Genomic DNA, 230686 nt, shown 5'->3' with positions numbered 1-230686 from the left:
GAACCCGGCGTGCGTGGCGAGCTGCCCCTCGGGGTCGATCTACAAGCGCGAGGAAGACGGCATCGTGCTGATCGACCAGGACAAATGCCGCGGCTGGCGGATGTGCGTCAGCGGTTGCCCGTACAAGAAGATCTACTACAACTGGAAAAGCGGCAAAGCCGAAAAGTGCATCTTCTGCTACCCACGCATCGAATCCGGCCAGCCGACGGTCTGTTCCGAGACCTGCGTCGGCCGCATTCGCTATCTGGGTGTCCTGCTCTACGACGCCGATCGCATCGAGGAAGCCGCCAGCGTCGAGCACGATCGCGACCTCTACCACGCGCAACTCAAGATCTTTCTTGACCCCAACGATCCGGCGGTCATCGCACAGGCGGCGATCGACGGCATTCCCGACAAGTGGATGGAGGCCGCACGCAACAGCCCGGTCTACAAGATGGCCGTGCAGTGGAAAGTGGCGCTGCCGCTGCACCCCGAGTACCGCACGCTGCCGATGGTCTGGTATGTGCCACCGCTGTCGCCAATCAGCGCCGCAGCGCACGTCGGCGATATCGGCAGCAACGGCGAAATACCAGATGTCAAGCAATTGCGCATCCCGGTCAAGTACCTGGCCAACCTGCTCACCGCGGGCGATACCGCGCCGGTGGTACGCGCGCTCGAACGGATGCTGGCGATGCGTGCCTACCAGCGCGAGAAGCACGTTGACCAGCGGGTAAACACCGCGGTTCTGAAACAGGTCGGCATGAGCCAGGCCGAGGTCGAGGAGATGTACCACGTGATGGCCATCGCCAACTACGAGGATCGTTTCGTGATCCCCAGCACCCATCGCGAATACGCCGAGAACACCTTCAACGTGCGTGGCGGATGCGGCTTCTCATTCGGCAACGGCTGCTCGGAAGGCACAGGCGAGACCAGCCTCTTCGGCAGCGAGAAGAAGCGCACCATCCCCATCAAGCTGGAGGTCTGAGCATGTCAAGACCCGTGTTAGCCTCTGGCAGCCTGCGCGTGCTGGCCGCCTTGCTCAGCTATCCCGATGCCGGGATGCGCCAGCACCTGCCGGAGATGTGCGCCATCCTGCGCCGTGAAGCGGCGCTTTCCGCTACTCGTCAGGCCGAAATCGAGACCCTGATCGACTGGCTCGGCCGCAGCCATCCACTGCAGGTCGAAGCCGACTACGTCGAGCTTTTCGACCGTGGCCGCGCCACCTCGCTGCACCTCTTCGAGCACGTGCATGGCGATTCGCGTGACCGCGGCCCGGCGATGGTCGATCTCGCACAGACTTACGAGAAAGCCGGTCTCTATTTGGCGCCCAGCGAACTGCCCGACTACCTGCCGGCCGTTCTCGAGTTCGCGTCGACACAGCCAGCGCGCGAGGCGCGCGCCTTTCTCGAGGAGATGGCACACATTCTCAACGCCCTCTTCGGCGCCCTGCACAAGCGTCAGAGTCGCTACGCCAGCGTTCTTGGCGCGCTGCTCGAACTGGCGGGCAGCACCGCGCAGGCCGTCGAAGTGGCAGCGGAGCAGCCGCTCGACGAGAGCTGGGAAGAGCCGGTGGTTTTCGACGGTTGCTCTGCCCAGGGGCAGACCCGGCCCGACCAGCCAAAACCGATACACATTGTCCGGAAGAACCCCCCAACAGGAGCGGTCGCATGAACGCCTTTCAGTCCTATCTGCACACCTTCTTCTTTTCCTATTACCCGTACATTTGCCTGTCGGTTTTCCTGATGGGCAGCCTCGCTCGCTTCGACCGCGATCAGTACACGTGGAAGAGCGACTCGTCGCAAATGCTGCGTACCGGCACGCTGCGCTGGGGCAGTAACCTGTTCCACGTCGGCATCCTGTTTCTATTCTTTGGTCACGCGGTCGGCCTGCTGACGCCGCACTGGGTCTACGAGCCGTTCATCAGTGCGGCCCACAAGCAAGTGCTCGCCATGTCCGCGGGCGGCGTGGCCGGCTTCTTCTGCTTCATCGGCCTGAGCCTGCTGATCCATCGCCGCATGTCCGACGACCGCATCCGCTTGACCAGCCACCGCACCGACCTGGCCATCCTGATCATCCTCTGGGTACAGCTGACGCTTGGCCTGATCACCCTGCCGTTCTCGTTTGCCCATGCCGATGGCAGCGTGATGTTGCTTCTTGGCGACTGGGCGCAGGGCGTATTCACTTTCCGCGTCGGCGACGCCGCTGGCCTGGCCGGAATCGCCTGGCCGTACAAGGTGCATCTGGTTCTCGGCATGACGATTTTTCTGCTCTTCCCGTTCAGCCGTCTGGTGCACGTCTGGAGCGGCTTTGCCACGCTGGCCTACGTCTTTCGTCCGCATCAGGTGGTACGCAGCCGACAGCTCAACCTCCCTGCCGGCTACAACGAGCCGCGCCAGCCCGGCGCCGGTTTCTGAAACACTCACGAAAGGTCTGGCATGAGTACCCATACGACGGTCGATGAGCGAGTGGCCCGCATCAACGGAATCGCCCTTAACAGCGCTGGCGAAACGCCAGCCGCCGAGGAATTGCGCCAACGCGCGTGCACCGAATTGCTGCGTCAGGCGGCGCAGACGGCCGGCCTGCTCGCCGCCAGTGACGCGCCGTCGGGCGACGGGGTGATCAGCGAGGCCGCATCAGATGCCATCGAGGCGCTGCTCGAACGTGAGCTGGCCTCACCCGAGCCTTCGGAGGAAGCCTGCCGTCGCCACCATGCCGCACACGAAGCCGCCTACCGTAGCGGCGAACGTGTGCGCGCGCGGCACATCCTGTTTGCCGTAACGCCGGGGGTGGACGTGGCGGCCTTGCGCCAGCGAGCGGAAGCCACCCTGCTCGATGTGCGTTGCCACGACGGCCGAGCGAACGAGGGTTTTGCCAATGCCGCACGCCAGTGGTCCAATTGTCCCAGCGGCGCCGAGGGCGGCGAGTTGGGCTGGCTTGAAACAGGCGATTGCGCACCAGAGTTCGCCCGCGAGCTGTTCGCGCAGGTCGGCGTCGGGGTGCTGCCCTTGCTCGTGCATAGCCGTTTCGGGCTGCACGTCGTCGAGGTACAGGAGCGCCAGGCGGGCGTGGCGCAGTCGTTCGAGGCAGTCCGCGGCGCAGTCGCCAATTCCTTGCGTCAACAGTCCTTCATCACCGCGCTGCGCCAATACGTGCGTCTGCTGGCCGGCGCGGCGACCGTCGAAGGTGTCGACCTCGACGCTGCGGCTACGCCGCTGGTGCAGTAGCGCGGAAACGACGCCGCGCTCACCAGCAATGCCGTTCCTCGCCTCGCCCCCGGTCGGCGGCAGTTTGCGGGCCCGATGACGCACCAGCAAGCGATCAGCGTCACGCTGAACTCGGCTTCGGACTCGCGGATTTTCAGAATCGGCTGAGCGCACGTCATCGGCGGTGAACAAGGAGGGCCATCGGTGGACGATGGCCCCTTTTTTTGGCACCCCGTCCAGTCGCGTGAACTCGCTTTCCTGGCCGCGGTGCTACACTCCAGGCCACCTTGAGCAGCGCTCTGCCAAAGCGCATTGCCGTCATTTCCCACCCGCTCGAAGCGTCGCCGCAAGGTCACCGCCGCCATGGACGTCAGCCTGCTTGCCACCTACTCGTTGATCGGCGTCGCCGCTTTCGCGGCCGGCGCGATGAACTCACTCGCCGGCGGTGGCACTTTCCTGTCGTTTCCGGCGCTGCTCGCGGTCGGCGTACCGCCGGTGATGGCCAACGCCAGCAACTCGGTGGCGCTGTGGCCGGGCAGCCTGGCCGCCGCCTGGGCATTTCGCAACGAATTGATGCGCTTCAGGAAGTCGCTGCCGCTGCTGACCCTGGTCGCCTTCATCGGCGGTGCCGCCGGTGGCCTGCTGCTGCTTGCCACTTCGAACGCCGCTTTCTCGAAGCTGATCCCCTGGCTGCTGCTCGTCGCGACGGTGCTGTTCGCCTTCAGCCCGCAGATCTCGCGCCTGGTCGCCCGCCTGCAAGCGCCCGCCGGCGGCAACGACGGCAGAAGCGGCGATCGCAGCAGCGGCGACCGGCATATCGGGCCGGCCGGCTTTGTTTTTCAATTGCTGGTGTCGATTTACGGCGGCTTCTTTGGCGCCGGCATGGGCATCCTGATGCTCTCGGCGCTGGCCATCCAGGGTTTCGACGACGTACACGAAATCAACGCCCTGAAGAACTGGCTGTCGGCGGTGATCTACTCGGTTGCCGTGCTCACCTTCGTCATCGCCGGCGCGGTCTCCTGGCCGCACACCCTGGTCATGGTCGTTACCGGCACGCTCGGCGGCTATGGCGGCGGCCTTTTCGCCCGCCGTATTTCGGCGCGCAGCTTGCGTCGCTTCATCGTCGTCCTGGGTAGCGTGCTGACGCTGGTCTATTTCTACAAGACGGGTCTGCACTGACGCTGCTGCGCGTGTCCGCCGCCCCGCCTTGAGGCGGCCCGGCGTCGCAGCGCACCAGGAACAGGCGCCCGGCCAGGCGAGATCGGCGTCGGCAACGCCGCGGCGCCAGCCAAATCAAGGATTCGCGTTCCTGGCACGGCTGTTGCTTTGCACCAGCAGGAGCCAAAAACGATGAACAAGCACGTCAAATCTACCTGTTGTTACTGCGGCGTCGGCTGCGGCCTACTGATCGAAACCGACGACGAGCGAATCGTCGGCGTCCGTGGTGACCCCGAGCACCCCGCCAACGCCGGTCGTCTGTGCACCAAGGGGGCGTCGCTGCACCTCACCGCGCGCGCCGACTATCGCCTGCTGCACCCGCAACTGCGGCCGCAGCGCGCGCTGCCGCGCCAGCGCGTCGGCTGGGACCAAGCACTCGAACACGCCGCCGAGCGCTTTGCCGAGACCATCGCCGCGCACGGTCCGGACAGTGTCGCCTTCTACATTTCCGGACAGTTGCTGACCGAGGACTACTACGTCTTCAACAAACTCGCCAAGGGGCTGATCGGCACCAACAACGTCGACACCAACTCACGGCTGTGCATGTCGTCGGCGGTGGCCGGCTACAAGCAGACGCTCGGCGCCGACGCACCGCCGTGCTGCTACGAGGATATCGACGACAGCGATTGCCTGCTGATCGCCGGCGCCAACCCGGCGATCGCGCACCCGATCGTCTTCCGCCGCATCGAGGATGCGCGCGCCGCCAATCCCGACCTGCGGATCATCGTCGTCGACCCACGGCGCAGCGAAACCGCCGCCATCGCCGACCTGCACCTGCCACTGAAGCCCGGCACCGACATCGCGCTGTACATGGGCCTGTTGCACGTCATGCTCGCCGAAGAACTCGTCGATCGCGACTATATTTCCGCCCATACCGAGGGCTTTGCCGCGCTCGAAGAGAGCGTCGCCGCGTACCCGCCGGCGGTCGTCGCCGGCATCTGCGAGCTCGCCGAAGCCGAGATCATCCAGGCCGCGCGCTGGTTCGGCAATGCCGCCGCGGCGCTGTCACTCTATTGCCAGGGCCTCAACCAGTCGTCGCACGGCACGCACAACAACGCCGCACTGATCCACCTGCACCTGGCAACCGGGCAAATCGGTCGCCCGGGTGCCGGCCCCTTCTCGCTGACCGGCCAGCCGAACGCCATGGGCGGCCGCGAAGTCGGTGGCCTGGCCAACCTGCTTTCGGCGCACCGCGACCTCGCCAACGCCGAACACCGCGCCGAAGTCGCGCGCCTGTGGGGCGTGCCGTCGGTGCCCGCGCAGCCCGGCAAGGCAGCAGTCGAACTCTTTGCCGCACTCAAGCGCGGCGAGATCAAGGCGGTCTGGATCGCCTGCACCAACCCCGCGCAATCGCTACCCGACCAGAGCGCCGTGCGCGCCGCGCTCGACGCCGCCGAGTTCGTCGTCCTCCAGGAAGCCTATGCCAACACCGACACCGCCGCCTACGCCGACCTGCTGCTGCCGGCGACGACCTGGGGAGAAAAGGAAGGTACGGTCACCAACTCCGAGCGCTGCATCACGCACCTCACGCCGGCCGTTGCCGCACCCGGTGAAGCGCGGCCCGACTGGGAAATTGTCGTCGACTTCGCGCGCCGGCTCGGCGCCCGCCTCGGGCAGCCACTGACCGGGCAACTGTTTCCCTACCGTGATCCCGAAGCGATCTTCAAAGAACATCGCGAGAGCACCCGCGGCCGCGACCTCGACATTAGCGGCCTCAGCTATGCCCTGCTCGACGCCGTCGGCCCGCAACAATGGCCATTTCCCGAGGGCGCCAGCAAGGGCCACCGGCGTCTCTATACCGATGGGATCTTCCCGACACCCAGCGGCCGCGCCCGCTTCGTCAAGGTCGAGCATCGGCCAACTGCCGAAGCCACCGACGCCGCGTATCCGATCGCCCTGCTCTCTGGCCGCCTGCGCGATCAATGGCACGGCATGAGCCGTACCGGCACCGTCGCCCGGCTGTTCAATCTCGACGACCAGCCGCTGCTGTCGATGCACCCCGCCGACCTGCGCCAGCGCAGCCTCGCCGCCGGCGATCTGGTGCGCGTCACCAATCCGCGCGGCGACATTCATGTGCGCGTCGCGGCCGACGCCGGCCTGGTGCGCGGCCGCGCCTGGTTGCCCATGCACTGGGGCAGCCAGTTCATGAACAGCGCCGGCGTCAACGCGCTGACGCTCTCGGCGTGCGACCCCTTCTCGCAGCAACCCGAACTCAAGCACGCCGCCGTCGCCGTCAGCAAGGCCGCCCTGCCGTGGCAACTGGTCGTTCTGCGCAAGGCCGGCACTGGCGAACTGGCAGCCCTTCCCCTCCTCAAAAAAGCGCGCACGCTGCTCGGCGACTTCGCCTTCGCCAGCGTCGGCCTCTACGGTCGCGGCGCACCGCTGGTGGTCTTCCAGGCGGCGCATGGCGAAGCCCTGCCGGAGAGCCGGCTGCTGGAAATCGACGCCCTGTTCGGCCTCGGCGTCGAGCACGCGGCGATCGTCTATGCCGATCACCGCCGCCAGATCAGCAAGCGAGCGCTCACCGCCGATGGCCAACTGATCGGCGTCCGCCTGGCCGGCGAAACCCAGGCGCAGTCGTGGCTCAAGGACGTCATGGCCGACGCGGGCGAGGGTGGAGGCGCCGACGGCGGCCTCGACCCGGCGCTGATCCGTTGGGCAGTCGCCCCGATCGGCCGGCGACCGGGCAAACTGCCGCAGCGCAGCCGCGTGCTCTGCAACTGTGCCGACGTCAGCGAAGCGCAGATCAGGGCCGACCTCGAGGCTGGCGCGACGCTGGCGATACTGCAGGAAAAGCGGAAATGCGGTACCTTTTGCGGATCGTGCATACCGGAACTGCGGCAAATCGTCGCCGATCGAGCGGCGCACGTCGCCAGCGCAGAGCTAGCCTGAGAACACTATTGGAGGGGGCATGGATTGCATTGATCTTGCGGCGTTGATCAGGGACATCGGACGTGGCGCGGCAGGCGCCCGCGACCTGTCGCGTAGCCAGGCACAGCAGCTCTACGGCGCGATGCTAGACGGCGACGTGCCGGACCTCGAACAGGGCGCCATCGCCATTGCCCTGCGCATGAAGACCGAAACGGTCGACGAAATGGCCGGCTTCCTGGCCGCCGCCAACGAACGCCTGCCGCGCCTCGGTCGCCCGCCGGGAGCGCTGCGTCCGATCGTCATCCCGAGCTACAACGGCGCGCGGCGCGGCGCCAATCTGACGCCGCTGCTGGCGCTGCTGCTGCAGCGCTTCGGCGTGCCGGTGCTGGTGCACGGCCTCGGTGACGACTACGGACGCGTCACCAGCGAGCAGATTTTCGCCGAGTTCGGCGTCCAGGCGTGTCGCAGCCTGGCGCAGGCGCAACTGGCGATCGATGAGTACGGTCTGGCCTACCTGCCGCTACCCTTGCTTTCCCCCGGCCTCGACCGGCAACTCGCCTTGCGCAGCCGTCTCGGCCTGCGCAACTGTGCCCACAGCCTGGTCAAGATGCTCGACCCCTTCCACGGCGAAGCGCTGCTGCTGGCCGCCGCGACGCACCCCGACTACATCAACAGCATGCGCGCGATCCTGACCATCAGCGGCGCGCACGCGCTGCTACTGCGCGGCACCGAAGGCGAGCCCTTCGCCAATCCAAAACGCCGACCGCTGATCGAACACCTGCACGACGGCGTCAGCGACGTCCTCTTCGAAGCCGAGCGCGACAGCCTGCGCGCGCTGCCGCAGCTACCCGAGACCTGTGACGCCAGCAGCACGGTCGCCTGGCTGCGCCGCGTGCTCGTCGGCGAAGCGTCGCTGCCGAGCCCGATCGCCAATCAACTCGCCTGCTGCCTCTACGCCTGCGGCCGCAGCAGCGACTTCAATCAGGCCAAGGCGCTGGTCGCCGTCGAATGCGCTGGACTGGCGGCCGCCTAGCGCACTGGCACTGGCCATGGCCCGAGCAAGGCGCCACCGCTGGCACGCCAGCCGCCTCGGACCCTTGTCTGGAACACCCCCTCTGACCGTACGGAGTACCCACATGAAGCGACAAAGAGCGACCGTGATCGTCGAGATCGACGGCAAAATCCTGCTGGTCGAGAACCGTGGCGGACTGATCCTGCTGCCCGGCGGCGGCATCAATCCGCAGGAATCGCGCGCGCAGGCCGCGGCCCGCGAACTCGCCGAAGAAACCTGCCTGCTCGCCGACTCGCTGCAATTCCTCTTCAGCCACGAATCGCATACCAACTGCCACCACGTCTTCCACACCTCTGTGTCGGGGACACCGCTCGCCGGCGACGACGCCGCAGCGCTGCACTACCTTGATTATGGCGATCCGACACTCGGCGGCAGAATGTCCGCCGCGACGCAAGAGATCATCGAGCGCTTCCTGGGAAGTCGCGACAGGAACGCAACAGCACTAGACCAGCGCACGCGTCACTGCGAGGAGGCGTAGCCGACGCGGCAATCCAGCGGTTTGGCTGTTGTCGATGCGGCGGAAAGGTAGTGGGCCTCGACAAACCCCGCGCTCGGTCAAGAGTCAGCGGCCGACCCGCAGCAATGGTCCTAATGGACCTGCGCCGCGGCATCCGCAAGCGGCAGCCTGAGCAGCACCCGCAAGCCACCGAGCGGCGAATCGGCGAGAGCGAGTTCGCCGCCGTAGAGCGGCGCGAGATCGTCGACGATCGCCAGTCCGAGGCCGCTGCCCGGCACCTGCTGGTCGGCGCGAACGCCGCGGCAGAGAACCGCCTCGCGGTCGGCGGCGGCGATCCCCGGGCCGTCGTCGTCAACGCCAATCAGCAGGCTGCCGCGGTCGACGCAGGCGCTGACCTCGACGCGGCGACTAGCCCACTTGCAGGCGTTGTCGATCACGTTGCCGAGCATTTCCTGCAGGTCATGCTGTTCACCGCGAAAAGACAGTGCTTCGCTCATCGGCTGCAGCACGAGCTCAAGCGGCCGCTCGGCGTGCAGGCGGCGCATGGTCCGCAGCAGGCCTTCGAGAACGGCCGGCAGCGGCGTGCGGGCACCGGGCGCACGCACCGCGGCGGCCGCACGCGCGCGTAGCAGGTGATAGTCGACCTGGCGCTTGGCGGTATCGACCTGGCCGACGACCAGTCTGGCGAGTTCGTCGTCCCTGCCGGTGGCGGCGTTGGCGAGAATACTGAGCGGCGTTTTCAGCGCGTGCGCGAGGTTGCCGGCCTGCGTCCGGGCGCGCCCGACGACCTCGGCGTTTTCCGCCAGGACGGCGTTGAACTCGTCGACCAGCGGCATGACTTCCGCGGGAAAGTCGCCAACGAGGCTTTGCGCGTCGCCGTTGCGCACGCGCGCGAGCGCGGCGCGCAGCTTGCGTAGCGGCGCCAATCCGATCAGCACCTGCACCAGCGCGGCCATGACCAGGCCGCCGCCGAGGACGCCGAGAGCCAGCCATAGCGCGCTATTGAAGGCGGCCACCGGTTCACGCAGCAGCCGCTCGTCGGCGGCGACGATCAACCGGAAAGCCCGTTCCGGGCCGTCGGGTCGCGGGTCGATGCGCACCACGCGCTCGACGACGCCAAGCGAGCTATCGGCCGGACCGGCCAGCCGGTGCTGGTGAATTTCTCCGTCGGCGGGCGCGTCCTGTGGAACGAGCAGCACGCTGTCCCACAGCGAACGCGAGCGCAGGCTACCGGCGGCCGGCGCGGCGACCTGGTCGGGCTGGGCGATCTCGTCGACCTGCCAGTAGAGCCCGCCATATGGCAGGCGCAGACGCGGGTCGCTGAGCGCCGAGCTCAGCGTCGGCTGTCCCTGCGCGCCGACCGCCAGGTGCGCGGTCAGCTGATCCAGGTGCGTTTTCAGCTCGCCGTAGAACTGTTTCGCGACGTGCTCGCCGAACAGGCCGCCCAATCCCCAGGCGGCAACGGCGATCGACGCGGCGATCCAGAACAGCGTGCCGGCGAGCAGCCGGAGACGTAGTGAAGCGCGCGCGGTGATGGCCAGGAATTGCACGAGAACGCTTAGCCAGGCGCCGTCAGGCGATAACCGAGGCCGCGAACGGTTTCGATCAGCCCCGCTGGCAGTTTCTTGCGCAGGCGGGCGATAAACACCTCGACGGTGTTCGAATCGCGATCGAAGTCCTGCGCGTAGATGTGCTCGACCAGATCGCCACGCGATATCACCTGCTCGCGATGATGCATCAGGTAGGCGAGCACGCGGTACTCGTGGCTGGTCAGCGTCAGGGCCTGGCCGTTCACCGTCGCACGACTGTTGCGCGTGTCGAGTGTCAGCGGCCCGCAAACGAGCTCGGCGCTGGCGTGACCGCCGGCGCGGCGGATCAGCGCGCGCAGGCGGGCAAGCAGTTCTTCCATGTGGAAGGGTTTGCTCAGATAGTCGTCGGCGCCGGCGTCGATGCCGGCGACCTTTTCGTGCCAGCCGTCACGCGCGGTCAGGATCAGCACCGGCATGCCGCGGCCGGCGGCACGCCATTGGCGCAGGACGCTGATGCCGTCGAGCTGCGGCAGGCCGAGGTCGAGAATCACCGCGTCGTACGAGCCGCTGTCGCCCAGATGAAGGGCGTCGACGCCGTTGCCCGCGCTATCGACCGCGTAGCCGGCAGCGCGCAGCGCAGCGGCGAGTTGCGTTTGCAGGAGGGGTTCGTCCTCGACGATCAGGATGCGCATCAGTCGTCTGCCCGGCCGCGTCGACTGCGCTCGGCGTGCCCGCCGTCCGAGCGCCCCTTGACGCCGAGAACGCTGCCGTCGCGCGCGTCGACCTTGAGCTTGAGCAGCGAACCACCCCGTTGCAGCAGCTTGAACTCGTACTGCCAGCGGCCGTCATCGCGCTCGAGTTCGACCTCGACGATCTGGCCGGGGTAATCGCGCTCGACGCGCTCGATGATCGTCCGCAACGGCAGCACCTCGCCGGCTTCGAGCGCCTGCCGCGCGCGATCGTGGTCCTCACCATGGCCGTCACCGGCGACGCTGATACTGACCGACACCAGCAACAAAGCGGCGACGGCGAACAAGGCTTTATTCAAACGAAGCATCTCCAGAGTGTAACGGAGCTGGTTTTTCACGATAACGGTCATGACATGTCGAGATACCCCAGATCATGAAAGTCATGACCGCTCCCCTCTTCCCCTGGCCCTTCTCCCGCAAGGGGAGACGGGAGTTTCGAGAGTCGCCTACGCGACTTTCACAGTAAGGGCTTTGCGCGCCGCAGCGCCAGCTTGATCGCGTGCTGCCCGCCCCCTCCCTTTTACGCCGGATTGGCTGAACGCACGATGAACGAGCGCTTCAGCAAGCGTTCAGCGACCGCCAGGCAAAGTGGCGCCATGTCGAACCCGAACAGCGAGGAAGCCATCATGAATGCACCAAAAAGCAGGCTGCTGCTGGCCGTCGCTCTGGCGCTGGCCAGCGTCACCGTCGTCGCCGCGGCACGCGACGACCTGCTTACCGGCTACGCCACCACCGCGAAGAAAGCCGACCCGGCCTTCGCCGGATTCTCGGCAACGCGCGGTGAAGCCTTTCACCGCAAATCGTTCGCTGGCGGCAAGGCCGCTACGCCAGCGTGCACCAGCTGCCACTCCACTGACCCGCGCACGGCCGGCCGCACGCCTACCGGTAAAGCAATCGATCCGCTCGCCGTGTCGGTGAACCCCGGCCGCTACACCGACCCGGCCAAGGTCGATAAATGGTTCAAGCGCAATTGCAATGAAGTCCTTGGCCGCGAATGTACGCCACAGGAAAAAGGCGACTGGCTCAGCTTCATGCTCAGCCAATAGCCACACCACCGTCTCTCGTCAAGGAGGAAACCATGCGTCTGCCCTATCGCTCGATTGCCCTCGGCGTCGTTGCCATTGCCTTTTCGGCCCTGCTCTTCCAGCGTGCCCAGGCCGGCGGCAGCCACTACTTCGCGCCGGTCACGGACCCCGTCGTCAAGGAAGAATGCGGCAGCTGCCACCTCGCTTTCCCGCCCTCGATGCTGCCCGCCGGTTCGTGGCAGCGGATGATGGGCGATCTCAAGAACCACTTCGGCGACGACGCCAGCGTCGACGCCGCGACCGCCGCGCACATCACCGACTATCTGGTCGCCAACGCCGGCGATACCGGTGGCCGGCGCTACGGCGACAAGCTGCTGCGCGGAACCTCGACGACCAATGCACCGCTGCGGATCACCGAACTCAGCCGCTGGCTGCGCGAGCACCGCGAAGTTTCTGCCCGCGAGTGGCAGCACAAGGACGTTCGCAGCAAGGCCAACTGCGTCGCCTGCCACGCGGCGGCGGAGCGCGGCTACTACGACGACTAGGCGGCGGTCGTCCGCCCGCAATCACCGCCGTCCGCGGCGTGGCGAGCAATGAACAGCGCGGCGGGCCGCTTGACGACTTCACCTGACCTGATGGACTCACCATGAAAAGCTTTCTCACCTTGATCATCGCCTTCGTATCACTGGCCTGGGGCTGGGATGCCCTGGTCGTCGGCACGCCGTCCGCTGGCGCGCCGCTGTGGGTGCTGCGCCAGGAGGCGCTCTACCTGAGCGGCTTGTTGTCGATCTCCTTGCTATCGGTAGCGATGCTGCTGGCCAGCCGCCCGACCTGGCTGGAGGCGCCGCTGGGTGGCCTGGACCGGGTCTATCGCACGCACAAGTGGGCGGGCATCCTGGCCTGCGCTTTCGCCGCGCTGCACTGGCTGATCGAGATGTCGAGCGACGTCCTGAAGGCACTCATCGGCCGTGCCGGACGCGTGCCAAAGGAGAACTACGGTGGCTTCCTCGAAGTCCTGCGCGATCTCGCCGGAAACCTCGGTGAATGGGCGATCTACGCGCTTCTGGCGATGCTGGCGATCACTCTGTGGCAGCGTTTCCCGTACCGGATATGGCGTTTCCTGCATCGGGCGATGCCGCTGCTTTACCTGATGCTCGCCTTTCATGCCCTGCTGCTGGCGCCGGCGGCGTACTGGACGCAGCCGGTCGGGCTACTGCTGGCGGTCCTGATTGCCGGCGGCGTCTACGGCAGCGTGCTGTCGCTGAGCGGGCGCATCGGTCGCTCGCGGCAGGTGCGCGGCGAGCTTGTCTCGGTCAGCCACTCGGCGCCGGAAGTCCTCTCCGTACGTTGCCGGCTGAATCAGCGCTGGCGTGGCCATCGACCTGGCCAGTTCGCTTTCATCAGCTTCGACCCAAGCGAAGGACAGCATCCCTTCACGATCGCCAGTGCCGACCACGGCGACGGCGAAATTTCATTCGAGATCAAGGCCCTCGGCGACTATACCGGCGGCCTCGGCAGACGCCTCACGGTCGGCCAGCCGGTATCTGTCGAGGGGCCGTACGGACGTTTCGGTTTGCCCCGCCAGCGGCGCGGCGCGCAACAAATCTGGATCGCCGGCGGCATCGGCGTGACGCCCTTCCTGGCCTGGCTCGAAGCGCTGCATAGCCGACCCGACGAGGTGGCCGACGCCGATCTGCACTACTGCACGCGCGACCGCGACGCCGACCCCTTCGTCGCCCGGCTGCAAACGCTGTGCTCGTCACTGCCGTCGATCCACCTGCACGTCCATGGTTCGCGACAGGGTCAGAGCCTTGGCGCCGAAGAACTTGCCGCCGGCCACGATCGCTGGCGCCCGGCCGAGGTCTGGTTCTGCGGCCCGCAGGGACTCGCCAGGGGATTGCACGATGGCCTGCGCAAGCTCTGGCGCGGCAAGCTCCGCTTCCATCAGGAGGTTTTTGCCATGCGCTAGCGTAGTGTTGAACGTGCCAGGGAACAGACGAGGCCACGCCTCGGAGCGCGGGCGCTTTCCTGGCGCGACGCCTGGCCCGCGCCGCGTCATTGCGAGGAGGCGCAGCCGACGTGGCAATCCAGGAAGCTTGCTCCTGGCGTTGGCGATGCGGCGGCCAATAAGTCAGAGGGTGGCGCTGGATTGCCGCGTCGGCTTTGCCTCCTCGCAATGACGGTGGGGCGTGGGTGTCGCCTTTGTCGCGCGTCCGTAGCTGGTCTAGGCCTCAACGCTCACGAAAACTGACCCTTTTTCGCTCACGGAAATTGACCCACCGTTGGCGCGCGCCAACACCCAGGTTTTCGCCTCGGAGCGGGGTCAAGGGCGGGCTGCGGTTTTTGCAGCCCGGCGCAGCGTACCCTTGACGCCGTGTAGAGGCGAGTACGCTCGGGAATGGCTGTGTGCGCGGCATTTTCGTGCGCACAGCCATGACGACTAGGCGGGTCCGGTTTCGTGAGCAAAAGTGGGTCAATTCCTGAGAGCGTCAAGGTCTAGGCGGTGGCTGCTTTCGGGCGACGTCCTGGCGCGACGCCTGGCCCGCGCCGCGTCATCGCGTGGCGGCGCAGCCGACGTGGCAATCCAGGAAGCTTGCTCCTGGCGTCGGCGATGCGGCGGCCGTGACGAAGTCGGAGGGTGGCACTGGATTGCCGCGTCGGCTTTGCCTCCTCGCAATGACGGTGGGGCGTGGGTGCCGCCTTTGTCGCGCGTCCGTAGCTGGTCTAGGCGGTGGCTGCTTTCGGGCGACGTCCTGGCGCGACGCCTGGCCCGCGCCGCGTCATTGCGAGGAGGCGCAGCCGACGTGGCAATCCAGGAAGCTTGCTCCTGACGTCGGCGATGCGGCGGCCGTGAATAAGTCAGAGGGTGGCGCTGGATTGCCGCGTCGGCTTGGTCTCCTCGCAATGACGGCGTGCGTGTCGGTGCGTGCCGCGTCTCGGCCGTGGCGCTCGGCAACGCTCGCCGAGCGCGGCGCTTGTCCTTGCAGGGTGGCCGCAGGCGCTTGCGCAGATGCCAATTTCGGCGACCACAACGCTTCGCTCTGGCCTCGCCTTCAGGCTTGATGAAGGTCTCGGCAAGAAGGCAACACTACACCAGGCGCGCCGCTCGCGCCGCTCACGCCGCTCACCGACTGACCGCCCGAGCGCCCGAGCGCCCTTGCCGGCGATTGGCGCCGATCGCAATCGGCACCCGGGGCGGCCCGGCCAGCGCGCTTCGACCGTCTTCGCATCGCTCCTGTCCACCGGCACCGGCGTTTCCAGGAACTGGCCGCCTCGTATCAGCGCTTGCCCAGGCTATACCTGACGAGTTGCGCGACGCCGTCGACGTTCAGCTTCTGCATCACGCGTGCCTTATGTACTTCGACGGTACGCGGACTGATTCCCAGTTGGTCGGCGATGTCGCGGTTGTGGCCGCCGGCGACGATCAGTTCCATGACTTCGTGTTCGCGCGGCGTCAGTGTCGCCAGCAACTCGGCAAAGTGCTGGCGCTGGTCGCTCTCGTGGCTGCTGACGCCGTGCTTCGCCAGCGCGTCGTCGATCGCCGCCATCAGCCTGGCCTGGTCGAGCGGCTTCTCGAGGAAATCGGCGGCCTGCGCCTTGAAGGCGCTGCGCGCCGACTCGACGTCGCCGTGGCCGGTGATGACGATCACCGGCAGGCTGCAGCCGAGTTCAAGCAGGCGCCGCTGCAGGGCAAGACCATCCATTCCCGGCATCCGGATATCGAGCAGCACGCAGCCGCGCCAGTGCGGCGACAGCGCCTGCAGGAAAGTCTCGGCGTCGGAAAAGATCGCCGTGCGGTAGCCGCGCAGGCCGAGCAGCAGGCCCAGCGAATCGCGTACCGAGGCGTCGTCGTCGACGATGAAGACGTTCAGATCAGGCACTGGCCGGTGCTCCTTCGAAAGGCAGCACGAGCCTGAAAACGCCGCGCTCACCGACCTCGGCCCAGAGCTTGCCACCGTGTGCCTCGGCGATGGCGTGACTGATCGCCAGTCCCAGGCCGAGGCCGCTGGACTTGCTCGAATTGAACGGTTCGAAGAGCCGCGCAATCGCGCTGCTGCTGAGGCCGGGGCCGCTGTCTTCGACGCTGATGCAGACCCGGTCGTCGCCCTCCAGCACAGCGCTGAGAGTGACCCTACGTTTGCCTTCGGCTTGCTCCGCAACGGCGTCGAAAGCGTTCGCCAGCAGGTTGCGGAGGACGACTTCCAGTTGTGGCCGATCGGCCATCAGCACGCCGTCCGGGATCGCCGCCAGCGTCAGTTGCACGCCGACGCTGGCGGCGCGGCTGGCAAAGGCGCTGCTCGCAGCAGCCAGCAGCTGTGGCAGCGGAACCGGCTCGAGCCGGGTGGTGCCGGCGCGGAAGAAGTCGCGCAATCGGCGGACGACCTCGGCGGCGCGATACGATTCGGCGACCATCAGGCGGATCGTCGTCTTCAGGCGCTCACCCGTTTCGCCGCGCGCCAGCAACTCCTCGCAAGCCGAGCCGTAGGCTGACAGCGCGGTGATCGGCTGGTTTAGTTCGTGCGCCAGCGCACCGGCCATTTCGCCAGCGGCGGCGAGGCGCAGCGTGTGGCGCAGTTCGGCGCTGATGCGTTGCTGCTCGTCGACCACCACGCCGATGAAAAAACCGGCCAGCACCAGCACCACGGTGACCACCTGGATTTCGAGTACGGTCACCGCCGAAAAACCCTGCAAGTGGACGACGACGATGATCCCGACCTGAATCACCGCCGCACTGAGCACCGCGCCAGCCAGGCCTTCGCGCGCCGCCGCCCAGATGATCGGCAGAAACAGTAGGTAGAAGTGCTTGATGTCCGCTTCGACGCCGAGGCCGACGACAACCCACAGCGCCGCCGTCGCCGCCAGCACGTAACCGAGCGTATCGGGCCGTTTGACGGCGGCCAGCAGGCGCACGCGATCGCGCTCGTCGAAGAGCATCCACAGTAGCGGCATCGACACCAGGATGCCAACGCCGTCGCCGATCCAGTAGTGGCTGACCGCCTCGCGCCAAGCAGCCGCCGGTACCAGATCGAGCCCGACCAGCGCGAGCACGAAGCTCAGGCTGGTCAGGAGAGTGCCGGCGACAACGATGCCCGACCACTGCAGCATTCCCGAACGGTCGAAAAAAATCCCCAGGCCACCGACCCGCCGTCTGAGGATGCCGCCGATGGCGCCGTAGCCGAGCGTTAACAGGGCGGCAATGGCCACCGACGCGGGCAGAGCGGCCGGCAGACTGCGCACCCAGATTTCCGCCAGCAGCACGGCCAGAGCGAGCGGCAGCGCGGCCTTCCAGCCATGCCGCAGCATGAACACCAGGGCCAGTGCCGGGGCCGGATTCCAGGGGGTGATGTAGGAACCGTGCAGGGGATGGAAGAAGCTCATCCAGTCGAGCGCGACATAGCCGACGATCAACAGCAGCGCATCGCTCCATCGCAGTCGGCTTGCGGCAGTCATCGTGTCTTTCAGCTCGCTTCGCTTCAATGAACACGCATTGTGCACCAACGCCGACGCTTGCGTAATCGGGAGGCCTGCGTACGTGAAACACCTAGCCGCCGGCTGACCAGCGCCGCCGTCAAGGCCGGCGCCGGATCCGCCGACGAGCGGGCGCCCGTACGCGCGATCCCGAATTTTCAAACGCCACTTCGCTTCCTACCATGGACTGGCAGCGTCGTCTCGCAACGGCGCGCTACTTGACCGCGCTGATGGAGGGTTCCGATGTTCTACTCGCTGAGTGCCTTGCTGACGCTGTATGTTTTCTGGCTGCTGTTCTCGGGAATCTACACGCCCTTTCTCCTCGCCGCTGGCGCCGCTGGCGCCCTGTCCGTGTTGCTCATCGCGGCCCGCATGGACCGCTTCGATCATCAGGGGCGGCCGGCCCGGCTCGGCTGGCGCGCCCTGTTCTCCTACTGGCCGTGGCTGAGCCGGGAAATCGTCGTGTCGGCGTGGGACGTCAGCCGGCGCATCGTCGATCCTCGCCTGCCGATCACGCCGACGCTGGTCCGCTTCAAGCCCTTGCAGACCACCGAGCTGGGCCTGGTCATTCATGCCAACTCGATCACGCTGACCCCGGGTACGATCACCGTCGAGGTCGGCATGGGTGAAATGCTCGTACACGCGCTGACGGCGAGCGGCGCCGCGGCACTGGCCGGTAGCGAGATGGACCGTCGCGTCGCCGCCCTCGAGGGCTTCGTCTTCGAGGAGTCGGCCTGATGTTCGCCGCCGCCACCCTGGCGCTACTGATCACCGTCAGCCTGGCGCTGGCTCGGGCAGTGCTGGGTCCAACGGTCTTCGACCGCCTGCTGGCGACCAACACCATCGGTACCTGTACGGTATTGCTGCTGGCGCTGATCGGCTTTCTCGGCGGTCGGCCGGAGTTCCTCGACCTGGCCCTGGTATACGGCCTGCTCAACCTGGTCGGTACCGTCGCCGTGCTCAAGTTCTTCCACGACGGCCAGCTTGCTGACCGCCGCCGTCACCGCGAGGCGACGCGATGAGCAGCGCGCTGATCGACATCCCGAGCTGGATCTGCCTGCTCGCCGGCAGCGTGTTCTGCGTCATTGGCGCGCTCGGCGTGCTGCGCATGCCCGACTTCTACACCCGCATGCACGCCGCCAGCGTCGTCGACACGCTCGGCGCCGGACTGATTTTGCTCGGGCTGATCCTGCAGGCGGGGCTGAGCCTGGTCGCGGCCAAGCTGGTGATGATCGGCCTGCTGTTGTTCTTCACCGGTCCGGTCGCCGGCCATGCGCTGGCCAAGGCGGCAATGCGGGGCGGCCTGGCACCGCTGCTGGCCGATGCCGACGGCGCCCTGCCCGCCTCCACCAGCCCCGCCAGCGACCACGGCAGGGAATCACCGGCGAAGGAGGCCGCGCCATCGAAACCCTGATCGTCAACGTCCTGCTCACCCAGATGATGATTGCCGTGGTGGCCTTGACGCGCACGCGCAACCTGTTCGCGGTGGTCGTCCTGTTCGGCCTGTACAGCTTCCTCACGGCGACGGTGATGGTCGCCCTGGATGCCGTAGACGTGGCGATGACCGAGGCCGCGATCGGCGCCGGCTTCTCCACCGTGCTGCTGCTCGGCGCCTTGCACCTGTGCAAGAGCGAGGAGGAAAAGCCGGCCCACAAGCCCTGGCTGCCGCTGGCGGTGACCATCGGCACCGGCCTGGTGCTGGTCTATGGCACCTGGGACCTGCCGCCATTTTCGGATGCCACGGCGCCGATCCACACCCATGTCGCGCCGCGCTATCTCGCCGACGGCCCGCGGGTTACCGGCGTTCCGAACGTCGTCACCACCATCCTCGCCAGCTACCGTGGCTTCGACACGCTCGGCGAAACGGTCGTGGTGTTCACCGCCGGGATCGGCGTGATCGCTCTGCTCGGCCGCCGCCGCTATGTCCGGAGGGGCAAGCAGTGAAGAACGACATGGTCCTGCGAGTGATCGGCAAGCTGCTCATTCCGTTCATCCTGCTGTTCGCCCTGTACGTTCAGTTTCACGGTGATTACGGACCCGGTGGCGGCTTTCAGGCCGGCGCCATCGTCGCCGCGGCAATGGTCTTCTACGCCATGATCTACGGCTTGAGCACGGCGCGGCGGGTGCTTCCCGACGCGCTGGTCGAGTCGATGATCGCCGCCGGCGTGCTGCTCTACCTGGCTGTCGGTTTCGCCGGCCTGCATTTTGGCGGCAACTTCCTCGACTATTTCGTCCTCGACGCCGACCCGGTTGCCGGCCAGCACCGCGGCATCTTCTGGATCGAGCTCGGCGTGGCGATCACCGTCTGTGGCGTCCTGGTGAAGATCTTCTACCTGTTCGCCCAGCGCGGCCAGGACCAGGAATGAACTTCTTCAGCCATTACGACTACTGGGTGATGCTCTTCCTGGCGATGAGCGGACTGTTCATCGTCATCGCCCGCGGTAACCTGATCAAGAAACTGGTCGGGCTGGCGATTCTGCAGACCTCGGTGTACCTGCTCTACCTGACGCCGGGCAAGATCGTCGGGGCGACCGCGCCGATCGTCGACGCCAGCTTCACGGTGTACTCCAACCCCTTGCCGCAGGTGCTGATCCTGACCGCGATCGTCGTCGGCGTGGCGACGCTGGCCCTCGGTCTGGCGCTGGTGGTACGCATCCGCGAGGAGTACGACAGCATCGAAGAGGACGAGATTCTGCGTCTTGATCTCGATCCGGCCGACGACAAGCGCGAGGCCAAGCCATGAATTTCGCCGAGCACCTGCCCGCCCTGCAGATCGTCGTGCCGCTCGTCAGCGCGCCGCTGGCGGTGCTCCTGCGCGACCGTCTGGCGGCTTTCGTGCTGGTGCTGGCGGCGACCTGGACGGCCTTCGCGATCAGCATCCTGTTGTGGCTGCAGGTCGGCGAGTCGGGGCTGATTTCCTACGCCATCGGCAGCTGGCCGCCACCCTGGGGAATCGAGTACCGGGTCGACGCGCTGTCGTCGCTGATGCTGATGCTGGTCGCCGGCATCGCCTCGGTAGTCCTGCCCTACAGCCGCGCCAGCATCGAGCGCGAGATTCGCCAGGACAAGCACTACCTGTTCTACGCCCTGTTCGCACTGTGCCTGAGCGGTTTGCTCGGCATCACGATTACCGGCGATGCCTTCAACCTCTTCGTCTTCCTCGAGATCTCGTCGCTTTCTTCGTACGCCCTGATCGCGCTCGGCAAGGACCGCCGTTCGCTGGTAGCGGCGTTCCAGTACCTGATCATGGGCACCATCGGCGCCACCTTCATCGTCATCGGCATTGGCCTGCTGTACATCAAGACCGGCACGCTCAACCTGGCCGACCTGAGCATCCGCCTGCAGGCGATGACCAGTCACCGGCCGGTGCTGGCGGCGCTGGCCTTTCTCACCGTCGGCATCTCGCTGAAGCTGGCCTTGTTCCCCCTGCACCAGTGGCTGCCCAACGCCTACGCCTACGCGCCGTCGGCGGTATCGGCATTCCTCGCCGCGACCGCCACCAAGGTATCGGTGTACGCGCTGCTGCGCTTCTACTTCTCGGTGTTCGGGGAAACGGCCATCTTCCAGCGCCTGCCGATGGAGGATCTGATGCTGGTGCTGGCGCTCGCCGGGATGTTTGTCGCGTCGACGGTGGCCATCTTCCAGGACAACCTGAAACGGCTGTTCGCCTACTCCAGCGTCGCGCAAATCAGCTACGTCGTCCTCGGTATCTCGTTCGACTCGGTGACCGGGCTGACCGCGACCATCGTGCACCTGGTCAACCACGCGGTCACCAAGGGCGGCCTGTTCCTGCTGCTCGGGGCGGTGATCGCCGGCATGGGTGGCGTTACCCTGGCGCGCGTGCACGGCGTCGGAAGGGTGATGCCCGTGACCAGTTTCGGCATCGTGCTGTGCGGCCTGAGCCTGATCGGCGTACCGGGCACGGCGGGTTTCGTCAGCAAGTGGTATCTGATCCTGGCGGCGCTCGAGAAGGGCCAGTGGTGGCTGGTCTTCCTGATCGTGCTGTCGTCGCTGCTGGCCGTCGCCTACGTCTGGCGCTTCGTCGAGGTGGCCTACTTCCACGCCCCACGCGCCGACCTCGCGGGCGTCCGTGAGGCGCCTCTGGCACTGGCTCTGCCGGCCTGGATCCTGGTCGCCGCGACAATCTGGTTCGGCGTCGACACCTCGGTAACGGTCGGCTCGGCAGCTACCGCCGCGGCGCAACTGCTCGGGGTCTCGCGATGATCGCCGCCGAGACCCTGATCCTCGTCGCGGTCGCGGTGCCGATCGTCGGCAGCGCGCTGATCGCTCTCTGCAAGCGCTGGCCAAACCTGCGCGAAACGGCGACGCTGGCCAGCGCCGCCTTGCTGCTGCTCTGCGTGCTCGCGCTGCTGCCGACGGTAATGGGCGACGGGCGGCCCGGGGTGCGCTTGTTCGAGCTCCTGCCGGGCCTCGAAATCGCCTTCTTGCTCGAGCCGCTGGGGATGATTTTCGCGCTCGTCGCGTCGGCGCTGTGGGTCGTGAACTCGCTGTACTCGATCGGCTACATGCGCGCCAACGGCGAAGCGCGCCAGACCCGCTTCTACGTCTGTTTCGCACTGGCGATCGCGGCGGCAATCGGCATTGCCTTTGCCGCCAACGTGTTCACGCTGTTCGTTTTCTACGAACTGCTGACGCTGATTACCTACCCGCTGGTCACCCACCACGGCGACGACCAGGCGAAAGCCGGCGGGCGCGTTTATCTGGGGCTGCTGATCGGCACCTCGATAGTCTTCCTGCTGCCGGCGCTGGTGTTTACCTGGCATGTCGCCGGCACCACCGATTTCACGCCGGGCGGCATCCTGCACGATCAGCTGTCGGGCGTTGCGCTCGCCGGGCTGCTGGCGTTGTACGTGTTCGGCATCGGCAAAGCGGCACTGATGCCTTTCCACCGCTGGCTGCCGGCAGCCATGGTCGCGCCAACGCCGGTCTCGGCACTGCTGCACGCCGTGGCAGGTGGTCAAAGCCGGCGTTTTCAGCGTCCTGAAGGTGATCATCTACGTCTTCGGCGTCGATACACTGGCCACCGAAACGAGCACCGACTGGCTGCTGGCGGTAGCCGGCTTCACCATCATCGCCGCCTCGATCGTCGCCTTGCGCGCCGACAACCTGAAGCGGCGCCTGGCCTATTCGACGGTCAGCCAGCTGTCCTATGTCGTGCTGGCCGCGGCGCTGCTCACCCCGTACTCGCTGGCGGCTGCGGCATTGCACATCGCCGCGCACGCACTCGGCAAGATCACCCTGTTTTTCGCCGCCGGAGCCATCTATACGGCGGCCCACAAGACCAGGGTCAGCGAGCTCGACGGTATCGGCCGGCGCATGCCGTGGACCATGGCCGCGTTCACCATCGGCGCGCTGTCGATGATCGGCCTGCCACCGGCGGCCGGCTTCGTTTCCAAGTGGTATCTCCTGTCCGGCGCCATGGCGGCTGGGCAGTGGGCCATCGTGATTGTCCTGCTGGCCAGCACGCTGCTCACCGCCGGCTATTTCATGCCCATCGTCTATCGCGCTTTCTTTGGCGTGCCGCTAGCCGACGGACACGAGCACGGCGACGCCCACGGTGAGGCGCCACTGCCGATGGTCGCGGCCCTGGCGGTGACCGCTGCCGGCACGCTGGCGCTGTTCTTCTTTCCCGATGTGCCGCTGGCGCTGGCACGTCAGATGCTCGGAGGCTGAAACTGATGGCGAACGCCGAGAAGCACTGGTTGGTGCGCCCGCAGACGATCACCTTGCTGTGGCGCCTGTTCATCGCCATCCTGGTCGCGACGGTCATCGCCGAACGGGTGGTGCATCTACACCCGCATTTCGGCTTCGACGGCTGGTTCGGCTTCCACGCGTGGTACGGCTTCCTCACCTGCGCGGCGATGATTTTTTTCGCCAAGGGGCTGGGCCTGCTGATCAAGCGGCCCGACACCTACTACGGTGACCAGCAATGATCGTCCACCCAGCGCTGATTCTCGTTCTCGGTGCCCTGGTGCTGCCCTGGCTGCCGCAGCGGGGTGCCCGGCAAGCCGCCTCGCTGGCCCTGCCGCTGGCGGCACTATGGGCGATCTGGCAGGTGCCGGACGGCAGCGCATGGCAACTCCACTTCCTCGACTACACGCTGAGCCCGCTCGCCGGCGACAAACTGACGCGCCTGTTTGCCACCATCTTCGCGCTAATGGCTGCGACTGGCGCCCTCTTCGCGCTGCGCCAGGAGAGCCGCGTGGAAGTGCCGGCGGCGCTGTTTTACGCGGGCTCGGCGATCGGCGTCGCCTTCGCCGGTGACCTCATCACGGTGTTCATCTTTTGGGAACTTATGGCCATCGCTTCGACCCTGGTGATCTGGAGTGCGGGCAGCCGCGCCGCCTATTTGGCGAGCATGCGCTATCTGTCTATCCACCTGCTCGGCGGCGTCGCCCTGATGGCCGGCATCGCCGGTCACGTCGCCACTACCGGCTCGGTCGCCTTTACACCAATAACGCCCGATTCCCTGGCCAGCTGGCTGATCCTGGCAGGATTCCTGATCAACGCCGGCGCACCGCCGCTATCCGCCTGGCTACCCGATGCCTACCCCGAGGCGTCGTGGAGCGGCACCGTCTTCCTGTCCGCGTTCACCACCAAGACGGCGGTCTATGTCCTCTTGCGCGGCTTCCCCGGAACCGAAATCCTGATCTGGATCGGCATGTTCATGATCTTCTACGGCATCGTCTATGCGTTGCTCGAGAACGACATGCGGCGCATCCTCGCCTACTCGATCGTAAACCAGGTCGGTTTCATGGTCGTCGGAATCGGTATCGGCACCGAAATGGCGCTTAACGGCGCCGCCGCGCATGCCTTCGCCCACATCATCTACAAGGCGCTCCTGCTGATGTCTGCCGGCTCCGTCCTGTACCGCACCGGCCGGCGCAAGTGCACCGATCTTGGCGGCCTCTTTCAGAGCATGCCGGTCACCGCCGTGTGCGGCATCATCGGCGCGCTCGCCATCTCGTCGTTTCCCTGGACTTCGGGCTTCGTCAGCAAATCAATGATCTCGCAGGCGGCTGGCGACGAGCATCTGCAGTACGTCTGGCTCGGACTGGCGGCGGCCTCGGCGGGCGTGTTCCTGCACGCCGGCATCAAATTCCCGTGGTTCGTTTTCTTCCAGAAGGATAGCGGACTACGCCCGGCCGATCCGCCGGCAAGCATGCAGATACCGATGATCTTCTTTTCCGCACTGTGCATCGGCCTGGGCCTGTTCCCGGCGCCGCTCTATGCCCTGCTGCCCTTCGCGGTCAACTACGCGCCATACAGCGGCGCCCACGTGCTGACGCAGCTGCAACTCCTGCTTTTCTCGGGCCTGGCATTCTTCGTCATGCTCAGCTTCTTGAAGCGCACGCTGACCATCTCGCTGGACCTTGACTGGTTTTACCGAATGTTTGCGCCCCGCCTCGCCACTCTGCTGACGCCGCTGTTTAAAGCTGTCATCGGCGGCCTGGAACGTACTGCCGCGTCGGTGGCCCAGCGCGCCGGCAAGTCCCTGCACCACCACCACGGCCCGCAGGGCGCATTGGCCAGAACCTGGCCCACCGGCAGCATGGCCTTGTGGACCGTCGTGATGCTGCTGGCCTGGCTGGCTCTCTACTACCTGCCCTGACTCGATGAACAGCTCGCCGATTCCGAGCGGATTGAACGCGAAAGGAGGCATCATGAGCCAGCCCCTTGCCTATCAACCGCTTGCGCAAGGCGCACGCGCCAAGCGGCTGCTCATCCCGGTCGACCCGACCGAACGCTCGCGCTGGGGAATTCGCTACGCCATGCGTCTGCAGCGCAGCGGCCAGCCGGTGCAGGTCGCGCTGCTATTCGTCTCGGAAGCGGTCACCGCGCCGGAAGTGCTGCGTTTTCGTACGCACGTCGAGATCGCCCGCTTCCAGGCCGAATGCGGCGCGCACATCCTGCACGATGCCGCGCAAGCGCTGACCGCGGCAGGCGTGTCCTGCCAGAAGATCTACCGCGAAGGCGACATCGTCGAGCAGATCGGCGACGTCGCCGAACAACTCGGCTGCCAGGCGATCATTCTGCCGCTGCCGCACGCGCGGATCGCCAAACTCCTCTCGCGCGACGTGGTCCGCGAAGTGATCAAGCGCGCGAAGGCCGTGCCGGTGGTGACGACGGATGCGGCAGGCATTGCCGAGAAGGCTGAGAACAACTGGCTGTAGAAATTCGACGCCAAGAGTGTTCGCGGCAAAGCGGCTGGGCAACGACAAGCGCTACTGGTAATCGTCGCGGCTTGCGCAGCGCATGCTGCCATTGCGTCCGCAGCGGGCAAGGTCGATGCCCCCTAGAACATCGCATTATTGATCCACAGGTGCGTGGCGATGCTGGCAGCGTAGCCGAGCGCGATGACCGGCGCCCATTTGAGGTGGCCGAAGAAGGTGTACTTGCCGCGCGCCTGCCCCATCAAAGCCACCCCTGCGGCCGAACCGATTGACATCAGGGAACCGCCCACCCCCGCGGTAAGCGTGACCAGCAGCCAGTGCCCCATCGACATCTCCGGCAGCATGGTCAGCACGGCGAACATCACCGGGATGTTGTCGACGATCGCCGACAGGATGCCGATCGCGATATTGGCCCTGGTCGCACCCCAGTCGCCATACATCAGCTCGGAGGCCATCGCCAGGTAGCCGATGAAACCGAGGCCGCCGACGCATAACACCACGCCGTAGAAAAAAAGCAAGGTATCCCACTCGGCCCGGGCAATCTTGTCGAAGACGTTGAATGCCGGCAGGCTGCCCATGCTGTCGTCGTTCCTGATCTCGGTCCGGAACCGACGCCTGCTCATGCCGTACTCAAAGTGCACGGTTTTCTTCAGGTAATAGCCGAAGAACTGCAGATAGGCCAGGCCGGTCAGCATGCCGATGACCGGTGGCAGATTTATGAAGTTGTGGTAGCCGATGGCTGTCGCGATAGTCAGCAGGAACAGGGCAATGATGCGTTTGGCACCGCGTTTCATCACCACTGCCGCACCGCCACCGAGGGGTTGTACGTTCGGAACCCTGGTCGACATAATGGCCGCCGGTAGCAGCCAGTTGACCAGCGCGGGAATGAACAGGGCAAAGAAGGAGCCGAAGCCCACCACACCCTGCGGCGTCTGGATCTCTTTCTGCCAGACCATCAGCGTCGTGATGTCGCCAAAGGGACTAAAGGCGCCACCGGCGTTTGCCGCCACGACGATATTGATGCAGGCGAGCAGGACGAACCTGGCATTTTCGCCGCCGACCGCCATGACCACCGCGCACATCAGCAGCGCGGTGGTCAGGTTATCGGCGACCGGAGAGATGAAAAACGCCAGCACGCCCGTTATCCAGAACAGTTTCCGCAGTCCGTAGCCCTTCTTGATCAGCCACGAGCGCAGGGCCTCGAAGACATTGCGCTCGCTCATGGCATTGATGTAGGTCATTGCGACCAGCAGGAACAGCATCAGCTCGGCGTATTCGAGAAGATTATGCCGCACCGCCATTTCTGTCGCATGGTTCATGCCGTGGGCGGTATAAACGCTGCCGATCAGGGCCCAGATGATGCCAGCGGCCAGGATCACGGGTTTCGACTTGCGTAGATGCGTGACCTCCTCCGCCATCACCAGTGCGTAGGCGAGGCCAAACAAGGCCAGGGCGGCAAAACCGACCCAGTGCGCGGTCAGGTCAAGGCGCTCGCCACCCCCTGCGGAGGCCCATGCCAGAGCCGGCGACAGCAACAGCAGCGGGCGAACGAGCAGGGACGAAAGCATGGTCATTATTCCCTCGGTTATTCTGACTGTCGTCGTGGGTAGCTGGCGATCTTTCAACACGGAGCATTCGGGTTCGTCGCCACCTTAAAACGGCGTCACGTGTGGGGTCAACTGCTTCCGCTTGCCCCGACCACCATCAGATTGCCGTCGCGTCGATAGCCAGCGAACTTATGAACCAGCAGCTTGGCTTCATGGTCGTCGGCATCGGCAGCGAACTGGCGATCACCGGCGCAGTGGCGCAGGCCTTGGCCGACATCCTGCACGATGCCGTGCAAACACTGACCGCGGCCGGCGTTTCCTACCAGGAGAACTACCGCGAAGGCGACATCGCCGAGCAGCTCGGCTGCAAAGCAATCGTTTTCCCGCTGCCACACGCGCGTATCGCCAATCTCCTGTCACCCGACGTGGTGCGCGAAGTGATCAAGCGTGCGAAGGCAGTACCGGTGGTGACGACGGATGAAGAGTGCGTTGACGCGAAGGCCATGGAGAACTGGCTGTAGGGTTGGCGGGAAGGCAAGGCGCGAGGAGGAAGCGCGGCTGCGGGGAGTTGCTGGGTAGTAGTTTGGGGGAAGCGGGCGCTGTTGTCGGCGGCAGCCGTTTCGCGAACGAAGGCCTTCCAGTTCGACTTCAGAGGAGTCCGCTCACCCTACTTTGGCCGGAACCAGAAGCGCTTCCGCTTGGCCAGTTGCCAGACATCATGCCATTCCTGACCATGACGAGTGACACCCCCTTCAGCCGTCACATCCATCCCATGCTTCATGAACACATCGTGCAGTGCCATGTTTGCATCGCAGAAATCATGACTGTGACAGATGTTTGGCTCGTCCTCGTGCTTGTTCCGGGAAACCACCTTCTTCATCTGCTTGTGCGACAGCCATCTCTTCAGATTTACACTGAATTCGAACGCCATCGTCTCGATTCTGTCCTGGCCTTCATTTGTCTGCGTCGCCATGGCTACTCCTCCTTCAGGTCAACAAACCGACCGTCGAAATGGTGGAATGGTGCTCGGGTCCAAGTTTACCTTCTGCTTGGGGCCATTCCAATAGGCGGCCGGCACAGTTTGCAGTCCTGATGCTGTCGAGCAGCCACAGGAGGTTTAGCTTGCCCGCCTTAACCTCTCTCAAACCGCATTCCCACAGAATGATAACTCTCCACCCTCTGGCTACAAGCTCGCAGACGTTCCGTCGATCACGCACGGTGTTTTCCTCAAACCTGCTCTGCCAGTGTCCAACGTTGCTGCCTGGTGTGGTGCTAAATCTGCAGCCTTCATGACGATGCCAGAAGCAGCCGTGCACCAAAACGGCAACCTTCCACTTCCGCATCACGATGTCCGGACTTCCTGGCAGGCTCTTTGAGTGCAGCCGGTAACGAAAGCCGTGCCCGTGCAGGAATTTCCGTACCAGCATTTCCGGGCGCGTGTTCTTGCCCCTGATACCCGACATCATGCGGGAACGTGTCGCCGGATCCACCACATCCATCATGCTGGCAACTTGGCGAGAGGCTCCACGGCGACGGTCGGACTTCCTTCGCCCGCTCGTTCAGCGGTCTGTTCGCCGCCCTGAAGAAGCTCGGCTACGATGCCTGCAACCTGCCTGGCGAGAAACGGCGGAACGGCATTGCCAACCTGCCAATATTGCTCCGTACGGTTACCCTCGAAAAAATAGTTGTCAGGAAACGTCTGCAAACGCGCAGCCTCTCGAACGGTAAGACTGCGGCACTGGGCAGGATCGTAGTGAATGTAGTAGTGACCATCCTTTGAAATGTGGGATACCACGGTGGTCGATGGCCCATTTTCGAGCTGTACCCGGAAGCGGTCACGAAATGGCACCTTCTCGGAATGCACATTCGCGTGTTGGGGCAGCAACTCTCGAGGAAACTCATCAACCTTTGGCGAGCGGCGGTGCCGCTTGGCGAAACAAGCACTATAAAGATAACGGTGCAGATCGGCCCGCATGTGGGCGCGGGCCTCATGCTGGATATACCCCTCCAGGCGTTCGTCACGTAACCACTCTCTCAAGCTTGGAGGCAGCCGGTCAGCTCTGGCTTCGAGGCCACGCATATAGCGCCCCCCGGCGCTTGCCGGTATCGCTCGGCCCGCCATGGACAGTTCGAGCTCCTGGTTCACGAAGCTCAGGGTTCCTGGCGCCGTTCTGGACAGCACTGCCAACAGCTCGTCAAAGATGGTTTGCCAGCTTTCGGCGGAATCCTTGCCGCGTGAGAGGAGACTCCGGACACGAGGCAAATCATGAATTGCTTGGTTAACCGACACCGAACCTGTTCTTGCGAGCACCTGATGCTGCCGGGCCCGGATATCTTCACGAACACCAAGGAGCATCACCCGGTGACGGGCTTGTGGCAGGCCATGGTTCTCGGACTGAACCACAAAGTTCATGGGGTTCGCGGTCCGCGCATCACCGGCGCAATTGAACGAACGAATTTCGTAGTGGAGCCCCGGAGAAGGGTTTGAGAGGTCGTCCAGGATTCTGTTGAAGATCGGGGTGCCGCCATGTGTCGACGACAGTACTCCCCGGACATTCTCCATCACGAAGACGGCAGGCTGAAACTTCTGGATGATCCGAAGATACTCCTTGTAGAGAAAATGCCGATGGTCGCCTTCAAATTTCTCGACATTGTCTCGACGCCAGCGAGCCCGCCCAACCACCGAGTAGACCTGGCAGGGCGGGCCGCCAATCAGTACCCACGGCATATTGCCCCGGAGGGCGTGCGCTATCTTCTGGTCGACCTCCTCGGCTGGCGTGATGCCGAGTTCAACGCAATGCGCCTCTTCAAGCGCCCTGCTGGCCTGATCACGAAAACGAGGATTTCCCAACAGATCTTCCCGGGAAATTCTGTTGCGCAGGTATTGGTAGTACTCGCCGGGCACATCACTCGGATGGCCAAAAGCCCTGTAGAAGGCCCGCAGAGAGAGGGTGCGATAGGCCACCGGCTCCTTTTCGAACGACGAACGAATATCGAACACTGCTTCATCGGTGCTGTCACGAAGTGAGCCGAAGCCCTCGCCAAGCCCCCCAGGGCCTGCGAAAAGATCAATGACGTGTATCACGATGAAAGAATACTGCCACCGCACTCAAGGCGGTGATTGCCTACGCGCACCGATCTAATCTCCTCTTGCGCATCGATCATCGATACCGAACCAACTCTGGGATGTCGTCGGGTACGCCTGAATATAAAGCGGATCGCACAGCCACCCAACACTCCGGCTTCTTGGCCCACTCTGAAATCATTCGCCCGTCCGCGGAGTTCTGCAACACGCTATGAACTTCTGTCGCCCAAGTCCTGAGATGCCGTCGAAGACTGGGGGAGATGTCTTGAAGAATCCATATTTTGTCAAAATCCATCCTGTTGCCAAGGCGCTCCGCAAAGAGAGAAATCAGATATACAACAACGTTTCCCTGAAAAGCCGGAAACATGGGCCGCACCAAGGCGTGGGTCTTCTTGAAAAGAATAGCCTTGGCGATCATAGTCTTGTAGGCGGCAACGTCGGGCAGTGGAGCCGGCGCTTGTCCTTCCTGCTCCCTGTACTCCTCCATGAAGCGCTCGAAGTTCTTCTGTGCGCCAAGACTGACTCGATCGGGTTTCTGATCCCATGCGCTGATGTACTTCGCCAGATCCGTCTTGATGATCTTCCTTGACGGGGGTATCACCACTTCCTTGAGACGCCTTAGACGTGCCGGCGTCGTCCCCTCACGGGCAAGCATGGTGTTGTAGCTACCTGTAGCACGTTCGTAGAACCAGCGCCCAACGCCATCGGGGCAGTACGTCGTTGATGCGAGTTTGTCGACCTCGACGTGGAAGGGCTTGTTTGCTGACAGGTCGGACTGCCGCACCGAGTTTTGCGTATTTGCGTACCGAGAAATATCGCAGACAAGTGTTTCCTCGCTCTCGGTATTGCATGCCCGCAGGACTATAATTTTGGCCGGCACCCTCACGTATCGTAAATCTATCTCCGGAGTTCGTTTCTTGGAAAAATATATAGAAGCGGTTGTCTGGCCGCCGTTGACGATTTGCATACCTTTTAGCCAGAGAATGCCGGGGCCGCCATCAGCGGTTTTGCCAAGAACAATTTCATCGGCTACAACAACGATGCCGTTGTTGTACGCCATGAAGCGCTCTGGGTTATCCCGCAGGGTGTCACGGATCCCCCTGTTAACCTTGCCGGCGGCGCTGAGAAACGACCGAACATTGGCTTCGAGTAGTCGTGCGCCATATTTCTCATAGACCAAGCGCAGCGCTTCTGCTGGAATAGCGGTCAAGGCATAGTCGTAGTCAGCCATCTCGCCAGGAACATACACGCAAGGCAGAGGCCCGTATTCCATTTCCTCGAAATTCACAACCAGTTCGTCGCGTGGCTTTCCCGCTGACCAGTGTCTGTGAAGACGCTCGATGTCCATGACCTCGAGCTTCACTGTTTTTCCAGCTATCTCCCGTGCTTTGAAATTCTTGGCCCTAGCCTGTCTATCGGTTAAAACGTAGATCCTTATCTGGTCCAGCTTAGCGTAACAACCATGGACGGTTACGGCGAGAAGGTATGCATCGTTGGATTCGTCCATTGTATTGGCCAGCCTGCCATCAGCGCATTTAGCTAGAAAATGCAGACATTGTTGTGCGGCTCTCTTGGTGTCTGTGTCTGCCACCGGCGTCAGACTGCCAACTTGGTCATAAAGACTAACAAAAAGATCAAGCTGTTCGGCATCATCGGATATAGCAAATCCACTCAACCGCAAATTGGCATTGTCTACCCTAGCAGCGTAGTGACACACTACTGGTTCAAACGTCATCCCTATCTCGAACATATGCTGCATTACAATCTCGGCGAAAACCGACTCCGGATAGGGATAAGCCTCGCCTGCCGCGCCAAGCCTCTCTCCTATCTCGGCCAGCACTTCGGCTTGCGTCTGGCGAAGAAATTCTTCTAGTTCCATTTTAAATCACTCCAAGCCGTTCGAGTGCGCCCTCGATAGTCGTGTCCCATCCGTGGACGAGATCGAGATCAAGGTCGTAGCGCGCCGCCCTGATTTCCGGCGGAACGTTGCCTTGTGTAAGTCTCGGGAAACTACCGGCCACCAATAACAACTTGATTCCGACGACGGAGAAACGTCGTGTATAGCTTGAGGCCACCTGGTGAACGAACCCAGCATGAATTAGTCTGCTGTCAATCGCTGCCAAAACCGCGCCGTCGGCGCCAAGAGTGGCGCGTAGACGCATGACCAGTTCGGGAAGAGTCCGCCCAGCAGAGGACAGGGTGAGCCTGACACCCGCAAGAAAGATCGGTTGCACCACGGAATCGTCAAGTTGATCCAAGGAACCTACCTTCGCAGGAAAACCAGCGTGCGACAAAGTGCTCTTGACCTCGATAGCACCGGCACCAAGAGAAAAATCCCGGATACCGCCTAATGGTCCTTGCCATGCATCGACGGCCGACGACGGCCAGAGCCCAGCACTAGATATCGCCAGCAGCATTTCTATCTCGCCAAACAGTCCCAATTCCGCCTCCGCGCGAAGCAGGCCGTCATCACCCCTGAGCATGAATTCCTGCCACGCTCGTATTCTGGCTACGAACGCATCGACCACCGTCTCGCGATTCTGGTCTTTCATTGCCGCCAAGATCGCAACGACGTCGACTGCCATCGAAGCAAAAAAATCCAGTCGGCCCTGACTTTGCCGTATCAGTGCGATCCAAGTGAGACCCGGGATGCAGCCGCCGAAATCTGTTCGTGTGACGAGGAAACCCTTCCCCTGCGGAAGCTCCTCGGAGCGCGGAACACGCGCCGACTCAAACCCCACCAGAAGCGCCTCCTCGTTTCCCGGAAATCGACGTCCAGCGAAGAGTGGGCAGGGCGCTCCGCAGGCAACTCTGATGGTGCGCCATCCATTGCTCCCGGCATCGCCGGAGAGGGCACTCCAGGCGGCAAGAAGTTCGTCCCGTTCAGTCTGCAGGACCATATTCCTGCTCCCACAGCACGTTGTTGACCTTGTATTCGACCTTGAGCCCCGAATTGCTGCCTGGGAAACTCACGCCAAAAGCGATCACGGGTGGCGTGTCCTCCGGGAAATCAATCTCTGCTTTGGCCGGGTCCAGCGCATAGAGGATAAGCAAGCCCCGGTCCGGCCGCGCTGGTATACCACTGGCCCCAAAGCCACGAATCTTCCGAATTGCTGGACCGTTAGGAATCTCAGGGGTCATCGTGTCCGAGGACCTCGCCGGATCGGTCTTTCGTGCTGCCCGTGTCGCCGCAAGGGCCGCGTTCCACTGGGCTTCGTCAAGGTCTACCGCTTCGTCACGTGGGTCCAGCAGCCGGCCTATCGCGTAGCGATCGTCGAACTTCTTCTCGCCCCTGCGCTTGCTCATGCTGAGACACACGCCGGGAACCAGCTCGATCTCATCTCCCAAACCACTGCGCGCGAGCGCTACAGTCCAGCGGGTTAGCTCGCCCATACGTGCCATTGATTCGATAAATTCCGCCAGCATCGCGCTATTTACCTTCAGAGCGGCCGGGTGCGTTGAGTAGCCGGCGAAGAAGTCCGAGATCGCCGATGCGCTTGCATCCGACCAGAGGAACCCCGTCCACTTGTCGACTTTTCCGTCCATCATCCTTATTGGATCCATCTCGTCTGGTTTGCCAAGGGCCCTGAGTAGTCTTTGCGCTGCCTCAAGGTTATTTGAGATGTCGTGGCGACTCCTGCGGAGGGATACTGTTTCTAGAAGCTGCCCACTGAATGAGAGCATGAGGTTTTTCGCGGTACGCATCTTGAGACGCGACGTCACCATCAGAACGGAATGCGACTGCACCTTGAGGCCATATTCTCTGGGTGTTGCGCCGCTTGCGGCCATGAGGTCGAACTCTTCCCTCAGTTCCTCAGCCGCGTCGGCGATGTGACAGAACCAGTTGGAGAGTTCTGGAGTTGTGTAGAGACGGCAAAGATCCAAGTAGCCTGGGCGATACCCAAACCATCGGCCCATCTGCATCAGCGTGTCGTACATCTTTGACGCACGCAGGAAATAGCTCACGCATAGCCCCTCAAGCGTCAAACCACGAGCGAGCTTGTCGCCGCCGATGGCAATCACCTTGAGGCCCTTCCCAGAATTTTCAACATAATCGAGCGCATCTTTGGCCATACCATTGATCATTCGCACCGAGATATCAGCGGCGGCATCAGCCAGCTCTGCTTCCACTTCATCCCAGTTCGGCAAACCGGGTGAGTCGGGGACAGCCTGCGCCGTATGGCAGAAATCGTCGTCCCACAACCCCTTGAGACGCAAGAGAATGGGGCCGTCGTCGATCTTTCTGCGGAGTCTCTGGCTTAGGTAGCGCACATGTTCCGCGACTTGCCGATAGACTGCGCTTTGCACCGAATTAAACCGAGTCACATGCACAAGCATCGAGGAGTGGGCGTCACCTTGCCCACGGACACGACGTGCGGCGCACGCAAGAAGGAACGAGTCGACTGCCTCCGCAAGAGACGGGGGAAGGGTGTCATGCCCTTGATGGAGGGGGTGGTGGCCGTTTCTGTGTTTCTGCGGCATCCACCCTCCACCCTCGGGCGACACATGATCCACAATGTCGCGCAGGAGTGGCAACCCACCGATCCGCCCCTCCGAGGAGGCAAGTCCAAACACCTTGGCGGGACCCACGTAGTTCGATGGAGCAGCGAGGTTGACAATAAAGGCGGCTGGGAAAAGGTCTGGACCTTCTTCGATTGTTTCGCCCCGTTCGTGAATAAATATATTGGCAAACGGTGTGGCCGTATAGCCTACATAACCAACCCTTGCAAACGAGTGCAAGATTTTACGAACACAGCTGTTTATCGCTGTGGGTTGATGCTCGTCATCAGGCTTGCCATCGGAGTCGAAGATTTGCTCGCCGGTGTCGACCGAAGCATGGTCTGCCTCGTCATCGATAAGTAGTAAGGGGAGATGTGTGACGATTTTTCGTCCCGTCTTCGGATCCTGTAGGTTAGCTACGTGATTGCGTATCCAGCGGTAGAGGTGCTCCAAGACCGTCTTGTTCTTCTTGACAACAAACAGCAATGGCCTCTGCTCCGGCGTGATACCGAGGTTCATTGCCGCGGCAGTGCTGAAATCACCGCTCTCTGAACGATTTGTCACGAAGTTCGGCCTGATGGCCGGGTCACCGTCGATCTCCCCGACACCGATGACTCTGATGTCCTCTGCAACTGGCTTAGTCTCGTATCCGAGAAATCCCTCATCGAGTCTCATCTGAGTCTGCGAACGCAGGTTGTTGTGAAGCCCAGCAAGCACGACGATGATCTTGTAGCCCGCGTCTGCAGCTTTGCAGATCAGCCCCGTGTAGTTACCAGTCTTGCCTGATTGCACGTGCCCCACCACCAATCCTCGTCTGTCCCAAGAACCGTTGCGGGCAGGATCCTCAAGCATTCCGAGGATAGCATCGGTTGCCGCATCTAGGCCCTCGACCGCTTTCCAAGAGATCTCCCGCTCAAGAAATTCTCGATAGCGCTGCCAGTAGCGCCATTCGCGCTTTCTCGTTGCGTTTAGCCACGGTTGGTGGCCCTCGTTGTTTTTCAAGGTGGCGTCTTGACCGATCCAGATGCTAAAGCGCCTGATCAGTTCTTCGATCACCAGCCCACGGTCGAGGCCCTCTCCCCACTTCGGTTGCATTACTACTACCAAGTCAATTTTCTCGGCGATGAGAGTCGGTGTCACTGCGGATCTGTCGTCCTCTGCAAGCAGAAGTTCTTGAACGAACTTGACAACTCTCCGGCGGTTTTCCTCTGCAGTTGCTGCCATCTCAGGTCATTCCAGTGTGTCGATATCATCTGGCAGGGCTGCCACCAGTCCGGGGTAGTTATTGAATGGCTCCGTACATGCCAGTCGCTCGCGAGCCATCTTCGACGAGAGGCCTTTGCGCTTGATCATGTTCCTGAACAGGACACGGAGGACAACGGCAACTCCTTCGACTGGCTCGTCGGCAAAACCGGTACGTGGGGTTTCACGTGCTTCACTTGTATCGAGCCAGATTCGCTGCACCGGAATCGTTTCCTCGATTACACGAAGCATGGCCCGAATATCACCTTCCATGGTCCCCGCATCGTCAAGTACTGCACTGATCGCTGGATGATCTGGATCGATTCGGTATCGCATACCTCCCCTGAAATGCTCGGCACGCCAAGCCTGCAAGAGTGGTTGGTGGCTTGCCACTCGATTAACCTGTCCTCTGTGTGCAAAAACCCTACGGGCTCGCTCGCGAGCGTCTTCGGCAAGCCTCGTGAGTCTTTCCCGGAGATATACTGGCGGCCTTGCCCTAGATTTGCGGATGTCCAATTTCCATTCAGCATCCGATGTATTCGGGATATCCAGTCGAATTCGGGCAAGCCGATACGCCTCCTCTTTAGTCCACGGACGCGCACGCCCCAGACCGAGCCAGCTTCCCGCGACCAAAAGACGTTGATTACGATAAACATAGAATCCCTGCTGTGCAGTCCACCCGTCAAGACCGGCTGTCAAGTCGCTCTCGCGGGTATTTAGGCGATCCTTGTGAGGAAGCACGTAAGCTTGCATTTCCACAACCCCACATCCGCCAGAAACACGTTCGACGGGTGACGACCATGTCGCCGCGTGTGCTGCTAAAAAGGGATCCCAAGCCACGATAGGGCACCCGTTGATATGTAGGCGCAAGCACATTCCCGGTCCGGAAAGATAGCGGTGAAAAACCATCCCAAGGTGCCGTTCCACACCGTCAATGAGATCAAGGAAATTCTGTTCGCAGAAGCCGGCCGTGACGATCCGGTCGAGCTTTTCCCAAAGTACCAAGGTTCCTTGATCGCGTGAGAGCAGTGGTGAAATTAACTCCTCAGAGCCGTCTGCCGGGCCCTCAATCAGGTGCCACCCGCCGTCAGCACTGGCTGCCAAAACATCAAGGTCCCATTGCAGGCAGTCGGTAACGCTCCCCTGCCGACTGGCAACCGTCAGGCGACGGCATTGAGAAAACGAGGCTGTCTTCAACCCCAGTCCAAAGCGACCAAGATCATTGGCAGCCCGCTCGTCGGAAGGGTTTTTTTCACCCAAACGCATGGCGAGATCCAAATCGCGCGCGTTCATGCCTTCACCGTTGTCCAACACGGTGATTACGCTTGACGTCCCGTTCCACTTTAACTGGACATCTACCCTGTCCGCGCGCGCGGCAATACTGTTATCGATAACATCGGCTAGCGCAGTTGCCGTGGAGTAGCCGAGTCCGCGCAAGGCTTCGATCATGCAACTAGCCTTGGGGGGCGCGTGTCGCGTTCGATATGGGGTTTTCATCAGTCAGTCCAGGAAGTGACGCAGCCTTTCGGCACGTGACGGATGACGAAGTCTTCGCAGGCCCTTAGCCTCGATTTGGCGAATGCGCTCTCGAGTAACATCGAATTGCTTACCAATTTCGTCCAATGTATGGTCGGTATACATCTCGATGCCGAAGCGCAGCCGTAGCACCTTGGCTTCACGTGGCGGCAAGCTGCCCAGAACATCCCGCACGACATACTGGAGGCTGCGGTAGATATCGAGCGAGAAAGGGCCTGCGCCGGACTTATCCTCGACGGCATCTCCAAGGCACAAGTCGTCGTCGCCGATCGGCGTTTCCATCGAAATCGGCTCCTTGCTGATCTTCAGGATCTTGCGGATCTTCTCTTCCGGCATCTCCATCTTCTTGGCCAGCGTCGCCGGATCCGCTTCGAGACCGGTCTCCTGGAGGATTTGCCGGGAGATATGGTTCATCTTGTTGATCGTTTCGATCATGTGTACCGGGATGCGGATCGTCCGCGCCTGATCAGCAATCGAACGGGTGATGGCCTGCCGAATCCACCAAGTAGCGTAGGTCGAGAATCTGTAGCCGCGGCGGTATTCAAACTTGTCGACAGCCTTCATCAGGCCGATATTCCCTTCCTGGATGAGATCTAGGAACTGCAGGCCACGGTTGGCGTACTTTTTGGCGATCGAGATCACTAGGCGCAGATTGGCCTCGGTCATTTCTCGTTTAGCGCGGCGTGCCTTGGCTTCGCCGGTAGACATCTGCTTGTTGATGTCTTTCAGTTCCTTCAGCGGGATGCCGATACGGTCCTGCAGGGCAAGCAGCTTCCGTTGCTCCTCGGTGATGTTCGGGGCATTGCGCGTAAGGCTCGCAGCGTAGGTCTTGCCTGCCGTGGCGATTTGGTTTTCCACCCAGTCGAGGTTGAGTTCGTTGCCAGGGAAAACCTTGATGAAGTGCGTGCGCGGCATGCGCACCGTGTCAACGCAGATTCTCTGGATCCGCCGCTCACAGGTGCGCACTTCGTCAACCATGGCGCGCACTGTATCGCACAGGCCTTTGATGGTCTTCGAGGTGAAACGAATGCACATCATCTCGTCTGAGATCTGTTCCTGTAGCCGGAGATAGGCCTTGTCCTGAAAGCCCTTTTTGGCCAACAGCACCTGCGCCTTGCTGTGGCGGGTACGAATCAGCTCAAGGCGCTCGAGTCCTTCGATCTTGAGCTTGAGCAGGGCGACCGCTGCCCCTGCGCCTTCAGCCACGTCGCTGTTGTCGTCTTCGTCGCCCTCCCCCGCTTCCTCCAAGGCGCTCTCGCCATCGTGACAGATCAGCCCATCTATCAATTCCTCGATGCGCACTTCCTCACGAGCTATCTTGTCGGCGCAATTTAGGACTTCGGCGATTGTCGTCGGACACGCCGAGATGGCCTGAATTATTTGCTTTTGTCCGTCCTCGATTCGCTTGGCGGTCTCGACCTCGCCTTCAGGTGTGAGCCGAGCAATTTGATACATCTCGCGCACATATAAGCGCTCCGGGTCACTGTCATTGCGAAGGAAATTGTTTAGTGTCAAGAGGGCCTTGTTCGACATATCCTCCAGTTCTTCTGCAGGGCGGATTGGGATATCGTCGATAGACCACCCCCACTCTCCTTCAGAAACGACAGCACCAAGGTCACCCAATACAAGAAATATGTGCCTCACAAGTTCATCATCGGGCTCGTCATTCTCCTTTAGGGTGGCGTCAACGACCCAGTCTGCGGATATACCCCCCTCTTGCAACCCTAGAAGAAACAACTTCCTGACCGCGGCACAAGCATCGTCATCAAGATCGTTCCTGCGCCTGCGCGTTTCTTGAGCGCTTGGTAGGTCAAGATCAATTTCTGACCAGTCTTCGTCCACATCCTTAGGAATATGTCTCGCGATCTGGTGCTGGACCGCGGCGGCACGTAATAGATATTCGTGGTCAGGCGGTGAGGGTGGAGTGTCCGTCTCCTCGACCCATTCAGAGAGATCGAAATCCTCGGAATCCGTGTTAACGGTCAAGGTTGGAAGCGACGTGATGGCAACGTTTTTTTGTGGGTCGCCACTCAACGGCTGCATGGCAACAATATGCCCTTGGAGAAGTGAAATGACCTTCTGAAAACCAGCGTTTCTGGCCATCGTAAGCGCATCGCTCATCTCTGCATCGACGGCCCTCGGATCAGCACCGGCATCGAGAAGTAACTGGCAAATGGCTAGGTGGCCCCGCGAGGCTGCCAGCATGAGTGGCGTACGCCCCCGCTCGTCAACGGCGTTGACGTCGTCACCGCGTCTGATGTGCAGGCGCACAGCCACACCGACCCCAGCAAGCGCTGCCATCCTGAAAAGCGGCTTTAAGTTATCCACGGACCTTGAGTTCGACTGGTTCTTACGGGGTTACCGTGCCTGTGACAGCCATGTCCCCTTGATCGCGGCAGCTTAGCATGTCGCCGCATGCGCATGGCCGAAGAGTATTGGCGGTTGCGTAGATCCGCAGAAATTTGGCAGCGACCTGAGCGGTGAGATGTGAACGTAACAGGGGTCACGCACGCCCGCTGACTCTTGATAGTGTGGAGTTTCGTTAGAGCGGCGGGCCGCTGACCCGGACGTCGCGGCGGGTCACCCGCAGCCCACGTAACCGCCCACCGGAATACACGACAGTCGCCACAACGCCATTGCTTCAACCAGACTAAGTTGGTTTCTTGCCTGGAGGACATACGCATGCGAACGGTCAACATTCATGCCGCCAAGGCCCAGCTTTCTCGTTTGGTCGAGGAGGCTGCCGCCGGCGAGGAAATCATCATTGCCAAAGCTGGCAAGCCGATTTGCCGCCTGGTGCCGTTGGCAACGGCAACGATGGAACCGCGGGTACTCGGAATCCTGACCGGCAAGCTTGATGTGCCGGGGAGCTTCGACGATCCATTGCCCGACGAACTGATCGACCTCTTCTACGAGGGGCCAATTTTTCCCGAAGAATCGGCTAGGTCGCGCAAAGGTGAACGCTGAAAGTACGCCCTCCTCGATACGCATGTGCTGTGATCTGGTCACTGTATCAAGTTGAACACCTGCCGAGCGACCTGTGCGAAGCCCTGAGCAGGCCTGAGAACGACGTCTGTTTCAGCGCGGCCAGCATCTTCGAGATCGCCATCAAGACCGCGCCAAGGCGCTTCGACTTCAACTTCCGTCCCGATGACATAGCCGCAGCAACTCGCGAAACAAGCTTCGCCGAACTCCCGGTGTCCGCCAGTCAGGCGAGTCAGATCGCGCACCTGCCGCCTGTTAGCTGCTGCGCCGTTCCGCCCAAATCTGGCGTCGGCACAAGTGCGTTGTTGCGTCGTGCCGCGACTACCAGTCCGGGATAGCGCGGGAAAATTGCTTTGGCTTCTTCGTGAACTGCTTCACGGCGACTGCCGTTCGTCCCCGCTATTCTGAGCGCATCGAAACTCTTCTTTGGATCTGGACACCTTATGAAACGCATCGCTGTCGTCACCCTCGTTCTCGCTTCGCTCACCCTTGGTGCAGCAAATGCGCGAGCGGCCAGCATCACCTATGACGTTCGGTCCATAGACAACTATAGCTTTCCCTTGCCCACTTACCTGGCCGGCTGGGCGGCGCAGTCCACGCCCATTGCGTCGCAGTCGCTGAGTGATTTCAACGGATCTGTCGGCAGCAACAACGGCTACGACAGACTGACGGTAGGGTTTACCGTCTCTGCCGCGCACGCTGGCGACACCGTGTCCTTCCAACTCGCACCCGACGCCGGCTATGGCGGCGAAGTCTATCTGGACGGCATCCTGAAGAACCAAAAGACAAGTGACTTGTGGTGGGGCGGCGACTGGACTAATACTTCGGAACTGCTGATCGCCAACAGCGGACCGCTGGCACAAGGCAGCTACGTCCTGCAGGCATTCTGGGCGGAAGGATGCTGCAACGGTGGGCAAGGGGGGCGCTTCCGTTTGAATGACCAGAACTGGGAGAGCCTCACGGTAGCGAATCTCAACGCCCTCGCCGTGCCGGAGCCAGGCAGCATCGCCATCTTCGGCCTTGGCTTGGCCGGACTGATTGCTGTCCGCCGAAAGCGCGTCAGCTGCTAAGGAGCAAAATGGCTGGACCCGTGCCTCAGCGAAGCCGTTACACATTCGGGGTCAGCACGGTGATCTTGCGCATTGTCGAGCCAGCCGCCCCCAGTTTCCGGCGAGCTTCTCGTCGGCTGCGGCCTTGTTTTTCGTAGCTTCATTCTGTGAGCCTATCCCCGCCGCTGGCGGGCGGGGGAAACAGCGGAGCGTACGGCCAGTGCGGTGGGCGAATCGATCGATGCCGGAGGTACAAGGCTCCATGCCGACGATCGATCATTCCATGAAAAACATGAAACGATTCATGCCAGCGATAGACGCTTCCATGTCGACGATGGAAGCTTCCATCGCCAACGTCGAGCTTTCGCAAAACCGCCTGGCCAACGCTCCCCCACATACCGTTGAGCACCGTCACTGCGAGGAGCGTAGCGACGCGGCAGTCCAGTAGCCCCCTCCGACGACCGCGCTGACGCCGCCGCTGCAAAGCCCTGGATTGCTTCACTCCGTTCGCAATGACGGCCTGACGCCGGGGAAACGTGATCAAGGATGCTTGCGCGGTGACCTTCGGAGGCCATGCGGCTTGCTGGCGGAGCCGCCCGCGCGGACGCCGGCTGCGCCGCAATCAAGCCTTGCTCAAGCGCCTTCTCACGGAAGCACCCACCGGAATACACCACAGTCGCCAAAACGCCGTTCGACTAGACTAAGTACGTTTCTTGTTTCTTGGCTGAAGGAAGCGAGCATGCAAACGGGCAATATTCATGCCGCAAAGACCCAACTTTCTCGTTTGGTTGAGCAGGCTGCCGCTGGCGAGGAAATCATCATTGCCAAAGCTGGCAAGCCGATTTGCCGCCTGGTGCCGTTGGCAACGGCAACGATGGAACCGCGGGTACTCGGAATCCTGACCGGCAAGCTCAATGTGCGGGATAGCTTCGCTGGTCCATTGCCCGACGAACTGATCGACCTCTTCTACAAGGGGCCAATTTTCCCCGAAGAATCAGCCAGATCGCGCAAGGGTGAACGCTGAATGCGCATCCTCCGCGATACGCATGTGCTGATCTGGTCACTGCATCAGGTTGAACGCCTGCCGAGCGATCTGTGCAAAGCCCTAAGCAAGCGTGAGAACGACGACTATTTCAGCGCGGCCAGCATCTGGGAGATTGCCATCAAGTGCCGCACTCGACCTCAGCTCGGATGCGGTGCTGGAGTGTTTTTTTACAAGACATTGATTGCCACGGTGATCGCTCGTTTGCGCGGCGCCAACAAGGCACCGGCCAAGCTGAGTCAAGCCGCTGCAAAAAGGCAGGAGCTGCGGTGTCGATCTGAAACTGGCGCCGCCTTGATTTCTATACGGTCAAGTCGATCTGCTGCACGGTCCGGACCCTGCCGTCCTCTTGCAAATAGATTCCACTGGATCTGATCTGGCCTTGCAGAGCGTTGTTGTTGTCCTTCAGGTCAAATGATGTTTCAACGCTGGCCAGGCTTATTGCCCCGACATTGGCCTGTTTGAGCGTCGACAGCTGGTCGTTGCCGGTGCTGTCCTTGGTCCACACGCGTAACTGCGCGTAGGCGGCATCGTTTTCGTCGATCCAGCCGTTCTGATCGGCGTCGAGTTTGGATAGCTCGGCAAAACCGTCCCCTGTTTTTGCCCCGAACAGCTCTGATCCATTGTTGATCTTGCCGTCGCCATTTCGGTCAAGAGCAAGAAAACCACTGCCACCGGCGACGAAGTTGATGTCTTCGGTTTTGCCATCCGAGTTGAGGTCGAACTTGAAGCGTTGGCTAGTCAGTTGCGCTGCGTTGCCGTCGAAGTTGATAACCAACGGGTCCTTCTGCTGGCGTGCGTCGCCCAGGCGGATGCTGACATCGGATTCCTCGTGGTAGCTGCGGGCCATCGACAGTGAAAGGCTGAAACTGATTTCTTTACCATCCGCCGTGCGCACCACCCCCGTCGCTGCAAAGCTGGTCTGCTCGCTTTCGCTGTAAGACTCGTGGCGGTCATATTCGATGCCATAGCCGGATGGCTGTTGCTGAGGTGGCGCGGCTTCAGTCGATTGCGACGATTGGCCGGGATCCGCTACGGTAGGCACCGAGCCTGTCCCTTGCAGTTCGCTGGCGTCAAAGACTTTGACTTCATGGCCGGTCAGCATGGCGATCATGGCGCGGATGAGGCTCATCTTCGGGTCGTTCGCAGCCGCATCGATGCCCTCCCGGACGGCTGTGGCTTCGCTGGACTGCGCCATTCTTCCGGCTTCAGAGATCTGTACGGGGCCGGTGCCCGGCGCGCGTCCGCGCTGGCTGCCTTCTGAATCGGGCCGATTGCCGACCCAGGCGCGTGATGATTCATGAATTTCATGTTGCTGTGTTTTGCTGTGGCTGGCGCCCAGTCGTAGTTCGGCACTGGCAATTATCATGGCAATCTCCTTCAGCGTCCAATAACGCCACTTCTATGAGAGGCTAACGGCACTGAAAGGCGATTACTTGAGCGACGTTTGCAAGGTGTTTCGGCGTCAGGCGTTGGCCCATACCAGCCCCACTGAAGGGCGGCCGGCGGTGGCTGCCGTTGTAGACGACGCCGGTCACCAGTGGCCGATCAATGTCCCCTCGGACGACCGGCTTGGCGTCATGCTTGGCGCAGCGGTCACAACGATTGACTCGGTCGCGGCTGCCGCCGGCGTACTGTCTGGCACGCCGGCGAGCGCAGTGACCTGCCCCCGCAGCGGCGCGTTGGCCGCCAGCACCCCGAAGTAAGGATGCCGATGTCGACGCGGCGGCGGAATCAGCGCCGCCAGACGCTCGATCAGTTCGAGCGGCGTGAGCATGGGGCGACGCTGCCGCCGGAACCCGGCTTTATGCTCTAAGAGATCAGGTGTTCGGCGTCGATTTCACGTTAGCGCTCGAGCGCGAAGGGCGGGCGGGCGCAATACCACAGCAGACATCACAGGCCTTGCCGGTCAGAGCCTTCGATGCGCACGCTGGCGTCGAGCGAGAAGCCGCCACCGGGCTCCGAGTTCACCATCGCCTCGGCCTCTTCCGGCTCGAGCACACCGCGTCGGGGCAACCCGCTCAGCAGACGGCGGCGGACCTTGGCGTGGGCTTCGTCGAGCAACTTCTGGTCGGAGGCACGGCTTTCGTGAAACGTCGCCACTCCCCAGGCGTCCGCCTCGAAGACACTCTCGATGACGAGCCGGTGGAAGCGCTCAGGCGGATTGAGCAGCGCGCCAAAGCGGTGGAGGAAGGCCAACGCGCCAATCCGGGATTCGGGGCCCGCAGCCGGGCAGGAGCAACGGTCACGATGGTCAGCGGCTGCAGGACGGCGATTGTGGCGAATTCGGCACACGCGCTTGGCTGACATGATGATTGATCACGCGCCACAGTCTGCGACTGCGCACGCGCAGCAGTCGGCCGGCCGCCAGGACCGGCATGGTCGGCGCCAGCATCAGCGTCAAAGCCTCGAACAGCAGGGTGAAGCGACTGCCTTCACGCGCCCACGGTACGGCGATCTGCGTCACCTTGCCGCAACCGGCACAGGCCACTCGCGGCACCTCGGCATGCAGGTGCGCTTCGAACTGGAAAAAATCCAGATGGCGCCACGAGCGCGCCAGGCGGTCGTGGAGCGGCTGCGCCGCCGCACCGCAAGCCGGGCAAGCATGAATGGCGGCGCCAAACCGGACCTGGAAATCGATCCGTCCCGACTCTGGCTTGAAGATGACTTCTTCTACCTGCCAAGGAGCAACGAGGCCCAGAGCCTGGGTGAACAGCGTTTCAATCATGAGGAAGCGACCGCGAGAGGAAAGCCCGCCGCCATTGTCCTCCATGCCGAGGGCAGCAGACTGCCTTCCTCGGCCCGGAGGAAGCGTCAGCGAGGGGGCGGTGATGTCAAGGGCGGACGCAGTCCGGGCGCAGCCGAACCCTTGACATCACCGCCTCCTCAAACCGACAAAACCAGCGCCCGTTCCACACGAAACGACATAGACCCAGTCTTCGCCGCTCACTACTCCGAGCCAGCACCTGGTATCCCCGAACTGAAACGGCCGTTGTGAATACGGTGGGTGCCATCCGGCGCAGACCACTCACGGCCAAGCTTCTACGGTCAGGCAACGCTGCCACCAACACCATAGGGGAAACCACCACACGCTCGCCGGATTTTTAGCGCGTGGCGAGGCGCTTATCCGCAGTCTACCCGACTGCCCGGGGCCAGTCGTCGGCTTCATCCGTCGCCGGCTCGGTAAGCAAGCCCTGCGCAAGCGCCTTCTCACGGAACTGCCACCAGAACACACAACAGTCGCCAAAACGCCGTTAGTTCGACTAGACTAAGTGCGTTTCTTGTTTCTTGGCTGAAGGAAGTGAGCATGCAAATGGTCAATATTCATGCCGCAAAGACCCAACTTTCTCGTTTGGTTGAGCAGGCTGCCGCTGGCGAGGAAATCATCATTGCCAAAGCTGGCAAGCCGATTTGCCGCCTGGTGCCGTTGGCAACGGCAACGATGGAACCGCGGGTACTCGGAATCCTGACCGGCAAGCTCGAGGTGCCGGAAAGCTTCGACGATCCATTGCCCGACGAACTGATCGACCTCTTTTACAAGGGGCCAATTTTCCCCGAAAAATCGGCCAGGTCGCGCAAGGCTTAACGCTGAATGCGCATCCTCCTCGATACGCACGTACTCATCTGCTCACTGCATCATGTTGAACGCCTGCCGAGCGACCTGTGCGAAGCCCTGAGCAGGCGTGAGAACGACGTCTATTTCAGCGCGGCCAGCATCTGGGAGATCGCCATCAAGACCGCACTGAGACGCTTCGACTTCAACTACCGTCCCGATGACATTGCCGCTGCAGCTCGCGAAACAGGCTTCGCCGAACTCCCCGTGTCCGCCAGCCAAGCGAGCCAGGTCGCGCAGCTCCCGCCCATTCATGACGATCCATTCGACCGCTTGTTGATCGCCCAGGCATTGTCCATGCCGGCCACCCTGGTTACTGCCAACGCTGTGTTGTCCGCTTATAGCGAACTTGTTCGGGTGATTTGACGGCAAGCACGGCCTCGATGTATGGCAGCGCACCGGGACTCGCGCGCGGGCCTTGCGCCACAGGGGTTCCTGGTCGCTGATTGCCAGGCGTTGCGGCAAAGCACGTGGCCGGGAAGATTGCTGCAACTGCCGTCGGGATCGGCACGACTGCCGGAATGGCGCGATGACTGGCAGCTGTTGTGCTTGATCGAACGCTTGTGTATTGGTATCCAATTACACATGATCAGCCAACAAAGGAGTCGTCATGCCGAGAAACACCAGCGTCACCCTGGGTGAACACTGCGAAGGCTTTATCGCTCAGCAGATCGATGCCGGACGCTTCGAGTCCAAGAGCGAGGTGGTGCGCGCCGCAATGCGGCTACTCGAAGAGCACGAACAGAGAGTGAGCGCTTTGCGTCAAGCCCTGGTCGAGGGCGAGACGAGTGGCGAACCCGCGCCCTTCGCGATGGCGTCGATCGCCGCCGAAGCGCGCCGGGAGGCCAAGAACGGTTCTGTTGGCGGTTGCCCGCAGGAATTTTGGCGGCGACGCTGAGAGGTGAACGAAACAGGGGCCAAGCAGGCCCCTGCGTTTTGATGGTGGAGAGTTTTCTTGGAACGGCAGCGCGCTGACCCGGGCATCGCGGCGGGTCGGCCGCAGCTTGCGGAAGCGGGTCTGCAAGGCGGCTTCGTGGTGCGCCCAGATCCGATGGCGATAATTTGGCGCTTGGCGTTGTCGATACGGCTCAAAAGCAGTGAGAGGATGGCACTGGATTGCCGCGTCGGCTGCGCCTCCTCGCAATGACGGGGGGTGCGCGGGAGGGATAGCTAGCGCAGGGGTTTGACGCGGCTTTCAGTCGCGCTCTGCGGAAAATCGCGACAAGAACGCAGCAGCACTACACCCACGCACGCGTCGTTGCCAGGCGGCGTAGCCGCCGTGGCAATCCAGACGCCGCGCCGGACTAGCGCAGCAAGCCCTGCGACTCGATGAAGGCAATGATCTCGGCCAGCCCGTCGCCGGTTTTCATGTTGCTGAAAACAAACGGCCGCTCGCCGCGCATGCGCCGGCTGTCGCTATCCATGACTTGCAGCGAGGCGCCAACCATTGGCGCCAGATCGGTCTTGTTGATCACCAGCAGGTCGGATTTGGTGATCCCCGGGCCGCCTTTGCGCGGGATCTTTTCGCCAGCGGCGACGTCGATCACGTAGATCGTCAGGTCGGAGAGTTCGGGGCTGAAGGTCGCCGCCAGATTGTCGCCGCCGGACTCGACGAAGACGATCTCGATGTCGGGAAAAGCCGTCGTCAGGCGAGCCACCGCTTCGAGGTTGATCGACGCGTCCTCGCGAATCGCGGTATGCGGGCAGCCGCCGGTTTCGACGCCGAGAATACGCGCCTGTGGCAAGGCCGCGTGCTGGACGAGAAATTTCGCGTCTTCGGCGGTATAGATGTCGTTGGTCACCACGCCGAGGCTGTACTTGTCGCGCAGCGCCAGACACAGCGCCAGGGTGAGCGCGGTCTTGCCGGAACCGACCGGGCCGCCGATACCGATACGCAGCGCAGGACGTGGGGTCATCTTGGGGTCACTTTCTTTCATGAGCGGAAGAGTCTCGTGTATTGCGTTTCGTGGCAGCTGCACGCCAGCGCCAGGCCGGGAGCGAAGTTACTCCAGCGTTCTTCGGGAAGGACCAGCGCCTGCTCGACGACACGCGGCAGGCGACTGCCGAGAGCCAGCAGGATGCGCTGTCCGGCGCTCTGCCCGAGCGGCACCGCCTTGAGCGCCGCCATCGCCTGGTTTTCGCACCACGACCACAGATACGCCGTCAGCGAATCGGCCAGCGGGATTTTCCAGACGGCGGCGGCGAGCGCCCAGCCGACCGGAAAGGACACTTCTGCCAGCGCGTCGTAAGCCGGCGGCACGGTGAAGTCGTCCAGCTCGTGCAGCAGCCGGCGCAGCGAATAACCCATCTGCAGCGTCTCGGCGCGCAGCTCGGACGACTCGCGACTGGCCACGAAGTCGGCGTTGAGACGTTCGATTTCGCCATGCTCCCGATTCGCCCAGGCGCGCTGCAACTGCGCGGTGAGCGGCGCCTCGAAGCAGCCGATACCGTCTTCGAGCACAGCGGCGATCCACTCCAGAGCGCTCGGCTGGTCGTGCACCAGACCACTTTCGACGACCCACTCGAGGCCCTGCGAATAGGTGTAGGCGCCGACCGGCAGCGCCGGACTGGCGAGCTGCAGCAGACGAGGCAGTGCCGGACTCACTTGAACTCGTGGATTTTTGCCGGCGAGCGATGCGGGCCGTGCCCGGGATGGTGCGCTTCGTTGACGTCGGCGCCTGGCAGCGGCCGGTAGTCGTGCGTCGGAGCATGGCCATGCGCTGGTGCACCGTAGGCGCCACCCTCGGGGTCGAAGGGTGCTTCGACCTCGCTGACCGGGCAGCCGAGGCCGCGCAGCATTTCGGCCAGCACGTGGTCCGGCTGAAAGCGTAGAAAGCGCTGGTCGAGCTGTACGGGTACGTGCCGATTGCCGAGGTGGTACGCGGCGCGACCGAGCAGCAAGCTGTCGTCTGTGCGCACTTCGAGCAACACTTCCGAGGCCGCCTCGACCACGACGACCAGACCGTTGCCGGTGAGCAGGCGGTCGCCGTGTTTGAGCACGGTACCCGACGGCAGGACGTAGCCCAGCTCCTCGCCGCTGAGCAGCGTCACTCGCTGCCGGCTCTTGCGGCGCACTTCGTAGGGCAACACCAGGCGATCGCTGGCGGGGGTTTCGGCATCGGCGAAGGATTCGGCAAAAAGCATGCTTGGCTCAGAAAAGGAAATAGCGTTGCGCCATCGGCAGAACGCTTGCCGGCTCGCAGACCAACAGCTCGCCATCGGCGCGTACGGCGTAGGTTTCAGGATCGACGTCGATCTTCGGCGTCGCTGCGTTGTGCACCATGTCCGACTTCTTCACCTGGCGGGTGTCGCGAACGGCGAACAGTGGCTTGCTCAGTTGCAGCGCCGCCAGCGCGGGATTGTCCAGCGCGGCCTGCGAAACGAAGGTCACGGAGGTCCGCAGCGCCTTGCCGAAAGCGCCGAACATCGGCCGATAGTGCACCGGTTGCGGCGTCGGAATCGACGCGTTGGCGTCGCCCATCGCGGCCGCGGCAATCATTCCGCCCTTGACGATCAGCGACGGCTTGACGCCGAAGAAAGCCGGCTTCCAGAGCACCAGGTCAGCGAGCTTGCCTACGGCGATCGAACCGACCAGATGGCCGATGCCGTGCGTGATCGCCGGGTTGATGGTGTACTTGGCGAGGTAGCGCTTGACGCGGAAATTGTCGTTGTCGCTCGCTGGCGAGCCGTCGCCGCCAGCCGCCGGTGCCGCTAAGTGGCCGCGCTGCACCTTCATCTTGTGCGCCGTCTGCCAGGTGCGGATGATCACTTCGCCGACGCGACCCATCGCCTGCGAGTCCGACGACATCATCGACAGCGCGCCAAGGTCGTGCAGGATGTCTTCGGCGGCGATCGTCTCGCGGCGGATGCGGCTCTCGGCGAAAGCGACGTCTTCGGCGATCGCCGGGTCGAGGTGGTGACAAACCATCAGCATGTCGAGATGCTCGTCGACGGTATTCACCGTGTACGGCCGCGTCGGGTTGGTCGACGACGGCAGGACGTTGCTCTCGGAAATCGCCCGCAGGATGTCGGGTGCGTGGCCGCCACCGGCGCCTTCGGTGTGGAAGGTATGGATCGTCCGCCCCTTGAAGGCGGCCAGCGTCGTTTCGACGAAACCCGATTCGTTGAGCGTGTCGGTGTGAATCGCCACCTGCACGTCCATCTCGTCGGCGACCGCCAGGCAGTTGTCGATCGCCGCCGGCGTCGTCCCCCAGTCCTCGTGCAGCTTGAGACCGATGGCGCCGGCGCGCACCTGTTCGCGCAGCGGTTCGGGCAGCGAGACGTTGCCCTTGCCGTAGAAACCGAGATTCATCGGAAACGCGTCGGCGGCTTCGAGCATGCGCTGAATATGCCACGGCCCCGGCGTACAGGTCGTCGCGAAGGTGCCGGTCGCCGGGCCGGTACCGCCGCCGAGCATGGTCGTGATCCCCGACATCAGCGCTTCGTCGATCTGCTGCGGGCAGATGAAATGGATGTGCGAGTCGATGCCGCCGGCGGTGACGATCATCCCTTCGCCGGCGATGATTTCGGTGCTGCCGCCGATGGCGATCGTCACGGACGGCTGGATGTCCGGATTGCCGGCCTTGCCGATGGCGCAGATACGGCCGTCCTTGATGCCGATGTCGGCCTTGACGATTCCCCAGTGGTCGACAATCAGCGCGTTGGTGATCACCGTATCGGCGACTTTGGCGGCGACTTGCTGGCCCTGCCCCATGCCGTCACGAATGACCTTGCCGCCGCCAAACTTGACCTCGTCGCCGTAGACCGTGAAATCGTCCTCGACTTCGATCCACAACTCGGTGTCGGCTAGACGCACGCAGTCGCCGAGCGTCGGCCCGAACATCTCGGCGTAGGCCTGCCGGGAGATCTTGACGCTCATTCCAGGCCTCCCATCACCAGGCCGTTGAAACCATAGATGCGGCGCTCGCCGGCCAGCGCCACCAGCTGCACGCTACGCGTCTGCCCGGGTTCGAAACGCACCGCCGTACCGGCGGCGATATCGAGCCGAAAACCGCGCGCCGCCGCGCGGTCGAAAGCCAGCGCGCTATTGGTTTCGGCAAAGTGATAATGCGAACCGACCTGAATCGGCCGGTCGCCGGTATTGGCGACGCTCAGTTGCACCGTCGCACGGCCGGCGTTGAGTTCAATCTCGCCGAGCTGAACGTGCATTTCTCCTGGGATCATGGCGCCTCCTCAGACGATCGGGTGGTGAACGGTGACCAGCTTGGTACCGTCCGGGAAGGTCGCTTCGACCTGGATGTCGTGGATCATCTCGGGAACGCCTTCCATTACGTCGTCGCGGCGCAGGATCGTCGTGCCGAAACTCATCAGCTCGGCGACCGTTCGCCCGTCGCGCGCGCCTTCGACGATGGCCATGCTGATCAGCGCCACCGACTCCGGGTAGTTGAGCTTCAGCCCGCGCGCCTGGCGTCGTTCGGCGAGCAGCGCGGCGGTGAACAGCAGCAGCTTGTCTTTTTCTCTCGGCGTCAGTTCCATACGGCTTTCCAATCCATTCAGGTATTCCAGATCCGTGGCGGCACGGCGAGCCTGCCGAGCGCCAGCGGGCGCAACTGCTTCCACACTTCAGTCAACCACGCTCGCGCCGCCTCGCTACCCGGCGCCAGACAGCGGGCGACCAGCACCTCGGGCAGCGCGGTCACTCCCGCCAGCACGCCATCGGCTACCGGCAGCGCCCGGCAGGCATCGAGCCAGTCGCGCTCGACCGCCCGGCCGGCGAGCAGCAAGGTCGCGCTGACCGGCCGACCGGCGAGACCCGCGGCGGCGTCCAACCACGATGAGCCACCGCGCAGCCGACCACGTTCCAGCCACAGCGGCCGTCCGTCGCGTTCGATCCGCGTCGCCAGCTCGAGCTGGCCGCGACTGAAGCGTTCGCCGGCGGCCGTTCGTCCGAGGCAGAGAATTTCCCAGCCGCAGAAAACGGCGCCGGCAGCAAGCTCGACCTGCGTCTGCATCTGTGCCTCGGCGCCGTCGAAGACAATCGTCTCCTGCGGCAGATACTCGACCATGCCGCCCTCGCCGACCCGCAGGCGCAGCGACTGCCGCGCCTGCCGACCGCCCGAACGATACCACTTGCCGGCGCCCGGCGTCGTCAAGAGCGCATGCGCTGCCGGCGCGGCGCTGACCGTGATCTCCAGGCTGTCGCCACCGGCGATGCCGCCCGGCGGGTGCAGCACGATCGCATGGCAAACCTCCGGGCCTTCCGGGTACAGCGCTTTCTGGACGCGCAGTGGGCCGTAGTGCTCGCAGCGCACCAGCGCGCTCTTCTCGCCACGGCGCTCGAAGCCGAGCGTCAGCCGTGCCTGCCAGCCGGGGCGAGCCGCTTCCTCGAGCGCCCGCTGCTGCGCCGTGCTCAAACAGCCAGCGCTGCCAGAACGCCGTCTTTCTCCATGTCTTCGCCTCGTCCGCGCATGATGATTTCGCCACGCTCCATCACCAGGTACTGGTCGGCGAGAGAACGCGCGAAATCATAGTACTGTTCGACGAGCAGAATGGCCATTTCGCCACTTTGCGCGAGCGCCCGGATGGCGCGCTCGATGTCCTTGATGATCGATGGCTGGATACCTTCGGTCGGCTCGTCGAGGATCAGCAGTTTCGGGCCCATCGCCAGCGCCCGGCCAATCGCCAGCTGTTGTTGCTGGCCACCGGAAAGGTCGCCGCCGCGCCGCCGCAGCATCTGCCGCAGCACTGGGAACATCTCGAAGATGCGCTCGGGAATCGGCGTGCCGCCCGGACGACTGGCGAGCCCCATCAGCAGGTTCTCGTGCACCGTCAGGCGCGGAAAGATCTCGCGTCCCTGCGGCACGTAGCCGATGCCGGCGCGGACGCGCTGGTGCGACGCGCTGCGCACCAGGTCGCGACCGGCGAACTCGATGCTGCCGCCCCTGGTTGGCACCATGCCCATCAGCGACTTGAGCAGCGTCGATTTGCCGACGCCGTTGCGGCCGAGAATGGTCGTTACCTTGCCGGCTTCGGCAGTAAAACTGAGGTCGCGCAGGATATGGCTGCCGCCGTAGAACTGGTTGAGATTCTTGACGTTCAACATCGCTTCAGCGCCCCAGGTAGACTTCAATGACGCGCGCGTCGGCTTGTACTTCGTCGAGCGCGCCCTCGGCAAGAACGCTGCCTTCGTGCAGGACGGTGACCTTACCGCCGAGCTGCTTGACGAAGGCCATGTCGTGCTCGACAACGACCAGCGAATGCTGGCCGGCGAGCGACAGGAAGAGTTCGCCGGTGCGCTCGGTTTCTTCGTCGGTCATGCCGGCGACCGGCTCGTCGAGCAGCAGTAGCCGCGGCTCCTGCATCAACAGCATGCCGATCTCCAGCCATTGTTTCTGGCCGTGCGACAGCAGCCCGGCCAGCCGCTTGGCGTGCGCGCCGAGGCGGATCGTCTGCAGCGTCTCGGCGATGCGGTCGCTGGCCGCCGAGTCGAGCATCGCCATCAGGCTGCGCCAGACGCGCTTGTCCGTTTTCATCGCCAGCTCGAGGTTCTCGAAAACGGTGTGGTTCTCGAAAATCGTCGGCTTCTGGAACTTGCGGCCGATGCCGGCGTGCGCAATCTCGGGTTCGGAGAGACGCGTCAGGTCGAGCGTCTGGCCGAAGAACGCGGTTCCCTCGTCGGGCCGCGTCTTGCCGGTGATGACGTCCATCATCGTCGTCTTGCCGGCGCCGTTCGGCCCGATGATGCAGCGCAGCTCGCCGGCGTCGATCGCCAGCGACAACTTGTTCAGCGCCCGGAAGCCGTCGAAGCTGACGGTGATGTCTTCGAGATATAGGACAACCTTGTGCGACAGGTCGAGCTGGCCTGGCTTGAGCATGTGGCCCAGTTCGGCGCTACCGCTGTCCCAGTCGGGGTTGTCGCTGACCACCAGATCGCCGGTATTCATGCGCGCGCTCCTTTCGCTGCCGGCGGCGGCGCCGGCCGTGGCTCGACGGGTGTCGGCTGTGGCGCTCGCGGCGCCGGACTGGTCGCCGGCCGGGTCGCCTGCCTGCTCCTGCTGCGCAAGCGCAGGAAGAGGCCGACGACGCCTTGCGGCAACCACAGCGTCGAGACGATGAACAGCGCGCCGAGGAAGAACAGCCAGTACTCGGGGAAGCTGACCGTGAACCAGCTCTTGGCGAGGTTGACGATGAAGGCGCCAATGACCGCGCCGATCAGCGTGCCGCGGCCGCCGACGGCGACCCAGATGGCGATCTCGATCGAGTTGGCTACGGCCATTTCGGAGGGGTTGATGATCCCCACCTGCGGCACGTAAAGCGCCCCGGCGATGGCGCACAACATCGCCGACAGCGTCCACACGAAAAGCTTGTACCACAGCGGGTTGTAGCCGATGAACATGACGCGTGATTCAGAGTCGCGGATCGCCGTCAGGATGCGGCCGAACTTCGACGTCACCAGGAAACGCGCCAGCAGCAGCGTGCCGATCAAGGCCAGCGCCGACAGGCCGAAGAGCACCACCCGCGTTTCCGGCGCGGTGATCGAATAGCCGAGGATGCGCTTGAAGTCGGTGAAGCCGTTGTTGCCGCCGAAACCCGTTTCGTTGCGGAAGAAGAGCAGCATCGCCGCGTAGGTCAGCGCCTGCGTGATGATCGAGAAATAGACGCCCTTGATCCGTGAGCGGAAAGCGAAAAAGCCGAAGACGAAAGCGATCAGGGCCGGCACGATCAGCACCAGCAGGACGGCCCACACGAAGTGCTCGCTGCCGGTCCAGAACCACGGCACCTCCTGCCAGTCGAGGAAGACCATGAAATCGGGCAAATCGCTCTGGTAGCTGCCGTCGCGCCCGATCTCGCGCATCAGATACATGCCGAAGGTGTAGCCGCCGAGCGCGAAGAAGAGACCGTGGCCAAGCGAGAGGATGCCTCCGTAACCCCAGATCAGGTCCATCGCCACGGCGACGATCGCATAGCAGAGGATCTTGCCGGTCAGGGTGATGAAGTAGGTCGACAGATGCAGCGGACTCTCGGGCGGCAGCAGCAGGTGCAGGACCGGCACGACAATCAGCGCGAAGACGGCGAACAGCCCGACCAGCAGCCAGCTGCGCGCGTCGAAGCTGCGCCCGAGACGGACGATGAAGGGCGTGCGGGCAGGCGAAGAACTCATGGACGCTCCGGTCACAATGTCAGGATGCTACGATTCGACGAAGCGGCCCTTGAGGGCGAACAAGCCCTGCGGACGCTTCTGAATGAAGATGATGATGATCACCAGGACGGCGATCTTGGCGACCACGGCGCCCGTCCAGCCTTCGAGGAACTTGGTCAGCACGCCGAGCCCGAGCGCCGCCCAGACCGCGCCGGCAAGCTGCCCGACGCCGCCGAGGACGACGACCATGAACGAATCGACGATATAGCCCTGCCCCATGTCCGGGCCGACGTTGGCGATCTGCGACAAGGCGACGCCACCGAGGCCGGCAATTCCGGCGCCGAGGCCGAAAGCCATGGTATCGATGCGGCCGGTCGGCACACCGACGCAGCCGGCCATCGGCCGATTCTGCGTCACCGCGCGGACGAACATGCCCATCCGCGAGAGATTGAGGATCGCCCACATGGCGGCCAGCACGGCGACCGAGAAGCCGATGATGATGATCCGGTTCCACGGCAGCAGCAGGTTCGGCAGCACTTCGATGCCGCCAGCCATCCACACCGGATTGGCGACTTCGACGTTTTGCGCGCCAAAGACGGTGCGTGCCAGTTGGATCAGGAACAGCGAAATTCCCCAGGTGGCGAGCAGCGTTTCCAGCGGCCGCCCGTAGAGGTGGCGGATGACGACGCGCTCCATCAGCACGCCAACCAGCGCCGCGGCAAGAAAACCGACCGGGATCGCCGCCAGCAGATACCAGTCGAGCAAATTGGGGAGGTAGGCCTGAAAGACGCCCTGCATCGCCCACGCCGAGTAGGCACCGACCATCAGTAACTCGCCGTGCGCCATGTTGATCACGCCCATCACGCCATAGGTGATCGCCAGGCCGAGCGCTGCCAGCAGCAGGATCGACGCCAGCGAAACGCCGGTGAAGGCGCGCCCGACGTTCTCGGCGAAAGCCAGGCGTTTCTCGATCGCCCGGATCGACGTACCGGCGGCCGCGCGCACGGCGCTATCGGGCTCAACCCAGCTATCGCCGTTCTTTTCGGTCAAGGCTTGCAGCAGCTGACAAATGTTGGGGTCGCCGCTGTCACCGAGAACACGCACGGCGTTGAGACGAACGGCCGCGTCGCTCGAAGCGAGGCTACCCTGCGCGTGCGCCATCTGCAGGCGCGCCTTGATCTCTGGATCGGTCTCGGAGGCCAGCGCCTTTTCAAGCAAGGGCAGCAATTCGGCGTCGGTTCCCGACGCCAGTTCCTGCGCTGCGTCCCAGCGTACTTCGCGATCGTTCGAAAAAAGGCGCAGCGACGCCAGCGTCGACGCCAGTTCGCGACGCAAACGGTTGTTGATGCCGATCGACTCGGTCAACTCGGGTGCTGGCATGATCTCGGTATTGGTCGCCGCGTCGATGACGTGTTCGCCATCGACGATCACCACGCGTTCGCCGGCCAGCGCCAGCGAGCCCTTGGCCATTGCCTTGAGCACCGGCAGCGCCTCGCGTTGCGCCGCGTCGACCAGCGCCGTGATGGCGGTGATCTTGGCGTCGTTACCGGCGGACGCCAGCGGCGTCAGCAGCGCCGGGTCAATCGCCGCGTGCGCGCCCGAAATGCTCAACAGCCAGCCAAAAACGATTGCTCCAATGGTGCGCATGCTTTCTCCACGATCGGCAACGGACGGCGTCAATACGCGCCGCTCGTTGCCTCAACCAGTCAACCAGCGAACGACGCTTACTTGCCTTCCGGCTCGCCCTTCTTCTTGTCGTTACCCGGAATGTACGGACTCCACGGCGCTGCCTTGATCGGACCCGGCGTCTTCCAGACGACGTCGAACTGGCCGTCGGCGCGAATCTCGCCAATGAACACCGGCTTGTGCAGATGGTGGTTCTTCTCGTCCATCTTGACCGTGAAGCCATCCGGAGCCTTGAAGGTCTGGCCGGCCATTGCCGCGATGACCTTGTCGACGTCGGTCGACTTGGCTTTCTCGACGGCCTGCTTCCACATATAGACGCCGATGTAGGTGGCTTCCATCGGGTCGTTGGTTACCGCCTTGTCGGCGTTCGGCAGCTTCTCCTTGACCGCCCACGCGCGGTAGGCCCTGGTGAAGCCGTCGTTGGCCGGATTCTTCAGCGTCATGAAGTAGTTCCACGCCGCCAGGTGGCCGACCAGCGGCTTGGTATCAACGCCGCGCAGCTCTTCTTCACCAACCGAGAAAGCGACCACCGGCACGTCGGTAGCCTTGATGCCGGCGTTGCCGAGTTCCTTGTAGAACGGCACGTTCGAGTCGCCGTTGATCGTCGAGATCACCGCCGTGCGCTTGCCTTCACTCGAGAATTTCTTGATCTTGGCGATGATCGTCTGGTAGTCGCTATGACCGAATGGCGTGTACTCCTCCATGATGTCGGCGTCGGCAACGCCCTTGGACTTCAGGAAGGCACGCAGGATTTTGTTGGTGGTACGCGGATAGACGTAGTCGGTACCGAGCAGCACGAAGCGCTTGGCCGAACCGCCGTCCTTGCTCATCAGGTACTCGACGGCCGGAATCGCCTGCTGGTTTGGCGCCGCGCCGGTGTAGAAGACGTTGTACTCGAGTTCCTCGCCTTCGTACTGCACCGGGTAGAAGAGCAGACCGTTGAGTTCCTTGTACACCGGCAGCACCGACTTGCGCGACACCGACGTCCAGCAGCCGAAGGTCACCGCGACCTTGTCCTGGCTCAGCAACTGCCGCGCCTTCTCGGCGAACAGCGGCCAGTTCGACGCCGGGTCGACGACCACCGGCTCGAGTTGTTTGCCGAGCACGCCGCCCTTGCTGTTGATCTCGGCGATGGCCATCAGGACGGTTTCCTTGAGCGCCGTCTCGGAAATCGCCATGGTGCCGGACAGCGAATGCAGGATACCGACCTTGATCGTCTCGGCGGCCAGCGCGTTGAACGAAGCAAGCCCCAAAGCCGCCGTAACGGCGACGGCTGAAACGGTTTTCACAAAATTGCGACGTAGCATTTGTTTGCTCCTCGAAGGTTGATGACCGGGAAAAATCTCTCCGCCGAGGGGTACTAAGCAATTGCCGTGCCAGGACTGTAAAGCGCCTGAAAACGACGACCGCAAGCTCGCTAATCGTCACTACGCACGTTCCCGGGGCGCGGCTCCCGATGGCGGCGCACCAAAACGGAGCGCGTTCGCACCCTAAGGCAAGGTCCCCCGCAGCGCCGAGCCAGCGCCAGGAGTTCTCGGTCGATGCGTGCAAAAAGCGGCGTCAGGCCTTGCCGGCAGAGATTCCACGGCGGTCGCCAGAAATCGTCGCCAGCGAGCTCGCCAATTGACGACGCCGGCCAAGGCCGCATACACTGCGCCGCAAATCGCGGCAGCGCAGCAGGCGGCGGCGCCCCGGAGCACATGGCTTGGCCAGGTGCGATTGGCTTGCCCGCAAACGACCTCGGCGAAAATGCCCCATCCGATACCCTCTGGCGGCTCGCCAGGGAAACTCCCGATCGTTATTTACGCCGAACCCGGCTGGCGGACGACGCGTTCGCTCGCCTGGGCGATCGCCGCGTCGCTAATCGTGCATGCCGTGGCGCTGTTCGTTCCCGAAAAAGAACGGCCGCCGGCACGCAGCGCCTTGGCACGCTTCGACGCCACGCTGACGCCAAGCCCGCCAGCCGCCGCGCCGCCGGCGGAACAACGCCCGCCCCAGCCATCGGCTCGATCGACGCCAGCCACCAAAGCGAAGCCGTCGCCGCCGTCGCCCGCTTCGTCTTCCACGCCGCGCCGCGCCAGCCCGCAGCGCTTGCCGGTGCCCGCCAGGGCGCCAGCGCGACCGGCCGCCAAACCGCAGCCGCAGCCGCAAGCGCAGCCGCGAGTGCTTGCCGTGCCGGATTCGCCGGCAGCAGCCGTCCCCGACAGCGCGCACTGGTTCAAGGCCGAGAACCCCACCATGAAGAATTTTCTCGACGACCTCGACGCCGAGGCCAAAAGCGCCGCCAGGCCCAGCCTGGCGCAACAATCAATGGCCATGGCCCGTGAGCAGGGCCGGCAGCAGACGCGGCAAGACCAGGCGGGCACGGCGCTGCTCGAACGCGTGCCAAACACGCCGCCGCCCGAACCCTTCAGCCTCGACTTCTACGTAGACGGCGTCGTCAAGCGACTCAACCGCAGCGCCGCCTTCGTCCGCAACGACCCGCGCAGCAAGGGCGTGCACCTGGCGTCGGTGCAGTTCCGGATCAATCCCGACGGCAGCCTGAAGTCGTTCAAGGTCCTCAACGCGGGCGACCAGCAGGAAGAAATCGCTTTCATCAAATCGGTCGTCGAACGCGCCATCCCCTTCGCCGCATTCCCGCCCGACATCGCCCGCGCCGCGCGCTCGCTGGGCGTCACGATCTGCATCGCGCCGGGCCGCGGCGGCGGTTTCGGCTTCTCGCGAATGGCCGACGACGGGCCCTGCTAATTGAGACCTTCACCCTGGCAGCGCCGCCGCACCTTGCGCGCGTCGCTGTGCCAAGATGTCAGCTTCATCACTGTACGCAGGGATGTCGGACGAGCCAAAGCGTCTGCGTATGTCCATGACAATTATCGAACTTACGACTGGAGAACCCGAGGCGCCATGCGTGCGATCAGAGCGGCGGTATTGGCGAGTAGTTTCCGGTTCGCCACCTCGTCTTGGCGACGTTCAGGAGGTACGCCACACTCCCGAGGGGCGGCATTTCTGAGCAACGGTGACCAGTCTCGAATCCCACCTACTCTGCAATCTCGAGAAGATCGGCAACGCTGATTTCCCCCGAGCCATTGAGCATGTCGGCAGAAAGCGCGCGCTTCCAGTCGAGCAGCTTGTCCAGTTTCTCGTCGAAGCTTACGAAGTCATCGGCAACAACCACAGGGTAATAGACGAAGACTATAGTGGTCCCTGGAAATCAGACAGTGGTTTAAGCTGTGCTCCATCATAGGAGCGAGAAGCGATGAGTGAAGCAACGACGCGGAAGGTACATACGCCGGAGTTCAAGGCCAAGGTTGGTCTGGAGGCGGTACGCGGGGTCAAGACGATCAACGAGATTGGGCGGGAATACGGCGTGCATCCTGTGCAGGTTGGGCAATGGAAGAAGGCCATCCAGGAGAATGCCAAGACGCTGTTCGAAGGCAAGCGCGGCCCCAAGCCGGCGGCGGCGCACCGGGAGCCGGAGCTGTTGTACAGCGAGATCGGCAAGTTGAAGATGGAACTGGACTGGCTCAAAAAAAAGTCTGGGATCAGCCTGCCGTGATACGGCATGCGTGGATCGACCCCGGTGAGGCCGTCGCCGTGGTGCAGCAATGCGCTCTGGCAGGCTTATGCCGAGCCACGGTCTACGCGCAGCGCCGGCCGCCGGTGGTCGATGCCAACGATCTCCTCCACAGTCGGCTGATTGACGAGGAGTACACGCGGCATCCGTTTTACGGCACCCGCCGGATGGTGATCTTTCTTGAGAACGTGGGGCACACGGTCAATCGCAAGCGCGTGCAACGCCTGATGCGACTGATGGGGCTGTCGGGCATGGCGCCGGGGCCGAACACCAGCCGTCCGCGCCCAGAGCACCCGGTCTATCCGTACCTGCTGCGTGGCGTTCCTGTGGTCAGACCCAACCAGGTGTGGAGCACGGACATCACCTACATCCGGCTGGCCCACGGCTTCGCCTACCTGGTCGCCGTGATCGACTGGTATAGCCGCAAGGTGCTCAGCTGGCGGATCAGCAACAGCATGGAATCGGTGTTCTGTGTCGATTGTCTGGAGGAGGCCCTGCGTAGCCACGGCAAGCCAGAAATCTTCAACAGCGATCAAGGCGCGCAGTTCACCAGTGAAGCCTTCACCGCGGTGCTGAAACGGGAAGGCGTCGTCATCAGCATGGATGGGCGGGGGCGCGTGTTCGACAACATCTTCGTCGAGCGCCTCTGGCGCAGCGTCAAGTACGAGGACGTGTATCTGAAGGGCTATGCCACGATGGGCGAATTGATGCTTGGCCTGACCGAGTATTTCGCCTTCTACAACGCAGAGCGTCCGCACCAGTCGCTGAGCAACACGGCACCCGCAGTCGTCTATCGAAACGGCATAGGTGGCGGGGCGTTGATCCTCGACAAGTTTGGCCGCGCGGGTGGGGCATCGCCTGTTCCGCTACGCTCCACAGGCGATGCCCCACCCGCAAAAGCAAAGTCAACGACAGCATCAAAAGCAGAGTCAAAGGCAGAGTCAAAGGCAGAGTCAAAGGCAGAGTCAAAGGCAGAGTCAAAGGCAGAGTCAAAGGCAACACCGGGGCAGCGCCGTCCAGCTGCTAGCGAAGTCAAATGCACAACTTAAACTGGGTTGATATTTGTCTTGACTATGGGGACCACTTTAGACCTCGCGCTCCTGCCCAATTCGGTAGGCGCGATCGGTAGCCTGATCCTCCTTCGCGGGGTTCCAGGTGCGCGTGAAGTGAATTACATGGTTGGCAGCCTGGATGTTGACGCCAAAACCCACTGCCAGCGGGGACAACACAATGACCCCGAATCCCGGTTTGGACTGGAATACCTTGAGGCGCTTCTGACGACTTTCGGCGTGACTGGATGAGGCCGACGTATCGCCGTTGATGATGTCGGGATGGACATCAAGTCTGCCAGCGATGCACCGTTGCAGTGTTCGCTGCAAGTCGCGAAATTCGCAAAAGACGATCACCTTTTCCTGGCGTTGCCTGATTTGGTGCAAGGCCTGCATCAACCAGGCCATTTTTGGGGAAGCCTGAAGGATTTCCTCAATTGACGAGCGATCTGCCTGGTAGGGCTCCTCAACCAATGGGTCCGAGCAAACGCGTCGCAGGAAATGAATCACGCCCAGTTGCGCTGCCGGATTGGTCGCCGCCTCCTTGCGGTACTTGGCTATTCCCCTGGCGTAGAGTGTTCGTTGATGCTGAGACATCGGCAGACGACGGCATGCCTGGTCGGTAGTTTTTGCCGGCAGATCCTTGGCAACGTCCTTCTTTTCACGCCGCAGCAACTGCGGCTTGATGATCCCGCGCAACTCTTCGACCCGTTCCTTTTCTTCATCGGTTTCCGCCTCGATTGGCTTCCGATATCGGCGCCCGAACTCGCTCAGCGCGCCCAGCAACCCAGCCTGAATGAAGTCGAAGAGGCACCAAATGTCAGTCAGAGTGTTCTCGACCGGTGTGCCCGTGCAGGCGATCCGAAAGCGGACGTTCTGCTTCTTGGCCGCTCTTGTCACCATCGCGTTTGGATTCTTGATCTTCTGCGCTTCATCGCAAATCATGATCGACCAGCGCTGTGCAGCCAGCGAAAACTCCAGGCCGCGCAGTGTTTCGTAAGTCGTCAGCACGATCTTGGCATCACCGACCCAGCCCTTCTTCAATAGCCTGGTGATTCCCTCGGATGCCAGTTCCGCGTCGAGCAGAACTTTCGGGATCTGTTTGCTCGAAAGGACTGCCCCGTACAGCGTCAGAACTGGCAGGGTGCCGGGCAAAAAGAATTTTTCGATTTCTTCCTGCCAATTCTCCAGCAGGGCAACCGGCGCAACAACCAGTACTGGATCCATTCCTGAATCGCTTTCGAGGCATGCGGCAATGAAGGTCAGCAACTGAATTGTCTTGCCCAGACCCATGTCGTCGGCGAGGAGTGCGCCACGACAACTCGACGGCGATAACCGCCACAAGTGCTGCATCCAGGCGACGCCGTACTGTTGATGCTCCTTCAACGAGACATCTGGCCGTAGCGCCGTTGGAAGCTGTGGCTTGACTCCATGCGCCAGCGCCAGCAAATCGGCACGCTGCTCCGCATAGTCGACAGTATCGATATTGGCTTTGACGATGAGTTGCTTACGTTCGATCGGTTGTCGCTTCTTGCCGATAGCCTCCGTGAGCGTCCCGGACCTGGCGTCTTCCGCGGCGGCCGCGAATGTCGCGACCATGCGCTGAGCTTCTGCGACCGGAATCGGTGCTGGACAGCCGGGCAGCATCACTTCACTTCGGTCGGTTTGCTTCGCATCTTCGACCAGAGACGTCAGTTCGGCGACACGCTCGTCGTTCATCGGAACGTTAATCGCTTGTGAGGCACCCTCCGGTAGAAAATCGAAACCAAACAAAATGTTTTCCGGCACCCAGCCTGCGTCGTCCTGCTTGCGCGCGATAAATGGCGAGCAGTACTGCTTTTCCTGGCCGATCCCCTCGATGCGCTCGGAGTAATGCGACAGGTCGAAGATCTCGGCCAGAGAAACTTTGCTCGGGGCAGTCCACTCGGCGAGTACTTGCTTCAAGGTTGCATGGTGCTGCGGCGTCTCTCCAAGAATCTCGAGTTCGTACCCCTCCCAGAAGCAGCACTGTGCTTCCTGGGCGATGCGTTCGCCAAGTTTCTTGATGAATGCTGCCAGAACTGTCGGGCTGGCGAGTTCGAGTTCAGTCGTCGAGATCGACTCCCCGTCGGCTTCCTCGACACGCAGACCGACTCGCGACAAAGTACCCTGTTCGTCGCGCTCGACGAAGGGCGTAAAGCGCTCAAAGCTCAGCCCTGCCTTCTCGCGTTCAGCCTCGAAGGCCTCGGCGCTGACCACCGTTTCAGCGTCCGGTCCCAACAGTGCGAACGGATTCCGGACGAACGCCTCGGCTCTACTTCCCGAGACGCGCCGGCCGGGCATGCGCTTGATTTCACGCAGGACAGTCTTGACCTCCGGGGTGACGACGACGTGTGTCAGTTCCTCGCCGTCCGGTATTTCGTAGCGGTCCTGCACGCTCGGCAAGCGATCGAAGATCTCGATCCAGCGTGCTGGCGCGTCCTCGAATCCGGGCGTGACCTCCACCGTCTTGCCTTCCCCCTCACCGGCTTTGCGCAATGAAAGTTGCAGCCGCTCGGGGGTCAGGACGATGGTCTTCTGCAGGAAATTCGACAGGACACCACCAGAAGCCAGGGCGCCCTTGCGTATTCGCCCCCAATGCATGCGATTGCCATCGGGAGTCCGCTCATTGTCGGGCCGCCGATGAAAGTCGGCGATCTGTCCCAACAATTGCCAGACGGGCTCCGGCAGCAACTGCTCGCTGCCTTCGTGGATTGCTACGGCGCCGACAAGCTTGGGGGAAACGCGCAATGATGTCGTTTGCGCATCAGCCCATCCCGACAATACGATTGAGAAATCACGGTCCTGCAGGCTGCCCTTGCTGTTCAGTATTGGGCGAAGCATGGAGAGCGGTGGGAGGTCGAGCAGCGGCAAGGCACCTGCGTAGTCCTCCAGCGCACGAAGCCTGTAGAGGTCTTCCCAGCCCAGCACGAACGAATTCTCGTGCGTCGCACCGTAGCCTTCGGAGGAAATTTGGCCGAGGAGGGCGCCGAGTTCAGAAACTAAGGGATGGTCGAAGGGAGCGGCGAGCCACTCTTCCACCGGCAGCTGGTCGACCGTGTAGGCGATCCCCTCTTGACGCAGGGTGCGCGTGGTCTTTGGTTGTGGCCGTGTGCTCTTGTCCGCGCCACGCCTGAACAACTTTCCGAACATCCTCTACTCCTTCCACCAACCCCGTGGGGCCTTGTACCTGAAGCCCAATCTCTGCAGCTTTGCGTTAACCGTCGGGTTGGAGTCATCGTGGAGAATCCAGAACGCTCCATTCTTGGATCGTCGATCGTCGAACTTAAGGTGATGCGCATAGATCACCTCATTCACCGCCACCATGGTTGGCGGTGGCCTCGGCGTTGCGGGAGCGTGCCGAGGCTCGGGCACGGTCGCTGCCGCAGCGGGTCGTAGGTCAGATTTCCTGATCTCGGAGGAAACCGGGTTGGCACTTCAGACAAGAGTGAAGGTCATTCTTGCCCCGGTTTCCGGATGCGGAAAATCTTGCAGGGTGAGTTCCTCGAGGAGCGCGGCGATAGCGCGATCATGAGCTGGGCTGGCCATCCGGTGAATTTTGATGGTCAGGGTGTTGGCTAGCGCGTTCGGTTCGATGTCAGCGGAAGAAACGAACAATTCGCGAATGAGCGCACGTGCGTCGTCCTCCTTCTTCAAGTGGCGGCGCAATAGCGCCACCATGGCGGTCTCGGCCCGGTAGGCGACCATTTTCACGGTATCGCAGAGCATCTTGTTCAGCGGCGGCAGTTGGGTCGGTCGCTCGGCCTCGGGCAGACTGTCGATCGTCACCTTTCGGGGGCTTGCCTTGCGCGCCGCGCAAAGTCGCTTGAGCTCCTCCTGAACGGCCTGCAGTGCTTCGACAGACTCGGCGTTTTTCTGGATTTCGCCGCCGTCGTTCAAGGCCGTCCTGGCGATTGCGGCCTGCAGTTTTCTTTCGCTCTGGCGGGTTTGCCTGACGGCCTTGTCGAGTTCCCGCCAGCGGGGGTTAACGACCTGGTGAGTGCCGGGAAGAGATTCGTCTCCGTACTCGATAAGCCCATCAATATCATAATGTTCCATCATGTACGCGAAGTAGTTTTCCTGGCACCAACGGGCGAACATCCGCCCAGCGATGGTGGTGTTTCCGAGTTGCCGGGCGGTCGTGATCACGGCTGTTTGATGTCCCGTCTGGGTCAGCCGACGAACTTCGCTCACGGCCAGGCTGCCATCGCCTGTGCCGAGTCGGGTTTCGCGCATGGCGAGTTTCATCCCGGTGCTGCCGCCTGCCGGCAGATGGACTTCCTGTTCCTGAAACACCTCTTCGGACCAGAGGTCCTTGACGTTCTTGCGGTAGGTCAGTGCGCCGATGCGCTGTTTCCAGAGTCTGCCGAGGAGACTCTGGGTGGCCCCTTCCCGATCGAAGACCATGACAAACCGGTGCAGGGTCGGGTCGGCGTCCAGTTCGGCCGGCGTCGGCTGTCCCGGGACAATCTCCAGCAGTTGGGGGACGATGTCCTTGAGCAGGGTCTCGGCGAGTCCGTCATTGAGCGGCTGCGAAACCACAAAGAACGGGCGACCCAGGGCATCGTTAACCCAGTAGTCGGTGGTGCCCCGCAGGCACAGGCGTTCGCGCGAGACGTAGCGCTTCGACAGCCTGGCCTGCTCGCCGTGATACACCCGAACATGACCATCGACATACAGGTAACCCGCTTCTTCTGGCTCGCTTTCCATCCAGAGCTTCGCGAGATCCCGCATCCAGGCTGCCGGGTCACCCGTCTTGGCCAGCAGATGGACCTTTTCCCGCAGGGTGCGGACTTCCGGTACCCGGTCCAGGCCGATGACTTTGCCGAGTTCTCCGGGCGAGGTTTGTCGCAGATGTTCCGGCCGCTTGATTCGCCCCAGGGCCATGAAGCCGAGGACGAGAAGGATGTGCAAGGCGCTGTAGAATCCCCGGGGCAGCTTGAGATGGCGATCCAGGCCGGTCAGTAGCCCGTTCGCGCACAAGGCCGGCAAGCCGGCCAACAGCCCCCCCATCGCCACATCGTGGCTCGCTTCGAAGCGCGTCGTCGCACCGGTCGCCAATCCCAGCGCCGTTTGGATCCGCTCGTCGGCGCGCGTGCAGGCGGTGCCCATCCCCGCGGCGGCTTCCGCATCCGCCCGGCTGCGCTCACTCTTGGTGCTCGCCGCTTCCAACTCCCCTGCCTCTTGCGGCAAGGCGGCCAACTGCGGCACGCCCTGGCGCCGGATCGCCTTGCGCAGCGTCGACTCCTGGACGCCCACCTGCCGTGCCACTTCGGCAGGACGCTTTCCCTCGCTCAACAGCCGCGCGCATTCGGCACTCTTGTCCGGCGTCATGATCCGCGGCCGGCTCGCCGCCGCCGGTCGAAAGAAAGACGATGGCCCGGCTTTGCGGCTTTGTCCCACCCAGTTCATCAGCGTGCGGTGCGGGATGCACAGCGGTGGCCTTTCCAGTTCGACCGCCTTGACGTGCCCGTTCTCCATCAGGCTGGTCAGAGCGAACCTGCGGCCAGCGTCGTCTCCTACGGGGTGCGAGAAGTAATTGTCTCCCCCAACAAAGTAGATCGCTTGGCCATCCTTCTCCAGAATCGCCAACCCTTCTCCCACTTTCTGCGCACCATCCGGAAACCCTGGAAGCCACGATTGCCTCAACGTCTGCTCCTCCTTGCACTCCTAGCGAAGCTTGGTTTATGCCATAAGAAAATCATGGCCGTCAAAATAAAGTGCCACGTGCAATTCCGGAATTCTACCTACATTCCCGGCCGGGATCAGGAAATCTGTAGGTATGCGTCAACACTACGCGAACTTCCCGCCGCCCCTATCTGAGGGCTCCATCCGATGCGCGGCAGGAGCCAGGCGTCGAAGCTGCCTTCCCAGTTCGCCATGTGAATCAATCTCGCGACACGGTTGCGTGCCTTGAGCGTATGGATAGCAACGTGCCGCCGCATGGAATCGAGATTGAGATCCTGGGCGTTGTAGATAAACGTCGCGTTGCCGGTGATACCGAACTCCACCACCATGAAGGTACCTATCTTCATGATGAAGGCGTTGTTGTAAGGCGAGCCCTGGCCGTCGAGATAATGGAGGCGTCCCTCCATACGCTTGCGCATGTCCCTGAAATTGGAGGTGTTCGTGCTCCCTGCATGGGGACCGAGGGCAAACCACATATCCTCAATCACGGGCTCGAATCGCAGCCAGTAGTTGAGGCGGCGCTGGTCCGCGGCACCGTCCTCCGACAGCAGGGCAAAGAAATCGGTGATCAGGCGGCGCTTGAGCCATCCGTCGACCATCGTCCTCGCCTCGTCGTTCTTAACGTGGGCGTCCCAAGCTGTACGTTTGAGCCAGGGATTGCCGATCTGCTCAACAGCGAGATCGCGCAAGTGTGGGTGCTCCGGCAGATCCTTTCCCTTGACGTAGCGAATCAGGATCAGCGCGATGCAGTCGACGGCGATACTTCTACTGAGTTGAACACCGCCTTTCCCATCAAGGAGATCGAGCAGCACGTCCAGATACTCGCGAAATTTCTTGTCCGATTTTAGCTTGCAGACCTGCTGGGTATGCGAAGTGATCGCCTCCTGCCAGACCCAGGAACTGGTGGCCAGTCCGATGCTCTCGCTGGCGGCAACCAGTTCGCTGGCGTCCCCGTTCATCAGTTGTGGCGCGTATCGGTCACAAGGATTGTCGGCCAGCAGATTCCGATGCTCGCCCAAGGTGCGCAGCCAACTTGCCTGCGGTTCGACCGAGAGTGCGACACTCAGATGGTCGACAAGGAATTTTCTGAGGAGGAGCCAATTGCCAACGCCCGCTGCCGCTTCGTCATCGAGAATCGCATAGTTGAAGTAGCTATGCATCAGGCCCTGGTAGCACTTCCTCAAGCGCCGCGGAAACTCATTCAAGTCCTTGATGAATCCGAGCAGGAGTTCAAAAAGCGCTTCATCTTCGATCAGGCTCCACCCGTCGCGGCCGACGCGCTGCGAGACGCCGAAGCAGGCGTATTTGAGATCGATGAAGTTGGTCAGCGAGCGTGTATTGCGGAATGCGAGAAGGGTCTTCGCGATCGAGCGCGGATCGGTACTAACGCTCGACGAGTCGAACTGCGCTTTGACGGCCTTGAGCGCCTGCGTCATCAAGACCGGTGCGCCCCATTCCGGTGAACGAAAGCTTTCGCCGAAGGAGTTCTGAAGTTGCTGCCGCAGTTGATCCAGTTGGCGGCTCATGGATCGATCGGGCAGCGAGGGTCGTGGGCCAGCGGCAAATCGCGTGCGACAGGGCGACGTTCGTCAATGTCCAGGAATTCGAGTTTGAGTTCAATTCGTCGGCTCTCGTCCAGGCTCTCTTTGAGAGAATTGAACGACGAACCGCCGACCAGAAACAGTTCCCGGATCAGCAGGCGATCCTCTTGCGAGAGCGCTGCTTCACCCACGTCGGGAGCTGCCAGCAGGACGCACAGGACGCGTTCAGACCGCTGCAGACTCAAATTCAGGTTATGCAGATAGGTTCCGCGCTGGTCGGCGAAGCCTTCCACGATCGCTCGTTTGATCCACTTCTGCCCCAGAGGGTCGCGTGCGACATCGAGCAGCTTCGGGATCACCGCACGCAGGAGGTGCGCCTGATCCTTTGTCAGCTTGTGGCTGTTGGTATCGAAGTGCGCCCGATCGCCAAAATCGACCGTACGTCCACGCACCGTTACGCCGGGAAAATCCCTGGTGGCCTCGCGGATCTGGGCAAGAAGTTCCTCGATTTCGCGGTCACGTTCCGTCTTCTCTCTCTCGGCTTCCGAGATCTCGTTGGTGACTGCCAGAAGAGCCACGGTCATCGCCACGAGGAACAGCACCATCAGCGCCGACATCAAGTCGGAGAAGGAAATCCAGAAAGGCCTTTCGCCGTCTTCCCGCGCCCTGCGGCGTTGGGCCATCTTCATCCCGAGCATGGTGCATTACCTCCGGGTTGTGGCCGCATCGAGCGTGTCGCCGAGATCCTGAATGGCGCCCTTGAGCAGGTTAACCGCCTCGGCAAGCTCCTTGTGGAAATCGGCGTTGCCCTGGCGCAGCGTTCTCTCGACGCTCTCGGCGAACGCCTTGTGTATAGTGGTCCCTGGAAATCAGACAGTGGTTTAAGCTGTGCTCCATCATAGGAGCGAGAAGCGATGAGTGAAGCAACGACGCGGAAGGTACATACGCCGGAGTTCAAGGCCAAGGTTGGTCTGGAGGCGGTACGCGGGGTCAAGACGATCAACGAGATTGGGCGGGAATACGGCGTGCATCCTGTGCAGGTTGGGCAATGGAAGAAGGCCATCCAGGAGAATGCCAAGACGCTGTTCGAAGGCAAGCGCGGCCCCAAGCCGGCGGCGGCGCACCGGGAGCCGGAGCTGTTGTACAGCGAGATCGGCAAGTTGAAGATGGAACTGGACTGGCTCAAAAAAAAGTCTGGGATCAGCCTGCCGTGATACGGCATGCGTGGATCGACCCCGGTGAGGCCGTCGCCGTGGTGCAGCAATGCGCTCTGGCAGGCTTATGCCGAGCCACGGTCTACGCGCAGCGCCGGCCGCCGGTGGTCGATGCCAACGATCTCCTCCACAGTCGGCTGATTGACGAGGAGTACACGCGGCATCCGTTTTACGGCACCCGCCGGATGGTGATCTTTCTTGAGAACGTGGGGCACACGGTCAATCGCAAGCGCGTGCAACGCCTGATGCGACTGATGGGGCTGTCGGGCATGGCGCCGGGGCCGAACACCAGCCGTCCGCGCCCAGAGCACCCGGTCTATCCGTACCTGCTGCGTGGCGTTCCTGTGGTCAGACCCAACCAGGTGTGGAGCACGGACATCACCTACATCCGGCTGGCCCACGGCTTCGCCTACCTGGTCGCCGTGATCGACTGGTATAGCCGCAAGGTGCTCAGCTGGCGGATCAGCAACAGCATGGAATCGGTGTTCTGTGTCGATTGTCTGGAGGAGGCCCTGCGTAGCCACGGCAAGCCAGAAATCTTCAACAGCGATCAAGGCGCGCAGTTCACCAGTGAAGCCTTCACCGCGGTGCTGAAACGGGAAGGCGTCGTCATCAGCATGGATGGGCGGGGGCGCGTGTTCGACAACATCTTCGTCAAGCGCCTCTGGCGCAGCGTCAAGTACGAGGACGTGTATCTGAAGGGCTATGCCACGATGGGCGAATTGATGCTTGGCCTGACCGAGTATTTCGCCTTCTACAACGCAGAGCGTCCGCACCAGTCGCTGAGCAACACGGCACCCGCAGTCGTCTATCGAAACGGCATAGGTGGCGGGGCGTTGATCCTCGACAAGTTTGGCCGCGCGGGTGGGGCATCGCCTGTTCCGCTACGCTCCACAGGCGATGCCCCACCCGCAAAAGCAAAGTCAACGACAGCATCAAAAGCAGAGTCAAAGGCAGAGTCAAAGGCAGAGTCAAAGGCAGAGTCAAAGGCAGAGTCAAAGGCAGAGTCAAAGGCAGAGTCAAAGGCAGAGTCAAAGGCAGAGTCAAAGGCAACACCGGGGCAGCGCCGTCCAGCTGCTAGCGAAGTCAAATGCACAACTTAAACTGGGTTGATATTTGTCTTGACTATGGGGACCACTTTAGTGAGCCTTGGCGAGAACTTCGGTGACGCCGTGGAGGTATTCCTCGGCGTCTTTCTGTGCGGCGCTGAGCGTGCTTGCAGCGGAGCTCAGGCGGTTGACCAGTTCGGACGTCAGCGAAGCTTCCTTGCTCGCATTCTCGATCGTGGACTTCAGATTCTCGACGATCGTGGCGAAGGTATCGCGCGTCACGCGGTAGTCATTGATCACCTGCATCGAAGCCTGCGTCGCACCGTTGAGCGCGTTGGCCGCCAAGTTCAGTTTGTTGGTGCTCCCGGTGATCCGGTCGGACACGTCCGACAGCCCGTCGACCGTACGCGAGAAGGTAACAGACGCCACCTGCAGGGTGTCCGCCCCCTTGTTCATGCGCTCTAGGCTGTCCCGCGTCGTGTCCGCCAACTGCGCAATCGCGCCGCGCATCTCCTGGCTGGCGGCGCGGACGGCGCCGCTCAGCTCGCCAACCTGGGCGGCCATCTGTGTCACTGTCGCTTCCGTGTGCATGGCGAACTCGGCCTGTTGTGTGGCGTGCGTCTCGGCGGCCTGCTTGCCCTGCTCCTGCAGCGAACTGATCATGCCCGCCAGCTCCTCGCCCAATCGGATCTGTTGTGCCTGCTGACCTTCGGCGGCGTTGCGCGACTGGGTGTCGAGCTGCTGAACCACCGCGGTGACCTTTTCGCCCATTTCAGCGAGCAGGCTCTGCATACGCTCGGAGGTTTCCGACTGCGAGGAGGTGACGGCTGAGCGAATCTCCTCGGCAAACTCGCTCATCCTGGCGTTCATCGCCTCCTGTCGCGCCTCGGCCGTTTGGATCACCTGTTCCAGTCGCTCGGCCATCGCGTCGGCGGCGCCGCGTCCCGCGTTCTGCAGGTTTGCCGCCAACTCGTCGAACTTTCCGGCGGCGCCCTGGATGGTCAGGGCGGTCTGCTGCAAGGCCTCGTTCATCCCCTTCATCTGGCCACCAAACATCTGGTGCATCTGACTGCTGAAGCTCGACAGCACGTCGGTCAGTAGTTGGCTCACGGCATCCCCCTGATTGCCCGAGACACGCTCGACGGCTTGTGAAATGCGCTCGATCGGCTCCTTCAGGCTGTCCGAAAAGGTCTGCACCAGCGTCTCGGACAGGTGCTGATTGTTGTGGGCCGCCGCCTCGATCTGCTGGCGTGTGAGCTCGGAAAGTACCTCCTTGAGATCGGTAACCAGCGAATCCTTGATCTGCGCCGCCTGCGTCGCCGAGGTCTCGGAGGCCTGCACCAGACGCGCCAGATACTCTTCACCGGCGCCGGCATCGAACAGGCTGTCGATGAGGCTGCACAGCGCTTCCACCTCACGATAGCGCCGCGTCACCACCGACTTTTCGATCCAGATGAAGAGCATCGCCAGGGCGATCGCGCTCGCCGAGACGATGAAGGCGTGGCCGACATTCTGGATCAGGCCGGCCAGACTCCGGCGGACCTGGTCGGCATCTGTCGACACTTCGAAGTCGATCAGTCCGAGGATCAGTCCGGAGAAGGTACCGATGATGCCGATGCCGGTCAGTATGCCCGGCAGGTGCTTGTAGAACTCGGTCTTGAGCGGCGTATCGACGAGCGCATGCTCGGTGAAGAAGGATTCCGCCATCGCCGTCGCCCGCCAGCGCACGACATCCTCCTGACCGACTTTGTTGGTTTGGGTTTGCGGGTGCAGGGTTTCGGTGTACTCGTTCCAGCAGTGCAGCAGTCGCTCGCTACCCATCGCTTCCTGGGCGATACGATCAAGGTCGGTGAGCTGTGTGCCAATCTCCGGCTTCAGCCCTCGGAGTGTCGCGATGGCTGCTTTCTGCTGACGCCCGATCTTGAGACCCGGCAGGGTGAAATTGACGATAAAGCCGAGGGCGATCAGGCCGAGGACGGTGGAGATGAGGACGATGTGCCAGTACTGGGGCAGAAGGCTCACTTGTAACGACTCCCAGATGATGATTATTGTTGGTGTTCAGTGGCAAGAGCCGTGGAAAGCTGTCGCGGCTAGGTGGAGCTTGTGAGCTTCCTTGTTCGTGTTCGTCTGGATGGGCCGGTGGCGGAACGTTCGGCACGGATGCGTTCAAGCAGGGCGCTTGCGGGTTCGTCGGTTGCGTCTTGGGAGACGAGTTCGCCGCGGCAGGCTTTGCGAAGAACAACCGACTCAATCATTCTTTCTGGCCTTGTCGACGCCGTTCCTGCTCTTGACATCGGCCCAGCGCCTGCCTGCGGGGAGGCGGTGCTCGGTGGCGGTCTCCTGCGCCATTTTGAGGAAGAGCAGGAGCGTCAGTTCGGTGACGTACTGGTGATAGGTGATGCCGTCATCGCGGAGGATGTCGCACAGGCTCCAGAGCTTCTGGACGATATTCTGGGTGTTCAAGCGTGGGGCCTCAATTTGTTCGGGAACGATCAGGTGGCGCTGCCGTGAATTTGCGCCCGGTAGCCGTGCTGCAGGGCTTTGACGGTGCTAACCGGGGTCAGGATGACGAACGGCCCACTGACCGTGCTCATCGCCTGGGCTCGGCCATAGCCGGCGAACGACCAGGGATGAAGCTTGGCGCTACGCAGCAGATAGCAGGTGCCGGTGCCTTGGTGCTTGACGATCACGCCATCGGGCAGATCCGCGAGCGACGCGGTCTCGAGACGCTGGCTGGCGGCGCGATCCAGCTTCATCTGCTTGTCGACTTCTGCGGCCAGGACCTTGGCGCCGTTGCGATTGCCCACGCCCCAGGCGGCGAAGAAGGCATCGTAGCGATCGCGCCGACAGGTGGCGCAGGGGCGGTGTCCGGCAGCCAGGGCGGTCGCCTCGTCGAGGAAGAAGAGTTCGGTGTAGTTGCCGGGACTCATCACCGCGCGCTTGCGGTTCTTGAAGGTGAGCAGGCAGGTGACCCAGGCATCGCGCTTCGAACGCGAGACGAGCTGGCGAGCGTCGTTGTGCAGGCAGCCGCGATTTCCCATCAGCGTGCCGCGTGCCGGGGAATAACAGATTTCGCCTTCGGGGTTGATGCGGTTCTGTAGGGGCATGGCAGTCTCCAGTGGAGCGGGGTGGTCAGGCGGCATCGTCCCAGACCGCGTTTTCGAACTCGTCGAGTACCGTCTGGGCCTGGCCGTCGAAGATGTGCTGCAGGCGCTTGAACCCGCCCTCGTTGCTGAACGCGGGCTGCTCGAAGGTTTCGGCGTCGAGGACGAGGTCGTGCTTCACCGACTTGGCGATCCGTTCCAGCCACTTCTTTATGCGGTAGCGGCCAGTTGCGGCTGGCGAGAAACTTCATCAGTGCCCGATCGACGCGCGCCTCGAAGGGGATCAGCGGCGACCCCAGGGCCATCTGGCGCACATAGCCGATGATGCTGGCGGCAATGTCCTCGTTCTTTGCCTCACGCCAGGCGGTGCGGACGGCAGCCTCGTTGAACTCGTTTTCGGCCAGCGCCAGCTTGAGCTGCTTGAGATGTTCGCGCGTCAGCTCCGTCGGGCGGGTGACCGCAATCTTGAGCGCCGCAATCCTGTTGCTGTTGTCGGCAATGAACTGGCGGAAGGCATCGAGATAGTCTTCCGGCCTCCTGGCCTTGCCGTAACCGGATTCGACGCTGACCAGTTCGTCGTCGTGCGTCGAAATGACCTGACCAAAACTGCCGCTGCCGCCAAGCTGCAGTCCTTGCAGCAGCTTGATGAGTTGCGGCGTCGCCTTGATCAGGGCAGTGATCTCGGCGGTGTCGGCCTTCTTCAGCGCTTCCGGCCAGTCCTTCAGCGAGACGCCGGCGATCGGTTCGAGCAGGTCGAGCGCATCCTTGAGCTCGGGTCGGTCCTTGAGGTGCTTGAGCGCCCGGCGAAGCAGGCCGCGGATGCGGACGACGATCTGGTCCTTGACGTCGTCGGCATGGCTGCGGTTTTCGCTGCTACCGGGCGTTTGATGAGATTTCTCGTCCGTGATTTCATCGAACAGTTGCGCCAGCGGAATGCTGATCGACTGAACAACCGGTTTCATCGTGTTCACCGGGTCGAGCGCCGTATAGAGGTCGACCGCGTCGAAGATGCGAAACACCTCCTTGTCGATCTCCGGGCACAGCCGCGTCGCCCGGCCAAGCATCTGCTCGTAGAGGATGCGGCTACGGACGCGGCGCAGGAAAGCGAGGTTAGCGATCTTCGGCACATCGATGCCGGTGGTGAGCAGATCGACGGTCACCGCGATGCACGGAAGGCGTTCGTTCTTGTAACGCAGGATGGCCTTGTTCGGTTTGTCGGTACGGCCGGTGATCTTCATCACGGTTTTGTCGTCGAGCGCTCCCCAGACCTTCTCCAGCGCTTCCTTCAGCAGCTTCACGACCAGATCGGCGTGATGATCGTTGGCGCAGAAGATCAAGGTTTTCTGTTCGCCAGTGGGGTCGATCTGCTTGGCCAGTTCGTCGCAGACGACGCGGTTGAAGGCGGGAGTGATGACCAGACGGTTGAAGGCGTCGATTTCGAAATCGAGTTCGTCGGGCAGGGTGGCGGTGTCCACCGTGCCGGTCGCTGTCTTGACGACCTGCACCCGTTCGCCCTTGTCGAAGTGGATGCCTTGTTTGGCAAGCTGGGTGATGAGACGGACTGGCGGTTCGTGGTCGACCAGCCAGCCGTCGATCACCGCTTCGCGGTAGCTGTAGGTGTAGACCGGACGACCGAAGATGTCGACTGTGTGCTGGGCCGGCGTTGCGGTCAGCGCGACCTTCACGGCGTCGAAGTGATCCAGCACCCGCCGGTACGACGAGATGTAGTCGGCTTCCGAGCGGATTTCGAGTTCGCCCTCGCCCATTTCGCGGTCGAGGACGTAACCGCGATGCGCCTCGTCGACGACGATGAAGTCGTAGCGGTCAATCAGGGTGTCGCCACCGTCACCGAAAATCCGCCTCACCATGCCCTGTACGGTGGCGACGTGGACCTTGGTGGCGGTATCGGGCGTGATGTCGCCAAGTTCCTTGACGTCGTAGATCTCGGTGAACACCTGATTCTGCTCCAGGCGCATGTCCTTGAACGCGTTCTGTGCCTGTTCGCCGAGCGAGCTGCGGTCAACGAGGAATAGGATGCGGCTGAAGCGTTTGGACTTCAGCAACCGGTAGATCAGCCCGATGACGGTCCGTGTCTTGCCTGTGCCCGTGGCCATAGCGACCAGGCATTCACGCTGGCCATCGGCGATGCTCGCTTCGATGGTCTGCACGGCGCGCACCTGGTAGTCGCGCAACGACAAGTACGAGAACGGTTCCGCCTGAAGTTTCTGTTCCGATCGAGCAGTATCGGCTTCAAGCAGCTTTTTTAGAGCGTCGGGGGAATGCCAGCCGAGCAAGGCCCGGGCATGATGGCTTGCCTGCCGAACATCGCGGAACCAGATGCCGCTCTTGGTCTGCAGCTGCTGAAGAAACGGGCGGCCGTTCGTCGCATAAACGAAGGGAATCCGGTAGTAGTGTTGCGTGCCGTCCTGGTCCTGGCCGTGGAACCAGCCGGGGAAGGGATACGCCACACCGGGTGCTTGCGGCAAGGTCTCGTCGGCCTGGATCTGATAGTGCTCGCTGTAGCGCTCCGCCTGAGTGATGACGCCGGAGACATCGGATCCGTACTTCTTCGCTTCGACGATAGCCAGCGGGGTCAGGCCGTTGAAGAGTACGTAATCCGCAGGGCCCTCGGCTGTCGGCCACTCGGCGATGGCCTGGTGTTTACCGGCGTCCGCCCTCGTCCCCTTGGCGAATCTCAGGGTTTCGCTGTCTGCCAGCCAGCCGGCGGCAATGAGCTGGGCGTCGATAATCGCCCGCGTTTCCGCCTCATCAAGCGCGATCGCCTGCGACGCACCGGCGATCGCCGCCGCGATTGTTGACGATTCGGCAGAGCTGCGCTGCGTTGCCTGCGCCTGAATCGCCGCCAGCTTGGCTTCGAAGTCCCTGGTGAGGCCAAGACGTTCCTGCTCCTCTTCCTGGGCCAGTTGCTCCCACAGCGCCTTTTCTTGGGCATTCGCGTGCGCCCTCGACTCGGCATCGACACGCCGTTGTCGCTCCGCTTCCGCCACGTCGTAGGCCGCGCGCGCTTCGGCCACTTTCAGAGTCAGGGCCGATGACATCTCCGCCAGTCTGGCCTGAAGGTCGACAGCGACAGGCTCCTGAAATGCACCTGCCTTGAATGATCTTTGTTCGACCTTGGCGAAGCTGCGGTGAAACCACAGCGCCAGTTCACGAGCGATCTTCAGTGCCGATTTGGCCTGTGCCGGCGTCGTTTCGAACTGGTGCGCGGCGAGATTGCCCTCCTTGCGCAGGAAGTGCAGCAAATCGGCGACGTTGCGGTCGATGAGTCGCCGAATCTGCAAGGCCTTGAGCAGTTCGGCCTGCGACTGCTCTGCAGACGCCGCAATATTGAACACCGCCGCCAGATGCTTGACCACGGCCTCGCCGAACTGCCTGAGCTTGATGACGGTCGTGTTCGGATCGTCGTGGTAGTTCCGCTCGGCCGCGACGCAGAGCCGCAGAAGCAATGGATCGTGCTCCGACAGGAAGCCGAAGTTGCCGACTGGAGCGGCTGATCTGGGAGGCAAGGGGAACTGACGAAAGAATGAGGGTTAAATGACGGAAGTATGCAATTTTGATGCCTATTAGTCCACTCTCGGCACAGTGCTCTACGTGCGTACACCTCGGGGAAACTTCCAGACCAAGTATCACTTGGCCAGCGTGGTAGCGATGGCGCTTGCCAGGTCCACAGGCATGCAATCGGAGAACCTTGCCGCCTCGATCGAGAACGGGCTGGACGAGATGGATAGGCCCGCATGCAAACACTCGACAGCGCTGGCGAGCTGCGTGAAAACGATTGTGCCAAGCGCGTCCAGCGCGATTGGCAAGCGATCTAGCCGAAGTCGCGGCAAACCACCGGTCGTCGAACGCGCCATCCCCTTCGCCGCATACCCGCCCGACATCGCCCGCGCCGCGCGCTCGCTGGGCGTCACGATCTGCATCGCGCCGGGCCGCGGCGGCGGTTTCGGCTTCTCGCGAATGGCCGACGACCAGCACTGCTGAGCGAACGCCTGGCCAGCGCTCGGCGCTGCCCGCGACCTTCCTGTCGGTCAATTCTGCCTGGCCCAGGCCATCAGACGATGGCCGTCGCAGAGCTCCGTCCGGGTGGTGGAATGTTGCACGCCGTAGCGACGGCGGTGAAGAAGTCCGATGGTGACGCTGGATTGCCGCGTCGGCTTTGCCTCCTCGCAATGCCGGTGCAGGCCCGTTGCAGCGACCACAAGGCTTGGCTCTGGCCTTACTTCGCGGCTTGCTGAAGGTCTCGTCAAGAAGGCAACACTACTTCTAGCGTGCAAGCCCGCCGTGCTCGCACGCCGCCAACAATCCTCGGGCGGCGCGTTCGCAGAGGTCAAGGACGCGTTCGAAGTCCGACTCGACCTCTACATGGACGGCGTCGTCAAGCGACTCAAGCGCTGCGCCGCCTTCACATTGGCCGCGCAGCCGCACCTTGCGCGCATCGCTGTGGCAAGATGGCACCTTCATCAACGCACGCCGCGACGTCTCGCGAGCCAAAGCTCTGGCGTATGTGCATGACAATTGCCAAATGTACAACTCGTGAAACCGACGCGCGATGCGTGCGATCAAGGCGGCGGGATGGGCGAGCAGTTTCGTAATTCCGCATGACAGAGGGGACAAGACGAAGGGTGGGCTGAGACATACCACGGCGGCTTGGCGGGGAAAAGAAATGAACGATCAATACACCTATGCCCGTTTCTGGCGTTGCGCCTTGCAGGTCAACCCCGTTGGCTACAACAGTGCCTACCGGGGCAGCGACCATGGCATGAGCGAGGCCGACTACAACCAGGCCTTGCTGGAAAAGTGCCAGGCACTCGACATCAAAGTTGTTGGCCTGGCTGACCACGGCAGTGTTGATAGCGTCGATGCGCTGCGTAATGTCTTGGCACCTCACGGCATCATCGTATTTCCCGGCTTCGAGATTGCCTCGACGGAAAAAATGCATATGGTCTGCCTGTTCCGGGAAGACACGACCAAGGATCAGTTGAACCGTTATCTTGGCAAGCTTGATCTTACCGACCCAGAGGAAAGGGTTTGGCCTTCCAGGCTTGGCTGTCTAGAGCTGGCCAAAGTGACCAAAGAGCTTGGTGGCTTCTGGTATGCGGCGCACGCAACGCAAGCGAGCGGCATTTTGGTCCAGAAATTGGTTCATACCTGGCAAGACAGCGATTTGGTCAAAGCGGTGCAAATTCCAGGTTCGATCGATGATTTGCCACCCGCATACAGAAGCATCGTTCAGAACAAAGATCCAAATTGGCAGCGCGAACGCCCCATTGCGGTCATCAACGCCAGGGATGTTGCCAACCCTACTGACCTGGATGATGCCAGCTCGACTTGCTGGATCAAGATGACGAAGCCGACCTTCGATGCCTTCAAGGTGGCTTTCCTTGACCCGGAATCACGCATCCGCCTGAACTCGCGGAAACCCGAAGTGACAGCGGGTGAGATCGTATCGATGACCGTCGCGGGCGGCTACCTTGATGGTGTGGAAATTTCCTTCTCCAGGCACCTGAACACGATAATTGGCGGACGCGGCACCGGCAAATCGACCTTGCTGGAATGCCTGCGTTACGTGCTGGATATTCCGCCAAAAGGCAAGCAGGCGCACAAGCTTCATCTTGAGATCATCAAGGAAAACCTGGGCAAGGCGTCGGGACGGATCGAGGTCGAGATCGCGTCTTCGTCGCAGCACGGCAAGTGCTATCGCGTCTCCCGGCGCTATGGCGAAATTCCCATCGTGCGTGACGAGAACGGCAACGTCTCGACCCTGCAGCCGCGCGATCTGTTGCCGGGAATCGACATTTACGGGCAGAACGAAATCTACGAGCTGGCGCAGGAAGAGCAGAGCCGCATTCAGTTGCTGGATCGCTTCCTGCCCAACGATGGCGACTACGCGCCGCACAACGCCACCCTCAAGAAGCGTTTGCAGGAAAATCAGCGGAAGCTGGTCAAGACAGTGGACGAAGTCGACGACCTGAAAACCCAGATTGCACGCTTGCCCAGGCTGGTCGAGCAGCTTCAAGGTTTTCAGGCGCTGGGGATTCAGGAAAGACTTGCCAAGACGTCGCTGTTTGCCCGCGAACGACAGATTGTCGAGCGCACCCATGAAGAAATTGGCCATTTGCGGGATGGCCTGGCGAGTCTTCAGGACAATTTGCCCGACCTGACTTTCATCAGCGACAAGGCCCTGGAGGACTTGCCACATGCTGCCGTTCTCAGCCCGGCACGGACAATTCTGGACAAGCTACGGCTGAGTTTTGAACGTCACCTTGCCGAACTACACACTGACCTGGCAAACGGTGAGCAGCAATTAGCGGCTCAACTTGCTTTGTGGCAGCAGTCAATTGCACAAGGCGAGGCCGAACTGGAAAAAGCCCTGCGCGGCCTTCCGGCGACAGCCGGGAAAAGCGGTCAGGAGGTGGGAACGGCCTATCAGAGGCTGCTGCAGGACATCGAGCGCATCAAGCCGCTAGAAACTCGTGTCACCAATTACGACACACTGCTTGCGTCCCAGCAACAGGAACGTCGTAATCTGCTTGCGGGGCTGTCCGACCTTCGCGACCAACGCATCAGACGCTTGCAGAGTGCCGCCGAGACATTGAATCGCCGCTTGGCGGGAAAGCTGAAGGTAGAAGTTGTGGCAGACGCCGATCGAACACCGCTGAAGACCTTCCTGCTGGAAAGCAAACTTGAGGGCGTAGGCGAGAGGCGCCTGTCGTGGATCGATGATCAGGATGACATCAGTCCAGCGGCGTTGGCGCAACACATCCGCAATGGCCCAGGCGAGCTTCAACGTGCTTGCAGGGGCTTGACGCCAGTGGTGGCGGACGCTTTGACGAAACTGCCAGCGTCTCGCCTAATGGAACTGGAAGCGCTGGAACTCGATCACCGGATAGACATTTCCCTGAACGTTTCACACGGCCAGGATGAGGCTATTTTCCGGCCATTGGACAAACTATCGACCGGCCAGCAATGTACAGCGATCTTGCACATGCTGTTGCTGCAGAACGTCGATCCGCTGATCATGGATCAGCCCGAAGACAATCTGGACAATGCGTTTATTGCTGATCGCATCGTCCACGAATTGCGCGCGGCGAAGTCCAGCCGTCAATTTCTCTTCGCGACGCACAATGCCAACATCCCGGTATTTGGCGACGCTGAATGGATTGGCGTATTCACGGCGGTCGACGGTCATGGGTCGCTGAGTCTTGCTGCTCAGGGATCGATCGATGTACCGATCATTCGCGACCAGGTGGCCAATATCCTGGAAGGCGGGCGCGATGCGTTCATCCAGCGCAAAGAAAAATACGAATTCTAGAGGTGATGGCCGATGTTGAAATCTGAACTGCTGGAGATCGTCGCCAACCGCGAGAACTCTGGCGTGGAGTTCAAGCGCGACGACCTGCGCCCGGAGCAACTGGCTAAAGAGATTGTTGCGCTGCTCAATTTTCAGGGCGGGAAGCTCCTACTGGGCGTCGAAGATGATGGCACGATCAGCGGCATCCAGCGTGCCAATCTGGAAACCTGGGTGATGGATACCGTGTTTGGCCGCTACGTCCATCCGCTGACATTGCCGTTTTACGAGGAAATCCTCCTCGACGATGGCCAGCGCGTGGCGGTCATTTCGCTGACCCAAGGTAGCGCCAAACCCTACGTGGTTCGCAGCAACAATCGCGAGGAAATCTATATCCGCGTCGGCAGCACCTCGCGCCTGGCGACAAGGGAGCAGCAAGCGCGACTGTTTGAGAGTGGTGGCCTGCTGCACGCCGAGGGTTTGCCCGTATCGGGCACCAACCAGGACGACCTGGATCAAGCGCGCCTCACTGATTACCTGGTCAACATCGCAGGCGACCACGTGGCACCGCAATCGGCCGAAGATTGGGAACAGCGCTTAACCGGCCTGGGGTTCATGGTGCCTCGCCCCGACGGCCCCGCAGCATGCACCATTGCCGGCCTGGTGCTGTTTGGCCGCAGCCCTCGCCGCGGCCTACGTCACGCGGGTGTCCGGTGGATGTCTTTTGCTGGCAATACCAAGGAGTACCAAGCACAGGATGACACGACGCTTGACGGCCCTTTGCTTGCATTGTGGGAAGGCCGTCCGGGGGCTGGGCGCAACATCGTCGAAGATGGACTGCTCGAACGCCTGCTTGACCGCATGCGCCCGTTCATCTCCGAAGAGAGTAGTGAGATCAACGAGGGACTACGCCGGGAATCAAGCTACCGCTATGCCTCCGATGCAGTACGCGAGGCGCTTCTGAATGCGCTTGTCCACCGGGACTGGACACGTTCCATGGAGGTCGAGGTGATCAACTACGCCGACCGTCTGGAAGTGACCAGCCCTGGCGCGCTACAAAATTCGATGACCATCGAGAAAATGTTGGCGGGCCAGCGCTCGCCACGCAACCCGATCATTGTCGAGATCATGCGCGACTATGGTTACGTCGATGCCCGCGGCATGGGCGTGCGTCGCAAGATCGTACCTTTGACGCGCGACCATGCTGGCAAGGAAGCGCGCTTTGACTTGACCGACGACTACTTGCGCGTCGTTCTGCCATCCCGCCCGGCCGACTGACCACCGTTGTTTGGCGCAACTTCTGCATCAATCAGACCATGCACTTTGCCAGTTCCGCCGCGCCTGGATGCTTGTGCAGCGTCGGCAGCTCGTGCACGGTGACGATCACGACCAGAAGGCCCTTTTTGATCGTCTTCACCCGTCTAACGCTCAAGCCCTCCGTGCTCGCACGCCGCCAGCAGTCCTCGGGCGGCGCGTTCGCAGAGGTCAAGGACGCGTTCGAAGCCCGACTCGGCGCCGTAATACGGGTCGGGAACCTCGGAAATACCGAGCTCCGGTGCGTAGTCGAGCAACAGGCCGAGCTTGCTGCGGCTTTCCTCGGGGCACAGGCGTTGCAGGATCGCCAGATTGGCCTCGTCGAGCGCCAGGATTCGGTCGAAGCAATCAAAATCGGCTTCGATGACGCGCCGCGCACGAATTTTCGAAAGGTCGTAGCCATGCTTGGCGGCGACTCGCTGCGCGCGGGGATCGGGCGGCTCGCCGGCGTGATAGTGGCCGTGCGTCCCCGCCGAGTCGGTCTCGAGCAAGCTTGCCAGCCCCTCGCGCTGGGCCATCTTGCGGGTCACTCCTTCGGCCATCGGTGAGCGGCAGATATTGCCCATGCAGACGAACAGGATGCGGTACGGTGGCGTCGTGCTGGCGCTGCTCACCGACAGCCGCTCCGGTCGTCGTCGATGGCCACCGCGGCGCTACCGCAGCAGCAGCCGCGCGCGGCAGCGCGGCCGGCCAGAGCAGCGCTGTCGCGCCGGCTACTCGGCGACACCGGCGCCGCCCTCGGGAAACATTTCCTCGACGAAACCGAAGCGGCTGAAGTCCTTGATCCGCATCGGATAGAGGACGCCATCGAGATGGTCGCATTCGTGCTGGACGACGCGCGCGTGGAAGCCTTCGACGCTGCGCTCGATCGGCTGCCCGAAGGCGTCGAAGCCGGTGTAGCGGAGGTGGCGCCAACGCGGCACCCAGCCGCGCAGACCGGGCACCGAAAGACAGCCTTCCCAGCCTTCGTCGATGGCCGCCGAAAGCGGCGTCAGCAGCGGGTTGATCAAGACCGTCGCCGGCACTTGCTCGGCATCGGGATAGCGCGGGTTGGCGTCGACGCCGAAGATCACCAGCCGCAGGTCGACGCCGATCTGCGGCGCCGCCAGACCGGCGCCGTCGAGGTGGCGCATCGTTTCGTACATGTCGGCAATCAGCGCGTGCAGCTCGGCGGTGGCGAAACGCTCGACCGGCCTGGCTTGCTGCCAAAGGCGTTGGTCGCCCATTCTGAGGACATCTCTAATCATCGCTGCTCAACATCCTTTCGATAATCGCCTGGACCTGCTGCATGGACGCCGCCAATACCTCGTGAATCGCCTCGATGCTGATGCCCTGGCGGCTGGCGGCGCGCCCGGCCGCGTAATTGGCGACGACGTTGATCGCCGCATAAGGAAGCGCCAACTCGCGCGCCAACGCCGCCTCGGGCATGCCGGTCATGCCGACGACGTCGGCGCCGTCGCGCTCGAAGCGGTTGATTTCGGCGGCGGTTTCGAGACGCGGCCCCTGCGTCGCCGCGTAAACGCCACCGTCGCCGACCGTCGTGCCGCTGGCCTTCGCCGCGGCGAGCAGCCGCTGGCGCAAGGCGCGATCATAGGGCTCGGTGAAGTCGATGTGCGTGACCGCGCTGTCTGGCCATTCGTGAAAAGTCGATGGCCGACCCCAGGTGTAGTCGATGATCTGGTCGGGGATGAGCAGATCGCCGGGCTTGAGGTCGGGACGAATGCTGCCGACCGCGGCGACGGCGACGATCGCCAGCGGCGCGCTATGCGACAAGGCCCAGATGTTGGCCCGATAATTCACCTGGTGCGGCGGAATGCTGTGCTGGTCGCCATGGCGAGCCAGAAAGACCAGCGGCCGCTTGCCGATACGGCCGAAAGTCAGCGCCGCCGACGGCTCGCCCCAGGGCGTCTGCAGCAGTTGGCGATGCGACACCTCGAGCGTGCCGAGGCTGGCCAGGCCGCTGCCACCAATGATTGCCAGCACGTCAATCCTCCCGTATGGCGTAGATCGCCGGCAGATTGCGCCAGGCGCCGCGAACGTCCATCCCGCAACCGAAAACAAAGCGATCGGGGACACTCAGGGCGACGAAATCGGCAGCGATCGGCTTCTCCCGGCCGTGCTGCTTGTCGGCGAGAACCGCCGTCAAGCAGTCGCTGGCGCCCAATTGCAGCAGCCGCTCACGAATCGCCGCCAGCGTCAGCCCTTCGTCGAGAATGTCGTCGACCACCAGCACCGTTCGTCCGGCCAGCGGCATCGCCGGTGCGACGCGCCACGACAGCGTGCTGCCGGCGATCGCCTGGCCGTAACGGCTGACCTGCAGGTAGTCGAAGTCGAGCGGGAAGTTCAGCTGCATCAGCAGCTGACCAGCAAAAGGGACGCCACCGTTCATCACGCAAAGCAGCAGCGGCTTGCTGTCGCGCAGCCGCTCATCGATCGTCCGCGCGACGTGCGCTATCGCCGTGGCGACGCTCTCGGCCGAGTGGATCAGCTCGGCTGCCGCCAGGATGCTCGTCGCCTGCCGCGTGTCGATCATGCGCCCGGCTCCTCGGCGCTGCTGACGTTCAGCAAGGCCAGCAACTGGCCCTGGTCGATGACCGGCACACCGAGTTGCTGCGCTTTCTCGAGTTTGCTGCCGGCTTCGCTGCCGGCGACGACAAAATCGGTCTTCTTCGACACCGAAGCGCTGAGTTTGCCGCCCGCCGCCATGATCATCTGCCCGGCGGCATCGCGCGTCAGCGATGGCAGCGTGCCGGTGAGCACGAAGATCTTGCCGGCGAGCGCGCTGTCGACGGGCGCTACACCTTCGGCTTGCTGCGGCACGACGCCGCCCGGAGCGCACAATTGCGCGATCACTTCGAGGTTGTGCGGCTCGCTGAAGAACTGCCGAATGCACTGCGCGACGGTCGGGCCGACGTCGGGCACCTGCGTCAATTGCGCGTCATCGGCGGCAAGCAGACGCTCCAGGCTGCCGAAATGGCGCGCCAGCTCCCTGGCCGTCGTCTCGCCGACGTTGCGGATTCCCAGTGCGTAAATAAAGCGTGCCAGCGGCGGCCGCTTGCTGTTCTCGATCGCTGCCAGCAGATTGTTCGCCGACTTGTCGGCCATCCGCTCGAGATTGGCCAGCGCCAGCAATCCCAGCCGGTAGAGGTCGGCTGGCGTGCGCACGATGTCCAGGTCCACCAGTTGCTCGACGATCTTGTCGCCCAGCCCTTCGATGTCCATCGCCCGCCGCGAGGCAAAGTGCCACAGCGCCTGCTTACGCTGCGCCGGGCAGAACAGGCCACCGCTGCAGCGCGCCACCACCGTGCCGCCCGTGCCGCTCTTTTCGTCGTGGCTGCGAACGACGCTGGAAGCGCAGACCGGACACGTCTGCGGCATGACGAACTCGCGCGCATCGGCCGGCCGCTTTTCGAGCAGCACGCGAGCGACTTCGGGAATCACGTCGCCGGCGCGGCGAACGACGACGGTGTCACCGATGCGCACGTCTTTGCGCCTGATCTCGTCCTCGTTATGCAGCGTCGCGTTGGTCACCGTGACGCCGCCGACGAAGACCGGCTTGAGCCGGGCGACCGGCGTCAGCGCGCCGGTACGGCCGACCTGGATCGAAATATCGAGCAGCTCGGTGAGCGCCTCCTCGGCCGGAAATTTGTGGGCGACGGCAAAACGCGGCGCCCGTGCAACGAAACCGAGGCGTGCCTGCGCGGCGAGATCGTCGAGCTTGTAAACCACGCCGTCGATATCGTAGGGCAGCGCCGCACGCCGGCTGCCGATCTCCTGGTAGTAAGCGAGCAGGCCGGCCAGGCCGCTGACCCGGCGCCGTTCGCTGGCAACCGGGAAACCCCAGCCGGCAAGCTGCTCGAGCAGCGCCGAGTGCGTCGCCGGCAAGTGCCCGCCTTCGACGGCGCCCAGTCCGTAGGCAAAAAAACGCAGCGGCCGCGTCGCCGTGATCCGCGGGTCGAGCTGGCGCAGCGCACCGGCCGCGGCGTTGCGCGGGTTGACGAACTCCTTGTCGCCTTTTTCGCGCTGGCGCTCGTTCAAGCGTGCGAAGTCGCTGCGCCACATCAGCACCTCGCCGCGCACTTCGAGACGCGGCGGCCAGCCACTGCCGAGCAGGCGCAGGGGAATGCTGCGCAGCGTTCGCAGATTGGCCGTCACGTCCTCGCCGGTACTGCCGTCACCGCGCGTCGCGCCGCGGCGCAGAATGCCGTCTTCGTACGCCAGGCTGATCGCCAGACCGTCAAACTTGGGTTCAGCCGAGTACGCGATATCGCCTTCGGCGGCCAATCCTTCGCGGACGCGGCGATCGAAAGCGGCGACTTCTTCGTCGGCAAAGGCATTGTTCAGCGACAACATCGGCATCGCGTGCGCCACCGGCGAAAACTCGGGCTGCGGCGCGCCACCGACGCGCTGCGTCGGCGAATCGGCGCTCAGCAAATCCGGGTGTTCGGCTTCGAGCGCCAACAGCTCGCCGAACAGGCGATCGTATTCGGCATCGCTGAGCAGCGGCGCATCGAGGTCGTAATACTGATGATTGTGCTGCTCGATCGCCGCGCGCAACGTACGCAGGCGATCGCCGACATCCATTCGCCAGACTCCGGCGTCAGGAGAACAGGCGCTGCGCCAGCGCGCTGCCGGCCGGTACTTGATGCGCCGTCATCACCGCCTGGAACTGCGCGACCTGGCGGCGAATCGGCTCGATCGCCGCCTCCGACAAGGGCCGCCGGTTATCGTCGACCAGCGCACCGCCCAACGCCTCGGCAAGACGCCGCGCCTGCTCGATCATCTGCGTCAACACCCGCTCGCCAGCGCCGACGCGCGGCACGTCGAGCAGGAAAGTGACGCCGTGCGTGCTCAAGGTCTTCATCGACTCGGCGGAAAATTCGTTTGCTTCCTGGTTGACCAGCACGTAAAGCACATGGCCGGCGTCATCACAACGGGCAAAGCGCCCGGCCGCGTCGATGATCATGCCGGTCGATTCGGCGAGCGCGCGCAGCTTGGTACCGGCAAAGACCTGCCCCTGGCTGATCACGTTGACGCCGATCTGGATGTCGACGCCGGCGCAGAATTCGTCGAGCCGGGCTGCCGCCTGCAAGGCCGGTACGCGCGATGGCAGTTCGGCAACGCCCATCAGGGCGGTTGCCAGATCCTGCATGGCGACCTTGAAAATCGACAGATCGGCGTCGCGCACCGGGCCGCGGCGATCAACCAGTTGCAGGCCGACACGGATATGCCGGTACTCGCGATCGCTGTCTTCGACGATCGGTTCCCAGGCCCCGGAATCCTCGTTGTGACCAATCCAGTTCACTGCTTTCGTCAGACGCGCCAGCGCCGAGCGCTGGGCATTGTGGATGCGATAGGCGACGGCCGGTTCGACGCACTGAATGCCGGCAATGTAATCGATCAGCGGCGACAGCACGCACAAGGGCGGCGGGCTCTCGCGGGAATCGGGCAAGTCGGCGGCCGCCGCGCGGCCCGACGGGCTTGCCGCCGCCGCATGCGGAGAGTGGTCTGGCTGCCCGTCCTCGGCCGACTTCGCCGACGCGGCTGACGCCGCCGCGACGCCCTGGCCAGCCGACGATGAGTGGCCAGCCGCTGCCTGCTCGTTGACGTCGGCGTCGGGATCCTGCCGCAGTAGCGGTTCCAGCCGTTCCTCGCCAGACCCGCCGGCAAAGTCAGCGGCGCCGTCGCCGGTGCGCGGTTCGTCGAGCAGGACGTCGGTCTGACGCGCGCTCAAGAGCTCCTCGGCCAGCTGCCGATGCTTGCGTTCCTGCCACTTGTTGTACACCAGAACACCCATTACGGCGGCGCCGCCGAGGCCAATCAAACCCATTTGCAAATCGGTCATATCTATTCCTAAACGAGTTGCTCGCGCATGCGCAGAGCTTCTTCCATATCGACTTCAACGATACGCGAGACGCCGGATTCCTGCATGGTGACACCGACGAGCTGTTGCGCCATCTCCATCGTAATCTTGTTGTGACTGATAAACAGAAACTGTGTGTTGGTCGACATCCGCCGGACCATCGAACAGAAACGCTCGGTATTGGTATCGTCCAGTGGTGCATCGACTTCGTCAAGCAGGCAGAACGGCGCCGGGTTGAGCTGAAACATCGAAAACACCAGGGCAATCGCCGTCAGCGCCTTCTCGCCGCCCGACAGCAGATGAATCGTCGAGTTCTTCTTGCCCGGCGGCTGCGCCATCACCTGCAGACCGGCGTCGAGGATTTCGTCGCCGGTCATGATCAAGCGCGCCTCACCGCCGCCGAAGAGCGCCGGGAACAACTCGCCGAAACTGCGGTTCACCGCATCGTACGTATTCTGCAACAACTCCCGGGTTTCGCGGTCGATGCGGCGAATCGCATTTTCCAGCGTTTCCATCGCCTGCGTCAGGTCGGCCGACTGCGCGTCGAGGTAGCTCTTGCGCTCGCGCGCCGCTTCGAGCTCGTCGAGCGCCGCCAGGTTCACCGCCCCGAGGGCGTCAAGCGAACGCTGCAGCGCAGCGATCGCGCTTTGCAAAGTGCCGACGCGCACGCCAGCGACTTCGCCGGCCAGCGACTGCTCGTCGGCCTTGGCCGCAGCCAACTGCTCGGCTGCCTGTTCGACGTTCAGGCTGGCCGCCTGCTCCTTGAGCTTCAGCTCGCCGATCCGGTTGCGCAGCGGCTCGAGGCCATGCTCGACGCGCAGGCGCTGCTCGTCGAGCGTGCGCAAAGAATTCGCCGCAACTTCCAGCGCATCGCGCGCCGCAGCGATGGCGTGTTCGCGGCCAACGCGATGATCAAGGGCCTCCTGCAAGCGCGGCTCGAGGTCATCGGCGTGCATCGCCGTGGCGTTCTCCTGACAGCGCAGCAGCTCCCCGGCAATCCGTTCGAGTTGCTGCTGCGCCAGCGCGCGGCCGCTGGCCAATTCCTGCAGCTTGTTGCGGCACTCGCGCTGCGAGAACTCGGCCTCGCGCAGTTCGCGCTCGCCAACGACGACTTGCTCGCGCTCGTCGCGCAGTGCCCGCTCGGTCTGCTCGAGGAGCGCGCGGGCGCCGGCGATCACCGTCTGCAGCTGCGCGAGGTCTTCGGCCAGCAGCGTGATCGCCTCGTCGGCGATCAACAGGCGTTCGCTCTCGGTCTCTTCCTCGGCGGCCATTTCGGCCAGGTTGTCGTCGATCTGCGCCTGCCGCTCACGAAAGCGCTCGCGCGCCTGCGCGAGTTTCAATGACTCGACCTGCATGGCGTGTGCGCGCTCCTGCAGAGCGCCGAGCTGCTGGCGACAATCGTGCAAGCGCTGCTGCGCGTCGAGCAGTTGCTGCTCGAGCTCGGCCAGCCTGGCCTGCGCCTGTTCGACCAACTCGTCGCGCTCGCTGATCACGCCGACCAGCTCGTCGATCTCGCGCTGCCGTTCAAGCAGGCCGTGCTCGCCACTATCGGGCGCGAACAGGGTCACGCTCTGGCGGCCGACGAGATCACCGCCGGGCGTCACGCAGCACGCGCCGCCCGAGAGCTCGCCGCGACGCGCCAGCGCGCCCGCCAGATCGGCGGCGACCAGCACCTCGCCCAACCAGTCGGCGAGAATCGCCGACGACGCCGGATCGCCGCAACGAACGCGCGCCAGCAGGCGATCGTCGGCGATCACCGCGGCGCTCGCCAGCGACGCGCCGGCGGCGGCGGGCAGCAACAAGGTCAGCTTGCTGCCTGGCCGGTCGGCGCTCCACGCCGGGTCGGCAGCCTCGGCACGCAGCGCGCCAAGGCGCTCGCGCAGGAGCGCTTCGACGGCGTCTTCCCAGCCGGCGTCGACCTGCAGCGACCGCCACAGCGCGTCGCCGGGCGGCAGCTGATGGCGGCGCAGCCAGTCGTCGAGCTTGCCGTTGCTCTGCAGGCGCTGCTGCAACTGCTGCAGCGCGATTCGCCTGGCGTTGGCCTCGGCGCGCTCCTTCTGCGCCCGCTGCACTTCGCCAAGCAGCTGCCGGCGCTGCTCTTCGAGACGCGGCAAATCGCCTTGTTGCTCGTGCTGCTGCTCCTGCGCCACCTCGATCCGCTCGTGCAACTCGGCGAGCCGCTCCTGCTGGTCGGCAAACTCACCTTCGTCGGGCGCCGGCAGCGCTGCACGCTCGCCGACCAGGCGCTCGCGCCGGCTGGCGATGATCTGCAGCGAACGCTGCGCGTGGCCGCGGTTCGCCTGCTCGACGTGCAAGCGCTGTTCGGCCTGGGCAATCGCCGCCCGCTGAGCATTGACCGCTTCGAGCGCCGCGGCGTGTCGCTCCTCGGCCAGCGGCAAGCGCTCGTGCGACGCTTCAAGGCGCAGCTGCCCCTCTTCGACGCGTCCGTCGGCGGCCGTCAGCAGCTCCTGCCAGCTCAGCTCGTCGGCGGCCAGTTTGCCGGCCTGCGTCTGCCAGCTCTGGCGTTCGTCGGTGAGCTGCGCCAGGCGCGTCTCGTATTCGCGCTGCGCTTCGCGGCGATGGCGAATTTCGGCCTCCAGCCGCGCCACCTCGGCGTTCGCCGCAAAAAGTTCGCTTTGCGCGCGATGGACGCCGTCGCTGCTCGCAAAATGCGTTTCACGCGCTTCTTCGAGGCGCGCCTCGGTATCGCGCAGCGCCGCGTTGCCGGCTTCCAGGTCGGTCGTCGCCTGTTCGACGTCGCGCGCCAGGCGTTGCCGCTCGGCCTGCGCGTCGTTGCGCCGCAGCAGCCACAGCAGTTGCTGCTTGCGCAGCAGGTCGTCGTTGTACTGGCGATACTGGCGGGCAACGGCGGCCTGGCCCTCGAGGCGCTCCATCTGCGACGCGAGTTCGAGGCGAATGTCTTCGACACGCGTCAGGTTGTCACGCGTATCGGCCAGGCGATGGCCGGTTTCCTTGCGCCTTTCCTTGTAGCGCGTGACGCCAGCTGCTTCCTCGAGGAAGACGCGCAGCTCGTCCGGCTTGGCTTCGATGATCCGCGAGATGGTGCCCTGGCCGATGATCGCGTAAGCGCGCGGACCCAGGCCGGTGCCAAGAAACAGGTCGGTCACGTCCTTGCGGCGAACGTGCTGGTTGTTGATGTAGTACTCGGACTGGCCAGCACGCGTCAGCAGCCGCTTGACCGACAGCTCGGCGTACTGTGACCACTGCCCGGCGAGGCGACCGAGGGTGTTGTCGAAGACCAGTTCGACAGCCGCCCGCGAAACCGGTTTACGCGACCCCGAGCCGTTGAAAATCACGTCCTGCATCGACTCGCCACGCAACTCCGACGCGCGCGATTCGCCGAGCACCCAGCGCACCGAATCCATCACGTTCGACTTGCCGCAACCGTTGGGGCCGACGACGCCCACCAGCTGACCAGGCAGCGCGATGCTCGTTGGATCGACAAAGGATTTGAAGCCGGCGAGTTTCAGTTTGGTCAGGCGCATGAACTAGCACTGAGGCGCTGCCTTCACGGCGGCGCTGGAAGAGATCGGAAAAAGCCCTGTCTCGAGCGAGTGCCCCCGTCCGCCAGGCTGGCAATCAGCGAATATTCCGGCGGGGCATAAAAACGGCCGCCTATAATAGCACCCTGCCTGACCGATTTGCCGGCCAGCTTGCCAGCGCCGGGCACGGCCAGCCACCCCCCGCCACCTGCAACACCACTCGGAACAAGCATGAGCGCCCCAGCAGCCGACAACCTGGACACCGCCCTGGCCACCGCCCTGGCTACCTTTCCAAACCCCGCCACGCAGCGGGATTTCCACATCCACATGGAAATTCCCGAGTTCACCTGCCTGTGCCCGAAGACCGGGCAGCCCGATTTCGCAACGCTGATCCTCGACTACATCCCCGACACGACGTGCGTCGAGCTGAAGAGCCTGAAGCTCTACATCTGGTCGTTCCGCAACGTCGGCTGCTTTCACGAGGATGTCACCAACCGCATTCTCGACGATCTGGTACGCGTCACCGAACCGCGCTACATGCAGCTGACGGCGCGCTTCTACGTCCGTGGTGGAATTTTCACAACGGTCGTCGCCGAACACCGCCAGTTCGGCTGGACGCCGCTGCCGAGGGTGCTGCTGAGCGACTTCCCGCGGCAATCGAATACCAGCGACTGGCCACGATCATGAACCCACCAAACAGCCCGCCAACAACACCCGCCAAGCCGCGGCTGACGCGCCTCGAGCAACTGCTCGGCGACGCCGCTCTCGAACAGGCGATGCCACTCGACCAGGCGCAGGCCTACCTCTGTGCCGCGCTGTCGGGTCCGCAGCCCATTCCCGAAGAACAGTGGCTGGCGGAAGTGCTGGGCGCTACGCCAGATGGCCTCGGTGAAGCCGGCCGGGAAGCCGCCGATCTGCTGCGCCTGTTGGCCGCCGAACTGCAGAGCGAACTGGCGAGCGGCGAACCGCTGGAACTGCTGCTGCATGCCAAAGAGGGCGACGAGACGGGCGCCAGCGACTACGTTTCATGGTGCCAGGGCTATCTGCACGGCATCGATAACGGCAACGAAGACTGGTTCGCGGCGCTCGGTGCCGAAGACGGCAAGGAAGACAACGACGAGGTCGCTTACCTCGACGAACAGCTATTCACGCTGTTCATGCTCACCGGCGACGCCGAGGCCGCCGCCGGAGCAGCCGGCGAAGAATGGTTCTCGGGTGAGGAATTGCGGCGCCTGCAGCTCGAAAGTGAGGAAAAGCTGCCACAGGTGATCGCCGACATCTACCGTTTCTGGATCGCCAAACGCCGCGTCAAGACCATCCGCCGCGAAGCCGCCAAAGTTGGCCGCAACGACCCCTGCCCCTGCGGCAGCGGCCGGAAGTTCAAGAAGTGCTGCGCAGCGAGCTAGCGTAGTGCTGCATTCTTGACGAAACCTTCCGCAAGCCTGAAAGCAAGGCCAGAGCAAAACATTGTGGTCGCTGAAATGGGCCTCTGCCAAAGCGCTGGCGGCCACCCTTCAAGGGTAAACGCCCCACTCGGCGAGCCTTGCCGGGTGCCACAGCCGACACGCGGCACGCACCCATACCGTCATTGCGAGGAGGCAAAGCCGACGCGGCAATCCAGCGCCGCCCTCCTTCACGGCCGATGCAGAAGCGTCGACCCGCTGCCCTTGTCGCGCCCTACAAACCAAGCCCTGTGACATAACTGATCATCACCCCGGCAGCGACCGCCGAGCCGATCACGCCGGCGACATTGGGACCCATCGCGTGCATCAGCAGGAAGTTCTGCGGATTGGCTTCCAGGCCAACCTTGTTGGCCACCCTGGCGGCCATCGGCACGGCCGATACGCCGGCCGCACCGATCAGGGGATTGATCTGGCTGCGGGTAAACTTGTTCATCAGTTTCGCCATCAGGACGCCCGACGCCGTACCAATGGCAAAGGCAAAAATCCCGAGAACGAGAATCCCCAGCGTTCGCTGATTCAGAAAAGCTTCCGAGCTCAATTTCGAGCCGACGCCCAAACCAAGGAAGATGGTGGTGATGTTGATCAGCGCGTTCTGCGCCGTGTCGCTCAAACGATCAACGACGCCACTCTCGCGCATCAGGTTGCCAAAGCAGAACATCCCCAGCAGTGGCGCAGCGGTCGGCAGAAACAGTGCGACGAGCAGCAGCAGCGCCAAAGGAAAAAATATCTTTTCCGTCTTCGATACGGTTCTGAGCTGCGTCATCTCGATCCGCCGTTCTTCAACGGTGGTCAGCAGACGCATGATTGGCGGCTGAATCAAGGGCACCAGCGCCATATACGAATAGGCCGCGACGGCAATCGCTCCCAGCAGATCGGGGGCCAGCCGACTGGCGACAAAAATCGCCGTTGGCCCATCGGCGCCGCCGATAATGCCGATCGCCGCGGCGTCCGCCAAGCTGAAGTCCATGACGTTGATGGCCGATAGCGCGACGGCACCAATCACGGTCGTGAAAATACCAAACTGCGCGGCAGCGCCGAGGAGCAGCGTTTTCGGATTGGCCAGTACGGGCCCGAAATCGGTCATCGCGCCAACACCCATGAAAATCACCAGCGGGAATACCCCCGTGGCGATTCCCGCTTCATAGATGTAGTGGAGAATGCCGCCGGGGTTGGCCATGTGGCCAGCGGCATCGAACACCGGCGCCGCGAGAAAGCCAGCGCCAGGGACGTTCACCAGAATGGCGCCAAAACCAATCGGCAGCAGCAATAATGGTTCAAAGTTCTTCTTGATTGCCAGATAGACGAGCAGCAGGCCGACCAGCATCATGACGAACTGCCCGGCCTCCAACTGATAGACACCGGAGTCCTTGAGCAAGATAAGCAGGCCATCCATGGTCTTTTATCCTATGGTCAGCAGCGCGTCGCCGACGGCTACAGCATCGCCGGATTTGACCGCCACACTGCCGACAAGCCCCGACTTCGCGGCTCTGATCTCGGTCTCCATCTTCATCGCTTCAAGAATGATCAGTATGTCGCCTTCGTTAACCCGGTCGCCAGCAGCGACTTCTACCCTGACAATATTGCCTGCCAGCGGAGATTTCATTGCTTCGCCGCCGCTTCCTGCGGCTGCCGCGACTGGTGCAGCGGCTGTGCCAGTCGCCGCGGCAATCGGTGCCAGCTGTGTAATGTCACCGCCGTCAGCGACCTGCACGACGTACGATTGCCCGTTGAGGCTGACCGTATAGACGCTGGCGCCGCCCGTCGGTGCCGCCGCGAGCGCAGGCTTGGCTGGCGCGACGTCGGCGCTGGGCGCCGGCTCAAAAGCACTGGCATTGCCGCGATTTTTCAGGAACTTCAGGCCGATCTGGGGAAACAGCGCGTAAGTATTCGGCCAACCCGTAGCGCGCCAGCGCCATTGCCGAGGCGGGTTAGCGGCAGAGGACTGATCGGAAGGCTCTGTGAAGGGGGTAGAGCCAGATGTCCTTGATCGGGAGGATCGACTTGCTGGTGGGGCATTTCTTGCCTCGCCCGGCGGTTTGACCGACCTTGATCCAGTTGGCGGCCTGGTAGCAGGTGCCGCGATGGCGGGGCGTCTCGACGAAGGTTTCGAGCAGCACGGGGCGGTAGCCGTAGCGCGCCAGCCAGTCCTTGGGCAGTTGCCGCTGCATAAGCGAGAGGATCTTGGAGGCCAGGCCCTTGCACTGGATCCAGGGCAGGATCAGAAAGCGGGCATTGTTCACCACCAGTTGCAGGTTCCTTTGTCGCTGCTCATCGTGCCAACCGATGAATTGCTCGCGCGCGGCGAGTTTCCAGGCGCTGGCGCCGAAGCTGAGCAAGGCGACCAGGGTCTCGCCGGCGAAGACGAAGTAGCGGCTCTGACTGCCCGCCATGGGCGTGTGGCCGAGATAGTGGTAGCGGGCGATGTACTCGTTCCACAGACGCGAGTTCGCCGAACCGACGACCTGATGCAGACGCAGCGGCGGCAGTTCATGCACCGGCTGGGTGAGCAACGGTTGTGGATCGGTGGCGTGAGTAGGCAGATACTCGGGTTGGCGAGGAGCGGCCCGTCGTGCCGCCGGCAGGGTGAGCAGGCCGTCGGCCTGCATACGCAGCATGGCCACCCGGCAGGTCATATCCTTCAGCTCGCCATTGGGCTTACGCCAGTCGAAGAGCTCACACACCTGGCGCGACAGTTGCGCGCGGCTGCTGCCAGGATGGGCTTCGATCAGGCGGCAGAGGGCCTGCAGTTCGTCGTCGGTAAAGTGACGCCCGCAATAAGGCTTCACGAGCTATCGATGGGACGGCTCTGATCGACCGGGATGCCACGCATCTGAGCCAGTCGATCGGTCGCCATCGCCCAGGGCAGAAAGGCACTCAAGTCCGTCGGCGGCAGGTTGCCGTTGGCGGCGCAGGCCTCCAGATACGCCGTCAGCCAGGTGCGCGGGTTGATTCCCCACAAGCGCAGCGTCAGCAGCAAGCTGAACATCGTCGCGGCGAGTGCGCCGGACCAGAGACTGCCCGACCCATAGAAGTTCTTGCGTGCGACCACCGGCGTGCGCTGTGCGCGCTCGGCGGCATTATTGTCCATCGCCACCTCGGGGCGGTCGACAAAGACGGTCAGGCCGGACCAATGTTTGCGCATGCTTCGCAGCACCTTGCTCGCCGGCATTTTGAGCGCCGGGTTCGCCAGTTCGCTTTCCCGTTGACTGGCCATTTGCGTGATCGCCTGCCGCAAGGCGCGGTCGCGTTCGGCCCACTGTACTGGGTCGCTACGGACTTCCAGGCGCCGTCCATTCAAGTGGTAGAGCTGAGCGATCTGCTCGACCCAGGCCAGTGCCCAGTCCGCGAGCTCCGGATGGGCGTTGGCCAGTTCCAGGAAATCACGCCGCTGATGTGCCCAGCAGAAAGCCAGAATGAAGTGGTCAAGAACTCGCGCGAGCTTCTTGTAGGCCGAATAGCGATCACAGATGATGACTCCTCCGGCGCTACCGGAGAGCTCCCGGATCGGCACCGCCGCCGAGCGGCTCGGGTCGAGCACGAAGTGGATGACCGATGGGCCGTGGAACACCCAGAAATACCAGCGATGTCCGACCTTCCCTTCGGTCTCGGCAAAGACCCGCCAGCGGGTCTCGTCTGCGTGCCACTGTTTCTCGCTGCGTAGTTGGCCAAGCAGTGCTTCTTCAAGCGGCTCGAACAGCGGTGCCAAGGCACGCAGTCCGCCGGCCACCGTTCCTGCCGAGAGCGTCAGTCCGTGGTCGGACAAGTCTCGCAGAAGCCGATGCGTCGGCTGGCCGTACAAGAACTTCGACAGCAGCAGGTGCACCCAGATCGACACGCCGTACTTTCCACGCGGGATCAATCGTGCCGGCGGTGGCGCGGTCAGAATACCCCGCGCGCCCGAACACTGACAGGTCCGCCGGTAGCGCCGCCGGCAGATCTTCCGGCGGTAGGCCTTGACCTCGATCTCGAGGACTTCACTGTCTTCCGTGCCGGGAAAGTCGACGTAGCCCAGACCACAGTCCGGGCAATGCGGGCAGTCGATGTCGATGACCTCGATCTGCGTCGGCAAGTGACTTTCCGGGTTCCGCCCGTGACCCGCTGCTCCCGGTTGCTGACCTCGAGCTCGCGACGATTTTTGGTCCGCCGCCGGGTTCTTCTCGGCTCCCGAAGAGCGTTCTGACTTGCGACCAAACAGGCGTTTTTGCAGATCGCGGATCTTGCCCTTGGCCTGCTCCAGTTCGCTGCGCAAGGCCGCCTCGCGCGCCGCCGCTTGCGCCATTTCCACCCGATGAGCGGCCTCCGATTGCGCCAACCGAACCAGCGCTTGTCGATGTTGGCTCCGCCAGAAGCTGGCCTCCCAGCGGAGCTTGATTTCCTGCTCCTTGGTCAACGTCACCAACACCTCGGCGAACGGCGCCACTTGGCGGTGACTTGCCGCCGATCCTCCGCCAATGATGTCCGCACCCGTGTCCATGCGCCGCATGGTGCCGGATTTCCGCTGCTGTGTCCAGTCCAGATTTCCGGTCTACCCGCCAATCGCTGACTGAACCACGCCGACCAAAAAAGCGGGGGCTACGGGTTCACCGAATACTTACAACAGCGCATAGGTCAGCACGTCGTCGATTTCCCGCTCGCCACTTTCCAGTTTGAAGTTTTCAGACTTCGCCAGCTTGCGCAGTTCGTTGGTCAGCGTCTCGATTTCGGGCTTGAGCAGATCCGCCGGACGGCAGGTGATCGGCGCCGCGCCAGCCAGCACCCGGGCCTGCAACTCCTTGTTTACCGGCGACGCGGTCGAGCCGTATTCGCCCTTGAGAACGCCGGCGGTTTCCTTGGTGATGTTCTTGTAGCGCTCGCCAGTCAGAACGTTCAGGACCGCCTGGCTGCCGACAATCTGCGAGGTCGGCGTGACCAGCGCGATATTGCCGAGATCCTGGCGGACACGCGGGATCTCCTTCAGCACCTCGGCCATCCGGTCGCTGGCGCGCTGGTCCTTGAGCTGGCTTTCCATGTTGGTGAGCATGCCACCGGGCACCTGTGCGACGAGGATACGAGCGTCAACGCCCTTGAGCTCGCCTTCGAATTTGGCGTATTTCTTTCTGACTTCGCGGAAGTAGTCGGCAATTTCGGCCAACAGATCGAGGTTCAGACCGGGATCACCGGGACGCCCTTCGAAAATGGCGTTGATCGTTTCCGTCGGCGAATGACCATAGGTCATACTCATCGACGAAATCGCCGTATCGACATTGTCAATATCGGCTTCGATGGCCTTTACCAGCGTCGGCACCGACAAACCGGTCGTCGCGTGACAATGCATATGCACCGGCAGCGAGGTCTCTGCCTTGAGCCTGCTTACCAGGTCGTAGGCATCGTAAGGATTCAGCAGCCCCGCCATATCCTTGATGCAGATAGAATGTGCGCCCATGCCCTCGAGCTGCTTGGCGAGGGTCATCCAGGTCTCGGTGTTATGCGCCGGACTGGTGGTGTAGGACAAGGTGCCCTGGGCATGCTTGCCGACCTTGCGAACGGCCTTGACCGAGCACTCCATATTGCGCGGGTCATTCATGGCATCGAAGATCCGGAAGACATCCATGCCATTGCTCGCCGCACGCTCGACGAAGCGCTCGGTCAGGTCGTCGGCGTAGTGGCGATAGCCCAGCAGATTCTGACTGCGCAACAACATCTGGTGCGGCGTATTGGGAATCGCTTTCTTGAGTTCGCGCAGGCGCTGCCACGGGTCCTCACCAAGATAGCGGATGCAGGCATCAAAGGTCGCCCCGCCCCAGGTTTCTACCGACCAGTAGCCAACCTGATCGATCTTTGCCGCGATCGGCAGCATGTCCTCCAGACGGAGGCGCGTTGCAAACAGCGATTGGTGAGCGTCTCTTAATACGACTTCGGTAATCCCCACCGGTTTTCTAGCTTTAATCATATCTGGTCAGCCTTTTCGTCTGTAGCTACAATTTGGAATCTACCTGGAGCGATGCTTGTGGATCGCCGCAGCTATAACGGCAAGAAGTATTTGATCGTTCGGTTCCCCGGACGCTACCCGCTTGTTCGGCGCCGCAGGCTTTTCGGGCAGATATTTCTGGATCAGCGACGACATTAACGAGGTCACCATCACGAGGATCGAGAGAAAGAAGAAAACGGCGCCCATACCCATAAACATCAGGGTCACGCCTTCTGCGAACAATTCTCCGGAATTCATTAATATCGCCCCTTTCAAAGGCCTGGTGAGACTCGATGTCTGCGAACCAATGGCTGCCAGCCTATCGCATTTGAAGCGATCTTGCCACTGCAGGGACCGCCGGCATGGCGAAATCGACTGCCGGCCATGATCTATCGGCGGCGCCTCTGGAAAATTATCAAATAAGCTGAAAGCATAATACAAGGCGCTGGTTTTATATATGTTTCACTTATTCAACCGATATGAATACAGACAGCCATGGAGCCGACAAAAGCCCCTAGACAGCTCCGATCGCTGCGGCAATGTACAAGAGAACGCGGGTAGCGGCCAGATAGTCCCGGAGAAGTCGAGTTTGCTGCCATGCCGGCGACACGACAACCGCGCTGCATTCCGCGGCGACACGCGGACGACGACAGCGGCGGCGCAGCGCTCAAGTGGCCGCGCGCCGCCGCTCGTCAGCAGCGCCTTCCATGCTCGCCGAGAACAAACTGGCGGCGACGATCAATGCGCCACCCAGCCAGTCGCGCGGCGCCAGCGCCTCGTCGGCCAGCAGCCAAGCGGCGAGCGCGGCAAAGCCGATTTCGGTGAGCATGATGACGATCGCCCGGTTGGCGGCGACCCGCGCCAGACCGAACTGGACGACCACGTTGGCGACCACCAGGACACCGCCGAGCAGCGCCAGCAACAGCCACAACGACGGCTCACCGGGTAGCCGCAGGCTGCCGACGCCGGCCAGCAGGAGGACCACGCCAGTCAGCGTGACGCCGGCAAAAGCGGCCATCGCCTTGATCGTGATCGGCAGATCGGCGGCACGCCGCGAGAGGACATTGAACAGGGCAAACGAAAAGCCGGCGAGCAGGCCGAGCCAATCGGCAAGTCCCTGCGGTAGTGGCAGACCCGTCGGCACGTGCCAAAGCATGATCGCCGCGCCGAGCAGCGACAGCGCGATGACGCCGACACCGGCGCGGGTCAGCCGCTCGTCGAGCAGCAGACGCGACAGCAGGACAGTCCATAAGGGCGCCAGGTAGAACAGCAGCAGGACGCGCACCACTTCGCCATTGAGCGTCGCCAGCACGTAGCCAAGGTTGCAGCCGGCAGCCGACAGCGCCAGCCAGAGCAGCGGCCACGATAGCGGCCAGCGGCCCACTTGCCGGCGAAAGAACAACCGCCCGAGAGCGAAGGCGAGACCGTAAGTGAGCGTCGACGCGGCGATGCCATCGATGCCACCGTCGCGCAGCAGCCGGTACGGGTACCAGATGACGCCCCAGATCAGCGCGCCGGCGAGCAATGCCAACACCGCCAGGCGCTGCTCGGGCGCCGCCGCAAGGCTTGCGATCGGCCGCTTGATTCCTTTCACGCTCAGTCGATGCCCCTTATAATCGCCTGCACAACCTGCCCTCCCGCGACGAAAAAACACGCCCGTGAATCCCCACCTCAGCAAGCTGCAGCCCTATCCCTTCGAGAAACTACGGCAACTCTTCGCCGGCGTCACGCCGAACCCGCAGCTGCGCGAGATCAGACTGTCGATCGGCGAGCCGCAGCACGCGACGCCAGCGTTCATCAAGGACGCGCTGACGGCCAATCTCGCCGGCCTGGCCAGCTATCCTAGCACCCTCGGCAGCGCCGAACTGCGACGCAGCCTGGCAGCCTGGCTGAAGCGTCGCTACGGCCTGCCGGAGATCGATCCGGAGACGCAGGTAATGCCGGTCAACGGCTCGCGCGAGGCCTTGTTCGCATTCGCCCAGACGGTGATCGACCCAACGCGCGGCGGCCCGCCGCTGGTCGTTTGCCCCAACCCCTTCTACCAGATCTACGAGGGCGCCGCCTACCTGGCGGGTGCCGAGCCGCGCTTTCTGAACACCCTGCCCGACAACGACTACGCTTTCGACTTCAAGGCCTTGAGCGAGTCCGAGTGGCAGCGCGTGCAGTTGTTCTACGTCTGCTCGCCGGGCAATCCGACCGGCAAGGTCCTGTCTCTCGACGACTGGCGACAGCTCTTTGCCCTCGCCGATCGTTATGGCTTCGTCATCGCCTCGGACGAGTGCTACTCGGAAATCTTCTTCGACGAGGGCGAACCGCCGCTTGGCTGCCTGCAGGCGGCCAGCCTGCTCGGGCGTGGTTTCGAGCGCCTGGTGATGTTCTCCAGCCTGTCCAAGCGCTCGAACGTTCCCGGCATGCGCTCGGGCTTCGTCGCTGGCGACGCGGCGACGCTCAAGTCCTTCCTGCTCTACCGCACGTATCACGGCAGCGCGATGAATCCGGCGGTGCAGGCGGCGAGCGCCGCCGCCTGGAACGACGAGGCGCACGTCGTCGACAATCGCCGCCGGTACGTGCAGAAGTTCGCCGCGGTGACGCCGCGGCTGCGCGAAGTGCTCGCCACGGCAATTCCCGACGCCGGTTTCTATCTGTGGGCGAGGACGCCCATCGACGACGGCGAATTCGCCCGCGCGCTACTCGCTGACTATAATGTCGTCCTTCTGCCGGGCAGCGCCCTGGCGCGCAGCGCGCAGGGAATCAACCCGGGCGCCGGCTTCGTCCGCATCGCGCTGGTCGCGCCGCTCGCCGACTGCATCGAAGCCGCCGAACGCATCCATTCATTCGTTTCAAGACTCTAGGAAACCCGCCATGAAGGCAATCGAGCAAGTGATCGACGAGGCCTGGGAAAACCGCGCTTCGCTGCAGCCCGGCAATGCCGATGACACCATCGGCCTGACCGTCGCCGACGTCCTCAAGCGACTCGACGACGGCAGCCTGCGCGTCGCCGAGAAGATCGATGGGGCGTGGGTCACGCACCAGTGGATCAAGAAGGCCGTCCTGCTCTCTTTCCGCCTGAGCGACAACGCGCTCGTCGAAGCCGGTCCGCTGCGCTATTTCGACAAGGTGCCGAGCAAATTTGCCGATTACGACGCCGAGAAGTTCGCCAGCGGCGGCTTCCGCGTCGTGCCACCGGCCAGCGCCCGGCGTGGTTCCTTCATCGGCAAGAACGTCGTGCTGATGCCGTCGTACATCAACATCGGCGCCTACGTCGACGACGGAACGATGGTCGACACCTGGGCGACAGTCGGCTCGTGCGCGCAGATCGGCAAGAACGTGCACCTCTCGGGCGGCGTCGGTATCGGCGGCGTTCTCGAACCCGTTCAGGGCAGCCCGACGATCATCGAAGACAACTGCTTCATCGGCGCCCGCTCGGAAGTCGTCGAGGGATTTATCGTCGGCGAGGGCTCGGTGGTCTCGATGGGCGTTTTTCTCGGGCAATCGACCCGAGTTCTCGACCGCGAAACCGGCAAGGTCAGCTATGGCAGCGTTCCCCCTGGGTCGGTCGTCGTCTCCGGCAGCCTGCCGGCCAAAGACGGCAGCCACAGCCTCTATTGCGCAGTCATCGTCAAGAAGGTCGACGCGCAGACGCGCGCCAAGACCAGCATCAACGATCTGCTGCGCGGCGAGTGATCGCTTGCTGATCGGCTCTTGACGCGGTGGAAAAACCGATGATCCTCGACAAGCTGTTTCAGGTGATGGCCGACCGGCAAGCCTCGGACCTCTTCATTTCCGCCGGCGTGCCGATCCACATCAAGATCCAGGGCGTCACCGTACCGGTCAATCAGCAGATCATGGAACCGGCGATGACCGACAAGATCGCCCACGAGCTGATGACTCCCGAGCAGGCGCAGACCTTCGAAGCGACCAAGGAGATGAACCTCTCGGTCGGCGTCCCCAAGCTCGGCAACTTCCGGATCAACATCTTCCGGCAGCGCGGATCGATCGCGGTTGTCGTGCGCTACATCCTCGGCAATATCCCGGCGCTCGAAACCCTGATGCTGCCGGCGACGCTCGCCGACCTGGTCATGGAAAGGCGAGGCCTGATCCTGATCGTCGGCTCGACGGGCTCCGGGAAGTCAACGACCATCGCCTCGATGCTCGATCATCGCAATATCCACACGGCGGGCCACATCCTGACCATCGAGGATCCGATCGAGTACCTGTTCAAGCACAAGAAGTCGATCGTAAACCAGCGCGAAATCGGCATGGACACGCTCGGCTGGAACAACGCCCTGAAGAGCGCCATGCGGCAGGCACCCGACTGCATCCTGATCGGCGAAATCCGTGACAAGGAAACGATGCAGGCGGCGATTGCCTACGCGCAGACCGGCCACCTGTGCCTCGGCACCCTGCACGCCAACAACAGCTATCACGCGCTCAACCGGATCATCAACTTCTTTCCGCTGGAAAGCCGCAGCGCACTGTACATGGACCTGGCGGTGAGCCTGAAGGCGATCGTTTCGCAGCGACTGGTCAAGATGAAGGAAGGCGGCAAGCTGGCGCCAGCGGTCGAAGTCCTGCTGAACAGCTATCACGTGCAGGAGCTGGTCGAGCGCGGCGACATCCCGGCGCTCAAGGAAGCGATGGAACAAAGCCTGGCGCCCGGTTCGCAGACCTTCGAGCAGGATCTTTTCCGCCTCTACCGCGGCGGCTTGATTACCCTCGAAGAAGCGCTGCGCAACGCCGACTCACCGACCAACCTGTCGTGGCTGATCAATAACAGCGACCACGTCGATCCGCCACGGGGCGATGACAAGCGTAGCGACAAGTCGTACGAACTGTCGATGACCGACCCCAGCAGCGCCTCGTTCAAGGAGTTCACGATCAGCATGAACGACGACGCCGAGGACGAATACGACGAACGCGCCAACAAGTAGCCAGCCGGCAACGACTTCCGAGGCGACCGTCGAGCTCGCCGAGCAGCTCATTGCCTGCCGCTCGGTGACTCCGCAAGACGCCGGTTGCCTGCCGCTGATCGCCGCGCGCCTGCGAGCGATCGGCTTCGACTGCGAATTTCTCGACCGCGGCGGCGTCAGCAACCTCTGGGCGCGGCACGGCCACGGCAGCCCGCTGCTGTGCCTGGCCGGCCACACCGACGTCGTTCCCAGCGGCCCAGCGAGCGAATGGCACAGCGACCCGTTCACGCCGCAACGGCGCGATGGCCTGCTCTACGGCCGCGGCGCCGCCGACATGAAGGGCTCGCTGGCGGCTTTTGTCGTCGCCGCCGAGGACTTCCTCGCGAGCGCACCCGAACACGGCGGTACGCTGGCCTTGCTGCTCACTTCCGACGAGGAAGGCGACGCCATCGACGGCACGGTCGTCGTCACCGAGGCGCTACGCCAGCGCGGCGAGTTGATCGATTACTGCATCGTCGGCGAACCGACGGCGGTAAACACGCTCGGCGACACGATCAAGAATGGCCGCCGCGGTTCGCTGTCGGCGAAGCTGACCGTCAAGGGCGTGCAGGGCCACATCGCCTACCCACAGCTGGCGAAGAACCCGATCCATCTGGTGGCGCCGGCGATTGCCGAACTGGCGCAGACGATCTGGGACCAGGGCAACGAATTCTTCCCGCCGACCACCTGGCAGGTCTCGAACATGCACGCCGGCACCGGCGCCAACAACGTCATCCCCGGCCGCGTCGACATCGACTTCAACTTCCGTTTCGCGACCGCCAGCAGCCCCGCCGACCTGCAGGCGCGAACCTGCGCGCTGCTCGACCGGCACGGGCTGTCGTATGACATCGCCTGGACGCTCGGCGCCAAACCTTTCCTCACCGGCCGTGGCGCGCTGATCGACGCGGCGCTGCACGCGATCCGCGTCGAAACCGGCGTCGAAGCCGAGCTGTCAACCAGCGGCGGCACCTCGGACGGACGCTTCATCGCCGAAATCTGCCCGCAGGTGATCGAGATCGGTCCGGTCAACGCCAGCATCCACAAGGTCAATGAATGTGTTGAAATCGCCGCCCTGCCCCGACTCGCCGCCATCTACCGCGGCATTCTCGAACAGCTGCTGCCGCGCCATGTTTGAGCAGGCACAAAGCGAACTGCTGACGCTGCGCGACGTGCTGCGCTTTGCCGTCAGCCGCTACAACGAGGCCGGCCTTTTCTTCGGGCACGGCGCCGACAACGCCTGGGACGAAGCCGCGTACCTGCTGCTGCACAGCCTGCACCTGCCGCTCGATCGCCTCGAACCTTTTCTCGACGCGCGCCTGACCAGCGATGAACGCCGGCTCGTCCTGCAGGCCGTCGAGCGACGAATCAGCGAGCGCCTGCCGGTCGCCTACCTGAGCAACGAGGCCTGGCTCGCCGGCTATCACTTCTACGTCGATCAGCGCGTCATCGTGCCGCGCTCGTTCATCGCCGAACTGCTGCAAGAACAACTCGCACCGTGGATCGAAGACCCGGAGCGGGTGGCCACCGTTCTCGACCTGTGCACCGGCTCGGGCTGCCTGGCGATCTTCGCCGCCCACGCTTTCCCGCAGGCCAGCGTGGACGCCGTCGATATCTCGCCCGACGCGCTCGCCGTCGCCAGCCGCAACGTCGCCGATTACGAACTCGGCGAGCGCATTCGCCTGGTCGAAGGCGATCTTTTTGCCGGCGTCAGGAGCCGGCGCTACGACCTGATCGTCAGCAATCCGCCCTACGTCAAGGCCGAGTCGATGGCCAGCCTGCCCGCCGAGTATCGCTGCGAACCCGCACTGGCGCTGGCCAGCGGCGAAGACGGACTCGATCTGACGCGCGCCATCCTCGCCGCCGCGCGCACGCAGCTCAGACCCGGCGGGCTGCTGGTCGTCGAGATCGGCCACAACCGCGAACTCCTCGAGGCGGCTTTCCCGGAGACGCCGTTCACCTGGCTGGATACCTGCGCCGGCGATCAGTACGTCTTCCTGTTGCATCGCGACGACTTGCCGTGAGCCGCTGCCAGCAAGCGCTGCGCGACGGCGTGCTGGCCACCTGGCGGCGCCTGCTGCTGAGCTTCGCCGTGCTGGCGCTGCTCGGCTGCAGCCAGTCGATACCGCTGGCGCCGCTACCGGCGGGCAGCCGCGTCCTGGCCTTTGGCGACAGCATCACCTTCGGCACCGGTGCCGCTGTCGGCGACGACTATCCCCGTCACCTGGCGGCGCGCAGCGGCTGGCAGGTGCATAACGCCGGCATTCCCGGCGAGACCGCCGCGACAGCGCGCGGCCGCATCGACGCGGCGATCGCCGAGGCCCGGCCGGCGCTGGTGATCGTCGAAATGGGTGGCAACGACTTCCTGCGACGACGCCCCGAAGCGGCGGTCAAGGAAGACCTGCGCGCCATCGTCGCGTCGATCCGAGCGTCGGGAGCGCAGGTCGTCCTGGTCGCCGTACCGAAGTTCTCGCTGCTCGGCGCGGCCACCGGCCGCCTGCCCGATTCGCCGATCTACGCCGAGCTGGCCAAAGAAGAAAAGCTGCCGCTGGTCGCCGGCGTGCTCGCCGAGACGCTGTCCGACCCGGCGCTGAAAGCCGACCCCATACACCCCAACGCCGACGGCTACCGGAAACTCGCTGACGGCATTGCCGAGCAACTGCAACGCGCCGGCTTGCTGAGCAAGCGCTGAACACCGAAGGCGGTGAATGGCGAAGGCGGGCGCAAGCGCGCAGCGGCAGAACCACATGGACCCACCGATGACAACCGAAACGCCACAGAGAATCCATCGCCACGACTACACGCCGCCGCCATTTTTGGTCGACGACGTCGAACTCGACGTGCATTTCAACGCCGGCGAAGTGCTGGTCGACAGCCAGCTGCGCCTACGCCGCAATCCGGCAGTAGCGCCCGGCGCCGACCTGCAACTCGACGGTCAGGGGCTCGAAACGATCGCCGTGGCGATCGACGGAAAGCCACTGAGCAAGGACGACTACAGATGCAGTGAGTCGCTGCTGCGCATCGCCAACGCGCCAGACGCGCTGACACTGCGCACGCAGGTGCGCATCGACGCCGACCACAACAGCAGCCTGTCGGGGCTCTTTCGCTCGAAAGACGGCTATTTCACGCAATGCGAAGCGCAGGGTTTCCGGCGCATCACCTGGTTCCCCGATCGCCCGGACATCATGTCGCGCTACCGCGTCACGCTGCACGCCGACAAGGCCAGCCTGCCGGTGCTGCTCGGCAACGGCAACCCCGCCGGCAGCGGCGACGAGGGCGACGGCCGCCACTGGGCGCGCTGGGACGATCCCTTCGCCAAGCCCTGCTACCTGTTTGCCGTGGTCGCCGCCCGCCTCGACGTGCTGCGCGACCAATTCACCACCTGCAGCGGCCGCACAGTCGAACTGGCGGTGTTCGTCGAAGCCGGCAAGCTCGACCAGTGCGCGCACGCCATGGACGCGCTCAAGCGCGCGATGCGCTGGGACGAAGAAGTCTTCGGACTCGAATGCGATCTCGATCACTACATGATCGTCGCCGTCGGCGACTTCAATATGGGCGCCATGGAAAACAAGGGGTTGAACGTCTTCAACACCAAGTACGTCCTCGCCCGCGCCGACACCGCCACCGACAGCGACTACCAGAACATCGACCGCGTCGTCGCCCACGAATACTTCCACAACTGGACCGGCAACCGCGTCACCTGTCGCGACTGGTTCCAGCTGTCGCTAAAAGAGGGCCTGACGGTCTTCCGCGACCAGGAATTCGGCGCCGACATGCACAGCCGCGCGGTCGTCCGCATCCGCGACGTGCGCACCCTGCGCGCCGCCCAGTTCCCCGAGGACGCCGGCCCGATGGCGCACCCGGTGCGCCCCGATTCGTATATCGAGATCAACAACTTCTACACCAGCACGGTCTATGAAAAGGGCGCCGAAGTCGTGCGCATGATCCAGACGCTGATCGGCCAGGAAGCGTTCCGGCGCGGCATGGACCTCTACTTCGAACGTCACGACGGCCAGGCGGTGACCTGCGACGACTTCGTCGCGGCGATGGCCGACGCTTCCGGAGTCGACCTGACACAGTTCAAGCGCTGGTACGCATACGCCGGCACGCCGCACCTGCACGCCAGCGGCAGTTACGACGCCGAGCACCGCCGTTACACGCTGACGCTGGCGCAGTCGCTGCCATCCGCCGCGCCGACAGCAAGCAGCGACGACTCGCCGCTGTTCCACATGCCGGTGGCGATCGGCCTCAACGGCGCGCACGGCGAAGACCTACCGCTGCTGATCGCCGGCGAGGGCAGCGCCGCCGGCAGTGGCTGCACGACGCGCGTCGTCTCCCTGACCGAGCGCGAGCAGCAGTTCGTCTTCGAAGACCTCTCAGACGCTCCCGTCGCCTCGCTGTTGCGCAACTTCTCGGCGCCGGTGATTCTCGACTTCGCGTACAGCGACGAAGAACTGACGCAGCTGCTGGCGCACGACAGCGACCCCTTCAACCGCTGGGAGGCCGGCCAGCGTCTGGCCAGCCGGCTGCTCCTGGCGACCGCCGACGAACTGGCGCTCGGCCGCCAGGCGCTCTGGCCACAAGGCATCATCGACGCCGTCGCGCGGCTACTCGAGCACGCCGACGACGACCCCGCCTTCGCCGCCGAAGCGCTGACCTTACCTGGCGAAGCGACGCTGGCCGAGCACATGACGCGGGTCTACCCCGACGCGCTGCACGCCGCGCGCAACGGCCTGCGCCGTTTTCTCGCCGAACAACTGCGCGCGCCGCTACTGCACACCTACCAGTCGCTGGCCGCCAGCGGCCCCTACCAGCCGACACCGGCCGACGCCGGCCGGCGAGCGCTGCGCAACGTCTGCCTCGGCTACCTCGGCGAACTCGACAGCGACGAGACGCGCCGCCTGGCGATGGCGCAGTTCGCCGCCAGCGACAACATGACCGACCAGTTCGCCGCGCTGGCGACGCTGGCGCAGGACGACTGCCCCGAACGCGTTCGCGCGCTCGCCAGCTTCTACGAGCGCTGGCACGACGAAGCGCTGGTGGTCGACAAGTGGCTGTCGGTCCAGGCGGCGAGCCGTCTGCCCGACACGCTGGCGGTGGTCAAGGGCCTGCTCGAGCACCCGGCCTTCGATCTGCGCAACCCCAACAAGGTCTACGCGCTGCTCAACACCTTCGGCAACAACCACGTCCGTTTTCATGCCGCCGACGGCAGTGGCTACCACTTCCTCGCCGAGCAGATCGCTCGCCTCGACCGCCTCAACCCGCAGGTCGCCGCGCGTCTAACGCGGCGCTTCGATCGCTGGCGCAAGTTCGACGAAGCCCGCCAGCAACACGCCAGACTCGCCCTCGAAAAGCTGCGTTCGCTCGACGGCCTGTCGTCCGACGTGCGCGAGATCGTCGGGCGAGCGCTGGATCAGTAAGCCGCATTCCGACCTGTCGCAAAGCCAGCGCGCAGTGCAGCAGGGGAAACGGCAGCCGAGGTAGAAATTGGCCAGATAGTGCTTGAGCGCGGCCGATCGCCTCTGTATAATTCGCCGCTTCAGCAAGGCAAGGCGCCCGTAGCTCAGTTGGATAGAGTACTTGGCTACGAACCAAGGGGTCGGGCGTTCGAATCGCTCCGGGCGCACCAATAGATTCAAACACTTAAGCCACCTCCAAGGTGGCTTAAGTGTTTCTGGCAAGCGGTTGCATGAAAATGTGCCCAACAAAGTGCCCAACAGATGAGTAGGCTTGGACCTTGACCTAATCGTCCGCATGAATAAGCACTCGGCAGTGAATCTGTTCCACCCAGCCCCAAAGTGACGAGTAATGACGGGTGTCGCGCGGAAGCAAGGCTTGGCCCCCCCCCGGGACGAATCCCCTATTCGTCAGCCACACCCAAGAGCAAGAGCCACCAAACCCGGTCGCCAATAGATCCAGCGAGTCCCGTCTGGTACGGCATACGTAAAGCCGTGAAGTGGTGGCATTGGCAGGCCCGTTTGAGGCGACGGCGTGCGCCGACAAGCTCTTGTGCACTCAGCGGTTCGGACCGCTCGACCGAAAGGGGCAGCACACGGGTTCCAGGATCGTGGGGGACACGTCCGCGCAGTCAACACGGATATGCGCATTGCGCCTGAATTGCGCGAGCCCGGCTTTGATCCCGTCAACGCGCGGACGGCCACGAACTACCGAAAGTTCGCTACGCCACGAAACAGTTACCCACCCTCAGCGCCGTATGAGATTAGTGAGAATTATTGAAGATGGCTGCTTCTAGAGCGGCGTTCACGAGTTCGGCGAAGGGCCCACCTGACCGAACCGACTCGCCCGGATCTGCTCGCTGATCCACGTCTGCACCTCAGCCTCGACCCATCCCGACGAGCGCCCGAGCTTGATCTGTTTTGGAAATTCGCCCCGCTTGATCTTGTCGTAAATCGACGATCGGCCAAGCCCTACCATGGCCTTGACCTGGGGAAGACGTATCAACCGTTGATTCATAGCATCACCTCACGTTCCGTCGGACAGACCCGATTAACCCGCGCCAGGAATCGATTTCATGAGTCGACTTTAGTACGGCGACGAGAGAATCACGGTGCCGAAATGCGAACTTTTCGTGCGCATTTCGCACGGCGCGGGACGCTGGCGGTGAATGGTGGAGGGCAATTGCTCTACGAGGGATGCGGCGATCAAGCAGGAGCGCCGGTGCCGATTGCTCGCAGCGAGTGTCATTCTCCTGACGGCACCAAGCGGCCTCTAACCGATCCACAAACCGACGACAGGCCGGTGTTTGAATTGGCCTGGCATTCACTCCCTGGGCAAAGACGTCGACAGAATTTGATCATCGCCACCGAGGTTGTGCAGGCAGCGCCACCACCAGAACCGTCTAGCTGTTGTTGCCTTCGCCTTTGCCAGCCACTGCTTGCTTGAAGACGGCACCCGCAGAAAACTTGGGCACCGTCGTGGCGGCGATGTTGAGCTTCTCGCCGGTTTTCGGGTTCTTGCCTTCGCGAGCCGCGCGCGGTGCCGCTTTGAAAGAGCCAAAGCCCACCAGTGTCACCGAATCGCCGTTGGCGACCGCTGCCACGATTTCTTCAAGCAGGACATCGACGGCACGGCCCGCGGCCACTTTGGACAGATCAGCTTTGCTCGCCAGCGCTTCAATCAGCTCGGACTTGTTCATCAAGGTACTCCCTGTTGGTGGTTATTGAGGGCCCGATTCTCGCATCATTGCCGCCGGCGACTCACCCGAAAGCACGCGTGACGCCGCGTCAAGGTCGATCCCTTCACTTGGCGGCTGTCCGTCACGACACAGATTGAGCTCGTAGCGAACGGCAAATGGAATCCGCTTGCCATCCTTGGTCGGCACTTCGTCCTGGATCAGCGTGGCCTCCAGGCGAGCACAACCGGCCTCGGCAAACTTCCTCAGTGTTCTGACCTTAACCCGCACCGGCGAAAACGACCGCGTCTGCCCCTTGAAGAACTCCGCCATCCGCCCACTCAGCTCCTCGTCGGATCGACCATCGGGCGCATCGATCGCCGCGATCAGAACCTGCTTCAGATCGGCAGCAACAACGTCTGTGGTGCCGAGCAGAGCCAGCACGGACAGCGCCATCGCAAGCTTTTTCAGACGGATCTTCCTCGCGCTGGTAGCCGAAGTTCTGCTGTATGTCTTTGTATTTTTTTAAATAACGGTGGATGAAGCGAGATCGGCTTCTGCCTACGCAGCGCGCTTCTGGGCTTTTGGCTTGAGGGGGAAGGCAAGGCCAATGGCACCGAGGATCTGTGCCTGTTGCTCGTCCGGGCGCGGCAGGTGAGTGTGACGCTGACCGTTGCGGTCGGTGCTGTAGAGGTAGGTCAGTCGTCCGAGCGCCAGTAGGGCGTCGTCCGAGGTAATGGCGGTACTACTGCTTTCGGTCGTGCCGAAGGCCTGACGCAGCCCCGCTTCAAACTGTCGGGTGATCTTCAACGCCAGCATCGCCACGAACACATGCGCTTTGGTGCGCTCGGCCTTGCGCAGGAAGATCGGACGGATTTCCAGGAAGGCGGTCTTCACGGTGCGGAAGTTGCGCTCGACTTTTTGCAGGTCCCGATAGCGCGCATCGACCGTCTTGGCATCCATCATGTCCACCGGCACGTTCGTTTCCAGGAGGTAGCAGCCGTCGAGCAGAGCGTCCTGCGCTTTGGCCTCCTCGTCGATAGACCAGACAATGACGCGTTCCTCCAGCGTCAGCGTGACAAACCCGCTGAGCTTGTGGCGCTTGGCCCAGTTCTGCAGGGCGGCCAGGCCTGTCGCGGCGCTGGCGCGGGTGGAGTCCTTGACGAAGGCGTTACGTGCGGTGATCTTTGCCTGCAACTGGGTCAGCTTGTCGTCCCGCCGCCGCTCCTCGCGTACCCGCACGGTATCGTTGCGGCGCACGATCAGGCGCTTGTCGCCGTGCTCCACCTCGCACAGATGCGCGTCGAAGAGATCCGTCTGCAACACGCCCTGCTTGAGAAAGGTACGCACCTGGGCGTCAATATAACGAAAGCCCTGCGCCGACAGCGCCGCTTTCCCCTTGGCTTTGATCATCCCCCGGTCGCCGACCAGCACCACCTCGGCCAGGCCGAATTGTTCTTTGAGAATCGTGATCTGACTGGCCACCGTCGTCGGGTCCGCTGTGTTGCCTTCGAAGACTCGCACAGCCAGGGGCTCCCCGTCCTCCGCGGTCAATAAACCGATGACGATTTGCTGCTTGCCCCGCTTGCCGTCGCGGTTGTAACCGTACCGCCCCAATTCGTTGCATTCCCCTTCAAAGTAGCTCGAGGTGACGTCGTAGAGCACCAATACCGGTGGCTGGCCCTGTTGTTTGACATAGGCCTGGTACAGCTCGCGCTCAATGCGCTCCTGCTGGCTCGCCAGCCAGTCCAGCGCCGCGTAGAGATCATTCTCATCAAAGTCGTCCACCCCCAGCACGCTGGCCACCGCGTGCTGCTGCGCCCAGCGCACCGCCGACAACCGCGACCCACCATGCGCGATGCGTGCCAGAATCAGGAACAAGTTGAGCTTGCTTTCCGGGGCCGTGCCCAGCACCCGCGTGATGCCCACCTGGTCAGCCAGATGCTTGAGCGCAAACAGAACACCGAAAATCTCACCACTGGTCATCTCCCCGGACCAATCGTCGAACTCGCCTTTCACCAGACGTTCCATCGCGGTGATCTGCTCCGCAGACCAATTCGTCAGATTGGCGATAGTCCGTGTGCAGACCTTGCCCCCCTCGCGATACGATTCGCGAAGCAGAATGGCTGGCCTAGACTTGCGGTTGGGGATGTGGGCGATGTACATGCCGACACTTAACAATATAACGACATGTTTGTAAAGCCGTAAATACATTGTTACATGCCTACGCGTTCGGGCGATTTATGGCTTACTTCAATTACATCAACGACTTACATTGATGGTGCGTGGAAGATCCGTCAGAGGTGCTTTCATCGAATCATCTCCCCGAGAGAATGCACGCCATCCACCTGTCCAAACGCATCGCGCTGCCCTCGCCCGGACAGAAAAGCGTGCTCAGTCATCACCGGTTATAGTAGCTATTGACGCGCTGCTCGACGGTGCCCCGGACGTTCTGCCCGATCGACGACGCAGTAGGTACGCGCACGCTGGCCGTGACTTCCGCGATGAACTCGCTCAGGTCGATGCGCGAGAAATCGAGCCGTTCGAACTCCGCAGGTGTGAATCCGGAACAATCCGGATGCCTGCCGCTTCCCCAGCTCTTGCCGATCTGTCCCCTGCCCTGTTCATTGATCAACCGGGCCAGGCGAGAATTGAAGCAGCAATACGACTGGGTCTGCTCGATGCACGTCCTGATGATCGGCACCCGGACCGAGCAGAAGGACCCCACCGCGACACAGAGATTGGCATCACGGTGCATCGCCAGCAGTTGCTCGGCCTGATCACACGAGAGCAGGTCCGAGAGCAACTCGAGGGCCACCGCCACGGCTAACGAGTAAGGATCGAAATAGAAGTTGAAGCTGCCCAGCGACCCGATAGAAAAAATCGGCCCGCCGAGCAGGCCACTGGTCATTGTCCCGGTGGACAAGGTCAGCCCATAGAAACTGAACGACGGCTGGAAATTCGTCGGCGTAAACAGCACCTCGGACGAAATCATCGCTTTCGCGCCCGCTTCGAGATAGCCCGCGTACTGCGGGTACATGAAATCGAAGACGTACTTGCTGCCTGCGTTCACCGCCAGCTGCCCTCCCGCATACGCCCCCTGGATCGCCGCCGACATCAGCGCGTTGTTGCTTTTCGCCGCGCCACCGCCGCCCTTCTTGCAGCAGTTCACCAGACCAAACAGCTTCTTGCGACACTGCTCCGTGACGCCCGTGAACAGCCGCTGATCGCCGCCATAGACCCCCGCTTCGCGCGCCGCCTCCAGCGTGGCCATGATCTTGCCGAAATCCTCATCGGCCGGATGACTCGTGTCGAAGCAGTTACCGCCCTGGCAGAACGCCGCCTGATCGCACACCGTGCGCTGCGTCTGGACCGCCGGTGAGGTCTGGCACGAGTAGGTGCGCTCGTTCAGGTCGCAAGCGCCCGACGGCAGACGATCAACACAATCGCTGCCCACCTGGGTGCATCCCCGGTCGATCAGTTCCTGACAGTCATCGCTCAGCGCTGTCGCGGCGCAGGTGTAGTCCTCCGACCACGCCCAGCAGGAGTCGCCCGCACTTTGGGCCCGTTCCGGCAGCGGCGAGACGCTGTCCAGGCAGACCTGCAGGCCGTTGATCGTCTTGCACGGCGTGTTGGACGAAGCCGCTACGCGGAGGAAACCCCGGTGCTGTCGTCGCGTTGACTCAAGATGTGACCTCGCCCCTCATCCGAGGGATGTTCATGACGAATGCGAGGTTACCGCAAGATGGAAGAGATGTCCCCTGTCGCAACGACGATTTTTGACACGAACTACGAGCTGCACCAGAAGCACCTGAAGCTCAAGGGCTTGCAGCCGAAGACGATCGACGCGTATTCGCGCGCGGTCCGCCGGGTGGGAGATTACTTCGCTCATCAGATCGACGATCTGAGCGAGGCCGACCTGTTGGATTACTTCGCCGACCTGCGTGAGACGCACTCCTGGAGTTCGCTCAAGCTCGATCTGTACGGGCTCAAGTTTTACTACGAGCACGTGCTGAAGAAACCCTGGGTGGCGCCCGGTCTGATCAAGCCGCCGCGCTCGCTGCGCCTGCCGGACATCGTCACGGTCGAGGAGACCGAGCGGATTTTTCTGGCCACGCAGGTGCTCAGTTACCGCGTTTTCTTCTTCACCCTCTACAGTCTCGGCCTGCGCCTGGGCGAAGGCTTACGGCTGACGGTCGCCGACATCGACGGCGCGCGCGGGCGGGTGCATATCCGCGATGCCAAGGGCAACAAGGATCGCCTGGTGCCGCTGCCGACGGCCACCTACCGACTCCTGCGTTGTTTCTGGCAGCGCCACCGTAATCCCGTTCTGCTGTTTCCCAATCGCCGCGGCGGCTTGCCAGGTGCGAGCAGCGCCAGGACACCGCTCAATCGCAGCGGCGTTCAGAAGGCACTGCGGGCGGTGGTCGAATCCTGCGGGCTAAAAAAAACATTTCGCCGCACAGTTTGCGTCACGCCTATGCCACGCACCTGATCGAGGCGGGCGTCGAGCTCACCGAGGTGCAGAGCATTCTCGGCCATCACTCGATTCTCACGACGGTTCGCTACACCCATCTGACGGATCAAACCCGGCATCACGCCATCGACCGCATCAACGCGCTGATGGACCGCTTTTGTCTGAGCAAGGGGACGCCGCGATGATCCGCCTCGGCTCTGTCATTGCCGAATTCGAAGCGGACTTCATGACGCAATTTCGCCACCGCCTGAGCTTCGATCAGCTTCGGGCACTCTCGGCGATGCGCGATTGCCGCGGCCCGGCCAGCCCGATGATGCAGCTCCAGTGCGAAGGCTGCGATCAGCAAAAACTCGTTCCGCATTCCTGCGGCCATCGCCTTTGCCCGCACTGCCAGCACCACGAGAGCCAGCAATGGCTGGAACGTCAGATAGAGCGCCTCGTCCCGGCCGACTACTTTCTGCTGACCTTCACGCTGCCGGCCGAATTGCGCGGGCTCGCTGCGGCGCACGCCGACGTCGTCTTCGATGGCTTGATGCGCTGTGCCTGGGAAACGGTGCACCGCTTCAGTCAGAACGACCGGCAGTTGCAGGGCACGCCCGGCGCCATCGCGGTCCTGCACACGCACTCGCGTCGGCTCGACTTCCACCCGCATGTCCATCTCGTCGTCCCCGCGGCAGCGATCGATGCCGCGAAGCAGCGCTGGCGACGCAAGCGGCGCGGCAAGAACGGCACCTACCTGTTCAACGAGAAGGCGATGGCCAAGGTCTTCCGGGCCAAAATGCTGGCGGCGATCGAGGCGGCCGGCATTTGCCTGCCGGCGTCCTATCCGCGGGAATGGGTAGCGCACTGCAAATCGGTGGGCAGCGGCGAGAAGGCCCTGATCTACCTCGGTCGTTACCTCTACCGCGGCGTCATCCGTGAACAGGACATCCTCGCTTGTAAGGATGGGCGGGTGAGCTTCCGCTACCGCAACGCACAAACCGGCAAGTCGGAAAAGCGCTCGCTAGCCGGCGCCGATTTCCTCTGGCTGATCCTCCAGCACGTGCTACCCAAGGGCTTTCGCCGCGCCCGCAATTTCGGCTTCCTGCACGCCAACTGCAAGCGCCTGATCAGTTTGCTGCACCGCTTGCTGAAGTTCGATCCCAGCCGCTTCACGCCGCCGCGCAAGGAGCGGCCAGCGATGCTTTGCCCGTGCTGTGGCTCCGTGATGTCAATTGTCCGGACGCGTATTCGATCAACATCGCCCGCCTTCGTCGCTGCTCCACCGCTCGTCGCGATCGCTGCCTGATCGTGTAAGCCGCCTTCACAGCGCTGTCCGGCCGCCTTTGGGACTTCAGTTTCCCCAAGCTGAGTGACGGGGTCGCCCGGAGTTCAGTGGCCGGGACGCCAAAACGGCCGGATTTGCGCGATCTTCGCTGACGGTGCCGCAGCGCGCGGCGACGGCCCGCTCCCCGCCCTTCGGCATTCATGCCTGCGGGGTAAATCCAAAAAAGATATTTGCAGAGGGCGCGCCCAGCGCTCCGGCCCGGGCTCGTCCAACAAACGGATCAGATCGTGGCTTCGCACGATCTATCCTTATTCGTTGCACTGCAAATCGGTGGGCAGCGGCGAGAAGGCCCTGATCTACCTCGGTCGTTACCTCTACCGCGGCGTCATCCGTGAACAGGACATCCTCGCTTGTAAGGATGGGCGGGTGAGCTTCCGCTACCGCAACGCACAAACCGGCAAGTCGGAAAAGCGCTCGCTAGCCGGCGCCGATTTCCTCTGGCTGATCCTCCAGCACGTGCTACCCAAGGGCTTTCGCCGCGCCCGCAATTTCGGCTTCCTGCACGCCAACTGCAAGCGCCTGATCAGTTTGCTGCACCGCTTGCTGAAGTTCGATCCCAGCCGCTTCACGCCGCCGCGCAAGGAGCGGCCAGCGATGCTTTGCCCGTGCTGTGGCTCCGTGATGTCAATTGTCCGGACGCGTATTCGATCAACATCGCCCGCCTTCGTCGCTGCTCCACCGCTCGTCGCGATCGCTGCCTGATCGTGTAAGCCGCCTTCACAGCGCTGTCCGGCCGCCTTTGGGACTTCAGTTTCCCCAAGCTGAGTGACGGGGTCGCCCGGAGTTCAGTGGCCGGGACGCCAAAACGGCCGGATTTGCGCGATCTTCGCTGACGGTGCCGCAGCGCGCGGCGACGGCCCGCTCCCCGCCCTTCGGCATTCATGCCTGCGGGGTAAATCCAAAAAAGATATTTGCAGAGGGCGCGCCCAGCGCTCCGGCCCGGGCTCGTCCAACAAACGGATCAGATCGTGGCTTCGCACGATCTATCCTTATTCGTTGTCCGTGCAGGTGTGCGCGGCGTGGACGCAGTTGCTGCTTTCCGACAGCGAGGTGCAGCCGCTGGTGTCGAGTGTGTTCGAGGTGATGGTGTACGAGGTGTCGAGTTGCACGACCGTCGGCGGGTTCGTCGCCGCCGCCACGTTGGTGCACCGATACTGGCGCGTGTATTGATTGCACGACCCGTCAAAGGCCGTGCTGTCGCACGTTGAAGCCGCCAGGGAACAACCCGCGGTGGCCTTGATCGCCGCGCAGTAATCGAGCGGGTTGTCGGCAATGCACGAATAGTCATCCTGATAGCGCCAACAGATCGCCGTGGAATTCAGCCCGCCTTCCGGCGGCTTGACGCCAGCAAGGCAAACTGTGGCCCCACTGGCATCCAGCTTGCACGGCGTCGAATCGACACAGGTATGCGCCGCCAGCCGGCAGCGCGCATTCTGCGCATAGCTGCTGCAGGCACTGGCGTCGGCAGCGTCGGTGAGCAGCGTGTAGCTATTGCTCAAGCGCAGCGTGTTGCTCGGCTCCCCCTGATCGGTGCCGCACTGGAAAGTCTTGCTGTAGGTGTTGCACGTCCCGTTGAACGCCGTGTCGCTGCAGGTCGAACCGATCTGCCCGCAGCCTGCCGTGGTCAGCGCGGCGCAGTAGTCGATCGCCTCGGGCTTGATGCACGTGTAGGTGTCCTGATACTCCCAGCAACCGCCGACTTGTGCGAGCGTCACCACGATGCCGGAGATCGTCTTGCTCGCGCTGCTATCGACACAGGTCGAACTCGCCAGCTGACAGTCGCCGGCGATCGCCCGGCCAGCGAGAGTCATGGCGAACAGCATCGCAAGCAATGCCTTCATCACTGTGCTCGCTGCTGCAAGCTGGCGCACTCGCTCGACCGCCAACTGCTGACCGTCGTGGACATCGGCAGCTGCAGCGCAGCCCCGGTGCCGCTGCCGCCGGCAGAGTTGCAGCCGGCACTGACGTTGCGCACTGAGGGTGTGCAGGTGGTCGCGCTGCAGCTGACGCTGAAATAGACGTAGAGATGGCAGCCATAACCCAGATCGCTGACGTAGTGATCGCTGATCGATTGACCCGGCGCGACCGCCACCGGAAAACGACCGTAGCTGCCATCCCAGGAATAACCCAGCGGGCGATAGTCGAAGCGATTGGCACCGTCGCCGGAACGGTAGGGTTCCACCTCGTACGATCGGCCATCGCTGCCGCAATAGATGTTCATCGCCATGTACGGATCGACGCAGTGGCCGCAATCGACGAAGGCCGTGCGCCCGAGCCAGACACCGGGCGTGCATTGGCCAAATCCGACAGTGACGGAGACCCCTCGCCGACAACTCAGCGACTCGTAGCCCTGCACGGTCTGATTGCACTGGTAGCGGTAGCGGGTATCGACCGCGATCTGTTGGCCAATGACGCAGGAGGCATTGCTCACCGATTGCATCTGTTCAACGCACTGGTAGCGGTGATGCTGATCGACGCTGATCTGCCGCGCGGTCGAACAGAAAGCGCTGCTCACCGGCCGGTAGTCATTGCAGGTTTCCTTGCTGAACGACGCGGGCTGGGTCTCGGTCACCACCCGGCACTGTTCGGCAGGATTCCCGGCGGTGATGCCGGTGCCGCTCATCGTGGGATTGCGGACCAGCGCTCGGGCACGACTGATCAGCGGATCGTTGGCGCGATCGATCGAGAACGCCGGTCGCACCGCCGGGTTGCGCGCCACAAAATTGACGGCGTCACACTCCTGCCGCCGGTAGGAATCCACTTCAGGGGCCTGGCTAGCGCAGTCGATGATCTTGGCCGCCCCCGGCCCCGACAATTGGCCCTGCCCCGCCTGGAACACTTGTGATTGGGGAGTGGGCTGTCCGAACCCCGGCACGGTCGCGGCGCCGGTGCCGTTGCCGATTCCCTGGAAGGCGCTGTCGATCGTGCCGGCGCCCAGCGCTTTGCCCTTGGCAAACGCGCTGCTCGCAGCATCTCCCTGCGCCCAGGCACGACTTGCCAGGAGCAGCGCGATGAGCAGCCAGTACCGCTTGCTCATCGCCGTGATCCCGAGAGTCGTGAGGCATAGCGGCGCGCCACATCGGCCCACGCCGGCGCCTGTCGCTCGATGAGATCGAGCGCATAGTCCTGTGTGACATCACCGTCGACGCGGATGAAGCTCGACACCGGGGCGCAGCCGTCTTCGCCGATCTTTGACGCCTGGCCGGATCGCGCCAGCACCAGTGCCGGCACCTGGTGCACCTTGAACTGCTTGAAGGCCGGTGGATGAATGATCGCCGTGACCTTACGGTCGCCGACCAGTCGCGCGATCTCCTCACCCATCCGCGTGAGCGAATTCCCGTGAAGTCCGCGCAGGACCAAGACGGCGCCGGATTTCTCTGCCTGGCTGACGATTCGCTGCAGCGTTTCCTTCGGCAACGAAAAGGAAACAAACACCATCAACTCCGGGACATCCTTGCCCGGTGCCGAGCTTGGTGGGGCCTGGCGGTAGGTCTCAGCCATCCGGGCAATGTCGGGGCCTGTGGTCGCCGGCTGGGGCAGCTTGGTCGGATCGGGAACCGTCAGACGGCCAGTGGCCTTCCGCACCTCGATGGCGTTCAGCGCAGAACCCATTCGCTCTCGGGCTGCCCGTAGCTCGCTGTCCGCGGGTCCTACGCCTTGAGCCAGCGCGAACGTCATCAGCCCACCCCAGGCGCCGACGCCGAGGCAAAGCACCCACGGCGAGATCCACGATCGCCTGCTCATGGCCTCAGAACGCGCCCTGGCAGCAGTTGCGTTTGCGGAAGACCATGTACGCAAATTCCTCGCCCTCGAAGGGAAACTCGCGCCCGGCGCCCCACAGAATCGTCGATCGCCCGAGCGGCTGGCAGCATTTCCCGGCAATCTGTGCGGTCTGGGGAATCGGATAGAGCATGTGATATTTGTAATCGGTCTTGTCCATGATCGGCTGCGGGTAGTAGCCGCAGAGTCCGTCCTCGCCCGAGGCCGCCCACATCAGCCCTTCCCGATGCATCTTGGCGATCAGGCGAGTCATTTCCAGACTCGATGCCTGGACACCGCCGATATGGGCCTGCACGTTGCCATTGAGCGGATAGAGGCTGCCCTGGCAGCCGGCACACCAGAAAAGGGAGTTGAGCGGGAAGCCGGCAGTGGCCGCCGCGCAATCGGCGGCACAGGCGGCGCGGGCCGCCAGGTTGCCGAACAGGGCGACCTCGGGGTTGAGGATGAAGGTCAGCTCGTCGTCGTGCCACATCGGGTCCAGTTCGGTGAGATAGGCGACATCGAAACCGCCCGGCTCCAGGCAGGCGTTGTCGAAGATCGCTTCCAGCCAGAAGATGACCGGGTCGACGTACCAATGGACCTGATAGAAAGACGAGGTCGACGTGCTGTCCTGGCTGAAACGCGAACCACGGGGCGCATCGAACCCGGGATCAAGCTCGAGTCCGCCGAGACTGGTCAGGCAGAACGGGCGACGCACCACATCGACTCGCCTGACTGGCTCCCAAAAGCTCACCTTGAAACCCACGCGCAATTGGGAGGGGCACGCACAAAGCGGTGAGCCGCCGGGATTCGGCGTGTCTTCCTGCCCCATCGACAGCAGATCGAGGCCGCCGAAGCGGATCGGCAGCATGCAGCGCCAACAGATATCGGTGATCGGATTGGCGAAGCGGCCGGTGCAGGTCGGCGATGCCAAGGCTGGCCCCGGGCGCCCGATCGCCACCGCCAAGACGAACAACAGGAGGCACTTACGGACGCACTTCATCGACCCTTAGCCTCTTGCCTTCCTGACTGACCACCGCCGGCACCTGACGAATGCTCAGGCGGCGGCTCAAGCTGCCGCCCTGGTCGTAGAAGACGCGGCGTTTCCACACGCGCATCAGCGCCAGCGGTTCGCCGGCGATCAGGATGGGTTTGGCGCCCCCCTCGGGGCTCGCCAGCGCCTCTTGCGCAAAGGCGACTTGGCGGCGATCCCGCCCGTCAAAGAAGAGGAGTCGTTCGCGAAGGGAAACGTGATCGAGAGGATTCACCCTTAGTCCGCGCGCGAAAAGGATCGCGCCGTCGGCATCGCGGATGTCGTGGTCGAGGATCCACGTCGGGTCGATGTAGAAGCGGCGACGGGTCACGGTGGCCTTGAGGCCGTCGACGGGTCTGGGTTTCTCGACGGCCGCGACGACGCGATCGCGGTGTTCGTTCTGTTTCCGGGCGAGTTCGCCGGTCTTCTCCAGGTGTTTGAGACGTGATTCGATGACGTCCAGCAGATCTGGCTCGGCAATGTCGTAGGTCGGCCCGACGACGCCGAGATCCTCCGCGTGCGCGATGGGCATCGAAGCGGCGAGTAGCAGGGCGAAGAACGGCAGTGGAGCGCTGAATCGACATGGGAATCGATTCTGGTCTGCCGTCCGGCGGCTGTGGATTTCGAAATGTGGCTTTCCGGGGCGCATTTCGCCTCGGCATGGGGCGATGATGGTTGCCGCGGCTACGCGCTCCAGCTTCTGGCTGCCAGTCGCCAGCGGGCGGGACCGGAATTCGGTAGCAATGCGCCCGATTCCGCGTTTGACACAGAAACACGTCCGGGACGACGCTCCCCAGGCGCAGGATCTGCATCCTGGCCAGCTGGAGTCGCTCGACCAACAGGGGTTCGGCCTGGCGGGAGGGAATCCAGGTGAAGTTCCCCTCCCGCTCTGATGTCAGGACGCCAGTTTTTACGCCGTCGCGCAAGGTGGCGACGATGCCCTGAATCAACTTCAGCCGCTCGTCTTCACCGGGCTTCTCGGTCTTACCCTGGCTCGGCCTGGACTTCCTGAACGGGTTGGGTAGCTGGAGGCGCTCCGGTTGCGGGTTTGGGCTGTAGGTTTCCGATAGCCATGAGCTGCTTGACCGCTGGCTGGAGGCGAATCACTTTCCACGGCTGGCCGTGCTCGACCGCGATCTCGGTTACCTTGCGAAACGGTGCCAAAGGATCAAGCGCCAGCCAGTTGCGGTGCGACAGCTCGTCGAGGATCGCCTTGCTGTCCAGACCGCAGCCAGTGAGCGCATCGGGCCACTTCAGACACAACACGCCGGAGGGGTCGATGTGGATCAGGGTCTCGGCAGCTTTCTTGCCCGCCTGAATGTCCCGGGCAAGCGCCTGCAGCGCTTCACCAACAGCACCATCAAGCTGATCGGTGGGTGCCGCTGGCGGGTTGGGCGTGGACTCGGGCTGGGCAGGCCTCTCTGGCAACCCACCCTGTTCAGGTGAAGCGCGTGGCGTCACGGAGGGTGACAACTTCAGCGCCGGTAGGTCGGCCGGCTCGGTTACGGTTTCGTCCTGGTCGAGAAGCCTGCCCGGCACGGAGGGTGGCGCGGGCTCGACGAGCAGTGCCACCTCACGAAGCCTGATCGCCGTCAGTCGGATGTTCGGGATCTTCTCGGCCAGCACCGCCGGGGCGATCACCCAGTAGCGATGGCCGTCGACGCGATCCTCGCGGACACTCGCCAACTGACGTTCCACAAGCATATCGAGAAGGCTGTTCGGCGTTCTCGGCAACCCGGGGATTTTCTCCTGATGGATGAGGGCAGCGATTTCCTCGCCGGCGGCCGGCCAGACCAGGTAGAGATGCCCGTCGATGTGCCAGAGCCGTGCGCCCGGTTGATTGACTCCCCAGGTTCCCTCCCGGACCAGCCGACGCATGATGTCCACCAGAAAGCGTTCGACCGGCAGGCCGATCTCGTAGCCGGTGAACGCGACGCCAAGACTGCGCAGGTCGCGCTCGACGCTGGCCTGATCCGCGCGAATGACGAGATCGTGAATCGGATTCTCGGCGCTGGGTGAGCCGTTGATCGTTTCCATCATCCACAGCACCAGCTCGGTGTCAGCCGCGGCGATCCAGGCCAGACCCTGCGGACTGATGATGCGCTCGGCAATCAAGGCGGAAATGGCCTGGTGCTTCTTGCCACGATTCTCGCGCCAGTGCAGGAAGTAGCGATCGACCTGATGCCGGCAGGCCCAGGTGTAGAGGTCTTCGACAAAGGGTTCCAGACCTGCGCGCCATCCCGGCTGGTGACGGCCAGGTCGGTGACCGGCTTGCCGACGTCGTGGCAAAGGGCGGCGAGGAATACCGCCAGATGCCACCGCGGTTGAAGTTCGCGGCGGCGTCGCGGCGCCTGCTCTCCGGGGAGAAGCACGCGATCGCCGGACTGGAGCGACCACAGGGCGACTTCGGCCGCGTGACGCAGCAGCCCACCGGCCCCGCGATGATGATGCGTCTGGCTGGCCGGCAGGAGGTGGGCATAGGAAGCAAAGCGACGCAGCGACTGCCGATAGAACTGCTCGAAGATCTCCGAAGACGCGAGGCCGGCTTCGCGGATTTGGCCGATCAGCTCCCGCTGCGTCTCGATGAGTTTGTCGGGGTGGGTTGCCGGCAGGCCCTTCATGAACGGTGGGTAGCGTGGAATCTCGTCGTCCATGGCCTGCTCCGACGGCGGGTTTACGGGAAGGCTTGCGGCCGGTTTTTGGCCCTGGTTATCCTGCCGAATCGCTTTCCTGATCAAGCCGAACATCGGTCAGCCCTCCCCTTGGCCCACATCCAGCCGGGTTCGGTGCAAGCCGCGCCGAATCGCGGGCACACGGCGAAGACGCTGGCGCGCCTGATCGGGGTCGAGATCGAGGATGTCGCAGATCGTGTGGAAGGAATTGCCGGCCGTGGATTGGTCATGAAAAATCCAGATCAGGGCGTCCCGCTGCACGTCTCCGATCGTGCTTGCCGATTTCTCGGCCGATCGCGTGCGGCCGTTGGCATCTTCGATCGCTTGATGGAGGACGGCGATCCACAGGCGCTTAGAGCGCTTGGCAACCTCGCGTTCAGCGCAGTCGACGAGGATTCCCCAAGACCCCGTTCGTCGCACGTCAGAAGACCCGATGCGCTTTCCCGACGATCTGCTGCCGACTCACCCAGCCGGTCAGGCGATAGCGTGAATCGAGGCTGTCAGGATGCGAGCCGGCAACGTAGTAACGCCCGTCGGGAATGGTCCCAACAGGGCCGATATCGAGCGGCTCGCCGGTCCTGGCGCGCTCCTTCGCACGACCGACCGACTCGCCGTCGACAAAGAAGGCTCGGCCTGTCGCGGTGACGACGGAGCCGGGCAAGCCGATCAAACGTTTGAGGAACAGGCACCCGCGCGGATAGGGCCAGTTGGCCTCCCACCGGAAGGCCACCAGGTCCCCGCGCGCTGGCATCACGTTTTTCTCGACCAGAAAGAGCGTGCCGGGAAGGCTTTCGGTGAGGTTTAAGGCGAGCAGATAGGCGCGGCCAAACGCCAAATGGGCGGCAATGACCCAAAGCAGCAGCGGAAACCAGCGCCCCAGGAGATCGAAAAGGCGGATAGACATGCCGCCACTGTATCGGCGCCGCAAGCGTCAGGATTTGGAAATGTGCCCTGCGGTGACGCTTTTCGGCAGCAGGCGAATCGGGAATGCGTGCAGGCTCGGGAGGGTAACGAGCGTTATGCCGGAAGGTGCTTGCAGTTTTGCGGACCCATGAGAATCTGGAGCGGTGATCAACTGAATGGAGGCCCCCATGACTATCGCCGCTGCATCACAATCCAGCGCCATCTTCAGCACTTTGCCGCTATTGGCGCTGCTGCTATTCGCCATCGCCGTGTTCCGCTGGAATCGGCGATCGAAGGCTGTCACGAAACGCCAGCTCGATCAACTGGAGCAGCAGCTCAAGCGCATCAGAAATGAGATCTTGCTGGTCACCACGAACGCCGTTCCCGGCGAACGGACCGTCAGAACGATCGGCTACGTGGAGGCACTGTCCGAAACTGAGGCAGCATCCGACTGGGAGTACCGCCTGGCGGAGAAACAAGCGTTGCTGGATCTGGCGCGCCAGGGAATTGCCATGGGGGCCAATGCCATTGTGGGACTCCGCAAGAGCCATGCCCACTATGACCAGGCCGGATCGCAATGGCGCGTGTCGAGAGTCACCTACCAGGGAACGGCCGTCGTCGTGAACCAGAAAGTGCCGAGCGCTGAAGCGGCGGCGTGAACAGGGCGCTGCGGCTTCTGGCAACAACAGGTGGCACAACGCCAAGGCCAGCTTGATTGATCGCCGGACTGAACCTCTGGAAGCAGCGAGCGTGTCCTCGGGCAAGCCATGCGGTGAAGCAAGCGGTGCTCGGCCGGAGCGAAGGCGATAGCCGCCCTGCGATCGCGGCGCGCACGGACGTTTTGGTCGGCGACGATCGGTGTTGCTGCCTTCTCGAACCGCAGCTCACTAACCCGGCCCGCGCGCCCGAAGCTGTCGTGATGACAAACGACGTAAAGACCGTCAATGTTCGAGTGGCGCTTGTCGCGAGATTTCACTCTGGCGGCTCATCATCGGATCGACGATGGGCGACCAGACGGGAAGTGCCACGTTCATTTGCCGTGACGCTACTGGCAGTCAACGGGTGATCGTCGGCTCTCCGATCATGGAGGTCCGCCGAGCTGTTGGGCTAATGCAGCGCCGACGAGCGGCGTTTTCTTCCCAACGGGCGTCGGAGGTCCAAGGGTCACTGCCCTTTGGGCAGGCGGCGGCAAAGTTGAGCGCTCAAAAGTTCGGGGGAATTCGGTATGAGCATCGGCATTCGGGTCATGTTTGTTGACGGTGATCGGATCATCCGCGTGCCCCTGCGCCGCTTCGATCGCCTCTTCGATCGAGACTTCAATGAAGCCATGCCTGAGTATGCAGGCCAACGTGTTCGCTGTGCGATGGTCTATGTGGAACTCGCCGATCGCAAGCCCGTGGAGGTGGTCCGCATCGACTACATGGTGCTTCCGCTGGATCCGGAAGGGCGGGTCGACGCGGACCTTCAATCGCGCAAGCTGATGCTGGCCGGGGAGATGTTCGGCTTCGGGATGACAGGCACCGCCGAACGGGTCGTCGACTTTGGGCCGTATCTGGCGGAGAAGCAGTATCGCGCTGAGTACAAATGGAAACCCACGGAGAACGAGGAGCGCGCCTTGGTGGACCTGGCGCTTGAGCACTGAGTGTTCGAGCTCTTGCTGTCCGGCGAGCAAGCCACGACGGGAAAAGTGCCTCGCGCAGCGCGTGTCATGAATGAAAGCTCAATGACCCGGTTGCTGCAGAGGCGACGGTGAGGAAGGAGAAGAGAGAACAATGCAGGCCGGACATTTGGTATTTGCGTTTCTGTTGCTGGCAAGCATCCCTGCCCGGGCGGAAACGTTGGTTGGCACGGTGGTGGGCGTGGCCGATGGCGATACCGTCACCGTTCTCGACGCTGACCATCAGCAGCACAAGATCAGGATCGGGGGAGTCGATTCCCCCGAAAAGGCCCAGCCATACGGGCAGCGGTCCAAGCAAAACATGTCGGCGCTCGTGTTCGGCAAAGAGGTCGATGTCCACTGGCAAAAGCGCGACCGGTACCGCCGTATCGTGGGCAAGGTGATGGTGCAACCTTCCGACTGCCCGACCTGCCCAAAGACGCTGGACGCAGGCCTTGCCCAGATCACGATGGGGCTCGCGTGGTGGTACGAGAAGTACGCGAAGGATCAGTCGGCCGAGGACGCGGGGCAGGCGGCCAAGCGCCAGAACGATCCCGACTATCGCGATAACCAGAAGCGCGCGCAGAAAGCCTGGGCCGAGCGTCACCCCGACTATTGGCGGGCCTATCGAGACCAGCATCCGGAATACGTCGCGCGCAGTCGTGCCCGGTAGCAGGCGCGTGCGCATGACTAGGCCGCAATTGCAAAGATGGACGCAGCAAAGGCTGAAATACCCCTTTCCTCAGGCACTTATCGCTTGTCCCCGGTGGTGGACGCGTCACTTGCAAAGAAGAACCCGTGGATGGTCGAAATCACCGTCCTTTCAGCTGCTTGTGCCTCGCCCTGAGGCCCCTACCGCGGCTTGCAAAGAGAGGACTCGATCGCCTTGCAGCGGTACGTTCGATAGGCTGGATGCAACAGGAGGTCAACCGCATGGATCAGACGACCGCTACTGCTCAGACTCTGGATTTGCACCGACTGGAGTTGCGCTACGCCGAGCTTCGCGTGCCGGATACGGCGGCGATCACCCGTCTGGCCCGGTCGATCGCGGGCAATGGCCAACTCGTCCCCTGCATTGCGGTGGCCGGCGAGGGCAACGCGGCCATTCTACTCGACGGGTATCGACGCGTCGCCGCGTTGCGGCAACTCGGCCAGGATACGGCCGAGGTCGAATGCTGGGACGGCGATCCGGTACAAGGCCTGCTGGGCGTCCTGGCGCGCACCCGCAGCCGCGCGTTCGTGCCGATCGAAGAAGCGCTGCTGCTGCGCGAATTGCTCTCGATTGGGAGAGTCGGCCGGAGGAATTGCACCTCCGGCCGCTCACAGAACGGTGCGTGAACCTCTCGATTCACACCGCTCCCATCAAGCACGCATACCTATCTCACGACAGATCGCCTCGTTGAATTCGGCGTCTCCTCCTGTTGTCAGTTGGACGTCAAACACAACCGCTTGACCCGACCCCTTTGCTCCAGCCGCATTACACAGCCTTCAACGCTCATACAGGTCGGTCCGTCCCAGTGCTCCGCATCGGTACTCTCGCCTCGTGGTTTCTGCCACTTGTGCTTCTCCCTTAACATCGGGGCGACTGGTTCCCGCAGTTCCGCACAGAAGCCAGGATCAGCTTCACGCCTCCTCTACGCCGGCCGCCGCTTGCCCAGTAATCAGGTGCCCGGCAAGCTTGTCCCAGAAGTACGAGTGGCTTCTGGTTTTGACGACAAAGCTCTGGATTACGACGCCTCATCGAAGGTTCACTTTCGTTCGTCTCTCTGATCCATACCTGCCCAAGGTATTCCTTGGACTCTTGCCCCAACGCTCACCACCACGGCTCTTGATCGCAGCAGCTTGGGGTGGTTTGAGGCCCGCTCCTGAAAGCCGACCCCGAGGGACCTACCCTCATCTTCCGTGCAGCTTCAACACAGTTCGTCAGTTCATAGCGAACTTCCTTCCTGTGTCCCTGCGGCACACGCTCACTGAGCCAGCATGACATCGCCCGCCGATGCGGCCGCGACGTGAGCTGGGTCAGTCGCCGCCTGCAACTCATTACGGCCATTTCGGACGGCTTGTTGACGGCCGTACGCCAGGGAAAGGTCTCCACCTGGGCGGCGGTCCGGATTCTCGCTCCGTTGGCGCGCGCCAACAGCGCCCACGCCGAACAACTACTGGCCAGCCTGCACACGACGCCGCTGACGACCCGCCAGTTGGCGACCTGGTTCGCGCAGTATCAAGGTGCTTCGCGGACGGTGCGCGAGCGGATGGTCGAGGGTAACTCCTCAAAAACCCCGGGCATGACCGTTCGCTGAATCTGTGATTTTTGCTTGCAGCTGGTGCTGAACACAGCGCGCGAAGCGTGGTTCAATCTGCAGGCATGAGCACGGAGCCCCCTCGGAAACTTCCTGGTATCCCTGATATCCCTGCCGACGAGATGACGCCGGCGGTGGTGCTCCTGCTGGAACTCTGTCATGGGCAGCAGGAACAGATTCAGGCGCTGCGCGATGAGGTTGCGCGGCTGAAGGGCGAGAAGCCGAAACCGGTGATCAAGCCCTCTGCGCTGGAAGGCGAGCGAACCGGGCAGAAGAAAGGACGCAAGCCCAGGTCCCGCGGCAAGCGCCACAAGACGGCAGAGCTTGAGATCCACGAGTCGGTCAAGCGGCAACCGGCGGAGGGTGTTCCGCCGAACAGTCGCTTCAAGGGCTACCAGGATTTCGTGGTGCAGGACATCCGGATCGGCGTGCACAATACCCGGTATCGGCTGGAGCGCTGGGTCACCCCTGAGGGAGTGAGCCTGATCGGGCAGTTGCCTGCCGAGATCGGGGGTGTGCACTTCGGTCCGCAGCTGCGCACTTTCATCCTGTACCAGTACCACCATGCCCATGTGACGCAGCCGTTATTGCTCGAACAGTTGCGCGAGTGGCAGATCGACATCTCGGCCGGGCAGCTCAGCGCCTTGATCACCGACGGCCATACGGACTTCCATCGCGAGAAAGACGCTCTGCTGCAAGCGGGACTGCAATGCAGCCGGTACGTTCATGTGGACGATACGGGTGCGCGCCATCAGGGCAAGAATGGGTACTGTACGCATGTCGGCAACGAACGCTTCGCCTGGTTCGCGAGCACCGACAGCAAGAGCCGGATCAATTTTCTGGAACTGCTCCGCGCCGGGCACGATGCCTACACCTAAAGTGGTCCCCTGAGTCAAGACAAATATCAACCCAGTTTAAGTTGTGCATTTGACTTCGCTAGCAGCTGGACGGCGCTGCCCCGGTGTTGCCTTTGACTCTGCCTTTGACTCTGCCTTTGACTCTGCCTTTGACTCTGCCTTTGACTCTGCCTTTGACTCTGCCTTTGACTCTGCCTTTGATGCTGTCGTTGATTTTGCTTTTGCGGGTGGGGCATCGCCTGTGGAGCGTAGCGGAACAGGCGATGCCCCACCCGCGCGGCCAAACTTGTCGAGGATCAACGCCCCGCCACCTATGCCGTTTCGATAGACGACTGCGGGTGCCGTGTTGCTCAGCGACTGGTGCGGACGCTCTGCGTTGTAGAAGGCGAAATACTCGGTCAGGCCAAGCATCAATTCGCCCATCGTGGCATAGCCCTTCAGATACACGTCCTCGTACTTGACGCTGCGCCAGAGGCGCTCGACGAAGATGTTGTCGAACACGCGCCCCCGCCCATCCATGCTGATGACGACGCCTTCCCGTTTCAGCACCGCGGTGAAGGCTTCACTGGTGAACTGCGCGCCTTGATCGCTGTTGAAGATTTCTGGCTTGCCGTGGCTACGCAGGGCCTCCTCCAGGCAATCGACACAGAACACCGATTCCATGCTGTTACTGATCCGCCAGCTGAGCACCTTGCGGCTATACCAGTCGATCACGGCGACCAGATAAGCGAAGCCGTGGGCCAGCCGGATATAGGTGATGTCCGTGCTCCACACCTGGTTGGGTCTGACCACAGGAACGCCACGCAGCAGGTACGGATAGACCGGGTGCTCTGGGCGCGGACGGCTGGTGTTCGGCCCCGGCGCCATGCCCGACAGCCCCATCAGTCGCATCAGGCGTTGCACGCGCTTGCGATTGACCGTGTGCCCCGCCTTCGCCAGAAAGATCACCATCCGGCGGGTGCCGTAAAACGGATGCCGCGTGTACTCCTCGTCAATCAGCCGACTGTGGAGGAGATCGTTGGCATCGACCACCGGCGGCCGACGCTGCGCGTAGACCGTGGCTCGGCATAAGCCTGCCAGAGCGCATTGCTGCACCACGGCGACGGCCTCGCCGGGGTCGATCCACGCATGCCGTATCACGGCAGGCTGATTCCAGACTTTTTTTTCAGCCAGTCCAGTTCCATCTTCAACTTGCCGATCTCGCTGTACAACAGCTCCGGCTCCCGGTGCGCCGCCGCCGGCTTGGGGCCGCGCTTGCCTTCGAACAGCGTCTTGGCATTCTCCTGGATGGCCTTCTTCCATTGCCCAACCTGCACAGGATGCACACCGTATTCCCGCCCAATCTCGTTGATCGTCTTGACCCCGCGTACCGCCTCCAGACCAACCTTGGCCTTGAACTCCGGCGTATGTACCTTCCGCGTCGTTGCTTCACTCATCGCTTCTCGCTCCTATGATGGAGCACAGCTTAAACCACTGTCTGATTTCCAGGGACCACTATACTCCTGCCGGGCCCCGGTCCGGCGCGCAACCCATTTCTTTGTCGGCTGATCGAATTATGACAACGGCGCGTGAGGTTGGGAGCATTGGCGCCAGACCTCGGCGACCGACGGAACCGATCGCCCCGACTGGAGCACCCCGGTATTCCGCTACACCTCCAAGGTTAGCCGCCAGGTCTTGCGATTCTTCAAGCACTGTTTTCACAAACCGGCCTCGCAGGCGCTTTATGAGGCCCAGTTGCGGCCATTGTTGTTGGCATACCTGTGAGGAAGCCGGACACCGTTGCGTCCAAACATCAATCCTTGCGAAGTAACTCCGTAGGTGACAGAACAATCAACAAGCATAAGAACCACCCCAAAAGAACGTGCGCCCACCGATAGACATCGATCAAATGTCCCCCTTCAACTTCCCAGTGGCTTCCCTGTCCAAGGTTGGCGAGAGGGGTCGCCAACTCCAGGGAATAGATCAAAGGGCAGTAACCAGGGTAGTTGCTCGGAATTTGTTTACCGAGATATTTCTTGGGGTCAATCTCTCCGTGTTGAACGCCAGTATACACGAACACTTTCGTTGGGAACACGCCATGTATTTCTTTCGTATCTTCTTGTTTATTTAGCGATTTTTCCCATGTCGTACCCAGGCATCCACTAAACCCATCAGCAAAGGGGAGGCCGACCCCCAACGAAAAGAATAGCGACCCCACGACAACGAGAATTACAAACGATATAAAGGCACGTGCTGGATTATATCCATAGTGCGAAAAAAAATTAATGGATTCGCGCCAAGCGCCGTAAACGCTTCTTGTCGGCCACTCCAGTTGGAGGTTAATCCAAATATTCTTGGTGATTATATCCTCTTTGGCAACACCAACTCTCCGGGCGGTGTCTTCTCGGCCCGACTCCCGAAGTACAGTGGCAAATATTTCGAACGGCTGAAGCGCGACTGACCACTTCTCGTCGCGAACGCGCGAGCCGCCCAAGATGTCATCGGTCCAAACACGCTCCCAAGATGTTTCAGATTTATCCTGGGAACCATTGAATGCCAACGAAACTTTCTCCACGTTTTCCACGTTCCGATACAACATCCCATCCAGATCCCACCTGATTTCTCCATGACTACATGCTGACAGGTCAATACTGCCAATTCTGGCACTTCGAAGGTCCACGCGATACCACTGGCTAACGGCCTGAGTACTGCCGCTTGGTCTAATAGATAATTTCAGCGTACTTGCCACCTGCACAAAAGCCAAACTGAGTTCAGGCGGGCTTTCAGCGGATCGGTTTGGCGCAATCGCCAACGACAGTTGACCACCGATCTGAGCATTGTCGAGCAATACTAATCCATCGGTCCGCTGATTGTCGAACTGCCAATTAAAAAACAAATCGCCAGAAATGTGCGCTCTCGCCGCGAAAAATGCATACTTCTGGCGATCGTGCAAGGGATTGGCATTCTTAGCTTTGGCATTTGTGCATGCCTTGAAATGACGCCCCGCGTTGTAGACGAACCGGTGTCCTACTTCCACGCCCTGCATACTGATCGTGCCGTTTACCCAAAGCGGCAGGCCGGTTTCCGCACGCTCCTCGAGATAAATGCTCAAACGGGTCACGAGTCCATCCAAGGATAGTGCAACACCGTCATGCTGGAAAAACAAGGCGCCACGACAAAATATGCCGCCGTCGACGCGCGCAGAGTTAAGCGACACCTCTCCGAAAGCCAAGAAGCGCCTTGGCTTTTCCTTCTCCGCTTGCAGGAGCACGGAGCCATGCACGTGAGCATTGTGCAGCCGTAGTACATTGAACGTCTTGATATTTGGATCATAAGGCGGCAATTGCTTGAGCCGTAAAGCCTTGACACTGGCTCCGTCACCGTCAGAATGTAACGGGTATGGCAAGCGACCTATACAGCTTACGTCGTGATCGCACCACTCGCGCATGGCAAGACCGCTGAAGGTTCCGCGGGCGCACTTGCACTCGCGGTAAGAGGGAAAAATATATTCTGCGTAGTGGGGGTTGATCAAGCACGCCCCCTCACCATTCACGTTTCCGCCAATCGTGGCACGCGTAAGGTCTATGCCGCCGATCGCCACACATCTCTTGAATGAAAATTTTTGCTTTGTTACCAGACCATCAGCGTGCACAGCGGCTTCCGGTTTCTCGCCATCAACCTGAGGGCGCATGAGGAAGGTTTCGTCCAAGATCACGGAGCCACTGAAGCGGGCTTCCGCCAGATCGAGACCCACGAGCGTCGATCCCGTTAGGTCCAAAGACCCGCCTCTGGTTGATCTCAAAACAAGCTTTCCCTTGAGGTCACAGCTCTTAAGGGAGAGGGGAAAGCGAAATCGCAAGCTGCTGAAATCGAAGTTGCTTTTATCGCCATAGAACTCCACATCTCGCAGTGCGATGCCACGCGGATGAAAGATCTTCTCTCGCTCTGGGACTAGGAGGAGCTGTTTTATGAGTTCGATGTGGATCTTGCTGAACCCCGCCTTTCCAGGATATTCGAATCCATTTACAACCGAGCGAATGACATCCCGATACACGGGCATCCAGAGGAACAACGACGGTATTTTGCTTAAGGCATCAAGCACTCTATCTTCTGACATGGTAGGTAACCACTCCTATCCTAGTAGATGCTACGATCAAACCCTCTTGTCCGCCAAGAGTAATAAGGTGCGCCGCCCCCGATATTCTGGCCCTATATTGAGCGTCACACAAGGCCGAAAGCCCCAAGGTGATGATCGTTGGTTGAACAACCGCTCGACATCCGAAAGCTGTCATCTCTCCCCTGTCGCGGCTAACGCCAGTGATGACTTGGGTGCTGCCGGTAGGCAAAACAAAGACAAGCGGACGACAGTTTTCAGGCGGGCGGACAGCCTCAATTTCAGCGCTATCCAAGCATTTCGCCGGTCGGGCCTGGCCGAGCAACTTGTTACGCTGCCAGCCCCCTGCAAACAGGACGCCCGCGACTACGAAATTGCCTCCACACCGTGCGAGGTTCGCCTCATTCGCCAGATGTTCGGCCACAAGGTGCGCGTCCTCGTCACGTCGTGCCCAGACATGAACGCCTTCCGGCGCCGAGTTCGCGGCTCTGTATCACTCTCGGTGGCGAATCGAGGAGGAGTTCAAACGGAACAGGCCCTCGGCGCTCACGAAACCTGACCCTTTTTCGCTCACTGGAACGGATCCAGGAGATGCGCGGGAGTCTGCGATCTGCGCGATGTCGGCGGTGATCGAACGAAGTTTGGCAGCGGCTCGGCGACACGCTCCGTCCGATGCAGATCGTTTTTGGGGTGATGGATGCGCTTGGCGCGTGCGGCAGGAAAGCCTCGGAGCTGGGTCAAGGGCAGGCTGCGGCTTTTTGCAGCCTGGCGAAGCCTCCCTTGACGCAGCGGAGGGGCACGAGACTGAGGGGTGGCAGTAAGCGCGGCAGTATCGGGCTTACTGCCATGGAGACCGGTACTCGTGTGTGTGTCGAATTCGCCCCGATCGCCGCTTCAGCCACTGACCATCGTGACCCTCCCGGCGCGCGCTCTGGGCGCGAGCGGGCGAGCAGGTCGGCGGCCGGCGAGCGCGCAAATGCACGCGCCGTCGCGCCTTCAGGACGCAGAGGACTCGTCCGTGGCGATGTTCCTCGACGCCGAGCGTTTAGCCGCCGCTGTCGAGGCCTCGGTCGCGATCGTCGCAGCGCTTTCTGGCTCACTGCGCAAAGACGGTCCGCTCAAGCGCAGAATGATGCAACGATGCTGAAGTCGGTCGAGCAGCGCATCGACGAGCGGCTTCCTCTGAAACAGCTCGTACCAGTCGGGCAGATCGAGATTCGTCGTGATCAGCGTTGACAGCCCCAGGCTATAGCGCTGATCCATCAGGCGGAAGAAGGCGTTGACCTGTTCCGGCTTCAGGTTGAGGTAGCCCAGTTCATCGATGGCGATCAGCGGCATGCGGCACAACTGGTTGAGCAGGCCCACCGTCGAGCGATCGGCAAGCGAGGCATACAAGGCGTCGAGCAAAGCCTGCGCGTTGAAGAAGCGTGCGCGATAACCGTTCAGACACGCTTCACGGAGCAATCCCAGCGCGATCCCGGACTTGCCGGTCCCCGGCGGACCGATCAACAACACGTTCTCGCCCCGGCGCAGGAATTCCAGTCCGGCCAGCGTCATCACCTGCGCCTTGTTCACGCTCGGCTGCCGCGCAAACGGAAACGACTGCAAGGTCCACGGCCAAGGCAAATGCGCCTGGCTCAGGCGATAAGCCAGACTCTTCTCACGTCGGGCCGCGTCTTCCGCGCCGAGCAGACGGAAGAGCACCTCCGGAACCGGCGTCCCCTGGCGCTCGGCCAAATCGAGTTCCGCATCGAGCACCGCCGCCATCCCCGACCAGCGCATCTGCCCAAGCAAAGCCTTCAGACGCTCACGCATCATCACCTCCATCGTCGAGATTGAAGAAATCCCCCGCCACCTGCTGCAGGATCATGTGCTCCAGGCGACCCATGTCGAACAGACCGAACTGCAGCGCCTGTGCCACGGCTGCCAGCAAAGGCTCCTTCGGATAGGTCCGCTTGAAGTCCAGCAAGCGGCGCAGCGGTCGCACCCCCCGGCCATGCGCCTGCCGGACCAGCGCGGCGACATACGCATCGAGCAGCGGGTCGTGCCCCTGCAACAATGTCGCCTCGCGAGGCGGCGTGCGCGGCCGCGGCTGCGGGGTCGGGTGATGCCCGGGGAGCTTCTGCTTCGTATCGCGCACGCCAAGCAGGCGGGCATGCACGGCGAGCAGTTGCTCACCCCGGCAGACCCTGACCTCGGTGGCATACAGATAGACGCTCAGCGCCTTGCCCACCCAGCGCTCGGGCACCGAATAGCGATTCGTCTCAAGCGACACGAAGCCCTGCAGATCGACCACCCGCTCGACGACTTGATAGACCGGCGGCAGCACCGCCGGCAGCGGCTGCAGGCAAGGCCTCTCGACGGCGTAGGCGGCGCTTGGCGCCACCCCCAGAGCGCGCTTCGGTTTGGCATTGGCGACGTTCTCGCACCAGGCCAGCACCTGCGCGTTCAGGTCGGCGAAATCGCGGAACGTCCGGCCGGCCAGGAAATTGCCTTCGATCCAGGAAAAAGGTCTTTCAATCCTCCCCTTCAAATGAGCAGCCGACTGCACGTGATGCAGTCGATGGGCAAGAAGTCTTTCAGGTCACCCATCCCTTCCACCCCCTCTTCGGACGCGAGTTCGTTCTGATCGAGCGGCGCAATGCCTGGGGCGAGGAGCGCGTCTACTTTCACGATGACAGTGGCCGGGTACGCCGCCTGACGGCCGCCTGGACCAACGCGGTTGCGCCAGATCCGTTCGAGAGGGTGTCGGCCGGACGCTCGCACTTCCGCGTCGACCACCTCTTGCACCTCGTGGCGCTGATTGCCCGCCAGAACGAGGCCAAGGGTGCCCTCAGGGCGCGTCCGCGGTCGCGGAAAGTGTCAAGTAAATAATGCCGTCGATGTAAAGACAATTATGCCTTGTTTGACGAGGCCAGGCTCGTGGTCCGGCCTCTAGAAGGCGTATTGGCGGGCATATAGTGGATAATAATCCTTGGGTTATCGTCAGATTCTCACAAATATCCCTTGACGTCGTGCAATGTTTGACATAATTTAAATTACACATGGCCCACTCCTTCAAACCCGACCTCAAGCTCCTTGCGCTGGCAGAGAGCGGCACCGTGAATCCGCATGCGCAGGACGTGCAGGATGCCGCCTTCATCGGCAGCGATTTCTTCGATGCGCGGGATTTGGTGCAGGTGCGTTACGAGATGCTGCGTCGGGTACGCACCGAGGGTCAGAGCATTGCCGACATCGCGACGCGCTTCGGGGTCTCCCGGCCGACTTTCTACAAGGTCCAGGCAGATTTCGAACGGGCCGGTCTGGCGGGGCTGCTGCCGGCTAAACGGGGACCGCACGGACCGCACAAGATCACCGCCGAGGTGATGGCCTTCATCGAAACGGCACGCACCCAGGAAGAAGGCCTGGAGGCCCAGGTTCTGGTCGAGAGGATCGCGCAGCACTTCGGGCTGGCCGTCCATCGGCGGACCGTGGAACGGGCTCTGGCCCGGAGCAAAAAAAAACACCCATGAAAGCCGCTACGGTGATCGGTGGCCACACGCTGGCCGAGCGTTACGAGTCCTTGCGGCAAGACGTGGTCGAGTTGTGCGGGCGCGGTGTGCACGGGCGCGCGCTGCTGATGTTCAAAGGGATGGCGGCCTGGATGCGCGGCGCGGACGAGACCGCCCCGCGTCCGATCCCCGCCGCCTCGCCAAGTGAGTCGCGCTTACCGGCGGGGATCGAGCAGAACCTGATTCATCTCGTCGCCAACATGACGCTGGCGATGGCAAGGGAGAGCCAGCCATGATGGGTGAGACACACGCGAAAGTGCAGGCACGACACCTCAAGAGAAATGCCTATCTCTACGTGCGCCAGTCGACACTGCGCCAGGTCCTCGAGAATACCGAGAGTACCAAGCGCCAGTATGCTTTGCGCGAGCGGGCCGTGGCGCTGGGGTGGCGTCTCGATCAAGTCATCGTCATCGATTCTGATCTCGGGCAATCGGGCGCGAGTGCAGTGGATCGCGAAGGTTTCCAGCATCTGGTCAGCGAGGTCGGTCTGGGGCGGGCGGGAATCGTCATGGGCCTGGAAGTGTCGCGTCTGGCGCGCAATTCGACCGACTGGCACCGCCTCCTGGAAATCTGTGCGCTGGCCGACACGCTGATCCTGGACGAGGACGGGGTGTACGACCCGGCGCACTTCAATGATCGCTTGCTGCTCGGTCTGAAGGGAACGATGAGCGAAGCCGAGCTGCACGTCTTGCGGGCCCGGTTACGCGGCGGCATCCTCAACAAGGCACGCCGTGGCGAACTGGAGATGCGCTTGCCGATTGGCTTTGACTACGATCCGGCCGGGCGCGTCCGTCTGGATCCCGATGTCCGTGTTCAGGAAAGCCTGCGCCAGTTCTTCCGGACGTTTCGGCGCACCGGCTCGGCGACGGCGACGGTCAAGGCCTTTCGTGCCGAAGGGCTGAGCTTCCCGCACCGGATTTACCGCGGCCCCCAAACCGGCGAGCTGTTGTGGACTGATCTCGAACACTCGCGCGCGCTATGGCTTCTGCATCATCCGCGTTATACCGGCGCCTTTTGCTTTGGACGCACGCGCGTACGCAAACGGCCCGACGGTTCTTGCCAGCATCAACGGCTGCCGACGGAAGAATGGATCGCGCTGATTCGTGACGCCCACCCCGGGTACATCACCTGGGACGAGTACGAGCAGAACCTCCAGATCCTGCGTGACAATACCCAGGGGCCGGCCGCGGGGCGTGATCGGGGCCCGCCGCGTGAAGGGCCGGCGCTGCTACAGGGATTGCTGATCTGCGCCAAGTGTGGTGATCGCATGACCGTGCGCTATCACCTGCAAGGCGCACGGCGCGTGCCGGATTATCTCTGTCAGCACCACGGTGTCGCGCATGCCGAACCTATCTGTCAGCAGATCGTGGGCGGCGAACTCGACGCGGCCATCGGCCGCTTGCTGGTGGAGGCGGTGACCCCGGTCACCCTGGAGGTGGCGCTGGCCGTGCAGAAGGAACTGGAGAGTCGCTCCGAGGAAAGCGACCGCTTGCGCCGTCAAGCCGTTGAACGGGCACGCTACGAGTCCGATCTGGCACGCCGCCGGTATATGCGCTGCGATCCCGACAACCGCCTGGTCGCCGACTCGCTGGAAGCGGAATGGAACCAGGCGCTGCGCAACCAGACGGCGGCCCAGGAGCACTACGACAAACAGCGCGAGAGCGAGACCGGGCTCGACGACCAGCAGCGCGCCGCCATCCTGGCGCTGGCGAAAGACTTCCCGCGACTGTGGAACGATCCCCATACGGCTGACCGGGAGCGCAAACGCATGGCTCGCCTGCTGATTGCCGATGTCACCTTGCTCAAGGAGAGCGGGGTCCGGGCGCAAGTGCGCTTTCACGGCGGTGCGACGCACACGCTACACCTTCCCCCGCCCAAGCCGGCCTGGCTGCTGCGCCAGACACCGGCCAAGGTGGTGGCCGAGATTGACCGACTCCTGGAAGATCATACCGACGGCGAAATCGCCGCCTTGCTCAACGGCCAGGGCTTGCTCTCGGGCGAGGGCAAACCCTTGCATCGCCTGATGGTTCGTCACATCCGAATGGCCTATGCGCTCCCCAGTCGTCATGATCGCCTGCAGACACGTGGCTTGCTGACCCTGCATGAAATGGCACAGCGTCTCGACATCTGTTCGGACACCCTCAAATACTGGCGCCGCGCCGGCCTGCTCAAAGCGCACAAGTATGACGACAGGGGCGGCTACCTCTTCGAACTGCCTGATTCTGACACGCCGATCAAGCATCAACATCAAGGCAAAACCACAGGCAAATCAACCACCCGCGAGGGAAGTTTCCCCGCACATACCGCATGAGGTGCAATATGCAGCACACTCCTTGCGATCGGGTTTGTTCACCGCGTGCGCGCGGAAAGCGAAGCCCAGCGTACGTGCCAGGGCGACCATCTCGGGCGCGAACACGGCCTCGTCGCCGGCCCCGGCGACGACGATCACGCTGGTATTGTCGATGACGCAGGTCGGGCAGCTGCCGGCCATGAAACGGACGGCTTCGAGCAGGAACTGCTTGGCTTCGAAACGCGTGAAACGCGGAAAGTACTGAACGAAGAGCCGCCGCGAGTACGCCAGGATCAGTGACGCGCATTGCGCCGTCAGCGGCTTGCCGGCCAGGATCACGCGATGCGGCGAGGTGTCGTGCTGCATCTCCTGGCGAAGTAATATTCGCCGGCGCGTTTCGGCGGCGTGCGCAGATCGGCTTCGCGGATCCAGCGGGTCAGCGTGCTGTAGCCCGGACGCAGGTCCAGCTCCGCCGCCAGCATCTCCTGGATCCGCACCCCATTGCCGCGCGCGCGCTCGAAGGCCGAGACCAGCCACAGCCGAACCGGCGCCGGGCACGCGACAGGCGCCGGGCACGCGGCTGGCCGCGCACCCTCTGCGGTATCGGGCGGAGCCGCCACGGGCGAGCGCAAGATACGGCGAACGGTGTTACGCGAGAGCTTCAAGAGCCGGCTGATCTCGCGCAGCGCCAGACCTTGCTGATGCAGTGTCTGCACGGCTTGATGAATTTCGGGCGATTTCATCGGGGCATACCTTCCTCAGATGGCACTGGAGAGACGCCAGCGCCAATTGCAAAGCGCCGACCGCGGCGGTGATGGCGGGCGGCAGCTCCGCTGGCGAGGGCGCCAGGGCGAACAGACGCCGAGTCAAGCGGGCGCCCACCGCGTCGAGAATGCGGATGTCGGCCAGCACCTCGCCTTCTGGACCCTGGTGCAGGCGCTCGGCGCTCTTCTCGTCGGCCTTGGCGGTCAGCGAATTGAGCAACAGTTGCGGCGCCTCGACCATCCGCTCGCGCACCGTCCGCGAAGCGCCTTGATAGTGCGCGAACCAGGTCGCCAGCTGCCGGGTCGTCAGCGGCGTCGTGTGCAAACTCTCCAGTAGCTGTTCGGCATGGGTGTTGTTGGCGCGCGCCAACGGGCCGAGAATCCGCACCGCCGCCCAGGTCGAGACCTTTCCCTGGCGTATCGCCGTCAACACCGCGTCCGAGAGGACCGTCACCAGTTGCAGGCGGCGACTGACCCAGCTCACGTCGCGGCCGCAGCGGCGGGCGATTTCATGCTGGCTCAGGGGGCCGCTGGCGATCAGTTCGCGCAGCAGCAGCGCTTCTTCGATCGGCGCAAACGCGCGGCTGCGGGTTCGTGCCAACACGCCCAGCAGGCCTTGCACCGGATCGCCGTCCCAGCATTCGACCTCGGCCGTATCCCGGCCGAGTTGCCGTAACGCGGCGACGCGTCGATAGCCGTCGAGCAGGATCGCCGAGTTTCCCTCGCCGGCGACCGCGATGCACGGGACGAGCTGGCCATTGACCGCGATCGACTGGGCCAGACGCGTGATCGCCGCCGTATCCAGCACGCGAAGATCGGCGTAGCGCAACTCCAGGCGGTGCAAATCCAGAGTCTGAGCCGTAGCGGCCGTGTGATCCATGCGCTTGACCTCCTATGGCATCCAGCTTAGCGAGGCGGCCACCGCAAGGCGATCGAGTCCTCTCTTTGCAAGCCGCGGCAGGGGCCTCATGGCGAGGCGCAACCGGCTGAAATAACGGTGATTTCGACCATCCACGCGTCCATCTTTGCAACGCCGGTCGGGGCGGGCGCACGTTCCCGCTGCCGGGCCCGATTGCGTGCGACGTACTCCGGATGCTGATCTCGATACGTGCGCCAGTAGTCGGGGTGACGCTCCGCCCAGGCCTTCTGCGCACGCTTCTGGTTCTCGCGATAGTCGGGATCGCTCTGGCGCTTGGCCGCCTGCCAACGCCGTCGCCGTTCGCGCTGGCACGCGGCGGCGGAACAAAAGCATTGGTCGGGATTCCGCGGACGCGGCCGGAACGGCTGACGACACGCCTCGCACTGTCGGAATTCCATGACGGTTTCTCCCCACACGACGTCGTGCGGGAAGAATGGGCCTGTGCCGTGCTTCCTGTCGCGCTGCCGGAGATCCGGCGAGGCTTGAGCGCAACCTGGCGGCGGGCGAACTGGGCGGACGCGGCGAGCTTGGCGAAGGGGGGCTTCAGCGCGCGATCAGCAGAGCGGGCAACCGGGCTTCCGCCCGCTGACGCATGGCCAACCGGCGTGGCCTACCGACCGAGCGTGGGGGGGCTACGAAGTTCGGCTCCCGGGAATCGCTGCGGACCTCAACCAGGGCACACTGGGTCACGCTTGATGGGTCAGCTTTGGTGAGCAAGAGCGGGTCAGTTCCGGGGAGCGTCAAGGAACAGGCACCGTCTGGCCCTGGAGGGAGCAACTCTCGAGCATATAAAGGCTAGCCACACAACACGAGCCGTTGAAGAAGAATGGCTTCCCGGCGTCCGACGACGAGCGTGGGGCGATCGCCGGTTTCTACGCCGTGGCGGTGTTCAACGATGGCTCACGCACCTTCCACGCTTTGTCGAAGGAGCAGGTCGAATGGGTACGTGACCACTCCCGCGGCTACCAGATGGCGAAGAAGAACCGAAAGGAGAGTCCCTGGGACACGCATTTCGTTCCGATGGGCCTCAAGACGGCGATTCGCCGCCTGTGCAATTTGCTACCGAAATCGCCGGAGCTGGCCATGGCACTGGCCATGGACGAAGTGTCGCTGTCGATGCCGTCGGCTCTATTTGCGAGGACAGTCTTCATTTGTTGCTCGCAAAGTGCCTGAATTTTTACGCCGCCTTTGGAAGACCGAATTTCGGGGACGTTGCTGGTCAGCATATAGGCGATGAATTTCTTGATGTTGAAGAAGACGGTGCGCCCCTCCTCGATGGCCCGCACGATGGTCGAAAAGTTGTCGTCCATCAGCACCAGGTCCGCCGCCTCTTTCGCCACCTCGGTACCGGATACGCCCATATTGGCGTTGTTCAAAGCCGGTGCATCGTTCACGTCATCGCGCCCTTCTTCTGCAAACCCTTGACGATCTGAGGCTCCTGAAGGGGCGTGCAACGTGCGAATACCAGCTCGCTGCCTGTCCTGCAGGACGTGCCGTGACTGCGAGACCTGTAGACCTCTTTTTTTCCGGTTTTTCCCCTTTGCTTGACGCAGATCAAGCTGGAATTGCGGCGAGCCAACTACCGTGAAGATGCTCTGGGCATAGCCTCAAAGGCACGATGAAGTGCTCTCGCCAAGAGAGGAAGACTCCCCGGTTTTGCCGGGGTGGCGGTAGTGATTTAATGTTTCCTGAAGTCCCTGAGTTGGTTGTTGGAGAGCTTCTTTCGGTCGTGACGGCGGAGCTTTCGACTTTGGATTGCGATACAAGCCCCTGTTGAGCGAACCGCAATCCCGAAAGCCCTTGACTGTGCCAGGGATGGGAACCTTAGGGCGCGTGGGGGTTGGAGCCCTCTCGCGAGTGGCGGGCGCCGTCAGGGTGCCGGCCGTGTCGTGTTGAGAAAGAGAGCCGTGGTCGCCCTGCCGCGCCACTTTGCCGAGACAGTTACGGAGACATCATGTTAATTGCACTGAAATCGATGGCCAACGGCAAGTTCGTTTGTGCCGAAAATGCCGGCGCGAAATCGCTTATCGCCAACCGCGACGCGGTGGCCGAGTGGGAGACCTTCGACTTGATCGACCTCGGCAACAACCGGGTCGCTCTACGGGCGATGGTCAATGGCAAGTATGTCTGCGCCGAAACCGGTGGCGCCGACCCCCTGATCGCCAACCGTGACCGGGTGGGGCAGTGGGAAACCTTCGAGAAGATTCCCGTCGCGCCTGGTCGATACGCGTATCGTGCCTTGGCCAACGGCAAGTATTTGTGCGCGGAGAACGGCGGCACCCTGCCCTTGATCGCCAATCGGCCGAAAGCGGGGCAATGGGAAACTTTTGAAGAAATCGCGGTACGCGGCAAGATGTTTGCACCCGACGTGCACGGGTTCAGGTTCCAGAATGACGGTTTCAAGAACGACGTCTTTCCGGCACTCAACATCCAGACCGACGCGCTGTGCGGTGGCATGAGCTATGCCGCGCTTGATTACTACTTCTTGAACATTCCGGTTCCCGACCAGCCCTTCCGCCCAGCCTCCAATACCGCCTTGCGGCGGTATCTCTATGATCGACAGGTGGAATCGCTGACCAGCAATCTCGACAAATGGGCCGAGGTCTACTTAAACCCCTTCGGCGCGCGCAATACGGAATTTTTCAACTGGGGAATTTCGGCGGGTCGCATCGGCGAAATGCGGCAGTTCATCGACCAAGGAAAGCCCTGCGTCCTCTGCTTGAAGAGCGTCGGCGACCTGGGTCATCAGGTGATCGCCATCGGCTACAAACTGGGGCGCTACAAGTGTGATCTGGGCCCCTACCTTGAAGATTTCGAAATCTACGTCTATGACCCGAACCGGGCCGGCGTTGTGCGCACGTACATTGCCGACCGCTCGCGCCAGGTTTTTTGCCCCAAGGATCAGCCGGACGTGCAGTACCGCACCTACTTCGTGGACAAGAACTACCAGGTTCGCCGGCCACCAGCGGTGCGCAGCACCAAGTACCCCAATGACGAGCTGGTGTACGAGGTGGTTCTTCAGTTCGCCACGGGGCCGGATGATTTGCGCGGTGGCAATGACAATGTCGACCTGGTCGTTGTTTTGGCCGACGGCACGCAGCAGACCTACCGCAACATCAACCTCAACGCGCGCTGGGGTCCGGGCTCCAATGAGTTCGCCCAGATCGTTCTGCAACGCGCCGTGCGCAAGGATCAGATTCGCAGGCTCATCGTCAGCACGACCTTCGGCGGCGGCATTTCCGGTGACAACTGGGATATGAGCGCGCTCACCGTCTATTTTCTCGGCGGCAGCTTCTTTCAGTCGCGTAAATCAGTCGGCGGCAAACGCTTCACCGGCGACGACAAGGTACTTACAATCGCCTTGTAGTGGGTGGGTGAATCGCTTGCTCGCGGGAGGCAGCCGTTGCCGCTCGAAATCCTTCACGGCTCGGTTGTCTCTTAACGACCCTTGCAAAGTTTTCCATACGGGTCGGATCTGGGCGTAGCGAAAAGATCGGGGCAGCCGTTCGGCGCAAGTTCTTCCCGTACGTCCGGTCAAGGCGCTATAGCGGCTGTCCACGCCATGTGCCGCCAACGGCCGCTCCGGCCGAGGACCCAGATGGTCGTGACCGGCAGCTGTATGATCAGTAAGCCGCCATTGAGGATGATAAATGCATCAGGCGGGTATGGGTCGATTGCCGTCACCAAACCACGACAACTCAGTGGCCGCTCCCAAACCACAAGCGGCCAGCCAGACCAGTTACTGCTGAGGCCGAGCGCCAAAGGCCGGATCTGACTGAGAGCAGTCGTTCAGATTCTTCAGGCCACTGGCAGGAATCGACCCGTTGCTGCCGTTCAGGCTCTTGGCGTCAATGGCGGCAATGCAGCGGGAACGGCCAGTCAGGTCAGTACAACATCAGGCAAGTCTCGGCCACGACCGGCCATTTGAGTTCTGCCTCCAAAGCGCTCTTTCTCGCTGAGAAGTGGTGGTGGAGCAGTACCAGCGCGGTGAAGGGGTTGACCATAGGGACCCATAGGGGTCCTCCTAATTGAACAACAAATTGCTTAAAGGGCCCCAAAGTCATTGGGCCGCACGGTCCACGATCTCCGACGGACTTGATCACGGCCCCGAATGCCGCAAAGAACATCGCAACGACGAGAAGGCTTTCGTCGACAACGGCTGGCACCTGCCTCTATTATTGAATCCATGGGCGATCATTGAACAGTCGTTGTGCGGACTCTGGCACGTTGAGAATGCACCCTGCCCACGCCGAACACTCTGACAAGGAAGGATGCTCGCATGAGTAAGTTGGCTGTTGCCGGCCGGTCTGGCGTGCAAAATCACGTCACGATCGCATTCCCGATAAAATCGCCATCGGACGCGAAGTCGCTGGCAGACAAGTTGCCCCCATTGATGCCTGCACTGCTCGAGGCGACAGAGGCCGCCGGCACCGTGCATTACTCCCGGTTCGTCGTGTTGAGCGACAAGACCCTGCTGTTTCTCGCCGACATCGACGGGGAAGTCGCGGAGTTCCTTGGACATCTCGCCAAGCAAGCTGGGCCGGTATTTGACGCCATACTCGGCTGCCTGGAGAGCCCGCCGCCCGCGCCCGTGGCCGACAATGCCGACGCATTCATCCAATGGACACGTGCGCATGCGCTGGACCCTGTCGCTGTGTATACGTCCAATCCGACCGCCACAGTGCGAGAAATCAAGTCCCAAGCGGCGGCGGCGGGTGTTACCGGTGCGAGCGAGCAGCTTCCATTCCTGGTCATCATGCCGCTCAAGGGGAAGGTGGCCGAGCTCGCGTTGGAACAGGTGGTATTTCGCGTGGCAGGCTCCACGCTGGTCAATGGGTCGGATACGGTTGGAACGTTGCATTTCGCCCACTTCGTTCCGCTCGAGGACAGCAAGCTGGGCTTCTTCACCGTCTACGACGGTCCCTTCGACAAGTACATCCAGGATTTTGCGGAGAAGCTCGGGCCGATCTTCGACCTTTTGTTCAAGTTTGTCATCGACCCGCCACCCACGCCAAGCGCAAAGAATGCCGATGCGTTGGCCGAGTGGGTGGCAGCACGCGACCTGCAACCGATCGGGTTCTATAAGGCCTATCCCGGGTTGACCGTGCAAGACGTGAACGCGCTCCTTCCCGGCTAGTGCGATTGCGACGGCCCGCTGCAGCCGCGCTGTGCGAAAACCAACCCTTCGGCCTGGCATGGAGAGATCATGGGCACCGTAGACGGTAACGTTCAATCACCTTTCTTCCTGATTTTTCCAGTCAAGTCGGCCTCCGACATGCAAACCCTGGCGCTAACGCTGCCTCCGCTGATTCCCAAGCTGTTCGACGCGGCAGATATCATCGGCACATTGCACTTCGCGCGATTCGTCGTTCTGGGCGAAACGACACTCGCCTTTGTGAGCGAGTATGACGGCGAGTTGCGGGACTACGTCATGGATTTCACCAAGCATCTCGGCCCAATCTTCGACACCATTTTCGCTCACGTTGTTGACCCTCCGCCGACGCCGGTCGCGAAGAATGCAGAAGCGTTGCTCGAATGGGTTAAGGCGCACAATATCGAGCCGCTAGCCTTCTACAGCGCCTATCCGAACTTGAGCGTTGGCGACATCAAGACATTGGCCATGGCGGAGCATCGGTGAATGCCATGAGCACGAGCAAGCTCGATCTCGAAGACATTCAAGGCTTGATACTGCGCGGGTATCGCATGCCAATGGTGCGATACTACCTGCTGAAGGTGAAGACGCCCGCGGCAGCGCGCGCCTTACTCGGGCGGCTGGTAAGTGGCGAGGAAAAGGATGCCCCGCAGGTCACGACTGCCGAAGAGTGGCAGGTCGGGTTCGCGCCGGGGCCGGGCGATGACCCGTCGGCAAGCCCGTGCCGCAGACCGGACTATTGCCTCAATGTGGGCATCACGTGGCCTGGGTTAGTGGCACTCGAAGTAAGCGATCGCGTTCCTGCCCTTTCGTTCAAGTCCTTCACGGCGTTCGTTGAGGGGGCGGCGCAGCGCGCCGAGCGGGTTGGCGACAAGGGACTCAATGCGCCGGAGCACTGGATCGGCGGGTTCGGAACCGGAAGCGACCACGTCATGGTGACGCTGCACGCCTTGAGCTTTGAAGCGCTGCGAAGCTACGCCCTGCGGCTTACCGCTCTGTTCGAGCAGGGAGGTGCGTTCGAGCAGCTCTGGCACGGCGATGGCATGGCCCTCCTCGAAATTCAGGACGGCAAACCGGTACCCGTGCCAAAAGTTCACTTCGGCTATGTGGATGCTATCAGTACGCCGACCATTCGCGGCGGACCGGAACCCACTCAACCCGACCACCAAGAGCCGTGCGAGCCATGGTTGTTCGTGCTCCTCGAAGAGGCTGAGAATTATTACCTCCCAGAACCACCGCAGCTCGGGAGGAACGGCAGTTTTGGGGTTTTCAAGATGATGCGGCAGGACGTAGTCGGGTTCGAAAGCTTCCTGCAGAGCAACAAGGACACGATCAATCCGGAACTCCTCGCAGCGAAGATCATGGGCCGCTGGCGCAATGGCGTGCCCCTCGCACTGTCGCCAGATACGGACTCACCCGAAGGGGGTATCTCACCTGAAAGACTGAACGACTTCGAGTACGTCAATCAGGATGGGTCGGGTGATCCCAGGGGGCTGCGTTGTCCTGTCGGGTCGCATATACGCCGGGTCAATCCCCGCGGTCAGCCTGTAACGGGCCAAGGACGGCCCGGTGGGAGCAATAATAGCCACCGCCTCATACGGCGCGGGCTGCCCTATGGACCTACTTATATTCCTGGCCAGCCGGATGACGGAATCGAACGCGGGTTACTGGGATACTTCGTCAACTCCAACATCGAGAACCAGTACGAGTTCATCCTGAAACAATGGGTGGACGACGCTGCATTCGTTGGCTCCGTCCGGCTCAATCCCAATTCCAAAGATGTCGTGATCGGGCACAACGACGCCGCCGGAAGCATATTCGAGATGCCTCAGCCGCAGGGGCCGCCGCTACGGATCAACGGCTTCTCGAACTTCGTGACTACGCAGGCGGTTGCCTACTGCTTTCTGCCGAGCGTCACGGCGCTGAAATTCATCGCCGGCTTGTGAGTGTCGCGCAGGAACCACAGCGGTGCGTGTTGTCAAGGCATCAGGATGCATTTGGCAACCAACGTTGCCGCGGGGAAGAAAGGTCTGACGCTCACCATCGTGGCATGACGTACGGCCCAATCTTGCGGTCGACCTGACGCGCTGGTTCGGGATGTCCATTTCCCGCCTCCTAAGGGTGACTCAAGTCTATGTCATCCTTGGCAGGCGAAATCTGAGGGCAGCTCACACCAGAAAGAGCTTGGTTTCTTGTCACCGACCATATCGCATTGGACAATCGCGATGCGACCTGCATGCGCCTGCGGTGAGGCGATTCACCCGCCGCGCCGGTGAAGCAGAACGTTCGACGTCTGCTTCTCAATAGCCTGACGGGCGGTGTCGGGTCGTGAGGAGCCTGTCCGATTGCGTTGGTGGGCAGGTGGCAACCCAGCCATCAACGGTCATTGCGACTTTTCAGCGCCACGTCCGCAGCAGGCTGGCGAGAGCCGTTCGGCGTTGGCGCCTTTCAAGACGATCTAAGCGAAGTCGGTGCCTGTGGAGTTCGACGTCGACCGTCGCCACCTGGGGGTAAAGCGGTGGTCGCGAACATTCGAATCGGTTCGCAGGTAAAGCTGCGGGCCGCCTCGTGGGAGGCTGCCCGCGTGTTTTCAAGTCGAAGGGTTAATCCATGGCTTTCTTGAGCGCTTCGGCCGCCGCCTTCTGCGCCTCCGCCGTCATCTGCGATGGGCCGAGCTTGAAGGTCAGCTTCTCAATCGTGCCGGTGAACTTGAAGGGCAACTCGTAGCTGTCGTCCACTCCCGATCGCGTATCCAGCCCCACATCGAAGGTCTCGTCAATGGACATGTGCGGGTAAGTCTTGGCCTGACCCCAGTCCTCATAGTGCAACAGCTGCTCGGCCTCGGGCAGACTCAGAATGCCGTTATAGGCGGTCATCTGGTTGAAGGTGCCCTCCAGAGTGCCTTCAGCGCTGGTGCCATTGTCGCCGCTGATGTAGATGATGATCGTGTTGTCCAGCTTGCCCATGTCTTCGACGGCTTGAATGACACGGCCGATCTCGTGGTCCGTATAGGCGACATAACCGGCGAAGTTCTCCGCTTCGCGGGCATACAGTTTCTTCTGGATCTCGGTCAGCGAGTCCCACTTCGGCAGCTTCGCGCCGGCGTACTCGGCCTGACCATCCGGCCACGGGGTGAGTTGGGTGTTTGCCGGAATAATGCCGAGCCGTTTCTGGTTGGCGATGATTTGCTCACGCAGCTTTTCCCAGCCCATGTCGAACTTGCCTTTGAACTTCTCCCGCCATTCTAGTTTGGGTTGATGCGGCGAGTGCGTACCGCCGGGCACGTAGTAGACAAAGAACGGCTTCTCGGGTGCGGCCGCGTTCAGGTCGCCCATGTACTTGATGGCCTCGTCCGCCATGTCGGTGATGAGGTTGTAATCTTTCTTGCCGACGAACGGAAAGATCTGCGTGTGATCGCGGAAAAGATAGGGCGTCCACTGGTCAGTTTCGCCGCCCATAAAGCCGTAGAAATATTCAAAGCCCATCCCGGACGGCCACTGGTCGTAAGGGCCGGCCACGCTGTACTGATAGGTGGGCGTGTTGTGGTTCTTTCCAAACCACGAGGTGGCGTAGCCGTTGTCGCGCAAGATGGTGCCGATGGTTGCCTTGTCGGGAGTGATGACGGAATCGTAGCCCGGAAAGCCGGTAGACATTTCACCGATCACGCCGAAGCCGACCGAGTGATGGTTACGACCGGTGATCAGCGCCGCCCGCGTCGGCGAGCACAGCGCGGTAGAGTGGAACTGCGTGTAGCGCAAGCCGGCCTTCGCGATACGATCCATGGCCGGTGTCGGGACGACGCCACCGAAGGTGCCTGAAACGCCATAGCCCTGGTCATCGGTCATGATTAGCAGCACGTTGGGTGCGCCTTTCGGTGGCACTACCCGGGGCGGCCAATACGGTTTGGAATCCGGGGCGGTTTCCTTGATGACGCCGCCGAACTTCAACGGCGGAGGCGGCAGTTGGTTTCCGTTGATGACTTGCGTGGCGCTGGGCGAACCGGGCGTGCCGATGATTTGCTGGGCGTGGGCGCTGGTCAGTGCCAGTGCGCTCACCAGCGCCGCCATGAGGAAGCTTCTTGTCTTCATATCGTTCCTTCCGTTTTCCAAGGATAGGGATGCCAACCGCTTGCGCGGAGTATCGCTATCGAGCGGCGGCAGGTCAATCATTAGTTCTCGGCACGAACAACCTCAAGGCAGCGAAATTCTTAGTGTCAGATAGTAGATTCTTCAGCGACTGCAGAGAGGAGAGAAATTCCCGCCAACAAACCGCCTCTTGCGAGCTGATTTTGCCTCGGCCACATCTCCACGTCATGATACGTCACCGCCTGCTTTCGCTGCATTGCTGTCGTTCCCCCTGAATGACTGACCGGCGGCTTGTGGCCGGCTGCCGACCGACGCCATTCTGCGCCCACCGGCTGATTGCCGGCGCATAGCGGTCGGTCAGGCGAAGAAAGCCACAGGCGCAGCCGAATGACCGCTTACGGCTGAGCGCTCCAGGCTAACGTCGTCGGCTTTCAAAAAAAGTCGCGACCGTCTGCTCATCGCTGAAAGCCACCAAATGAGGCCTCCCTCAGGCCTCTCCAGACAGTGCTCATCTACCCATCGCTAGGCCGCGCGGTCAACTAAGGAGCCCGACCCAACCTGCGCCATCAAATTCAGGCGCGCACTCGGCCACCTACTTGTGTCGGACCAGAGAGAGCAGAATGGCGTTGGCGAGTAGCCGGTTAATGATGATGCCGATCCCCTGTGAGCCGCGCCGCTCGCTCGCCCGGCAGGACGAGCTCAAGAGTGGCGCGGCGCGCTGTGCTCGCGCACCCAGCGCGCGAACGTCGCTTCATCAATCTGGCCCGATGCGACGGCGAGCACGGTCAGCGTGGCATCGGCGTGGCTCGCCACCAGGCGCCGGCCGTTGAGCGCGAGAAACAGGCCCACCGCCAGAAAAGCGACGCGCTTGTTGCCGTCGACAAAAGGGTGGTTACGCGCCAGACCAAAGCCGTAGGCGGCAGCCAGGTCGGCCACATCCGGCTGGCCATAGAGCGCAAGATTCAGTGGCCGCGCGAGCGCGGATTCGAGCAGACCCTCGTCACGCAGCCCACTGGCGCCGCCATGCTCGGCCAAGCTCTCGTCGTGCAACAATTCGAGCGCGCACCGGTCGAGCCAGCACCAGCTCACTTGGCGAGCTGGTGGAAGGTGTCGCGGTACTCGTGCATGAACTCGCGCCCGATCTCGAGTTGCTGGTCCAGATCAGGGTCGTAGGGCGTCAGCATCACGCCATTCGCCGCCTCGGTCACGAATACCGTATCGCCCTTCTGCAGCTTGAGTCGCGCCAGCACTTCCCTGGGCAGGATGAGGCCAAGCGAGTTGCCGATCTGGGTAAGCTTGAGGGTGGTCATGGAAGGCTCCACACGGTCGATGTTATAACTTTCGTTATACCAACACAGAGGGTGCAGGGCAAGTGGCGTAAGTATTCGGTGAACCCGTAGCCCCCGCTTTTTTGGTCGGCGTGGTTCAGTCAGCGATTGGCGGGTAGACCGGAAATCTGGACTGGACACAGCAGCGGAAATCCGGCACCATGCGGCGCATGGACACGGGTGCGGACATCATTGGCGGAGGATCGGCGGCAAGTCACCGCCAAGTGGCGCCGTTCGCCGAGGTGTTGGTGACGTTGACCAAGGAGCAGGAAATCAAGCTCCGCTGGGAGGCCAGCTTCTGGCGGAGCCAACATCGACAAGCGCTGGTTCGGTTGGCGCAATCGGAGGCCGCTCATCGGGTGGAAATGGCGCAAGCGGCGGCGCGCGAGGCGGCCTTGCGCAGCGAACTGGAGCAGGCCAAGGGCAAGATCCGCGATCTGCAAAAACGCCTGTTTGGTCGCAAGTCAGAACGCTCTTCGGGAGCCGAGAAGAACCCGGCGGCGGACCAAAAATCGTCGCGAGCTCGAGGTCAGCAACCGGGAGCAGCGGGTCACGGGCGGAACCCGGAAAGTCACTTGCCGACGCAGATCGAGGTCATCGACATCGACTGCCCGCATTGCCCGGACTGTGGTCTGGGCTACGTCGACTTTCCCGGCACGGAAGACAGTGAAGTCCTCGAGATCGAGGTCAAGGCCTACCGCCGGAAGATCTGCCGGCGGCGCTACCGGCGGACCTGTCAGTGTTCGGGCGCGCGGGGTATTCTGACCGCGCCACCGCCGGCACGATTGATCCCGCGTGGAAAGTACGGCGTGTCGATCTGGGTGCACCTGCTGCTGTCGAAGTTCTTGTACGGCCAGCCGACGCATCGGCTTCTGCGAGACTTGTCCGACCACGGACTGACGCTCTCGGCAGGAACGGTGGCCGGCGGACTGCGTGCCTTGGCACCGCTGTTCGAGCCGCTTGAAGAAGCACTGCTTGGCCAACTACGCAGCGAGAAACAGTGGCACGCAGACGAGACCCGCTGGCGGGTCTTTGCCGAGACCGAAGGGAAGGTCGGACATCGCTGGTATTTCTGGGTGTTCCACGGCCCATCGGTCATCCACTTCGTGCTCGACCCGAGCCGCTCGGCGGCGGTGCCGATCCGGGAGCTCTCCGGTAGCGCCGGAGGAGTCATCATCTGTGATCGCTATTCGGCCTACAAGAAGCTCGCGCGAGTCCTTGACCACTTCATTCTGGCTTTCTGCTGGGCACATCAGCGGCGTGATTTCCTGGAACTGGCCAACGCCCATCCGGAGCTCGCGGACTGGGCACTGGCCTGGGTCGAGCAGATCGCTCAGCTCTACCACTTGAATGGACGGCGCCTGGAAGTCCGTAGCGACCCAGTACAGTGGGCCGAACGCGACCGCGCCTTGCGGCAGGCGATCACGCAAATGGCCAGTCAACGGGAAAGCGAACTGGCGAACCCGGCGCTCAAAATGCCGGCGAGCAAGGTGCTGCGAAGCATGCGCAAACATTGGTCCGGCCTGACCGTCTTTGTCGACCGCCCCGAGGTGGCGATGGACAATAATGCCGCCGAGCGCGCACAGCGCACGCCGGTGGTCGCACGCAAGAACTTCTATGGGTCGGGCAGTCTCTGGTCCGGCGCACTCGCCGCGACGATGTTCAGCTTGCTGCTGACGCTGCGCTTGTGGGGAATCAACCCGCGCACCTGGCTGACGGCGTATCTGGAGGCCTGCGCCGCCAACGGCAACCTGCCGCCGACGGACTTGAGTGCCTTTCTGCCCTGGGCGATGGCGACCGATCGACTGGCTCAGATGCGTGGCATCCCGGTCGATCAGAGCCGTCCCATCGATAGCTCGTGAAGCCTTATTGCGGGCGTCACTTTACCGACGACGAACTGCAGGCCCTCTGCCGCCTGATCGAAGCCCATCCTGGCAGCAGCCGCGCGCAACTGTCGCGCCAGGTGTGTGAGCTCTTCGACTGGCGTAAGCCCAATGGCGAGCTGAAGGATATGACCTGCCGGGTGGCCATGCTGCGTATGCAGGCCGACGGCCTGCTCACCCTGCCGGCGGCACGACGGGCCGCTCCTCGCCAACCCGAGTATCTGCCTACTCACGCCACCGATCCACAACCGTTGCTCACCCAGCCGGTGCATGAACTGCCGCCGCTGCGTCTGCATCAGGTCGTCGGTTCGGCGAACTCGCGTCTGTGGAACGAGTACATCGCCCGCTACCACTATCTCGGCCACACGCCCATGGCGGGCAGTCAGAGCCGCTACTTCGTCTTCGCCGGCGAGACCCTGGTCGCCTTGCTCAGCTTCGGCGCCAGCGCCTGGAAACTCGCCGCGCGCGAGCAATTCATCGGTTGGCACGATGAGCAGCGACAAAGGAACCTGCAACTGGTGGTGAACAATGCCCGCTTTCTGATCCTGCCCTGGATCCAGTGCAAGGGCCTGGCCTCCAAGATCCTCTCGCTTATGCAGCGGCAACTGCCCAAGGACTGGCTGGCGCGCTACGGCTACCGCCCCGTGCTGCTCGAAACCTTCGTCGAGACGCCCCGCCATCGCGGCACCTGCTACCAGGCCGCCAACTGGATCAAGGTCGGTCAAACCGCCGGGCGAGGCAAGAAATGCCCCACCAGCAAGTCGATCCTCCCGATCAAGGACATCTGGCTCTACCCCCTTCACAGAGCCTTCCGATCAGTCCTCTGCCGCTAACCCGCCTCGGCAATGGCGCTGGCGCGCTACGGGTTGGCCGAATACTTACGACCAGACAATGACGCGTTCCTCCAGCGTCAGCGTGACAAACCCGCTGAGCTTGTGGCGCTTGGCCCAGTTCTGCAGGGCGGCCAGGCCTGTCGCGGCGCTGGCGCGGGTGGAGTCCTTGACGAAGGCGTTACGTGCGGTGATCTTTGCCTGCAACTGGGTCAGCTTGTCGTCCCGCCGCCGCTCCTCGCGTACCCGCACGGTATCGTTGCGGCGCACGATCAGGCGCTTGTCGCCGTGCTCCACCTCGCACAGATGTGCGTCGAAGAGATCCGTCTGCAACACGCCCTGCTTGAGAAAGGTACGCACCTGGGCGTCAGTCAAGGCGGTGATATAACGAAAGCCCTGCGCCGACAGCGCCGCTTTCCCCTTGGCTTTGATCATTCCCCGGTCGCCGACCAGCACCACCTCGGCCAGGCCGAATTGCTCTTTGAGAATCGTGATCTGACTGGCCACCGTCGTCGGGTCCGCCGTGTTGCCTTCGAAGACTCGCACAGCCAGGGGCTCCCCGTCCTCCGCGGTCAATAAACCGATGACGATTTGCTGCTTGCCCCGCTTGCCGTCGCGGTTGTAACCGTACCGCCCCAACTCGTTGCATTCCCCTTCAAAGTAGCTCGAGGTGACGTCGTAGAGCACCAATACCGGTGGCTGGCCCTGTTGTTTGACATAGGCCTGGTACAGCTCGCGCTCAATGCGCTCCTGCTGGCTCGCCAGCCAGTCCAGCGCCGCGTAGAGATCATCCTCATCAAAGTCGTCCACCCCCAGCACGCTGGCCACCGCGTGCTGCTGCGCCCAGCGCACCGCCGACAACCGCGACCCACCATGCGCGATGCGTGCCAGAATCAGGAACAAGTTGAGCTTGCTTTCCGGGGCCGTGCCCAGCACCCGCGTGATGCCCACCTGGTCAGCCAGATGCTTGAGCGCAAACAGAACACCGAAAATCTCACCACTGGTCATCTCCCCGGACCAATCGTCGAACTCGCCTTTCACCAGACGTTCCATCGCGGTGATCTGCTCCGCAGACCAATTCGTCAGATTGGCGATAGTCCGTGTGCAGACCTTGCCCCCCTCGCGATACGATTCGCGAAGCAGAATGGCTGGCCTAGACTTGCGGTTGGGGATGTGGGCGATGTACATGCCGACACTTAACAATATAACGACATGTTTGTAAAGCCGTAAATACATTGTTACATGCCTACGCGTTCGGGCGATTTATGGCTTACTTCAATTACATCAACGACTTACATTGATGGTGCGTGGAAGATCCGTCGGGACAAATTGTCGTTCGCTTCAGACAATCGTTCTTCCAGGCTGTTAGCCGCGTTCTCGATCACCCTGAGCATCCCTTGCGGGGTCTCGGAATGATGAGCCGCATAGGCGCGTCGGCCTTTCAGGACGAAACAAGGACTATCGTCCGATGCTGCAGGGATCGAGAGATCGAGATCGAAACCGGCAAACTGCCCCACCGACCGCTCTTCTCGCACAGCCTTCCAGCCGATCTTTCGGGTTCTGGCTTCGAGGTAGTGCCGTTGGAGTGCCTCTCCCGCCGCTGATCGATTGGTATAGTGCTGGCCGTCGATCACCATGCTGAAGGGCTTACCCCGTACATCGCTCCGATCGGCGAGGTCAGCTTCGATCGATCCAATCCGTTCCCGGATCTTCGCGATTCTGCCGGGCAAGGTCGCCGACTCCTGCTGGTTCGACCATCGCTGGTTGTCCCATTGGGATTTCAGAAAACCAAGCTTCGCCACTTCGGCATCGATGCCTGCCTTTTCCATCACCAGCGGGTTGCCCGATGCCAGGGCTTTCACCTCGGCATAAGACAGCGCCGCCAGTTCGACGTCCTCCGCACTGCGCATGCCGGTGTCCCCGCGCATCACCTGGGCGATAAAACGTGCCTTGGTTTCGAGGGTCTGCCAGAGGTAGGCGTCGAACGAGGCCTCGGTGACATAGCGAACGATCCGCACTTCTTCGTTCAGGTTACCCTGTCGAATGATGCGTCCCTCCCGCTGTTCCACATCGGCCGGTCGCCAAGGGGCGTCCAGATGGTGCAAGGCCGCCAGTCGGGTCTGGACGTTGGTGCCCACCCCCATCTTCAGGGTGCTGCCCAGGAGGATACGAACCCGCCCTTTCCTCGCCGACTGGAACAGTTCTGCCTTGGCGGCATCGCTGTCATAGTCGTGGATGAAGGCCACCTCCTCTGACGGCCCCCCCCGCTCGACGAGCTTGGCCCGAATGACGGGATAGACACTGAACCGTCCATCGTCCGTCGGCGTGCCGAGATCGCAGAAGAGCACCTGTGTACCGCGGAACGCTGCGGTTTCCCGCCATATCCCATAGACCCTGTCCGCACACTGATTGAGCTTGCTGTCCGGATCTTCCCGGCTGGCAGGATCGACCAGTCGCATGTCCAACGCAGCCTTGCGGCCATCGTTGGTCACCGCCAGCATGTTGTCTTCGCTGGGCATGACCTGGCCGTTGCGGATCGCTTTCGCCCGCGCGACCAGCGTGGTCACGAAGGCCTTCAGTTCCGCGCTGGGCTTGGCTGCGATGGTTTCCAGGTGGTGCCTGGGTACCGGCAGCTGCAGCATTTCGGCGGTGCGGATATCGGCCACTTCCCGGAACAGGGTCATCAGCTCAGCGCTGAAGCATGACTGCGCCAGCCCAGTACTGGCAAGGCGTTGCGGTGGGCAGGCAAAAAAGGTTTCGCACAAGGGAGCTAGACAGCCGGGGGGACTTCTGGCAGGATAGGTGGAGGGTCATTGGTCCACGTTTCAGCCGGAGGTATCGTGGTGGTTGCAACGAGCGAAGGGGAGTGGGTGCACTGCGGTCGCGTATTCAGCGCCGCGGAGATCGCCGAGGTGTGCGGGACGGTGGCGTGGCTTCCGGGATTGGCGCGCAAGGAGTTGGCGGCGACGGTCTGCGAGCACCTGGGGTGGACCACTCTGACAGGGACGGCGAAGATCAGCGCCTGCCTGGAGTTTCTGGAGCGTTTGCAGGCGGCCGGGCTGCTGACACTGCCGGCGATAAGGCCGTCGTCAGCACGCCGTTGCGCGCCGCCCGCGGCACCCGTAGATACGGTCACCGGGGAGCTTCCCGTGCACTGCGCCCTGTCGGCACTCGCACCGGTCTGCCTGGAAGTCGTTCGCGACGCGGCGTTGGTGGCGCAGTGGGATGCGCTGGTGGCGCGCTGGCACCCACTGGGTTTCCAGGGGGCCTTCGGCTACCGCCTGCGCTACTTCATCACGGCGGGCGACCGGCGGCTCGGCAGCGTCCTGCTGGCCGGCGCTGCCCGCGCGGTCGCCGTGCGCGACCGCTGGATCGGCTGGACGGCCCAGGCCCGCCGCGAGAACCTGGCGCGGGTGGTGAACAACAGCCGCTTCCTGATCTTTCCCCACGTCCGGGTGCCGCATCTGGCCAGTCATGTGCTCGGACAACTCGCGCGCCGCGCACGCGCGGACTGGCTCGATCACTGGGGCTTCGAGCCCCTGTTGCTGGAGACTTTCGTCGATCCTCGTCACTATACCGGCACCTGTTACCGCGCGGCCGGTTGGCAGTTGCTCGGGGCAACCAGCGGGCGCGGGCTGGCCCGCCCCGGCCAGTCGTATCGCAGCACGCCCCGCCAGGTGTGGCTCAAACCGCTGAGCGCCGATTGTCGCGACCGGCTGTGTGCCGCCCCTGGGAGCTCCCGGCCATGAGCAAACCCTGCCGTCGCCCGACACGCGCTGCCCTCAAGGAGCTGCGCTCAGAGAAGAAACGGCAGGAAAAGGCACTGAACGCGAAACGGCGCGCGAGTGGACAAGTCCTCCACTCCCCCACTTCTCTGCCCAACCGATGCTCAGCCTTCGCGACCGTCGGCGAGGAAAGGGAGGCCCGCGAGGACGCCGTGAGCAAAAAGACGCGTCTCCTGCGCAAAGAGCTACCCGCCTTGCTCGAGCAACTGGAACAAATTCCCGACCCGAGAGACCCCAGGAAGCGCCGCCACAAGCTGACCGCGCTGCTGCTTTACGGTCTGCTGATGTTCGTCTTTCAGTTCTCCTCTCGGCGCGAGACCAACCGCGAAATATCCCGTCCCCAGTTCATGGCCAACCTCCACCTGCTGTTCCCGGAGATCGAGACCCTGCCACACGCCGACACCCTGTTTCGGCTGCTGCGCGACATCGACCTTGACCACCTTGAGCAGGCCCACGTCGATCTGGTGAAGCGGCTGATCCGCGGCAAGAGCTTCCGCCGCTATCTGATCAACCACTGCTACCCCATCGCCATCGACGGCTCGCAGAAGGTCGCCGGCGACACCCTCTGGGCGGAGGAACTCCTCCAGCGCACCGTCGGCAAGGAGGAAACCCGCCACACCCAGTACTTCGTCTACGTCCTCGAGGCCAGCCTGGCTTTCCACAACGGCCTGGTCGTCCCACTGCTCAGCGAGTTCCTCGAACACGCGCTGGGCGATACCGAAGCGCAAAAGCAGGACTGCGAGCTGCGCGGCTTTGTGCGCTTGAGCGACCGGCTCAAGACGCTGTTCCCCCGCCTGCCGATCCTGCTCCTGCTCGACGGCCTTTACGCCAACGGGCCGGTGATGCAGCGCTGCTTGCGCGCCCACTGGCAGTTCATGATCGTGCTTAAGGACAAGGATTTGTCCACGGTCTGGCAGGAGTTCCGCGCACTCCACGCCCTGAAGCCACAAGCCGTGCAGCGCGCTTGGGGAAGGCGCCGACAACACTTCAGCTGGGTCAACGACATCGACTACGCCTTCGCGGCCAACGGGCGTCAGCGTCTCAAGCTGAACCTGGTGGTCTGTGAGGAAAGCTGGGAAAAGATCGATGAACAGGCCAGGACCGTCACCGAAACATCGCGCCACGCCTGGCTCTCCAGCCAACCGCTCAGACAAGACAATGTCCATGAGCGCTGCAACCTCGGTGCCCGCCACCGTTGGGGCATCGAAGCGGGCTTCCTCGTCGAAAAACATCAGGGCTACCACTACGAGCATGCCTTTGCCCTCGACTGGAATGCCATGAAAGGCTATCACCTCCTCATGCGCCTGGCGCATGTGTTCAATACCCTGGCACGTTTCACCCGGCAGTTACGCAACCTGTATCAAGAACTCGGTGTGCGCGGCGCCATCGCCTTCATCCGTAATTCCTGTGCTGCGCCCTGGCTTGACCCAGCACGCCTGCGTCTGCTTCTCGCCGAACCGTTCCTGCTGCAACTCGAATAACCTTGCCCAGGCCTGCCCAACACATCTTCCCAAGCGCGGCGCACCCCGCGCCGGGAAAGGCTCGCCTGGCGATCGTAACGGAGCTCCCTCGACCTCTCCTGTCCCACTGACTGAACACCAAACCCCCGCGCCGCAAGCGCTCCCTTGCCGCTAGCCAACCCCCATCTGGCCGCCTCGGCGGCGAAAGTGGGCGTAACCGGCAAGTGCTGTCGATTCGGGGAGGTCATGCGTCAGGGCTGTCATCAGCTCCGGTAAATTGACGAAGCGTGCGAAACGCGTGTTCATGCGATAGCCACTCCCATCCGGCGACAACTCCAGCGCCGTGACCGATTCCCCGAAGTTGCCCGCCCAGGTGTCGAAGTGCGATAGCTGATGGGTGTCCAGCGTCGCCGGCTGCAAGTAGCGTTGCATGGTCCACATCTCGGCCATCGAGTTCGAAACCGGTGTCCCGGTCGCGAATACCACCCCCGAACGGCCACCCTGCTCGCCCATCACATGGCGCGTCTTCACGAACAGATCGAAGGCGCGCTCTGAGTGGCTGTTCGGCAAACCCGCAACCCGCGTCATTTTGGTGAAGCGGTACAGGTTCTTGAAGTAGTGCGCCTCGTCGACAAACAGGTAGTCGATGCCCAGTTCCTCGAACGTGAGCAGGTCATCCTTTTTCGAACGAGCCGACAGCTTCTCCAGCCTGGCGAGCCAGACCTTCTTGGCCCGCTCCAACTCCTTGACGATCCGATTCCCCCGCTGCTCCGATGTCGAGGCCCGGATGGCGCGCTCGATTTCGTGGACACGCGCTTTGATGAACGATGCCATGGAGGCGTCGCTCATCTTGATCCTCTCGAAAGAGGCATGGGTAATCAGCACGGCATCCCAGTCGCCGGTAGCAATCCGGGACAGTAACGTCCGGCGTTGGTCACCGGCCAGGTCGTCCTTGCTGGCCATCAGGAGGTTGGCCCCCGGATAGGCGCGCAAAAACTCCGTCGCGAACTGCTCCAGCATGTGGTTGGGCACCACGTAGCACGGCTTGCTGGCTCGGCCGAGGCGCCGCAACTCCATGCCGGCGCAGACCATGGTCAGGGTCTTGCCGGCACCGACGACGTGCGCCAGCAGGGTATTCACCCCGCTGGAGACGATTCGCCAGATGGCGTCCTTCTGGTGCCGATGAAGCGCGTACACCTCGGAGAACCCCGGTAAAGAGAGCCCTGAACCGTCGAACGTCCGCAATCGAACCGCGTTGAACTGGTCGTTGTAGCGCCTGACCAGCCGCTCGCACCGTTCGGGATCGGCGAACACCCAGGATCGGAACTGCTCCTTGAGTGCCTGCTGCTTTTCCCTGGCGACGAGGGTTTCCTTCGGGTTCACGACAGACCGCTCGGTGACCGGATCCCGGTCCCGAATTGTCGGAACCATCTGGTTCAGGCTGATCAGGAAAAGCTCACCCGCCGTCATGCGCCCGGTGCCGTAGGTTTGCGTCGAGGCGACCGAGCGTTCGCCTGGCCATGGCACGTCGATGTTCCACGCACCGGCCTCGGCATTGAACTCCACCGTGCAACCCTCGCATTCCAGGAGATGATCGAGGAATGCGCCGTAGTCACGCGAGGGGATCCAGGTCGAGCCAATCCGGGCATCGATTTCACCCGGCCCCAGGTCCGTCGGGATGACCGCCTGCAGGGCTTCGACGTTGGGGAGATAGGCTTCCCCGGCCGTTTCCGCCATCGCCAGCTTGTCGCGCACGTTGCCGGAGAGATAGGCATCGGCGGTTTCCCAGTCGCCGGATTGCGGATCGAGAAAGATCAGGCCACGACCCGCCAGATCCGGGAGAAACTGCTCAACCGCCTGCCCCAGCAAGGATGCCATCAGCGTCGGATTGACGCGTCCGCGTTCGTGCAGGGAGACCAGCAGCGCTTCGTCGGCCGACGAACAGCGCTCCACCTTGCGGACCGCGCCCACCGTTCTGCGGGAGAAGATGTCCGCCTTCTCGGCCGTGCTGCTTTCCCGATCGAAGTCCTCGAGGGAGAGCAGCAGCGGCAGATCCGGATCCCCCTTGAACGCCCGCTTGTTGACCGTCGCGTGGAGAATGCCGTGTTGCGCCACGAAGGTATCGTAGGCGGTGTTCAGGGCGGCCCGGTGTTCGCCGAGTCGACCATCGTCCGCCGTGACGGGCTGTAGGTGCAAGAGCCGGCGTGCCATATCGCGAATCGCCATCAAGCCGCGAATCCGCCGGGCGGTTGATAGCGTCGCGTCGATGACCCGCAACGCATCGCCTTCCGAGATGGCCAGGCGGCCATCCGGGGTCAGGCAGTACGCGCCGGGCTTGACGAACTCCGGTGCAGCGACAAGGCTCTCCCGCGGCATCGACAACAGGTTCTCGACGGCACGAGGGAGATACACGTCCTCGGGCAAGCGGGCAACGCGCTCTGTCAATGCGCTGCCAACATCGCCGTCAAAGATCGCCGCATTGGCCGGACCGAAGCCATTCGACTTGAGCCCCATGCGACCGATCAGCAGGTCCGGATGGTGGACATACCAACTCGAGACGAACAGGCGTCGATCCGTGTCACATATCGACCGCGGGGCTTCGCTGACGCCGATCCAGTCGCCGGCGGCCTGCTCACCCTCCGCCAGTTTCTGGAGGAAGACAATATCGGTCGTGACATCGGTGTTGGCAATCTGCGAGAACGTGCCGGACGGTAAACGAATCGCGCCGAGGAATCGGGCCCGGTCACGGATATGGCGCCGTGCCCGGTCATCGCCCTTGTCGAGCGTCCCGGCGGAGGTGATGAATGCCACCAGTCCACCGGGGCGAGTCACCTCCAGAGCGCGAGCAAAGAAGTAGTCGTGGATGAGGAAGTTGGCATACGGCACATTGCGGTCCTCGGGCACCGGGTAGTTCCCGAAGGGAACGTTCGAGATCACGAGGTCGTACCAGTCCTTCGGCAAGCGCGCTTTTTCGAAACCGACCGCGAGGGTCCTCACACCATGAGGACCATACAGGCCCGACAGGATGCGCGACGACACGCGATCGATCTCGACAGCCGTCACGTCCGAGGTTGCGGCCAAATCTCTTGGCATCGCCCCGATGAAGTAGCCGACGCCGGCAGAGGGTTCCAGCACACGGCCGCCGCGAAAACCCAACCGGCGAACGGCGCGCCACATCGCCTCGATCACGAAGACTTCCGTGAAGTGGGCGTTGACGACACTCGCCTTGGCGCTTTCGTAATCTTCGCCCAACACATCGGGCAGGGATTGGGCTCTCGCCTTCCACGCCCGATCGTCCTGATCGGGATTGAACGCCTTGGGAATGCCGCCCCATCCGGTGAACCGGTTGAGGACGGCGCGCTCGTCGTCGTGGGCAGCGCGGTTCTCTGCGGCCAGGCTGGAGAGGAGCGCGATGGCCGCCAGGTTCGCTTCGAACTTGGCGACGTCACCACGAAGACTCGCATGCAGCGCAGGGTCGAGTGGGTCCCAGAGACTGCGAGCTGGCCCCGTTGCCGGAGCCGGAGAGCACGTCGGTTCGACGAGCGGAAAGGCGATGATCTCCGCCGTCTGGCCTGCAGCGAGCACTGCTTGCGAATCTTGAGGAGCAAAGCCCGGCAGCCACAGAGTGGTCTGGGCGAGTTGAGTGAGTTTCACGTGGGTCTCCTTGAAAAGCCGGAGACACGTACCCCTTCCGGGGTGTGTCACCGGAAGGGTGGAATCAACAACATGGGTCATGGCGCGCCGACTCTCGCCAGGCGCCACGGCTTCGCTGCAAACTTGCAGCCTCTTGACACCTCTCGCGTGCGCTATTGACCCATTGCGAGGTCGTCCTCGCGGTTCATGAGTCCCAGATCGACGAGGTACTGCTTCAGTCCATCGAGGTCGCGGCGGTACAGCATCCAACCGTCCTCGAAGATCTGGAATCCGTGGATCTCGAAAATGGTTTTTTTACGCGGGTTACGGACGTCGGCGGAGAAGCTGCCGCGCTCGTCCAGGTTGATGAAGTACCGATAGCCGGTGCTCCGGGGTACTTGAGTCATGACGCCTCCGTGAATCGTGCGAAAGACGCCATGCCCCGCTGGAGGCTCGCGCCCCCGCGTGGGGTGGTAGAAATGCTGTTTGTTTGTAGCGGCCAGCTACCGCTTTTCAGGTCCCATCCGACGGATGGGTCCAGAATCCGCTTTCCGCAAAGGGCTGCGTCAACCCTCTTGGGAAAGCCCGGCGTTGCCGCCGGAGGTTTATAGGGAATCGCGTCGCCGATAACGCTCCAGCACTCGACCCCAAATCACTTCGGGATCGAGGCCAGAGAACGCGCAGCACGCGTAGTACGAGAAGGCGTTCGAGCACTCCCTCGGGGACAGCCAGTCGAGGATCTCCACCCGTGTGGTGGCGCAGACCCTCGAATCGAACAGAGCGCGCAGCGACTTGTGCAGCAGGCGCCTGTGGAGCCTGACGAGGTCATCGTCAGCCCACGGGTAACCTTCGTCAGGTGCCTCTGCTCGCTGTGCACGGACCGACGCCTTTCGTCGTGGGCTCGGGCCATCGGCCCTGGATAGAGACACCGCGATCGCTTTCTCGCGGGGCGCTCATTTCGCTACGCCGACAATCGCACTGGCCGGTGAAGCCGTGTCGGTCAACACTGCCTTACGGCTGCGATAGGCGCGAAGCAACTGCTCAAGATCGCCGTCGTCGGCGGCGTCTTCAGCCTTGGCGTAGCGTTCGTCGAGGTCATCAACGGATGCGGCCTGGCTGATGCTGGTGAGGAGCACATGGAGCGGCGGGTTGGCGCCTTCACGACCGGACTTCTGGTCGCCCGCCCCCGCCTCGTTACTCTTCGATTCACTTGATTCGTCGTCGATGATCGGAGCCCAGGAGCCGTCGATCGCCTCGGCCATCCCGATGTTCTGGGTCTTACCGCGTTCGTTGAGTTCGTCCATGGCCAGTGCCATGGCCAGCTCCGGCGATTTCGGTAGCAGATTGCACAGGCGGCGAATGGCCGTCTTGAGGCCCATCGGGACGAAATGCGTGTCCCAGGGACTCTCTTTTCGGTTCTTCTTCGCCATCTGGTACCCGCGGGAGTGGTCACGTACCCACTCGACCTGCTCCTTCGACAAGGCGTGGAAGGTGCGTGAGCCATCCGTGAACACCGCGACTGCGTAGAAACCGGCGATCGCTCCGCGCTCGTCGTCGGACGCCGGAAAGCCGTTCTTCTTCAACGGCTCGTGCATCAAGGAACGGTTGAGGCCCAGGACGATGTCGAACTTGTCGTTGATCCGCACTTCGTGCGCATAGATGTCCTGCACGCTGCCGCTGTTGCGCGCGAGTTTCACGAGCCCCTGATAGCCGGGAATCAACTGGCACTGGCTACCGAAGGCGACGAGATGCGCTTCGCCCATCAGGCCGATTTGCAGACCGAGCTGACAAGACTGGATGACCGCCGCGACGACACTGCGTGGCTCCACTTCAGACAGCTTCGGATTCATGCGAAACGCAGTCAGTGCGATCCGCGCCATGCGCTCCGCACTGAGATGCTTGGGCAGCGCGCGGGCGATTTCGCCCTTGAGCTGTTCGAGCATCGCTGGAAAAGACACCACGCTGGTCGTATTCCCCTGGCGGGCGCTCTGGATGTTACGCAAGGTTTGAGACATGGTTTCCTCCAAATACAAATGGCGGAGACACCATGCCTCCCGGAGCGGGGACTGGTCTCCCCGCCGGGGTTGATAAACTAAAAATAGCCGCCGATCAGGCGGCGTCGAACTCGAAGGCGTCGGCGTTGGCAGCCCAACGCGGTAGCGAGATCAATTCGATCTCACCCCCGGGCTGGTAAGCCGGCCAGCTGCCAGAATCCTGGCACCACTTCAGAAGCTGCAGTGCTGCCCGGTACTTCTTGCGACCGACCTCGATGATTTCGGGGTCAGCCCGGTAAAGCGCCACGGCATGGGGTGCCTCCTTCTCGACGGCGACAAAGAGAAAGGGCAGCTCCGTGCCGGTCACGGCTTTCATTCCATCGACGTAGAACGCCGCTTGAATGTCGTAGCCGAGGTTGGCGATGGCGCGAGAAAAGCCCCGACTGCTGGCATCGACACAGCTCTTGAGATCGACCACGGCCGTCCCGTTGAACCAGTCCGGACGACAGCGACAGGGGATCCCGGTGAGCGGGTCTGTCCAGAACGCCGACAGCTCGGCTTCTCCTTGCTTGAACAGGCGGGCCGCCCCCTCGTGCGCGTGAACGGCGGCGCGCACTCGGGTCAATGTCGCCAGGTCGTCGGAAGTGATCAGGGTTTTGCCCTGATTCTCTTGCTCGAAGCGGGCGGCGGCTTCCTTGCCTTCCTTGGTGCGGCGATCAAACTTCTCGACCACTGCGAACTCTTCGGAAAAACGATCCGGTTCGAGGACGTGGGTGTGAACCGCGGTACCAAACGCCATCGCCGGCGTGGGTGGCGACGGATGATCGAGGGCTTCGCGCAGATGCGCGGGGCTCTTGAGCAGTTTGATGATTCCCGAATGGCCGATCGATTGATCCGCGTGGTATTGCTTGGCCGGCATGCGCAGCAGGCCAGGATGTTTGACGTCCATGGTGCCTCCAGAAGAAAAAAAGCCGGAGTCACCTGCCCCTTCCGGAGATGGCCTCCCCGGCTGGGTGGATGAAAATGCTGTTTGTTTCGTGCGGCCAGCTACCGCGACTTGCTCGGGCGAAGAATCGCTCGATCAAAGGCTGCTTTCCGGAGGGCGCTTTGGAAACGCACTCGGGAAAGCCCCGGCAAGCCGGGGCGTGGTTCAGTTCGCTGCTTGTTCTTGCTTCGAGAGGATCAGAGCCCGTCGGAGCAGCCGGCGGGTTTCCGGGTCGGTGCGCCCTGCCTGGAGTCTCTGGTGGAGATCGCAAGCACGCGCCATCGACAGCGCCGAAAAAAGCCGAACGAGAAGCGGGTTGGATTGCAGGACTTGATCGTGTGCGGGGTCGAAAGCCATCTTCAGAGCCCCAGCGCGCGAATGATCGGACGGCTGATGATCCAGCCGGTGATGCAGCAAGAAAGAAGAACGAGTGCCATGAGATGCCTCCATTAAGAAATAAAGGGCATCCCTCCCCTGATGCGGAGGCGATGCCCCGCAGGGGGATGAGCGTTCAGGCGATCACTTCAAACGAAGCCTCACCGCTCTTGGCGGGATCGATGTCGATCCCGGTCCGGCGCTGGTAAGCCGGTCGGTCGTATTGCTGCCAAAGGGTGCTCGTGACCTTCACCGGTTCGGACGCTGCCGTCGCTTCGGGTCTACGGTTCAACAAGCTCTTGAGGCCTTGTGCTGAGTAACGGAGAAACGACAGCAGCAACTGAAGCCCTGCCAGCATGGTGATGACGAGAATGACACGTTCCATGAGCGAACCTCCTGAGGTGAAGGACGGTCGGCTCCCGGCCCGGGAGAATGACCGTCCGGTGGGGAAAAGACGTGACGACCTGCTCAGAACGGCTCCATGGCCGGCACTTCGTCACCGGCTGAACTGCTTGCCTGATTAGACGAGACCGTGTCGGCACGAAGCGGGACGGAACCCGATGCTTTGGCGTCTTTCGCCGATGGACGAGCACCGAGCATCTGCATCTCGCTGGCGAGGATCTCGACGACGTAGCGATCCTGACCTGCGCTGTCCTGCCACTTGCGGGTCTGGATGCGGCCTTCGACGTAGATCGGGGAGCCCTTTCTGAGGTACTCGCCGACGACTTCGGCGGTACGGTTGAAGAAGATCACGCGGTGCCATTCGGTGGTTTCCTTGCGTTCACCGGACGACTTGTCCTTGCTGATCTCCGTCGTCGCGATCCGGATGGTGGCAATCGCTTCTCGGTTCTGGGTGTAGCGAACCTCGGGGTCGGCGCCGAGATGGCCGATGAGGGTGACTCTGTTCAACGAGGGCATAGGGCCTCCTGACAAGGAAGGCAGGGACGCCGCCGTATCCTGACGGGGCTACCCCGCCGGGGGTTGGAGAGAATGCTGTTTATGAAGAAGGCCAGCTACCTTCACTTCGATCGTCATAGACGGAACGAGAGATGGCTGAATTCTCTGCCGCTACGGTCGTCGCAGGAGTTTGAAATGCGTCGCTTCTGGGCGCTTTTCGAAGGTCGCGCTCGCAGTGCAAGCGATACGCTGGGCTTGATCGACACTCCGGGAGACGGCAAATGGCACAGCGACAGCGGAACGATTCGACGCATATTCCATCGGTCCGGCAGGACAACAGCCGGCCTTTCCTGACGCAGAAGGCCGTGCTCAATTCACTGCACGCGAAGCAGACCTTCGACCGTGGCTACGAGATGTGCGCCAACGCGCTGTTCTCGTTGAGCGTGGTCTTGAGATTCATCGGGAGCGAAGAGCAGGCGCAGGAGGTCGACGCCTTGGTCGATAGTCAGATCGACCAGACTCTGGACGAGATTCGCAAGGAGTCGCTGCGGCTGAAGGAAGTTGCCGAGGGCAATGGCATCGAAACTGCGATCGGCTACACCAGTGCCAAGACCATCGATGTGCAGATCACCTCGCCGCGCTCGATCAGGTACCTGGCGATCATCCGCGAGTTCGACGGGATGATGGCCCACCTGGATGCGCTCTGGCTGTCATGCGTCATCACCGACAGCCAATACGCGCTCGGAGTCTATGAATGGAAGCGGCGGATTCTTCGTCTGGCCGGACAGATCCGGCAGCTCGCTACGCGTGCGGTGCTGGCGGCACGGCGGAAGGAGACGGGTGGGGTGGTTGCTGAAGAGAAAGAGCTTCCGGCTGTGGAGCATCGCGATTTGGAGACGGCAGGCACCCCGGACGAGTCCTCGCAGACAAGGTAACTGGCGATCAACACCTCAGGGAACCGAGCGGTTCAGCGTTCGCGTCAGCGAGCACGGCGCCAGATCTGCCGGACCAGTCTGACGTGTGGCGTTGCTGGCGAGCTCAGATAAGTGGCGTCACACTCCGGCGCTTTTATGACGGTACCCGAGGCAGCGATGTGACATCGTCTAAGTTATCTCGCCCGAGCAGGTCAAGCAGCTCTCCGAGGCTCCTCCAGGCATTCTTCTGCTCTAATGTCAGGTCTTGGCGCTGATAGATCCGAACCAGTCTGTTTTGCTGAACGTGATTAAGGCACTTTTCAATTACGTCTGGACGGATACCGAGCATACCCATCAACGTGGCTCCAGTTCGCCGTAGGTCGTGCGGCGTCCATTTCCCCCGTGGAAGAATTAGAGATGACACGTTACTACTGCGGTTGCTCAGTGCTGGTCTGTCACCCCGCTGGCGATCGCCGATCTGCTTGGCCAAAGACTTGAGGCACAGGTGATTGCTCTTATCGTGCGAAGGCAAGACCCAAGGACATCTAATTTTCACGCCTTCCGCGTTGAAGGAAGTAGCCGTGATGTCGCGAAGCTCCTTGAACCGATCGACCGCGAAATCGGACAAGAACACCGTGTGCTCCTTGCCATTCTTGGCATCTTCTGGGGGGATGCGCCAGACGCCTTTTTCAAGATCAATCTGATCCCAACGGGCCATCGACAGCTCGCCAACGCGACAACAGGTCGCGAGGATGATCCAGACGGCCAGTTCCGATGTCTTTGCCATTCTGGCCGCCGACAGCTTGCTCTTGAGCAAACGAACCTCGTCCTCACTCAATACTCGGCTACGCTCGACTTTCTTGCCAAAGTCATCGCGTTTCATGTGGCTGCTCGGATCAGTAGTTACGAGGCCACGAACGATGGCGAAGCCGTACATCTGGCGAATGTCGCCGAGGAGGTTGCGAGCAAGAATGCGGGCGCCTCTTTCCACAACGTTGTCAAGTACCTGAGCGACCATCGGCCTCGTGACATCCTCCGCCGCAACATCACCCAGGCTGGGGAACACGTCTTTCTCGAACGATCTTCTTGCTTCTTTGCCGGCATCCTTCCGCGCCGACAACTCAAGCCTTTCCCAGCGATCAAAAAGAGCCCGAACGCTTAGGCGTGACTTGAAAGATTCGGCCTCAGCAATCCGGCAGTTGAGCTTGGCTAGCTCCTCCGCTTGCACCGCCCGAGCAGAGAGCTTCCGCGTGCGCGCCTGTTCAGTTGGATCCAAACCCTTACTGACGTAGGCAGCGGCATCCGCTCGCACCTGACGGATCTGGGCGAGCGAGTCTTTTGGCCAAGTCCCGCAGGTGTAGTCTTTAACCTGACCGCCGAATCTGTATCTCCAGCGAAACATGACCGAGGCTCAGGGCCTCCGCACTCGGATAGCATAGTGTTTATTGTCATACTCGATCAGCGGAAAATCGTTAAAATTCACGAGCTTATGACAACCACTTGTAAACCCTACTGAAATCAGGTCTACTCTCGTCTTTTGGACAACCGAAATGACTGTGACGACGGGAGTGAGCCTGATGTGCTGCTTGAGGGAAGTGGACGACCCGCGCAGACCCAGCAATGGAACGCTGCATGACTTTCAGGAGATTTTGGTGATTGCCATGGCAGGGGTACTCTCGGATTGTGACACCATCGAAGACATCGCCTATTGGGGGCGCCGGAAGGAAAAATGGCTGCGTGAATTCCTGGTGCTCAAGAACGGGGTTCCCTCCACGGAGACGTTTCTGCGGGTGTTCCGAGCGCTTGACCCGAAGCAATTTGAGGTCGCGTTTCGCCGCTGGGTGGCCGGGGTGGTCGGCGCCTTGCGAGGCAGCGTCGCGTTCGATGGCAAGACGGTGCGAGGTTCCGGCAGTGGTGGCGAAACCGCGATTCACATGGTCAGCGCCTTCGCTACGGAATTGGGTATTGTCCTCGGTCAGGAAAAGGTCGCCAGCAAGAGTAATGAGATCACCGCCATCCCGGAACTGCTCAAGGCACTGTATATCAATGGGTTGCTGGTCACCATCGACGCCATGGGCTGCCAGAAAACTATCGCCCGGCAGATCACGGATCAAGGCGGCGACTACCTGCTGGCGGTCAAAGGCAACCAGCCGACGTTGCTGGAAGCCATCGAGACCGAGTTCATCGACCAGTATCAATCCGAGGCCGTTGATCGCCACCGTCAGGCCCGCAAGTCCCATGGTCGAATCGTCGGACAGATCGCCTCGGTCTTGCCTGCGCAAGGACTCGTTGATCTGGCCGATTGGCCGAAGTGCCAGACGATCGGCCTGGTCGACTCCCTGCGCAAGGTTGGCAACAAGGAATCGAACTTCGAGCGACGCTACTACATCAGTTCTCGTGCCTTGACCGCCGAAGAGCTGGCGGCCGCGGTGCGAGGCCATTGGGGCGTAGAAAACCGCCTTCACTGGGTGCTCGACGTCAGCTTTCGTGAAGATGCCAGCACTGTACGCAAGGACAACGCCCCACAGAACCTCTCCCTCTTGAAGAAAATCGTTCTCAACCTGATTCGTCTGGATACGACCGACAAGACTAAAGCCAGCTTACGCTTGAAGCGCAAAGGAGCTGCTTGGGATGACGATGTCCGGATGACGATGCTGGGCCTCACACCGCTATGACAGCCGAGTGCGGAGGCCCTGGACCGAGGCTGCATCACCACGCGTTCTCACGACACCGTAGAGGGCGTGCTCGTCGCTCAACCTCTTACCTGCGTCAATAGCGGAAAGGGCCTGCAATTGCTTCACGGTCAGTCTCGCCATGGTCGCGCCCCTAACATCTCAAAATGTGCCCAACAATGTGCCCAACGAATAAGGATAGATCGTGCGAAGCCACGATCTGATCCGTTTGTTGGACGAGCCCGGGCCGGAGCGCTGGGCGCGCCCTCTGCAAATATCTTTTTTGGATTTACCCCGCAGGCATGAATGCCGAAGGGCGGGGAGCGGGCCGTCGCCGCGCGCTGCGGCACCGTCAGCGAAGATCGCGCAAATCCGGCCGTTTTGGCGTCCCGGCCACTGAACTCCGGGCGACCCCGTCACTCAGCTTGGGGAAACTGAAGTCCCAAAGGCGGCCGGACAGCGCTGTGAAGGCGGCTTACACGATCAGGCAGCGATCGCGACGAGCGGTGGAGCAGCGACGAAGGCGGGCGATGTTGATCGAATACGCGTCCGGACAATTGACATCACGGAGCCACAGCACGGGCAAAGCATCGCTGGCCGCTCCTTGCGCGGCGGCGTGAAGCGGCTGGGATCGAACTTCAGCAAGCGGTGCAGCAAACTGATCAGGCGCTTGCAGTTGGCGTGCAGGAAGCCGAAATTGCGGGCGCGGCGAAAGCCCTTGGGTAGCACGTGCTGGAGGATCAGCCAGAGGAAATCGGCGCCGGCTAGCGAGCGCTTTTCCGACTTGCCGGTTTGTGCGTTGCGGTAGCGGAAGCTCACCCGCCCATCCTTACAAGCGAGGATGTCCTGTTCACGGATGACGCCGCGGTAGAGGTAACGACCGAGGTAGATCAGGGCCTTCTCGCCGCTGCCCACCGATTTGCAGTGCGCTACCCATTCCCGCGGATAGGACGCCGGCAGGCAAATGCCGGCCGCCTCGATCGCCGCCAGCATTTTGGCCCGGAAGACCTTGGCCATCGCCTTCTCGTTGAACAGGTAGGTGCCGTTCTTGCCGCGCCGCTTGCGTCGCCAGCGCTGCTTCGCGGCATCGATCGCTGCCGCGGGGACGACGAGATGGACATGCGGGTGGAAGTCGAGCCGACGCGAGTGCGTGTGCAGGACCGCGATGGCGCCGGGCGTGCCCTGCAACTGCCGGTCGTTCTGACTGAAGCGGTGCACCGTTTCCCAGGCACAGCGCATCAAGCCATCGAAGACGACGTCGGCGTGCGCCGCAGCGAGCCCGCGCAATTCGGCCGGCAGCGTGAAGGTCAGCAGAAAGTAGTCGGCCGGGACGAGGCGCTCTATCTGACGTTCCAGCCATTGCTGGCTCTCGTGGTGCTGGCAGTGCGGGCAAAGGCGATGGCCGCAGGAATGCGGAACGAGTTTTTGCTGATCGCAGCCTTCGCACTGGAGCTGCATCATCGGGCTGGCCGGGCCGCGGCAATCGCGCATCGCCGAGAGTGCCCGAAGCTGATCGAAGCTCAGGCGGTGGCGAAATTGCGTCATGAAGTCCGCTTCGAATTCGGCAATGACAGAGCCGAGGCGGATCATCGCGGCGTCCCCTTGCTCAGACAAAAGCGGTCCATCAGCGCGTTGATGCGGTCGATGGCGTGATGCCGGCTTTGATCCGTCAGATGGGTGTAGCGAACCGTCGTGAGAATCGAGTGATGGCCGAGAATACTCTGCACCTCGGTGAGCTCGACGCCCGCCTCGATCAGGTGCGTGGCATAGGCGTGACGCAAGCTGTGCGGCGAAATGTTTTTTTTAGCCCGCAGGATTCGACCACCGCTTTCAGTGCTTTCTGAACGCCGCCGCGGTCGAGCGGCGTCCTGGCCGTGCGTGCGCCCGCCGAGCCGCCGCGGCGATTGGGAAACAGCAGAACGGGATTACGGTGGCGCTGCCAGAAACAACGCAGGAGTCGGTAGGTGGCCGTCGGCAGCGGCACCAGGCGATCCTTGTTGCCCTTGGCATCCCGGATATGCACCCGCCCGCGCGCGCCGTCGATGTCGGCGACCGTCAGCCGTAAGCCTTCGCCCAGGCGCAGGCCGAGACTGTAGAGGGTGAAGAAGAAGACCCGGTAACTGAGCACCTGCGTGGCCAGGAAAATACGCTCGGTCTCCTCGACCGTGACGATGTCCGGCAGGCGCAGCGAGCGCGGCGGCTTGATCAGACCGGGCGCCACCCAGGGTTTCTTCAGCACGTGCTCGTAGTAGAACTTGAGCCCGTACAGATCGAGCTTGAGCGAACTCCAGGAGTGCGTCTCACGCAGGTCGGCGAAGTAATCCAACAGGTCGGCCTCGCTCAGATCGTCGATCTGATGAGCGAAGTAATCTCCCACCCGGCGGACCGCGCGCGAATACGCGTCGATCGTCTTCGGCTGCAAGCCCTTGAGCTTCAGGTGCTTCTGGTGCAGCTCGTAGTTCGTGTCAAAAATCGTCGTTGCGACAGGGGACATCTCTTCCATCTTGCGGTAACCTCGCATTCGTCATGAACATCCCTCGGATGAGGGGCGAGGTCACATCTTGAGTCAACGCGACGACAGCACCGGGGTTTCCTCCGCGTAGCGGCTTCGTCCAACTATTCGTTGGAGGTCTGATATGCCAACCAGTGTCGCGCTCGGCTCCCACTTTGAAGAGTTCGTGAAGTCGCAACTCTCGTCGGGGCGGTACAACAACGCCAGCGAGGTCGTCCGCGAAGGCCTGCGGATGCTCGAAGACCAGGAAAAGCTGCGAGCCCTCAAGCTTGAGGCGCTACGGGCCGAAGTGCAGAGAGGCATGGACGGTAGACCGGGGATTCCTGCCGGGCAGGTGTTCGAGAACTTGCGGCGGCGGATCGACGAAATTGCCGCCGGTGAGGGCGAGTGATGCGTCTGGAGTTCTCGCCTGAGAGCCAGCTCGACCTGATCGAAATCACCGCTTTCATTGCCCAGGACAATCCGGCTCGTGCGAAATCGTTCGTCGATGAACTTGAAGCGGATTGCGGCAGGCTCACCGTTCAGCCGGGTATCGGTGCGCCGCGCCCCGAGCTGGGCGATGGCGTGCGAGTACTGCCGCACGGGCGTTACCTTATTTTCTACCGGAAAGATGAGGACGGTGTTCGAATTGCGCGTGTCCTGCACAGCGCTCGTGACGTGGCGACAGCGTTTCACCGGTGACGTTGCGGCGTCCGGAATTGTTTGACCACTACATGTTCTGGAGCGACAACAAGCCGCAGCGTCTGCCCCCTCCCATCGTCATTGCGAGGAGGCGCAGCCGACGCGGCAATCCAGACGTTTGGCCTACGCCTTGTCGATGCGGGGCAAGAGTAGTGAGACGATGGAACTGGATTGCCACGTCGGCTTTGCCTCCTCGCAATGACGCGCCGCCTGGTGTCGTGTTGCGGCATTCGCGACGAGCGTCTCGGCAGGCTTGAAACCAGCGCGAAACCCTTTCGGCGTGGGAAATTGGCTTGCGCCCCCAGCCTCCAACACCACGCCAGCGGCAAATTTCTGATCCGATGCTTACCCAGATCAGCGCGCTACGCAGGACGAGTTCAGGCGTGGCGCGGCGGACGCTGCCGACGTTGACGGAAGCTACCCGGCGCTGGCCACCGCCGTCGGCCGCGAGTTGTCGGCAGCGCAGAGAGCGCTGCGCGGGCGGATCGCCAGCAGTAGCCTGTCGTCGAGCGGCAACACGCTGCGCTTGCTGGCTCGCTAGCGGATTGGCAGCCCAAGGTCTTGTATGATCGCTTCGCGTTGGCTGGTGGCTTTCATGCCAACATCGCGATAGCGGTCTCGAGAAACGCTTTTCTCAGCCATTGGCCAGCGGCGTCGGCAAATTTTGTCGGCAGCAACTGGAACCACGCAGCAGCGCGAGCCCTGCAAGAGGCTCGCGGATGCTTTCGATCACACCCCGAGAATCGACCATGGACGACGCACCGACCTGGCTGGTCAACAGCTTCATCTACCTGAGTGCGGCAGTCATCGCCGTACCGCTGAGCAAGGCGCTGGGGCTCGGCGCGATCATCGGCTACCTGGCGGCGGGAATCGTCATCGGGCCGTGGGGCCTGGGGCTGGTCGCGAACGTCGAGGACATCCTGCATTTCGCCGAGTTTGGCGTCGTGCTGATGCTTTTCCTGGTCGGCCTGGAACTCGATCCGAAGCGGCTGTGGAGTATGCGGCGGCCGATCTTTGGCTGGGGCGGTGCGCAGCTTGTCGGCTGCGCGGCGGTGCTGGCGACGCTGGCGATCCTCGCCGGCGTGCCCTGGCGTATTGCCCTCGTCGCCGCTCTGGGGCTGGCGCTGTCGAGCACGGCGATTGCCCTGCAGGTGATGGGCGAGCGCAATCTGATGCCGACTTCCAGCGGCCGCTCGGCTTTTGCCATTCTGCTGTTCCAGGACGTCGCGGCGATCCCGATCCTGGCGCTGCTGCCCTTGCTGGCGACCGGCGTCGTTGGCGATGTCGGCAGCGCACCCGTCAACCACGGAGTCGAGGCCGCCAGGATTGTCGGCGTCATCGCCGCCATCGTGCTGGGCGGACGCTTGCTGGTGCGCCCGCTCTTGCGTTGGATCGCGTGCTCGCGGACGCCGGAGATCTTCACGGCGGCGTCGCTGCTACTGGTCGTCGGTATCGCCGGACTGATGCATCAGGTCGGGCTGTCGATGGCGCTCGGCGCCTTTCTGGCCGGGGTTCTGCTGGCCGAGAGTGAATACCGACGGGCGCTGGAAACCGACATCGAACCCTTCAAGGGCCTGCTGCTGGGGCTGTTTTTCATCGCTGTCGGGATGAGCATCGACTTCGGCGTGTTGATCGCCTCGCCGCTGCTGATGACCGCCATCGTCGTCGGTTTCCTGGTCCTCAAGCTGGCGGTCATCTATACGCTCGCGTGGAAGATGGGGGTGCCGTTCCAGGACCGGCCGGTGTTTACGCTATTGCTCGCGCAGGGTGGGGAATTCGCCTTCGTGGTCTTTCAGGCGGCGGCTGGCGCGCGTGTCTTTGCACCGGAAACGGCGTCGCTGCTGATCGGTGCGGTGGCGGTCTCGATGCTGGTCTCGCCCTTGTTGCTGGTGGCCGTCGACAAATGGCTGCTGCCGCGTTACGCGAGCCGGCGGCAGGTTGCTCTTGAAGAAATCTCGGAAGCCCAGGACGCGCCGATCCTGATCGCCGGCTTCGGGCGTTACGGGCAGATCGTCACCCGCGTGATGCTCGCCGAGGGCGTCGCGTGCACGATTCTCGACCACGACGCGGAAATGGTCGAGGCCGCGCGCAGCTTCGGTTACCGCGTTTTTTATGGTGACGCGTCGCGGCTCGACCTGCTGCGTACGGCCGGTGCGGCGAGTGCGCGGGTGCTGGTGCTGGCGGTCGACGATGTCGAACAATCGCTGAAGATCGTCGACCTGGTGCGCGAACATTTCCCGAATCTGGAAATCGTCGCGCGGGCGCGCGACGTCACCCACTGGAACCAGTTGCGTGACCACCAGGTGATGCGCGTCCAGCGCGAGTTATTCGAAGCAAGTCTGTGCAGTGCGCGCGAAGTGCTCGAGGTGCTCGGCCATTCGGCCGCGGACGCACAGCTGACGACGACACGTTTCCGCACCCACAACCTGGAGCTCTTCGAACTTCTGCATCCCCACCACCAGGACCGCGCCCGGATGATCGCCGTCGTCAAGCAGGGCCGCCAGCAACTCGAGGAACAGATGGCGCAGGAGCGGCTGGAACGTGCCGCGCGCCAGCGCCAGCGACAGAAAGAGCCAGCGTCGGACGATAGCTGAGCGTCGCGTGGCACTGCCGGCGGCTAGCGCTTGTCGATGGCGAAGGCCAGCGCGCCAGACGCTCAGCCGCGATTGACGAGCCGCGCGGCTAGCCAGCGCCGAACGACTGTACCGACTGTGCCAACTCCGCGCGCAACTCGGCTTCCCGCTTCTCGTAGCGTGGTGAAAAATGAAACGGGATCACCTGCCGTGCCGCCGCCGCGCGGGCAATGCTTCCGGCCTGCTTTGCCGTCAGGTGAAACTTGCGCGCCGCCTGCGCGGCGTCCTCGTCGAGGAAGACGGCTTCGATGAACAGCACGTCGGCGTCGCGCGCCAGCGTCACGATGCGCTCGACGTTTTCTGCGTGATAAACGACGTCGGTGACGTAGGCGATGCGGCTGCCGGGGACGATCGTCAGCGCCGCTTCGAGGTCGGCGAGCGCGAGAGTTCGCTCGACCGTGCGGCCCTCGCTCTTCCACAACGCACGCACCGGCGTATCGTCAGCCGCGCCAGCAAGGACGGCCTGCTTGAGCGCTTGCAACCACGGGCCAACTTGCAGCCCCATCTCTTCCAGGCAGTTCTTCCAGACCTTGACGTGCCGCGGCTCGTCGAGCGCAAAGCCCAGCACGGGCACTTCGTGATCGAGGAAAGTCGCCCGCACCTGGAAGCTCTTCTCGGCGACGAGCAGTCCGTCCGGGGAGTGAGTGGCGGGCAGCGGCTCGCGCTGGAAGCACTTGCGGCACGCGAAGCGCGCTCGTTCGAGGCGGCCGTCGGGGTGCCATTCGCCGACCACCAGGGTGAAGTTTCCCGCGTAGTTGTGCACCAGATTCCAGGTGTAGGCCGCAAGCTTGGCTTCCACCTGCGCCAGGATACCGGGCGGCCCGAACAGCTCGATCGCGTTCGCCCGCCCGAGCGAGACGCGCAGCAGCCAGTCGAAACCGATGAAATGGTCCATGTGCGTGTGCGACACAAACACATGGCTGACGCGCAGCAGCTGGCGTGCCGGCAGCGCGCGGATGTCGCCGAGATCGAAGAGCAGCGCGCGCTTTTCGAACAAGAAGTCGACGTGCAGCCCGGGATCGCCGAAGGGTGGATTGACCAGTTGCAGATGGCAAGAGGGGCGCATGTCGAGGGCAGCAGTGGCTGAAATTCGCCGGCCAGCGCCGGCGCGTCAGCCGAAGGGCCGCACGCCAAACAGCCAGCCGTGCGCCCAGAAGGCGAACACGGCCCAGGCGACGGCGCCCACCGCCACCGTGGCGACAGTGCCGCTCAGCGTGCCCGCCGGATAGACGGTGTTCGCCGCACGGTCGCGCTGCCGCGACGAGCGGAAATCGAGCACCGCCCAGAGCAGCAGGCTGCCAAACAGAAGCAGGTCGGCCAGCGTGTGGTTGGCGAGCAGGTGCGCCAGCGCCCAGACCTTCACGGCCAGCACCATGGGATGGTGCACGCGCGCCTTGATGCCGTTCTGCGGCACATAGGCGGCGACCAGCAGGATGAACGACGGCAGCATCAATAGCGCGGCAAGGTGGCGCGTCCACAGCAGCGGCGTCCACAGCAGCACGGGATCGAGCCGCGCCTGGCCATATCCCCAGACCAACAGCACGAAGCCGAACAAGGACAGTAGCGAGTAGCCGCCCTTCCAGGCGTTCGCGCCGATGCGCGCACGCACCGCGCTGCGCCAGGCGTCGGCGAAAATGCGCACCGAATGGACGCCGAGAAAGATCACGATGCCGAGGATTAGAGTGGTCATGGTATGAGCGAGGAGAAGGCGAAGTGGTGAAGCTGCAGCAGGCACATGGTAGCCGGTGCAGCTGTCACGCCGCAACGCCTCGTCGCTGGCCGCGAAGCCGCCCGTGCTTCAACGCCGGGAAGATTCACTACGCCCCGACCAGCGCCGCGCCAGTCAGGCGTCAACACGCCCGCTGGCCGGGGTACGCGTGCGATCAGGGCGTCGGCACCACTTCGTAATAGACGCCGCTCGAGCCGAAGTAGGGCTTGTACCAGGTTGGCCCGCTCTGGTAATAGGTCGCGCCGTTTACCGTCATGCTGCGCGCACCCGGCGGCAACACCGCGTACTGGCTGCCGATCGGCAAATTGCCCTGGACGGCATAAACCGGCGGTGAAGCGACGTAGACCGGCTGCTGGACGACGACCGCGGGTTGCGACGCGCTGGCGATCGCGGCCCCGGCCATCGCGCCGACGGCCAGGCCAGCGACGGCGCCCGCAGCGGCACCGCAGCCGTAGCAGCCGCCGTGGTAGTAGCCGCCGCCATGGTAATAGCCGCCACCGTGGTACGGATGACCCGCGGCAACGAAGCCGCGTCCGCCCCAGCCTCTGCCGGCGGCCACCCAGGCGTTCGCGTCGGCCAGCGGAACGAGCACGCTGGCGGTCGCCGCGACGCCGAGAATCAGGGTCTTGAGGTGGGTCATTGCATTGCTCCTTTCTCGGCTTGTTTGGACTGTGCCAGGCCTTGCAGCTTGAAGTCGAGCTTCACCGCGTCTTTCGGGATGGCGACGTCGAAGGCCCGCGCCGGCAGCGCTGCGTTGAGCCGCCAGTCCGAGAACTCGACGCTGAAGCTGGGCTGGCGCTCGGCGCCGCGATACGAGGCGACGGCCAGGCGCGGCAGCTTGTCCTGCGCGCCGATCCAGACCTCCCAGTCGACACCCGGCGAGGTGAAGGCCAGGTGATCGGTGGCAACGCCGCCGATCGTCGTTTGCCCGACCAGCAGGGCACTCGACAGATCCTTGGTGAGGCGCGCGTAGGGGTCGGAAACCAGGAGATCGACGAAGGGCGCCAGGCTGTCTGCGGCTGGCAGTTCCTTGTCGAGGATGGCGTCGAGACTGCTACCGGCAACTTCCTGCTGCGCGTAGAAATTCCTCGCCGGCCCGATCACCGTCACCGTCTTGCCGTTGTAGTACAGGTCGTTCGGCAGCAGGTCGCCGCGCGACTCGACGAATAGCCGGTCAGGGCGTTGCAGCAGCACCCGCGACGAGGCGAAAAGGCTGATGTACTGGCCGGTCGGCGCTTGCAGCGGCACCAGGCTGCGCACCTTGAAGGCGAGCGTTCGCGCTTTCGCCAGGGTGTCGCTCATGCCCTGCAGCAGCGTCAGCGCGCGTTCGTCCGTGATCATCATCTGCGCGGGCGCCGCCGACGGCGCCGGCTTGTCGTCGGCCAAGGCCGGGGCAGCGCCGCCAAAAAGCACCGCAGCGGCCAGCGCTGTGCCGCCGAAAAGATGCACCACCGTGTTTCGTTTCATCGTCTTCTCCGCCATTGTCAAGCCGCAAGTATCGCCGATATCGAGTGCTGGCGCATGCCCCGGCTGCCCTGGCCGAAGGCGGCATTCGCAAGAGCGCGAAGAACTGGCACACTGGCCGCCGGCGCCGGGCCGGCGCGGCCCCGGAGAACGCGGCCTGCCGGCACACTACTGACGAGGCGAGGAACCGACATGCGCAGAATCGCAACTGGCTTTGGACTGGCGCTGGCGCTGCTGTCGACAACACTGGCGGCAGCTGACTTGCCGCTGCAGCGCATCAAGTTGCCGCCGGGTTTCGCCATCGAAACCTGGGCGCGTGTCGACAACGCCCGGCAGATGGCGCTTGGCCGCCACGATGACCGTGGCGGCACGCTTTTCGTCGGTTCGATGCACGCCGGCAAAGTGCATGCGCTGCGCTTCGACGCCAGCTACGCCGTACGCCGCGTAGGCGTCGTCGCCAGCGGCCTGCAGCGGCCGGTCGGCGTCGCCTACAAGGACGGCAGTCTGTACGTCTCGGCGGTGAACCGAATCCTGCGTTACGACGACATCGAGCGCCGCCTGGACGACCCGCCGACGCCCGTTCTGGTGACCGACCGCTTGCCGAGCGAGACGCATCATGGCTGGAAGTTCATCGCCTTCGGCCCCGATGGCAAACTCTACGTTCCGGTCGGCGCGCCGTGCAACATCTGCGAACCCGATGCGCAGCGCTACGCCAATATTCTGCGCATGAATGACGACGGCAGCGACCGGGAAATCGTCGCCCGCGGCGTTCGCAACAGCGTCGGCTTCGACTGGCAGCCACAGACCGGCGACTTGTGGTTCACCGACAACGGCCGCGATCTTCTCGGCGACGACCTGCCGCCCGACGAACTCAACCGCGTCGCGCGCGCCGGCACGCCCGGCGGGCGCGGCGCCCATTTCGGCTATCCGTACTGCCACGGCGGCGACCTGCCCGATCCCGAATTCGGCACCGGCCGTCGCTGCGACGAATTCCTCGCACCCACGCAGAAGCTGGCGCCGCACGCCGCGGCGCTGGGCATGCGCTTCTATACCGGAACGATGTTCCCGCCCGAGTACCGCAACCAGATCTTCATCGCCGAGCACGGCTCGTGGAACCGTTCGCAGAAGATCGGCTACCGACTCACGCTGGTGCGCGTGCAAGGCAGCCAGGCGATCGCCTATGAAACTTTCGCCAGCGGCTGGCTCGATGAGCAAGGTGGCGAAAGCGTTTGGGGGCGCCCCGCCGACGTGCTGGTATTGCCCGACGGCTCGCTGCTGGTCGCCGACGACCACGCCGGCGCGATCTATCGCATCAGCTATCGCCGCTGAACGGCTGCCGCCAAGCGGATGCTGCGATTCCTTGCTGTTGCGATCGCTGTTCATGGCGGTTCTCCCTGGCCAGACTTGTCGAGCGCCAATCGTCACGGCACGGCTGGCCGCCACTCGTGGGCTTGAGCCGCCGAGCATGCCGGGCATAGCGACGTGGCCGGGCAGCGCAAGGACGCGCGCCAGCCAGGCGACGATCTCGGCCAGCAAAGCTTCGGCGGGAACGCGGCGATACCGCTGCCAGGAGAAAGGAAATCGATTCCGAGAGCAGCAAGCAAACCTTGCTAACGAGGGACATGACAGTAACAATCAGGCGTCGACTGGGCCCAGCGCCTCCACCGCAGCCTGAAGTTCCTTGGCAACCGCAATCAGTTCCCGGATCAAGGGCTCGTCTTCCTCATACTCGCCATCGTAGAGAGCACGGTTACGCTTCTGGTGGCAGTTGTCCAGGAAACGCCACTTGGCTACCGGCAAGGACACGGTGCTGCCCAGAATCTGGATAACGATATAGCGGCTCTCCGATCGATACCCATGCCAGCGCAGGGCCGCCAAAGCGAGGCTGTGTGCTGCGTCGTAGGCCAGGCTGAAGCGGCTTTCTGGGTTCAGTCCAGGGTTCTGCGCGTCCGGCAGCCGATTCCTGGCTGATCGGAGCAGTCCGTCGAACTCGGCCTGATCCGGGGGCTCAGCCTTGAGCTTGCCGATCTTCGCCAGGTTCTGCAGAGTTTCCCGTCGGGATGTCATTGTCGTCGCCGATGAGCATGATCTTTGGTTGCTGGACTATGCGGGTAAGGAAGTGGTTGTCGCCACGTAGCTTCTTTGAGAAATCTTCTGCGGCGTAGATGCTTGGGTTCACCTTGCGACCCAGCACCTCCTCGGCCTTTGCCAGAGCCTCGAAGAGATGACTGTAGCTCAAGCCCCCGGCGATGACCATGACGTCGATGTCGCTCGCCGCAGTATCCGTGCCCTTGGCCACGGAACCATAGATGAAGGCGCAACGAACAAGATCGGCAAACTCGGACAAGGCGGCACGTAAGACACTGGCCAGCCCGAAGGTCTTGACGACAATCCCTCGGAGTTCCGTGAAGATCGGGGAATTTCGGTTGGCCTGGTAGTGTTTCTGTCGGCCGATGGGTGTCATGGTGATCAGACCGGAGGCTGTCATTCGTTCCAGTTCACGCTGCAGCGCGCCGCGCCCGGTCAAGGCAAGTTTTGCAATTTCGTTGGCGTAGAAAGACCGATCCGGTTGGCCAAACAACAGCCCAAGCACCCGCTGCTGGCCTCCAGAGAAAAGCACATCTGAAATCGACACCGAGTCTTTATTCCGCATAATGGGTACTATGGTACCCGATCTGGGGATCAGCGCGCCACACTTACACTGAGCGAAACTCTTGTTCCCATGCTTGCGGGTAACTTGCTTGCCGACGATCCTCTCGCCATTCACCCACCTTTCGCTGCGCGCCCATGGCGCAGGTCAAGGCACTTGATGCGCGCCGTGCTTTAGACGCAGAACCTGCACCGTGCGCGCCTCGTCCAGAAGCCGGAAGAAGACAATGTAGTTCGGATGCACGATCAGCTCGCGGATCTCCAGCAGTCGACCTGGCCGAACATCAGCAGGAACGCATGGTCGAGGAACGGCAGCGAGCGCAGAGTTGCGAAGAGCGGATGATCGCCGCCCTGCTAGGGAAGCAGGGGCTGTTGCCCTCCCTGACAAGCCGCAGTATTTGACCGTCTCGTTGATCAAGGGGTCTTTCGGTCGCGCGTAGCGGGCTTGCGTATACGACTCACCGAACTGACAAGAGGCGCCCAATGATCAAGTCCGAGACTTTCAGAAACGTGTGGGATTCGATCACCGACACCGCCGAGCAAGCCGACACGCATGCCCAGCGCGGTGCTGGGAATGCGCTTCTACACCGGAACGATATTCCCGCCCGAGTACCGCAACCAGATCTTCATCGCCGAGCACGGCTCGTGGAACCGTTCGCGGAAGATCGGCTACCGGCTAACGCTGGTGCGAGTGCAAGGCAGCAGGGCGGTCGCCTATGAAACTTTCGCCAGCGGCTGGCTCGATGAGCAAGGTGGCGAAAGCGTCTGGGGGCGCCCCGCCGACGTGCTGGTATTACCCGATAGCTCGCTGCTGGTCGCCGACGACCACGCGGGTGCGATCTATCGCATCAGCTATCGCCGCTGAACGGCTGCCACTCGTGGACTCAACCGCTGAGCATGCCGGGCATGCCAACGTAGCCGGGCAGCGCACGCACGCGCGCCAGCCAGTCGCTCACCGCCGGATAAGCGGCCAGATCGACGTGCGCCTCGGGAGCGAGGGCAAGGTAGGGATAGACCGCGATATCGGCGACCGTCGGCGCCGCGCTGGCCAACCACGAGTGCTCGGCGAGGCGAGCCTGCATGACCTGCAGCAGAGTTTCGGTGACGGCTTGGGCGGCCGCAACGTCGATCTGGCGGGCGAACTTGAAGTGCAGGCGGAGCAGGTTCGGACCGTGCGCGACTTCGTTGGCCGCGGTCGACAGCCAGGCGACGACCGCGGCCAGAGCCGCCGCATCGCCCGGCAGCCAGGTCGTTTCGCCGGCCCGGCGGGCCAGATAAACGAGGATCGCCTGGCTGTCGCGGATGACCTTGTCACCGTCGACGAGCACCGGCACCTGGCCAAACGGATTGAGAGCGAGAAATTCTGCGGCCTTGTGCTCGCGCTGCGCGCCAACCAGGTCAAGCAGCTCGTGTTCGACGCCGAGCAGCGACAACATCAAACGCACTTTGTGACAGTTACCCGAGAGGGCGAATTGGTAGAGGCGAAGCATGGCTTTTCTCCTGAGTTGAGGCGTTTATCAAACAGTTCAAGCTGATCGATGGACTGGCCGCTGCTTGCGTATTTTCGGCGCATGCGCCTAGAGGTCAAGCGTCAAGGTTTCCGACTTTGCCCGCGAGACGCAAATGCACATCAGGCCGGCGCTGTCGCGCTGACGATCGCTGAGCGCACTGTCGCGGTGATCGGGAGTGCCTGCCAGCACCTTGACCGCGCAGCTCCCGCAGTTGCCGCTACGACAGCCCGCTGCCGCGGCGATCCCCGCCGCCTGCACGGCGTCGAGGATGCTCTGTCCGGCAGCGACCGCGAGGGTGCGGCCGCTGCCGCGCAGCACTACCTGTACCGGCCGATCGTCGGGCCGCGCGGGCACGTGGAAACGCTCGAAGCGCAGTCGATCGGCGGCGATGCCGTGCGTCGCTGCGGCGTCGCGCGCAGTGTCAAGCAGTCGCGCCGGGCCACAGACGTAGAACAGCGCGTCGGTGGGCGCCGCGGCGAACACGCCCGGCACGTCCAGGCGTTGGCCGCGATCGCCGGCGTAGGTTCTGAGCTGCGCGCCGAACTGCCGCTCGAGGCGATCGCGGTAGGCCATTTCGCTCGCCGAGCGGCCGGCGTAGTGCAGCGCGAACGGGTTCTTCCGGGCCTGTAGTTGCAGGGCCATCGCCTTGATCGGCGTGATGCCGATACCGCCAGCAATCAATACCGCAGGCCGCTGCTCGTCGTGCACCGCGAAGTCGTTGCCGGGCAGCTGGCAGAAGAGCTGCAGGCCAAGCTGCCAGCTGGCATGGATGGCCAGCGAGCCGCCGCTGCCCGCGTCCTCGCGCAGCACGGCAATTTCAAAGGCGTCGCGGCGCGCCGGGTTGGAGCTGATCGAATAGCGACGTGTTTCCTGGCCACGACCCGGCAGGCGCAGCGGCACGTCGAGATGCGCGCCAGCGCCAACCTTCGGCAAATCAACGCCGTCGGGCGCGCGCAGCTCGTAGGCGCGCACCCGCGGCGTCAGCTGCCGAATGCCGCTGACGACCAATGCCAGTGGGCCATTTCCCAAGGCCAGCGGCAGCGTTTCGCCGTGCTTAGCCGGCACAGGCTGATCGCGCTCGCGTTGTGCAAGTTGTTGCTGCAGTTGCGCGATCTCGGCGTGCTGTGCTTGCAGGCGTTGGCCGATCTCGGCTTCGCTAAAGCGCGGCGTGATGTGCTGCGGGCAGTTCCAGTCGAAAGCCTCGACGCTGATCAGCACCGCGCGTTCGACGCGCGCGCGATAGTTGCCGTCCTCCAGACGTGCGATCAGCGCCGGATCGTCGGCCTCGTCCACCAGCGTCGCGCGACCCCATATTTTCAGGCGGCTTCGCTTCGCATAGTTGATCAGGATCAGCGCCACGCGACCATCGGCTGCGATGTTGCCGGCGCTGATGTATTGCACGTTGCCGCGAAAATCGGCGTAGGCGATCGTCCGCTGATCGAGCACGCGCAGGAAACCAGCCGGCCCGCCGCGAAATTGCACATAGGGCCAGCCGTTCTCGCCAACGCTGGCCTGGTAAAAACCATCGCGCGCGGCGATGAACCTGGCCTCGGACGCGCCGAGCGTGTCGCCGCGCTCGTCGGTATGGTCGAGCGCGGCGTAGTTTTGCCGACTTCCCATGCGCGTCTGGAAGGCGCGTACGCCGGCGGTGAAAGCGATTTCGCTAAAGGCACGAGCCATGATCGTCTCCGGTGACATTGGCAGCAGCGCGAGGGCCGGCGCGCCAGCAAGCGAAGCGGCCGACGATTTTCTAGGCGGCGGCGCTGCGCGATTCGCGCCGCGAATCACGCCACAACTCGACCTTCGGAAAGTCGATCTCGACGCGCGTCGCCTTGCCGAGAATATTGGTGAAAATGTTGATCGCCACGACCGCGATGACCTCGACGATCTCGGCGTCACTCAGCCCACTGCTCCGTGCGGCGGCGAATTCGGCGCTGCTGACCTCGCCCAGGTTGGCGTTCAGCGCCTGCGCGAAGGCAACAGTCGCGGCGGCCCTGGCGTCGTCCGAGCTGCCCTGCCGATTGAGCAGCATCTCGTCGTTTGAGAGGCCAGCGTGGCGCCCAATGGCGGTATGCGCCGAGACACAATACTGGCAAGCGTTGCCCTCGGCAATCGCCAGCGCGATGCGTTCCTGCGTCGCCTTGTCGATGCTCGCCTCGCCGAGCGCTCCGTACAGCCCGAGGAAGCCTTGCAGCGCCTTCGGCGAGTTGGCCAGGACGCGGATGAAGTTGGGCGTGACGCCGAGCTGCGCCTGGACGGCATCGAGCAATTCGCGGGTTTCGCCGCTGGCGGTCTTTGGATCGATGACTTGAACGCGTGCCATGATGAATTTCCTTTCGTGATTGCTTGGGGTTCGGGTGTCGCTGCAGTAGCGACGATGGCTATCTTGATCGCTTGGAAAGCACAGATAAATGGCGCAAAAGCGATTTGATTGCTGCAGATTGCGCAGTAATATTTGACCCTATGGACATGCTCTCAGCGATGCAGGCGTTTGTGAAGATTGTCGATTCCGGCAGCCTGACCGCGGCTGCGGAAGCGCTCGCGGTCTCGCAGCCGTCGATGGTCCGCACGCTGGCAGCGCTCGAACGCGAAGTCGGCGTCAGGCTGTTGAACCGCACGACGCGACGCATGGCGCTGACCGACGAAGGCCGCGAATACTGCGCACGTTGCCGCGCCATTCTGGCGGCGGTCGACGACGCGCAGGCGAGTCTGAGCGCACGCCGCGTCGAGCCGCGCGGCAAGCTGCGAATCACCGCTTCGGTGCCCTTCGGCCGCCGCTTCGTGACGCCGGTGGTCATCGACTTCCTGGCCGCACAGCCGCAGATGCATATCGAACTGCTGTTGCTCGACCGACTGACCGATCTGCTCGAAGAAGGCATCGATCTCGCGGTGCGGCTGGCGCCGCTACCCGATTCGTCAATGGTCGCCGTGCCGATCGGCCACACGCGCCGCCTGATCGTCGGCAGCGCGGCCTTGCTCGCGCGCCGCGGTGCGCCGCAGACCCCTGCTGATCTGGCCGGCGCGCCTTGCGTCAGTTTCACCGGGCTGGTGTCGCCCGGCGAGTGGGAGATCCGCGACGACCACAAGGCGCTACGGCTAGCCGTGCACAGCGTGCTGACGACCAACCAGATCGACGCCGCCGTGCAGGCCTGTGTGCAGGGGCTGGGCTGGGGGCAGTTCTTTGACTACCACGTCCGCGACGAACTGCGCGCCGGTACGCTGCTCGAGGTTCTCGCCGACCAGCACACCCAGCGCACACCGGCGCACATCGTCTACCCGCAAGCGCGGCTGCTGTCGCCGAACGTGCGCGCATTCATCGATTTCGCCGCACCGAAGTTGCGGCTGGGGCTTGGTGATGCGGGCTGACCGGGGGGCTTGCTGAATTTGGCCGGTCGCTGAAGTCAGCGGAACAAAGGGCTGCAGAAAGCCCGCCAGAGACGACGTCCACGCCGTTTCGCTGTACATTGGACGACGGTAAGTCGCGGCGTCCGCAAATCTGCGGACGACCGCGGACACGTGTCGCACTATCAGGCCTTCGATCAGGGCTGTTGCCATGCCGAAAGCACTAACTCGATTGCTAGCGCTGCTGTCACCGTGGCAGCTACGGGCATTTTCATTCCTGCTCGTCGCGATAGTCGGCGCCTGCGACCTCGCGACCAGCTATGAACTGTCCATTTCGATCTTCTACACGATTCCCGTTGGCGTCGGCACATGGTACGTCGGTAGGCGCTTCGGCTTTCTTGTCTGCATCGTTTCCGCCATCACCTGGCTGGCGGTCGATTTTGCCTCGGAGCACCCGTTCAGCCATCCCGCCATACCGTTCTGGAATGCCAGCGTCCGGCTTGGCTATTTTGTCATCATCGCTTACCTTCTCGATCGCCTCCGCGGCGCCCTCGATTTTCAGGAATTGCTTGCCCAGGAGGATGGCCTCACCGGCCTTTTGAACGCTCGCACCTTCCGACAAAGATGCGACGCGATCTTCATGCTGGCCAAACGGCATGGCCGGCCGTTGGCTCTCGGCTATCTGGACCTGGATGGCTTCAAGGGCGTCAATGATAGCTTCGGCCACGCTGTCGGCGATGAGGTTCTGAAAGCAGTCGCGAGCGCGCTAAGCAAACGACTGCGCGCCTCCGACCTTGGCAGCCGCCTCGGCGGTGACGAGTTCGCCGTGCTGCTTCCAGAAACCGACCTGGCCGGCGCCCGAACGTTCTTTACCGAGTTGCACGAAAGTCTTGTCAAGCTTGCGGGTACGAACAGCTGGCCCGTTGGCTTCAGCATCGGCGTCGCCGTGTTCCACCATGCCAGGGCCAATCCCGACGATGCGCTGCGCTACGCCGACGGCCTGATGTACAAGGTCAAGAACTCGGGCAAGAACAACATTTTTTTCGAGGAATACGCCAGCGAAGCTGGTGGCGGCTAACGGTCATGACAGGTCGAGACACCCCAGACCATGAAAGTCATGACCGTTTCCCTCTTCCCCTGGCCCTTCTCTCGCAAGGGGAGACGGGAGTTTCGTGAGTCGCGTACGCGCAACTTTCACAGTAAGCCATCGCGCAAGCTGACGCGGCCGCGGCGTGCGGGCTCGCGTGCGGGAGGCGAAGCGTGTTGCTTGACCTCGCGTTGAACGCGTTGAACGGGGAGCCTTGATGGACGTGGAACTTGTCGAGGTTCGGGATTTCCTCGCCGAATACCCCCCTTTTTCCACACTCGACGCCAATTTGCTTAACGCGCTACCAAAAATGCTCTCGGTACGCTACCTGCGGCGTGGCAGTCGTTTCCCGCCGGCCGATGAAACGCAGCCCTGTCTCTACCTCGTCCGCAAGGGCGCGGTCGAACGCCGGAGCAGCGCCGGTGCGCTGCTCGACACGCTCTGCGAGGGCGATCTGTGCGCCGTCGATTGCCTTGCCGAGGGTGAATCGAGCATCGGCACGGCGATCGAGGACACTCTCGTCTACCTGCTGCCCTGCGCCACGCTGCGCGCCTTGCGCCGCGAACACGCAACGCTCGACGAGTATTTTGTGCGCAGCGCCGCCGAGCGTCTGCGGCTCGGCCGCGGCGCGCTGGAGCCCGCTTCGCAGGTGCGCTCGAGCCTGCTGACGCTAGCAGTCGGCGCCTTTGTCGAACGCCAGCCGGTGTGCGGCGCGCCGTCGCTGTCGATTCGGCAAGCCGCCGAGATCATGACCGCAGAGCGCGTTTCGGCGCTGCTGCTGGTCGATGCCGGGAAACTCTGCGGCATCGTGACCGATCGCGACCTGCGCGCCCGCTGCCTGGCCGCCGGGGTCGACTCCGCGACGCCGATCGCCCGCATCATGAGCAGCGATGTCGCCAGCATCGGCCCGGAAAGCGCCGCCTTCGAAGCACTGATGCTGATGACGCACAAGGGCATCCATCACTTGCCGGTGGTCGACGCCGCCGGTCTGCGCGGACTGCTGTCGAGCACCGACCTGATGCGCTGGCAAAGTGCCAATACGGTCTACCTCGCCGGACTGGTGCGCAAGTCCGAGGCGCTGGGCGATCTGGTCCGCGCCAGCGCCGAACTGCCTGAACTGCAGGTGCGAATGCAAGCCAACGGCGCCACACCGAGCCAGCTCGGACAGGCGGTTTCGTCGGTGAACGACGCGATCACCATCCGCCTGATCGAAATCACACAATGGCAGCTCGGGCCAGCGCCGGTCCCTTTCGCCTGGGTCGCCTGCGGCTCGCAGGGCCGCCACGAGCAGAGCGTGCATTCCGATCAGGACAACGCCTTGATCCTCGATGACCGCTTCGTCGAGCAACAGCATGGCGCGTATTTCGCAGCCCTTGCGCAGCACGTCAATGATGGCCTCAATGCCTGCGGCTACCGCTATTGCCCGGGCAAGGTGATGGCCAGTAACGCGGCCTGGCGAAAGCCGCAAAGCGGCTGGATCCAGGCATTTCGCGGCTGGATACGGCAGGCGGACACGATGGCGGCGATGCTCGCGGCGAATTTCCTCGACATGCGCACGGTCTTCGGCGAGGCGGCGCTGTTGACACCCTTGCATGCCGCGATCAACGCCTACTGTTCCCGCCACGACGCATTTCTTGCCCGCATGGTCGCCAATACCCTGAAAAACAAGCCGCCCCTGGGTTTCTTTCGCAACTTCACGCTAATCGCCGACGGTGATCACGCCGACGCTTTCGATATCAAGCGCGGCGGCCTGATCCCGATCACCGATCTCGCGCGCATCCACGCGCTGGCCGGCGGCCACGCCGAGATCGGCACGCTGGCGCGCTTGCGCGCGGCCGGCGGTTCGCCGGGGCTTGCCGCCGCCAGCGCCCAGGAACTCGAGGAAGCCTTCGAATACTTTGGCAGTCTGCGTCTTCGCCATCAGGTCGAGCAAATCCGCGGCGGCAGCACGCCCGACAACTTCATCTCGCCACGCTCGCTCACCGCGCTCGAGAAGAACTACCTGAAGCAAGCGTTCAAGGTCGTCGGCAGGATGCAGGACGTGTTGGCGCAACGTTACGCCGCACATCGCAGCCAATGATTTTCGAGCGCTTTCTGGGAGCTGATTTTCGCCGCCGCCGGCTACTGGCCAAAGCGCCAGCCGGTCCCTTGCGCGACTACCTGGCGACGCCTTTTCCGGCAAAAGAGTCCGCCAGCGGCGAAGTCGCCTATCTGGCGCTCGATCTCGAAACCACCGGCGGCGACCCGGAGCACGATGAAATCGTCAGCTTCGGCTGGGTTGCCGTGAACGGCAAGAGAATTGACCTGGCGACTGCGCAACATCGTGTCGTTCGCTTGCGCGCCGCGATCAGCCCGACGTCGGCGGTGATTCACCACATTACCGACGACGAAGCCGATCGTGGCTGCCGCCTTGAACAGGCCTTGGCCGAACTGCTCCAGGCACTCGCCGGGCGCGTGCTGATTGCCCACCGGGTCGAGACCGAGCTTGACTTTGTCGGTCGCGCCTGCGAGCGACTCTATGGCGGCCGCATCGTCATCCCGGCGGTCGACACGCTGCAGATCGCCATCCGCAAGCAGCAGCGTCGGCAGCAGATCCCCAGACGCGGCAGCTTGCGTCTGCATGCGCTGCGTGAAAAATACGGTTTGCCGCGCTACCGGGCGCACAACGCGCTGAGCGACGCGCTCTCGGCAGCAGAACTGTTCCTCGCGCAACAGGCCGACGCGCCAGGCGCGACACCGCTGAAATCCTGGCTATCACCAAGCGCCAGCCGCTTCGCCGCCTGAGCACGCCGCCGGCTTCCCCCAGCCCGAGAAACTACTTCACGTTGATCACGCGCATGCCGTACAGCTTGCCGCCGAGACGATCGAGAACGCGGATGGTCACCTGGCGCGGGGCGAAGCCGCCGGGCATCGGCACGCTGCCGTGGACGATCGCGTACTGGCCGACCTTGACCGCGACGGGATCGAGCGACACCGTCGTCTCGGTGCCGCCGGCGGTCTTGCCGGCGACGTGCAATTCCATTACGCCGGCCAAAGGGGCGCTTTGCGCGCGGTCGCTGGCGAAGACCATGTCATAGCCAAGCGCATCGCCGTCGACCGCGAAACGCACGGCGCGAATCTCGACAACGCCGCCACGCGGGTCAGCCGGCAGAGCCGCCAGCAAGGCCTCGACATCGTCGTGCTGGACGCCAAGGTTGCGCTGGCTGACCTTGAGTTCCTCAGAGACGCGCTCGTTCCTGGCCAGCGTCTCTTCGAGCTCCTTCCTGGTCTGCGCCAGTTCAGTGGCGAGACGCGAACGCTCCTGCGTTGCCGAATCGAAAGCCTCGCGCAGGCGAATGGTCGCGTCGGCCGACAAGCGCGGCGGCATGAGATTCTCCAGCACGTAGAACAGCGCGCCAGCGCCGATCGCTACACCGCAGAGCAGCACCCACAGCCAGTTCGGAAGCAAGCGGCGCGGCTGGCGTGAGGCATAGCGATCAAAGACAACGGGTTTGGATCGTCCGAACATTCACTATTGATTTCTTGTGTGGTGAAGCGGTAAGCGTACGACGTTCACCGCCTATGGCGCGGCTACAGGGAACGCTCGGCGAGGTCAGACGGCGACAGTTCAAGCGGGCGATCATCGATGCTCGGCGGCCTGGCCTGGTCGCGCCGTGGGCACAGCACACATGGCGCGGGCAAGGCCGACGCCCGCAGAAACCAACCGGACCGCCAAGCGAACCGCAGCGAGTATATGAGCCACCGTCGAGAGGTGTCAATCGCGAAGCAGCCCGGCAAGGAGTCCCAGCGGCGGCCATCAGGTTCTGGCGCACTCGTGCAGCGTGGCACGCTGCATCAAACATACGAGGCCACGCAGCGCGAGCGACGGTGTGGGTGCGTGCCGCCTTTGTCGCGCCAACACAGCCTTCGCCCGCCACTGCTCGCGGGCGCGCGGCCGCCGCGACGCGGTCGGCAAGCTGCTATCATCGTCTCATGAACCTGACGCACCATACCGCCCCGTCCAGGCCCAGCCCCTATGGTCTGATTTCGGGCTGGGGGAAATTGATCCATGCCGGCGCGCTGCTCTTCGCGGCGGCGCTCTCCCCGTCCACTTATTCGCCAGCCATCCGGCGCGCGGTGGCCAACCGGATCTGCCGGACGGCTGCCCAGACGATACCCTTGTTCATTCTTCTTGCGGCGCTGTTCAGCCTGGTTCTCGTGCATATCGTCGTCGTCACCGCGCAGAGTTACGGCCTTTCGCAGTTTGCCCTTGGCATGGTCGTGCGCGTGCTCGTCGTCGAACTGCTGCCACTGTCCGCCGCACTGTACGTCGCACTGCGCACCGACACTGGCGCAGCGAGCGAGGACAACGCCCTACCAGGCGCCCTCGGCTTGCCGGTCGATACGCTGGCCGCGCGGCTCGAAGCCGCCCGGCTTTTGATCCTGCCGCGCGTGCTCGCCGACACCCTGACCGTCGTCGCGCTGATCGCCTTCGGCGGCACCCTCGCCATGCTGCTGGCCTACGTCGGCGTCTATGGCGTGACGCCCTGGGGCGTGGCCGCCTTCACGCGTACCGTCGGGCAGGTCTTCGACCCCGTCGTCACGCTGTCGCTGGCGCTGAAAACGCTGTTCTTTGCCGTCGCCGTGGCGACCATTCCCGCGCTCGCCAGCGCCGCTAGCGCGCGCGGCGGCGGCGGTCGCGACGCGGTGCTTAGGCAACGCCCGCCACGCCTGTTCATGGTGCTCATAGCGATCGAAATGCTGGCGCTGACGGCAGAATTCTACTAACGGTCATGACCTGTCGAGATACCCCAGATCATGAAAGTCATGGCCGTTCCCCCTCTTCCCCAACCCTTCCACCGCGAGGGGAGAAGGGAGCTTTGTGAGTCGCTTGCGCGACTTTCACATTAATTCTACCAACGAGCCTTTGACGCCAAGCCCCCTGCCCTGGGAAACCGCCAGCTGATACCCGAGACGACACCTGTGCCGACAACTGTCCGCTACGCCGAATTCAAGGCCGCCGCGCTGGTCGCCCTGACCATCGCGCTGATCGGCGCCTTCATCGTCTACGTGATGAGCGCGCGTGGCGTCTTCGAGGAAACCCAGCGCCTGGTACTGATCGCCGACAACTCGGAGGGCGTCAAGACCGGTATGGACCTGACCTTCTCGGGCTTTCCGATCGGCCGCGTGCGCCGTGCCGAGCTGGCAGCGGACGGCAATGTCCGCATCGTCGTCGATGTCAGCCAACAGGATGCGCACTGGCTGCGCAGCTCGAGCGTGTTCACCATGGAACGTAGCCTGGTCGGCGACATCAAGATCCGTGCCTTCTCGACCAATCTCGCCGACCCGCCGCTGCCCGACGGCGCCGAACGGGTAGTGTTGCGCGGCGACCTCGGCGAGCAGATCCCGCAGCTCATGGCGAGCATGCGCGCCGTGCTCGAAAACCTCGAACGGCTCTCGGCGGAGGACTCGCCGCTAAACGGCGCACTGCGCGACGTGCAGTCGGTCACCCAGCGGATGCAGGGTCCGTACGGCGCCATCGCCGGCGTGCTCGGCAGTGACGAAAACGCCAGGAAGCTGATCAGCACGCTCGACCACGCCAACACCCTGCTGGACAAGACCGACGTCCGCGTCTTCGGCAAGGGTGGCGTGATGGACGAATCGAAGGCCGCGATCAGGCAACTGCACGGCCTGCTGCGCGACGCCCGCGAGAACCTGAAGAAGGTCGACGCGCTACTGCTCGATGCGCAGGCCATTGCCGCCAGCACGCGCACCGCGACAGCCGACCTGGACGCGCTGCGCAGCGAGGTCGACGCCAGCCTGCGCAAAAGCGGCCGGCTGATCGACGCGCTTGACCGCAAATGGCCGTTCGCCCGCGACACCGAGATCAAGCTGCCATGACCCGCCGCTCGCTGCTTGCCGTCGGCGCGCCATCGATCGCCGCCTTGCTCCTCGCCAGCTGCGCTGGCGGACCACTGCCGCCCGCCTGGCAGACCGGCGCGCACGCCTCGCTGGAGGCGTTCACGGCGGCGTACCTGAACGGCAAGCGCCGCGTTGCCGACGCCGAATTCAGCCGCGCTCGCGCCGAACTCGCGCGCACCGGCCGCTTCGACCTGGTCGCCCGCGCCGAACTCGTCCGCTGCGCTGTCCGCGTCGCCAGCGTCGAGTTCGACGGCTGCCCCGGCTACGCCGCACTGGCGCAGGACGCCGGCCCCGCCGAAGACGCCTACGCCGCCTTCCTCGCCAATCGGCCGACCGATCCGGCGCTGCTGCCGCCCCAGTATCGCAGCCTGCGCGGCGGCGACGCCCTGAGCACTATCGAAGAGCCCCTGCCGCGCCTGATTGCCGCCGGCGTACGCCTCGAAAGGGGGCAACTGAACGCCGCCGACATCCAGACGGCGGTCGACACCGCCTCGGCACAAGGCTGGCGGCGGCCGCTGCTGGCCTGGCTGGGAGTCCAGGAAAAACGCGCCGCCAGCGCCAGCCAGGATGAGCTGGCGGCGAGCCTGCGGCGGCGGATTGAACTCGTTGGCGGTGAGCGTTAGCGAGGCGGCGACGAGACGATGGCAAGGCGGTGACAAGGCGCAGCGGCACCGGCCCGCGGCGTCGGCGATCGACCGCGTCAGCTGTCGTCGCGCGCACGGGTGCCGTCGAGCAGGTGCGTTTGGCAAGATTGGTCGCGACCTCTCGGCACGAAGCTCCTGGCTGACAAGCGTTTCGCATTTCCTGGCCGGGTCTTGATCTTCGTTGCAGCGTCTCTGAAGCGTTGTACTATGCGCGAAGAAATCCGTTCATCAAGACTGGCTTTCTGGCCACCATTTGCGTGTCTCAACTCTGGAGGAGTAAAAGAATGAAAAAAGCTCTACTGCTGTCGGCGCTCCTGGCGCTCTCGTCTTTCGCTGTTTCGGCCAAGGACTGGAAGGACATCCGCATGGCATCCGAAGGTGCCTACCCGCCGTTCAATGAAGTCTCCGGCGACGGCGCCTTGAAGGGCTTCGATATTGATATCGGCAATGCCCTGTGCGCCGAGATGAAAGCCAAATGCAGCTGGGTGAAGCAGGAGTGGGACGGCATGATCCCGGCCTTGATGGCACGCAAGTTCGACGCCATCGTCGCCTCGATGTCGATCACCGCAGAAAGAAAAGCCAAGGTCGACTTCACCAACAAGTACTACGCGTCACCGGTGGTCCTGATCGCCAAGGACGGCTCGCCGCTGCGGCCTGACCTCGCCACTCTCAAGGGCAAGAAGATCGCTGTTCAGCGCGGCACGGTTTCCGACCACTTCGCGACCAAGTACTGGGATGGCAAGGGTGTCGAAGTTGTTCGCTACGGCAAACAGGATGAAGCCTACCTGGACCTCAAGTCGGGCCGCGTCGATGGCACCTTTGCCGACTACTGAGAAGCCTACGGCGGTTTCCTGACCAAGCCCGAAGGCGCCGGCTACAGCGTCGCCGGCGACCAGTACTTCGGCAAGAACGCCGAGGAGCGTGCGGTCATCGGCGAAGGCATCGGTATCGCCATCCGCAAGAAGGACAAGGACCTCAAGGAGCAACTCAACAAGGCGCTCGCCGCGATCCGGGCCAATGGCACCTACGACGAAATCCGCAAGAAGTACTTCCCGATGGACATCTACGGCCAGTAATTCCTGTAACTCCTCGCCTCGCTACGCCGGCCGCCGACGCGGCTGGCGTTTGCTGACCCGGCCGCGCGCGCAACCCGAGAAAGTAGCCGCCCATGGATGCCCTGATCGAATACTCACCGAGCTTGCTGGCCGGCGCCTGGATCACCCTCAAGGTGGCCATCCTGTCGCTGCTGCTGGCCATCAGCACGGGCCTGATCGGCGCCGCCTGCAAGCTGTCGAAGATCGCACCGCTGCGCTGGTGGACAGCCTTCTATACCACCGTCGCGCGCGGCGTCCCCGACCTGGTGATGATGCTCTTGGTCTTTTATGGCGGGCAGGTCCTGATCAATCAGGTCAGCGACTATTTCGAATGGGAAATGATCGAGCTGAATGCCTTTGTCGCCGGCGTGTTGACCATCGGCTTGATTTTTGGCGCGTACTTCACCGAAACCTTTCGTGGCGCGTTTCAAGCCGTACCGGCGGGCCAGATGGAAGCCGGCCGCGCCTACGGGATGAGCAGCTGGCAGGCTTTCTGGCGCATCCTTTTCCCGCAGATGCTGCGCTACGCACTGCCGGGTATCGGTAACAACTGGCTGGTGCTGCTGAAGAGCACCGCCATCGTCTCGATGATCGGCCTCTCGGACATGACCTGGCTGGCCGACCAGGCGGGCCGCACGACGCATCAGCCGTTCATTTTCTATCTCGCCGTCTGCGCTCTCTACCTGGCGATGACCAGCGTCTCGAATGCCCTGATGCAAAAGCTCGAACGCCGCTACAACGTCGGCGTCCGGGAAGCGAACGTCTAGAGGAGCGACGCATGGAATGGTTTGATCTGACCGTCGTTACCGGCAGCCTGCCCGAATTCTGGCGCGGCCTGTGGATGACGCTGCATCTGACGGCGATCGCCCTCGTCGTCGGTTTTGTCGTCGCCGTGCCGCTGGCGATCGCGCGCGTGTCGAAGAACTCCTGGGTGAGCGCGCCGGTGCGCGCCTACACCTACTTCTTCCGCGGCACGCCGATGCTCGTCCAGTTGCTGCTGATCTACTACGGCATCGGTCAGAGCGAATGGATACAGGGCATGTGGGAAACCGGCAACGCCTTCTGGCTACTGTTCCGCGACGCCTATTTCTGCGCCCTGTTGGCGTTCACCCTGAACACCTGCGCCTACCAGCTCGAAATGTTTGCCGGCGCGATCCGCAACACGCCGCACGGCGAAGTCGAGGCCGCCACGGCAATGGGCATGACGCGCGCCACGGCGCTGCGCAGAATCATTCTGCCGTCGGCCCTGCGGCGGGCGCTGCCACCGCTGAGCAACGAAGTGATTCTGATGCTGCAAGGCTCGGCGATTGCCAGCGCGGTGACACTGGTCGACCTGACCGGCGCGGCCCGCAACGTCTATTCGCGCCATTACGCGCCTTTCGAAGCGTTCATTTTTGCCGGACTGCTCTACCTGGCGGTGACCTTCATCCTGGTCGGGCTGTTCCGACTCGCCGAATACCGCTGGCTGGCGCATCTGCAGCCGCGTCGCAACGGCAGCGCCAGCGCCCAAGAAGACTGATCAGAAAGACTGCCATGGCCCACAAGGCGAGCAAGGAACTCCTCCGCGTCGAAAACCTGCACAAGCAGTACGGCGACAACGAAGTACTCAAAGGCGTGTCGCTGACCGCCAATTCGGGCGACGTGATCAGCATCATCGACTCTTCGGGTTCCGGCAAGAGCACTTGGCTGCGCTGCATCAACTTCCTTGAGTTGCCGACCTCGGGACGGATCATCGTCGGCGGTGAAGAGGTCAAGCTGCTTCCGGGCAGCAACCAGGATGCGCTGCAGGTGGCCGACCCGAAGCAGCTGCAGAAAATTCGCACGCGGCTGTCGATGGTCTTCCAGCACTTCAATCTCTGGAGCCACATGACGGTCCTGCAAAACGTCATCGAAGCGCCGATACACGTCCTTGGCCTGCCCAAAAAAGAGGCGATGGAACGGGCCGAACGCTATCTCGAACGCGTCGGCGTCTGGCAATTCCGCGACACCTATCCGGCACACATGTCGGGTGGCCAACAACAGCGCGTGGCGATCGCGCGCGCTCTGGCGATGGAACCCGAGGCGCTGTTGTTTGACGAACCCACATCGGCACTCGACCCGGAGCTGGTTGGCGAAGTCCTCAAGGTGATGCGCTCGATCGCCGACGAGGGCCGCACCATGCTCGTCGTCACGCACGAAATGGCCTTTGCGCGCGAAGTCGCGAACCACGTCATTTTCGTCCATCAGGGTCGCGTCGAGGAAGAAGGCGACCCGCGCGAAGTGTTGACCAAGCCAAGCAGCGAACGTCTGCAGCAATTCCTGTCGGGCAACCTCAAGTAGTCGCCACGGCGACCGCGCCAGCACGCAGCGAAGCGGGCCCGCGCGGCAGAACGCAGGTGATCCACCAGGCCATCAGCCGCGATACGTCTGCAGGTGAATGCTCGTCTCGGTACTCTGAATCCCCTTGATCAAACGGACGCGCTCGAGCACCGACGACAGCTCCGACAAATTGGCGGCGCGCAGGCCGGCGAGCAGGTCCCAGCGACCGTTGGTATCGTGGATCTCGGCGACGCCGGGTTCGCCGAGGAGGCTGGCGATCACCGCCCGCGTTTCGTTGCCTTCGACGGCAATGCTCATCCACGCGTGAATCTCGTTCGGTCGCGCGTCGGGCCGCAAGCGAACCGTGTAGCCGACGATCACGCCGTCGTCTTCGAGACGCGTGATGCGGTTGGTGACGGTGCCGCGTGCGACCTTGAGGCGGTGCGCCAGGGCAGCGACGGTGAGACGAGCGTCGCCGCGCAAGAGGCTGATCAGTTGCTGGTCAAGCGCATCCATATTGGTCAATTCGTCAGTTTGATCGTTCACTTTGCCAATATTCTGACAAAATTGATACAGGATTGACGATTCTGTTTGACACCGACTTGCTTCACTATGGCCTCATCGCAATACATAAAAGAGGAGACCAGCATGTCGCAGAACAGCCCACTCAAGCACGACGCTGGCAGACGCGTCAGCACGCAATTTCTCAGCGCCGAACGCGTCGCCGAGGTCATCAACAAGAAGGGACTCGGCGCATGCATCGCCGGTGTCGCGGCCTATATCGAAGAGGATTTCCGGCGCTGGAACGATTTCGACAAGTGCGCCCGCGTCGCCAATCACTCCGCCGTCGGCGTCATCGAACTAATGCCGGTGGCCGACGCCACGACCTATGCCTTCAAGTACGTCAACGGCCACCCGGCGAACTACCGCCAGCAGCTGCCGACGGTGATGGCCTTCGGCGTGCTCGCCGACGTCGCCAGCGGTGTGCCGCTGCTGGTCAGCGAACTGACGATCACCACGGCGATACGCACGGCGGCAATGTCGGCCGTCGCGGCGCGTGCCCTGGCGCGTCCGGACAGCAGGAGCATGGCCTTGATCGGCAATGGTGCGCAGAGCGAGTTTCAGGCGCTGGCCTTCCATCGCCTGCTCGGCATCGAGACCTTCCATCTCTTCGACATCGACGCCGGCGCCACCGACAAGCTGCTCGCCAACCTCGCCGGCATCGGCCTGCACGGCAAGCGCTTCAGTGACGCCCGCAGCGCCGTCAAGGGCTGCGACATCGTCACCACGGTCACCGCCGACAAGAGCAACGCGACGATCCTGACGCCGGACATGATCGAAGCCGGCATGCACATCAACGGCGTCGGCGGCGATTGCCCGGGCAAGACCGAGTTGCACGCCGACGTGCTGCGCATGGGACCGGTATTCTGCGAGTTCGAGCCGCAGTCGCGTATCGAAGGCGACATGCAGCAGATGCCTGCTGACTTCCCGGTCACCGAAATCTGGCGCGTCCTCGCCGGCAGCGTGCGCGGTCGCCACAGCGCCGAGCAGGTGACGATCTACGATTCCGTCGGCTTCGCGCTCGAAGACTACTCGGCGCTGCGCTACATGCGCGATGTGGCGGCCGAACTCAAAATGACGGAAACTATCTCGCTGATTCCGAACCTGGCCAACCCGAAAAACCTCTTCGGCTTCCTCGCCGAACATCGCGGTGCCCAGGGACAGCTGCTGGCCGCACTCGCGGCGGCCGCCTGATTCATCAACGAGGAGATTGCAGCCTGTGCCGAGCACTCTTGCCGTCAGCCTGATCGGCGTTCCCACCGACGTCGGTGCCGGAACGCCGGGCGCCCGCATGGGGCCGGAGGCGCTGCGCGTCGCCGGCATCGCCAGGGCGATCGCCCAGTTTGGTGTCGAGGTCAGGGATTGCGGCAACCTCAGCGGCCCGGCCAACCCTGACTTGCCGGCGGTCGATGGTTTTCGCAACATGCGTGAAGTCGTCGCCTGGAACCGCAGCGTGCACCAGGCGGTGCATGGCGAACTGCAGGACGGGCGCCTGCCGATCATGCTCGGCGGCGACCACTGCCTGGCGATCGGTTCGATCAGCGCCGTCGCGCGCCATTGCCGCGACAGCGGGCGGACCCTGCGGGTGTTGTGGTTCGACGCACACGCCGACTTCAACACCGCGACGATGACCCCCAGCGGCAACATCCATGGCATGCCGGGAGCTTGCCTGTGCGGGCACGGCCCAACGCCGCTGATAGAAATCGGCGGTCACGTACCGGCGATGTCGCCGCACGAATTCCGCCAGATCGGCATTCGTAGCGTCGACGAAGGCGAAAAGCGCTTCCTCGCCGAACTCGGCATCGAAGTTTTCGACATGCGCTACGTTGACGAGGTCGGCATGCGCCAAACGATGGAGCAGGCGCTCGCCGGCGTCGATTCGGAAACGCACTTGCACGTCAGCCTCGACGTCGATTTCCTCGATCCGGAAATCGCGCCGGGCGTGGCGACCACGGTACGCGGCGGCCCGACCTACCGCGAGGCACAACTGTGCATGGAAATGATCGCCGATACCGGCCGGCTGGGTTCGCTCGACATCGTCGAACTCAACCCCGCTCTGGACCTGCGCAACATGACGGCAGAATTGGCCGTGGACCTCGTCGAGAGCCTCTTCGGCAAGAGCACGCTGATGCGCATGCACCAGTAAGTCTTGGCCGGCAGGCCGCTGCCTGGATCGCGGCGATGGCGGCCGCTTGCGCAAACGAAGTCCGGCGCGCCGCCGCGAGAATAGTGGAGCCTTGGCGAAGGGCCGCTTGACGATCGCCAGCAAGGTAAACCTGGCAAGCTAGCCGTGCAGCGGATATGCTGGCGAAGTAATCGCCCCTGGTCGCTCGAACGCTGGCCGCGTGAGATCGCCACTGGCCCTTGTCGATTCTCTCGTAAATCATTGTTTTGTATCCGAGGATTCTCGATGAACTCAAAATATTCCCGGTCGTGTGCGCTGCTTTCGGCACTGCTGCTCGCGGTGTCACCGACGATGGCGCAGCAATCCCCGGCGACGGCGGCGCCGCAAGCGGCGTCGGCAGCTCCGGCGCCGCAGACCTTCTCGCAGGAGGACCTCGACCGGCTGCTGGCGCCGATTGCGCTCTATCCCGACGCGCTGCTGGCGCAGATCCTGATGGCCTCGACGTATCCGCTGGAAGTCGTTGAAGCGGCGCGCTGGTCGAAAGCCAACGCCAGGCTCAACGGCACGGCGTTTGAGGACGCGATGAGCAGGCAGCAATGGGACCCGGCGGTCAAGTCGCTGACTTCGGTGCCGGAAGTGCTCAAGCAGATGAACGACAACCTCAGCTGGACGCAGAAACTCGGTGATGCCTTCCTCGCCCAGCAGCAGGCGGTGATGGACACCGTGCAGGCCTTGCGCGCCCGCGCCGACGCCACCGGCAACCTCAAGTCGAGCGACCAGCAGGTGGTGAAAACCGAGACGCAGGGCAGTCAGACGATTTACGTCGTCGAGTCGCCGAAGCCCGAGGTGGTCTACGTTCCGACCTACAACCCGAGCGTGGTCTACGGCAGCTGGTGGTATCCGACGCCGCCCTACTACATGTATCCGCCAGCCTACGTCTATCCGCCCGGCCTGGTCTTCGCCACCGGCGTTCTCGTCGGCGCGGCGATCTGGGGAGCGTGCAACTGGGGTTGGGGGCGCAGCAGCGTCAACGTCAACGTCAATCGTTACAACTCGTTCAACCGCACGCGGATCAGCAACAACAACTGGAACCACAACGTGAACCACCGGCGCGGCGTCGCCTATCGCGACCAGAACGTCGCGCGCCAGTACAATCGCGGCGGCAACGCCTCGGCAGCGCAGGCGCGCGAGAATTTCCGCGGCCGCGCCGACAGCGGCCGCTCGGACCTCAAGGGAATGGACCGCGGCGAGCTGAACGATCGCGCCCGCAACGCCAATCGCGGCGCCAGCGCGGCGACCCGCGACAAGGCCGTCGCCGCCGGTGCAGGACGGGCGAACGCCGGCCAGCGCATGGACGGCGGCGCCAGGGCGAATGCCGGCCAGCGCATCGACAGCGGTGGCGCCAGAGCGAATGCCGGCAACCGTATGGACACGGCGCGCAACAATGCCAGCAGTCGAGCAGGCGGCGGTGCTTTCTCCGGTGCCGGCAATGGCCGCTCGACGCGCGAAGCCAGCCAGCGCGGCAACGCCAGCCGCGCCCAGATGAGCAACCGCGGCGGTGGTGGCGGCGGTCATCGTGGTGGCGGTGGCGGTGGTCGTGGCGGTGGCGGCCGTGGTCGCTAGAGCGCCCTGCCCCCCCATTTCAGCGGAGAACAAGACGATGAAACTCAAGCACACGATGAAGACGCTGGCGGTCGCCCTGATGTTCGCGACAGCCGCCCCAACGCTCGCCGCGCCAGCGACAGCGCCTGCGCAGAAGGTCGTTCACAGTACTTTTGCAAGCCCTGCCGACGCCGCCACGGCGCTCGCCGAAGCCGTCCGCACCGAAGATCCGGAAGCGCTACTGGCGGTCGTCGGCCCGAACTCGCGGCGCTGGCTGTTCAGCGGCGACGGCGTCGCCGACCGCGAGGACTGGAAGAAATTCCTCGCCGCCTACGATCAGAAGCACAGCATCAGCGAGACCCCGAATGGCCAGGCCGAGCTGCTGGTCGGCGACAGCGACTGGTCTTTCCCGGCACCTCTGGTGCACCGCAGCGACGGCTGGGTATTCGATGCCGAAGCCGGCCGCGAGGAGATTACCAACCGGCGCATCGGCCGCAATGAGCTTGACACCATCCAGACGCTGCTGGCGATCGTCGATGCGCAACGTGAGTACGCCGCTGACGATATGGACGGCAACGGCTACAACGACTACGCGCGTCGTTTCTTGTCGAGCAAGGGCCACCGGGATGGGCTGTACTGGCCCGTCGAGGAAGGTCAGCCGCCCAGCCCGCTGGGACCGCTGGTCGCCGATGCGGCGCGCGAGGGCTACTCCGGCAGCAAAGCCACGGACGTCGAGCCGAGGCCTTATCACGGCTATCGCTACCGGATGCTGACCGCCGAGGGCAAGAACGCGCCCGGCGGCGCCTACAGCTATCTGGTCGACGACAAGATGATCGGCGGCTTTGCGGTTCTCGCCTATCCTGCCCGCTACGACGCCTCGGGAATCATGACCTTCATCGTCAACCACGACGGTACGGTCTACCAGAAAGACCTGGGCAAGAATACCGCGACGGCGGCGCTCAAGATGCGTAGCTACAATCCCGATGCCAGCTGGACGGCCGTGCATTAGCCCTCGCCGCTGGCGCGTCTGACGGCGTCAGGCGCGCCAGCGGTTCGGGTCAAGGCGCGGCGACGCGCTCGAACAGCGCGATCGACTCGACGTGCGAGGTGTGCGGAAACATGTTGACGACGCCGGCGCCAGCCAGGCGATAACCCTTCTGGCCAACCAGGATGGCCGCATCACGCGCCAGAGTCGACGGGCTGCACGAGACGTAAACGATGCGCCGCGGGCGATCGCGAGCATCGGCGGCGAGCGCCTTGACGAGTTCGAGCGCGCCGTCGCGCGGCGGATCGATCAGCATCTTGTCGAGCTTGCCGAAAGCGGCGACGCTTTCTGCGGTCGCTGCGAAGAGGTTGGCGACCCGATACTCGACGAGAGCGTCCAGGCCATTCGCCGCGGCGTTCTCGGCGGCCCGGCCGACCAGCTCGGCGCTGCCCTCGACGCCGAGAACCTGTGCGCCACAGCGAGCCATCGCCAGCGCGAAGTTGCCGAGCCCGCAAAACATGTCGCCGACGCGCTCGCCGGGTTGCGGATCGAGCAGCCGCATCGCGCGCCGTACCAGCACCCGATTGATCGAATGATTGACCTGCGTGAACTCGGTCGGCAAGAAAAAATGCTCGACGCCGAAGTCGGGGAGCAGATACGAAAGCGGCGGCGCAGCTAGCGGATGGAAGCGGTAAGCGCTGGCCGGCCCTTGCGGCTGCAGGTAGAAGACCACGCCGTGGCGGTCGGCAAAATCGCGCAGCAGCGTCTCGTCGTCGGCGCTCGGTGCTTCGAGAACACGCAAGACCAGCGCCGTTATCCGCTCGCCGACGGCCACCTCGATCTGCGGCAGACGGTCGCGGATCGACAGCGCAGCGATCAGCTCGCGTAGCGGCAGCAGCAGCGCCGAAAGATGCGCGGGCAGGATTTCGCACTGGCGCATGTCGGCGACGTAGCGGCTGTTGCGCTCGTGGAAGCCGACCAGCACGCCGCCCTTCTTGGGTACATGGCGAACCGACAGGCGGGCGCGGCCGCGGTAAGCCCACGCCGGCCCATGAATCGGCGCGTAGAGTTGCGCGGCCGTGAGTTCGCCGATATGCCGCAGATTGTCCTCGAGCAGCCGCTGCTTGGCGGCCACCTGTGCGTCGGCGTCAAGATGCTGCATGCTGCAACCGCCGCAGACGCCGAAGTGCGGGCAACGCGGCCGCACGCGCGCCGCCGATTCGTCCAGGACACGCAGGCTGCGCGCCTGCTCGTAGGTGGGTTGGCGACGGTAGACGGCGTATTCGACGCGTTCGCCCGGCAAGGCGCCGGTGACGAACACCGTCTTGCCCTCGAGGGTCGTGACGCCGCGTCCCTCGTGGTCCAGCGAGGCAATGATTCCGATGGGCATGCGATGCTTTCGCAGAAATAATCGGCGATTCTATCCCGAATGCCCGCTCGGCTCACCGGCCGATGGGCCAAGCGAGATCGCCAAGCCCGCGGGCTGGCCGCGTCGCCGGCTAGGGCACGGGCAAGCTTTGCCGACGCCGCTCAGCGGCGCCGGGCGAAGTCCTCGCGGGCGAACTCCTCGAACTCGTCGATGGCCAGCGGCCGGCTGAACAAATAACCCTGATAGGCGTCACAACCGACGCTCGCCAGAAAGGCCCGTTGCCCTTCGCTGTCCACGCCCTCGGCGATGACGCCGAGACCAACGCTGTGCGCCAGCGTGACAATGGTCCTGGCGATGGCCGCATCGCTGCTATCGCTGAGTACATCGCGAACGAAGGAATGGTCGATCTTCAACTGATCCAGAGGCAGGCGCTTGAGGTAAGACAGCGACGAATAGCCGGTACCGAAATCGTCGAGAGAAAACCGAATTCCCCAGGCCTTCATCCGGGAAACCTTGTCGATGAACTCGTCGACGTTGTCCACCAGCAGGCTTTCGGTCAGTTCCAACTTCAGCAGCGCCGGATTGGCACCGGTCTGCGCGAGTATCGCCAGGACCTTGTCGGCAAAGCGCGATTCGTGGAACTGCCGGGCGCTGACGTTCACGGCGATCGTCAGCTGCGCCAGGTCGCTGCGCCTGGCCCACAGCGCCAGCTGACTGCACGCCGTTTCGAGAACCCAGTAACCCAAGGGCAGAATCAGGCCGCTTCGTTCAGCCAGCGGAATGAACTCGGCGGGAAGAACGATGCCGCGCTCGGGGCTCCGCCAGCGCAGCAGCGCTTCGCTGCCGATGACGCGACCATCGCCGGCGACCTGTGGCTGATAGTGAAGGACGAACTCATTTTCGCGCAGCGCGTGCCGCAGACAGTCCTCCTGGCTGGCGTTGCCGACGGCGACACGCTGCAAGGCCTGGTCGAAGAAAGAGAATCGATTGCGGCCGCTTTCCTTGGTCTTGTACATCGCCACGTCGGCCTGTTTCAGCAAGGCCTCGGTCGAAATTTCCTGCCCCCGGAACAAGGTCGCGCCGATACTCGCCGTACTGTGGTGATCAATTTCTGCCAATTGATACGGGCGACTGAGCGCAGCGAGGAGCTTTTCGCCGATGACTTCGGTCTGTATCGCCGCCTCTTTCTGGTTCTTGCTGAGACTGACCAGCAGCACCACGAATTCGTCGCCACCGAACCGGGCCACCGTGTCGCACTCACGAACATTGGCGGTGAGGCGTTGCGCGACGCTCTGCAGCAGCAGGTCGCCATGGTCATGGCCGAGCGTATCGTTGAGCCTCTTGAAGCGATCGAGGTCGATGTACAGCAGCGCGGCGAAAGTGCCATTGCGCTGACTGGTGCTCATCACCTGTTTCAGATGATCGAGCAAGAGGACGCGGTTGGGCAGATTGGTCAGAGAATCGAAGTAGGCCAGACTCTCGATCTCGCGTGCGGCCGTCTTGCTCTCGCTGATATCACTGATCACGACGCGCAGGACGCTGGCGCCGTCGGCCTCGTGCGCCACGGTCGCTTCCAGCTGCCCCCAGAAAGGCGTGTCGTCGGCGTGCCGCATGTGCAGCTCGCAGGTCTGCGGCTGGCCGGACGCCCGAAGCCTCTGGCGGAGCCGGTAGAAAACGTCCTGGTCGCCTTTGGCAATGAAGCGACTGATCCTCTGCCTGACCAGCGCGCGGCGGGCGACGCCCAGCAAGTTCGCCGCCGTGAGGTTGGCCTCGACGATCATGCCGAGGGCACTGACGGTGCAGTAGCCGACCGGCGCCAGGTCATAGATCTCGAAATAGCGCGCCCGCGCGGCATCGACGTCAAGCTGCACCCGGCGCAGCTCCTCGTTCTGCATTTCCAGTTCGATCTGGTGCACCTGCAGTTCGTGGAGCATTTTCTGGATCGCCTTCGGCGACATCGTCTCGAGCTTCTCCGGCGGCGTATCGGCATCGTCGTGGAGCGTCTTTTCCGCGCGTCGGCGCAGCGCCTGCTGCGCACTCAGCTGTTTTTTCGCCGCCAGCAGCGCGGCGACGTCGGGGGTTTTTTCCTGGCGAGTCACCTGCTGACCTCGGCGGCGGCGGCCAGTATCGCTGGCTCGCTGGCGCGTTCGGTGGTGGCAATCGCATAGACCTGCCCGGCGTCGTTCAGCAAGGCGCTGGCGCTGACCCAGACGTCAAGCACCGCGCCGTCGCGGGTGATGCGCTGCGTCAGCTGCGGCGGCAGCGTTTCGGGCCGATGCAGTTGATCGAAGCGCGCCAGTTCATCGTCGCGCAAAGCCGCCGGAATGCGCTCGCGGACGTTCAGCAGCAACGCTTCGGCTTCACTCCAGCCGTACATCCGCACCGCCGCCGGGTTCCAGGCGCGGATTCGGCCGGTCAGATCCTGCATGGTGATGGCATCGAAGGCATCGCGCACGACGACCGCCAGACGGAGTTCCGTGCTGGCCTGCTCGAGCACATCCTCGATGCGCTTGATCTCGGTGATGTCGACAAAAGTGATCACCGCACCCTCGATGACGTTGTCCAGCGTGCGATAAGGCCGGATGCGCAACAGGTACCACTGGCCAGCCCTGGTCTGCACTTGCGCCTCTTTCGGCTCCAGCGTGTCGAGCACCGCGTGCAGGTCGGCGACCAGGTGATCGTCGCCGCTGATCAGGTCGGTGACGATGTGTCCCACCGGCCGCCCGACGTCACTCTGGATCAGGTTGATGATCTGCGCCGCCGTCGGGGTAAAGCGCAGGATGCGCAACTGATGGTCCACGAAGACCGTCGCGATGCCGGTGCCGGCCAGCAGGTTGTTCATGTCGTTGTTGGCCTGCGACAAATCGGCGACCTTGGTCTGCAACTCGGTGTTGACCGTCGCCAGTTCTTCGTTGACCGACTGCAACTCCTCCTTGGACGTCTCCAACTCCTCGTTGGTCGATTGCAGCTCTTCGTTAACCGACTGCATTTCCTCGATCGACGATTTGAGTTCCTCGTTCGCCGTCTCGAGTTCCTCGTGCGCACTCTGCAGGTATTCGTCGCGTGCACGCAGTTCTTCGGTGACCGCCGCCAGCCGCGCGTCGCCGTCAACCGCGCCACCCCTGGCGGCGGCGAGTTCACCGTTGGCGAGTGAGGCGAGTGCCGGCGCTTCAGGATCAGCGCCGGGCGCCTCTTCGAGAATGACCAGGTACATCGGCAACGCCGATGGCGCCGCGCCGTCGTTCGCCAGCGGCTGGATGCGCAGGTTGACGCGCGCCACGTGACCGCTGCTCTTGACGCGCAGGCCATCGACGCGGACGCTCTCGTGGCGGCAACTCGCCCGGTGCAGCGCCGTCGCGAGTTCGAGTCGCAAGCCCTCGCGTGCCATCTTGACGATGTTGTTGATACCCGCCTCGCCCGGCGCCGGCTCCAGGTAGGCGCCACTGCGACCGTGCAGATAGAAGACATCGCCCTGCGCGTTGACCAGCGCGGCGGCCAGCGCCAGCTGCTGCAGCAGCGCCTGTTCGGTCAGCTCGCGCAAAGGCCGTTTCTCGGGGAATACGTTCTTTGCGCCGACGCGCGGTAGCCCACTCGGCGGCAGCAAGCCGCTCAAGGACGCATGTTGCACGCCGCTGACGTCGTCCCGGCGCTGGAACAGCTTCGCCTTGCGGTCGACAACGGTGAACAGACTGGTCGCGTCGCCGACGCTTTCGGAGCTGCCGAGGAACAGCACGCCGCCCGGCCGTAGCGCGTAGTGGAACATCGGCAGCAGTTTCCTTTGCAGCTCGGCGTCGAGATAGATCAAGAGGTTGCGGCAGGTAATGAGGTCGAGTCGGGAAAACGGCGGGTCTTTGGCGACGTCCTGCTCGGAAAAAATCAGCAGGTCGCGAATACTCTTGTGAATCCGATACGCGCCGCCCGGCTCTTTGGTGAAAAAGCGCGCCAGGCGCTGCGGCGAGACGTCGGCCGCGATGCCGGCCGGATAGACGCCGGCACGCGCGTTGGCGATCGCCCGGCGATCGATGTCGGTGGCGAAGATCTGCACCGCGTAGCACTGTTTGAGCGCCGCCATGTGTTCTTGCAGCAGGATCGCCAGCGAATACGCTTCCTCGCCGGTCGAACATCCCACCACCCAGACGCGCAGCACGCTGTCCGCCGGTCGGCTGGCAAAGAGCTTGCCGATGATCTGCTCGTCAAGGAACTGGAAAGCGTCCGGGTCGCGGAAGAAATTGGTAACGCCAATCAGCAGGTCCTGAAACAGCTCCTCGACCTCGCCCGGGGTTTGTTGGAGAAAGCGGACGTAGCCGTCGAGCGCCTCGATCTGGTGCACGTGCATCCGGCGCTGGATGCGGCGGTGGATGCTGCTCGGCTTGTAGTGCGAAAAATCGTGGCCGGTCTGCGCTCGCAAGAGGATGAAGATCTTCATCAGCGCACCGTCGACCTTGGGGTGCGGATTGCTGGCGTAGCGCGACAGCTTGCCAAAGGCGTGCGTCACGTAGGCGATCAGCTGTGCGGGCATTGCCGCCGGTGTCAGCTGCCAATCGACCAGGCCGGTGGCGATGGCGCTGCGCGGCATGCCGTCGAACTCGGTGGACTCGGGCGTCTGGGCCATGACCATGCCGCCCGCGCCCTTGACGGCGCGGATACCCAGGGTGCCATCGCTACCGGTACCCGAGAGGACGATAGCAATGGCGCGCTCGTGCTGACTGTCGGCGAGCGAGCGAAAGAAGAAGTCGATCGGCAGGCGCTGACCACGCGGCTCCGGCTGCTCCAGCAGTTGCAGGCGACCATTCAGAAAAGCCATGTGGCGACTTGGCGGGATGGTGTAGGCGCAGTTGACGCGCACCGGCATGCCGTCCTCGACCTCAAAGACCTGCATGCGCGTGTAGCGCTGGATCAGGTCGGCGAGAAGGCTCTTGTGGTCCGGCGCCAGGTGCTGCACCAGGACAAAGGCCATTCCCGGATCGCTGTCGGTCGGCATGCCGGAAAAGAAAGCCTCAAACGCGGCCAGCCCGCCGGCCGATGCGCCGACGCCGACGACCGGAAAAGACGTGTCGGTGACGCTTGACTCCGCGGCGCCGTCTGGCGCCGGCAAAGACGTGCCCGGACTGCTGCGTGTCGATTTACTGGTCTTCATGCGTCCTCTCGCGGCAAGCCACTGGCGGCATCTCCGTCGATACTGCGAGTATCCGAGATTTCGCTCATTTCTCCTACGCCGACGCCATGCCGGCAACCGCCGGCCGGCAACGCCGGTCTGCCGTGGATGATTTTTCGGCGCACGTCGGTGCCAGCGCGGTGAATTGGTAGCGCCGGTTCTGGAGCGCTGCCGACGGCTTGCCTGCTGCTGGGCAAGCCTGCTATCTTTGCCGGCAGCCAACGCTCGTAACGATTCGCCCGCGCCGATGATGCACGCTGAATTCACCGTTGTCACGTGCCGTGCGCCGCGCGCATGCCGTCGGGCGAAGGGAAATTCGTCGGTCGCCTGGGCGACTTTCACATAAAGCGGAGTTTGCTGATGAGCAGTCGGCTGATCACCACCTGGAGCGAATACGACAGCGCCGTACAGGAAATCCTCGACCTCGCACCAGGCACCCTGCAGATCTTCGACGAAGACCTGACGACACTCAAGCTCGAACGACCCGAGCGCATCGCGGCGCTGCGCCGCCTGCTGACTTTGCGGCCGGACGACAAGCGCTTGAGCAGGCGCTTGACGATCGTCGTCCAGAAGACCGATTTTGTTCGGCAGTACAGTCCGCAGTTGATGAAGCTGCTGAGCAGCCATGCGCCAACGCTGACGATCATCCATGCGCCGGCGCATTTGGCGACGCTCGCCGACTCGCTGCTGATCGCCGATGGCCGGCACGCGCTGGTCCGTTTCGACCACGATCAGGCACGATCGCGGCTGATCATTGACGATAGCGGCGAGTGCGCGCCGCTGCGCCAGCGCTTCGACGAGATCGTCGGCGAAGGCGGCGAAGCACTCAGCGCGACAACACTGGGACTATAAGGCCGGCGCAGCGGCGGAGAAGGGCGACTCGTGAGTCGCCGGCGCGACTTTTACATTAAACTGGCGGCCTTTTCGACGGAGCCGCCCCCTTGAGTCGCGCTCAGGCCAACCTGCTGCTGCTCGCCGTCGCCCTGGTCTGGGGTTCGGCTTTTGTCGCCCAGGCCGAAGGCATGGCCGGCGTCGGACCGCTGAGTTTCACCGGCATCCGCTTCGTCCTCGGTAGCGCCGTCGTCGCGCCGCTGGCGTGGCGCGAGTGGCGCCTGCTGGCCGTTCAGAGGGCGCAACCGACGCCTGCCGACTTCGTCGGAATCGGCGGCCTCGGCGTTCTGCTGCTGCTCGGCGCCGCTTTCCAGCAGATCGGCATCGTCAGCACGACGGTCACCAACGCCGGCTTTCTGACCGCGCTCTACGTGCCGCTGGTGCCGCTGTTGGCGTGGCTGCTGCTCGGCAGCCGCGCGCACTGGTCGGTGTGGCCGACGTCGCTCGGCTGCCTTGCCGGCACCTGGCTGCTCTCCGGCGCGCAGGGCCTGGAGCTGGTCGTCGGCGACCTGTGGGTAATCGCCAGCAGCGTCTTCTGGGCCTTGCACGTCATTTTTGTCGGACGCATCGCCGAACGCCTGCGCGCGCCGCTCCTCATCGCCTGCGGACAGTTCCTGGTCTGCGCGCTGCTCAGCCTGCTGTCGGCGGCGTTCACCGAAACCATCACGCTCGCCGGGATTCGCCAGGCGGCGCTACCGATTGCCTATGCCGGCCTGGTGTCGGTAGGCATCGCCTACACCGCGCAGGTGGTCGCGCAACGTTACGCGCAAGCCGCCGACGCGGCGATCATTCTCTCGGCCGAGACGGTCTTCGCCGCGCTGTTCGGCTTCCTGCTGATGGGCGATCGCCTGAACACCCAGGGCATCGCCGGTTGCACGCTGATTCTGCTGTGTATCGTCGCCGTCCAGATCGCGCCACTGGCCGCGGCTGGCAAACAAGCGCTCGCCAGGCGAGCGCAGTAAGGCGCGCAGCAAGACGGCGGCGCCGGCGGGAACGACTGGACTGCCGCGTCGCTACGCTCCTCGCAGTGACGGTGCTCTGAGCACGCGGCTCAACGGTGTGACGCGGCGGAGCGCTGGCCAGGCGGCTTCTGCGAAAGCTCGACCCTGGCGGTGGAAGCTTCCATCGTGGGGTCGATCGCTCCATCTTTTTGATCGATCGATCCGTCCACCGCATTGGCCATACGCTCCGGTGTTTCCCCCGCGCCGCCTGGCGAAGGCGAAACACGTCAGCTCGCTCGACTCGCGCCTGACGAAGGCCTGCAGCACGGCGCCGAAGGAAAGCAGCGCCGCGCGATACAGGCGATTAGAATGCGCGTGTCGGCACCCCGGTCGACGGCTGCGGGCAATCGGCTTCGCACCTGGCGAGACCGATCGAACGTGTTGGAAAGGCGCACTTTCATGTTCTCCAAATTCTCCAAATTCTCCAAGTTCTCGATCCCACCCCTCGGCGACCAGTTCAGCAGCGATTCGCCACCCTACGGCGATCCGGCCGCGACGGCCCAGCGCGTCAATCGGCGGCGACTGCGCGTATTCCTGATCGTCTTCGCGCTGAGCTTGCTGCCCGGACTCGCCTGGAACCTGCTCCGTTCGCCCGAATACCGGGCGACTGCACGCGTGCAAATTTCAGCCGGCGCGGTGGCGGCCCAGACGGTCACGAGCAGCACTGGTTCGAGTGCGGAACTGCGACCCGCACAGCCGATCGACGTGCTCACGCAAGCACAGGTCCTGACCAGCCGCCCGCTTTTCGACGAGGTCGCTCGCCGCTTGCGCAGCGAGGGTCACAGCGACGCCTTCGCTGGCGGCGACGCCAGCCTTGCGCTACAGAACGCGGTCACCGCGACGTCGATCCCGGGGACCGATATCGTCGAATTGCAGGCCATCGGCGCTTCGCCGCAATGGCTGGCGAAGAGCCTCAATACGTTGATCGAAACGTATCACGACCAATCATTGACGACGCACGGCAATGCCTCCGCAGAAGCCGCCGTCAATCTACGCGACGAAGTCGAGCGACTCGCCGGCAGCATGGCCGAAAAACGCGCGCAATTGGCCGCCTTCCGCGAAAAGAGCGGCGTCGTCTCGTCGGAGCGTAGTGAAAATCACGTGCTGGCGCGGATCAAGGGACTCTCCGAGTCGCTCAACAAGGCCAACGAGGATTCCGCAAAAGCCGATGCTCGGCTGCGCACGCTGCGCGAATCGGCAGGTTCCGGCCGCAGTCCGGTTCTTGCCAAGGACAACCCGACGCTGGCCTCGATAGAAAACCGCGTTTCGCTGACCCGCGAGCAACTGCGTGATATGGAACGTAGCTATACGCCTCAGTTCATGGCCATGGACCCGACGGCGCGAGCGCTACGCGCCCGCCTGAGCGAACTCGAGCAACAGTTGCTGAGCAGCCGCTCAGCCAGCCAGCAGGCGGTATTGGCGGCCGCCGAAGAAGACGCGGCCGGCGCTCGTGCTACGGTCGAGCGCTTGCGCGGCCAGATCGACGAGCAACGGCGGGCAGCACAAATCGCTGCAGGGAACTTCCAGGAAGCCAAGGCGATGGAAGACGATCTGGTTCGCCTCGAAGGCGCGCGACGCAACGCCAGCGAACGCCTGGCCAAGCTCGAAGCGACCGAACAGTCACGGCGGCCAGCACTGACGCTGATCGAGGCCGCTACGGTGCCCGAGAAAGCGTGGCGCCCCGACTATCTGCGCGATGCCCTGATCAACCTGGCGGCGTCCTTTTTGCTCGGATTGCTGGCCATGTGGTTCGTCGAACTGTTCAATCGTTCGCCAGCACCGCCAGCGCCCGGGGCGACCACGATCGTCGTCTCGCAGCCGATGCTGACGCCGGCCCTGAACGTCGAAGCGCCGCGAGCGCTGCCCGGAGTGAGCTACGACGCCGCTTACCGTGACCTTCCGCAACTGGCCGCTGCGGCGAGCGTCGCCCGCGAACTGACTCCGGACGAGGTGGCGGCACTGCTCGCTGCCGCCGATGGCGAGGCGCGTCTGCTGTGCGCGATTCTGCTTCTCGGGCTGACGGTAGATGAACTCAGGGAGCTGGCTGTCAAGGATGTCGACCGGGCGCGCTTGCGCCTGAGCGTGCGTGGCGCCTGGGCAAGGACGCTGGCGATTCCCGGCTGGCTGGCGCTGGCACTCGAAAAACATGCCGGCGACGACCCCGACAGCCTACTGCTCTGCAATTCGTCGGGCCAGCAACTGTCGGCATCCGAGATCACTTCACAGGTCACTTGCGCGGCGTTGGATGCCGGCCTGGAGGCCGCCGCAGCGGTCTCACCGGCAGCCCTGCGACACACCTATATCGTCTACCTGATCGACCAGAACGTGCGTTTCTCTGACCTCGGCCCGCTCGTCGGACGCCTCAGCAGCGACGAGCTTGCACCCTACGCCGCCGTCAGTTCGGGGCCGCGGCAAGTTCGCGGCGCTGACGTTGAAAGCATTATGCCGGCCTTGCGGAGTGCAGCAATCGCTTGACCGAGACGTCGATAACCAAGGACGCCGCGCCGCACGTCACGCAGCGCCGGCCAGCCCGGGATAGCGCATTCAGAATCCCGCCAGCCTCTCGAAGAACCAGAACGACGCCAGAATTCCGATCGCGTAGGCGGCCACCGGCCGCGCGTAGCGCTCGCCGGCAGCCGCCAGCCGAGTCCGCCTGGCCAGGGCGAAAGCCCCCAGAACAACGGCGATGAACGCCAGCTGACCGACTTCGACGCCGACGTTGAAAGCCGCCAGCGCCACGGGAATATCGCCGCGTGGCAAGCCGATGCTGGCCAGCGCGCTGGCGAACCCGAGGCCGTGCAAGAGCCCGAAAGCGAAGGCGACCAGCCATGGCCAGCGCGCGCTCAGGCTCGCCTGGCCGCGCTGCCGGCGGACGATCTCGCACGCCAGCAGCACGATCGACAGCGCGATGCTCGCTTCGACCGGCGGACCGGCGACGCGCACCACGCCCAGCGTCGCCAGGGCCAGGGTGATCGAATGTGCGAGCGTGAAGGCGGTGATCGTCCACAACAACATCCGCGTCTGACCGACGATCAGGATCAGCGCAAAAACAAACAGCAGATGGTCGTAGCCGAGCAGAATATGATCGACGCCATGCCGCAAAAACGCGCCACTGACCGCCAGCCAGCCACGTTCGGCGGCAACCTCCAGCCACGGCTGCGAGGGATGAACGAGCGTCGTCGAGTAGGCCCCGTCGCGCAACTGCACGCGCACCAGCACGTCGGTGATCGTCGCTGGCAGGCCGACGAGATCGATGCGCGTGCCGGCGAGCCCGCCGGGCAATTCGATCAGCCAGCGCTCGAGTAGCGAATCGGCAAGTTCGCGCCGCGTCGGTTCGGTGACATTGCGCGTGCCGGCGGCGAACTGCACGGCGACCGGTAGAGGCATCCCCGAGAGCACCGGCGTGCGCCACAAGACGTCGTAGCGGCCCGGCGCGGTCTGGTTGATTTCAAGATACGCCGGACGGGTTTCGTGCGCCCAGGCGCCCGCCAACGGCAGCCAGATGACGAGCAGCGCGCCGCGCAGCGCCCAGCGCCAGCGCGCCAACGCGCGCGCGTGGCGGCTCATCGGGCGTTGCTGGTCGGCGCCGTTGCCGCGGCCGGCGCCACCGCGGCATCCGGCGGCGGCAGCACGACTTCGTAGCGCGCGCGCATCGCGGCGAAGCTCTGGCGCTTGGCGTCGGCGCGTTGCGCGTTGATCCATTCGGCGCGCACGTCGGCCTCGATCTCCTCGAGAATCGGCAGCCGTCCCGGCGTCAGCGAATCGATGAACAGCAGATGCCAGCCCAGGCCCGATTCGACCGGCCCTTGCCAGGCCCCCGCCTTGAGCGCCGACAGCGACTGCGCGAAGGCCGCTCCGAAAACCCCGGCGACCTGTTCGGGGCTGCGCTCGGCGTAATGATCTTCGAACATGAAACGATCGCCGAGGCGCTCGGCCAGCGGCGAATCGGCCGGCTGGTCGACGAGCTTTGCCAGCGCCGCGCCGGCAGCCGCGCGCGCCCCCTGGCCGCGCTGGTCGGGCGAGAAGTACAAGTGACGGAACGAGATCCGCCCCGGCAGGGCGAAGCGCTCACGATTCTGCTCGAACCACGCCTGCAGTTCAGCGGCCGAGGGGTCGCGGATCGCGGCGCTGTCCTCGGCGAGAAATTCCATCTTTTGCGCCAACCGGCGCCTGACGATGGTGTCGCCCTGATCGAGGCCCAGCGCCAGCGACTCGCGGTAGAGGATTTCCTCGCGAATCCTGTTTTCGATGAGGCTGTTCATTTCCGTCGGCGTCGGCGGCCGCTGCCACTTGCCGGCCCACAGCACCGCCATCTGGCGCAGATCGTCGCGCGTCAGCCGGATCTGATTGGCCGGCGACGGCGCACTGATCTGCGGGTTGAGCGCGCCATAGACGGCGAACAGCACGCCACCGGCGAGCAAAAAATGCAGGAGTGGCTCGCGCAGCCAGCGGCCGACGCGTGACCGCTGCGCATCAGCGGGCGATACCGCAGCAATACTCATTGCGGCAGCGCTTCGACCTCGTAATTGGCGTAACCGAATTCGTTGCTGCGCGCCGCCAGGTATTTGTCGCCGAGCTTGTAGACGGCGACGTCGAAGTCGCTGCCGTTGATCTCGGTGCGCAGACGCCCGTCACGAATCTCGTAGTCCAGGTCGCCGCCGTGCAGCAACTCGCCGGCGCCGGTCAAGGCCGCCTGCTGGCCGTTCACCGCCGTCACCAGGCGGTGGCCCGTCGCGCCATGGAGGATCTCGAAGTGCTCGCCGGTAACCGTGTTACGCACCCTGACCGTCTTGCCGACCAGCAAGTCCTTGAGCTGCGCGTCGGACAAGGCCTGCGATCCCTGCTTCTTCAGGTCAGCGATGGTCAGGCCGGGCCTGGCGCCCTGGCGCGCTTCGGCGCTGGGCGTGTACCAGATCGGCGAGCTCCAGGCACGCTCCTGGATGACCGCCGAAAAGCCCGCCCCACTCGGCGGCACGCGGCCAAGCTTGACGGCCTGCATGGTGCTCCAGCGCGGCGTCGGAATCTCCAGCACGCGGGTGTAGTAGAAAGCGTCCAGACTCGGGTCGAAATCCGGGTCCACCCACACCGCCTTCAGTTCGACGGCGCCAATCGTGTTGCTGTACGTGCCCTTGCCGAGATCCACCGTCGAAGCGATTGCCGGCACCTTGCCGGTTCTCGGATCGGGCTTGCGCGCGCCGGCCCAGGCGACGTCGTAGACCTTCTCGAAGGACTGGCCATTGCGGCTCCAGCCCTTGATGATCTGCACGCGGTCGAGGTTGGCGCTGTCCGGGTCCTTGCTCGCCCAGACGGCGAAGGTCGGCGCCTTGGCGCGCTTTGCCGGCAGGTCGCCGCCCATCGGCACGCCGCTGGCGTAGGCCGACTTGAGCCAATCCCGGTTCTTGAACAACGCCTTATCGAGCGCCCAGCCGCCGAAGAATCGCAGCGGCACGCGCACGCCACTGGTTGCATAGGTCTCCTTGCGCTGCAGCGCGTCGAAGATAGCCTCACGCGTATTTTCCTCGGCCCACACCGCGCTGAGCCCCGCCGGCGTCACCCAGAGACTGTTGAGCCCGAGCACGGTGGCACCGTCGATGCGCTTTTGCGGCGTGTCGTCGACCGTGCCGTGCACGCCAAAAAAGTTCTTCTGGCGGTAGGGAACGACGCTGACATGCGAGTCGGAGCCGCTGACCAGGCCGAACTTGAAGGGGTTGAAGCCGCGCGCCTGCTCGAGCGCGAGACCGTCCTTGTACGCTTGTCGAACGTAGCTGCCGTACTCGCGTGGCAGCGGGCCCTTCCTGCCGAGAAGATGCCAGACGAAGACCTCGTAGTTGGCGAACTCGTCGTTCGGCGAAAGTCCCGGCGTCGTTTCCGACTGGCCCTTGACCTGCTTGATCTCGGTCAGCGGTTCGTTGCGCAGTCGCGCCTCGGCCCACGCCTGGTCGATCGGCCGACCCGCGTGATCGACCTCGGTCGGGAACATCAAGCCGTCGCTGAGGTTGGCGTTGTGCGAAATGGCGAGCAACTCGTTGCCGACCGCACGCTGCTCGTCCATCCACTTCCACAGCGCCGTCGGGTCGGTCGAGTCCACGGCCGTAAACGGCACCTGCGGCACCTTCTTCGAATCGCGGAAGAAAATATTGCGATGCAGGTTCTTGGAGTTCGGCGTCGCCGTCCACTCGTAGGCGGCGAAGGTCGTGAACTTGCCGGGCTGATAGTACTTGTCGGCGATGTCGACGATCCGTTTCCAGACCGGCGCGACGACCTCGGGAGTCGACAGCTGCTTGATCCGGTCGCCCTTGGCGATCGTCGCCGACAGCACCTTGAAGGCCAGCATCGGATCGGCGTGCACGCCGGCCTTGAGTACTTCGGCGACGACCGGCGAGTTCTGGCGCAAGGCCGAGCCGGGGTCGACCGCCTCCTGAATCATTCCCATATACTCGGCATGCTCGGTATCGGCGGCCCAGTCGAGCGGCTTGGTGATCGTCACCCGGTAGCCACCCGGGTGCGGCGTCGGCTTACCGAGCGAGTACTGGTAGAACTCCTCCGGGCCGGTGACGGTGTCGCCGAAAGCGAAGGCATCGAAGGACCAGCTGGTGTGTACGTGCGTTTCGCCGTAATAGACATTGCGTTCGGGGTTCTTCTGCTGCGCCAGCACCGGCGCCACCGAGACGCTGAGGAGCCCGCCACCGAGTACGGCGGCGGCCAGGTATTGCAGTTTTCTGGGCATTTTTCGCATTCCTTTCGTGGCGGCAAACAAATCCCTGGCCCGCGCGGCCGGCGGCGGCACGACGCCATCGACGTGCCGTAGTGCCACTTTCTGCCGCGAACTTGCGCTAGAACTTCCAGTTGCCGTAAACGCTCATGACGATCGTTCCGATGTTGTCGTACGAGCCGATCAGGTTGCCGCGACCACCGACAGCGACCGGCGCCGAGGTCTGCAGGTCGGTCTTCAGCGTCCCGCCGTAGATGTATTCGGCGGCCACACCCCACTCCGAGGTCTTGCTCAGCTGCTGCTGGCCACCGACGCCGAAACGCCAGGCGGTGTTCAGCGGCATCAGCGGCGACACCGTCGAGCTGTCGGGCTGGAAACCCGAGTCGTAGGCGACACCGAAGTTGAGCAGCCACGGATCGCTCAAGCGATACTGCCCGCCGGCGGCGACGTGCCAGGTGTCCTTGAAGGGTATCGCCGTCGTCAGGCTGACCGGGTTCGACGTATTGTCGATGCCGATATTGATCCGCCCGAACCTCGACCACTGCTGCCAACCGACACTGCCGAGCGCCGCCCATTGCGGGTCAAGCTGCGTGAACACGCTGAGCATCGCCTGCTGCGGCACCGTGATGCCGATCTTCAGTTGCGAGTCCAGCAAACCGGCCTTGTTCAGCCCGCTGGCGACCAGTGGCGACAGGCCTGAAAACTTCGGCGTCGCCTTGAAGTCGAGATTGACCTGCGAATTCCACGTCAGCCCGATTCGCGTTCCCTCGTCAATTTCGTACAGCAAGCCAAGGTTGGCGCCCCAGCCCCAGGTGTTATCGTCGTACTTGAGCCGACCGTCGCCAAAAGCCGGGTTGGGATTGTTGATCGCCACCTGATCCTGGTAGATCCCGTACATGGCGTTCAGGCCGGCGCCAAGCGAGAGCTTGTCATTGACCTTGTAGGCGACGCTCGGCACCAGCGACAAGCCAAGCAGCGTCGTACTCTGGATGTAATAGCGACCCGCCCAGTCGTTGTCGTACTTCAGCGGCGCGCCGAAATTGCCCGCCAGCGCGAAGCCGACCTTCAGATCGGGCGAGACGCTGTGGCTGATGAATGCGCCGCCGCCGGGAAACCAGCCGTTCGACCCGACCGCATAGCCGCCTTCGTTTCTGCCGAGATCGAGCGAGCTTCCCGAGTCGATCGAATACCTGGTGCTGTTCCACAGCAGCTGCCCCGAGGCCACCGCCTGCGTGCCTTGCAGCCGGGTCATGCCGGCCGGATTGGTAAACACCGTCGAGGCATCCTGCGCACGGACGTTGTAGCCGGCCGAAGCGAGGCCGACGTCGGCCGTTCCGAGTTCGTAGGCGATCATGCCGCCGGCGAAAGCCGGCGTCGTCGCCAGGGTCGCCGCGGCGAGAGTGACGAGCGCACGGAAGGGCATGGTAGCTTGGCCGTGCGTGGCGGCGCGAGCGGCTTCGAAGCGCTTCGGACAGGACATATTCACCTCCTGGATTCGAGTGCAGCGGGTGCCGGCCCTGATCTTTGCGGGGCCCGATGCGGGTTCAGGAAAGCGGCCACGAGGCTCGCTCACGAGTGTTGTGACGGAAGGCTCCCGGCCACGGCCGCCGATACTACAGGGCAGTTGCTCGGGCAATCAAGCGGATTTTCTGACGACGGAGCGCTGCCAACTACGCGGCTGGCGCCGGCGTTGGCGGCGTGTCGTGCGGCGCGCCGGCGCCTGGCGTTCGCTCGCTGGCGCTGCCGCTCAGTCGCCACGCAGCTTGCGCGTCAGATTGAAAAGCTTCCACTTCATCGGCCCAATGGCTTCGGGCGACGTCGCACCGTACAAGCGCGAATCGCTGACGGCGGCCGTCCGGTGCAAGACCGTCGCCTGATAGTCGGGATTGGCAAGCATGCGCTGGAAAGCGCCGCGGCTCGGATACTGCATAATCAGCACCTCGTCCCAGCGCTCGTCGTCGGGCCCGATCAGGTTGACCGCCAGAGAGCCGCGCCACATCGGCACGCCGCCGACCTCGTTCACCAGCGGAACGACAAGTTCCGTGTAGCGCTCGTACGCCTGTTTGCCGGTCAGCTTCTCGCTGACCGTTCCCGGCGGATACTCGGCCCACTCTTTATAGAGCAGCAGGTTGATCAGCGCGAACGGCTGACCATCGGGTAGCGCGGCCAATTCCGCCATCGCTCCAGCGTTCAGGTCGTCTCCGTCAAAAACTTGTTTGGCCATGCTGTGCTCCTCGGATGTTGGTTTTTCAAGGTCGCCGATCGGATTGACGCTCGCTCGCCAACGGGCGAAGACGGGCACCATAGACCGTTCGGCGGAATGACGCCGGCGACGATGCTCGCCCAATATTGAAGCCTCATTTGAAAATTGTTTGGCAATTCTCCAGGTTACAAATCAGCTCATCAAGAAAATAAAACAGCTCGCCCCTTTTGCAGCGATTAAAGTGATACGACAACTCGCCAATGACTTCCGACAACGCGTGCGGCTTGAATCTTATCCATTTCTTTCGCCTGTTTGAAAGGTCGCTTTTGGTCACTTCATCCATTACAAAGAATGAAGCATATTTCAGAATAGCCGTTTTCTCATTATTATTAAGCTCCACTTCCATGTACTCAGCAGCCACGAATTTGACCTCTCCTGAACAGTTACCACAGATTAATCCGACCGCACAAATTAACCAGAGCGGGGCCAGAGCGCGATTGCCTCTGGTGATTTCATCACGCACGGCCGCAAGGCAAAGCCGCAGAAGCTCGTTCCCTCCAGGGATTTGCTTCGCCGGCCCGCACGCTGCGCAGATCGGGTGGCTAGAAGGCATGCTGATTTTCCTTCAGTTCGGCGAGCTTGTCACGCCGCAGCTTCGGCAGCACGATCCGCGTCTGACTGCTGCCCACGCGCTTCATTTCATCGGGCGACAATGCATTTGCCCGAAGGCTGCCAAAGCCTTGGCGACGGGTAAGGGGCACATTCGTGATTGCCGCCGGGCCGCTGCCCGTATGCAGATCGACATCGTGTTGCTGCGCCAAAAGCAGCCGCGACTGGACGACGTGCCATCGCCGTTCCGCCCTTGAGCGGTGGCGCACTTCGCCGCCGTGGCGACAGCGGGCGACGCATGACAGGGCTCATGAACAGCCGCCGACCTTGAGTTTTGCTGCCTGATTGGGCATAGTTCGCGCTTTTTTCAGCCGGCCATCGAGTCGCATCCAACCGCCATGCCGTCACCGACCGAACAAGCTATCGCCCGCAAGATTGCCGAAGAAATTGGCTGCCAGCCCCAGCAGGTCGTCGCCACCGCGGCGCTGCTCGACGAGGGGGCGACGGTGCCGTTCATTGCTCGCTACCGCAAGGAGGTGACCGGCGGCCTCGACGACATCCAGTTGCGCCTGCTCGACGAACGCCTGGTCTACCTGCGCGAGCTCGAAGAGCGACGCGCGGCGATCGTCGCGTCGATCGACGAACAGGGCCAGCTGACGCCGGCGCTGGCCGCCGAGATTGCCGCTGCAGAAACCAAGCAGCGTCTCGAAGACCTCTACCTGCCGTACAAGCCGAAGCGCCGTAGCAAGGCGCAGATCGCCCGCGAGGCCGGCCTGACACCACTCGCCGAAGCCTTGTTGGCCGACCCGACGCTGACCCCCGAAGTCGAGGCCGCGCCCTATGTCAACGCCGAAGCCGGCTTTGCCGACGTCAAGAGCGTCCTCGACGGCGCCCGCCAGATCCTCATGGAGCGCTTCGCCGAAGACGCCGGCCTGCTCGGCGAACTGCGCGCGTATCTCGAGGCGCACGGCTACGTCCGCTCGACCGTCGTCGCTGGCAAGGAGAGCGAAGCAGCCAAGTTCCAGGATTACTTTGCCTACGCCGAAGCGATCCTTTTGATCCCGTCGCATCGGGCGCTGGCGCTGTTCCGCGGCCGCAACGAGGGCCTGCTGCAACTGGCGCTGGTCCTCGACAACGAAGTCGAAGAGAAGGCCAGCGCGCCCAACCACTGCGAGACGCGCATCGCGCTGCGCTACGGGATCGTCGATCGTCGCCGGCCGGCCGACAAATGGCTCGCCGACACGGTCCGCTGGACGTGGCGGATCAAGGTTTCGCTGCACCTCGAACTCGAGCTGATGAGCGCCCTGCGCGAGCGCGCCGAAGCCGAAGCGATCCGTGTTTTCGGCGCCAACCTGCACGACCTGCTGCTCGCCGCACCGGCCGGCAAGCACGCCACGATGGGCCTCGACCCCGGTCTGCGCACCGGCGTCAAGGTCGCCGTCGTCGACGCTACCGGCAAACTGCTGGCGACGGCGACGATTTTTCCGCACGAGCCGCGCCGCGATTGGGACGGCGCGCTGCAGCAGTTGGCGCTGCTGGCGGGCAAGCATCAGGTCGGCCTGATCAGCATCGGCAACGGCACGGCGTCGCGCGAAACCGACCGCCTGGCGGCCGAGCTGATCGAGCGGCAGCCGGCGCTTGGCCTGCGCAAGATCGTCGTTTCCGAGGCCGGCGCTTCGGTCTATTCGGCTTCCGAGTACGCCTCGCGCGAGTTCCCGGACGTCGATGTCAGCCTGCGCGGTGCGGTGTCGATCGCCCGCCGGCTGCAGGATCCGCTGGCCGAACTGGTGAAGATCGATCCGAAGTCGATCGGCGTTGGCCAGTACCAGCACGACGTCAGCCAGACGCGTCTGGCGAGGGCGCTGAACGCCGTCGTCGAGGACTGCGTCAATGCCGTCGGCGTCGACGTCAACACCGCCTCGGTGCCGCTGCTGACGCGCGTTTCGGGGCTCAGCCCGACGCTGGCGACGAACATCGTCGCCTACCGCGACCAGCACGGCGCCTTCGCCAGCCGGCAAGCGCTCAAGGCGGTTCCCCGCCTCGGCGAGAAGACCTTCGAGCTGGCCGCCGGCTTCCTGCGCATCAACGACAGCGACAACCCGCTCGACGCCTCGGCGGTGCACCCCGAGGCCTACCCGCTGGTCGAGCGCATCCTCGCCGACATCAAGAAAAGCATCGGCGAGTGCATCGGCGACACGCGCCTGCTCAAGGCACTGGTCGCCGAGAAATACACCGACGAGAAGTTTGGCCTGCCGACCGTCCGCGACATCCTCAAGGAACTCGAAAAACCCGGCCGCGACCCGCGCCCCGAATTCAAGACCGCGGCCTTCCGCGACGGCGTCGAAGCGCTCAAGGACCTGCAGCCGGGAATGATCCTCGAAGGCGTGGTCACCAACGTCGCCAACTTCGGCGCCTTCGTCGACATCGGCGTCCATCAGGACGGGCTGGTGCACATCTCGGCGATCGCCAACAGCTTCGTCAAGGATCCGCGCACGGTGGTCAAGGCCGGCGACGTGGTCAAGGTCAAGGTCCTCGAAGTCGACCTGCCGCGGCAACGCATCGCGCTCAGCATGCGTCTCGCCGACGAGCTGCCGAGCGCCAGCAAAATGGCGGCGGCGCCACTGTCGGCCAGGGCCCGGCAACGCCAGAACAGCCAGCCGGCAGCGAGCAGCGCGATGGCCAGCGCCTTTGCCCGCCTGAAGCGCTGAAAGATCGCCAGCCAGGCGGCGGCCGCCGCGTCGCCAGGCGATCGCGATCAGCACCCACCAGCTCGGCGCCAATCCCTCAGTGACTGGCGCGGCTCCTGCCGCGCCGCCGCGCCAGCGCCCAGAGCAGGCTGACCAGCGTCGTCAGCGCGACGATCGGCAGCGCCAGCGCGTTCAGCGTCGTCCAACCGCCGTCGCTGACCAACACGCCGGCGGCCAGGGACGTCACCCCCTGCACGCCGAGGACGATGAAGTCGTTGCTGCCCTGCACCTTGGCTTTTTCCTCGGCACGGCAGGCGTCGGTGAGCAGCGTCGTGCCGCCGACGAAAAGAAAGTTCCAGCCGATCCCGAGCAGCAATAGCGCCCACCAGAAATGCATCAGGCTAACTCCCGCCAGGGCGATGGCGATGCACGCGAAGAGCAGCGCCGCACCGGCCAGCAGAACGGGCAACACGCCGCAGCGCTTGATCAGGTCGCCGGTGAAGAACGACGGCGCGAACATGCCGATCACGTGCCATTGCAGGATCAACGCGGTGTCGGCGAAAGACAGGCCGCAGATGTCCATGGCCAGCGGCGTCGCAGTCATCAGCAGGTTCATCGTCGCGTAGCCGCAGGCGGCGGCAAGGACCGCGACGAACACTTCGGGCTGCCGCGCCAGCACGCGCAGCGGCCGGCCGGCAGCGTGCTGTTCGCTGACCGGCAGCAACGGAATCTCGAGACGGCTGGCGAGCAGCATCGCCAGCGCGGCAAATCCGGCCAACGCCGCGTAGCTCGCCAGATACGTCGGCTGCAGCAGCCCGCGAGTCAGCGTGCCGACCTGCGGACCCAGCACGCCGCCGACGATGCCGCCAGCCAGGGTCAGCGAAATCGCCTTGCTCCTGAAGTCGAGCGGCGCCGCGTCAACGGCGGCGAAGCGGTACTGCTGGCCGAAGGCATTGTAGATGCCGGCGAGAATCGTCCCCAGGCACAGCAACCAGAAACTGCTCAGCGATACGGCGACCGCCGACAGCAGCGCGCCGCCGACGCCGAAAGCCGCACCGAGCATGAAACCCGCCCGCCGGCCGTAGTGCTTCATGAACAGCGCCGCCGGCAGGGCCGCCAGCGCCGCGCCGATGACGTAAGTGGTGATCGGCAAGGTCGCCAGGCGCTTGTCGGCGGCGAGTTGCAGCCCGAGCAGGCCATTGATCGCCACCAGCGTTACGCCGTTGGTCAGGAGCAGCGCCTGCGCGGCGGCCAGCAGCGCAATATTCTTCCGATACGCGGGCGTACTCGTTGGCGTGTTCATTGGCCGACGCGGCTCGCCGCGCGCTCAGAGGCGGCGACGGAGTTCAAACGATGACGCCGCCACCGAGGCAGACGCGGCTTTCGTAGACCACCACCGACTGGCCGGGCGTCACCGCCCACTGCGGCTCGGCGAAGTGCAGCAGACACGAGCCGGCGTCTACACGTTCGATCTCGCAGGCGGCGTCGGCCTGCCGATAGCGCGTCTTGGCGGTGTACACCCAGTGCGTATGCGGCGGCTCGCCGGCGACCCACGCCAGGTCGGCGGCGCTCAGCTCTTCGGCCAGCAGCGCCGGGTGCGCGTGCCCCTGAACGACGTATAGAACGTTGCTGGCGAGGTCCTTGCGGGCGACGAACCAGGCCTCGTGGTCGCCGCTGTCGCCGCTCTTGCCACCTTTCACGCCACCGATGTGCAGACCCTTGCGCTGGCCGATGGTGTGGTAGGCGACGCCGTCGTGCTCACCGAGCAGGCGCTCGTCATCAAGGCCGCGAATCTCGCCCTTCTGCCGCGGCAGATAGCGCATCAGGAATTCCTTGAAAGGTCGTTCGCCGATGAAGCAGATACCGGTCGAATCCTTCTTCAGCGCGACGTGCAGACCGGCGGCTTCGGCGATCTTGCGGACCTCGCGCTTGTACAGCCCGGCCAGCGGAAAGAGCGTTTTCGACAGCTGCTGCTGATTGAGACGATGCAGAAAATAACTCTGGTCCTTGCTGCCATCCTCGGCCTTGAGTAACTGGAAGGCGCCGGCGAATTCACGCACGCCGGCGTAGTGACCGGTGGCGATAAAATCGGCACCGATGCTCAGCGCATGCTCGAGGAAGGCACTGAACTTGATCTCCGAGTTGCACAGCACGTCCGGGTTTGGCGTTCGCCCGGCCTGGTATTCCTTCAGGAAGTGGGCGAAAACGCGCTCCTTGTATTCGGCGGCGAAGTTGACCACCTCGACATCGATGCCGATCACGTCGGCGACGCTGATGACATCGAGCAGGTCCTGTCGTGACGAGCAATACTCGTCGCTGTCGTCGTCCTGCCAGTTCTTCATGAACAGGCCGACGACGTGCCAGCCCTGCTCCTTGAGCAGCCACGCCGCCACCGCCGAATCGACGCCGCCGGACAAGCCGACGACCACTTTCTTTGCCTCGTTCATCTGCTTGCCCTTGCTAGCGATCACCGTCTGGATTCGGGCCGTGGCTGGCCACCGCGGCCACCGCGCTCTGGTTATTGTCTGCCGCCGCTGCCACCGCTGCTGCCACGCCTTCCTGGTCGACTGCTTCGTCTTCGCGGCCGGCCAGCCAGTTCGGCAGCGGCATCACCACCGCCGGCTCGCCGTTGGCGCGAAACCAGCTATCAACGACGTAGCGCGGCCGCGCGGCGGCCTCTGCCGACGGCGGCTCGGCGCCGCCGATTTCCTCGATCTGCGCCGAATAGTGCACCTGCACCAGATAGCGCACGCGGTACTCGGGCTCGAGGACGCGGTGAAAACGCAGCCAGCCATGGCTGGCCAGCAAGCGCAGCAGGCGGCTGCTGGTCGTCGAGTGATCGATGCAGTCCATCCGCCCATCGACGCCCTGGTCAGCGAAATTGCCACCACGATCGGCGGCAATCGGCGTCTGCTCGCCAGCCCAGCCGAGCAACCAGCCGATTACCAGCGACAGCCGCTGGCGCTCGTCGGCGGCATCCCGTGCGTCGGCCAGGAAGGCCCGCACTTGTGCGAGCTGGCGATCGTCATAGTTGACCGCGGCCTGCGCCAGACAGCCGTAGTTGTAACAAACGCTGATCGTCTCGGCGCGCGTCAGCGGCGCGATGCCGAGCAGCAGCAGCGCCAGCCAGCACCTCACGGGCAATGCGTCAGCAGTTCCAGCGGGTAGCGCCTGCCGGCCTGCCAGTCGTCGATGCAGCGCATCACCAGCGGGCTGCGATGCTGCGCCTGGCGCGCGCGAATCTCGTCGACCGTCAACCAGTGGGCGGCGACGATACCGGTGTCGAGCGGCGCAGCGGCATCGTGGGCGCCGATCTCGCCGCCGAAGGAAAAACGCAGGTAGGTCACGTCGCGGGCCTCGTTGCGGCAGTTGTAGACGCCGACCAGGTATTGTGGATTGAACGCGTAGGCCGTTTCTTCGCGGGTCTCGCGGATCACCGCGTCGATCAACGATTCGCGGCATTCGAGGTGACCCGCCGGCTGGTTGTAGCAAATCCCGTACTCGGTTTCCTCTTCGACGAGCAGGAAGCGGCCGTCGCGTTCGACGACGGCGGCGACAGTGACATTCGGTTTCCAGACCATTCGAGGAGCCTTGCAGATAGGGCAAACGTGGCATTTTACCGCCAACCGGCGGGCGAAATCGGCTAGAATTTCCGCTTCAGTATTTCCGGCAAAGGGAGCGAAGAAAATGTCGATGGCAGATCGCGACGGTTTCATCTGGCACGATGGTCAACTGGTGCCGTGGCGCCAGGCAACCACCCACGTGCTGACGCATACCCTGCACTATGGGATGGGTGTTTTCGAGGGGGTCCGCGCCTACAAAGCCGAACAGGGCACCGCCATCTTCCGTCTCGAGGACCACACCGACCGGCTGTTCAACTCGGCGTACATCTTCCAGATGAAGATGCCGTATGACAAGGAAACGCTGCTCGAGGCGCAGAAGGAAGTGGTCCGCGCCAACGAACTCGAATCGTGCTACATCCGGCCGATCGTCTTCTACGGTTCGGAAGCGATGGGCATCGCCGCCACTGGCGTCAGCACGCACGTCGCCATCGCCGCCTGGCCATGGGGCGCCTACCTCGGCGCCGAAGGCATGGAGAAAGGGATCCGCGTCAAGACCTCGTCGTTCACCCGCCATCACGTGAACATCAACATGTGCCGCTCGAAGTCGGTCGGCACCTATACCAACTCGATCCTCGCGCACCAGGAAGTGGCACACGACGGCTACGACGAAGCGCTGCTGCTCGACGTCGACGGCTACGTCGCCGAGGGCGCTGGCGAAAACATCTTCATCGTCAAGCACGGCAAGCTGTACACGCCGGACCTGACGTCGTGCCTGGAGGGAATTACCCGCGCATCGGTCCTGCAACTCGCCGACGAACTGGGCCTGCAGGTGATCGAGAAGCGGATCACGCGCGACGAAGTCTATTGCGCCGACGAAGCCTTCTTCACCGGCACCGCCGCCGAGGTGACGCCGATTCGCGAACTCGACAACCGGCAGATCGGTGCCGGCCACCGCGGCCCGATCACCACCCAACTGCAGAGCCTGTTCTTCGACTGCGTCAACGGCCGCATGCCGGCGCACGCCGACTGGCTGACCTACGTCTGAGCGGCTTGCCAACAGCAAATTCAGCCGCCACCGACACTCCAGCCCTCCGTTCGCCCGCTTGCAAGGTTGCCACCATGTCTCAGACCACTCCGCAGAAGCCCATCGAGATTACCGCCAAGGACCTGCCGCTGCACTGCCCGACCGACGGCGCACCGCTGTGGTCAAGACATCC

General features: G+C 63.2%; 200 protein-coding genes, 1 tRNA gene and 17 pseudogenes (2 of these 218 running past the window's edge). 101 read left to right on the top strand and 117 right to left on the bottom strand.

Features of this window, described 5'->3' with window-relative positions; all coding sequences use genetic code 11:
- From narH to QZ656_RS15350, 8 genes are all read left to right on the top strand, one after another.
- Positions 1-964, top strand: the 3' portion of a protein-coding gene (narH, locus tag QZ656_RS15385) for a nitrate reductase subunit beta (protein WP_291994205.1). Its footprint begins 560 nt before the window's first position; 964 of the gene's 1524 nt are visible here — the last part of the coding sequence; the start codon falls outside the window, past its left edge; the stop codon is at positions 962-964.
- 2 nt (positions 965-966) lie between these two features.
- On the top strand, positions 967-1650 hold the full coding sequence (gene narJ / locus QZ656_RS15380) for a nitrate reductase molybdenum cofactor assembly chaperone (RefSeq protein WP_291994204.1): 684 nt from the start codon (positions 967-969) through the stop codon (positions 1648-1650).
- The gene (gene narI, locus QZ656_RS15375; RefSeq protein WP_291994203.1) at positions 1647-2393 is read left to right on the top strand and encodes a respiratory nitrate reductase subunit gamma; all 747 of its coding nucleotides are present in this window, start codon (positions 1647-1649) and stop codon (positions 2391-2393) included. The genes narJ and narI overlap by 4 nt, the downstream gene beginning before the upstream one ends.
- A gap of 21 nt (positions 2394-2414) precedes the next feature.
- Positions 2415-3203: a peptidylprolyl isomerase gene (locus QZ656_RS15370; RefSeq protein ID WP_291994202.1), complete on the top strand. Its 789-nt coding sequence runs from the start codon at positions 2415-2417 to the stop codon at positions 3201-3203.
- Positions 3204-3545: 342 nt separating this feature from the next.
- Positions 3546-4361, top strand: coding sequence for a sulfite exporter TauE/SafE family protein (locus QZ656_RS15365; protein ID WP_291994230.1), 816 nt, complete (start codon positions 3546-3548; stop codon positions 4359-4361).
- 171 nt (positions 4362-4532) lie between these two features.
- A complete protein-coding gene (locus QZ656_RS15360; protein WP_291994201.1) occupies positions 4533-7292 on the top strand; it encodes a nitrate reductase in 2760 nt (919 codons plus the stop codon).
- Positions 7293-7311: 19 nt separating this feature from the next.
- A complete protein-coding gene (gene ybiB, locus QZ656_RS15355; RefSeq protein ID WP_291994200.1) occupies positions 7312-8304 on the top strand; it encodes a DNA-binding protein YbiB in 993 nt (330 codons plus the stop codon).
- Positions 8305-8407: 103 nt separating this feature from the next.
- Positions 8408-8821 carry an NUDIX domain-containing protein gene (locus QZ656_RS15350; RefSeq protein WP_291994199.1) on the top strand — a complete coding sequence of 138 codons (414 nt, stop codon included), beginning with the start codon at positions 8408-8410 and terminating at the stop codon, positions 8819-8821.
- Positions 8822-8931: 110 nt separating this feature from the next.
- On the opposite strand, the gene QZ656_RS15345 is transcribed toward QZ656_RS15350, so the two are convergent.
- From QZ656_RS15345 to QZ656_RS15335, 3 genes are read right to left on the bottom strand one after another with little or no spacing between them, the layout of a single operon-like run.
- Complete coding sequence (locus tag QZ656_RS15345; protein ID WP_291994198.1) at positions 8932-10350, bottom strand: ATP-binding protein; 1419 nt, start codon at positions 10348-10350, stop codon at positions 8932-8934.
- A gap of 8 nt (positions 10351-10358) precedes the next feature.
- Entirely contained in the window at positions 10359-11021 is a 663-nt protein-coding gene (locus tag QZ656_RS15340; RefSeq protein ID WP_291994197.1) for a response regulator transcription factor, read from the bottom strand.
- On the bottom strand, positions 11021-11377 hold the full coding sequence (locus tag QZ656_RS15335; RefSeq protein ID WP_291994196.1) for a PepSY domain-containing protein: 357 nt from the start codon (positions 11375-11377) through the stop codon (positions 11021-11023). The genes QZ656_RS15340 and QZ656_RS15335 overlap by 1 nt, the downstream gene beginning before the upstream one ends.
- A gap of 327 nt (positions 11378-11704) precedes the next feature.
- On the opposite strand from QZ656_RS15335, the gene QZ656_RS15330 reads away from it, so the two are divergent.
- The 3 genes from QZ656_RS15330 to QZ656_RS15320 all read left to right on the top strand — a co-directional run bounded on the left by QZ656_RS15330 (position 11705) and on the right by QZ656_RS15320 (position 14072).
- Positions 11705-12124, top strand: a complete 420-nt coding sequence (locus tag QZ656_RS15330; RefSeq protein WP_291994195.1) for a DUF1924 domain-containing protein — start codon at positions 11705-11707, stop codon at positions 12122-12124.
- A gap of 32 nt (positions 12125-12156) precedes the next feature.
- A complete protein-coding gene (locus QZ656_RS15325) occupies positions 12157-12648 on the top strand; it encodes a diheme cytochrome c (protein ID WP_291994194.1) in 492 nt (163 codons plus the stop codon).
- Between the two features lie 101 nt (positions 12649-12749).
- The gene (locus QZ656_RS15320; protein WP_291994193.1) at positions 12750-14072 is read left to right on the top strand and encodes a ferric reductase-like transmembrane domain-containing protein; all 1323 of its coding nucleotides are present in this window, start codon (positions 12750-12752) and stop codon (positions 14070-14072) included.
- 1309 nt (positions 14073-15381) lie between these two features.
- Here QZ656_RS15320 and QZ656_RS15315 read toward each other — a convergent pair.
- Positions 15382-15984, bottom strand: coding sequence for a response regulator (locus QZ656_RS15315; RefSeq protein ID WP_291994192.1), 603 nt, complete (start codon positions 15982-15984; stop codon positions 15382-15384).
- Entirely contained in the window at positions 15977-17554 is a 1578-nt protein-coding gene (locus tag QZ656_RS15310; protein ID WP_291994191.1) for an ATP-binding protein, read from the bottom strand. Before QZ656_RS15310 ends, QZ656_RS15315 begins: the two co-directional genes overlap by 8 nt.
- Before the next feature lie 261 nt (positions 17555-17815).
- On the opposite strand from QZ656_RS15310, the gene QZ656_RS15305 reads away from it, so the two are divergent.
- From QZ656_RS15305 to QZ656_RS15255, 12 genes and pseudogenes are all read left to right on the top strand, one after another.
- Positions 17816-18310 carry a Na+/H+ antiporter subunit E gene (locus QZ656_RS15305; protein WP_291994190.1) on the top strand — a complete coding sequence of 165 codons (495 nt, stop codon included), beginning with the start codon at positions 17816-17818 and terminating at the stop codon, positions 18308-18310.
- On the top strand, positions 18310-18594 hold the full coding sequence (locus tag QZ656_RS15300) for a monovalent cation/H+ antiporter complex subunit F (protein ID WP_291994189.1): 285 nt from the start codon (positions 18310-18312) through the stop codon (positions 18592-18594). The genes QZ656_RS15305 and QZ656_RS15300 overlap by 1 nt, the downstream gene beginning before the upstream one ends.
- Positions 18591-18986, top strand: coding sequence for a monovalent cation/H(+) antiporter subunit G (gene mnhG / locus QZ656_RS15295; RefSeq protein WP_291994188.1), 396 nt, complete (start codon positions 18591-18593; stop codon positions 18984-18986). The genes QZ656_RS15300 and mnhG overlap by 4 nt, the downstream gene beginning before the upstream one ends.
- Before the next feature lie 23 nt (positions 18987-19009).
- Complete coding sequence (locus QZ656_RS15290) at positions 19010-19516, top strand: DUF4040 domain-containing protein (protein WP_291994187.1); 507 nt, start codon at positions 19010-19012, stop codon at positions 19514-19516.
- Complete coding sequence (locus QZ656_RS15285) at positions 19513-19938, top strand: Na(+)/H(+) antiporter subunit B (protein ID WP_291994186.1); 426 nt, start codon at positions 19513-19515, stop codon at positions 19936-19938. Before QZ656_RS15290 ends, QZ656_RS15285 begins: the two co-directional genes overlap by 4 nt.
- On the top strand, positions 19935-20315 hold the full coding sequence (locus tag QZ656_RS15280) for a cation:proton antiporter subunit C (RefSeq protein ID WP_291994185.1): 381 nt from the start codon (positions 19935-19937) through the stop codon (positions 20313-20315). The genes QZ656_RS15285 and QZ656_RS15280 overlap by 4 nt, the downstream gene beginning before the upstream one ends.
- On the top strand, positions 20312-21796 hold the full coding sequence (locus QZ656_RS15275) for a monovalent cation/H+ antiporter subunit D family protein (protein WP_291994184.1): 1485 nt from the start codon (positions 20312-20314) through the stop codon (positions 21794-21796). Before QZ656_RS15280 ends, QZ656_RS15275 begins: the two co-directional genes overlap by 4 nt.
- A pseudogene (locus QZ656_RS24155) lies at positions 21793-22482 on the top strand (proton-conducting transporter membrane subunit); the annotation flags it as partial. The gene QZ656_RS15275 and the pseudogene QZ656_RS24155, both read left to right, overlap by 4 nt.
- A 64-nt stretch (positions 22483-22546) precedes the next feature.
- A complete protein-coding gene (locus QZ656_RS24150; RefSeq protein WP_366522174.1) occupies positions 22547-23266 on the top strand; it encodes a proton-conducting transporter membrane subunit in 720 nt (239 codons plus the stop codon).
- 5 nt (positions 23267-23271) lie between these two features.
- Positions 23272-23526: a hypothetical protein gene (locus QZ656_RS15265; RefSeq protein WP_291994183.1), complete on the top strand. Its 255-nt coding sequence runs from the start codon at positions 23272-23274 to the stop codon at positions 23524-23526.
- The gene (locus tag QZ656_RS15260; protein WP_291994182.1) at positions 23523-25205 is read left to right on the top strand and encodes a Na(+)/H(+) antiporter subunit D; all 1683 of its coding nucleotides are present in this window, start codon (positions 23523-23525) and stop codon (positions 25203-25205) included. Before QZ656_RS15265 ends, QZ656_RS15260 begins: the two co-directional genes overlap by 4 nt.
- Before the next feature lie 52 nt (positions 25206-25257).
- Positions 25258-25767 (top strand): universal stress protein, encoded by a 510-nt coding sequence (locus tag QZ656_RS15255; RefSeq protein ID WP_291994181.1) that lies wholly within the window; start codon positions 25258-25260, stop codon positions 25765-25767.
- A 122-nt stretch (positions 25768-25889) separates the two neighbouring features.
- Here the strand turns inward: QZ656_RS15255 and nhaD are convergent, their stop codons facing one another.
- Positions 25890-27335: a sodium:proton antiporter NhaD gene (gene nhaD / locus QZ656_RS15250; RefSeq protein WP_291994180.1), complete on the bottom strand. Its 1446-nt coding sequence runs from the start codon at positions 27333-27335 to the stop codon at positions 25890-25892.
- A gap of 170 nt (positions 27336-27505) precedes the next feature.
- Here nhaD and QZ656_RS15245 point away from each other — a divergent pair, with 170 nt between their 5' ends.
- Positions 27506-27835: a hypothetical protein gene (locus QZ656_RS15245; RefSeq protein ID WP_291994179.1), complete on the top strand. Its 330-nt coding sequence runs from the start codon at positions 27506-27508 to the stop codon at positions 27833-27835.
- Positions 27836-27981: 146 nt separating this feature from the next.
- On the opposite strand, the gene QZ656_RS15240 is transcribed toward QZ656_RS15245, so the two are convergent.
- From QZ656_RS15240 to rpoD, 8 genes are all read right to left on the bottom strand, one after another.
- Complete coding sequence (locus QZ656_RS15240; protein ID WP_291994178.1) at positions 27982-28287, bottom strand: hypothetical protein; 306 nt, start codon at positions 28285-28287, stop codon at positions 27982-27984.
- A 13-nt stretch (positions 28288-28300) separates the two neighbouring features.
- A complete protein-coding gene (gene vsr, locus QZ656_RS15235) occupies positions 28301-28816 on the bottom strand; it encodes a DNA mismatch endonuclease Vsr (protein WP_291994177.1) in 516 nt (171 codons plus the stop codon).
- The gene (gene dcm, locus QZ656_RS15230; protein ID WP_291994176.1) at positions 28813-30399 is read right to left on the bottom strand and encodes a DNA (cytosine-5-)-methyltransferase; all 1587 of its coding nucleotides are present in this window, start codon (positions 30397-30399) and stop codon (positions 28813-28815) included. The genes vsr and dcm overlap by 4 nt, the downstream gene beginning before the upstream one ends.
- A gap of 76 nt (positions 30400-30475) precedes the next feature.
- Positions 30476-32278: an AIPR family protein gene (locus tag QZ656_RS15225; RefSeq protein WP_291994175.1), complete on the bottom strand. Its 1803-nt coding sequence runs from the start codon at positions 32276-32278 to the stop codon at positions 30476-30478.
- A 1-nt stretch (position 32279) separates the two neighbouring features.
- A complete protein-coding gene (locus QZ656_RS15220; RefSeq protein WP_291994174.1) occupies positions 32280-33299 on the bottom strand; it encodes a PD-(D/E)XK motif protein in 1020 nt (339 codons plus the stop codon).
- Positions 33283-36123: a Z1 domain-containing protein gene (locus QZ656_RS15215; RefSeq protein ID WP_291994173.1), complete on the bottom strand. Its 2841-nt coding sequence runs from the start codon at positions 36121-36123 to the stop codon at positions 33283-33285. Before QZ656_RS15215 ends, QZ656_RS15220 begins: the two co-directional genes overlap by 17 nt.
- Before the next feature lie 6 nt (positions 36124-36129).
- Positions 36130-37590 carry an ATP-binding protein gene (locus QZ656_RS15210; protein ID WP_291994172.1) on the bottom strand — a complete coding sequence of 487 codons (1461 nt, stop codon included), beginning with the start codon at positions 37588-37590 and terminating at the stop codon, positions 36130-36132.
- A 51-nt stretch (positions 37591-37641) separates the two neighbouring features.
- Entirely contained in the window at positions 37642-40005 is a 2364-nt protein-coding gene (gene rpoD, locus QZ656_RS15205; RefSeq protein ID WP_291994171.1) for an RNA polymerase sigma factor RpoD, read from the bottom strand.
- 354 nt (positions 40006-40359) lie between these two features.
- On the opposite strand from rpoD, the gene QZ656_RS15200 reads away from it, so the two are divergent.
- The 5 genes from QZ656_RS15200 to QZ656_RS15180 all read left to right on the top strand — a co-directional run bounded on the left by QZ656_RS15200 (position 40360) and on the right by QZ656_RS15180 (position 42735).
- Positions 40360-40644, top strand: coding sequence for a type II toxin-antitoxin system prevent-host-death family antitoxin (locus tag QZ656_RS15200; protein WP_291994170.1), 285 nt, complete (start codon positions 40360-40362; stop codon positions 40642-40644).
- Between the two features lie 29 nt (positions 40645-40673).
- The gene (locus QZ656_RS15195) at positions 40674-41000 is read left to right on the top strand and encodes a hypothetical protein (RefSeq protein ID WP_291994169.1); all 327 of its coding nucleotides are present in this window, start codon (positions 40674-40676) and stop codon (positions 40998-41000) included.
- A gap of 105 nt (positions 41001-41105) precedes the next feature.
- The gene (locus tag QZ656_RS15190) at positions 41106-41732 is read left to right on the top strand and encodes a CCXG family PEP-CTERM protein (RefSeq protein WP_291994168.1); all 627 of its coding nucleotides are present in this window, start codon (positions 41106-41108) and stop codon (positions 41730-41732) included.
- A 241-nt stretch (positions 41733-41973) separates the two neighbouring features.
- Entirely contained in the window at positions 41974-42159 is a 186-nt protein-coding gene (locus tag QZ656_RS15185; RefSeq protein ID WP_291994167.1) for a hypothetical protein, read from the top strand.
- A gap of 291 nt (positions 42160-42450) precedes the next feature.
- Positions 42451-42735, top strand: a complete 285-nt coding sequence (locus QZ656_RS15180; protein ID WP_291994166.1) for a type II toxin-antitoxin system prevent-host-death family antitoxin — start codon at positions 42451-42453, stop codon at positions 42733-42735.
- A gap of 319 nt (positions 42736-43054) precedes the next feature.
- Here the strand turns inward: QZ656_RS15180 and QZ656_RS15175 are convergent, their stop codons facing one another.
- From QZ656_RS15175 to QZ656_RS15160, 4 genes and pseudogenes are all read right to left on the bottom strand, one after another.
- Positions 43055-44122, bottom strand: a complete 1068-nt coding sequence (locus QZ656_RS15175; RefSeq protein WP_291994165.1) for a VCBS repeat-containing protein — start codon at positions 44120-44122, stop codon at positions 43055-43057.
- A 165-nt stretch (positions 44123-44287) separates the two neighbouring features.
- A pseudogene (locus QZ656_RS15170) lies at positions 44288-44536 on the bottom strand (transposase); the annotation flags it as partial.
- A 110-nt stretch (positions 44537-44646) separates the two neighbouring features.
- On the bottom strand, positions 44647-44952 hold the full coding sequence (locus QZ656_RS15165; protein WP_291994164.1) for a transposase: 306 nt from the start codon (positions 44950-44952) through the stop codon (positions 44647-44649).
- Positions 44953-45046: 94 nt separating this feature from the next.
- Positions 45047-45481 (bottom strand): annotated as a pseudogene (locus tag QZ656_RS15160) (transposase family protein); the annotation flags it as partial.
- Positions 45482-46060: 579 nt separating this feature from the next.
- Between QZ656_RS15160 and QZ656_RS15155 the strand changes: the two are divergent.
- The 3 genes from QZ656_RS15155 to QZ656_RS15145 all read left to right on the top strand — a co-directional run bounded on the left by QZ656_RS15155 (position 46061) and on the right by QZ656_RS15145 (position 47264).
- Positions 46061-46339, top strand: a complete 279-nt coding sequence (locus QZ656_RS15155; protein WP_291994163.1) for a type II toxin-antitoxin system prevent-host-death family antitoxin — start codon at positions 46061-46063, stop codon at positions 46337-46339.
- A gap of 6 nt (positions 46340-46345) precedes the next feature.
- Positions 46346-46732, top strand: coding sequence for a type II toxin-antitoxin system VapC family toxin (locus tag QZ656_RS15150; RefSeq protein ID WP_291994162.1), 387 nt, complete (start codon positions 46346-46348; stop codon positions 46730-46732).
- Positions 46733-46976: 244 nt separating this feature from the next.
- Positions 46977-47264, top strand: a complete 288-nt coding sequence (locus tag QZ656_RS15145; protein ID WP_291994161.1) for a type II toxin-antitoxin system ParD family antitoxin — start codon at positions 46977-46979, stop codon at positions 47262-47264.
- A gap of 406 nt (positions 47265-47670) precedes the next feature.
- On the opposite strand, the gene ureG is transcribed toward QZ656_RS15145, so the two are convergent.
- The 13 genes from ureG to QZ656_RS15080 all read right to left on the bottom strand — a co-directional run bounded on the left by ureG (position 47671) and on the right by QZ656_RS15080 (position 59392).
- Complete coding sequence (ureG, locus tag QZ656_RS15140) at positions 47671-48282, bottom strand: urease accessory protein UreG (RefSeq protein ID WP_291994160.1); 612 nt, start codon at positions 48280-48282, stop codon at positions 47671-47673.
- 17 nt (positions 48283-48299) lie between these two features.
- A complete protein-coding gene (locus QZ656_RS15135) occupies positions 48300-48971 on the bottom strand; it encodes an urease accessory protein UreF (protein WP_291994159.1) in 672 nt (223 codons plus the stop codon).
- Positions 48968-49510 (bottom strand): urease accessory protein UreE, encoded by a 543-nt coding sequence (ureE, locus tag QZ656_RS15130; protein ID WP_291994158.1) that lies wholly within the window; start codon positions 49508-49510, stop codon positions 48968-48970. Before ureE ends, QZ656_RS15135 begins: the two co-directional genes overlap by 4 nt.
- A gap of 7 nt (positions 49511-49517) precedes the next feature.
- Complete coding sequence (ureC, locus tag QZ656_RS15125) at positions 49518-51245, bottom strand: urease subunit alpha (RefSeq protein WP_291994157.1); 1728 nt, start codon at positions 51243-51245, stop codon at positions 49518-49520.
- Positions 51242-51550 (bottom strand): urease subunit beta, encoded by a 309-nt coding sequence (locus QZ656_RS15120; RefSeq protein WP_291994156.1) that lies wholly within the window; start codon positions 51548-51550, stop codon positions 51242-51244. The genes ureC and QZ656_RS15120 overlap by 4 nt, the downstream gene beginning before the upstream one ends.
- A 9-nt stretch (positions 51551-51559) precedes the next feature.
- Positions 51560-51862, bottom strand: a complete 303-nt coding sequence (locus tag QZ656_RS15115) for an urease subunit gamma (protein ID WP_291994155.1) — start codon at positions 51860-51862, stop codon at positions 51560-51562.
- Positions 51863-51879: 17 nt separating this feature from the next.
- On the bottom strand, positions 51880-52740 hold the full coding sequence (locus QZ656_RS15110) for an urease accessory protein UreD (protein WP_291994154.1): 861 nt from the start codon (positions 52738-52740) through the stop codon (positions 51880-51882).
- Positions 52737-53429, bottom strand: a complete 693-nt coding sequence (gene urtE / locus QZ656_RS15105; RefSeq protein ID WP_291994153.1) for an urea ABC transporter ATP-binding subunit UrtE — start codon at positions 53427-53429, stop codon at positions 52737-52739. The genes QZ656_RS15110 and urtE overlap by 4 nt, the downstream gene beginning before the upstream one ends.
- A 4-nt stretch (positions 53430-53433) precedes the next feature.
- Entirely contained in the window at positions 53434-54270 is an 837-nt protein-coding gene (gene urtD / locus QZ656_RS15100; RefSeq protein ID WP_291994152.1) for an urea ABC transporter ATP-binding protein UrtD, read from the bottom strand.
- Positions 54267-55487, bottom strand: a complete 1221-nt coding sequence (gene urtC / locus QZ656_RS15095) for an urea ABC transporter permease subunit UrtC (RefSeq protein ID WP_291994151.1) — start codon at positions 55485-55487, stop codon at positions 54267-54269. Before urtC ends, urtD begins: the two co-directional genes overlap by 4 nt.
- Before the next feature lie 27 nt (positions 55488-55514).
- Entirely contained in the window at positions 55515-57113 is a 1599-nt protein-coding gene (urtB, locus tag QZ656_RS15090) for an urea ABC transporter permease subunit UrtB (RefSeq protein ID WP_291994150.1), read from the bottom strand.
- A gap of 77 nt (positions 57114-57190) precedes the next feature.
- Entirely contained in the window at positions 57191-58459 is a 1269-nt protein-coding gene (gene urtA, locus QZ656_RS15085; protein ID WP_291994149.1) for an urea ABC transporter substrate-binding protein, read from the bottom strand.
- A 495-nt stretch (positions 58460-58954) separates the two neighbouring features.
- Positions 58955-59392, bottom strand: a complete 438-nt coding sequence (locus tag QZ656_RS15080) for a hypothetical protein (protein WP_291994148.1) — start codon at positions 59390-59392, stop codon at positions 58955-58957.
- On the opposite strand from QZ656_RS15080, the gene QZ656_RS15075 reads away from it, so the two are divergent.
- Entirely contained in the window at positions 59391-59900 is a 510-nt protein-coding gene (locus tag QZ656_RS15075; RefSeq protein WP_291994147.1) for a hypothetical protein, read from the top strand. The two genes, QZ656_RS15080 and QZ656_RS15075, sit on opposite strands and share 2 nt — an antisense overlap.
- Before the next feature lie 289 nt (positions 59901-60189).
- Here the strand turns inward: QZ656_RS15075 and QZ656_RS15070 are convergent, their stop codons facing one another.
- A complete protein-coding gene (locus tag QZ656_RS15070; protein ID WP_291994146.1) occupies positions 60190-60327 on the bottom strand; it encodes a hypothetical protein in 138 nt (45 codons plus the stop codon).
- A gap of 81 nt (positions 60328-60408) precedes the next feature.
- Between QZ656_RS15070 and QZ656_RS15065 the strand changes: the two are divergent.
- A pseudogene (locus QZ656_RS15065) lies at positions 60409-61571 on the top strand (IS3 family transposase); the annotation flags it as partial.
- 240 nt (positions 61572-61811) lie between these two features.
- Here the strand turns inward: QZ656_RS15065 and QZ656_RS15060 are convergent.
- The 4 genes from QZ656_RS15060 to QZ656_RS15045 form a co-directional block, all read right to left on the bottom strand.
- Entirely contained in the window at positions 61812-64946 is a 3135-nt protein-coding gene (locus tag QZ656_RS15060) for a DEAD/DEAH box helicase (protein ID WP_291994145.1), read from the bottom strand.
- A gap of 285 nt (positions 64947-65231) precedes the next feature.
- Positions 65232-67385, bottom strand: a complete 2154-nt coding sequence (locus QZ656_RS15055; RefSeq protein ID WP_291991531.1) for a helix-turn-helix domain-containing protein — start codon at positions 67383-67385, stop codon at positions 65232-65234.
- Positions 67386-67558: 173 nt separating this feature from the next.
- The gene (locus QZ656_RS15050) at positions 67559-69007 is read right to left on the bottom strand and encodes an EH signature domain-containing protein (RefSeq protein ID WP_291994144.1); all 1449 of its coding nucleotides are present in this window, start codon (positions 69005-69007) and stop codon (positions 67559-67561) included.
- Positions 69004-69720 carry a flagellar motor protein MotB gene (locus QZ656_RS15045; RefSeq protein WP_291994143.1) on the bottom strand — a complete coding sequence of 239 codons (717 nt, stop codon included), beginning with the start codon at positions 69718-69720 and terminating at the stop codon, positions 69004-69006. The genes QZ656_RS15050 and QZ656_RS15045 overlap by 4 nt, the downstream gene beginning before the upstream one ends.
- Before the next feature lie 216 nt (positions 69721-69936).
- Here QZ656_RS15045 and QZ656_RS15040 point away from each other — a divergent pair.
- Positions 69937-71099 (top strand): annotated as a pseudogene (locus tag QZ656_RS15040) (IS3 family transposase); the annotation flags it as partial.
- A gap of 276 nt (positions 71100-71375) precedes the next feature.
- Here the strand turns inward: QZ656_RS15040 and zorA are convergent.
- The 5 genes and pseudogenes from zorA to hsdR all read right to left on the bottom strand — a co-directional run.
- Positions 71376-73307, bottom strand: coding sequence for an anti-phage ZorAB system protein ZorA (gene zorA, locus QZ656_RS15035; protein ID WP_291994142.1), 1932 nt, complete (start codon positions 73305-73307; stop codon positions 71376-71378).
- 246 nt (positions 73308-73553) lie between these two features.
- Positions 73554-73748: pseudogene (locus tag QZ656_RS15030) on the bottom strand (type I restriction-modification system subunit M N-terminal domain-containing protein); the annotation flags it as partial.
- Between the two features lie 29 nt (positions 73749-73777).
- Positions 73778-74392 (bottom strand): hypothetical protein, encoded by a 615-nt coding sequence (locus QZ656_RS15025; protein ID WP_291994141.1) that lies wholly within the window; start codon positions 74390-74392, stop codon positions 73778-73780.
- 25 nt (positions 74393-74417) lie between these two features.
- Complete coding sequence (locus QZ656_RS15020; RefSeq protein WP_291994229.1) at positions 74418-74570, bottom strand: hypothetical protein; 153 nt, start codon at positions 74568-74570, stop codon at positions 74418-74420.
- Positions 74571-74661: 91 nt separating this feature from the next.
- Positions 74662-77856 (bottom strand): annotated as a pseudogene (hsdR, locus tag QZ656_RS15015) (type I restriction-modification system endonuclease); the annotation flags it as partial.
- 226 nt (positions 77857-78082) lie between these two features.
- Between hsdR and QZ656_RS15010 the strand changes: the two are divergent.
- The 4 genes from QZ656_RS15010 (at position 78083) to QZ656_RS14995 (ending at position 82976) form a co-directional block, all read left to right on the top strand.
- A complete protein-coding gene (locus QZ656_RS15010) occupies positions 78083-78391 on the top strand; it encodes a hypothetical protein (RefSeq protein ID WP_291994140.1) in 309 nt (102 codons plus the stop codon).
- Between the two features lie 147 nt (positions 78392-78538).
- Positions 78539-78922 carry a hypothetical protein gene (locus QZ656_RS15005; protein WP_291994139.1) on the top strand — a complete coding sequence of 128 codons (384 nt, stop codon included), beginning with the start codon at positions 78539-78541 and terminating at the stop codon, positions 78920-78922.
- 151 nt (positions 78923-79073) lie between these two features.
- Positions 79074-81722 carry a TrlF family AAA-like ATPase gene (locus QZ656_RS15000; RefSeq protein ID WP_291994138.1) on the top strand — a complete coding sequence of 883 codons (2649 nt, stop codon included), beginning with the start codon at positions 79074-79076 and terminating at the stop codon, positions 81720-81722.
- A 12-nt stretch (positions 81723-81734) separates the two neighbouring features.
- Positions 81735-82976 carry an RNA-binding domain-containing protein gene (locus tag QZ656_RS14995; protein ID WP_291994137.1) on the top strand — a complete coding sequence of 414 codons (1242 nt, stop codon included), beginning with the start codon at positions 81735-81737 and terminating at the stop codon, positions 82974-82976.
- Positions 82977-83119: 143 nt separating this feature from the next.
- Here the strand turns inward: QZ656_RS14995 and QZ656_RS14990 are convergent, their stop codons facing one another.
- The 7 genes from QZ656_RS14990 to smc form a co-directional block, all read right to left on the bottom strand.
- On the bottom strand, positions 83120-83626 hold the full coding sequence (locus tag QZ656_RS14990) for a low molecular weight protein-tyrosine-phosphatase (protein WP_291994136.1): 507 nt from the start codon (positions 83624-83626) through the stop codon (positions 83120-83122).
- 99 nt (positions 83627-83725) lie between these two features.
- On the bottom strand, positions 83726-84259 hold the full coding sequence (def, locus tag QZ656_RS14985) for a peptide deformylase (RefSeq protein WP_291994135.1): 534 nt from the start codon (positions 84257-84259) through the stop codon (positions 83726-83728).
- Entirely contained in the window at positions 84252-84995 is a 744-nt protein-coding gene (locus QZ656_RS14980) for an S-methyl-5'-thioinosine phosphorylase (protein WP_291994134.1), read from the bottom strand. Before QZ656_RS14980 ends, def begins: the two co-directional genes overlap by 8 nt.
- A 1-nt stretch (position 84996) precedes the next feature.
- The gene (locus tag QZ656_RS14975; protein ID WP_291994133.1) at positions 84997-85545 is read right to left on the bottom strand and encodes a hypoxanthine-guanine phosphoribosyltransferase; all 549 of its coding nucleotides are present in this window, start codon (positions 85543-85545) and stop codon (positions 84997-84999) included.
- Complete coding sequence (gene ligA / locus QZ656_RS14970; RefSeq protein ID WP_291994132.1) at positions 85542-87596, bottom strand: NAD-dependent DNA ligase LigA; 2055 nt, start codon at positions 87594-87596, stop codon at positions 85542-85544. The genes QZ656_RS14975 and ligA overlap by 4 nt, the downstream gene beginning before the upstream one ends.
- Positions 87597-87612: 16 nt before the next feature.
- Positions 87613-88857 (bottom strand): cell division protein ZipA C-terminal FtsZ-binding domain-containing protein, encoded by a 1245-nt coding sequence (locus QZ656_RS14965; protein ID WP_291994131.1) that lies wholly within the window; start codon positions 88855-88857, stop codon positions 87613-87615.
- Positions 88858-88865: 8 nt separating this feature from the next.
- A complete protein-coding gene (smc, locus tag QZ656_RS14960) occupies positions 88866-92381 on the bottom strand; it encodes a chromosome segregation protein SMC (RefSeq protein ID WP_291994130.1) in 3516 nt (1171 codons plus the stop codon).
- Between the two features lie 228 nt (positions 92382-92609).
- On the opposite strand from smc, the gene queF reads away from it, so the two are divergent.
- Both queF and QZ656_RS14950 read left to right on the top strand, forming a co-directional pair.
- The gene (gene queF, locus QZ656_RS14955) at positions 92610-93065 is read left to right on the top strand and encodes a preQ(1) synthase (RefSeq protein WP_291994129.1); all 456 of its coding nucleotides are present in this window, start codon (positions 92610-92612) and stop codon (positions 93063-93065) included.
- Entirely contained in the window at positions 93062-93784 is a 723-nt protein-coding gene (locus QZ656_RS14950) for a UPF0149 family protein (RefSeq protein ID WP_291994128.1), read from the top strand. Before queF ends, QZ656_RS14950 begins: the two co-directional genes overlap by 4 nt.
- Positions 93785-94055: 271 nt before the next feature.
- Here the strand turns inward: QZ656_RS14950 and QZ656_RS14945 are convergent, their stop codons facing one another.
- The 7 genes and pseudogenes from QZ656_RS14945 to QZ656_RS14915 all read right to left on the bottom strand — a co-directional run bounded on the left by QZ656_RS14945 (position 94056) and on the right by QZ656_RS14915 (position 101382).
- Positions 94056-95234, bottom strand: coding sequence for a sodium ion-translocating decarboxylase subunit beta (locus QZ656_RS14945; protein ID WP_291994127.1), 1179 nt, complete (start codon positions 95232-95234; stop codon positions 94056-94058).
- Positions 95235-95240: 6 nt separating this feature from the next.
- Positions 95241-95726, bottom strand: a pseudogene (locus tag QZ656_RS14940) (biotin/lipoyl-containing protein); the annotation flags it as partial.
- Between the two features lie 43 nt (positions 95727-95769).
- Positions 95770-96627 carry a DUF4338 domain-containing protein gene (locus QZ656_RS14935; protein ID WP_291991636.1) on the bottom strand — a complete coding sequence of 286 codons (858 nt, stop codon included), beginning with the start codon at positions 96625-96627 and terminating at the stop codon, positions 95770-95772.
- Entirely contained in the window at positions 96624-98324 is a 1701-nt protein-coding gene (locus tag QZ656_RS14930) for an IS66 family transposase (protein ID WP_291991655.1), read from the bottom strand. Before QZ656_RS14930 ends, QZ656_RS14935 begins: the two co-directional genes overlap by 4 nt.
- A gap of 114 nt (positions 98325-98438) precedes the next feature.
- Positions 98439-99770 (bottom strand): annotated as a pseudogene (locus QZ656_RS14925) (pyruvate carboxylase subunit B); the annotation flags it as partial.
- Between the two features lie 39 nt (positions 99771-99809).
- Positions 99810-100046 carry an OadG family transporter subunit gene (locus QZ656_RS14920; RefSeq protein WP_291994126.1) on the bottom strand — a complete coding sequence of 79 codons (237 nt, stop codon included), beginning with the start codon at positions 100044-100046 and terminating at the stop codon, positions 99810-99812.
- A gap of 409 nt (positions 100047-100455) precedes the next feature.
- Positions 100456-101382, bottom strand: coding sequence for an EamA family transporter (locus tag QZ656_RS14915; RefSeq protein ID WP_366522171.1), 927 nt, complete (start codon positions 101380-101382; stop codon positions 100456-100458).
- 64 nt (positions 101383-101446) lie between these two features.
- Here QZ656_RS14915 and dapC point away from each other — a divergent pair, with 64 nt between their 5' ends.
- From dapC to QZ656_RS14875, 8 genes and pseudogenes are all read left to right on the top strand, one after another.
- Complete coding sequence (gene dapC, locus QZ656_RS14910) at positions 101447-102640, top strand: succinyldiaminopimelate transaminase (RefSeq protein ID WP_291994125.1); 1194 nt, start codon at positions 101447-101449, stop codon at positions 102638-102640.
- 10 nt (positions 102641-102650) lie between these two features.
- A complete protein-coding gene (gene dapD / locus QZ656_RS14905; RefSeq protein ID WP_291994124.1) occupies positions 102651-103472 on the top strand; it encodes a 2,3,4,5-tetrahydropyridine-2,6-dicarboxylate N-succinyltransferase in 822 nt (273 codons plus the stop codon).
- 38 nt (positions 103473-103510) lie between these two features.
- A complete protein-coding gene (locus tag QZ656_RS14900) occupies positions 103511-104719 on the top strand; it encodes a PilT/PilU family type 4a pilus ATPase (protein WP_291994123.1) in 1209 nt (402 codons plus the stop codon).
- A 13-nt stretch (positions 104720-104732) separates the two neighbouring features.
- A pseudogene (dapE, locus tag QZ656_RS14895) lies at positions 104733-105872 on the top strand (succinyl-diaminopimelate desuccinylase); the annotation flags it as partial.
- Complete coding sequence (prmB, locus tag QZ656_RS14890; RefSeq protein ID WP_291994122.1) at positions 105865-106758, top strand: 50S ribosomal protein L3 N(5)-glutamine methyltransferase; 894 nt, start codon at positions 105865-105867, stop codon at positions 106756-106758. The pseudogene dapE and the gene prmB, both read left to right, overlap by 8 nt.
- Positions 106755-107426: a GDSL-type esterase/lipase family protein gene (locus QZ656_RS14885; RefSeq protein ID WP_291994121.1), complete on the top strand. Its 672-nt coding sequence runs from the start codon at positions 106755-106757 to the stop codon at positions 107424-107426. The genes prmB and QZ656_RS14885 overlap by 4 nt, the downstream gene beginning before the upstream one ends.
- 67 nt (positions 107427-107493) lie before the next feature.
- The gene (gene pepN / locus QZ656_RS14880; protein ID WP_291994120.1) at positions 107494-110154 is read left to right on the top strand and encodes an aminopeptidase N; all 2661 of its coding nucleotides are present in this window, start codon (positions 107494-107496) and stop codon (positions 110152-110154) included.
- 132 nt (positions 110155-110286) lie between these two features.
- Positions 110287-110363, top strand: a tRNA-Arg gene (locus QZ656_RS14875).
- Between the two features lie 632 nt (positions 110364-110995).
- On the opposite strand, the gene QZ656_RS14870 is transcribed toward QZ656_RS14875, so the two are convergent.
- The 5 genes from QZ656_RS14870 to QZ656_RS14850 form a co-directional block, all read right to left on the bottom strand.
- Complete coding sequence (locus QZ656_RS14870; RefSeq protein ID WP_291994119.1) at positions 110996-111208, bottom strand: AlpA family transcriptional regulator; 213 nt, start codon at positions 111206-111208, stop codon at positions 110996-110998.
- Positions 111209-111593: 385 nt separating this feature from the next.
- The gene (locus QZ656_RS14865; RefSeq protein WP_291994118.1) at positions 111594-111890 is read right to left on the bottom strand and encodes an HU family DNA-binding protein; all 297 of its coding nucleotides are present in this window, start codon (positions 111888-111890) and stop codon (positions 111594-111596) included.
- A gap of 21 nt (positions 111891-111911) precedes the next feature.
- Positions 111912-112322, bottom strand: a complete 411-nt coding sequence (locus QZ656_RS14860; protein ID WP_291994117.1) for a hypothetical protein — start codon at positions 112320-112322, stop codon at positions 111912-111914.
- 105 nt (positions 112323-112427) lie between these two features.
- Positions 112428-113897 (bottom strand): IS1634 family transposase, encoded by a 1470-nt coding sequence (locus tag QZ656_RS14855; RefSeq protein WP_291994116.1) that lies wholly within the window; start codon positions 113895-113897, stop codon positions 112428-112430.
- A 370-nt stretch (positions 113898-114267) separates the two neighbouring features.
- Positions 114268-115461 (bottom strand): conjugal transfer protein TraN, encoded by a 1194-nt coding sequence (locus QZ656_RS14850; protein WP_291994227.1) that lies wholly within the window; start codon positions 115459-115461, stop codon positions 114268-114270.
- A gap of 132 nt (positions 115462-115593) precedes the next feature.
- On the opposite strand from QZ656_RS14850, the pseudogene QZ656_RS14845 reads away from it, so the two are divergent.
- From QZ656_RS14845 to QZ656_RS14830, 3 genes and pseudogenes are all read left to right on the top strand, one after another.
- Positions 115594-116528 (top strand): annotated as a pseudogene (locus QZ656_RS14845) (site-specific integrase).
- Positions 116525-117631 carry a transposase gene (locus QZ656_RS14835; RefSeq protein ID WP_291991620.1) on the top strand — a complete coding sequence of 369 codons (1107 nt, stop codon included), beginning with the start codon at positions 116525-116527 and terminating at the stop codon, positions 117629-117631. The pseudogene QZ656_RS14845 and the gene QZ656_RS14835 overlap by 4 nt, the downstream one beginning before the upstream one ends.
- Positions 117632-117694: 63 nt before the next feature.
- Positions 117695-118372, top strand: coding sequence for a transposase (locus QZ656_RS14830; protein ID WP_291994115.1), 678 nt, complete (start codon positions 117695-117697; stop codon positions 118370-118372).
- A 287-nt stretch (positions 118373-118659) separates the two neighbouring features.
- On the opposite strand, the gene traN is transcribed toward QZ656_RS14830, so the two are convergent.
- From traN to lepB, 8 genes and pseudogenes are all read right to left on the bottom strand, one after another.
- Entirely contained in the window at positions 118660-119511 is an 852-nt protein-coding gene (gene traN / locus QZ656_RS14825; protein WP_291994114.1) for a conjugal transfer protein TraN, read from the bottom strand.
- Complete coding sequence (locus tag QZ656_RS14820; protein ID WP_291994113.1) at positions 119511-120707, bottom strand: hypothetical protein; 1197 nt, start codon at positions 120705-120707, stop codon at positions 119511-119513. Before QZ656_RS14820 ends, traN begins: the two co-directional genes overlap by 1 nt.
- Complete coding sequence (gene trbC, locus QZ656_RS14815; RefSeq protein WP_291994112.1) at positions 120704-121282, bottom strand: type-F conjugative transfer system pilin assembly protein TrbC; 579 nt, start codon at positions 121280-121282, stop codon at positions 120704-120706. The genes QZ656_RS14820 and trbC overlap by 4 nt, the downstream gene beginning before the upstream one ends.
- Positions 121283-121418: 136 nt before the next feature.
- The gene (gene traU, locus QZ656_RS14810; protein WP_291994111.1) at positions 121419-122432 is read right to left on the bottom strand and encodes a conjugal transfer pilus assembly protein TraU; all 1014 of its coding nucleotides are present in this window, start codon (positions 122430-122432) and stop codon (positions 121419-121421) included.
- A complete protein-coding gene (gene traW / locus QZ656_RS14805; protein WP_366522178.1) occupies positions 122416-123012 on the bottom strand; it encodes a type-F conjugative transfer system protein TraW in 597 nt (198 codons plus the stop codon). The genes traU and traW overlap by 17 nt, the downstream gene beginning before the upstream one ends.
- 434 nt (positions 123013-123446) lie before the next feature.
- A pseudogene (mobH, locus tag QZ656_RS14800) lies at positions 123447-125083 on the bottom strand (MobH family relaxase).
- Positions 125084-125212: 129 nt separating this feature from the next.
- Positions 125213-125554: a hypothetical protein gene (locus tag QZ656_RS14795; protein ID WP_291994110.1), complete on the bottom strand. Its 342-nt coding sequence runs from the start codon at positions 125552-125554 to the stop codon at positions 125213-125215.
- A gap of 1 nt (position 125555) precedes the next feature.
- Entirely contained in the window at positions 125556-126038 is a 483-nt protein-coding gene (gene lepB / locus QZ656_RS14790; protein WP_291994109.1) for a signal peptidase I, read from the bottom strand.
- Positions 126039-126225: 187 nt separating this feature from the next.
- On the opposite strand from lepB, the gene QZ656_RS14785 reads away from it, so the two are divergent.
- The 6 genes from QZ656_RS14785 to QZ656_RS14760 all read left to right on the top strand — a co-directional run bounded on the left by QZ656_RS14785 (position 126226) and on the right by QZ656_RS14760 (position 130872).
- Positions 126226-126696, top strand: a complete 471-nt coding sequence (locus tag QZ656_RS14785) for a heavy metal-binding domain-containing protein (RefSeq protein WP_291994108.1) — start codon at positions 126226-126228, stop codon at positions 126694-126696.
- A 566-nt stretch (positions 126697-127262) separates the two neighbouring features.
- Entirely contained in the window at positions 127263-127679 is a 417-nt protein-coding gene (locus QZ656_RS14780; protein WP_291994107.1) for a hypothetical protein, read from the top strand.
- Between the two features lie 130 nt (positions 127680-127809).
- Positions 127810-128367, top strand: coding sequence for a thermonuclease family protein (locus QZ656_RS14775; RefSeq protein ID WP_291994106.1), 558 nt, complete (start codon positions 127810-127812; stop codon positions 128365-128367).
- Positions 128368-128627: 260 nt separating this feature from the next.
- Positions 128628-129032, top strand: coding sequence for a ParB/Srx family N-terminal domain-containing protein (locus QZ656_RS14770; RefSeq protein WP_291994105.1), 405 nt, complete (start codon positions 128628-128630; stop codon positions 129030-129032).
- A 608-nt stretch (positions 129033-129640) separates the two neighbouring features.
- Positions 129641-129994, top strand: coding sequence for a KorB domain-containing protein (locus QZ656_RS14765; RefSeq protein WP_366522177.1), 354 nt, complete (start codon positions 129641-129643; stop codon positions 129992-129994).
- Between the two features lie 122 nt (positions 129995-130116).
- Positions 130117-130872: a transposase gene (locus tag QZ656_RS14760; RefSeq protein ID WP_291994104.1), complete on the top strand. Its 756-nt coding sequence runs from the start codon at positions 130117-130119 to the stop codon at positions 130870-130872.
- Between the two features lie 252 nt (positions 130873-131124).
- Here QZ656_RS14760 and QZ656_RS14755 read toward each other — a convergent pair.
- Together QZ656_RS14755 and QZ656_RS14750 are read right to left on the bottom strand one after the other, a co-directional pair.
- Positions 131125-132287, bottom strand: a pseudogene (locus QZ656_RS14755) (IS3 family transposase); the annotation flags it as partial.
- Positions 132288-132643: 356 nt separating this feature from the next.
- Positions 132644-134947 (bottom strand): hypothetical protein, encoded by a 2304-nt coding sequence (locus QZ656_RS14750; protein WP_291994103.1) that lies wholly within the window; start codon positions 134945-134947, stop codon positions 132644-132646.
- A gap of 142 nt (positions 134948-135089) precedes the next feature.
- On the opposite strand from QZ656_RS14750, the gene QZ656_RS14745 reads away from it, so the two are divergent.
- Positions 135090-135503 (top strand): hypothetical protein, encoded by a 414-nt coding sequence (locus QZ656_RS14745; RefSeq protein ID WP_291994102.1) that lies wholly within the window; start codon positions 135090-135092, stop codon positions 135501-135503.
- 437 nt (positions 135504-135940) lie between these two features.
- Here the strand turns inward: QZ656_RS14745 and istB are convergent, their stop codons facing one another.
- A complete protein-coding gene (gene istB, locus QZ656_RS14740) occupies positions 135941-136759 on the bottom strand; it encodes an IS21-like element helper ATPase IstB (protein WP_291994101.1) in 819 nt (272 codons plus the stop codon).
- Positions 136752-137429, bottom strand: a complete 678-nt coding sequence (locus tag QZ656_RS14735) for a hypothetical protein (RefSeq protein WP_291993234.1) — start codon at positions 137427-137429, stop codon at positions 136752-136754. The genes istB and QZ656_RS14735 overlap by 8 nt, the downstream gene beginning before the upstream one ends.
- On the opposite strand from QZ656_RS14735, the gene QZ656_RS14730 reads away from it, so the two are divergent.
- The 4 genes from QZ656_RS14730 to QZ656_RS14715 all read left to right on the top strand — a co-directional run bounded on the left by QZ656_RS14730 (position 137321) and on the right by QZ656_RS14715 (position 140806).
- The gene (locus QZ656_RS14730; RefSeq protein WP_291993194.1) at positions 137321-137818 is read left to right on the top strand and encodes a DUF5372 family protein; all 498 of its coding nucleotides are present in this window, start codon (positions 137321-137323) and stop codon (positions 137816-137818) included. The genes QZ656_RS14735 and QZ656_RS14730 overlap by 109 nt on opposite strands.
- A 170-nt stretch (positions 137819-137988) precedes the next feature.
- Entirely contained in the window at positions 137989-138456 is a 468-nt protein-coding gene (locus QZ656_RS14725; RefSeq protein WP_291993195.1) for a helix-turn-helix domain-containing protein, read from the top strand.
- Positions 138453-138731, top strand: a complete 279-nt coding sequence (locus tag QZ656_RS14720; protein WP_291993196.1) for a hypothetical protein — start codon at positions 138453-138455, stop codon at positions 138729-138731. Before QZ656_RS14725 ends, QZ656_RS14720 begins: the two co-directional genes overlap by 4 nt.
- Positions 138728-140806: a recombinase family protein gene (locus QZ656_RS14715; protein ID WP_291993197.1), complete on the top strand. Its 2079-nt coding sequence runs from the start codon at positions 138728-138730 to the stop codon at positions 140804-140806. Before QZ656_RS14720 ends, QZ656_RS14715 begins: the two co-directional genes overlap by 4 nt.
- Here the strand turns inward: QZ656_RS14715 and QZ656_RS14710 are convergent.
- The 4 genes from QZ656_RS14710 to QZ656_RS14695 form a co-directional block, all read right to left on the bottom strand.
- Positions 140765-141151, bottom strand: a complete 387-nt coding sequence (locus tag QZ656_RS14710) for a hypothetical protein (protein WP_291994100.1) — start codon at positions 141149-141151, stop codon at positions 140765-140767. The two genes, QZ656_RS14715 and QZ656_RS14710, sit on opposite strands and share 42 nt — an antisense overlap.
- The gene (locus tag QZ656_RS14705; RefSeq protein WP_291994099.1) at positions 141121-141450 is read right to left on the bottom strand and encodes a hypothetical protein; all 330 of its coding nucleotides are present in this window, start codon (positions 141448-141450) and stop codon (positions 141121-141123) included. Before QZ656_RS14705 ends, QZ656_RS14710 begins: the two co-directional genes overlap by 31 nt.
- Positions 141434-142429 (bottom strand): ParB/RepB/Spo0J family partition protein, encoded by a 996-nt coding sequence (locus tag QZ656_RS14700; RefSeq protein WP_291994098.1) that lies wholly within the window; start codon positions 142427-142429, stop codon positions 141434-141436. The genes QZ656_RS14705 and QZ656_RS14700 overlap by 17 nt, the downstream gene beginning before the upstream one ends.
- A gap of 86 nt (positions 142430-142515) precedes the next feature.
- On the bottom strand, positions 142516-142866 hold the full coding sequence (locus QZ656_RS14695; protein ID WP_291994097.1) for a hypothetical protein: 351 nt from the start codon (positions 142864-142866) through the stop codon (positions 142516-142518).
- Positions 142867-143284: 418 nt separating this feature from the next.
- Between QZ656_RS14695 and QZ656_RS24145 the strand changes: the two genes are divergently transcribed.
- A complete protein-coding gene (locus QZ656_RS24145) occupies positions 143285-143641 on the top strand; it encodes a recombinase RecT (protein WP_366522170.1) in 357 nt (118 codons plus the stop codon).
- 29 nt (positions 143642-143670) lie between these two features.
- Here the strand turns inward: QZ656_RS24145 and QZ656_RS14690 are convergent.
- A pseudogene (locus QZ656_RS14690) lies at positions 143671-143939 on the bottom strand (HAD-IC family P-type ATPase); the annotation flags it as partial.
- Positions 143940-144422: 483 nt separating this feature from the next.
- On the opposite strand from QZ656_RS14690, the gene QZ656_RS14685 reads away from it, so the two are divergent.
- From QZ656_RS14685 to QZ656_RS14670, 4 genes are all read left to right on the top strand, one after another.
- The gene (locus tag QZ656_RS14685; RefSeq protein WP_291994096.1) at positions 144423-145835 is read left to right on the top strand and encodes a hypothetical protein; all 1413 of its coding nucleotides are present in this window, start codon (positions 144423-144425) and stop codon (positions 145833-145835) included.
- A gap of 912 nt (positions 145836-146747) precedes the next feature.
- Positions 146748-147605, top strand: a complete 858-nt coding sequence (locus tag QZ656_RS14680) for a hypothetical protein (RefSeq protein WP_291994095.1) — start codon at positions 146748-146750, stop codon at positions 147603-147605.
- 69 nt (positions 147606-147674) lie between these two features.
- Positions 147675-148106, top strand: coding sequence for a hypothetical protein (locus QZ656_RS14675; protein WP_291994094.1), 432 nt, complete (start codon positions 147675-147677; stop codon positions 148104-148106).
- Between the two features lie 5 nt (positions 148107-148111).
- Complete coding sequence (locus QZ656_RS14670; RefSeq protein ID WP_291994093.1) at positions 148112-149566, top strand: peroxidase; 1455 nt, start codon at positions 148112-148114, stop codon at positions 149564-149566.
- A gap of 831 nt (positions 149567-150397) precedes the next feature.
- Here QZ656_RS14670 and QZ656_RS14665 read toward each other — a convergent pair.
- The 3 genes and pseudogenes from QZ656_RS14665 to QZ656_RS14655 form a co-directional block, all read right to left on the bottom strand.
- Positions 150398-151708, bottom strand: a pseudogene (locus QZ656_RS14665) (sulfatase-like hydrolase/transferase); the annotation flags it as partial.
- A 696-nt stretch (positions 151709-152404) separates the two neighbouring features.
- The gene (locus tag QZ656_RS14660; protein ID WP_291994092.1) at positions 152405-152794 is read right to left on the bottom strand and encodes a type II toxin-antitoxin system death-on-curing family toxin; all 390 of its coding nucleotides are present in this window, start codon (positions 152792-152794) and stop codon (positions 152405-152407) included.
- Positions 152791-153015 (bottom strand): AbrB/MazE/SpoVT family DNA-binding domain-containing protein, encoded by a 225-nt coding sequence (locus QZ656_RS14655; protein WP_169067718.1) that lies wholly within the window; start codon positions 153013-153015, stop codon positions 152791-152793. Before QZ656_RS14655 ends, QZ656_RS14660 begins: the two co-directional genes overlap by 4 nt.
- 179 nt (positions 153016-153194) lie before the next feature.
- Here QZ656_RS14655 and QZ656_RS14650 point away from each other — a divergent pair, with 179 nt between their 5' ends.
- Both QZ656_RS14650 and QZ656_RS14645 read left to right on the top strand, forming a co-directional pair.
- Positions 153195-154895 carry an IS66 family transposase gene (locus tag QZ656_RS14650; protein ID WP_291991655.1) on the top strand — a complete coding sequence of 567 codons (1701 nt, stop codon included), beginning with the start codon at positions 153195-153197 and terminating at the stop codon, positions 154893-154895.
- Positions 154892-155749 (top strand): DUF4338 domain-containing protein, encoded by an 858-nt coding sequence (locus QZ656_RS14645; RefSeq protein ID WP_291991636.1) that lies wholly within the window; start codon positions 154892-154894, stop codon positions 155747-155749. The genes QZ656_RS14650 and QZ656_RS14645 overlap by 4 nt, the downstream gene beginning before the upstream one ends.
- A gap of 45 nt (positions 155750-155794) precedes the next feature.
- On the opposite strand, the gene QZ656_RS14640 is transcribed toward QZ656_RS14645, so the two are convergent.
- The gene (locus QZ656_RS14640; protein WP_291994091.1) at positions 155795-156799 is read right to left on the bottom strand and encodes an IS1634 family transposase; all 1005 of its coding nucleotides are present in this window, start codon (positions 156797-156799) and stop codon (positions 155795-155797) included.
- Between the two features lie 239 nt (positions 156800-157038).
- Positions 157039-158511: a helicase-related protein gene (locus QZ656_RS14635; RefSeq protein WP_291994090.1), complete on the bottom strand. Its 1473-nt coding sequence runs from the start codon at positions 158509-158511 to the stop codon at positions 157039-157041.
- Positions 158512-158586: 75 nt separating this feature from the next.
- On the opposite strand from QZ656_RS14635, the gene QZ656_RS14630 reads away from it, so the two are divergent.
- Complete coding sequence (locus QZ656_RS14630) at positions 158587-159495, top strand: DUF4338 domain-containing protein (RefSeq protein ID WP_291991618.1); 909 nt, start codon at positions 158587-158589, stop codon at positions 159493-159495.
- Positions 159492-161012, top strand: coding sequence for a transposase family protein (locus QZ656_RS14625; RefSeq protein ID WP_291991619.1), 1521 nt, complete (start codon positions 159492-159494; stop codon positions 161010-161012). Before QZ656_RS14630 ends, QZ656_RS14625 begins: the two co-directional genes overlap by 4 nt.
- Positions 161013-161162: 150 nt before the next feature.
- On the opposite strand, the gene QZ656_RS14620 is transcribed toward QZ656_RS14625, so the two are convergent.
- The 6 genes from QZ656_RS14620 to ssb form a co-directional block, all read right to left on the bottom strand.
- Positions 161163-164645 carry a DEAD/DEAH box helicase family protein gene (locus QZ656_RS14620; protein WP_291994089.1) on the bottom strand — a complete coding sequence of 1161 codons (3483 nt, stop codon included), beginning with the start codon at positions 164643-164645 and terminating at the stop codon, positions 161163-161165.
- 152 nt (positions 164646-164797) lie between these two features.
- Positions 164798-165031: a hypothetical protein gene (locus QZ656_RS14615; RefSeq protein WP_291994088.1), complete on the bottom strand. Its 234-nt coding sequence runs from the start codon at positions 165029-165031 to the stop codon at positions 164798-164800.
- Between the two features lie 546 nt (positions 165032-165577).
- Positions 165578-166639: a recombinase RecT gene (locus tag QZ656_RS14610; protein WP_291994087.1), complete on the bottom strand. Its 1062-nt coding sequence runs from the start codon at positions 166637-166639 to the stop codon at positions 165578-165580.
- A 94-nt stretch (positions 166640-166733) separates the two neighbouring features.
- The gene (locus QZ656_RS14605) at positions 166734-167567 is read right to left on the bottom strand and encodes a PD-(D/E)XK nuclease-like domain-containing protein (RefSeq protein ID WP_291994086.1); all 834 of its coding nucleotides are present in this window, start codon (positions 167565-167567) and stop codon (positions 166734-166736) included.
- Between the two features lie 547 nt (positions 167568-168114).
- A complete protein-coding gene (locus QZ656_RS14600) occupies positions 168115-168363 on the bottom strand; it encodes a hypothetical protein (protein WP_291994085.1) in 249 nt (82 codons plus the stop codon).
- Positions 168364-168446: 83 nt separating this feature from the next.
- Entirely contained in the window at positions 168447-168896 is a 450-nt protein-coding gene (gene ssb / locus QZ656_RS14595; RefSeq protein ID WP_291994084.1) for a single-stranded DNA-binding protein, read from the bottom strand.
- A gap of 344 nt (positions 168897-169240) precedes the next feature.
- Here ssb and QZ656_RS14590 point away from each other — a divergent pair, with 344 nt between their 5' ends.
- On the top strand, positions 169241-169810 hold the full coding sequence (locus QZ656_RS14590; protein WP_291994083.1) for a hypothetical protein: 570 nt from the start codon (positions 169241-169243) through the stop codon (positions 169808-169810).
- A gap of 133 nt (positions 169811-169943) precedes the next feature.
- Here the strand turns inward: QZ656_RS14590 and QZ656_RS14585 are convergent, their stop codons facing one another.
- Positions 169944-171191, bottom strand: a complete 1248-nt coding sequence (locus QZ656_RS14585; RefSeq protein ID WP_291994082.1) for a site-specific integrase — start codon at positions 171189-171191, stop codon at positions 169944-169946.
- Positions 171192-171366: 175 nt separating this feature from the next.
- On the opposite strand from QZ656_RS14585, the gene QZ656_RS14580 reads away from it, so the two are divergent.
- Positions 171367-172464, top strand: a complete 1098-nt coding sequence (locus tag QZ656_RS14580; protein ID WP_291993843.1) for an ISAs1 family transposase — start codon at positions 171367-171369, stop codon at positions 172462-172464.
- A 480-nt stretch (positions 172465-172944) separates the two neighbouring features.
- On the opposite strand, the gene QZ656_RS14575 is transcribed toward QZ656_RS14580, so the two are convergent.
- From QZ656_RS14575 to QZ656_RS14565, 3 genes are read right to left on the bottom strand one after another with little or no spacing between them, the layout of a single operon-like run.
- Entirely contained in the window at positions 172945-174051 is a 1107-nt protein-coding gene (locus tag QZ656_RS14575) for a transposase (protein WP_291991620.1), read from the bottom strand.
- On the bottom strand, positions 174048-174242 hold the full coding sequence (locus QZ656_RS14570) for a tyrosine-type recombinase/integrase (protein ID WP_291994081.1): 195 nt from the start codon (positions 174240-174242) through the stop codon (positions 174048-174050). The genes QZ656_RS14575 and QZ656_RS14570 overlap by 4 nt, the downstream gene beginning before the upstream one ends.
- Positions 174215-174955, bottom strand: coding sequence for a site-specific integrase (locus QZ656_RS14565; protein WP_291994223.1), 741 nt, complete (start codon positions 174953-174955; stop codon positions 174215-174217). Before QZ656_RS14565 ends, QZ656_RS14570 begins: the two co-directional genes overlap by 28 nt.
- A gap of 142 nt (positions 174956-175097) precedes the next feature.
- Here QZ656_RS14565 and QZ656_RS14560 point away from each other — a divergent pair, with 142 nt between their 5' ends.
- From QZ656_RS14560 to kefC, 3 genes are all read left to right on the top strand, one after another.
- Positions 175098-175364 carry a type II toxin-antitoxin system ParD family antitoxin gene (locus QZ656_RS14560; protein WP_291994080.1) on the top strand — a complete coding sequence of 89 codons (267 nt, stop codon included), beginning with the start codon at positions 175098-175100 and terminating at the stop codon, positions 175362-175364.
- Positions 175364-175654 carry a type II toxin-antitoxin system RelE/ParE family toxin gene (locus QZ656_RS14555; protein ID WP_366522175.1) on the top strand — a complete coding sequence of 97 codons (291 nt, stop codon included), beginning with the start codon at positions 175364-175366 and terminating at the stop codon, positions 175652-175654. Before QZ656_RS14560 ends, QZ656_RS14555 begins: the two co-directional genes overlap by 1 nt.
- Positions 175655-176403: 749 nt before the next feature.
- The gene (gene kefC, locus QZ656_RS14550) at positions 176404-178248 is read left to right on the top strand and encodes a glutathione-regulated potassium-efflux system protein KefC (protein WP_291994078.1); all 1845 of its coding nucleotides are present in this window, start codon (positions 176404-176406) and stop codon (positions 178246-178248) included.
- Positions 178249-178336: 88 nt separating this feature from the next.
- Here the strand turns inward: kefC and QZ656_RS14545 are convergent, their stop codons facing one another.
- The 4 genes from QZ656_RS14545 to QZ656_RS14530 form a co-directional block, all read right to left on the bottom strand.
- Positions 178337-179353 carry an MBL fold metallo-hydrolase gene (locus tag QZ656_RS14545; protein ID WP_291994077.1) on the bottom strand — a complete coding sequence of 339 codons (1017 nt, stop codon included), beginning with the start codon at positions 179351-179353 and terminating at the stop codon, positions 178337-178339.
- Positions 179354-179398: 45 nt separating this feature from the next.
- The gene (locus QZ656_RS14540) at positions 179399-179977 is read right to left on the bottom strand and encodes an NnrU family protein (RefSeq protein WP_291994076.1); all 579 of its coding nucleotides are present in this window, start codon (positions 179975-179977) and stop codon (positions 179399-179401) included.
- A gap of 193 nt (positions 179978-180170) precedes the next feature.
- On the bottom strand, positions 180171-180656 hold the full coding sequence (locus QZ656_RS14535) for a hypothetical protein (protein ID WP_291994075.1): 486 nt from the start codon (positions 180654-180656) through the stop codon (positions 180171-180173).
- On the bottom strand, positions 180653-181483 hold the full coding sequence (locus QZ656_RS14530) for a DUF2092 domain-containing protein (protein ID WP_291994074.1): 831 nt from the start codon (positions 181481-181483) through the stop codon (positions 180653-180655). The genes QZ656_RS14535 and QZ656_RS14530 overlap by 4 nt, the downstream gene beginning before the upstream one ends.
- A 189-nt stretch (positions 181484-181672) precedes the next feature.
- On the opposite strand from QZ656_RS14530, the gene QZ656_RS14525 reads away from it, so the two are divergent.
- Positions 181673-182809, top strand: a complete 1137-nt coding sequence (locus QZ656_RS14525; RefSeq protein WP_291994073.1) for a PQQ-dependent sugar dehydrogenase — start codon at positions 181673-181675, stop codon at positions 182807-182809.
- A 306-nt stretch (positions 182810-183115) separates the two neighbouring features.
- Here QZ656_RS14525 and QZ656_RS14520 read toward each other — a convergent pair whose 3' ends face one another.
- Together QZ656_RS14520 and QZ656_RS14515 are read right to left on the bottom strand one after the other, a co-directional pair.
- Entirely contained in the window at positions 183116-183547 is a 432-nt protein-coding gene (locus QZ656_RS14520) for a hypothetical protein (RefSeq protein WP_291994072.1), read from the bottom strand.
- A complete protein-coding gene (locus QZ656_RS14515; protein ID WP_291994071.1) occupies positions 183489-184115 on the bottom strand; it encodes a nucleotidyltransferase domain-containing protein in 627 nt (208 codons plus the stop codon). Before QZ656_RS14515 ends, QZ656_RS14520 begins: the two co-directional genes overlap by 59 nt.
- 576 nt (positions 184116-184691) lie before the next feature.
- Here QZ656_RS14515 and QZ656_RS14505 point away from each other — a divergent pair.
- Positions 184692-184994 (top strand): annotated as a pseudogene (locus QZ656_RS14505) (sorbosone dehydrogenase family protein); the annotation flags it as partial.
- 19 nt (positions 184995-185013) lie between these two features.
- Here the strand turns inward: QZ656_RS14505 and QZ656_RS14500 are convergent.
- From QZ656_RS14500 to QZ656_RS14490, 3 genes are all read right to left on the bottom strand, one after another.
- Positions 185014-185619, bottom strand: a complete 606-nt coding sequence (locus QZ656_RS14500) for a glutathione S-transferase (RefSeq protein ID WP_291994070.1) — start codon at positions 185617-185619, stop codon at positions 185014-185016.
- Between the two features lie 87 nt (positions 185620-185706).
- Positions 185707-187320 carry a 2Fe-2S iron-sulfur cluster-binding protein gene (locus QZ656_RS14495; protein ID WP_291994069.1) on the bottom strand — a complete coding sequence of 538 codons (1614 nt, stop codon included), beginning with the start codon at positions 187318-187320 and terminating at the stop codon, positions 185707-185709.
- 70 nt (positions 187321-187390) lie between these two features.
- Positions 187391-187963, bottom strand: a complete 573-nt coding sequence (locus QZ656_RS14490; RefSeq protein WP_291994068.1) for a peroxidase-related enzyme — start codon at positions 187961-187963, stop codon at positions 187391-187393.
- Between the two features lie 140 nt (positions 187964-188103).
- On the opposite strand from QZ656_RS14490, the gene QZ656_RS14485 reads away from it, so the two are divergent.
- Positions 188104-189006, top strand: coding sequence for a LysR family transcriptional regulator (locus tag QZ656_RS14485; RefSeq protein WP_291994067.1), 903 nt, complete (start codon positions 188104-188106; stop codon positions 189004-189006).
- A 247-nt stretch (positions 189007-189253) separates the two neighbouring features.
- Here the strand turns inward: QZ656_RS14485 and QZ656_RS14480 are convergent, their stop codons facing one another.
- Positions 189254-189640 carry a hypothetical protein gene (locus QZ656_RS14480; RefSeq protein WP_291994231.1) on the bottom strand — a complete coding sequence of 129 codons (387 nt, stop codon included), beginning with the start codon at positions 189638-189640 and terminating at the stop codon, positions 189254-189256.
- Between QZ656_RS14480 and QZ656_RS14475 the strand changes: the two genes are divergently transcribed.
- The 3 genes from QZ656_RS14475 to QZ656_RS14465 all read left to right on the top strand — a co-directional run bounded on the left by QZ656_RS14475 (position 189548) and on the right by QZ656_RS14465 (position 192853).
- On the top strand, positions 189548-190060 hold the full coding sequence (locus QZ656_RS14475; RefSeq protein ID WP_291994222.1) for a GGDEF domain-containing protein: 513 nt from the start codon (positions 189548-189550) through the stop codon (positions 190058-190060). The genes QZ656_RS14480 and QZ656_RS14475 overlap by 93 nt on opposite strands.
- 226 nt (positions 190061-190286) lie before the next feature.
- The gene (locus QZ656_RS14470; protein WP_291994066.1) at positions 190287-192149 is read left to right on the top strand and encodes a DUF294 nucleotidyltransferase-like domain-containing protein; all 1863 of its coding nucleotides are present in this window, start codon (positions 190287-190289) and stop codon (positions 192147-192149) included.
- The gene (locus QZ656_RS14465) at positions 192146-192853 is read left to right on the top strand and encodes an exonuclease domain-containing protein (protein ID WP_291994065.1); all 708 of its coding nucleotides are present in this window, start codon (positions 192146-192148) and stop codon (positions 192851-192853) included. Before QZ656_RS14470 ends, QZ656_RS14465 begins: the two co-directional genes overlap by 4 nt.
- A 31-nt stretch (positions 192854-192884) precedes the next feature.
- On the opposite strand, the gene QZ656_RS14460 is transcribed toward QZ656_RS14465, so the two are convergent.
- Positions 192885-193577, bottom strand: coding sequence for a hypothetical protein (locus QZ656_RS14460; RefSeq protein WP_291994064.1), 693 nt, complete (start codon positions 193575-193577; stop codon positions 192885-192887).
- 464 nt (positions 193578-194041) lie between these two features.
- Here QZ656_RS14460 and QZ656_RS14455 point away from each other — a divergent pair, with 464 nt between their 5' ends.
- The 7 genes and pseudogenes from QZ656_RS14455 (at position 194042) to QZ656_RS14425 (ending at position 200027) form a co-directional block, all read left to right on the top strand.
- Positions 194042-194836, top strand: coding sequence for an ABC transporter permease (locus QZ656_RS14455; protein ID WP_291994063.1), 795 nt, complete (start codon positions 194042-194044; stop codon positions 194834-194836).
- A gap of 195 nt (positions 194837-195031) precedes the next feature.
- Entirely contained in the window at positions 195032-195949 is a 918-nt protein-coding gene (locus QZ656_RS14450) for an MlaD family protein (protein WP_291994062.1), read from the top strand.
- Complete coding sequence (locus QZ656_RS14445; RefSeq protein WP_291994061.1) at positions 195946-196593, top strand: hypothetical protein; 648 nt, start codon at positions 195946-195948, stop codon at positions 196591-196593. The genes QZ656_RS14450 and QZ656_RS14445 overlap by 4 nt, the downstream gene beginning before the upstream one ends.
- A gap of 305 nt (positions 196594-196898) precedes the next feature.
- Positions 196899-197690 (top strand): annotated as a pseudogene (locus QZ656_RS14440) (ABC transporter substrate-binding protein).
- Between the two features lie 92 nt (positions 197691-197782).
- Positions 197783-198475: an ABC transporter permease gene (locus QZ656_RS14435; protein WP_291994060.1), complete on the top strand. Its 693-nt coding sequence runs from the start codon at positions 197783-197785 to the stop codon at positions 198473-198475.
- Between the two features lie 11 nt (positions 198476-198486).
- The gene (locus QZ656_RS14430; protein ID WP_291994059.1) at positions 198487-199227 is read left to right on the top strand and encodes an ABC transporter permease; all 741 of its coding nucleotides are present in this window, start codon (positions 198487-198489) and stop codon (positions 199225-199227) included.
- Positions 199228-199241: 14 nt separating this feature from the next.
- Positions 199242-200027 carry an ATP-binding cassette domain-containing protein gene (locus QZ656_RS14425; RefSeq protein ID WP_291994058.1) on the top strand — a complete coding sequence of 262 codons (786 nt, stop codon included), beginning with the start codon at positions 199242-199244 and terminating at the stop codon, positions 200025-200027.
- A 72-nt stretch (positions 200028-200099) separates the two neighbouring features.
- Here the strand turns inward: QZ656_RS14425 and QZ656_RS14420 are convergent, their stop codons facing one another.
- Positions 200100-200522 carry an Lrp/AsnC family transcriptional regulator gene (locus QZ656_RS14420; protein ID WP_291994221.1) on the bottom strand — a complete coding sequence of 141 codons (423 nt, stop codon included), beginning with the start codon at positions 200520-200522 and terminating at the stop codon, positions 200100-200102.
- Positions 200523-200654: 132 nt separating this feature from the next.
- Between QZ656_RS14420 and QZ656_RS14415 the strand changes: the two genes are divergently transcribed.
- The 4 genes from QZ656_RS14415 to QZ656_RS14400 all read left to right on the top strand — a co-directional run bounded on the left by QZ656_RS14415 (position 200655) and on the right by QZ656_RS14400 (position 205303).
- Complete coding sequence (locus tag QZ656_RS14415) at positions 200655-201761, top strand: ornithine cyclodeaminase (protein WP_291994057.1); 1107 nt, start codon at positions 200655-200657, stop codon at positions 201759-201761.
- Between the two features lie 25 nt (positions 201762-201786).
- Positions 201787-202713 (top strand): arginase, encoded by a 927-nt coding sequence (gene rocF / locus QZ656_RS14410; RefSeq protein ID WP_291994056.1) that lies wholly within the window; start codon positions 201787-201789, stop codon positions 202711-202713.
- 264 nt (positions 202714-202977) lie between these two features.
- Complete coding sequence (locus QZ656_RS14405; protein ID WP_291994055.1) at positions 202978-204315, top strand: DUF3300 domain-containing protein; 1338 nt, start codon at positions 202978-202980, stop codon at positions 204313-204315.
- Positions 204316-204352: 37 nt separating this feature from the next.
- Positions 204353-205303 (top strand): DUF2950 domain-containing protein, encoded by a 951-nt coding sequence (locus tag QZ656_RS14400; protein ID WP_291994054.1) that lies wholly within the window; start codon positions 204353-204355, stop codon positions 205301-205303.
- A gap of 49 nt (positions 205304-205352) precedes the next feature.
- Here the strand turns inward: QZ656_RS14400 and rlmD are convergent, their stop codons facing one another.
- The 3 genes from rlmD to QZ656_RS14385 form a co-directional block, all read right to left on the bottom strand.
- Positions 205353-206669 (bottom strand): 23S rRNA (uracil(1939)-C(5))-methyltransferase RlmD, encoded by a 1317-nt coding sequence (gene rlmD / locus QZ656_RS14395; protein WP_291994053.1) that lies wholly within the window; start codon positions 206667-206669, stop codon positions 205353-205355.
- Between the two features lie 140 nt (positions 206670-206809).
- On the bottom strand, positions 206810-208543 hold the full coding sequence (locus tag QZ656_RS14390; protein WP_291994220.1) for a GGDEF and EAL domain-containing protein: 1734 nt from the start codon (positions 208541-208543) through the stop codon (positions 206810-206812).
- A gap of 200 nt (positions 208544-208743) precedes the next feature.
- Positions 208744-211785 (bottom strand): CheR family methyltransferase, encoded by a 3042-nt coding sequence (locus QZ656_RS14385; protein WP_291994052.1) that lies wholly within the window; start codon positions 211783-211785, stop codon positions 208744-208746.
- A gap of 378 nt (positions 211786-212163) precedes the next feature.
- Between QZ656_RS14385 and QZ656_RS14380 the strand changes: the two genes are divergently transcribed.
- The 3 genes from QZ656_RS14380 to QZ656_RS14370 all read left to right on the top strand — a co-directional run bounded on the left by QZ656_RS14380 (position 212164) and on the right by QZ656_RS14370 (position 216170).
- Positions 212164-212655, top strand: a complete 492-nt coding sequence (locus QZ656_RS14380) for a hypothetical protein (RefSeq protein ID WP_291994051.1) — start codon at positions 212164-212166, stop codon at positions 212653-212655.
- Between the two features lie 89 nt (positions 212656-212744).
- Positions 212745-213656: a DMT family transporter gene (locus QZ656_RS14375; RefSeq protein WP_291994050.1), complete on the top strand. Its 912-nt coding sequence runs from the start codon at positions 212745-212747 to the stop codon at positions 213654-213656.
- Between the two features lie 438 nt (positions 213657-214094).
- The gene (locus QZ656_RS14370; protein ID WP_291994049.1) at positions 214095-216170 is read left to right on the top strand and encodes a tyrosine-type recombinase/integrase; all 2076 of its coding nucleotides are present in this window, start codon (positions 214095-214097) and stop codon (positions 216168-216170) included.
- 69 nt (positions 216171-216239) lie between these two features.
- Here the strand turns inward: QZ656_RS14370 and QZ656_RS14365 are convergent, their stop codons facing one another.
- The 6 genes from QZ656_RS14365 to QZ656_RS14340 form a co-directional block, all read right to left on the bottom strand.
- Positions 216240-217262 carry a HupE/UreJ family protein gene (locus QZ656_RS14365; protein WP_291994048.1) on the bottom strand — a complete coding sequence of 341 codons (1023 nt, stop codon included), beginning with the start codon at positions 217260-217262 and terminating at the stop codon, positions 216240-216242.
- Entirely contained in the window at positions 217259-218197 is a 939-nt protein-coding gene (locus QZ656_RS14360; RefSeq protein WP_291994047.1) for a peptidylprolyl isomerase, read from the bottom strand. The genes QZ656_RS14365 and QZ656_RS14360 overlap by 4 nt, the downstream gene beginning before the upstream one ends.
- On the bottom strand, positions 218194-220422 hold the full coding sequence (locus QZ656_RS14355; RefSeq protein ID WP_291994046.1) for a DUF3604 domain-containing protein: 2229 nt from the start codon (positions 220420-220422) through the stop codon (positions 218194-218196). The genes QZ656_RS14360 and QZ656_RS14355 overlap by 4 nt, the downstream gene beginning before the upstream one ends.
- 106 nt (positions 220423-220528) lie before the next feature.
- Positions 220529-221887 (bottom strand): outer membrane protein transport protein, encoded by a 1359-nt coding sequence (locus tag QZ656_RS14350; protein WP_291994045.1) that lies wholly within the window; start codon positions 221885-221887, stop codon positions 220529-220531.
- Positions 221888-222154: 267 nt separating this feature from the next.
- Positions 222155-222631 carry a DUF1330 domain-containing protein gene (locus QZ656_RS14345; protein ID WP_291994044.1) on the bottom strand — a complete coding sequence of 159 codons (477 nt, stop codon included), beginning with the start codon at positions 222629-222631 and terminating at the stop codon, positions 222155-222157.
- A 133-nt stretch (positions 222632-222764) separates the two neighbouring features.
- Entirely contained in the window at positions 222765-223223 is a 459-nt protein-coding gene (locus tag QZ656_RS14340) for a hypothetical protein (RefSeq protein WP_291994043.1), read from the bottom strand.
- Here QZ656_RS14340 and QZ656_RS14335 point away from each other — a divergent pair.
- Together QZ656_RS14335 and QZ656_RS14330 are read left to right on the top strand one after the other, a co-directional pair.
- Entirely contained in the window at positions 223222-223476 is a 255-nt protein-coding gene (locus QZ656_RS14335; protein ID WP_291994042.1) for a hypothetical protein, read from the top strand. The two genes, QZ656_RS14340 and QZ656_RS14335, sit on opposite strands and share 2 nt — an antisense overlap.
- A 141-nt stretch (positions 223477-223617) precedes the next feature.
- A complete protein-coding gene (locus QZ656_RS14330; protein ID WP_291994041.1) occupies positions 223618-225927 on the top strand; it encodes a Tex family protein in 2310 nt (769 codons plus the stop codon).
- A gap of 76 nt (positions 225928-226003) precedes the next feature.
- Here QZ656_RS14330 and QZ656_RS14325 read toward each other — a convergent pair whose 3' ends face one another.
- The 4 genes from QZ656_RS14325 to QZ656_RS14310 are packed head-to-tail and all read right to left on the bottom strand — an operon-like array spanning position 226004 to position 229487.
- Positions 226004-227209 carry an MFS transporter gene (locus QZ656_RS14325; protein WP_291994040.1) on the bottom strand — a complete coding sequence of 402 codons (1206 nt, stop codon included), beginning with the start codon at positions 227207-227209 and terminating at the stop codon, positions 226004-226006.
- A gap of 43 nt (positions 227210-227252) precedes the next feature.
- Positions 227253-228353 (bottom strand): tRNA 2-thiouridine(34) synthase MnmA, encoded by a 1101-nt coding sequence (mnmA, locus tag QZ656_RS14320; protein ID WP_291994039.1) that lies wholly within the window; start codon positions 228351-228353, stop codon positions 227253-227255.
- Positions 228354-228366: 13 nt separating this feature from the next.
- Positions 228367-229044 carry a hypothetical protein gene (locus QZ656_RS14315; RefSeq protein ID WP_291994219.1) on the bottom strand — a complete coding sequence of 226 codons (678 nt, stop codon included), beginning with the start codon at positions 229042-229044 and terminating at the stop codon, positions 228367-228369.
- The gene (locus QZ656_RS14310; RefSeq protein ID WP_291994038.1) at positions 229041-229487 is read right to left on the bottom strand and encodes an NUDIX hydrolase; all 447 of its coding nucleotides are present in this window, start codon (positions 229485-229487) and stop codon (positions 229041-229043) included. Before QZ656_RS14310 ends, QZ656_RS14315 begins: the two co-directional genes overlap by 4 nt.
- Before the next feature lie 106 nt (positions 229488-229593).
- Between QZ656_RS14310 and QZ656_RS14305 the strand changes: the two genes are divergently transcribed.
- Entirely contained in the window at positions 229594-230514 is a 921-nt protein-coding gene (locus QZ656_RS14305) for a branched-chain amino acid transaminase (protein ID WP_291994037.1), read from the top strand.
- Between the two features lie 74 nt (positions 230515-230588).
- Positions 230589-230686: the beginning of a zinc-finger domain-containing protein gene (locus QZ656_RS14300; RefSeq protein ID WP_291994036.1), read on the top strand. The gene runs 100 nt beyond the window's last position; the window shows 98 of its 198 coding nt (coding positions 1-98); it begins with the start codon at positions 230589-230591; its stop codon lies off the right edge, out of view.

Origin of the sequence: Candidatus Accumulibacter sp. ACC003, assembly GCF_907163085.1 — a bacterium.
Taxonomy (GTDB): domain Bacteria; phylum Pseudomonadota; class Gammaproteobacteria; order Burkholderiales; family Rhodocyclaceae; genus Accumulibacter.
This window is presented reverse-complemented; position numbering and strand designations above follow the sequence as displayed.

Excerpts from the sequence above, each read along its gene's own strand:
- lepB (WP_291994109.1), bottom strand. The coding sequence starts at position 126,038 with ATGTCTATCCGCCTTTTCGATCTCCTGGGGCGCTGGTTTCCGCTGCTG.
- rlmD (WP_291994053.1), bottom strand. The coding sequence starts at position 206,669 with ATGCCCATCGGAATCATTGCCTCGCTGGACCACGAGGGACGCGGCGTC.
- QZ656_RS14770 (WP_291994105.1), top strand. The coding sequence starts at position 128,628 with ATGGATCAGACGACCGCTACTGCTCAGACTCTGGATTTGCACCGACTG.
- mnhG (WP_291994188.1), top strand. The coding sequence starts at position 18,591 with ATGAGCAGCGCGCTGATCGACATCCCGAGCTGGATCTGCCTGCTCGCC.
- mnmA (WP_291994039.1), bottom strand. The coding sequence starts at position 228,353 with ATGAACGAGGCAAAGAAAGTGGTCGTCGGCTTGTCCGGCGGCGTCGAT.
- QZ656_RS15310 (WP_291994191.1), bottom strand. The coding sequence starts at position 17,554 with ATGACTGCCGCAAGCCGACTGCGATGGAGCGATGCGCTGCTGTTGATC.
- QZ656_RS14415 (WP_291994057.1), top strand. The coding sequence starts at position 200,655 with ATGTCGCAGAACAGCCCACTCAAGCACGACGCTGGCAGACGCGTCAGC.
- QZ656_RS14345 (WP_291994044.1), bottom strand. The coding sequence starts at position 222,631 with ATGGCCAAACAAGTTTTTGACGGAGACGACCTGAACGCTGGAGCGATG.
- QZ656_RS14835 (WP_291991620.1), top strand. The coding sequence starts at position 116,525 with ATGATCCGCCTCGGCTCTGTCATTGCCGAATTCGAAGCGGACTTCATG.
- QZ656_RS14610 (WP_291994087.1), bottom strand. The coding sequence starts at position 166,639 with ATGTCTCAAACCTTGCGTAACATCCAGAGCGCCCGCCAGGGGAATACG.
- QZ656_RS14480 (WP_291994231.1), bottom strand. The coding sequence starts at position 189,640 with ATGCCGTTTGGCCAGCATGAAGATCGCGTCGCATCTTTGTCGGAAGGT.
- smc (WP_291994130.1), bottom strand. The coding sequence starts at position 92,381 with ATGCGCCTGACCAAACTGAAACTCGCCGGCTTCAAATCCTTTGTCGAT.
- QZ656_RS14545 (WP_291994077.1), bottom strand. The coding sequence starts at position 179,353 with ATGCGCCCCTCTTGCCATCTGCAACTGGTCAATCCACCCTTCGGCGAT.
- QZ656_RS14555 (WP_366522175.1), top strand. The coding sequence starts at position 175,364 with ATGCGTCTGGAGTTCTCGCCTGAGAGCCAGCTCGACCTGATCGAAATC.
- trbC (WP_291994112.1), bottom strand. The coding sequence starts at position 121,282 with ATGGGTTCTGCGCTGAACGCCATCGAGGTGCGGAAGGCCACTGGCCGT.
- QZ656_RS14405 (WP_291994055.1), top strand. The coding sequence starts at position 202,978 with ATGAACTCAAAATATTCCCGGTCGTGTGCGCTGCTTTCGGCACTGCTG.
- QZ656_RS15005 (WP_291994139.1), top strand. The coding sequence starts at position 78,539 with ATGGTGACGCTGGATTGCCGCGTCGGCTTTGCCTCCTCGCAATGCCGG.
- QZ656_RS15120 (WP_291994156.1), bottom strand. The coding sequence starts at position 51,550 with ATGATCCCAGGAGAAATGCACGTTCAGCTCGGCGAGATTGAACTCAAC.
- QZ656_RS15370 (WP_291994202.1), top strand. The coding sequence starts at position 2,415 with ATGAGTACCCATACGACGGTCGATGAGCGAGTGGCCCGCATCAACGGA.
- QZ656_RS14685 (WP_291994096.1), top strand. The coding sequence starts at position 144,423 with ATGTTAATTGCACTGAAATCGATGGCCAACGGCAAGTTCGTTTGTGCC.
- QZ656_RS15320 (WP_291994193.1), top strand. The coding sequence starts at position 12,750 with ATGAAAAGCTTTCTCACCTTGATCATCGCCTTCGTATCACTGGCCTGG.
- QZ656_RS14865 (WP_291994118.1), bottom strand. The coding sequence starts at position 111,890 with ATGAACAAGTCCGAGCTGATTGAAGCGCTGGCGAGCAAAGCTGATCTG.
- QZ656_RS15260 (WP_291994182.1), top strand. The coding sequence starts at position 23,523 with ATGATCGTCCACCCAGCGCTGATTCTCGTTCTCGGTGCCCTGGTGCTG.
- QZ656_RS15330 (WP_291994195.1), top strand. The coding sequence starts at position 11,705 with ATGAATGCACCAAAAAGCAGGCTGCTGCTGGCCGTCGCTCTGGCGCTG.
- QZ656_RS14385 (WP_291994052.1), bottom strand. The coding sequence starts at position 211,785 with ATGAAGACCAGTAAATCGACACGCAGCAGTCCGGGCACGTCTTTGCCG.
- QZ656_RS14310 (WP_291994038.1), bottom strand. The coding sequence starts at position 229,487 with ATGGTCTGGAAACCGAATGTCACTGTCGCCGCCGTCGTCGAACGCGAC.
- QZ656_RS14500 (WP_291994070.1), bottom strand. The coding sequence starts at position 185,619 with ATGCTTCGCCTCTACCAATTCGCCCTCTCGGGTAACTGTCACAAAGTG.
- QZ656_RS14650 (WP_291991655.1), top strand. The coding sequence starts at position 153,195 with ATGCGGCGCATGGACACGGGTGCGGACATCATTGGCGGAGGATCGGCG.
- QZ656_RS14780 (WP_291994107.1), top strand. The coding sequence starts at position 127,263 with ATGAGCATCGGCATTCGGGTCATGTTTGTTGACGGTGATCGGATCATC.
- QZ656_RS14975 (WP_291994133.1), bottom strand. The coding sequence starts at position 85,545 with ATGATCGACACGCGGCAGGCGACGAGCATCCTGGCGGCAGCCGAGCTG.
- urtE (WP_291994153.1), bottom strand. The coding sequence starts at position 53,429 with ATGTTGAACGTCAAGAATCTCAACCAGTTCTACGGCGGCAGCCATATC.
- QZ656_RS14355 (WP_291994046.1), bottom strand. The coding sequence starts at position 220,422 with ATGCCCAGAAAACTGCAATACCTGGCCGCCGCCGTACTCGGTGGCGGG.
- QZ656_RS15300 (WP_291994189.1), top strand. The coding sequence starts at position 18,310 with ATGTTCGCCGCCGCCACCCTGGCGCTACTGATCACCGTCAGCCTGGCG.
- QZ656_RS14525 (WP_291994073.1), top strand. The coding sequence starts at position 181,673 with ATGCGCAGAATCGCAACTGGCTTTGGACTGGCGCTGGCGCTGCTGTCG.
- QZ656_RS14600 (WP_291994085.1), bottom strand. The coding sequence starts at position 168,363 with ATGGAACGTGTCATTCTCGTCATCACCATGCTGGCAGGGCTTCAGTTG.
- QZ656_RS14530 (WP_291994074.1), bottom strand. The coding sequence starts at position 181,483 with ATGAAACGAAACACGGTGGTGCATCTTTTCGGCGGCACAGCGCTGGCC.
- QZ656_RS15050 (WP_291994144.1), bottom strand. The coding sequence starts at position 69,007 with ATGAGCCGCCAACTGGATCAACTGCGGCAGCAACTTCAGAACTCCTTC.
- QZ656_RS14945 (WP_291994127.1), bottom strand. The coding sequence starts at position 95,234 with ATGGATGGCCTGCTTATCTTGCTCAAGGACTCCGGTGTCTATCAGTTG.
- QZ656_RS15045 (WP_291994143.1), bottom strand. The coding sequence starts at position 69,720 with ATGCTCGGGATGAAGATGGCCCAACGCCGCAGGGCGCGGGAAGACGGC.
- QZ656_RS14655 (WP_169067718.1), bottom strand. The coding sequence starts at position 153,015 with ATGACCACCCTCAAGCTTACCCAGATCGGCAACTCGCTTGGCCTCATC.
- urtC (WP_291994151.1), bottom strand. The coding sequence starts at position 55,487 with ATGAGTTCTTCGCCTGCCCGCACGCCCTTCATCGTCCGTCTCGGGCGC.
- dapD (WP_291994124.1), top strand. The coding sequence starts at position 102,651 with ATGAAGGCAATCGAGCAAGTGATCGACGAGGCCTGGGAAAACCGCGCT.
- QZ656_RS14715 (WP_291993197.1), top strand. The coding sequence starts at position 138,728 with ATGATGGGTGAGACACACGCGAAAGTGCAGGCACGACACCTCAAGAGA.
- ureG (WP_291994160.1), bottom strand. The coding sequence starts at position 48,282 with ATGACCCCACGTCCTGCGCTGCGTATCGGTATCGGCGGCCCGGTCGGT.
- QZ656_RS14820 (WP_291994113.1), bottom strand. The coding sequence starts at position 120,707 with ATGAGCAAGCGGTACTGGCTGCTCATCGCGCTGCTCCTGGCAAGTCGT.
- QZ656_RS14580 (WP_291993843.1), top strand. The coding sequence starts at position 171,367 with ATGTGCTGCTTGAGGGAAGTGGACGACCCGCGCAGACCCAGCAATGGA.
- QZ656_RS15360 (WP_291994201.1), top strand. The coding sequence starts at position 4,533 with ATGAACAAGCACGTCAAATCTACCTGTTGTTACTGCGGCGTCGGCTGC.
- QZ656_RS14335 (WP_291994042.1), top strand. The coding sequence starts at position 223,222 with ATGCTGATTTTCCTTCAGTTCGGCGAGCTTGTCACGCCGCAGCTTCGG.
- QZ656_RS14575 (WP_291991620.1), bottom strand. The coding sequence starts at position 174,051 with ATGATCCGCCTCGGCTCTGTCATTGCCGAATTCGAAGCGGACTTCATG.
- QZ656_RS14995 (WP_291994137.1), top strand. The coding sequence starts at position 81,735 with ATGTTGAAATCTGAACTGCTGGAGATCGTCGCCAACCGCGAGAACTCT.
- QZ656_RS15190 (WP_291994168.1), top strand. The coding sequence starts at position 41,106 with ATGAAACGCATCGCTGTCGTCACCCTCGTTCTCGCTTCGCTCACCCTT.
- QZ656_RS15145 (WP_291994161.1), top strand. The coding sequence starts at position 46,977 with ATGCCGAGAAACACCAGCGTCACCCTGGGTGAACACTGCGAAGGCTTT.
- QZ656_RS14760 (WP_291994104.1), top strand. The coding sequence starts at position 130,117 with ATGACGCCGGCGGTGGTGCTCCTGCTGGAACTCTGTCATGGGCAGCAG.
- QZ656_RS15220 (WP_291994174.1), bottom strand. The coding sequence starts at position 33,299 with ATGGTCCTGCAGACTGAACGGGACGAACTTCTTGCCGCCTGGAGTGCC.
- QZ656_RS14870 (WP_291994119.1), bottom strand. The coding sequence starts at position 111,208 with ATGAATCAACGGTTGATACGTCTTCCCCAGGTCAAGGCCATGGTAGGG.
- QZ656_RS15275 (WP_291994184.1), top strand. The coding sequence starts at position 20,312 with ATGAATTTCGCCGAGCACCTGCCCGCCCTGCAGATCGTCGTGCCGCTC.
- QZ656_RS14860 (WP_291994117.1), bottom strand. The coding sequence starts at position 112,322 with ATGGCGCTGTCCGTGCTGGCTCTGCTCGGCACCACAGACGTTGTTGCT.
- QZ656_RS14470 (WP_291994066.1), top strand. The coding sequence starts at position 190,287 with ATGGACGTGGAACTTGTCGAGGTTCGGGATTTCCTCGCCGAATACCCC.
- QZ656_RS14785 (WP_291994108.1), top strand. The coding sequence starts at position 126,226 with ATGACTATCGCCGCTGCATCACAATCCAGCGCCATCTTCAGCACTTTG.
- QZ656_RS15115 (WP_291994155.1), bottom strand. The coding sequence starts at position 51,862 with ATGGAACTGACGCCGAGAGAAAAAGACAAGCTGCTGCTGTTCACCGCC.
- QZ656_RS14675 (WP_291994094.1), top strand. The coding sequence starts at position 147,675 with ATGGGCACCGTAGACGGTAACGTTCAATCACCTTTCTTCCTGATTTTT.
- QZ656_RS14605 (WP_291994086.1), bottom strand. The coding sequence starts at position 167,567 with ATGGACGTCAAACATCCTGGCCTGCTGCGCATGCCGGCCAAGCAATAC.
- urtB (WP_291994150.1), bottom strand. The coding sequence starts at position 57,113 with ATGCGCACCATTGGAGCAATCGTTTTTGGCTGGCTGTTGAGCATTTCG.
- QZ656_RS15175 (WP_291994165.1), bottom strand. The coding sequence starts at position 44,122 with ATGATAATTGCCAGTGCCGAACTACGACTGGGCGCCAGCCACAGCAAA.
- QZ656_RS15010 (WP_291994140.1), top strand. The coding sequence starts at position 78,083 with ATGCAATCGGAGAACCTTGCCGCCTCGATCGAGAACGGGCTGGACGAG.
- narJ (WP_291994204.1), top strand. The coding sequence starts at position 967 with ATGTCAAGACCCGTGTTAGCCTCTGGCAGCCTGCGCGTGCTGGCCGCC.
- prmB (WP_291994122.1), top strand. The coding sequence starts at position 105,865 with ATGTTTGAGCAGGCACAAAGCGAACTGCTGACGCTGCGCGACGTGCTG.
- ligA (WP_291994132.1), bottom strand. The coding sequence starts at position 87,596 with ATGGATGTCGGCGATCGCCTGCGTACGTTGCGCGCGGCGATCGAGCAG.
- ssb (WP_291994084.1), bottom strand. The coding sequence starts at position 168,896 with ATGCCCTCGTTGAACAGAGTCACCCTCATCGGCCATCTCGGCGCCGAC.
- QZ656_RS14490 (WP_291994068.1), bottom strand. The coding sequence starts at position 187,963 with ATGGCACGCGTTCAAGTCATCGATCCAAAGACCGCCAGCGGCGAAACC.
- QZ656_RS14350 (WP_291994045.1), bottom strand. The coding sequence starts at position 221,887 with ATGTCCTGTCCGAAGCGCTTCGAAGCCGCTCGCGCCGCCACGCACGGC.
- narI (WP_291994203.1), top strand. The coding sequence starts at position 1,647 with ATGAACGCCTTTCAGTCCTATCTGCACACCTTCTTCTTTTCCTATTAC.
- QZ656_RS15150 (WP_291994162.1), top strand. The coding sequence starts at position 46,346 with ATGCGCATCCTCCTCGATACGCACGTACTCATCTGCTCACTGCATCAT.
- QZ656_RS14445 (WP_291994061.1), top strand. The coding sequence starts at position 195,946 with ATGACCCGCCGCTCGCTGCTTGCCGTCGGCGCGCCATCGATCGCCGCC.
- QZ656_RS14420 (WP_291994221.1), bottom strand. The coding sequence starts at position 200,522 with ATGGATGCGCTTGACCAGCAACTGATCAGCCTCTTGCGCGGCGACGCT.
- QZ656_RS14750 (WP_291994103.1), bottom strand. The coding sequence starts at position 134,947 with ATGTCAGAAGATAGAGTGCTTGATGCCTTAAGCAAAATACCGTCGTTG.
- QZ656_RS15060 (WP_291994145.1), bottom strand. The coding sequence starts at position 64,946 with ATGTTCGGAAAGTTGTTCAGGCGTGGCGCGGACAAGAGCACACGGCCA.
- QZ656_RS15305 (WP_291994190.1), top strand. The coding sequence starts at position 17,816 with ATGTTCTACTCGCTGAGTGCCTTGCTGACGCTGTATGTTTTCTGGCTG.
- QZ656_RS14425 (WP_291994058.1), top strand. The coding sequence starts at position 199,242 with ATGGCCCACAAGGCGAGCAAGGAACTCCTCCGCGTCGAAAACCTGCAC.
- QZ656_RS14930 (WP_291991655.1), bottom strand. The coding sequence starts at position 98,324 with ATGCGGCGCATGGACACGGGTGCGGACATCATTGGCGGAGGATCGGCG.
- QZ656_RS14775 (WP_291994106.1), top strand. The coding sequence starts at position 127,810 with ATGCAGGCCGGACATTTGGTATTTGCGTTTCTGTTGCTGGCAAGCATC.
- QZ656_RS15280 (WP_291994185.1), top strand. The coding sequence starts at position 19,935 with ATGAACTTCTTCAGCCATTACGACTACTGGGTGATGCTCTTCCTGGCG.
- QZ656_RS14435 (WP_291994060.1), top strand. The coding sequence starts at position 197,783 with ATGGATGCCCTGATCGAATACTCACCGAGCTTGCTGGCCGGCGCCTGG.
- QZ656_RS14640 (WP_291994091.1), bottom strand. The coding sequence starts at position 156,799 with ATGGAACGTCTGGTGAAAGGCGAGTTCGACGATTGGTCCGGGGAGATG.
- QZ656_RS15075 (WP_291994147.1), top strand. The coding sequence starts at position 59,391 with ATGAAGAATTTTCTCGACGACCTCGACGCCGAGGCCAAAAGCGCCGCC.
- pepN (WP_291994120.1), top strand. The coding sequence starts at position 107,494 with ATGACAACCGAAACGCCACAGAGAATCCATCGCCACGACTACACGCCG.
- QZ656_RS15365 (WP_291994230.1), top strand. The coding sequence starts at position 3,546 with ATGGACGTCAGCCTGCTTGCCACCTACTCGTTGATCGGCGTCGCCGCT.
- QZ656_RS15215 (WP_291994173.1), bottom strand. The coding sequence starts at position 36,123 with ATGGCAGCAACTGCAGAGGAAAACCGCCGGAGAGTTGTCAAGTTCGTT.
- QZ656_RS14950 (WP_291994128.1), top strand. The coding sequence starts at position 93,062 with ATGAACCCACCAAACAGCCCGCCAACAACACCCGCCAAGCCGCGGCTG.
- def (WP_291994135.1), bottom strand. The coding sequence starts at position 84,259 with ATGATTAGAGATGTCCTCAGAATGGGCGACCAACGCCTTTGGCAGCAA.
- QZ656_RS14535 (WP_291994075.1), bottom strand. The coding sequence starts at position 180,656 with ATGACCCACCTCAAGACCCTGATTCTCGGCGTCGCGGCGACCGCCAGC.
- QZ656_RS14400 (WP_291994054.1), top strand. The coding sequence starts at position 204,353 with ATGAAACTCAAGCACACGATGAAGACGCTGGCGGTCGCCCTGATGTTC.
- QZ656_RS14430 (WP_291994059.1), top strand. The coding sequence starts at position 198,487 with ATGGAATGGTTTGATCTGACCGTCGTTACCGGCAGCCTGCCCGAATTC.
- QZ656_RS15255 (WP_291994181.1), top strand. The coding sequence starts at position 25,258 with ATGAGCCAGCCCCTTGCCTATCAACCGCTTGCGCAAGGCGCACGCGCC.
- QZ656_RS14370 (WP_291994049.1), top strand. The coding sequence starts at position 214,095 with ATGTTCTCCAAATTCTCCAAATTCTCCAAGTTCTCGATCCCACCCCTC.
- QZ656_RS14455 (WP_291994063.1), top strand. The coding sequence starts at position 194,042 with ATGAACCTGACGCACCATACCGCCCCGTCCAGGCCCAGCCCCTATGGT.
- urtD (WP_291994152.1), bottom strand. The coding sequence starts at position 54,270 with ATGAATACCGGCGATCTGGTGGTCAGCGACAACCCCGACTGGGACAGC.
- QZ656_RS14495 (WP_291994069.1), bottom strand. The coding sequence starts at position 187,320 with ATGGCTCGTGCCTTTAGCGAAATCGCTTTCACCGCCGGCGTACGCGCC.
- QZ656_RS15025 (WP_291994141.1), bottom strand. The coding sequence starts at position 74,392 with ATGCCCCTACAGAACCGCATCAACCCCGAAGGCGAAATCTGTTATTCC.
- QZ656_RS14565 (WP_291994223.1), bottom strand. The coding sequence starts at position 174,955 with ATGTCCCCTGTCGCAACGACGATTTTTGACACGAACTACGAGCTGCAC.
- QZ656_RS15340 (WP_291994197.1), bottom strand. The coding sequence starts at position 11,021 with ATGCGCATCCTGATCGTCGAGGACGAACCCCTCCTGCAAACGCAACTC.
- traU (WP_291994111.1), bottom strand. The coding sequence starts at position 122,432 with ATGAAGTGCGTCCGTAAGTGCCTCCTGTTGTTCGTCTTGGCGGTGGCG.
- QZ656_RS15325 (WP_291994194.1), top strand. The coding sequence starts at position 12,157 with ATGCGTCTGCCCTATCGCTCGATTGCCCTCGGCGTCGTTGCCATTGCC.
- QZ656_RS14465 (WP_291994065.1), top strand. The coding sequence starts at position 192,146 with ATGATTTTCGAGCGCTTTCTGGGAGCTGATTTTCGCCGCCGCCGGCTA.
- QZ656_RS14325 (WP_291994040.1), bottom strand. The coding sequence starts at position 227,209 with ATGAACACGCCAACGAGTACGCCCGCGTATCGGAAGAATATTGCGCTG.
- istB (WP_291994101.1), bottom strand. The coding sequence starts at position 136,759 with ATGCGTGAGCGTCTGAAGGCTTTGCTTGGGCAGATGCGCTGGTCGGGG.
- QZ656_RS14695 (WP_291994097.1), bottom strand. The coding sequence starts at position 142,866 with ATGGAATTCCGACAGTGCGAGGCGTGTCGTCAGCCGTTCCGGCCGCGT.
- ybiB (WP_291994200.1), top strand. The coding sequence starts at position 7,312 with ATGGATTGCATTGATCTTGCGGCGTTGATCAGGGACATCGGACGTGGC.
- QZ656_RS14365 (WP_291994048.1), bottom strand. The coding sequence starts at position 217,262 with ATGAGCCGCCACGCGCGCGCGTTGGCGCGCTGGCGCTGGGCGCTGCGC.
- QZ656_RS14360 (WP_291994047.1), bottom strand. The coding sequence starts at position 218,197 with ATGAGTATTGCTGCGGTATCGCCCGCTGATGCGCAGCGGTCACGCGTC.
- QZ656_RS14855 (WP_291994116.1), bottom strand. The coding sequence starts at position 113,897 with ATGGAACGTCTGGTGAAAGGCGAGTTCGACGATTGGTCCGGGGAGATG.
- QZ656_RS14920 (WP_291994126.1), bottom strand. The coding sequence starts at position 100,046 with ATGAATTCCGGAGAATTGTTCGCAGAAGGCGTGACCCTGATGTTTATG.
- QZ656_RS14585 (WP_291994082.1), bottom strand. The coding sequence starts at position 171,191 with ATGTTTCGCTGGAGATACAGATTCGGCGGTCAGGTTAAAGACTACACC.
- QZ656_RS15155 (WP_291994163.1), top strand. The coding sequence starts at position 46,061 with ATGCAAATGGTCAATATTCATGCCGCAAAGACCCAACTTTCTCGTTTG.
- ureE (WP_291994158.1), bottom strand. The coding sequence starts at position 49,510 with ATGCTTTTTGCCGAATCCTTCGCCGATGCCGAAACCCCCGCCAGCGAT.
- QZ656_RS14330 (WP_291994041.1), top strand. The coding sequence starts at position 223,618 with ATGCCGTCACCGACCGAACAAGCTATCGCCCGCAAGATTGCCGAAGAA.
- urtA (WP_291994149.1), bottom strand. The coding sequence starts at position 58,459 with ATGCTACGTCGCAATTTTGTGAAAACCGTTTCAGCCGTCGCCGTTACG.
- queF (WP_291994129.1), top strand. The coding sequence starts at position 92,610 with ATGAGCGCCCCAGCAGCCGACAACCTGGACACCGCCCTGGCCACCGCC.
- traN (WP_291994114.1), bottom strand. The coding sequence starts at position 119,511 with ATGAAGGCATTGCTTGCGATGCTGTTCGCCATGACTCTCGCTGGCCGG.
- QZ656_RS14560 (WP_291994080.1), top strand. The coding sequence starts at position 175,098 with ATGCCAACCAGTGTCGCGCTCGGCTCCCACTTTGAAGAGTTCGTGAAG.
- QZ656_RS14625 (WP_291991619.1), top strand. The coding sequence starts at position 159,492 with ATGAGCAAACCCTGCCGTCGCCCGACACGCGCTGCCCTCAAGGAGCTG.
- QZ656_RS15245 (WP_291994179.1), top strand. The coding sequence starts at position 27,506 with ATGAACCAGCAGCTTGGCTTCATGGTCGTCGGCATCGGCAGCGAACTG.
- QZ656_RS15000 (WP_291994138.1), top strand. The coding sequence starts at position 79,074 with ATGAACGATCAATACACCTATGCCCGTTTCTGGCGTTGCGCCTTGCAG.
- QZ656_RS15240 (WP_291994178.1), bottom strand. The coding sequence starts at position 28,287 with ATGGCGACGCAGACAAATGAAGGCCAGGACAGAATCGAGACGATGGCG.
- ureC (WP_291994157.1), bottom strand. The coding sequence starts at position 51,245 with ATGAGCGTCAAGATCTCCCGGCAGGCCTACGCCGAGATGTTCGGGCCG.
- QZ656_RS14725 (WP_291993195.1), top strand. The coding sequence starts at position 137,989 with ATGGCCCACTCCTTCAAACCCGACCTCAAGCTCCTTGCGCTGGCAGAG.
- QZ656_RS14710 (WP_291994100.1), bottom strand. The coding sequence starts at position 141,151 with ATGCAGCACGACACCTCGCCGCATCGCGTGATCCTGGCCGGCAAGCCG.
- vsr (WP_291994177.1), bottom strand. The coding sequence starts at position 28,816 with ATGATGGATGTGGTGGATCCGGCGACACGTTCCCGCATGATGTCGGGT.
- QZ656_RS14520 (WP_291994072.1), bottom strand. The coding sequence starts at position 183,547 with ATGACATCCCGACGGGAAACTCTGCAGAACCTGGCGAAGATCGGCAAG.
- QZ656_RS14900 (WP_291994123.1), top strand. The coding sequence starts at position 103,511 with ATGATCCTCGACAAGCTGTTTCAGGTGATGGCCGACCGGCAAGCCTCG.
- QZ656_RS15265 (WP_291994183.1), top strand. The coding sequence starts at position 23,272 with ATGGCGAACGCCGAGAAGCACTGGTTGGTGCGCCCGCAGACGATCACC.
- QZ656_RS14720 (WP_291993196.1), top strand. The coding sequence starts at position 138,453 with ATGAAAGCCGCTACGGTGATCGGTGGCCACACGCTGGCCGAGCGTTAC.
- QZ656_RS15350 (WP_291994199.1), top strand. The coding sequence starts at position 8,408 with ATGAAGCGACAAAGAGCGACCGTGATCGTCGAGATCGACGGCAAAATC.
- QZ656_RS15185 (WP_291994167.1), top strand. The coding sequence starts at position 41,974 with ATGCCGACGATCGATCATTCCATGAAAAACATGAAACGATTCATGCCA.
- QZ656_RS15290 (WP_291994187.1), top strand. The coding sequence starts at position 19,010 with ATGATGATTGCCGTGGTGGCCTTGACGCGCACGCGCAACCTGTTCGCG.
- QZ656_RS15210 (WP_291994172.1), bottom strand. The coding sequence starts at position 37,590 with ATGATCGAAGCCTTGCGCGGACTCGGCTACTCCACGGCAACTGCGCTA.
- QZ656_RS14540 (WP_291994076.1), bottom strand. The coding sequence starts at position 179,977 with ATGACCACTCTAATCCTCGGCATCGTGATCTTTCTCGGCGTCCATTCG.
- QZ656_RS15225 (WP_291994175.1), bottom strand. The coding sequence starts at position 32,278 with ATGGAACTAGAAGAATTTCTTCGCCAGACGCAAGCCGAAGTGCTGGCC.
- QZ656_RS15200 (WP_291994170.1), top strand. The coding sequence starts at position 40,360 with ATGCGAACGGTCAACATTCATGCCGCCAAGGCCCAGCTTTCTCGTTTG.
- QZ656_RS14965 (WP_291994131.1), bottom strand. The coding sequence starts at position 88,857 with ATGACCGATTTGCAAATGGGTTTGATTGGCCTCGGCGGCGCCGCCGTA.
- QZ656_RS14680 (WP_291994095.1), top strand. The coding sequence starts at position 146,748 with ATGAGTAAGTTGGCTGTTGCCGGCCGGTCTGGCGTGCAAAATCACGTC.
- QZ656_RS14670 (WP_291994093.1), top strand. The coding sequence starts at position 148,112 with ATGAGCACGAGCAAGCTCGATCTCGAAGACATTCAAGGCTTGATACTG.
- QZ656_RS15080 (WP_291994148.1), bottom strand. The coding sequence starts at position 59,392 with ATGGTGGGGTTCTCGGCCTTGAACCAGTGCGCGCTGTCGGGGACGGCT.
- QZ656_RS14380 (WP_291994051.1), top strand. The coding sequence starts at position 212,164 with ATGAGCAGTCGGCTGATCACCACCTGGAGCGAATACGACAGCGCCGTA.
- QZ656_RS14615 (WP_291994088.1), bottom strand. The coding sequence starts at position 165,031 with ATGACTCAAGTACCCCGGAGCACCGGCTATCGGTACTTCATCAACCTG.
- nhaD (WP_291994180.1), bottom strand. The coding sequence starts at position 27,335 with ATGCTTTCGTCCCTGCTCGTTCGCCCGCTGCTGTTGCTGTCGCCGGCT.
- QZ656_RS15180 (WP_291994166.1), top strand. The coding sequence starts at position 42,451 with ATGCAAACGGGCAATATTCATGCCGCAAAGACCCAACTTTCTCGTTTG.
- QZ656_RS14390 (WP_291994220.1), bottom strand. The coding sequence starts at position 208,543 with ATGCAGAACGAGGAGCTGCGCCGGGTGCAGCTTGACGTCGATGCCGCG.
- kefC (WP_291994078.1), top strand. The coding sequence starts at position 176,404 with ATGGACGACGCACCGACCTGGCTGGTCAACAGCTTCATCTACCTGAGT.
- QZ656_RS14340 (WP_291994043.1), bottom strand. The coding sequence starts at position 223,223 with ATGCCTTCTAGCCACCCGATCTGCGCAGCGTGCGGGCCGGCGAAGCAA.
- QZ656_RS14460 (WP_291994064.1), bottom strand. The coding sequence starts at position 193,577 with ATGTTCGGACGATCCAAACCCGTTGTCTTTGATCGCTATGCCTCACGC.
- QZ656_RS14485 (WP_291994067.1), top strand. The coding sequence starts at position 188,104 with ATGGACATGCTCTCAGCGATGCAGGCGTTTGTGAAGATTGTCGATTCC.
- QZ656_RS14700 (WP_291994098.1), bottom strand. The coding sequence starts at position 142,429 with ATGGATCACACGGCCGCTACGGCTCAGACTCTGGATTTGCACCGCCTG.
- QZ656_RS14305 (WP_291994037.1), top strand. The coding sequence starts at position 229,594 with ATGTCGATGGCAGATCGCGACGGTTTCATCTGGCACGATGGTCAACTG.